This is a genomic window from Gammaproteobacteria bacterium, from assembly GCA_009838035.1.
GTDB lineage: Bacteria > Pseudomonadota > Gammaproteobacteria > Steroidobacterales > Foliamicaceae > Foliamicus.
Window position 1 is genome coordinate 1 of the sequence record VXSK01000028.1, and the last position, 230686, is coordinate 230686.

Below are 230686 nucleotides of genomic sequence, written 5' to 3' on the forward strand. Positions count from 1 at the left end.
TGAACGGCTCGCGGTCGATGATGGGCACGAAGTCGTAATGCCTGGATTGAGTCAGATTCGACATGGAGGTCTCCTTTTGTGGATTGTGGTCCGGAGCGTTTGCCTGAGCTATAGACTCTGGAGGTATTCGAGGGCTTCCGCCTTGGACACCACGTCGCCGTACTTGGCGTGGATGTCGAACAGATTGGCTTCGTGCGGCCCGTCGTGCCGGTCGCCAACGCATTCGCGGACCACGATTGGCCGGTAGCCGTGCTGTACGGCGTCAACCGCGGAGGCGCGGATGCAGCCCGAGGTGGTGCAGCCCAGAATGATGAGCGTGTCCGCGCCCCTGGCGGCCAGGATCGATGAAAGGCTGGTGCCGAAGAAACAGCTTGCGTAGTTTTTGGTCAGGACCGTTTCTCCCTCGGGCGGGGCGACCTCGTCGCAGAACTCGGCATACAGATTGCCGGGCACCAGGTCCTTGAGCACCGGCGCCTTGAGCGTCCAGACGCCTCCGTCCTCGTAATTGGTCGGGTTGTAGAGCACCCGGGTATGGATCACCGGCACGCCCCCGGCGCGGGCCGCCTTGATGACGTCCGGCACCTCCTTCAGGCAAGCCACGACGCCCGGCGCATAGAGCGGCGAACCTTCGGTCGTATATCCCTTGAGCAGGTCGATAACGATAACGACCGGTTTCTTGCCGAAGCCGAGACGATTGTCCCAGACGCCGGCGTAGTTTTTATCGGCAGCTTGCGCCATGATGCTCTCCCCTTCGTTTGGCAGTTTGCAAGTCGTTTCCCGGTTGCCGTGGCGCCGGACACCCTGCGGTTGCATGGAACCAGGTTGCCGCGGCAAGGCCGAATAGTATCACCCGTATTGCGCGCGCGGCGTGGCGGGTGGCGGGTTTCCGGACTATCCGGCCCCCATCACAGTACTTCCTCCAGCAGGCCCGTCCTGACGTTGTAGACAAAGCCGCGAACCTTGTCCCTTACGGGGATGAACGGGCATGCCTGGATGCGGCGAATCGACCGGCGCACGTTTTCCTCGAGGTGCGTAAACGACTCCAGCGCGAACGAGGGCCGTAGACCGGTGTCCGCTTCGATCTCGTCCTTCAGTTCATCATCGCGGAAAGTAAGCATTCCGCACTCGGTGTGCTGGACGACAACGATCTCCTCGGTGCCCAGCAGGCGCTGCGAAATCAACAGCGAGCGGAGCACGTCATCGGTCACGACGCCTCCGGCGTTGCGGATCACGTGCGCGTCGCCCTCGGAAAGGCCGAGCAGCCTGCCGGTCTCGATGCGGGCGTCCATGCAGGCCACGACCGCGGCCTTGCGCCGCGGGGAAGCCGGCGCGTCGGCCTTGTCAAAGTTCTCGGCATAGCGCCTGTTGTTTTCGACGCAGAAGTCGGCAAATGTCTTGGCGCCCATGCTGTTTCATGCTCAATGGGGTTGCATATAGTCGGGGGCGGCAGTTTACTCCATCCGAGAGCCGTCGCTCCTCGTGTTTCCATCGCCCTTCGTTCGTCTCCCTCCTCGTTGGAGACGCCATCCTGGCTCGATTCTCGCTGTTTGTGCTTCCTCGCCCTTCGTTCGTCCCCCTCCTCGCTGGAGACGCCATCCATGGCTCGATTCTCGCTGTCCCTGCTCCAACGCTCCCACGAGGATGGGGACGAACGAAGGGCTAGAGTTGGCGCTACAAGAGCTGGCGGCGTACAGCTCAATTGCGACGGCGTTTTCCTGTATAATTTTCTCCCTCGCGGTTGCGGGGTGGAGCAGTCAGGCAGCTCGTCGGGCTCATAACCCGAAGGTCACAGGTTCAAATCCTGTCCCCGCTACCAATATTGGTTTTGCGATGGCCCCGCGAGGGGCTTTTTTGTGCATGGTGAATTTGATTCTGGACAGGCTGAACGGACTGCTGGAGCCCTGCGTCGAAGCGATGGGGTACGAACTGGCGGACCTGGAACTGAAACGCGAGCGGCGCGGCCAGGTGCTGCGCCTGTTCATCGACCAGGATTCGGGCATCGGTCTTGAAGACTGCGAGCGGGTGAGCGGCCAGGTCAGCGCACTGCTCGACGTGGAGGACCCGATTCCGGGGCATTACAACCTGGAGGTGTCATCGCCCGGTCTCGACCGAAAGCTGGCGAAACCCGAGCATTTTGACCGCTTTGCGGGGCGCCGGGTGCAGGTGAGAATGCGCGGCCCGCATCTCGGCCGCAGGAACTTCGGCGGCACGCTCCTGGCGCGCGAAGGCGATGTCATCGTGCTGGACGTTCACGACGGAACCGGGCGGGTCGAACTGGACTTGGGGGACGTCATGGTGGCGAGACTGGCTCCGGAAATTCGCTTCGAGGACTGACGGATGTTTGGCAGCAAGGAAATACTGGAAGCCGTGGAGCTTCTGTCCAACGAGAAAGCCATCGGCAAGGACGTGGTCTTTTCCGCCGTGGAGGCGGGCCTCGCGGCTGCGCGGCGCCGGCTGCTCGCCGAGGACGTCGAGATCCGGGTGGCCATCGACCGGCATACCGGCGAGCAGGAATACTTCCGGCAATGGGAGGTCATGGAAGACGAGTCCGAGGAAATCGAAGCGCCCACACGCCAGTTGCGCCTTGCCGAGGCCCGCCAGATCGATCCCGAGGCGGAACCCGGCGGTGTCGTGGAGAAGCCCATGGACGGTATGGACCTGGGCCATATCGGCGCCTACACGGCCAAGCACGTCATCAACCAGAAAGTACGCGAAGCCGAACGCGCGCTGATCCGGGAACGCTACCAGGGCCGGATCGGCGAATTGCTGAGCGGCGTGGTCAAGCGTGTGGACCGGAACGGCGTTTACGTGGACCTGGGCGGCGGCGTCGAGGGCTTTGTGCCGCGCGAGCACATGATTCCGAGAGAGCCGATTCGCCCGCAGGACCGCGTCAAGGGCCTGCTCTACGAGGTGGCGACCGAAACCCGCGGACCGCAGTTGAAGCTGACCCGGACCAGCCCGGAATTCCTGATGGCCCTTTTCAGGGTGGAGGTTCCCGAAGTCGGGCAGGACCTGATCGAAATCCTGGGCGCGGCCCGCGATCCGGGTGCGCGGGCCAAGATCGCCGTGCGTTCCAGGGAGCCCAGGATCGACCCGGTGGGCGCCTGCGTGGGCATGCGCGGATCGCGTGTGCAGGCCGTCACCAACGAGATTGCGGGCGAGCGGGTGGATATCATCCTCTGGGACGAGAACCCGGCGCAGTTCGTCGTCAACGCGATGTCGCCGGCCGATGTCGTGCAGATCATGGTGGATGAGGACCACCGCCGCATGGACATCGCCGTTTCCGAATCCATGGTGTCCCAGGCGATCGGCCGCGGCGGGCAGAACATACGCCTGGCCAGCCGCCTGACCGGCTGGGAACTGAACGCCATGACGCCCACCGAGATCGAGTCGAAGATCGAGGGGGAGAATCGGCAACTCATCGAAATGTTCCGCGAGCAGCTGTCGGTGGGCGAAGACGTCGCCCAGGTGCTGGTGGACGAGGGAATCACCGATCTCGAGGGCATCGCCTACTCCCCGGTCGCCGAGCTTTACGCGATCGAGGAATTTGACGAACCGCTGGTGGACCAGTTGCGCGGACGCGCGCGCGACGTGCTGCTGATGGACGCCCTGAGCCGCGAAGAGGAAATGGAGCAGGCCGCCCCGGCCGACGACCTGTTCGAAGTGGAGGGCATGACCCGAGCGCTGGCTTACTCGCTGGCCGGCCAGGGCGTATCCACCCGGGAGGACCTGGCCTGGGAGGAAGCCGACTACCTGGCCGAGCATATCGAAGACCTGACGGAAGAGTTTGCCGGCCAACTGATCATGGCGGCGCGGGCGCCGTGGTTTGCCGAGGAGGAGCAGGAGGAGGCGCAGGCGGAAAATGACTGACCTGACTGTCGCCAAACTTGCCGAGAATCTCAAGGTGCCGGTGGAGCACCTGATGGACCAGCTTGAGCGCGCCGGGCACAGCTTCGAGGACGCCAGCCAGACCGTGCCGGACGTGGCCCGCGAAGAGTTGCTGGCCTTTCTGCGCAGCCGTCACGGGCACGGTGAGTCCGTGTCCAGGGACTCCGCGATGCCGCGGGAAATCAGCATTACCCGCCGTGAATCGGTGGAGGTAGTGCAGGTTGACCAGGGGCGCCGCCGGGCCGTCCAGGTCGATTTTCGGCGCAAGAGGAAATTCGTAAACCGGGCGGCGCTGGAGCGCGAAGCCCTTGCGCGGCGCCAGGAAGAGGAAGCGCGCAGGCTGGAGCAGGAAAGCCAGGCCGCGAAGGAAGCTGAAGAGAAGGAGAAGCAGCTCGCCGAGGAAGAGGCGCGCAAGGAGAAGGAGGAGGCCGAACGCGAGGAGGCGCTCAAGGCGCAGGCCAAGGAAGACGCCGAAAAGCAGGCGCAGGAGGAGGCCGATCTCGAGAAGGCTCAGGAACAGGCTCGCCTGGAGCGGGAGCAGGCGGAGCGACAGGCGGAGGAGAAGCGCAGGGCGGAGGCGGCCCAGGCGGCCCGGGTCCGCGAAGATGCCGCGCGCAAGCCGGCGAGGGCCCCCAAGGCTGCACGATCGAGGAAGGCTCCGCCGAGGGAAGAGCTGCACGTGGCCGCCCATGTGCGCCCGCGCCGCACCCGACGCCGCAAGGCGCGCCGGCACGCGACGGCCAAGGTGGAGAACGTCAACGCCTTTGTGCGGCCCGCCGCGCCGATCGTGCATACGGTGGAAGTTCCCGAGTCCATTACCGTGTCGGAACTGGCGCGCCAGATGGCGGTCGGCGCGGAGAAGGTGATCGCCAAACTCATGCAGGAAGGCGTGTTGGCGGGCATCAACGATACCCTCGACCAGACGACCGCGATGATCATCGTCGAGTCCATGGGCCACGAGGTCGTCGCCCAGGCTGAAGCCAACGAAGAGGCGGTACTGCTCGAGCGGGCCGTTACGGTTTCCGGGGAAGAGGAGCCGCGCGACCCGGTCGTGACCATCATGGGCCATGTCGATCACGGCAAGACTTCGCTGCTGGATTACATGCGCAGCAGCAGCATCGCCGCTTCGGAAGCGGGCGGCATCACCCAGCACATCGGTGCTTACCGGGTGCGGACGGGCGACGGCGCGATCACCTTCCTGGACACGCCCGGCCATGCGGCCTTCACCGCCATGCGGGCCCGGGGCGCCAGCCTGACCGACATCGTTATCCTGGTCATCGCCGCCGACGACGGCGTGAAGCCGCAGACCGAGGAGGCGATCAAGCACGCGCAGGCCGCCGAGGTGCCCATCGTGGTTGCGATCAACAAGATCGACCTGGAGGACGCCGATCCCACTCAGGTGCGCAACCAGCTCAACGTGCTGGGCCTGGCGCCGGAGGAATACGGCGGCGATACGCAGGTCGCCGAGATTTCGGCCCTTACCGGCGAAGGCATCGACGATCTGCTTGAGAAAGTACAGCTGCAGGCGGATTTGCTGGAGCTCATGGCGAAGCGCAAGGGCGGCGCCCGCGGCGTCGTGATCGAATCGACCATCGAGACCGGCCGCGGGCCGGTAACTACGCTCCTGGTGACGGAGGGCCGCCTGCGCAAGGGCAACATTCTGCTGGCCGGCGCGGAGTTCGGGCGGGTCCAGTCCCTGCGCAACGAAAGCGGCAAGCAGATCGACCATGCCACGCCTTCCACGCCGGTTGTGGTGCAGGGTCTTTCCGGCGCCCCGGAAGCGGGCCAGGACGCGGTCGTGTTTCCGGCGGAACGCTATGCAAGGGAACTGGCCGAATGGCGCGCGCGCGCGGCCCGCGAGCGGCAGCTTGCGCAGCGCAAGGGTCAGCCGGCTTTCTCCGGCGCATTCCCCGGCGAAGACGAGACCCAGACCGTACGGCTGCTGGTGAAAGCCGACGTGCGCGGCAGCGTCGAGGCGCTGTGCGACGCGCTGGCGCGCCTGAGCCGCGACGAAGTGGAGGTGGATCTCGTATCATCCGGGGTCGGCGGCATCACCGAGTCCGACATCAACCTGGCGGCCACGTCGGAGGCTTCCGTGATCGGCTTCAACGTGCGGCTGGATCCGGGCGGACAGCAGGCGCGCAAGGCCACCGGCGTGGAGGTGCGATACTACAGCGTGATCTACGAAGTCCTCGATGACGTGCAGGAGGTCATCAAGGGCCGCCTGGCGCCGGTGCTGCGCGAATCCATCGTGGGCAACGCCGAAGTCCGGGAAGTGTTCCACTCACCGAAATTCGGGGACATTGCGGGCTGTCTGGTTACCGACGGCCTGGTCAAGCGCAACAATCCCATACGAGTCCTGCGGGATGCCGTGGTGATATACGAAGGCGAACTGGAATCCCTGCGGCGGTTCAAGGACGATGTCGAACAGGTGCGGGCGGGAACCGAGTGCGGTATCGGCGTGCGCAACTACAAGGACGTGCGCGAAGGCGACATCATCGAGTGTTTCGAAAGCGTGGAGGAGGCCAGGACCTGACGGGCCTCCGTGCCGGAGCACCCGGGCGCAGCAGCCGCTGACGGACGTGCCCCGCGAATTTACACGCGCGCAAAGGCTGTCCGCGCGGGCATTGCGCGTTTTCGCCACCATGACCTATTCGGAACTTCGCGACCCGCGGCTGAGCGGCGTCCAGTTCACGCATGTGGCGTTTTCGCCGGACTTGAGCGTCTGCCGCGTCTGGTACCTGCCCGGATCCGCCGACGGGGAATCGACCGCGGCTTCCCTGAAGGCTGCGAGCGGCTACATGCGCAAGCGCCTCGGGGAGTCCTTTCGCCTTCGCCGGCAGCCGGAACTGCGGTTCGTGCTCGACGAAAGCGTCGCCCGGGGCGAGGCGCTGGAAGGACTGATCGAGGACGCCGTGCGCAGAGACCGGGCGGCCCGAAAGTGACGGGCCCCGATCGCAGAAAGCGTGACGTAAGCGGGCTGCTGTTGCTCGACAAACCGCCCGGAATGACGTCCAACGCGGCCTTGCAGCGGGTCAAGCGCCTGTTCGCCGCCCGCAAGGCGGGGCACACGGGCAGCCTGGACCCGATCGCCACCGGAATGTTGCCGCTGTGCCTCGGCGAGGCCACGAAGTTGTCCGCATTCCTGCTCAAGGCGGAAAAGACCTACCGCGTGACCGCCCGGTTCGGGACCAGGACGGACACTGGAGATGCGGCCGGAAAGCCCGTTGCCGAAACCGTGCAACGGCCGCGGGAACGATCGCAACTCGAAGCCGTCCTGAGCCGGTTTACCGGGGAAACCGAACAGGTTCCGCCCATGTATTCGGCGCTCAAGCACAAGGGCAGACGGCTTTACGAACTGGCGCGCGCAGGACAGACCGTGGAGCGCGCGCCCCGGCGTATCCGCATTCGCCTGTTCGAACTGGAGGAGTATTCGCCGGCGGAGGCCGTGTTCCTGGTGGCCTGCGGTGGAGGGGTGTATGTCCGCACCCTGATTGAAGATGTCGCCGAATCAATCGGCACGCTTGCCCACGTGAGCGCGCTGAGGAGGCTGGGCGTGGCGCCGTTTGAAGAATCGGGCATGGTGACCATGGACCGGATCGAGGCCGTTGCGGCCGGGCGACGTTCCGGGCTGGATGCGCTTCTCCTGCCCGCCGATGCCGCCGTTCCGGCTTTACCTGCCGTAAGGCTGTCTGCGAGCGAGAGTTTCTATCTGCAGCGGGGGAACCCCGTTGCCGCGGCCTGTGGGACGCGGCCGGGTCCGGTCCGTCTGTACGCGGCTGCCGAAGGCTTCATCGGCATAGGGGAAGCCACAATCGATGGCCAGGTGGCTCCGCGCCGCCTTCTGAAGCCCCAGGGGGAACATCTCCGCGGGGGCGAATAGGGCGTTCTACGCTTGCGAACCGGAGTACAATACGCCGCTTGAACAAGGGCTGAAGAAAACAGGCATGCCACTTACGACAAGTGATATCAGCGCGACCGTGCAGGAATATCAGCGCGGTTCGGCGGACACAGGGTCCCCCGAAGTGCAGGTTGCGCTGCTGTCGGCGCGCATCAATGCGTTGTCCGGCCATTTCCGGGCGCACAAGCAGGATCATCATTCGCGCAGCGGCCTGCTGCGCATGGTCAATCGCCGCCGCCGGCTACTCAAGTATCTGCGGAACAAGGATCAGGAACGCTATGCCAAGCTGATTTCCCGCCTCGGCCTGCGACGCTGAGCGACCGGGGAATGTTTGCCCGAACCACTCCGCCCATGGAGTAAGGATGGCGTGCGCACAAGGGGCGCGTCGAAACCATTGCAAGAGAGGAAGCAGTGTCTATCGTAACGAAAGAATTCCAGTACGGCAGCCATACGGTAACGCTGGAAACAGGAAAAATCGCGCGCCAGGCCGATGGCGCCGTCGTGGTGAGCATGTCGGAAACCGTCGTGCTCGTAACCGTTGTAGGCGCCAGGGAGGCCGATCCCAGCCGGGATTTCCTGCCTCTGACGGTGAACTACCAGGAAAAGACCTATTCCGCGGGCCGGATTCCCGGCAGCTTTTTCCGCCGCGAAGGACGGCCGACGGAAAAGGAAACCCTGACCTGCCGGCTCATTGACCGGCCCCTGAGACCGATGTTCCCCAAGGGCTTTCACCACGACGTCCAGGTAATCGCCACGGTGCTGTCCACCAACCAGGAAGTCGATCCGGACATACCCTCCATGCTGGGTGCGTTCGCGGCCATGGCGCTGTCGGGACTGCCCTGCGCCGGGCCGATCGGAGCGGCCAGGGTGGGATGGGTGGACGAAGAGTTCGTCATCAACCCCACCGCCACGGAACTGGAGTCGTCGAGGCTCAACCTCGTGGTGGCCGGCACCGAGAACGCCGTGCTGATGGTGGAATCGGAAGCGGACCTGCTGCCGGAGGAAATCATGCTGAATGCCGTACTGTTCGGGCATGAGCAGATGCAGGCGGCGATCCAGGCGATCGGAGAGTTCGCCGCCGAGGCCGGCAAGCCTGCCTGGGACTGGCAGCCGAAGGCGGAGAACGAGGAACTCGCCGCGGAGGTGACCCGCGTCGCCGGGAAGGATGTTTCCGCGGCCTACACGGTCACGGAGAAGACCGAGCGCAATGAGAGCCTTCGCGAAGTCCGTGCGCGGGTAATCGGGGAGTTGGCTGCCGAGGACGCAGCGTCTTCGGAGTTGCGGGAACTAACGTCCGCGCTCAAGAGCCTCGAGAAAGACATCGTGCGCAAGCGGGTGCTGTCGGGCGAGCCGCGTATCGACGGCCGCGACAATTTCACGGTTCGCGGTCTGGACATCGAGGTGGGCGTGCTGCCCCGCACCCACGGTTCGGCATTGTTCACTCGCGGCGAAACGCAGGCCCTGGTCACCGCAACACTGGGCACCGACCGCGACGCGCAGATCGTCGAGGGCCTGGAAGGCACCGGCCGCGACCGGTTCATGCTGCACTACAACTTCCCGCCGTATTCGGTGGGGGAAACGGGCTTCATGACCGGACCCAAGCGGCGCGAAATCGGCCACGGGCGGCTGGCCCGGCGCGGCATAGCGGCGGTGCTGCCCAACATGGAGGAGTTTCCGTACGTGCTCCGCGTGGTCTCGGAGATCACCGAGTCGAACGGCTCCAGTTCCATGGCCAGCGTCTGCGGTTCCAGCCTCGCGCTGATGGACGCCGGCGTGAAACTGAAGGCCCCGGTGGCGGGCATTGCGATGGGCCTGGTGAAGGATGGCGACGATTACGCGGTCCTGACGGACATTCTGGGCGATGAGGACCACCTGGGCGACATGGACTTCAAGGTGGCCGGCGCCGAAGAGGGCATCAGCGCCTTGCAGATGGACATCAAGATCGACGGAATAACCAGGGACATCATGGCCGAAGCCCTGGAACAGGCACGCACGGCGCGCCTGCACATACTGTCCGAGATGAACAAGGTGATAGCGACGTCCAGGGAGGAGATCTCCGACTGGGCGCCGTCCATCTTCACGATGCAGATCGACAGGGAGAAGATCGGCGACGTGATCGGCAAGGGTGGTGCCGTTATCCGCTCGATTACCGAGGAAACCGGGGCGGAAATCAATATCGAGGACGACGGCACGGTGAAGATCGCCTCGGTCGATGGCGAGTCCGGCAGAGAGGCGCGCCGGCGGGTCGAAATGATCGTTTCCGACGTCGAAGTCGGCCAGATCTATGACGGCAAGGTGGCGCGGCTGATGGACTTCGGCGCATTCGTCACGATCGTTCCGGGCAAGGACGGCCTGGTGCACATTTCGCAGATTTCGGACGAACGCGTGGACCGTGTCAGCGACCGTCTTTCCGAGGGCGACGCGGTGCGGGTCAAGGTGCTGGAAGTGGACCGCCAGGGCCGGATACGCCTGAGCATGCGCAACCTGGACGGAGAATCGGAGGACACTGGCTCGTCGCCCCCTCCGCGCAGCCGGGTTCAGGAGATCGAAGTCGGCAAGGTCTACGAGGGCACCGTGTCCAGCGTGATGGATTACGGCGCCTTCGTTACGGTGCTGCCGGGCACCGACGGTCTGGTACACATATCCCAGATGTCCGACCGGCGCATCGAGCGCACCAGCGACGTGGTGAAAGTGGGCGACAGCGTCAGCGTGCGGGTCATGGAAGTGGACGGGCGCGGGCGCATCCGCCTGACCATGCGCGGCCTTCAGGACGGAGGCGCCGCCGCCGGCGATGGCGCCGGCCGCCGCCGCCCACGCCGCCGCCGCCGCGCCTGAGCCTGGGAGCGAGGGCATGTCCCTCGCGGCGTCCCGCGGGTAGCCCTTTCCGTTTATGGGAAAATCGCTCCGCGTGCCGCCCACGCGGAGCCAGGCCGCCTGAGGAGCGAATGATGCCGCGCATAGCCAATAGATTCTTGCCCTGTTTGATTGCGACCGTGGCGATTGCCGCCCCCTCGATTCTCGCTGCACCTGCCGACGAACCAGACGTCGCTCCGGATACTGAAATCACACCGGCTCCGACAGGGGAGGAGCAAAGTGACGATCAGGCGCCTATCGAAGAGGAGCTAAGTGACGATCAGGAGCCTATCGAAGAAATCGTGGTAGAGGGCGAGCGCCCCAGGCCCCGCCGGCCAAGAGTGTCGCCCAATAGACCGTTCGTGGGATACGTGGAGAACCGCCCGGGCAGAAGGGTGATTGTCGGCGTCGCTTTGCCCAGGACCATGGAATCGCTTACTTCCCGTATAGAAGATTCGGCGTACAACGAATCTCCTCCTCTCGACATTGCGAATGAATTGCGCGAGGCATGTGCTTCGACAGGTTTTTCGGGAGAATCGGGCTTCCGGCCGCGCTATCGACAAAACAGCTTGCTGTCGTGGGCAATGAGGGAACGGGTTCCTTGGCGTTACCGCGAAGAGGGTTCCCTGCATGCCTATGAGTGCCTTGGCGAGAGACGTGAGGCTGTTGCGGTAGAAATCGACGAGATGTGGGTGCAAAGTGTCGTCGATCGCTGGGAATTGAACGCTGACGAAGCCGACCGCTTACGTGCTCTTGAGCATGAGGATATCGTCCTGATCCAGCAATTCTCGCAAATCGTCGAGCCGACGGACGGCACTCCCGGTGAGTGGGTAAGAACGCCTTTGCCCGATTTGCAAAACAAATCGTTGCTCGATGCGCTGCTCCATGAGGACGGGGACGAGCCTGCGACGAAGCAGGCGTTTGAGCTGGTTCGCGAAGTTGTGACCTTCGTCAAGGAACAGTCATGATCTGTTTCAGAACCGCGATGCGTTGATCCAGGTGTCGGAGCGGGCCCAGGCCCGCTCGAAATCCCGCTGAACGGCAGGGTCCGGTTTGCCCTGCGCGGCGAGCGCTTCGCGCAGGCCGAACAGTGACCAGCCGTTGCGGGGATGCTCGGCGAGATCGTCGCGGTACACGCGTTCCGCTTCGGCATGACGGCCTGCCTCGAGCAGCGCCGCGCCCAGCCAGTGACGCGCTGCGAACGGCAACGGTTCCGGCTCGTTGAAGTCGAGCTTGCCTTCGTGTTCGGCGGCGCGCTCGAATGCGTCGATGGCGGCGTCCAGATTGCCGTCTTTGCGACTGACCTCGCCGGCCAGGATTTCCGCCAGCACGCCAAGCAGCAACGAAGCGGGCTCGAAGTGGGCCCTGGCGTCGGTTGTTTCGGCAAGCTCCCTGAGCCGCGCGAGGTGCGCCCGCCCGGTATCCGGCTCGCCGAGCCTGACGCTGGCGTAGCCCTGCGCGAAGTCCCACACCCCGGCGGCATAGTCGCGCCGTGGACGGTCGCCCGCTTCGGCGATCTCATCGAAACGGCCGAACCGCACGAGCGTCAGGAGTTGCAGGGACTTGCGGCGGGTCAGCTTTGCGTAGTCCTTTGCGGCGCGCAGCGCGACTGCGCCCTGACCGTCGTAAGAGGCCGCGAATGACAGCATTTGCAGATTGTGCGTGGGGTAGGTCGAAACTCCCAGGGAAGCCTTCGCCTTGAGGTCCGTGTGCCAGGCCTGGATGCTGGCGCGAACGCTGTCTCCCCAGCGCCCCACTTCGTTGAAGGTGTGCGATGGCATGTGGTTGATGTGGCTCGCTCCGGGAATGGCGTTGCCGATGTGCTCGGCGCAGGGTTCCGCAACTTCCGGACGGGCCGTCGATTCGGTGGCGTGTATGTAGAGATGGCAGGCGCCCGGATGGCGGATGTCGCGCGCCAGCACGCCTTCGAGCACGGCGTGAATCCGCTTCACGTCCGGATCTTCGAGGTCGCGGTAGCCGCGCCTGGGCTCGAGCAGAAAAAGCGCCTCGGCGTACAGCGTCGCCGCGTCGGGATCGTCCGGATACTGCTCGGCCAGCAGCTGCGCCGCATCGGCGTAGGCCCGATCCTGGACACGGCGGTCCTCGTAATCGTAATCGGCCACATAGCGGACCGAAAGCGCATCGATATAGGCCTGCTCGCGCGGGCTGGCCTTGCCGCGCAGGTCGCGAGCCCTGCCGATTGCCGCATACGCATACGGCGCCTCGCGCTCCCGCATGTGAACATTCAGATACGAACCCCAGGCCCATGCTTCGCCCCAATAGCAGATGGCGCACTCGGGGTCGGCTTTCTGCGCTTCGCGAAACGAGCGCACGGCTTCGTACTTGGCGAATGCGTATCTGAACTGAAGGCCCTGGTCAAAGAAGGCCTGGGCTTGCGGATTGTCCGACGATATCTTGTGCGAAAAGGGGCCGAGCGCCTCGGGCATGTGCGGGAACGGCTCCGCAAGCATGGCGTCCAGTCCGCCGGCCGAACGCTGTTGCGCCGATGCCGCCAGGGACACGAGCAGCAACAGCGCGGCCGCCGCCGCGGCCCGGCTTCGCCAATTCGCCAATTTCCTGATTGAATCCCCCCTGGAGTGCGTTGCGCGGCGCTAATGCCTGATTCGCGGGATCACCGGGTAGTGCGGTCGCGGTACTGCCGCTCGGCCATTTCGCGGTGCTGCTGGGCCTCCACCGACAGCGTTGCCACCGGGCGGGCTTGCAGCCGCTCCAGGCCGATCTCCTCGCCGGTTTCCTCGCAATAGCCGTAGCTGCCGTCATTGATCCGCTCCAGCGCGGCATTGATTTTCTTGAGCAGCTTGCGCTCCCGGTCGCGGGTCCTCAGCTCCAGGCCGAATTCCGATTCCTGGGTCGCACGGTCGCTGGGGTCGGGAAAATTGCTGGCATCGTCGCGCATGTGATGCACCGTGCGCTCCACTTCGCCCATCAATTCCGCCTTCCAGGAGAGCAGTATCTTGCGGAAATGCTCCAACTGGGCGTCATTCATGTACTTCTCACCCTTCTTCGGGCGATAGGGAGCAATGCCGTGTATGAGTTGGTCTTTCATGGTGTTGCAAGCGCGCGGCATTATAGCGTTATGCGGTCTCTTCGGCGCGGCTTTCATCCACCGGCGAATCGGGGTCCCATCCCGGCGAACGGTGCTCCGCCGTGACCGTGGTGTAGAGACCGCCCCGGACATTGAAGCGGGCGCTGATTCGCATATGGCGCGGCCGGGTCAGCGACACCAGTTCATCGAGGATCTCGTTTGTGACCGCCTCGTGAAACGCGCCGCGGTCGCGGAACGAGTTCAGATACAGTTTCAGCGACTTGAGTTCCACGCAATGGGCGTCCGGCACGTAGTCGATCACAAGCTCCGCGAAGTCCGGCTGTCCGGTCTTGGGGCACAGGCAGGTGAACTCGGGCGCGCGCACCCTGATGGTATAATTGCGGCCCGTGCGCGGGTTCGGGAAAGTCTCCAGGATGGGGTTCATGGCAGGGCAATTTACACCACCAGCCCCGCCCTTGAGAACCGCAGTCAATGCGCCTTAAGAGGATCCGCCTGGCCGGGTTCAAGTCCTTTCCGGACCCGGTCAACATCGAGGTTCCCACGAAATCCCTCGCCGTAGTCGGCCCCAACGGCTGCGGAAAATCGAACATCATCGACGCGGTACGCTGGGTGCTGGGCGAAATCTCCGCCCGCCAGCTTCGCAGCGGGGCGATGGCCGAAGTCATCTTCAACGGTTCGGCACGGCGAACGGCGCTCGGGGCGGCTACCGTGGAGCTGTTGTTCGACAATACCGAGCCCGTTCCGAACTCGAGGTTCGCCGACTACGGTGAAATCACCGTGCGGCGCACGGTGGGGCGCGACGGCATTTCCGAGTACTTTCTGAACAATTCCCGCTGCCGGCGCAAGGACATCACCCAGATGTTCGCCGGTACCGGCCTCGGCATAGGCGGTTACGCCATCATCGAGCAGAGCATGATCAACCTTCTGGTGGAGGGGCGTCCGGATGAATTGCGCGCCTATCTCGAGGAGGCGGCGGGTGTGTCGGGCTACCGGCAGAGGCGGCGCGAGACCACCCTGCGCATTGCGCGTACCCGCGAGAACCTGGAGCGGCTGGCGGAGCGGCGAGCGGAGCTGGCCAGCAGTTTGCGCCGGCTCAAGCGCCAGGCCTCGGCGGCCGGGCGCTACCGCAAGAACCTGGGCGAGAAGAGGCAGGTGCAGGCGCAACGCCTGTCGCTGGACATTCGCGAACTGGACCGGCTGCTCGAGCGGACGAAGGTCGATGCCCGTACCCGGGAAACGCAGCTTGCCCGGGTCGAGGCGGAGCACCGGGGTCTGGAGGCGCGCATGCTCTCCGCGCGCGAGCAGCAGACGGAGGCGCAGGCGGCTTTTGACGAGGCCAACCGCGCCTACTACGAACTGCAGGCGGAAATCGCGGGCCTCGAGGATACCGTAGGCACGCAGCAGGCGCTGGGCCGGGAGCGTGAGGCCGAACTGACGCAACTGGCTGAAAGGCTTGAGGAATTGCGCACCGAACTCAAGGAGGAAGCGGGCGCTCGCGAGCGGCGCAAGGCCATGCTTGCCGAGCTGGAGCCGGAACTCGCGGCGGCGCGCGAAGAAGAGGCCAAGCTGCGCGCTCGATCCGAACAGGCCGTGGACCGCCAGTCGCGTTGGGAAGCGGACCGGCACGCGGCGGAAATGCGCCTTCAGTCGCTGCGCCAGGAGCGCGAGATGCTGCTGCGTGAGCGGCTGGCCGGCCTCGTGTCGTTGCAGAAAGCCGCACGCCGGCGCAGTGGCGAAAAGGCCGTCGAATGGCTGAACAGGAGCGGTCTGGCCGAACGCCCCCGCCTGTCCCAGAAACTCAAGGTATCGCGCCGCTGGCGCGGCGCCGTGGAATTGGTGCTTGGGGACTTTGTCGAGGCCACCCGCGTTGACGGACTTGCCTCCCTGGCGCGGGTCGATGAACTGGCGCCGGGCCTCATGCTGGTGGAAGGCGGAGAGACTTCCGCGGAGGATGGAACGCTTTTGGGCGAAGTGCGGGGAGCGGGCGCAGCAGCCGGATGGCTCGCCACGGTTCGGACCGCGCCGGATGTGTCCACTGCGCTTTCGATGATTGCGGACCTGGGCAAGGGTGAGTCCGTGATCACTCCGCAGGGCGTGTGGCTTGGCCGGGGATGGTTGCGGGTTGCCGGCCGCAAGGGCGAGGGCGCGCTGGAACGCGAGGAGGAGATCGCCGCGTTGAGAAAGGTCCTGGAGGATACGGACGACTATGCGGCGCCGGTCCTGGATATTCCCCCCGGAGAATCCGCCCGGGCCGAATTGCAGGCCCGCCTGGAGCAACTCAACGAGGATCTGAAGACCGCCAATGCCGAACAGGAGTCGGTTGCCGGCCGCAAGCCCGATGCGGCCCAGGACATACAGGCGATGCGGGAGCGGACCGCCGCGGCTCGCGAGCGCAGCCGCGACCTGGAACGCCGCGAGGCGGAACTCCGGTCGCAGCGCCAGGCGGCGCTTCGGTCCTGTGAACGCATCGCGGCGGACATCGACGATATCGAAGGACGGATCGGTCGGCTGAGGAGCCTGCGCGAGCAGTCGATCGAGGCGCTGGACAGGGCCCGGAAAAACCTGAAGTCCTCGCTCAGACGCAAACCCCGCATCGACCAAAGACTGAACGAGGCCCGGAAGTCGCGCGAACAAGCCGACGGCACGCTGGCCGCGGCGGAATCGGGACGCGCGGCAATCCAGCGGCGGCTGGCCGAGAAGCGGGAACAACTCGGCGAGGCGCGCGTGGAGCAAAGGGAAATCGAGGTTAGGCGCGATGGCCTCGCGGATCAGATGGCCGCGACCGGCCATGAGCTTGAGCAGATCCTCGAGGAACTGCCGGCGGACCTGAGCGTCGAAGAGCTGGACGTGCAACTGGGGAAGATCGAACGGCGAATCGAACGGATCGGTCCGGTCAACATGGCGGCCGAGCAGGAACTGGGCGAACTGAAGGAGCGCAAGGAATACCTCGATTCGCAGCACGATGACCTGACCGGCGCCCTGGAAACGCTGGAAAACACCATGCGCCGGATCGACCGCGAGACCCGTACGCGGCTCAAGGAGACGGGCGAGGCCGTGAGCAAGGGCTTCGACGTCAACTTCGCACGGCTGTTCGGCGGCGGACGGGCCGGCCTGGTTTTCGAAGGCGACGATATCCTGACCGCGGACATCCGGTTCATGGTGCATCCTCCGGGCAAGCGCAACGTGCGCGTCAGCCAGCTTTCCGGCGGCGAGAAATCGCTGGCGGCCATCGCCTTCCTGGTTGCCGTGATTCAGTTGAACCCGGCGCCTTTCTGCATGCTCGACGAGGTGGACGCGGCGCTGGACGACGTCAACGTCGTGAAGTTCTGCGACTTGATCGGCGAGATGTCGCAGGCAGTACAGTGCCTCGTGGTAACGCACAACAAGAGCACGATGCAGGCCGTCGACTACCTGCTGGGCGTGACCATGCAGGAGCCCGGCATATCGCGAATCGTCACCGTCGACCTTGAAGAGGCCGTGCGTCTTGCCGCCGCCTGACCGGCCCGCAGGACCGTCTCCCGAAAGCAAGGAAGAAAGGGCAGAGTGGCTGCGGGCGGAAATCCACCGCCACAACCGTCTGTACCATGAACAGGACGATCCCGAAATTCCCGATTCCGAGTACGACTCGCTCTATCGGGAACTGCGCGAACTTGAGGAGGTGCACCCGGATCTCGTAACCCCCGATTCGCCCACCCAATCCGTGGGTTCGCGCCCCAGCGAGGCCTTCGCACCGGTCGAGCATGGCGCGCGCATGCTGTCGCTCGAGAACGTCTTCGATGCCGAAGAGCTGGAGGAGTTCGATCGCCGTCTGGCCGGCCTTCTGGACGAGGAGACCGAACGGCAGTACTCCGCAGAACCCAAGCTGGACGGCGTTGCCTTGAGCCTCCTGTACGAGCGCGGCCGTCTGGTGCGGGCGGCCACGCGCGGCGACGGACGCGTTGGAGAAAACGTCACACATACGGCCCGCACCATAGCGTCGGTCCCCGATCGGCTGACGGGCGGCGATGTTCCCGAGCGTATCGAAGTGCGCGGCGAGGTTTTCATGCCGCTCAGCGGTTTTGAGGCGTACAACAGGCAAGCGGAGCAGGAGGGAGAGAAGGCCCTCGTCAATCCCCGCAACGCCGCCGCGGGCGCGCTTCGCCAGAAGGACCCGAAAGAGGCCGCCCGGAAAAGCCTCGATTTCTTTGCCCACGGCGTGGGCCGCGCGGTCGATGTGCCCGCCGTGGCGGGGCAGTCGGAGTTGCTTGAAGCCATGGCGTCGTGGGGCCTCAGGGTGTGTCCGGAAACCGAGAGCGTGGCCGGCGCGTCGGGATGCCTCGCCTACTATGAGCGGATCGCCGCCCTTCGCGAGAGCTTCGATTACGCTCTGGACGGCGTGGTGTACAAGCTGGAGCGCTTCGATCTGCGCGATCAGGCCGGGGCCTCTTCGCACGCCCCGCGCTGGGCCGTGGCGCAAAAGTTCCCCGCGGAGGAAAAGCTCACGACCGTGCGCGCCATCGAGTACCAGGTGGGCCGCACCGGTGCGCTGACCCCCGTGGCCCGGCTTGAACCGGTATTCGTGGGTGGCGCAACGGTCAGCAACGCGACCTTGCACAACTACGGAGAACTGCTGCGCAAGGACGTGCGCGCGGGTGACACGGTGGTGGTACGGCGCGCCGGCGACGTAATCCCCGAGGTCGTGCGCTCGCTGCCCGACCGCAGGCAGGGCGATCCGCCCGTGCCGCCGCTTCCCGACCACTGCCCGGAGTGCGCGTCGGAAGTCGTGCGGCCCGAGGACGAGGCCGTGGCCCGCTGCACGGGCGGTCTGATCTGCCCCGCGCAACGCCGCCAGGCCCTGATGCACTTCGCGTCCCGCGGCGCGATGGATATCGAGGGCCTGGGCGAGGTGCTGGTGGGGCAACTGGTCGATCGGGGCCTGGCGAAGAATCCGGCGAACCTGTACGCCCTTTCCAGGGAACAGCTCAACGAGCTGGAACGCATGGCGGACAAGTCATCGGAGAACCTGCTGGGCGCAATCGAAGGCAGCAAATCGACGACGCTGGCCCGTTTCCTGTTCTCGCTGGGAATCCGGGACGTCGGCCGGGTCACGGCCGCTTCGCTGGCGCGGCACTTCGGCAGCCTTGAGGCCTTGCGCAACGCGGACGAGGAAGCGCTGCAGGAAGTGCCGGACGTGGGTGAAATCGTGGCCCGACGGGTGAGCGAGTTTTTTCGGCAAGGCGACAACCTGCGAGTGATTGCCGAGCTGCAGCGCCACGGCGTGGAATGGCCGGACGCGGACGCAGCTCCCGCGGCATCCACCGGCCCCTTGCGCGGCAAGACCCTGGTCCTGACCGGCACACTTGAGGGAATGACCCGAGACGAAGCCCGGGAACGAATCGTCATGGCCGGAGGCCGGGTCTCGTCCGGCGTCTCAAAGAAGACCGACTACCTGGTGGCGGGCGCTAATGCTGGCAGCAAGCGTGCGAAGGCCGAAAAACTCGGCGTAGAAATCATAGGTCAGGCGAAACTGCTCGACCTGCTGAGCTGACGGCGCGTTGCGGTCCGGCAGGCAAGCTGTCACACTTGCGGCAGGAAACCAGAGAACCCCACAGGGGCGTTTGAGGTGACGATTCTTCTTGGAGTGAATGTCGATCACGTGGCTACCTTGCGCCAGGCGCGGGGAACCGCGTACCCCGATCCGGTGGAGGCCGCGCGGCAGGCGCTGTATTCCGGCGCCGACTACATTACCGTGCATTTGCGCGAGGATCGGCGCCACATCCAGGACCGCGATGTTGCGCGCCTGATCGGGATGCCGGACGTGCGCGTGAACCTGGAGATGGCCGCCACGGAGGAAATGCTGGCGCTCGCCGAGCAATGGCGTCCCGAGGATTGCTGCCTGGTGCCCGAGCGGCGCCAGGAACTCACGACCGAGGGCGGGCTGGACGTTCGCGCGCAGGCCGAAACGCTTGGCGGCGCCTGCGCACGCCTGGCGGACGCCGGGGTGCGGGTATCGCTGTTCGTCGATCCGGACGAGGCGCAGTTGCGTGCAGCGGCCGAAGCCGGAGCGCCGGTGGTCGAGTTGCACACGGGCGTTTATGCGGACGCCGCCAACGCGTCGGCCCGGGCGGAGGAACTGGCGCGTGTCAGCCGCGCCGCAACGGTCGCGGCGGGGCTGGGACTGGTGGTTAACGCCGGGCACGGCCTGCATTACGAAAATACGGCCGCGGTGGCGGCGATTGGGGAGATTGCCGAACTCAATATCGGTCATGCTATCGTTGCCCAGGCGATATTTGATGGTTTCCCCGGGGCCGTAAGGCGAATGAAGGACCTTATGGAAGCGGCCCGCGGGCAGGAGCAGGCAAGGGGGCGGCGACGATGATTTACGGAATCGGAACGGACCTGCTGCGGATCGATCGCGTCGAGCGCGTATACAGGCGGTTCGGCGACCGGTTCGTCCGCCGCGTATTGATGGATTCCGAACAGCGAGAATTCGCCGCCGCAAAGAGACCTGCGCGTTTTCTGGCCATGCGGTTCGCCGCCAAGGAAGCGATCGTAAAGGCGCTGGGCACGGGGTTTCGCCACGGAATGTGGGTCCGCGATTCCGGAGTGCGGCATGACCGCAGGGGCCGCCCGGAGATCATCTTTTCACCTCGCGGCAAGGCTGCGTGCGCCGCCGCCGGAGTCAGCGGCGGTTACCTGAGTTTGACTGACGAAGCCGGCCTGGTTGTGGCGACGGCGATACTGGTATCGGGGGACAGCGGATGAGTGCGAAACTGGTTCTTGACATTGAAACGGTCCCGGATGCCGAAATGGGGCGGGGGCTGTACGGACTGGACGACCTGGACGAGGGTGAGGTGATGCGCGCCATGCTGCATCACTATCAGCAGCGCACAGGCCTGGAGTTCCTTCCTCCGATTCAGCACAAGGTGGTGGCGATCGGTGTCGTGCTTCGCAACGACGAAGGGGTGCGGCCGCTGGTGCTCGGTGAGGAGGATGCCAAGGAATCCGAACTGATCATGCGTTTTTTCCGCGGGCTCGGGCACTACGTTCCCGACCTGGTTACCTGGAACGGGGCCGCTTTCGACCTGCCGGTGCTGAACTTCCGCGCGCTGCGCCACGAGATCCAGGCCAAGAACTACTGGGAAACCGGAGTGAACGACCGGGCCTTCCGCTTCAACAACTACCTGTCGCGTTTCCACTGGCGGCATACCGACCTTATGGATGCGTTGTCCGGCTTTCAGGGTCGCGGGCGGCCAAGCCTGCGAGAAGCCTGCGCGCTGCTCGGCCTGCCCGGCAAAAACCTGATGGAAGGATCAAGCGTCATGGACGCCTACCTCGAAGGGAGGATCGGCGACATCCGACGCTATTGCCTTGAGGACGCGCTGAACACCTACCTCGTGTCCATCCACTTTGACTACCTTCGGGGAAACCTGACGCAGGACAGCCTGGATGACGAGTACGGACTGCTGATCGATGTGCTCAAGTCAAGCGGCGAGCAGCACCTGACGGAGTTTGCCCGCAAGCTGGAGGCCGAACCCGAGGATCGGAAGGAGGCCGCCGACGCGGAATCTGCCGGCGATGCGGGTTCGGATGACGATCAGCCCGCTGCGGACCCGCAGCCGGGAGAAGCCGCCAGGGAAGAATCGGCGACCGTTCACTAGTTCCCACGAACGATGGCGGCTGAAGTCCTCATCGGCATATCGCGGCAAACCCTGCAGCTCCTCGAGGGCGGCAAGGTTGTCGGTCGATGGCCCGTATCCACGTCCCGTTACGGTCCCGGAGAACTGACCGACAGCATGGGAACGCCCCGCGGCCGGCATCGCATCCGGGCCTGCATCGGGGACGGGCAGCCGTCGGGCGCGGTGTTCGTGGGACGTCGCGCAACCGGCGAAATCTACTCCGAGGAACTGGCCAGGCAGCACCCCGGGAGGGACTGGGTGCTCAGCCGAATCCTGTGGCTGTGCGGCGAACAGCCCGGGTATAACCGGCACGGCCGCGTGGACAGCATGCGCCGCTACATCTACATTCACGGCACGCCCGATTCGGAACCGATGGGCGTGCCGCGCTCGCACGGCTGCGTGAGGATGCGCAATGCCGACGTAATCGCGCTGTTCGATCGTGTCGGCCCCGGCTGCCGCGTCGACATCCAGCCGTAGGGGGGCGGGAGTTGGGCCCGCTGATGATCGATCTCGAGGGCCTGGCCCTGCAGTCGGCGGAGGCGGACCTGTTGCGCCACGAAGCAGTCGGCGGCGTCATCCTGTTCAGCCGCAATTACCGGCTTCCGGGCCAGGTGCGCAGCCTGGTTGCCTCCATTCGATCCGCCGCCGAACGTCCCGTGTTGGTCGCCATCGACCAGGAGGGCGGCCGGGTCCAGCGCATGCGCTCGGGTTTCTCCGTCCTGCCGCCGGCCCGCGTTCTCGGCGAGGTCCACGATTCCGATCCCGGCCGGGCCATGGAGCTGGCCCGCGCACGCGGCCGCCTGCTGGCGCTGGAACTGGATGCGGTCGGTATCGACTTCAGCTTTGCGCCGGTTGTGGACGTGGACCACGGCAGGAGCGGCGTGATCGGCGACCGCGCCCTGCACGGCGATCCCGAAGTCGTGTCGATTCTCGGCACGGCCTTCGTTCAGGGCGCCGCTTCCGGCGGCATGGCCTGCGTGGCCAAGCACTTTCCGGGTCATGGCTGGGTAGCGGCCGATTCCCACGTCGAGCTGCCGGTGGACGAGCGGGACTACCCCGCATTGCTTGCCGATCTTGTGCCCTTCGAGCGGCTTTTCGCGGCCGGCGCGGGGGCGGTCATGACCGCGCATGTGCAGTATCCCGCGGTGGACGATCCCACGCCCTGCTATTCGCAACGGTGGTTGGGCGAAGAGCTGCGCCGGCGCTTGGGTTTTTCCGGCGCGATCTTTGCCGACGATCTTTCCATGCACGGGGCGGGTCAGGCCGGCGATCTCGGACAGCGCGTGGAGGCCGCCCTGGAGGCCGGGTGCGACATGCTGCCGATCTGCAACGACCCCGAGGGTGTGCGCGAACTCCTGAGGGACTGGCGCTTCGACATCAGCCCAGGTTCCGCCACGCGTCTGAATCGCCTGCGCCGCGCCGCTTGATGGCGATTGACGGGCTGGCGGTGATTTCGGGTGCTCCGGCGGAGCGGCTGGGCATGGGGCCGCCGGAGAGTCCGGCGCCGACAGAGGATCAGCCCTATGGCCCGCCTTCGGCGCCCGTGGAGATACGGCGGCTCAATCGGGTTCCGGTTCTCTACCTGAACAGGCACGGCGCGGACTACGCGATCGCGCCTCATCGGATCAACTATCGCGCCAACCTAAAGGCCCTGGCCGAGGCCGGCGCCAGGCGCATTCTGGGCGTTCATTCGGTGGGCGGCATCGCCGCGGAGGCCGTCCCCGGCGCCATCGTCATACCGCATGACCTGATCGACTACACCCACTCGCGCGAGACCAGCTTCGCTCAGGACGGTGCGGGCAAGAGCGCGTTCGTCGAGTTCGCGAACCCTTTCGACGCGAACATGCGTAGGGGCCTGGTCGCGGCCGCTGAAGGCACGGACTGCATTGTGCGGGGCGTCTACGGCGCGATGCAGGGTCCGCGGCTGGAAACCGCCGCGGAAATCGACCGGCTGGAACAGGACGGATGCACGCTGGTGGGCATGACCCTGATGCCGGAGGCGGTGCTGGCCCGCGAACTGGGCATTCCCTATGTCTCCCTGTCACTGGTGACCAACCATGCCGCCGGCCGGAACAGGCAAGGCGAAATGGCCGGCATCATCGAACAGCACGCCGTCTGGCTGGACACGGGCCTCAAGCGCGCCCGGGAGTTGCTGCTCCGCTGGCTCACCGAACCGCGCGCGCACCCACGGTAGCGCCTTTGTGTGCCTCGTTCTCGCGGGAACGTTGGAGCAGGACAGCGAGAATCGAGCCAGGATGGCGCTTCCAGCGAGAAGGAGGCACACAAAGGCGCGAAATCGAAGCGCCCAAAGAAGCGGTCAGCCCTCAGTCACCCGCTTCCGGACGCGGACGATAGCGGAACAGGCGCGCGATGGCCCCGAACCGGGGATGGTCGAAGTAGTGGACTTCCCCCAGCAGGAGTCGGCGCCGTTCCCGGATTCGATACTCGCCAACGTCCTCTTCAACCGCGGGCATGCGCAGGTCGAGTGCGAGATGCACGAACCGTTCCTCTTCCAGTGACGCCAGCCCGCTGAAGGGCAGCGGCCCGGCAGCAAGCGTGGACAGCCGCAACGGTATCGGTTCGCCGCTCCACTGCGCCGGCATGGCCCAGGCGAAGTGCGCCAGTGGCCGGTAGCCGGCACTGCGGCGCATCGATAACCAGATGCCGTCCAGGGCGAATTGCGCGCGGGTCAGCGCCAGAAGGCCAGCCGGTGGGCCGGGCGTCGCGGAATCCGAGTCCGGCAGCTCCAATGGCGCGGGCCAGATCTCGGGAGGCGGCAGATCCGGGGACGCATGCATGAGGTCCTCGGTGCTTTCCTCCGGCGCCAGTTGCAGAAAAACGATCATTTCCAGGGCCACCCGGAACTCGCCATCCTGCGCCTGCACGGGCCCGGCAAGCAGGAGGCACGCCGCGACCTGAATCAGGGCGACGATCGGCAGGCCAGGGGATCTATGCGGCAGGGGACGAGGCACGACACTAGTGTACGGTTTCGGATCCGCGGGCCTCTTCAAGCGATTCAAGCAGGCGTTCTATGTAACCAAAGCGCCGCTCGGGCCGGGACAGATCGGCCCGAAACCTGAGCGCGCCATGGGGCCGCAAGGAATATTCTTCCGGCTGCCGCCGGGCCAGTGCGGCGAGATGCAGGGGGTCCACAGGCGTGTGGTTGTAGAACTCCGCCTCGCCGCCGCGGTCCGCGGCCTGCAGCACCCGTATGCCCAACTCCCGCATGCGCTGCTGGATTCGCGCCTGCCGGAAGAGATTCATCGCCTGATCGGGCGCCGGGCCGAAGCGGTCCACGAGTTCGACCATGAGCGCGTTCAGGCTTGATGCGTCCGCGGCGGTAGACACGCGCTTGTACCAGCTCAGGCGCTGGTTGACGTCGGGCATGTAGTCCTCGGGCAGCAGCGCGCCCAGGTTCAGCTCGACGTCCGCGCGCGGCTGCGCCGCGACACCCGGGCGCTCGGCGGGACTGTCCCGCAACTCCTGCACGGCCCGGCTCAGCATGTCGTTGTAGAGGCTGAAGCCGATCTGCTGTATTTGCCCCGACTGCTCCTCGCCCAGCAGTTCTCCCGCGCCCCGGATCTCCAGGTCGTGGGTAGCGAGCAGGAACCCGGCGCCGAGTTCGCCGGCGGCCTGTATCGCTTCCAGGCGCTTGTGCGCGTCGGCGGTCATCTCCTTTTCGTGCGGGCGGATCAGGTAGGCGTAGGCCTGGTGATGGGAGCGTCCGACCCGGCCCCGCAACTGGTGCAACTGGGCGAGCCCCAGCCGGTCCGCGCGGTTGATCAGCATGGTGTTGGCGTGGGGAATGTCCAGTCCGCTTTCGATGATGGTCGTGCACACCAGCACGTCGAAGCGGCGGTGATAGAAGTCGGTCATCACGCGCTGGAGTTCCGCGTCAGGCAGTTGGCCGTGGGCCACTTCCAGCCGCGCGTCGCCGAGCAGCGCCTGCACTTCGCGCGCGATTCGGTCGATGTCCCTGACCCGGTTGTGGACGAAGAACACGGCGCCCCCGCGGCGCAGTTCCCGCCCGCAGGCCTCGCGGATCAGGCTGTTGCGCCACGGCGTGACGAAGGTCCTGACCGCCATGCGCGCCGGTGGCGGCGTGGTGATCAATGACAGATCGCGCAGGCCGCCCAGGGACATGTTAAGCGTCCGTGGAATAGGCGTGGCCGTGAGCGTCAGGACGTGCAGGTCGGCCCGCAGGCTCTTGATGCGTTCCTTCTGGCGCACGCCGAAGCGGTGTTCCTCGTCGACGACCAGCAACCCCGGACGCTTGAAGCGCACCCGGGCGTTCAAAAGGCCGTGGGAGCCGACAACAATGTCCGCGCGCCCGTCGGCAAGCCGCTCCCGCACCTCCTCGTTCCTGCGGCCGGCGCCGAAGCGGGTCAGCATTTCGACCCGGACGGGCCAATCGGCAAAACGGTCGCGGAACACGCGGTAATGCTGCTCGACCAGCAGCGTGGTCGGCGCCAGGACCGCCACCTGGTGGCCCTGGAATACGGCTGCGAAGGCTGCGCGCAGCGCCACCTCGGTCTTGCCGAAACCCACGTCTCCGCAGATCAGCCGATCCATCGGCCGGCCGGCCGCGAGATCGTCCAGCACCTGCTCCACCGCGCGTTCCTGGTCGTGCGTAAGCCGGTAGGGGAAGCGGGCCGTGAATGCGCTCATCTCCGCGGGCGGGGCCTCGATGGCCGGCATGGTCCGCGCGGCGCGCCGGGCCTGCAGTTGCAGCAGTTCGGCGGCGACGTCCCGCAACTGGCGTTCCGCGCGCCGCTTGATCCGATCCCAGGCGTCCGAGCCCAGCCGGTGCAGAGGAGCGTGCTCGGGGCTTCCGCCGGTATAGCGGGTAATGAGCTGCATGTCGGACACGGGCACGTAAAGGCGGTCGCCGCCCGCGTACTGCACGCGCATGAACTCGGCCGGCGCGCCTCCCGCGTCCATGTGCTGCAATCCCTCGTAACGGCCGATGCCGTGGTCCTCATGCACCACGGGCGCTCCCGGCACAAGGTCGGCCAGGCTTTGCAGTATGGCTTCGGGCGGCGGCTGCCCGCGCCGCCGGCGCCGGGTAAGCGGTCGCTGCCGGCCGAACAGCTCGCGTTCGGTGAGCACGGTCAGCTCGTCGTGGAGCACGATTCCGTGATCCAGCGGGCTCTCGGCCAGGCACAACGGCGCATTGGAGGCCAGGAAATCGCTCCAGGACGCGACGTCCTGCGCCTTGAGTTGCCTGCCGCGCAGCAACTCGCGAACCAGTTCGCGCTGACCGGCAGTTTCCGCGGCCAGCAGAATGCGCCGGCCGGGCGCTTGCGCGTAGGCTTCCAGTGAAGTGTGCTCGTCGCTGCGGGTCAACGGCACCATCGGCGCCGGCCGCGCACTGACGTCCTGCGCCCCGGCCCGAACGGCAATGTCCGCCAGTGACTCGGGCCGACAGTGGACGCTGCGCAGGCCCGCCACGGCGGTCTTGTGCAGGTCCGGAGGCGCGAAGAGTTCTTCCGGCGGCAGGCAGGGTTGTTCCAGGTCGCCGTCCCGCTGCCGGTACCGGTCCATTATGGCTTCCCACTCCGATTCAAGAGCGGTTTCGACGCCCGGGAGAAGGACGACCGCGCTGTCGGACGGAAGGTAGTCCCAGAGGGTTTCGGTTCGTTCGAAGAACAGCGGCAGGTAATTCTCCGCCCCCTGCGGCGCCACGCCCTCGCCCAGTTTCCGGAAAACCTCCGCCCGCGCCGGATTTTCCGGGAACCGCCGCCGGAATCGTTCCCGGAAGCCGTCGATGCTGTCCGAGTCCAGCGGAAGTTCGCGTGCTGGCAGGAGGCTGAACGAATCCAGTTTTCCGGTGCTGCGTTGCGAGGCCGGGTTGAACCGACGGATGGATTCGACCTCCCGGTCAAAGAACTCGATCCGCACCGGCGCCGGGGAGCCGCTGGGAAAAATGTCCAGCAGCGCGCCGCGCACGGCATATTCTCCGGGCTCATTGACCAGCGGCACCCGAAGATAGGCCGCTTCGTCGAGTCTTCTCCGAAGGTCTTCGGGATCCAGTTCCTGCCCGGTACGGCAACTGACCCCCAGCCACTGGCGAAGCTGCGCGCGCGGCGGCAGGCGGTCCAGCAGCGTGGGTGCGGCGACAAACAGCGTCCGCGCCGTTTGAGGAGCCTCGTGAACCAGCAGGCCGGACAGCGTTTCCAGGCGCCGCGACGTGATTTCGGGATGCGGGCTGAACAGGTCGTAGGCGAGCGTTTCCCGGTCGGGCAGGAATGCCACGCCCTCGTCGCGCCCCCGCAACCACGCCACCTGCTGCATGAATTGCTCCACGCGTCCCGGCTCGGGCGTCACGACCAGTACGCATGGCGAAACGCCGGCGTCAATCAGGCCGGCGCAGACCAGCGGCGCCGCGCCCGCGCTGACCCCATGCAGTTGGAGCACCACATCGCGCCCATCCGGCCAGACAATCGGCCGTATTGCCGACAAAGCCGCAGCGGGGGCCCGTTCGTCTTTCATACGGCGCGCATTATGAAGGCGAACATCGCGGGGAAGCACAAGCGGTTCGTGGGACAATGTCGCGATGATCCGGCCCCTAGCGCTTGCCATCGCCTGGCGATACCTGCGTGCGCCCACGCGCAACCGCTTCGTTTCCTTCATCGGCCTGGCTTCCGTAATCGGTCTGGCCTTGGGAGTAGCCTCGTTGATCGTCGTGATTGCGGTAATGGACGGCTTCGCCGCCGAATTGCGCGAACGGCTGCTCAGGTTTGACGCCCAGGTGAGCGTGCTCGCCGAAGACGGGCTGGGCGAATGGCGCGAAACCGCGGAAGAACTGGCGGCATTGCCAGGTGTCCGGCGGGTCGGTCCGGTGGTGGAACTGGAAGCGCTGCTCGTCTCCAGGCGGCGCTATGCCGGCGTGCAGTTGCTGGGAATAGCCGCCGATCCAGCCATGCAGGCAGCGCCGTACGGCCAGTCCGTCATCGCGGGATCCTTCGCCGATCTGCACGCCAATGCCGGTGGGCTGGCGCTCGGACGCTACCTTGCGGACACGCTGGGCGTGCGCGTGGGCGACACCGTCCGGGTGCTGATCCCCCGGCCCAACGGCGCCGCGCCGAGCCTGCGGGACCTTCCGGTCAGCGCGGTATTCGTTGCGGGCAACGCCGGGCCGGACAGCAGCCTGGCGCTGGCGGGTCTGCCGATCGTTTCGGAACTCGCCGGCCTTGAAGGCCGGGTCAGCGCGCTGCAGGTGAGCGGCAGCGATCCGTATGAAACGCCGGCCGTGGTGGAAGCCTGGGCGGCAGGCTCCGAACGGGTCGGCGCCGAAAGCCTGACGACGCGCTCCTGGATGCAGCAGCATGAGGCGTTGTTCCGAACCGTGGAACTGGAACGCCTGGCCATGGGTGCGCTGCTGTTCACGATCATCGCGGTGGCCGCGTTCAACATCGTTGCTACGCTGGTCATGTCGGTCAACGAGCGCCGCAGCGAGATTGCCATTCTGGCTACCCTCGGAGCCCGAACGCCCACCATCATGGCGGTTTTTTCGCTGCAGGGCCTGTTGGCGGGAATCATCGGGGTGGGCCTGGGAGGCGCGCTGGGCGTCTGGCTGACGCTGAACGTGGACGCTGCGATGCAGTTCCTTGAAAACCTCTTCGGGTTCGACTTCCTGCCGGCGGAGTCCTTCTATCTCACCGGAGTGCCTTACGAATTGACCGCGACGCTCGTCATTACGGTGACCGGGCTGGCGCTGCTGCTGTCGACGCTGGCGTCCTGGTACCCCTCGCGGCATGCGGCGCGGGTGGACCCGGCCGGCATCCTTCGCTACGAGTAGGCCCATGCGAGCGTTCGAACTCTGGATGGCGTCGGCGCAGCTCAGGGCGAACCGCCGCGGGGGGTTCGTTTCGCTGGTATCGATGCTATCGATGCTGGGAGTCGCGACCGCGGTGGCCCTGCTGGTGGTCGTGCTGTCGGTCATGAACGGTTTCGACCAGGTCGTGCGCGAGCGAATACTCAGCGTGCTGGCCCACGGCAGCTTTCACGGCCCCGCCGGTGAACTGGGCGAATGGCGTGAACTGCGCGACGCCGCCCTGATGCACCCGGAGGTCGAATCGGCGGCGCCGTATATCGATGGACAGGGCGTGCTGAGCGCGCCGGATGCCGTTGCGGGCGTTCAACTGCTGGGCTTTGCACCTGATGAGGCGGCTTTCCGGGCTCTGGGCGGTCTCACCAGGGACATGGCGCTGGAGACGCTTGCGGCCGGTTCGTGGCGGATCGTGCTGGGCAGCGAACTGGCGAGGCGCCTGGACGTGGGGGAGGGCGACGATGTCCTGCTGCAGGTACCGCAGGGCTGGAGCACGCCGGCGGGAATCGCGCCGCGCATGCGCCGCCTTGAAGTTGCGGGCGTCTTTCACGCCGGAATGAACGACTTCGACCGCTCGCTCGCCTGGATGCACTACGAGGATGCGCGCCGGCTATTCGGTCTGGGCGAGGCCGCCGGCGGGCTGCGGGTGATGCTCAGGGACCCCTGGCGGGTGGAAGCGGTGATGCCGGAAATCGCGGGCGAAAGGGCCGGGAATCTGTTTGTTCGCTACTGGACCTGGGAACACGCCAGCTTTTTCTATTCCATCGCGATGACCAAACGCATAACCATTATCATTCTGACGCTTCTTGCGGCGATCGCCGCTTTCAACATTGTCTCCAGCCTGGTCATGATCGTGCGCGAGAAAACCCCGGACATTGGCATCCTCAGGACGCTCGGATCCACGCCCCGTTCGGTCATGGCGATTTTCGCCGGGCACGGGGGTTTCGCGGGCCTGCTTGGCATCGGGCTCGGGCTCGCCGTGGGGATTCCGCTGGCCGTGTGGGCCGGGCCGCTCACTTCGGCCGTCGAACGGTTTTTGGAAACCAGCATCGTCAGCCCGGGCTACAGCCTGGATGAAATGCCCAGCCGCATCCTGGTTCCCGAAGTCGTCGCGGTATGCGCGCTGGCGCTGCTGTTGTCCCTGGTCGCAACCGTCTATCCGGCGCTGCGCGCGGCCCGCACCGACCCGGCCAGGGCCACCCGCCTGGACTCCTGACATGAATGAAGCGAAGTCCGCGGCCCACGCACCGCCCTTGTCCTGCCACGGGTTGGTCAGGCATTTCCGCGAGCAGGGCCGGGTTCTTGAGGTGCTGCGCGGCGTGGATCTCGAGATTGCCGCCGGCGAGCGCCTGGCGGTCGTGGGCGCCTCGGGTTCCGGGAAGACGACGCTGCTTCAGTTGCTCGGCGGCCTGGACACGCCCACGCGCGGCTGGGTCGAGCTGAACGGCAGGAATTTCAGCGCGATGCGGCCTGCGGAACGCGGAAGCAGGCGCAACCGCCACGTCGGTTTCGTTTACCAGTTTCATCACCTGCTGCCCGAGTTCAGCGCCGTGGAAAACGTCGCGATGCCGCTGCTGATCCGTCGATCCGGCACATCCGAAGCGTTGGCGAACGCGCGCGAGCTGCTCGAGCAGGTGGGGCTGGGCGAGCGGCTCATGCATCGTCCGGCAAAACTCTCGGGGGGCGAACGTCAGCGCGTGGCCGTGGCGCGCGCGCTGATCACCCGACCGTCAGTCGTGCTTGCCGATGAACCTACCGGCAACCTGGACCCCGAATCCGGCGAACAGGTGTTCGAGCTCCTGCTGAAGCTGAATCGGGACACCGGGACTGCGCTGGTCGTGGTGACCCATGACTTGAAGCGCGCCCGGCGCATGGACAGGGTCCTCGCCCTGCGCGACGGCCGGCTGGCCGAAGCGGGCAACTGAACGCCGTCCCCCGCTGCTGATGCTGCGGCTGGGCATGGCATGGCTGGCCGGCGTCTGCCTGGCATTCCTGGTCCTTCCGCCGCCTCCCGATCCGTATCTTTTCGCCGTCATTCTGGCCATCGCGGCGCTGACCGCATGGGTCATGCGCGGTACGCTCATCGGCGTTGCGCTGCTGGGCGCTGCCGTCGCCCTTTGTCTGGGCGCGATACGGCTGGAGCAGCGCATGCCGGACTCCGCCGGCCGCGTGGACCGGATCGTGACCGGGGTGATCGACGACTTTCCGAGCGTCGCCGCCGGGACCTGCCGCTTTCGGCTCCGGGTCGGCGAGATCGCGGACCCGGGGCCGCGTCTCGAGCGCATCCAGGTGACCTGGTACGAATGTCGCGAGCCGCCGCGGGCAGGGGAAACCTGGCTCTTCAAGCTGCGCGTGCGCGCTCCCAGGGGCCTGTTCAACCCGGGCGGATTCGATTTCGAGCAGTGGGCGTTTCGCGAGAACCTGAGCGCAACGGGCTATGTGCGCGATGAACTCGCGCCGCAACGCCTGGCCGGCTGCGAAGCGGGCCCGCGGCTGCTGTGCGCCCGGGCCGTACTCGTGGAACGAGTGCGGACCTGGCTTAAAGGCAATCCCGGAGTGCCGTACGTCATCGCGCTGACCACCGGAGCGCGGCATTTGCTGACCGATGGAGACTGGGAGGCCCTGCGACGGACCGGGACCGCGCACCTGTTTGCGATATCGGGCCTGCACGTGGGTGTCGTGGCCTGGTTCGCCTGGCTGGTGGGTTCCGCCCTGGGCCGCATTGCCCAGAGCTTGCCCGGCGGGATTCGGGCGCGCCATGCGGCCGCCGGCATGTCGTTCCTGGCAGCCCTTGGCTACGCGGCGCTGGCCGGCTTTGCGGTCTCCACGCTGCGCAGCCTGGCAATGATTACGGCCGTTCTCGTGTTCGCCCGGATGCGCCGCTACGGTGGACTCGGGGCAGCCCTCGGCGCCGCCCTGCTGGTGGTTCTCGTGCCCGATCCGTTTGCGGTGCTTTCGCCCGGGTTCTGGTTGAGTTTCGGCGCAGTGGCGCTTCTGGCGCTCAGCGTGCTCGGCCTGCGCGAACCGGTCGCCGGTTCCGGCGGGCAGGGTGCTTCAATCGCGTCCTCCCGGGTACGCCGGCTGGCCGTGGCCCAGTGGCGCATTTCCCTGGGACTGGCGCCGCTGGTTCTGGTTTTTTTCGGCGAGGTTTCGTTGATCGGGGCGGCCGTCAACCTCATCGCGATTCCGCTCTTTTCCCTGCTGATCGTGCCGGGCCTGCTGGCGGCCCTGCTGTTGACCGTCGTCTGGCCTGCCGGCGGCGTATTCCTGCTCGACAACGGCGCCGGCCTTCTCGCGGCCGTGATGTCGATGCTGTCACAGCTTTCCGTTCTGGAAATGGCCGCGTGGTCGCCGCCGGATTTCGGATTGCTGCCCGCCATCCTGGCCGTTGCCGGGGTCGCCTGGCTGCTGGCTCCCAGGCCGGTCCCGGCACGCTGGGCTGCCCCGCTGCTGCTTGTTCCGGCGGTGCTGGGCCTGGACCGGAATCCCGACCGGACCGAACTGGCGGTCACCGTGCTGGATGTGGGCCAGGGCCTGTCGGTACTGGTGCAGGCGCCCGAATACAACCTGCTGTACGACGCCGGCCCCCGGTATTCCTCCAGTGACGCGGGCGACAGCGTGGTCCTGCCCGCCATGGACTCGCTGGGCGTGCAGCGCCTGGATGCGCTGGTGGTCTCGCACGGCGACAGCGATCATGCGGGCGGAGCGGCGAGCGTTCTGCGCGCGCATCCCGAAGCGGAGCTGATTGCTCCCGCCCTGTACGGACTGGAACCGGAGCGATACCGGCGCTGCGTTGCCGGAGTGCAGTGGGCCGCCGGTGCGGCGCGGTTTCGTGCGTTGAACCCGGACCCGGGCGCGGGATCGCGCGGCAACGACGACTCCTGCGTCCTGGTCGTCGAGGCCCCGGGCGTGCGGGTGCTGCTGCCGGGCGACCTGGAATCCCCCGGCGAGTCCCGACTGGTCGACAGGGCCCTTGACGGGCCGTTCGACCTGGTCCTTTCACCGCATCACGGCAGTTCAAGTTCCTCTTCGCGCGAGTTCGTGCAGGCCGTGCGCCCCCGCCTGGTGGTGCATTCCACCGGATTCTTCAACCGCTGGGGGTTCCCCAGGGAAACGGTCGTCGCACGCTGGGCCGAGGCAGGGGCCCGGCAGTGGGACACGGGCGCGAGCGGCGCGCTGCGATTCGAAACACGCGGCGGTAGTCCGCTGGAGCTGGCGACGGAGTGGCGCCGCGACAGGGCGCGGCTCTGGACCTATCCCGCGCCGGCCGAACGTGATTCGGAATTTCCGGGCGCCGGGTAAACTCGGAACATGCAGCCCAAAACTCCGATGAGGCGCCTTGCGGCGCTGGCCGTCCCGTACTGGCGCAGCTTTCTGCTCGCGGTCCTGGCCATGGCCGTATTCGCATTGACTGAATTCGGGTTCGCGTTTGCCGTCAAACAGCTGACGGGACTGCTGGTCAATGAAGGGGGGCCCTGGGCGAGATGGTTGCCGGCCGGCGTGCTGGCCCTGTTTCTCATACGCGGCGTTTCCGGCTTCGTTTCGGCCCATCAACTGGGAAGAATCGGCCGCTCGGTGGTCGGGCAGCTCAGGTCGATGCTGTTCGAGCGGTTCCTGCACATGCCCGTGCGCGCGGTCGAAAATCAGCCGCGCGCGCAATTGCTCTCGCGCATGCTGTACGACGCCGAGCAGGTAGCGGATGCGGGGTCGACGGTCATCACGACCATCGTTCGCGACAGCCTCACAGTGCTCGTGCTGGTCGCCTACATGGTCTACCTCAGTGCCGGACTGTCCGCGGTGGTGCTCGTCGTCGCGCCGCTGATCGCATTGACCGCGCGGGTGCTGTCGCGGCACTTCCGCCGCTACAGCAGCCGGATACAGGAAAACATGGGCGAGGTCTCGCGGCTCACCGATGAGGCCTTGCGCGGGCTCCGCATCATCAAGGTTTTCGGGGGCGCACATCGGGAGAGCGAACGCTTCGCCCGCGCCAACGAAAGCAACAAGAGGCTGCATCTCAAGCTGATCATGGCGAGGGCCGGCGGCGACGGCGTCACGATGCTGCTGGCTGCCGTGGGCGTTGCCCTGGTAGCCTGGTTCGTCGCCCGGTATTCCGTCACCGAGGGGCTCGCGGTCGACGACTTTACCGGCTTTATTGCGGCCATGCTGCTGCTGATGACGCCGCTGAAGCATCTCACCAACGTCAATGCCTCCCTGCAGCGGGGACTGGCGGCCGCGGAATCGGTATTCGGCCTGCTGGACAGCGCGGTGGAGTCCGATGCCGCCGCGACGCCGGCCCTGCCGAGCGGAAAGCGCGCCGGGGGCGAGCTGGAATTCGTCAACGTTTCGTTTTCCTATGACCGCGAGGGCGCGGCGGCACTACGCGACGTAACGCTCGCAATCGAGCCCGGCGAGAGGGTGGCGATCGTGGGGCGATCGGGCAGCGGCAAATCCACCCTCGTGAGCCTGATACCGCGCTTCTTCGAACCGGACGCCGGAGAACTGCGGCTGGACGGGCGCCCGCTGAACGATTGGCGACTGGCGGACCTGCGTGCGCAGATCGCTCTGGTGACGCAGGACGTCATGCTTTTCAATGACACGCTGGCGAACAACATCGCCTACGGCTCGCTGTCCGGCACCGGTGCGGGCGCGGTGGAGGCAGCGGCCCGGGCCGCCCACGTCATGGAGTTCGTGGAATCCAGACGCGACGGCCTGGACGCGCTGGTGGGCGAAGGGGGCCTGAGCCTGTCCGGCGGGGAGAGGCAGCGGGTGGCTATCGCACGGGCCCTGCTGAAGGACTCGCCGGTCCTGATTCTCGACGAGGCCACCTCGGCACTGGACAGCCGCTCGGAGCGCCACGTGCAGGAAGCCCTGGACCGGCTGATGCGCGGCCGAACCACGCTGGTCATCGCCCATCGGCTCAGCACAGTGGAACATGCGGACCGCATCGTGGTCCTGGAACGCGGCCGAATCGTTGAAGTGGGGCCGCACGCCGAACTGCTTGCCAGGGGCGGCCACTACGCCAGCCTGCACAGGCTGCAATTCCGAAATAGCAGGAATGCCGGCTGACGCGCCAGTGCCGTGGGGGCGGCGCGGCTGGCTCAGCGCCTTGCTCTGGCCGGCGGCGGGCCTGTTCGCCACCGCCGCCACCATGAGACGGACAGCCTACCGCAAGGGCTGGGTGCGTTCGTTTTCGGTGGACGCCCCGGTGGTGATCGTGGGCAATATCAGCGTGGGCGGAACCGGCAAGACGCCGATTACCGGCTGGCTGGCACAGTCGCTGGCAAACGCAGGCCGCAGGCCGGCCATCGTCAGCCGCGGCTACGGAGGACGCCGGCAGAGCCTGCCGATGCGCGTCACGCCACACTCCGATCCGGGCGAAGTCGGCGACGAGCCGGTGATGCTGGCGAAGCAGGCCGAATGCCCGGTGTGGGTCTGCATAGACAGGGCCGGCGCCGCCCGCCGGGCGGTAGCGGAAGGCGCGGAAATCGTGCTGTCGGACGACGGACTGCAGCACTACCGCATGGCGCGGGATTTCGAGATTTGCGTCGTTGACGGTGACCGTGGCCTGGGAAACGGTCGTCTGCTTCCGGCCGGTCCGCTGCGCGAGTCTTCCCGGCGTCTCAGGGAAGTGGATGAAGTTCTGGTCCAGGGCATGGAAAGCGAGTTCCCCGGGCTGAAATTCGAATTGCGGATCGACCGGGCGGTGCGGCTGGACGGGGCTGGGGAGCGGCCGTTGGCGGAATTCGCCGGCCGGCGGGTCCTGGCGCTGGCGGGGGTCGGCTTCCCGCAGCGCTTTCATGCGGCGCTTGGGGCTTATGGTCTTGAAGTGGAGCCGGTCCGCGCGCCGGACCACGGCCGGGTTTCCCTGGAATCGTTGCTGAAACGTGGTTTGCCGGTGATCATGACGGCCAAGGACGCCGTAAAGTACCCGGACCCCGGTGGAGGGGATCTGTGGTGGACTCCCGCAATGGTTTACATGCCCGAAAGTTCCCGCGAGCGAATCCTCCACAGGGTTCTCGCTTTGCTCGACAAGAACTAGTGCGAACAGGCCCGGATGACAGCCATCTTTCATATCGTCATTCCCGCGCGTTACGCGTCCAGGCGCTTGCCCGGCAAGCCCCTGACACCGCTGGCGGGGCGGCCGCTGGTGGAGCATGTCTGGCGCCGGGCCGGCGAGGGCGGGGCGAAAACCGTCGTGGTGGCCACCGACGACGAGCGCGTGGCCTCTTGCGTGGAGAACTTCGGCGGCCGGGCCTGTCTGACCCGTGCGGATCACGCCTCGGGATCGGACCGGGTAGCGGAGGTGGCCGGGCAGCTCGGGTTCGGACCGGACGAGGTGGTCGTCAACCTCCAGGGCGATGCGCCGCTGGTCGATCCCGCGCATATTCGCGCCGTAGCCGGCAGGGCGCTTCGCGACGATCTGGCCACGCTGGCTTCGCCGCTGCCCGACCCGGCCGGGGCCGCCGACCCCAATGTGGTCAAGGTGGTGCTGGATGCGGCCGGAAGGGCCCTGTATTTCAGCCGCGCGCCCATTCCCGCCAGCCACCCGGCCAGGGCCAGCCGCCCCCGCTTTCTGCGCCATACCGGCCTGTATGCCTACCGCGTTCGGGTTCTGAAGAGGCTGACGGCCGAGCCGCCCTGCGAGCCGGAAAGGTGCGAGGGGCTGGAGCAGCTCAGGGCCCTGTGGCTGGGCATGAGCATCGGCGTGGAAGTCGTGGACCCGCCACCGGGGCCGGAAGTGGACACGCCCGAAGATGTGCGCCGGGTGGAGTCGATGCTGCGCTCCGTATAATATTTTCCCCCTGCCACCAGCCATCCAGCGAGGGATTTCATGAGCGTTCAAGCTTTGCGCAAAGAAACCGACACCAGGCCGGGCGCCCGGCCTTCAGCCGCCGGCGGGCCTCCGCCCGGAGTAATGGGCGGTCCTCCGCCGAACGCCTGGACCGGCGTCGACACCGGCGTCGAAGGCCGTGAGGAGGAATTCGGCAAGTCGGTGGCGGTGGTGCTCAAGACCCTCAAGAACACGAAGCCCTATGCGCACGAGATCAACGACGCCCTGATCAAGGCGCGGCTTCAGGCCATGCAGTTCGCCAAGGACCAGGGATTGATGGAGGAATACGTGGCCCACGACATCAAGACCATGAAGCCGCTGACCAATATCATGAAGGGACTGGTCGAGAAGACCGGGCAACCCGAGATTGCCCTTATCGGCATCTTTGACCGCACGGCCTGCCACTACCAGTTGTGCCTGGAAACGGAGTCCGGTCCCGGAATGCGCCGCTGGCGTTCACCGTTCGCCCGCGTGCTTGCGGCCACTCACAGGATCGGACAGTTCGATCTGACCGAGGAGTGGATTCACGAGAACTGGACCCGGCCGCGGCTGCTCGGATACGCCGAAGCCATAGGCGTGGAGATGCGCGTTTCGCACTGGCAGCCCGACGGCTGGCTGACCGCCGAAGTCGATTGAGGGTCTGATCTAGGAGGGCGGTGGGGCGTCCGCCGCCGGCCTTCTGCGTCGCCTGCGTCTTCTGCGGCGCGGAGCCTGGCCGCCGGGCCCTTCGCCATCCTTCTTTGCCGCAGCCGGTGAAGGCTGGGCTTTTGCCCTGCCGTCTCCCTTTTTCTGCTTCTGCTGACCCTTGGGCCGGGAATCCGCTTTTGGCCTCTGCCCGCCTTTTGCCCTGGGGGCGCCTTTTTTCCTTCCCCTGCCACCGCTTTTCCCCTTCGGCGGATGCCTGGAACGCGTCCGTTTGGGCGGGTGGGCCTTCTGCTTCTTCTTACCGGCGTCCGCCTTTTTCTTCTTCCTGTCCAGCCCGAAGAGCCGGGCGAAGAATCCCGCCTTCGGCTTCTTCCTGCGGCTTTGCTTCTTCGCGGCCCTGGGCTTGCGCTCGGGTGGCGCGGTATCCGGCAGCGTTCGTTCCACAGCAGGCTTCTCGGGCGGTTTGGGACTGCTGGGCGTCAGCAGCGAAGGCGGCGGCGCCGTCACCGTCGCCATCTCGTAACTCGGCGTGTCCTCGTCGTCGTCCTTGCCCCGAACACGGCGCAACGCGTATTCCGGCGTCTCCATGGCGGAGTTGGCCACCAGCACGACGCTGACCTTGAACACGTCCTCGATCTGCGAGAGCACGGCCCGCTTTTCGTTGAGCAGGAAATTCGCGACAACCAGGGGCAACTCGGCAACCACCTTGGAAGTGCCTTCCTTGCCCGCTTCCTCGCTGATCATCCGCAGCACGTGCAGCCCAAGCGATTCCACGCCCCGGATTCGCCCGGTGCCGCCGCACCTCGGGCAGGTCTCATGGGTCGCGTCGACAAGCGAGGTCCGCAGGCGCTGACGCGACATTTCGAGGATGCCGAAGCGCGAAATCTGCCCGATCTGGATTCTCGCCGGTTCGTTGCGCGTAGCCTGGCGCAGCCGTTCCTCGACCTGCCGGTTGGCGCCGGAGGAACGCATGTCGATGAAGTCGATCATGATCAGCCCCGACAGGTCGCGAATGCGGCACTGACGGGCGATCTGGTCCGCGGCTTCCAGGTTCGTCTGCAGCGCGGTCTGTTCGATGTCGTCGGCGGACGTGGCGCGCGCGGAATTGACGTCGATGCAGATGCCCGCCTCCGGCTGGTCGATGATGATCTGGCCGCCGGAAGGCAGGTTCACCCGGCGCCGGTACGCCGAGTCGATCTGGCTCTCGATCTGGTAGCGGTTATACAGGGGGCCGTCGCCTTCATGGCGCCGCAGCCGGTTCAGGAAGTGCGGCATCGTGTGCTTCATGAAGCTGCGAATGCTCTCGTACGCCTCGTCGTCGTCCACCACGACCTCGCCGATGGAGTCGGACAGGTAGTCGCGCACCGCCCGCAGGATCACGCTGGATTCCTGCACCACCAGGAACGGTCCGTCGCGATCCAGCACGGCAAGTTTGATGGCTTCCCAGATCCGCAACTGGTTGTCGAGGTCCCACTGCAGTTCCTCGGTGCTCCTGTCGTGCCCCTGGGTGCGGATGATTACGCTCATTCCCTTGGGAATATTGAGCTTGCCGAGCCTCTGCTGCACGGCCTGACGATCCTCGCCGCGCACCTGGCGGGACACGCCGCCGCCGCGCGGATTATTGGCGTTCAGCACCAGGTAGCGGCCGGCCAGCGAAACGTGGGTGCTGAGGGCCGCGCCCTTGTTGTCGCGCTCGTCCTTCTCCACCTGCACCACCAGCTGCTGGCCTTCTTCCACCAGCTCGGCGATGTTCAGCGGCTTGCCGGACTCCGGAGTCTTCAGGAAGTACTCGCGGGATATGTCTTCCAGAGGGAGAAAACCATGGCGCTCCGCGCCGAAATCCACAAAGGCAGCCTCCAGGCTGGGTTCTACGCGCGCGATGCGGCCCTTGTAGATATTGCCCCTCTTTTCTTCCTTTTCCCTGTGTTCAATGGCAAGGTCAAAGAGTTCTTGCCCATCGACCAGGGCAACGCGCACCTCTTCGTGCTGGGTGGCGTTTACAAGCATTCTTTTCATTGTGAATCTCGTCCGTGTTCGGGCGGAGCCACGCCGCAGCCGCGCGCGGCGCCCACCCATGGGGGCGCCGGCAGCAGAGCATGAAGAGGTAATTCATCAGGAAAACGTCAGGTGCACGTTCGGGTCCTTGAAATTCATCCGGAAAGACCGGCGTTCCTCCGCCGCAATTGGAAACAGTTCCGGCAGGTCACTCCTGCCGATTGCGCAAACGGTTGCGCGGGCGCGTGTCAGCAGCGCCGACGCATAATATAGCACGCGCTGCCAGCCTGGGCCTTATGCACTGCGGTGGGGCGCCCGCCGCGTGGGCGGCGCGCGCTATAGCACGGCACACGACCAGGCCGTGCATGGCCGAATACCCTGGGGGCATCGCTATTTGCCGATGAAAGACAATGTTCTGATCGTTTCCGGAGACGATGCCGGACGGCGCCTGGACAACTATCTGGCGGGCCGTCTCAAGCGCATGCGGCTGGCGCGGGTGCATCGCATGATCCGGCGGGGCGAGGTGCGGGTGAACCGGGGCCGGAAATCCTCGGGGCATCGCCTGCGGGCTGGCGACGAGGTTCGATTGCCGCCGTTTCTTCGACGGCGGCCCCCGCCGCCGGTGGCGTCCAGAGCGCGCTGGATAGAGCAGCACGTGCTGTACGAGGACGAGGGTCTGCTGGTTCTCGACAAACCGGCCGGGCTGGCCGTGCACGCGGGCGGTTCCGTCAGCCTGGGGGCGGTGGAGTTGCTACGCGCCGCCCGCCCCCGCGAGGGTTTTCTGCAATTGGCGCATCGGCTGGACCGGGGCACCAGCGGCTGCCTGCTGCTGGCCAGGAAACCCCGCGTCCTGAACGCCCTGCACAAGGCCTTTCGCGAGAGTGAGGTCCGGAAGACCTATATCGCCCTGCTGGCCGGGCGCCTGAAGGGCGGCGAGCGCCGGGTTGACCTGCCCCTGGACCGATCGCGCAGCACGGGTTCCGAGCGCAGGGTCCGGGCGGGTTCGGGCCAGCCGGCGCAGACCCGTTTCATGCCCCGCCAGGGGTGGGGGGAGACCACGTTGGTCCGCGCCGTGCCGCTTACCGGCCGCACCCACCAGATCCGAGTTCATGCCGCCGCGATCGGCCACCCGGTGCTCGGCGATGACCGCTACGGCCAGACCCGGAGCGGGCCCGATCGGTCACTCGGCCTGAAGCGGCTGTTTTTACATGCCTCGGGGCTGGAGTTGCGTCATCCGCTGACCTCGCGGACATTGCGCCTGCATGCAACCCTGCCGGACGAGCTGCGCGCCGTTCTGGCGCGCCTCGGTCCCCCCGAGTTTGGCGCATCGGCCCGAAAAACATAAAATGCCGCGCTTTTGGGATCTGCGTTGGAAATAAAGCAATTTCTCTGCCTGGCGCGCTACGAAGCCGCAGGTGGTTTCCGGGTAGCCGCGATGCATTTCGACGGCGAGATACTGGGCCCGTGGGCGCGCCTTCAAGGCGCGGGAAAGGGGGGAGCGTTGTCTCTCAACGCCGTGCGTTACCGCAACAAGTCCCCGGCCCGCCCACTGGATGTTTTTGTCGCGCCTGTCGAAGCCGCCACGCCCAAGCCTCCGCAGAACGAGAATCTTCTTGTCGCCGAGCGCCCCCGCTGGCGCAAGGTCGGAACCTATCCCCGGGAGCTCCTGGGCGATCTGTGCTCATCTCCGCTGGAGCTGTGGTCGGACCAGACCTCGACCAAGGCCGGTTCCTATGACCGTGTGCTGGCGCCGGAGGCCATGGAACTGGATTCGTCGCTGGTGCTGATCGAACTCGACCGCTACATTGTGGACGTGACGCGGCGCCCGGTGTCCGACCAACACGTTGTGCGGGTGCGCTTCAGCCACCTGGAACGCGAGTACCGCTTGCTGCTGAGCGAAGACGTGATGCGGCGCCGGTACGCGCGCTATTCGGTCGGCGAGTATGAAATCAAGCGCCCCACGGCGGCGTGCATCACGCTCGGGCCTCCGGGCAAGCAGGGACGCATAAAGCGGATCGCCGCGCTGATACCCTTGGAAGACTAGCAGTCACGGGCTGCTAGAAGAAGAAAAAGCGCCGCCGCCGCTGCTCCTCATCGACCTGCTCGCCCGGAAAGTTCGTGGCGAGCATCTGCTCGGCGTCCGTCGCCAGTTCATCCAGCCCTATCCTCCGGTACGCCTTTACCAGGATCTTGAGCGAACCGGCGATCTCGGGCGAGCCATGGTAGTTGTCGATCGCGAACCGCGCCCGGTTCGCGGCCGCGATCCAGGCGCCCCGGCGGAGGTAATAGTCGGCGACATGGTTCTCGTAGCGGGCCATGCGGTTGCGCAGGTACACCATGCGGCGCCGGGCGTCCGCGGCATATTCGCTCTCGGGATATCGCGTCGTCAGTTGCATGAAGGCGTCGAACGATTCGCCGGCGGTCAGGACGGGACGCCGGGAGTAGTCGATCCGGAACAGGCGCCCGAAGCGTCCGGGCTGGCGCGCAAACAGGGCCAGACCGCGCATGTAGATGGCGTAATCGACGTTCGGATGGCGGGGGTTCTCGCGCTCGAACTCGCGCGCCGCCTCCACCGCGCTGTCCTGGTCGTTCAGCCGATAGTGGCAATAGATGATTTCCAGTTGAGCCTGGCGGGTTTGCGGATTGAACGGAAAGCGCGCCTTGAGCGTGCCGAGGAAACGCAAGGCCTTGCGGAAGTCGCCGCCTTGAAGCGCGGCATGCCCTTGTTCGTAGAGCACGTTGGCGGCCGACAGCTCGTCGCGCTCGTCGCCGCGGCCGCAACCGGCCAGAGCGGCACAGGCTGCCGCTACCAGCAGTATGCCGGCGAGGTTACGAGTTGAGATCATTTCGGTGCGCAAGAACTATCGCGGCAAGAACAAGAGTGCAGTATAACGAGCGCCCCCGCAGCATGTCAGCCCCGCCCTTTTTCTGCGAAGATGCGGGGCATGCGGAGTGTGGTTCGATGAAGCGCCTGGTGGAGGAACGGGTCGTGATCCCCGGGGATCTCGGTGGGCGCCGGCTGGATGCGGCGCTGGCGAAGCTGTTGCCGGACTATTCGCGCAGCCTGATCAAGGTCTGGATAGAGCGCGGGCAGGTCTCCGAGGAGAGCGGCAGTCTATTGAGGCCCCGCTCGTTAGTGCAAGCGGGACAGGAATACGAGATTCGCGGGGAATTGGCGGCTGCGGGAGCGGTGGAGCCGGAGCCCGTGGAATTCGACGTGGCGCATGCCGACCCGGACCTGATCGTCGTGAACAAGCCAGCCGGGCTGGTCGTGCATCCGGGCGCCGGGAATCCCGGCGGCACGCTGCAGAACGGGCTGCTGCATCGTTTCCCGGAACTCGAGGCCGTGCCGCGCTTCGGGCTGGTGCACCGGCTGGATGCGGGCACAACGGGGCTGCTGCTCGTGGCCCGCACGGCCGCCGCCCACCAGCGGCTTACCCGGGACCTGCAGGCCAGGCGGATTCGCCGCGAGTACCGGGCGGTGACGCGGGGTTGTCCGGTGGCCGGCGGGACCATGGAACAGCCCCTGGGGCGCCATCCCCGCGACCGGCTGCGTATGGCGGTTCGTCCGGGCGGGCGCAGCGCCGTTACCCACTATCGCGTCCTTGAACGTTTTCCCGTGAATGCGCTTGTCGCGGTCCGACTGGAGACGGGGCGCACGCACCAGATACGCGTGCACCTGGCGCACGCCGGGTATCCGCTGGTCGGGGACTCGCTGTATTCCCGCAGCAGGGACGGCTTCGGCCGTCCGGCGCTGCATGCCGGCCGGATCGGGACAAGGCATCCCGCGACGGATCGGGACTGCAATTTTGAGGCTCCATTGCCGGACGACATGCGCGGTCTGCTGACGCGCCTCGCCGGGGAGGAGCGCGGCTGGGACGATTTCTCATGGAGCGGCTGATTCGCCCCGATTGGCCGGCGCCCCGGCCGGTTCGCGCCGCCAGCACGCTGCGCGGCGTCGAACCCGGCGAGGCATGGCGCCTGCTGGAGATCCCCGGCGAACCGCGCTGGCTCTCGCAGATGCACGGCAGGGACGTTGTATGCGCCGACGGTGACTGGACCGAAGTCGAGGCCGATGGCTGCGTGTCGTTCAGCGCGGGGCGCGCGTGCATGCTGCGCACCGCCGACTGCCTGCCGGTCCTGTTTTGCGATGCTGCCGGAAGTCGCGTCGGAGCGGCTCACGCCGGCTGGCGCGGCCTGGCTTCGGGCGTGATCGAGGCGACCGTGGCCGCATTGTGTGAAGGCGGTCCCGGGGCGATCGACCCGCCGGACCTGATGGCGTGGATCGGTCCCGGCATCGGCGGCCCGGCGTACGAGGTCGGCGCCGACGTTTTCTGGGCCATTTCCACCAGTACGCCCGATTCGGCGCAGTTCTTTGCCAGACGGGACAGCACGCACTGGCTTCTCGACCTGGCCGGCCTTGCGCGGCATCAGCTACTCAGGCTCGGAATCAAGGACGTCTACGGCGCCCGCTGGTGCACGTTCTCGGATCCCGTCCGTTTTCATTCCTATCGCAGGGACGGAGGCACAGAGCGTCATTCCTCCTTTGTCTGGCTGGACCCGCTCGGTTGAATTCGCGCCGCCGGACGCTATATCCGAGTAATGGACCAATTCACCAACCGCGTGCGGGAAGCGCTGTCCGAGGCGCGGGCGGCCGCCGTGGATGCCGACCACCAGTTTCTCGAGCCGCTGCACGTCCTTCGGGCGCTGCTGGAGCAGGATAGGGGCGCCGTGCTGCCGCTCCTGCGCCGCGGTGGCGCCGACACCGGAAAACTCCAGACCGATCTTGCCGAAGCGCTGGAGCGCATGCCGAGCGTCCAGGGACAGGAGGGCGATCTGCACGCTTCGGCGGCGCTTGCGCGGGTGCTCAACCTGGCCGGCAAGCTGGCGCGCAAGCGCGGCGATACGCTGGTCAGCAGCGAGATCCTGCTGCTTGCCGCCGTGAGCGACAAAGGCGAGCATGCGCGACTGATGAACGACGCCGGCGTGGATCCTGCGCGACTGGAGGCGGCGATCGACCAGGTTCGCGGCGGGGAAACCGTCGACGAACCGGGCGCCGAGGAACTGCGGGGCGCGCTGGAGAAATACGCGATCGACCTGACCCGCAGCGCCGAGGAAGGCAAGCTCGATCCCATCATCGGCCGCGACGAGGAGATCCGCCGCACGATGCACATCCTGCAGCGGCGGACCAAGAACAACCCGGTGCTGATCGGCGAGCCGGGCGTCGGCAAGACCGCGGTGGTGGAAGGGCTGGCGCAGCGCATCGCCAACAGGGAAGTGCCCGAGGGGCTCAGGAACAAGCGCCTGCTGGCCCTGGATCTCGGCGCGATGATCGCGGGCGCCAAGTACCGCGGCGAGTTCGAGGAGCGTCTGAAGGCGGTTCTGAAGGAACTGGCGAAACGGGAAGGCCGGATCATCCTGTTTATCGACGAGCTGCATACGCTCGTTGGCGCCGGCAAGGCCGAGGGCGCCATGGACGCCGGCAACATGCTCAAACCCGCCCTGGCGCGCGGCGAATTGCATTGCGTGGGCGCAACGACCCTGGACGAGTATCGCAAGAACCTGGAGAAGGACGGCGCGCTCGAGCGGCGCTTTCAGAAGGTGCTGATCGACGAACCCAGCGTCGAGGACACGATCGCCATCCTGCGCGGCCTGAAGGAACGCTACGAAGTGCATCATGGCGTCACGATTTCGGACGCCGCCATAGTCGCCGCGTCCACCCTGTCTCAGCGCTACGTCACCGACCGCAAGTTGCCGGACAAGGCCATCGACCTGATCGACGAGGCCGCCGCGCGCATTCGGCTGCAGATGGACTCCAAGCCGGAAGCCATCGACCGGCTGGAGCGGCGGCTCATCCAGTTGAAGATCGAACGCGAGGCCCTGAGCAAGGACGAGGACGAGGGAGCGCGGCAGCGGCTGGCGGACCTCGATGCCGAGATTGCCGAGCGCGAAGGACAACACGCCGAACTGTCGGAGACGTGGAAGACGGAAAAGGCCCGCACCCAGGAAACCGCCGGACTCAAGGAGCAACTGGAACAGGCTCGACTGGCGCTGGAGAAGGCCGGCCGCGGGCAGGACCTGCAGCGCATGTCCGAGCTTCAGTACGGCGTAATCCCGGAGCTGGAACGGAAACTTGAGGAGTCTCAGAATAACGAGCCGGAACACGCCGCCGGCGCCATGCTCTCCAGCCGGGTCGGGGAAGCCGACATCGCCGCCGTCGTGGCCCGCGCCACGGGCATTCCGGTTGCCCGCATGCTGACCGGCGAGCGCGAGCGGCTCAACCGCATGGAGGACGAGCTGCATCGCCGCCTGATCGGCCAGGACGAGGCGGTACGTGCGGTGTCGCGGGCGATCCGCCGCTCGCGCGCCGGTCTCGCCGACCCGGACCGGCCTGCCGGCTCGTTCCTGTTCCTGGGTCCCACGGGCGTGGGCAAGACCGAGCTGTGCAAGGCGCTGGCGGAGTTCCTTTTCGACAGCGAGGCCGCGATGGTGCGGGTCGACATGTCGGAGTACATGGAAAAGCACGCCGTTTCACGGCTGGTCGGCGCGCCGCCCGGCTACATCGGCTACGAAGAGGGCGGGCAACTCACGGAGGCCGTGCGCCGCAAGCCGTATTCCGTCCTTTTGCTGGACGAACTGGAGAAAGCGCATCCGGACGCGCTCAATATTCTGCTGCAATTGCTCGACGAAGGGCGCCTGACCGACGGCCAGGGCCGAACGGTGGATTTCCGCAATACGGTCGTGATCATGACCTCCAACCTGGCATCGGACCGGATCCGTTCACTGGCCGGATCCGAACACGAGGAGATCAGGAAGGCCGTGATGGACTCCCTGCGTTCGCACTTTCGCCCGGAGTTCCTCAACCGCATCGACGACATCGTTGTGTTCAGGCCGCTGACGCGCGACGAGATTCGCGCGATCGTGGACCTGCAGCTCGATCGGCTTGCGCTCAGGCTCGCGGACCAGGACCTGGGGCTCGAAGTTAAGGATGAAGTAAGGTTGCGGCTGTCTAATCTCGGCTACGACCCGGCATACGGCGCCCGGCCGCTGAAACGGGTGATTCGCGACTATGTGGAGAACCCTCTGGCGGAATGGCTGCTGTCGGCGGACGCCAGGCCGGGCGAGACGCTGGAAGTGGCCGACAAGGACGGAGAATCCGTGATTTCGGTTCGCGACCGTCCCGAAGCAGCGTAAGATGGCAGCCCCGTGGGAAGCACGGGTGCTTTTGATGCAACGGTGACGACAGCGGCTGCATCAGAATTAAGTTGGGTGATGATTTTCAGAAGGAGATTGCGATGAGGTATCTGAGACAGAAATTGATGGTCATGCTGCTGGTGCTGCCGGCGGCCGCCGCGGCGGAAGATCCGCTGGGCATTTCCGCCGGAGAGGGCGGGTTCGAATACGTAACGAGCGTAGAAGGCATACACGAGTACTCGCTGCCCAACGGCCTGCAGGTACTGCTGTTTCCCGACAGTGCTCAGAAGCGAGTGACCGTGAACGTCACCTATCACGTCGGCTCCATGCACGAGAACTACGGCGAAACGGGAATGGCGCATCTGCTGGAGCACCTGCTGTTCAAGGGAACGCCGGACCATCCCGACATCCCGGGGGATTTTTCCGAGCGGGGAATGCAATTCAATGGCACGACCTGGCTCGATCGAACCAACTACTTCGAGAGCTTCGAGCCCACCGATGACAACCTGGAATATGCGCTGCGCATGGAGGCCGACCGCATGGTCAACTCGCACATCGCCTACGAGGACCTGCAATCGGAATTTTCCGTGGTCCGCAATGAAATGGAGCGCGGCGAAAACAACCCGGGAAGGATGTTGTCTCAGCGCATCCGGGCGGCGGCCTTCGAGTGGCACAACTATGGCAACTCGACGATCGGCGCGCGCTCCGACGTCGAGGGCGTGGATATCGGCCGCCTGCAGGCCTTCTACCGCATGTACTACCAGCCGGACACCGCAACGCTGATCGTGGCCGGCGATTTCGACCCCGGGGAGGTCGCCGCGATCATCGCCGATTCGTTCGGCGCCATCCCGGCACCGGAGCGCGAACTGCCGAGCATCTACACCGTCGAACCGGTGCAGGACGGCGAGCGCCTCGTGACCCTGCGAAGGGTGGGTGAACAAAGCCTGGTCGCGGCCGCCTATCACATTCCGGCCGGGGCGACCGCCGAAAATACGGCTCTCGGCGTGGTGGGGCGGATCCTGTCGGATTCCAGCCGCGGACGCTTGTACCGCAAGATGGTCGAGCCTGGCATTGCCGCCGGCGCGGGCGCCGGCGCCGATTCCTTTGCCTACCCGGGCCTTTTCCAGCTCAGCGCCACGGTGCCGGTGGACGGCGATACGCAACTGGTGCTGGACACGTTGTTGGAAGTCGCGGAAGGCATTGTCGAGGAACCGATTACGGAAGAGGAACTCGAATGGGCGAAGCTTGCCCTGGTGTCGGGCTACGACAACGCCATCAAGAGCGTGGGCTTTCTTGCCAACCGACTCTCCGAGAGCATCGCTTCGGGCGACTGGCGGTACCTGTTCCTTTACAAGGACCAGCTCGATGCCGTCACCGTGGACGATCTGAACGAGGCCGCGGCCAGGCACTTCAAGCGGAGCAACCGCACCGCGGGCATGTTCATACCGACCGAGAGCCCGGATCGCTCCACGGTCGAGTCCCGGGGCGATCAAAGCACGCAACTGGCGGCCCTGGCGGGCCGTCAATCGGTGAGCGCCGGTGAAGAATTTGTCCCGACGCCGGAGAACATCGCTTCCCGCACCGTAACGCAGGAACTCGCCAACGGCGGCTCGCTGTGGGCGATCGAGAAGAAGTCGCGCGGCGACCAGATCATCGTTTCGCTGAACCTGTTCTACGGCAGCGAAGAGAGCCTGGCCGGCAAACACGGGGTCCCCGGTTACGCGACGGGTCAACTGCAACGCGGCACGTCACGATACACGCGCGACGAATTGGCGACGGAATGGAACCGCCTGAAGAGCAGCCTTGGCGTGGGCGGCGGTGGGCAGAGCATCAGCGCCTCGCTCACGACCGACGAGGAGAATTTTGACGAGGCGCTGTCGCTCATGGCGCATGTGCTGCGCGAACCGGTCTTCGACGCCGACCAGCTCGAAGAGGTCAAGCGTTCCGCGCTGGCAAGCATTGCTGGTGCGCGGGGACAACCCCAGACCGAAGTCCAGGTCGCGCTGTCCAAGACGCTGAGCCCGTATGGACCGGACCATTTCCGCTACGCGATGGACCTGGACGAGCAGGAAGAGATGATCCGCAACATGAATCGGGACGCGTTGGCCGAATTCTGGAATTCGCACGTCGGCTTCAAGGGCGCCATTGCGACCGCCGTGGGCAACGTAGATTCCGCTGCGCTGGCTGCGCGCCTGAACGAGTTGTTCGGCGATTGGGAAGCGCCGGTGGCGTATGTGCCCGCGCCGAGCGGCTATCACGCCGTGGAGTCCCGGCAGGAATGGCTGGATACGCCCGACAAGGCCAACGGGGTCATGGTCGCGGCGCTTCCGATTCCACTGAACGTGCGCGACGAGGACTACGCCGCGCTGGCCATCGCGACCCGCATTTTCGGCGGCGGCGGGATGAGCAATCGTCTGATCGACCGCCTGCGCCAGAAAGAAGGCTGGTCGTACGGAGCGGGCGGCGGCATGAACGCGTCCAACCGCGAGGGCGACGATAGCGGCGCCCTCTTCATCCAGGCCATCGCGGCGCCGGAAAACCTGTCCAAGGTCAGGGCCGGCGCACTGGAGGAACTGCATCGGGCCCTGGACGACGGGTTTACGGCGGAGGAACTCATGGACGCGGTGGACGGTACGATCTCCGGGAACCTGAGCTCCTGGTCAAGCGACGGCTCGCTGGCGAACATTCTCAGGGGCGGCGCGGAACACGGACTCGATGCAGAGTGGTACGGCGCCATGCACGAGCGTTACAGGGCGCTTACGCTTGAGGAAGTCAACGACACCTTCCGCAAGTACTACAAGGCCGATGATTTCGTGATCCTGATCGGTGGCGACAAGGCCAAGGCCGAAGCCGGAGGCGCCGCAGCGGCCGCCGGCTAGAGTTGCCCGATGCCGTGCCCGGTGCGGGTGCGGCGCGTGCGCCGGGTTTCCTGGCGGATCGCGAGATTGGCTGCGCGCACCTGCGGATCGACGTAGCCGCGCGGGTGGTCCAGGTGCAGGCAGGTGACCCGGTGGCGAATGCGCTTGCCGCGGATTCCGGCGTTCTCCAGGCGCTCGCCCAGTTCCCGGTCTTCTCCGCCGTAGCCCATCCGCTCGTCGAAACCGTTTGCCGCGAGGATGTCGGCTTTCCAGCCTGAAGCGTTGTGACCGTTCCAGCCGGCGGTGGCCGGGGACAGGCGGTCCAGCACCGCCCCGAAGCCCGCGCCGGCGGTGAGCTTGAGAAGCTTGTAGGTCGGCGGCATGCCGCGGCTGCGCAGCCTTGAGGCGGAGAAGCAGCGACTCGCCGCGATGTCGTCCGGCCCGATGTTGTGGGACAGTCCCAGCGGCAACCTGAGCAGGCCGCCCGAGAGGAAACGCCGCGGTTCGGCGAGGTCGAGATGCAGCGACACGAATTCCGGCTGAGGGATGCAGTCCCTGTCGGTAAAAATCAGGTATTCGCCCCGCGCCCTGGCGATGGCCTTGTTCAGGATCCGGCACTTGCGAAAGCCGCGGTCCTCCTGCCGGACGTGCTCGATCTCAAGCCCGGCGCCGGCGCGGGCATTGCGGATGACTTCGGCCGTGTCTTCGCCGGAGCCGTCGTCGGCCACGACCACTTCGAAGTCCCGGTGGGTCTGGTGGGCGAAGCCGCATAGCGTCTTTTCCAGCCATTCGGGCTGCCGGTAGGTGCTGAAAATGACCGTTACGTCAAACGGCCGTTTGCTCATGCTTCTCTCGCCCCGGCGTCGGGATCGACGCGGGGAAGATTGTGCGGGTCCGGAACCACGACGCCCACGGATACGACGAGCTTGATCGCATCCTCCACGCTCATGTTCAGTTCGATCAGATCCTTCTCCGGCGCCACGACCAGGAACCCGGAGGTCGGGTTCGGCGTGGTGGGTACGAACACGCAAACCGAATCCGGCGTGTGCTCGGCCAGCTGGCCTACCGTGCTGGAGGTCTGAAACGCGATGCAGTAGATACCCTTGCGCGGGTATTCGATCAGCAGCACCCGGCTGAAGGAGCCGCTCTGGCCGCTCAGGACCATTTCCAGGAAACCCTTTGCGGCCGTGTAAATGGTCTTCACGACCGGAATGCGGCGCAGCAACGCTTCCCAGAACCCGATAAAGCGTTTGCCGACCACATTGGCGGCCACCAGCCCGGTTAGGAACAGGAGCACCAGGCTGAGGACTACGCCCAGCCCCGGAATCGGACGTCCGAGCAGCGCTTCGGGTTGAAAAGGTTCCGGAATCAACTCGAGCGTCTGGTCCGCCAGGCCGATCAGGAACCGCAGCAGGATCACCGTGATTCCCAACGGGACCCAAACCAGCACTCCGGCCACCAGCACGCGCCTCAGGCGCGGCCACCAGTTCCTAAACATTGCTGATACGGCTGTCAGCCATTGCTCATGCGGCGGCTGCGTCGGATGCCGGCTTCGCGCCCGATTCCTTGCCCGGGGAAGAGCCCGCCTTGTCCTTGCCGCCGTCCGTCTCCTTACCGGACGCCGCTTTGCTTGCGCCATTCCCTGCGTCCTTACCCGCGTCATCCTGCCTGTCGCGCCCGCTGTTCTTGAAATCGGTCTCGTACCAGCCGCTTCCCTTCAGCCGGAAGTGCGGCGCCGAAACCAGCTTCTTGAGGCCCGGCCGCTCGCATTCGGGACAATCGCTGAGGAGCGGATCGCTCATCTTCTGCAGCGCGTCCAGCCGGTACCCGCACTCGCGGCATTCGTATTCGTAAATGGGCATGGGAGCAGCAAATGAGCCTTCGGGCCGCGAGTAGTTTATAACGGCCGCAAGCCGAGTTCCCGCAGTTGCTTCGCTTCGACGGCGGCGGGCGCATCGGTAAGGGGACAGGCGCCGGATTGCGTCTTGGGGAAGGCGATCACTTCGCGTATCGATTCGGCCCCGGCCATGAGCATGACCCAGCGGTCCAGCCCGAAGGCGATGCCGCCGTGCGGCGGGACGCCGTAGTCCAGCGCCTTCAGGAAAAACCCGAACTGCCGGTCCGCTTCCTCCGCCGAAAGCCCCAGCAGTTCGAACACGGCCGCCTGCATGTCGCGCTGGTGAATGCGGACCGAGCCGCCGCCGATCTCGTGGCCGTTCAGGACCAGGTCGTAGGCGCGCGACGAGGCCTGCGCGGGCCGTTCCAGCAACTCGCCGGACGCGGTCACGCCGGGCGCGGTAAAGGGATGATGAAGCGCCTTCCAGCGTTTTTCGTCTTCGTCGAACTCGAACCCCGGGAATTCCGTGATCCACACCGGCGCCCAGCCGCCGCCGATCAGGCCCCGTTCCCGGCCCAGCCGGTCGCGCAGTGCCGACAGCGTGCGGTTCACGATCGCGGCCGCTCCCGCCCCGAACAGCAGCAGGTCGCCCGCGGCCGGCCCGGTCTTTTCGAGCAGCGCCGCGATCTCTTCGTCGGCCAGGAACTTCAGCACCGGCGACTGCATGCCCTCCCGGCCGACTGCCGGATCGGCCACCTTGATCCAGGCCATTCCCCTGGCGCCCATGGCCTGCACGAATCCGGTCAGTTCGTCGAGTTCGCGGCGCGTCATTCCGGCGCCGCCGGGAATCTTCAGCGCCGCCACGCGGCAGCCGGGGTCCCGGGCCGGCGCCGAGAACACCTTGAATTCCGAATCCGCGAATATGCCGCTCAGCTCGACGAGTTCCAGCGGGTTGCGCAAGTCCGGCGCGTCGCTGGCGAACCGCTGCATCGCCTCGGCGTAGGTCATGCGCGGAAACGGATCCGCGAGTTCCACGTCCAGCACGCCGGAGAACACCTCGCGCACCAGGGCCTCCATCAATCCCATCACGTCCTCTTCGTCCACGAACGACATTTCCACGTCGAGCTGGGTGAATTCCGGCTGCCGGTCGGCGCGCAGGTCCTCGTCGCGGAAGCAGCGCACGATCTGGTAGTAGCGGTCCAGTCCCGACATCATCAGCAGTTGCTTGAACAGCTGCGGGGACTGCGGCAGGGCGTAGAAGCGCCCCGGCCGGTTGCGGGCCGGAGAGAGAAAATCGCGCGCGCCTTCCGGTGTGGCGCGGGTAAGCATGGGCGTTTCCACGTCCACGAAGCCGCGCCGGTCCAGGAACGCGCGTATCGCGGCGAAAACCCTGTGGCGCAGGCGCAGCCGGTCCAGCATTTCCGGCCGCCTGAGGTCAAGGTACCGGTACTTCAGCCGCAACTCTTCGCCGGCGCCCTCGCCGTGGTGAAAGGGCAGGTCCCGCGCGGCGGAGAGGATTTCCAGCGACTCGGCCACCAGTTCGACTTCTCCCGTCTTCAGATCGGGATTGGCCGTGCCCTCGGGGCGGATGCGCAGCGCGCCGGTGGCCCGCAATATGCATTCGGCGCGGGCCTTTTCGGCAACGGCAAACACGGCAGGCTGGTCCGGGTTGCAGACGACCTGCATGATTCCCTCGCGGTCGCGCAGGTCGATGAAGATCACGCCTCCGTGGTCGCGCAGGCCGTTGACCCAGCCGCACACCTCGACCCGTTGTCCATCGGCATCGGCGCGGAGTTCACCGCAGTAGTGAGATCGCATGTTCATTGAATACGCAAACGCCTAATGGGCGGCCGCAACGCAGCGCCCGGGGTCAAATCAAGCCTGGTGAACTAGCTTGCGCCGAGTTCCAGTTGCATCGCTTCCATGCGCTCGCGTTCCTTCTTGCCCGCCGGCATGATCAGGCATAACGCCACGACCAGAACCGAGGCGACAGCCACCGCGATAACCTGCCAGCCGTACTGCTCCAGATTGACGAAGAAATCGTCGACCCATCCCCATCGTCCGACGAATTCGTACGCGTTCCAACTGATGATCGCGGTTGCGACGGAGTAGCGCAACGCCGTGGCGACTCGCTTGAAGCGCAGCAGGCGCCGCAGCAGGTAGATCGCCCATACCGCGTTCAGCGCGGCGATCCCGTACGTGACCGGATGCTGGTCGCCCAGCACGTTCTCGTCGTAAATGATGAGCAGGAAAAGATAGAAGAACCAGATGAGGTAAATGGTCTCCAGTGCGGTTATCGCCGCGAAGTTGCGCTTGTGCCCCTCGGTGGGCTTGCCGGTCCCCATGCCGAGCCAGCGATGGCACCAGCGGAAGAAATTGCATCGCGTCTCGCGATTGAACAGGAAATAGACCAGGGTGGCGAGCATCACCCCCAAAGAAGACATCATCACCAGGTATTCCGCGTTGGTGGCCACTTCGCCGCTCGCGTCCATAAGGTCCGGGACGCCCAGCCAGATCGCGTAATAGACGAACGAGAATTCCACCCAGCCGGTCCACAGCAGCCAGGCGGCGAAATAGCCGAGCCAGGTACCGCTCACCTCGCTGTCCTGGCGCATGCCGAGCCAGAGCAGGAATGCACCGATCAGGCCCATGGCGCCGGCCGCGTAATACATCCCCGGCGCACCGATCGCATGCTCAATCTGGATCATTACCGAGTGCCCCAGGCCCTGGGACACGAAGAACACCGCGAAAGGGAATAATCCGATAAACGGAGGACGGGCAAACACCCGGGCCAGCGCGTTCATGGAGCGACCTCCGGAAAGCCGAAATAAACTTCTATACTATACCGCTTCGACGGTTTCGACAGGCGTTGATCCGGGGCAGCGAGGCACGCGGGATGAAGATCAAAAACCTTAAGGAATGGGAGGGCCGCGAGCTCACTCCGTCGGACTGGCTTGACGTGGATCAGGCACGGATCAACGCCTTTGCGGACTGCACCCTGGATCATCAGTTCATCCACGTGAATCCCGAACGCGTGGCCCGCGAAACGCCGTTCGGGTCCACCATCGCGCACGGCTTTTTGACGCTGTCGCTTTCGGTTCACCTCGAGTCGCCCGAGATGTCGGAAATCGAGGGAGTCGGCTTCGTCATCAATTATGGACTGGACAAGCTGCGCTTCATCAACCCGGTCCCGGCGGGTTCGCGCGTTCGGGTTCACTCCAGGTGCACCGAGGTCCGGGAACGAGGACCGGGCCGGGTGGTCATCCGGCTGGAGAAATCCATGGAAATCGAAGGCCAGGAAAGACCCGCCTGGGTGGCGCAACAGCTCTTCATGCTGATAGCGCAGGATTCCTGATTTCGGCGCAACAGCACACTAGCGGCGTGGACGAACTGTTCAACCTGGAGGGCCGCACGGCGCTGATTACCGGCTCCACGCGGGGCATAGGGAAGGCCATCGCCACGCGGATGGCGGAGCACGGCGCACGGGTAACCGCATCCAGCCGCAAGGCGGAGGCATGCGAGCAGACCGCCGAGGAACTGAACCTGCGCTTCGGCAAGGGAACCGCCATTTCCGCGCCCTGCAACGTCTATCACAAGGACCAGGTGGAGGACCTCGTGGCGCGCACCCGCGCGGCATTCGGCGCCATCGACATCCTGGTTTCCAACGTGGGCGTTAATCCGCATTTCGGCCCCCTGCTCGAAACGTCCGACAGCGCCCTGGAGAGAATCTGGCGCTGCAACGTCACGGCCAACCTGTGGCTCAGCCGGCTGGTCGTTCCGGACATGCGCAGCCGGGGACACGGCCGGATCGTGCTGATTTCCTCGTACGTGGGCCAGACGGCGCACGACAGGATCGGCGCCTACGGCATGTCCAAGGCCGCGGAGATCCAGATGGCGCGGAACCTGGCGCTGGAATACGGCCGCGACGGCATCACCGCCAACGCGGTCTGCCCGGGACTGATCAAGACCGACTTCTCCCGGGCGCTCTGGAGCGACGCCGGGGCCCGCGAGAGCTTTCTTGACACGACGGCGCTGGGACGCATGGGCGCTCCGGACGAAGTGGCCGGGCTGGTCGTGTTCCTCGCGTCGCCCGCCGGTTCCTACGTGACCGGTCAGGCGCTGCTGGTGGACGGCGGCATCCACGTCTGAGCGCATCATGACGGTGAACGTGAGCGATCGCGGCCCTGTCCGGCTGATCGAAATGAATTCCCCGCCCGTGAACGCCCTCGGGGCAGGGCTGAGGACGCCGCTCATGGACGCGATCCGGGACGCGTCTCACGATGATTCAGTTGGCGTCTTGCTGCTGTCAAGCGGATTGAAGACCTGGTGCGCCGGCGCCGACATCAAGGAGTTCGGCCTGTCCGAACTGCCTGCCCCCGAGGCTTCGCTCAACGCCATATGCGATGCGCTGGACGCGTGTTCCAGGCCGGTCATCGCGGTGGTGGACGGTGTCGCGTACGGCGGCGGACTGGAACTTGCGCTGGCCTGCGATTACCGGGCCGTTTCCGGACGCGCCCGCTTTGCCTTTCCGGAGGTGAATATCGGGCTGCTTCCGGGGGCCGGCGGGACCCAGCGGACGCCACGGCTGGTGGGCGTGGAACAGGCCTTGCGGATGTGCCTGGACGGCAAGCCGGTAAACGCCCGCGGGGCGCTCGAAATGGGCCTGGCCGACCGCCTGCTTGAAGGCGATCCGACCGAAGCAGCCTGCGCTTATGCGGAGGAATTGCTGGCGGCAGGCGCGGCAGTGCGAAAGATCTCCTCCGGGCCCGGCAAGCTCCCCTGGCCGGGAGTGGCGGCCGAGGCCTTCGCGGCGGCGCGCCAGTTGATTGCCCGAAGGATGCGGGGACGCGACTCGCCCGAGCTGATCGTGCAGTGCATCGAGCAGGCCGTCGCCTGCCGGGACGATTTTCACGCCGGCCTGGCCGAGGAGCGGCGCCGGTTCGTCAGTTGCCTGAAGAACCCGCAGAGCAAGGCGCTCTCGCACGTGTTCTTCTCCGAACGCGCCGCGGCCAGGGGCGCCGGCGGGGCCCCCGCGCGCGCCGTCGAGCGCGCCGCGGTGATCGGCTGCGGCACCATGGGCGGCGGCATCACCATGAATTTCGCGATCGCGGGAATTCCGGTGACCGTGCTGGAGACGGGAGAGGAGGCGCTGGAGCGGGGTGTGGGCGTGATGCGCAGTAACTTCCAGCGCTCGGAGAAGAGCGGTCGGATTCCACCGGGCGGCGCCGAGCGCTGCATGGGGCTGATTACCCCCACAACGGACTACGGCGCGCTGGATGGGGCCGACTTCGCGGTGGAAGCCGTCTACGAGAACCTGGACCTCAAGAAGCAGATTTTCACTCGCCTTGACCGGACCCTGGGCAGCGATGCGATCATCGCCAGCAACACCTCGTATCTCGACATCGACCGGATGGCCGAGGCAACCGGCCGGCCAGGGCAGGTGCTGGGCATGCATTTCTTCAGCCCCGCCAACATCATGCGCCTCGTGGAGGTCATCGAAGGCCGGCACAGTTCGCCGGAGACTGTCGCGACCGCGTTTTCGCTTGCATCGCGCATGAAGAAGATCCCCGTGTGGTCGGCCAACAGCCACGGTTTCATCGGCAACCGCATGTTGTCGGGGTACATGTTCGAGGCCTTTGAATTGCTGTTCGAGGGCACGCCGCCCGAGTCGGTCGATGCGGCGCTGCGGGATTTCGGGCTGCCCATGGGGCCTTTCCAGATGGCCGACCTGGTGGGCCTGGACCTGGGTTGGCGGGCCCGGGAGCTGGCCGGCAAGCCGCTTGACGAGCGAAAGCCGGGCGAACGCCTGGGCGACGCCCTTTGCGAGCGGGACCGTTTCGGGCAGAAGAACGGTCGCGGCATCTACAACTACAGTCCCGGCAATCGGGTTCCCGAACCCGATCCCGGGGTCGCCGGCCTGATCGAGGAACTGGCGGCAGAACTGGGCTACGAGCGCGGACCGTCCGCGGGGGCCGAGGAGATCGTCAAGCGATGCATGTACCCGCTCGTGAACGTCGGCTCGGCGCTGCTGGAGGAAGGCGTCGCCCGGGCGGCGTCGGATATCGATATCGTCTATGTCTACGGTTACGGCTTCCCGGCCTGGCGCGGCGGCCCCATGCACTACGCCGAGCAACAGGGCCTGAACGCGGTGCTCAAGGACATCCGCGGATTTCACGACCGGTTCGGCGCCCGCTGGACGCCGGCGCAAAGGCTGGTCGAAGCAGCCGCGGCGGGGCGGGGATTCGGCTAGTTTTGTGAGACACAACCCTAGCGCATGACAGCCGGCGCGCGACCGCTGGCGGGGCATACGCCGATGATGCAGCAGTACCTGCGCATCAAGGCAAAGCACCCCGATGCCCTGCTGTTCTATCGCATGGGCGATTTCTACGAGATGTTTTACGGCGACGCCGAGCGCGCGGCCGTGCTCCTGGACATTGTTCTGACCACTCGCGGACAGTCGAACGGCGAAGCGATTCCGATGGCCGGCGTGCCCGCGCATTCGGCCGATTCGTACATCGCCCGGCTGGCGCAAATGGGCGAATCGATAGCCATTTGCGAGCAAATCGGTCGCCCCACGCCCTCCGGCGGACCGGTAAAGCGCGAGGTCGTGCGGCTGGTGACTCCCGGCACGCTGACCGAGGAAGCCCTGCTCGACAGCAGTGCCGAAAACCTGGTAGCGGCCCTGTACGGTAAGGACGGCGGTTACGGGCTGGCCTGGATGGAGTTGAGTTCCGGCCGTTTTTCGATCACGGAATGCCGCGGACTGGAAGAGCTTGAGGGCGAGCTGCAACGATTGCGGCCCGCCGAATTGCTGGTCGGCGAGGGAACGCGGCTGCCGGAGGCGCTGCCCGGCCGGCCCGCGGTTCATGAACGGAGGACCTGGCAATTCAGCGCCGCTTCCGCGCGGCGTTCGCTTCAGGACCAGTTCCGCGTGCATAACCTCGACGGTTTCGGCGTGGAGGACATGGACCGGGCGATCGCCGCCGCCGGATGCCTGCTGGACTACGTCAGGGACACGCAGCGTGGCGCCCTGCCTCACGTGCGCGCGCTCAACGTGGAGCGGCCCGGCGATGCGCTGCTGATGGATGCCGCCACGCGGCGCAACCTTGAACTGGACCGTTCGCTTTCAGGGCGGGACGAATACACGCTGGCCGGCGTCGTCGATCGTTGCGCCACTCCGATGGGCAGCCGGCTCATTCGGCGCTGGATCCATCGCCCGCTGCGTTCCCACGAGGTCCTGCGGCTCCGGTATCAGGCCCTGGAGGAATTGTGCGGCGATCAGGAGGGGTGGCGGGAGTCGATCCGCGAAGTCGGCGATCTCGAGCGCGTACTGGCGCGACTGGCCATCCGCACGGCCCGTCCGCGCGACCTGGAGCAGCTGCGGTCCGCCCTGAAGTCCGCGCCGGCGATGCGCGAGCGGCTCACGGCGCTGGACGCGCCGCTCGTGCAAACCCTGGCGGAGCGCATGGAAACGCCGCCGGACGGACTGCGCCTGCTGGAGGAAGCGCTGGTCGAGCATCCCGCCCCCAGAATTCGCGACGGCGAGGTGATCGCCGCCGGATACAGCGGGGAGCTGGACGAGTTGCGCGAAGTCAGCAGCAACGCCGACGCCGCTCTGCAGGACCTGGAGAAGGAGGAACGCGAGAGCAGCGGCATCGCCAACCTGAAGCTGGGCTATAACCGGGTACACGGTTACTACATCGAGCTTCGCCGCAGCCAGGCGGAGGAAGCGCCGGAGCACTACATCCGCCGCCAGACACTGAAGCACTCCGAGCGCTACATCACGCCGGAACTCAAGCGCTTCGAACACCGGGTCCTGGGCGCGCGCGAACGCGCCCAGGAACTGGAGGTGAGACTGTACGAGGAATTGCTGGAGAAACTGTCCGGGTGGCTCGCGGTCTGGCAGGACCTGGCGGCCGCCGTGGCCGAGACGGACGTGCTGGTCAACCTGGCCGCCCGCTCGCTGGAGCTGGGCTACGCGAGGCCTGAACTTACCGACCGGCCGGGGATTCGGCTGAAGGCCAGCCGCCACCCGGTAGTCGAGCGCGCGCTGGATTCCGAGTTCATCGCCAACGACCTGGCGCTGGACGACGATACCCGCATGCTGATCGTGACCGGCCCCAACATGGGCGGCAAGTCCACCTACATGCGCCAGGTCGCGCTGATCGTGATACTGGCGCACATCGGCAGCTTCGTTCCCGCGGCCGAGGCCGAGATCGGGCCGCTGGACCGCATATTCACGCGCATCGGCGCCGGCGACGACCTGGCCGGCGGACGCTCCACCTTCATGGTGGAAATGACCGAAACAGCGAGCATCCTGCACAACGCCACCGGACAGAGCCTGGTCCTGATGGACGAGGTGGGTCGCGGCACCAGCACCTACGACGGCCTTTCTCTGGCCTGGGCGGCGGCCGGTTATATCGCCGAGCGCCTGCGCAGCTTCACCCTGTTTGCGACCCACTACTTCGAATTGACCGCGCTGGCCGAAACCGCGACGGCCTGCGCAAACGTCCACCTGGACGCCGTCGAGCACGCCGGAACGCTGGTGTTCCTGTATTCCGTGCGCGACGGTCCGGCGGACCGCAGTTACGGGCTACAGGTGGCGGCATTGGCCGGTGTTCCCAGGCAGGTCATAGCGTCGGCGAAGGGGATGCTGGAGGAACTCGAGCAGCGCTCCGGCCGGCTGATCGAGCGCGGGCAGGCGCAATTGCCGCTCACGCTCGATCCCGGGACAAAGGGCGCCGGCCCCGTGCGGGAGGGCGTCCCGCCCTCCGCGAAGACCGGACGCCTTCGTCCCAAGGCGAATCGTTCAAGGGCGGAGCAATTGCTGGCCGAGGTGGATCCCGAACAGCTCAGCCCGCGCGAGGCGCTGGACCTTCTGTTCGAACTGAAAGGAGTAAGCGGGGGAGAAGATGACCGAACAAGAGATTAGCCGTCTTGTACGTGAACTGGGCGCCCTGTTGCTGGACCGGGGCGAGACGCTGGCGCTGGCCGAGTCCTGCACGGGCGGCTGGGTGGGGCAGGCGATCACCGGACTTCCGGGAAGTTCGGGCTGGTTTGACGCCGGGTTCGTGACGTATTCCAACGACGCCAAGAAGCGCCTGCTGGGAGTCAGTTCGCAAACACTGGACGAGTTCGGCGCCGTCAGCGCCGAAACGGCGGTGGAAATGGCCGCCGGCGCGCTTGAGCGCGGACGGACGGACTGGAGCCTGGCGGTGACCGGCATCGCCGGTCCCACCGGCGGCACGGCGGCGCGGCCGGTGGGCACGGTGCTTTTTGCCTGGGCCGGCCGCAACGGGCTTCGGGAGGCGGAAGCCATGCGCTTTGACGGCGACCGCCACGCCGTGCGGATACAATCGGTGGCGCATGCTCTGGAAGGGCTGCTGAAACGCGTCGACGGGACGGCCGGAGGCTGATGCGAAAGGCCTTTTTTCGACGGTTTCTGGTGCGTCTGCCAAAAACCTGCTCAACCCGGAGAATTGCCGCCGTGCAATTCGCCGAGGCTATGGAATAATCTCGGTACCAGGACCTGAGCGGGAGCACTTGAGCACCATGAATGACAATCGCAAGCGGGCGCTGGAAGCGGCGCTGTCGCAGATCGAAAAACAGTATGGCAAGGGCTCCGTCATGCGCCTGGGCGGCGCGGGCGCCGTGCACGATGTGGAATCCGTTTCCACCGGCAGCCTGGCGCTGGACCTGGCCCTGGGGATCGGTGGGCTGCCGCGCGGCCGGGTGGTGGAGATCTTCGGTCCCGAGGCTTCCGGTAAAACGACGCTTACGCTCAGCGTGGTCGCGCAGTGCCAGAAAGCGGGCGGCACCGCCGCGTTCGTGGACGCCGAACATGCGCTGGATCCGATATACGCCGGGCGCCTGGGCATCAATGTGGACGATCTGCTGGTTTCGCAGCCCGACACGGGTGAGCAGGCCCTGGAGATTACCGACATGCTGGTGCGCTCCGGCGCGGTGGACGTGGTGGTGGTCGATTCCGTCGCCGCGCTTACACCCAAGGCCGAGATCGAGGGCGAAATGGGCGACACCCACGTGGGGCTGCAGGCCCGGCTGATGTCGCAGGCTCTGCGCAAGCTGACCGGCAACATCAAGCGCTCCAACACCATCGTGATCTTCATCAACCAGTTGCGGATGAAGATCGGCGTGATGTTCGGCAACCCGGAAACCACCACCGGCGGCAACGCGCTCAAGTTCTACTCCTCGGTGCGACTGGACATCCGCCGAATCGGCGCGATCAAGCAGGGCGACGAGGTGATCGGCAACCGCACCCGGGTGAAGGTCGTGAAGAACAAGCTGGCGCCGCCGTTCAAGATGGCGGAATTCGACATTCTGTTCACCGGCGACCAATACGGCGTCTCGAAAGCCGGCGAGCTCATCGACCTGGGGCTGTCGAAGAACCTGATCGTGAAATCGGGCGCCTGGTACAGCTACAAGGACGGGCATATCGGCCAGGGCAAGGAAAAGGCGCGCAGCTACCTGCACGAAAATCCGGACGTTGCCGAGGAACTGGAAGCGCAGATCCGGGGCGCCGAAAAAACAGCGGAGGAACCGGTAGAGGCTGCGAGTGCCTGAACGTACGGCCGGCTCCGACGGCCTGCTGGATACCGCGCTTCGCCTGCTGGCCAGGCGCGAGCATTCAATGCGGGAATTGCGTGCCAAATTGAGATTAAGGGGCCACGAGGCCTCGGCGATCGAGGCCGTACTGGAGGAACTGGCGGGGCGCAATCTGGTCAGCGACGAACGTTTCGCCGAGGCTTTTCTGCGCTCCCGGCTGGAGCGCGGGCAGGGCCCCCTCAAGATTCGCGCGCAACTGAAGGAGCGGGGCGTGGATGCGCCATTGGTCGACGCGGTCCTGAAAGAAGCGGAAGTCGATTGGGACCTGCGCGCCGCGGCCGCGCGCAGCCGCCGCTTTGGTGAACCGCCACCCGGGAATCGGGAGGACATGGCGCGCCAGGCGAGATTCCTGCGGGGGCGCGGGTTTTCCGAGGGGCAGGTGGCGCGCGCCGTACTGAACGAAACCGTGCGATGAAGACTGCCGAGATACGCACTTCCTTCGTGGAGTTCTTTACCGGGCGCGACCACCGGCATCTGCCCGGTTCGCCGCTGGTGCCGCACAATGATCCCACGCTGCTGTTCACCAATGCCGGGATGGTGCAATTCAAGGACATCTTCCTCGGCCGCGAGCAGCCGCCGCACCCGAGGGCCGTGACCGTGCAGCGCTGCCTGAGGGCCGGGGGCAAGCACAACGACCTGGAAAATGTCGGTTACACCTCTCGCCACCACACTTTTTTCGAGATGCTGGGCAATTTCAGCTTCGGCGACTACTTCAAGCGGGAGGCCGTCCGCCTGGCCTGGGAATTCGTCACCGGGGACCTGGGCCTGCCGCCCGAGAAGCTTCTCGTTACCGTCTACGAGGACGATGACGAGGCGGCGCATTGCTGGCGCGAGGAGGCCGGGATCGATGATTCGCGGATCATTCGGCTGGGCGGTTCCGGCAATTTCTGGTCGATGGGCGATACCGGTCCCTGCGGCCCCTGCTCGGAGATCTTCTACGACCACGGACCGGACGTGGCCGGCGGCCCGCCGGGCAGCGCCGAGGAGGAAGGCGACCGCTTCGTGGAAATCTGGAACCTCGTGTTCATGCAGTCCGACCGCGACGCCGAAGGTCATCTCACCGACCTGCCGAAGCCGTCGGTGGATACCGGCATGGGGCTGGAGCGCACGGCCGCCGTGTTGCAGGGCGTCGGCAGCAACTACGAAATCGACCTGTTCCGCGACCTGATCGCCGCCGCCGCCGAAATCACGGGCACGGATGATCATGGATCCAACGCGCTGAAAGTCATTGCCGATCATGCCCGCGCCGCGGCCTTTCTCGTGGGCGACGGCGTTTTTCCGTCCAATGAGGGCCGCGGTTACGTACTGCGCCGCATCATTCGGCGCGCGCTGCGCCACGGTCACGATCTGGGCGTCAGCGATGCCTTCCTTTACCGGATGCTGGGACCCATCGAAGAGGCGATGGGCGCGGCCTTTCCGGAACTGGCGGAATCGCGCGAGCTGGCCGAGCGGGTGCTGCGTTCCGAGGAAGAGCGGTTCGCGGCGACCCTGGAGCAGGGAATGCGCTACCTGAACCGGACTCTGGAGGACGTGCGCGACGGGGTGATTCCGGGCGAAAAGGCCTTCGTCCTGTACGACACCTATGGTTTCCCCGTGGACCTCACCGCCGATATCGCGCGCGGGCGCGGCCTTGCCGTGGACATGCCCGGTTACGATGCCGCGATGGCCCGGCAACGCGAGCGATCCCGCAGCTCTTCCGGCATGAGCGCGCAGCAAAACGATCCGTCCGGGGGCGAGGGCGTCTCGCCCTCAATTTTCCCCGAGAGCGAGTTTACGGGGTACGAGCGCCTGGAGAATTCCGCCCGCGTGATCGGGATCCGTATTGACGGGAAGGAAGCGGAGCAGGTGGGCGGGGGCGCGAATGCGGCGATCGTGCTGGACCGCACGCCGTTCTATGCCGAAAGCGGCGGGCAGGTAGGCGACACGGGAGTACTGGCCGGACCGGGACTGCGCTTTGAGGTCCAGGACACGCAGCAGACATCGGCAGGACGCGCGCACATCGGCGTGATTGCCGAGGGGACGCTGAGCGTGGGCGACGAGGTGACCGCCACGGTGGACTCCGGGCGCCGCCGGGACATCGTTCTGAACCATTCGGCCACGCACCTGATGAACGCGGCGCTGCGCAATGTGCTGGGGAAGCACGTGGCGCAGAAGGGCTCCCTGGTGGCGCCGGGCCGCCTGCGTTTCGATTTCTCGCATTTCGAAGCGGTGTCGCCGGAAGACCTGGAGCGCATCGAGGACGAAGTCAACGAGCAGATTCGCGCCAACGAGCCGGCCGTGACCACCGAGATGCCGATGGATGAGGCGATCGAGGCCGGCGCCTTGTCGATGGCCGGCGAAGACTATGCCGAAAAGGTCCGGGTGCTGAAGCTGGGCGATTACTCCATGGAACTGTGCGGCGGTACGCATGTGGGCCGTACCGGCGACATCGGACTGTTCGCCATCGTGTCGGAATCCTCCGTCGCCGCGGGCGTGCGCCGCATCGAGGCGCTCACGGGTGCGGGGGCCTTCGAGTGGGTGCGCAACCTGCGTCACCGGATGGGCCGTTTGGCGGGACTGCTCAAGGGCGGCGCCGACGATTCGGAAGAAAAACTGAGGGCGCTGATGAAGCGCGCCCGGGAACTCGAAAAGAACCTCGCGCAGGCGCGGGCGCGCCTGGCCGAGGGCGGTGGCGCGGCGTCCGTGCCGGTCAGGAAAATTTCCGGCATTAGTCTCGTGGCCATGCAACTCGATGGCGACGCCGACATGGAAACGATGCGCAACGCGGTGGACCGCTACCGGGATCGATACGAGCCGGCAGTGGTGGTTCTCGGCACTCGCGATGGCGGCAAGGCGCGGATCGTCGCCGGTGTGAGCAAGGGCGTCCAGGATAGCGTGCCGGCGCGCGATCTGGCTCGGGCCGTCGCGGAACGATTGGGCGGCAAGGGAGGCGGACGGGCCGACTTTGCGCAAGGCGGCGGGCCAGACGGCGAGGAACTCGAGCGGGCGCTCGAAGGCGTGCCGGAATGGCTGGAGGAACGCCTCGGCGAAACCGCCGGCTAGCGCCCGCGGGCTTTCCGCGCAATACAATGGGGTCGTTTCGGCCCGGATCGAATGATATGAGCCTGTTGCGGGATCAGCCCAGCTTCACGCTGGGCGTCGAGGAGGAATACCTCCTGGTGGACGCGGAAACACTCGAGTTGGCGGTGGACCCGCCGGCCGGATTCATGCCGGCCTGCCAGGAACAGGTCACGGGGCAGGTCGTCAACGAACTCATGCGGGCCCAGGTGGAGACCGCCACCAAGGTATGCGCGGACGTGGCGGAAGTGCGCCGGGAACTGACCCGGCAGCGGCGGGAAATCAATGCGGTGGCCGAGCAGTTCGGGATGCGGATCATCGCCGCTTCCACGCATCCCTCGGCGCTGTGGCGCGACCAGAAGCAGACCCCGTCGCAGCGCTATGTGGCGCTGCAGAAGGAGATGCAGGCCACCGCCAGGCGCATGCTGATTTGCGGGATGCACGTGCACGTGGGCATCGAGGACAAGGACCTGCGCGTGGACCTGATGAACCAGTTCCGCTATTTCCTGCCGCATCTGCTCGCACTCAGCAGCTCCTCGCCGTTCTGGGAGGGTGACGACACCGGCCTGAGCAGCTTTCGGCTGACCATTTTCTCCGGCTTGCCGCGCACCGGCCTGCCGGAAGAGTTCAACGGCTGGAGCGATTACGAGCGCCACATCGAGACCCTGGTGCAGGCCAATGTCATCGAGGATTCCTCGATGATCTGGTGGGACGTACGGCCCAGCGCGCGCTTTCCGACGCTGGAGACGCGCATTTTCGACCTCTGCACTTTCGTGGAGGACACGGTATGCATGACGGCCTTTACCGTCTGCCTGATCCGCATGCTGTGGCGCCTGCGGGTAAGCAACAGCCGCTGGCGCAGCTACAACCTGTTGCTGCTGGAGGAAAACCGCTGGCGGGCGATGCGTTACGGGCCGACCGACAGCCTGCTGGACTTCGGCAGGGGCGAGATGGTGCCGTTTTCCGACTTGCTGGACGAGCTGATCACGATGGTTCGCCAGGACGCGGAGTTCTTTGATTGCAAGCAGGAAATCGAACACGCGCGCACGATTCTCGAGCGCGGCACCAGCGCCAGCCTGCAACTGGCCGCCTATCGCCGGGCCCTGGATGAAGGCGCCAGCGAACAGGAAGCGCTGCGCGAGGTCGTGCGCTTCCTGGTCGAGGCCACGATGGATGGCTGCTGATACGTCGTCGTTTCCCGCCGCCTGCCGGGTTTCGGTGGCGCCCATGATGCAGCGCACCGACCGGCACTGCCGCTATTTCCACCGGCTGCTCGCGCCGGGGGCTGGCCTGTACACGGAGATGGTGCATGCGCAGGCCGTCATCCATTCCACCGACGGTCGCTTCCTGAGCCATCATCCCGCCGAGCGGCCCCTTGCTCTGCAACTCGGAGGCAGCGAACCCGAAACGCTGGCGGAAGCGACGGCGCTTGCCACGCAGGCGGACTTTGACGAGATCAATCTGAACGTGGGCTGTCCCAGTTCCCGCGTCAAAGCCGGCCGTTTCGGCGCCTGCCTGATGCATGAACCGGAACGCGTGGCGGATTGCGTGCGCGCGATGCGCGGGCGGGCCGGGGGCCGGCCCGTCACGGTCAAGACTCGCATCGGCACCAATCACCGGCAGGAGTTTTCGCATCTTCTGGCGTTCGCGCGGGCGATGCAGGAAGCGGGAGTCGCTGCCCTGATCGTGCACGCCCGCATCGCCGTGCTTGAGGGCCTGTCACCCAAAGAGAATCGCAACGTGCCGCCCTTGCGCTACGAGTTTGTTTACCGGCTGAAGCAGGCCATGCCGGACCTGCCCATCGTCATCAATGGCGGTGTGTGCGCCAGCAGCGAGATTGCGTCGCACCTGCAATGCGTCGACGGCGTGATGCTTGGCCGCGCCGCCTACTCCAATCCCTGGCTCCTCACCGCGCTGCCCGGCGCGCCGCGGCAGCGGAGGACCCGGGTTCAGGTCGTTACGGCCATGGTGGAATACGCCCGGCGCGAGGAGCAGACCGGAGTGAGGCTCGGTGCCATCACGCGTCACATGGCCGGCCTTTATTCGGGCAAACCCGGCGCCGGCGACTGGCGGCGTACCCTGGCGCGGCATGCGTCGGCGCCCGCGGGCGAGGCACGCGTACTGCTTGACTGCGTTCCCGATCGCTTGCGCTACGCCGCCTGAGGCGGCCGGGAAAGTGGGACGCTGGCCTAGCCCAGGGCGGCGGCTACGCGGGCGCGTTCGGCGGAGAGTTCGGCGGGTACGCGGTCGCCGTATTGGGCGAGGTACTCGGCGATTTTCCTCATTTCCTCGCGCCAGCCTGCCGTGTCCACGTCGAGCAGATCGTCCATGGCCTCGGGAGCGATATCGAGCCCCTGAAGGTTGAGGTCCTCGCGCCGCGGCAGATTGCCCACCGGCGTTGCGCGCGCATCGGCCCGTCCCTTGCGCCGCTCAAGAATCCACTGGAGCACACGCAGGTTCTCGCCGAATCCGGGCCAGAGGTACTCGCCCGCCTCGTTCTGCCGGAACCAGTTGACGTGATATATCCCGGGTAGCCTGTCGCTGCGGCCGCTGAAACTCAGCCAGTGCTTCCAGTAGTCGGCGAAGTTGTAGCCGCAAAACGGCTTCATGGCCATCGGGTCGCGCCGCAGTCCGTTGTCGGAGTCGCTGGATGCGGCCGTGGATTCCGAAGCCATGGCGGCGCCCATCAGCACGCCGTGGCGCCAGTCGCGCGCCTCCATGACCAGCGGCGCCAGCCTCGCCCGGCGCCCGCCGAAGATCAACGCGGATAGGGGCACGCCCGCCGCGTGTTCGGCCATGGGCGAATAGCTGGGATTGCATTGCGCCGAGACGGTGAAGCGGGAGTTGGGGTGCGCGGCCTTTTCACCGCTCTTGATCGGTTCTCCCTTCCAGTTCAGCACCGGGACGCCGAACTTGCGGCCTTCCCACCACGGCTCCTTTTCGCTGCTCAGCCCCACATTGGTGAAGATCGCGTCCCGCTGGAGCATCTCGAAGGCGTTGTTGTTGGTGTCGCGGTTGGTGCCGGGTACCACGCCGAAATAGCCGGCTTCCGGGTTGATGGCGCGCATCACGCCGTCGTCGTCGAGATGCAGCCAGGCGATGTCGTCGCCGACGGTCCGGACCTGCCATCCGGGAAATTGCTTCGGCGGAATCAGCATCGCCAGGTTGGTCTTGCCGCAGGCCGAGGGAAAGGCAGCCGCGACATAGTGCTTCTCGCCCGCCGGATTCTCGATCTCCACGATGAGCATGTGCTCCGCCAGCCAGCCTTCCTGGCGCGCCTGCCAGCTTGCGATGCGCAGGGCGTGACATTTCTTGCCCAGCAGCGCATTGCCGCCATAGCCGGAACCGTAGCTTCGGATGCTCAGTTCCTCCGGGAAATGCATGATGTAGCGCCGCTCGGGATCGAGTTCGCCGATCGAGTGCATCCCCTTCACGAATTTGCCCTCGCGTTCGATTCGATCAAGCGCCTGTGCGCCCATGCGTGTCATCAGGTACATGTTCACCGCGACGTAGGCGCTGTCGGTGACCTCGATCCCGCAACGCGCATACGGCGAGTTGATCGGTCCCATACAGTAGGGAATCACGTACATCGTGCGCCCCTGCATGCAGTCCTCGAACAGCCCGTCCAGCATCCGGTGCGCCTCGTTCGGGGCCATCCATTTGTTGTTGGGGCCTGCGTCCTCGCGATCCGCAGTGCAGATAAAGGTGAGGTTCTCTACCCGGGCCACGTCGGAAGGATCGGAGCGATGCAGATAGCAATCCTCGAACTGCCCGTCGTTTATGGGGATCAGCCCGCCATCGCGCACCAACTGCGCTACGAGCGCATCGTATTCTTCCCGGGAGCCGTCGCACCAGTGAACGCGGTCGGGCCGCGTAAGGCGAGCAACCTCCTCCACCCACTGACGGGCGCTGGAAGCAGTATTGGGAATCACTCCGGTTATGTAACCGTTCGGCGCGTGAAGAGCGCAAGAATATACGATTTACGCCTCCGGGTGGGCGCCTATGGCGATAATGGCAGTTTCCCCAAAGAGTGTCCGCCCCCACCGGGACAGTGTCAAACCAGTGAAGAACGCCTTGTACTTTTGCTCCGAATGCGGGGCGGAGAGCCTCAAGTGGCAGGGGCAATGCGGGGCCTGCGGCGCGTGGAACACGCTGCGCGAGGCGCCCGCCGCACCCGCACGCTCGGGAGGGAAATCCCGCAAACCCGCCGCTGCCGAGGTGGTGCGACTGAACGAAGTGGCCGCGCAGCCGGGCCAGCGCATGCCCACGGGACTGGCCGAGTTCGACCGGGTCCTGGGCGGCGGCCTGGTGAAGGGTTCGGTCGTGCTGCTCGGTGGCGATCCCGGGATCGGCAAGTCCACCATTCTTCTGCAGGTGGCGGGCGGCAATCCGGCGAGCGCGCAAACGCTCTACGTAAGCGGCGAGGAGTCACTGGAGCAGCTTTCCCTGCGTTCGCGGCGGCTCGGACTTGCCGACGCCGGCGTGCGCGCCATCGCCGAGACATCGCTGGATGCCGTGCTTGCGGCGGTCGAGGCGGAACGGCCTGCATGGCTGATCATCGATTCCGTGCAGACCCTGAGCCTGAACGACGTCAATTCCACGCCCGGCTCGCCGGTGCAACTGCGCGAATGCACGGCCGCGCTGGTGCGGCTGGCCAAGACCCGCGGAATCGCCGTTACCCTGGTGGGGCATGTGACCAAGGAGGGCCAGATCGCCGGACCCCGCATGCTGGAGCACATGGTGGACGTGGTGCTGTATTTCGAAAGCGAGTCCGGGAGCCGGTTCCGCGTGCTGCGGTCGGTCAAGAACCGCTTCGGCGCGGTCAACGAACTGGGCGTGTTCGTCATGGACTCCGCGGGGCTGAAGCAGGTGCGCAATCCCTCGGCGATCTTCCTGACCGGCCGGCAGCAAGGTGCGCCTGGAAGCGCAGTTACGGCAAGTCACGAAGGCACCCGGCCGATGCTGCTGGAAGTCCAGGCGCTGGTATCGGACGCCGGCGCCGGCATGGCCCGCCGCGTCAGCCCCGGCATGGATCACAATCGCCTGGCCATGCTGATGGCCGTGCTGGCGCGGCATTCCGGCGTGGCGGCCTACGAGCGCGACGTATTCGTGAACTATGTCGGCGGCCTGCGTATCGGCGAAACGGCCGCGGACCTGGCGGTTGCCGCGGCAATATGGTCCAGCGTTCGCGACCAGCCCCTGCCCGACGGTTTGGTGCTGTTCGGCGAACTGGGGCTGTCGGGCGAAGTCCGGCCTGCGCCGTACGGGGAAGAACGACTGCGTGAAGCCGCCAAGCTGGGTTTCAAGCGGGCCCTGATTCCTTCGGCCAATCGGCCGCGCGAGCCGATACAAGGCATGAAAGTTACAGGCGTCAATCGTCTCGGCGAGGCGCTGGACGTCCTCGGACGCACCTCGTGACCGGTTTCGACGCGGTCGCGGGCCGGTGATGGACTGGCTCGAGGACTTCATTGCAAGGCACAGGCTGCCGTCGGACTATGCCGAGGCCGTCGGCATGGTCGTTGTTCCGCTTGCCAAGCGCCTCTGCGACTCTCATCGGCTCAACGGGCAACCGCTGATTGTCGGCATCAGCGGGGCGCAGGGTTCGGGCAAGACTACGCTGGCGTTGGTTCTGAGTGACTGGCTGGAGCGAGAGTTGGGTCTGGCAACGGCGTGCCTGTCGCTTGATGGTTTGTACCTGCGCAAGGCCGAGCGACGGGAATTGTCCCGAAACGTGCACTCGCTGCTCGAAACGCGCGGTGTTCCGGGCACCCACGACGTTGCGCGGGCGGAGGATCTGCTCGATTCGCTTATCGACACGGATCATGAACGGACCGTTGCCTTGCCGGTGTTCGACAAGGCGCTCGATGATCGTGCGCCAGCCAGCCAATGGCCGGTAGTCAACGCACCGGTCGATGTCGTCCTGTTCGAGGGCTGGTGTGTGGGAGTGCGGCCACAACCGCCGGGGGCACTCGACGAACCCGTGAACGCGCTGGAAGCCGAAAGGGACCGCTCGGGACGATGGCGCCTTTACGTCAACGAACGCCTGCGGACCGATTACGCCAGCCTGTACGGGAGGCTCGACTTGCTGGTCATGCTGCGCGTCCCGAACTTCGAAAAAGTCCTCGAATGGCGCCGGCTGCAGGAAAAGAAGCTCCGTCACCGCCTTCGCGGCGAGTCCCGCATACGGGCAAAGCCGCCGGGGATGTCAGACGGGGAGATTGCGCATTTCGTCCAGCATTACGAGCGGCTGACGCGCCATATGCTGAAAACGATGCCGGATTACGCGGACGCGGTGATCGACGTCGACGAGAGCCACCGCATGACCGGGATCAGCTGGCGGGAACGGTCACCCCGGCGGGACTAGATAGGGTCGCGAATGAAAGTAGGTTGGTCGCGGGTGGAGCGCTCGGGATCGTAGCGGTAGCCGGCCTCGGAGAATTCCAGCAGGCCCTTGGCGAAGCGCATGCGCCGCTCGATGATGAAGCGCGCCATCATGCCGCGCGCCCGCTTGCCGAGGAAACTCACGAAACGGTACTTGCCGCTGCGGAAGTCGAGGAAACGCGGGGAGATGACCCGACCGCCCACGTTCGAAAGATCCACCGCGCTGAAGTACTCCTTGGACGCCAGGTTGACCAGCACCGGCGTGCCGCTGGCTTCCACCGCTTCCCGGACGGAATCCGTCAGGCGGTCGCCCCAGAAGTCGTAGAGGTTGGAACCGGCAGCCGTGCTCAAAGGCGTGGACATCTCCAGGCGGTACGGCTGGATCAGGTCCAGCGGGCGCAGCACACCGTGCAGACCGGAAAGAATGCGCAGGTGGCGCTGCGCCCAGCCAAGATCGCGTCCCGAAAACTCCCAGGCGCGCAGGCCCTGGTAGGCGTCGCCGTTGAAAGCCAGGACCGCCGGGCGGGCGTTCCTTCGGCTGAACGGCTGCTTCCAGGCCGAGTAGCGATCGACGTTCAGTTCCGCCAGCTTGTCGCTGATGCCCATCATGTGCGAGAGCCCTGGGGCCTTGAACTCGCGCAAGCGCTCCACCAGGCTGGCGGAATCTTCAAGGAAATCCGGGATGGTGTGTCGGCCGCGCGGCAGGCGCGACTCAAAATCGAGTGACTTGGCGGGGGACAGGATGGCGAGCATTTCTAGATTCCGGTTTGTGTGGCGGATGTCGGGGGATCGGCCGGCACCGTGGCCTGCATGACGCGCACGCGATCAACGGCGTTTTCGGACGTTTCCAGCACTTCCATCGGAAAACCGCCCAGTTCCAGACATTGTCCCTGTTGCGGAATATTACCCAATTTGTCCAGGATCAGGCCGTTGAGCGTCTTGGGGCCATAGGTCGGCAGGCGCCAGCTCATGCGGCGGTTCAGCAGCCGTATGTTGGCGCCGGCGTCCACCAGCCAGCCGCCGTTGCCGTCCGGCTGAACCTCGTTCTCATCCGCTTCCTGCGAACTGTCGCCGATAAGGCCGCCGGAAATTTCGTGCAGCAGGTCCTGCACGCTCACAAGGCCCTGGATGTCGCCGTACTCGTCCACGACCAGGGAGCTTGCGCCGCCGCCGCGGCGAAAGTCGGAGAACATTCGGGTAAGCGAGGTGTGCTCGAACACGTAGTGCGGCGTTTCGAGGAAATTCTCGAGACGGCGGCGATTCAGGCCGTTGGAGCCGTTGGCCTGAAACAGCTTGCGCACGTGCAGCATGCCCGCCACGTTGTCCAGTTGCCCGCGGTAGCACGGGAGTACGGAGTGGCTGCTGGCCCGAAGCTGTCGCACGACCTCCGGCCATTCCTCTTTCAGGTCAATGCCCTCGATCTCGCCGCGCGGCGTCATGATGTCCTCGATGGTCAGCGCTTCAAGTTCCAGCACGGCCAGCAGCATCTGCCGGCGGCGGTTGGGAATGCGGCCGCCGGACTCGGTAACCAGCGTGCGGAGTTCCGCCACGGTGAGTTCCTGCCCCTCGTCCCTGTCCGGGCGCGTTCCGGTCAGGCGCACCAGGAACCCGGCTATCAGGTTGACGGACCAGACGATCGGCCCCAGCAGCTTCTGCAGCGGGTGGTAGATGCGGCTGGCCACGAGCGCCAGTCTTTCCGGCCGCGCCGCCGCCCATGTTTTCGGCGTGATCTCGGCGAAGACCAGCACGATCAGCGTCAGCAGTATCGTTCCGGCCAACGCACCCATCATGCCGAAGACACGCAGGAAAAGCAGCGTCCAGATGAACGCGGCGAAGAAGTTCACCAGGTTGTTGCCGAACAGGATCAGCCCGAGCAGCCGGTCGGGCCGGGTCAACAGCCGTTCCGCAAGCTGCGCGCCGCGATGCCCTTCGCGGGCGCGATGCCTGAGCTTGTACCGATTGACCCGCATAAGCGCGGTCTCGGTGCCGGAGAAAAAGGCCGACAGGGCCAGCAACAGAAAGAAGATGCCCAGCAGGGCAGGTAGTGGGATGTCGTCGCTACTCAAAACGAGTTACGAGGTAGCCAAACACGCCGGCTAGGAGAACATGAGCGGGCGGCCGATGTCAAGTATTCATGCCGGGAGAGCGGGCGTCCCGCCCTCGTCGCAAGTGCGTCGGGGGCTGTGATATGTTCGGCAAGGATTTGACGCTCCGATGTCTGTCAACAGGGGGCGATTGGGGGAGACTATGATTACGCGGCGCAATGTGCTGAAGACCGGGATCGGCGCGGCGGGAGCTGCCGGCGCTGCTGCGGCGCTCGCGGCCCCGGCGCCCGCAGCGGCGGCGGAACTCAGGCCCAACAATCTTGCCGAGCGCGTCAAGCGTGTGCGCGCGGGGCCGCTGATGAACCTGGAGCAGGCCTACCGGGTGATGGAAGAGGAACAACTCGACGGCCTGGTGCTGGCCGAGCCGATCAATGTCTTCCATCTCACCGGCCACTGGGGGTCGCTGGCGAAGATGGGCTACCCGGCGCCAGCATATGCGCTGCTTTCGAAGGACCAGCGTCAGGCGCCCGGCCTGGTGATGGCTCAGTTCATCTACTACTACACGTACGCCGACGGCTATTTCGACTTTCCGCTGCAGACATGGCTGTTTTCCGGGTGGGACCGGCGCCTGCAGAACGACGACAGTAGCGGACAGCCGGGTGGGGAGCCTCCGGCGAACCCGGCCTATATCTTCGAGGACAAGGGCGAGGTCGATCTGCGCGAGATTGAAGTGCGCCGGCGCAGCACGCTGCACGCTGCCCTGTCGGAACACAAGCTCAGCGCGGATGCGCGATGGGCGCTGGTCAATGCTGTCAAGGGCATGGGTCTGGACCGCGGCCGGATCGGCGTGGATCACGTGGTCGTAAACGCGATATTCGAGACCGCGGGACTGGATGCCGTTCCGGTTTACGCGGACCGGTCCCTGAGGCGCATCCGGGCGATCAAGTCGCCGCGCGAAATTGAATTGATGACCTTCTCGGCACAGGCCAATGCCGAGGCCGCTCTTGTGGCGGCCCGGGCGGCCCGCGCCGGTGCCACCTACCAGGAACTACGGGCCGCGTTCTTTTCCGAGGCCGCAAAGCGCGGCAACCTGGGCGTGTTCATGCAGGTGGATACGATCGGCGCGGAAACCGGCGACGGCGAGTTTCACGAAGGACAGGCGTTTCAGATCGATTGCGTCAGCCACGGTTTTCACTACCACGGCGATTACGGTCGCACCGTCTTCCTGGGCGAACCCTCACGTTCCATGAAGCAAGCCACGGACGCGATCGCGCTGGGTTGGGACGCGATCATGGAAGCGCTGCGTCCCGGATTGCGCTATTCCGAGATCCGCCCCATCGGAATGGAAGCGATCAGGAAGGCCGGCCACGACCTGGATGTGGCGTTCACGCCGCACAGCGTGGGCCTGATGCACACCGACGATCCCGGGCGGGCCGACAGCCCGTTCTACGTCAAGGAAGACGTGGTGCTGGCGGAAAACATGATCATCAGCATTGACTGCCCGGTGCGCAACGTGGGCCTGGGCGGTTCCGCCCACCTGGAAGACCTGACGCTGATCACCGCCGATGGCGGCGTTCAGATCAACGACATCGGCGACCGCGTGATCGTCGTTTGAGCACTGCCTGGCGATTGCCGTCGTGCTTTGCTGGCCGCCATCCGTCTCAGGGATGATCTCCGTAGTGGAAGCGGAGCCGCCAGGATGTCAGGGAACCGGTATCGTCGGGCGCCAGATCCACGACGTTGATTTTCCATTCTCCGTTCGGGTTCTCTCCGTAGAACGCGTTGCTCAGCAATCGCCACTCGAATAGCCCCGGAAACTGGTTCAGCAGAACATTGAAGGGTGGATTCACGATACTCTCGGTGCCGCCCGGTGAAGTGATCGTTACGCCCAGATCGGCGCTGTAGCTGTGGTCCACGCTGATTTCGAGAGTGACGGCCTCGATGTTCGCCCAATCGGGTAGTTCGCTCACGGTGAGCGTGTCCGTAACGCCGCCGCCCGCTTCATCCGGAATGGGCAGCGGCTGGTCGCCGCTGTCCGGCGGGAACCAGCGGGTTTCCTCGAACGTCCCCAGACCGTCGGGCGTGTAGTCGGCCGCCAGGGCCACGGCGTCATCAAGCGCGATCGCTCCGAACCCGTACCAGTTGTGGTAGTGATAGCCGGCGGCATTCTCCTGCCAGGCATGCTGGGCGACGTACGGCTGGCCCTTGAAGGCGGCCCGGACTTCCGCCCGGCCCGGATCGATTCTTCGGGCCGTGGTTGCGAGAATGTGCTTGACGTCCCGCCAGGTCAAACCCGGATTCACTCCCAGCATCGCCGCGATCGCGCCGGCCGCGGAGGGCGCAGCGGATGACGTGCCGCCGAAATTAGCCATGTAGTCACCGTTCGGATTAAGCGTCCGGTTGTCGCCCAAAGGATCCTCGGAGGAGTTGAATCCCGCCTCGCTGCCCTGCTGATCGGCCGTGATCATGGCGGGGTGCTCGGCGCCGTCCTCGCCGCCGGGCGCAACGACCCACAGATTGGCGCCCGCGTTCGAATAAGACGACTTCCTGTCCGCGGCGTTGAAGGCGCCGACATTGATCAGGTAAGGAAGATTTTGATCGGGATCGGCGTTGCTGGCAAAACATCCGATTTCCGCATTGAGCGGATGCGGCGCGCCGCAAAAGCTGAACTCGTTGCCCGCCGCCTTGACATAAAGCGCCCCCCGGCCGGACCGAAGCTCGCTTGTTCCCATTTTCACGAGCCGCTCAAAATCCTCGTCGGAATTCGAAGGCGAATCCGATCCGAAGCTCATGTTGAAGATGTCCGCGCCGGCCGAATCGGGTTGGTTGTCGCTCGCCCCGAGGCTTCGCAGCAAGGCCGGTCCCAAATCCAGCACATTGGCCGTTGCGGGATTGAACCCCCGGATGCTTATCTCCGGCGCCACCCCGCGGCCGCCCAGGCCGTTATTGGCCACGGCTGCCGCAACGCCCGCGACGCCCGTTCCATGATCGCCGTGTATGTTCACGTTGAACGGATCGGTGGGCGACGCGCCTGAGCTCTGTTCCCATCCGAAGTGATACGACTTGCCTGCCTCGACGTTGGCCATCAGGTCGGGATGGCAGATTTCCAGTCCGGAGTCCACCACGGCCAGCTTGACCCCGGCGCCATTCCAACCGTTCGCAATCGCTTCGGTCATTCCCAGATCGGCGCCGGGGACGCCCGGATTTCGCGAGAATGCTCTCTGTCCGGTGTTTTGCAAGTGCCATTGTTCCGCGAACAATGGATCCGGCCCCACCCCGTCAACGGTTTGCGCGTCGCCCCCGCACCGCGTCACAACCTTGCCTTGCGCATCCGTCGCAAACGAGAAAAATCCCGCTTCGCCGCCTTCCGGCACGACCGCGTCCGGGTACACCCGGATGTAGTAGTGTCCGTTCGGCGCCAGGCGGTCCAGCGGCAATCGAAACTCGTAGGGTTGAAGAAAAACCGGAATTTCCGGATCGAACGGCGGAATATCCAGGGCGCCGACAGGGTTGCCGCCGCCGGCAAAGTTCCTGTCGCTTGACCACTCCGCGATCAGGCGGGAAGACGACTCGCCCGCGTCCAGGAGCAGTACCACGAAATCAAACGACGTCTCCGTGACGGCGAAACTGAAGGGGAGGATGCCCGGCTCGAAGCTTGACTCGTCAGGAGTCTTGTCGATTTGCGCCGCCTCTCCGTCGACGACCGTAATCGTGATACTGGACGCCGATCCGGGTTGGGCGGTTCCCCTGATGGTCCCGAGGCTGATCGTGATAGTTTCGTCTCCTTCCGATTCAAAGTCCCGAAAAACATCCACAGTCATACTGCCGCCAGCAGCCGCTGGGGGCACGACGATGGAGTCGGAACTGGCCACGTAATCGTAGTCCCGGGTGGCCGTGCCCGAGAGGAGGAGCGGTACGACCAGACCGCGGTGCTCCCTGGAATTCACTCCAACGGTAACCGTAACCTTCCGGTTGTCGGCTTCGGGGATTTCGGCCGGCGACGGCGCCACCAGCGATACGACTACCTGCGGATCGGATCCGCCGCCCCCGCACGCGCCGAGAAGGAGGCAGGCGGCAAGCGCACCGATCCGGAATGCCGATCCAGCCGGGTCAGGTACTCCAGCAGGAACAGCCGGCCGCGCTATCGCCACTTGATTCTCGGCCCGGAGAGCCGGATGGTCGCCTTGTGCCGGCCGGGACCTCCCGCCAGTTTGGCTATGGCGTCGAGAGGATGGACGGCTTCCGGCAGGTAGATGATCGCAAAGCCGAGTTTCCCGAAGAAATCGGCTTCTTCGGCGCCGAGGACAGTCTTGGCGGACTCCAGTTGACGCTCGCTTGAGAGCTCGACGCGAATGCTGGGAAGCAAGCGCGCAAAGGATCGACGCGAGGGATCGAATGCGATCCGGGAGAATGGGCCCTGCAATGCAGTAGCTGCCCGGTAGGTCTCGCCTGCGCAATGCACCACATGCACCCTGAGGGAACGCGTCTCGTACGAGGATCCGGTGACCATGCACGCTTGCGACTGCACATACCCGGATGCCGTGGAAGACGGCAGCAAGACAACTTCCCGGTTTTGCGCAATAACAGCCTGAAAACCAGGGGGTACGTCCGCTTGCGCTTCCGAGGGAATGCCTGCGGCGACCGCGAGCAGGCACCAGGACAGGAGAAGTGGCGCCGACAGTCGTGATCGGGCGGTCATTTTTCCCCTGAGTCTGCGAGGGGGGCATCCTGCCCCCCTGTCAAGGAGTCTTTTCCGCTGGGGACTAGAAGTCCCAGACGGCTCTCAGGTAGTAGTAACCGCCGTTGTACCCAAAGGGCGAGGTGTCCGGCCAGATGAGCCCGGAAGTATTGGACCGCTCCTCGGGATACTCGTCGAGAATGTTCTCCGCGCCCACGATCAAACGCACGGCGTCATTGAACTGGTAGCCGACCTCGACGTCCACGACGGTGCTCGCGTCCACGTCGAAGTAATTGCTGCCGTCATCGAGCGTGAACTCTTCGTAGCCGCCGTAGTAGCGCACGCGGGCCAGCAGGTCCCAGCGGTCCTGCGAGTGACTGAAGGAAAGCGTAAAGCGGTTGGAGGGCGTATTCCCCTCCAGTTGGGTGACCCGCTTGTCGTTGATCACGTCCGGGTCGCGCTCGTCCACCGTGGTATCGGTCCAGTTGGCCGCCAGGCTCAGATTCGTCTCGCCCATGCCGAAGTCCAGGGGATAGGTGGCGACCAGGTCGATGCCCTGGGTGGTAGTGGTGAAGTTGTTGGTGTAGAACCGCACTGCGGTAAAGGCCTGGGCATCGGCCACTCCCGCGGCCAGCAGCTGTTGAATATTGGCTGCTGAAAGGATTTTCTCCGAGCTTCTTGCGATCCTGTCCTCGACCTCGATGTTGAAATAGTCCACCGTGATGTCGAGCGCGTCCAGCTGGATGACCGCGCCCACGGTGAGGTTCACGGCTTCTTCCGGCGTGAGCGGCTGAGCGCCCACGATGGCGGCCGCCGGGTGGGTGGGCGGCAAGGTGGCCTCATCGGCGAGCATGCCGCCGGTAAATGCCGTGGTCACGTTCAGGATGTTCGCCTGGCCCACCGTCGGCGCGCGGAACCCGGTGCTGGCCGCCGCGCGCAGGGAGACCGTTTCGCTTACGTCAAGACGCCCCGCCACCTTGCCGTCGAAGGTGTTGCCGATATCGGCATGGTCCTCGTAGCGGCCGGCCACCTGGAACGTGAACGTGTCGGTAACTTCGACTTCCACGTCCCCATAGGCGGCGTAGCTGTTGCGGCCGAACTCGCCGGCCAGCCGCGGCCCGAAACCGGTGAACCCGTTGGACCCGATTCCGAAGCCCTGCTGGGCCAGCCCTCCGGGGCTGTCGTCGAGGAACCAGGAGTTCTCGTCGCCGCTTTCCACCTTGAATTTCTCCCGGCGGTGCTCTACGCCCATCGCGATATGCGCGGGCAGATCGCCGATCGTCATGTCCCTGGTGACGTCGAAGTTAACCGTGTAGTCGGTTTGCGTGTACGAGCCCGGGAAGTAATTGATCGGGATTTCCGTCCGCTGGCCGTGCGGCAGCTTGGCCAGCAGTTGCGGGTTGATGGTGTGGCGCATCGTGAAGTCGACATCGTTCACGCCGAACACGGCGCTGGCGTCGAACGACCAGTCGCCGATCAAGTCGCCTCGAACCCCGAATGCCGCGGAGTAGTCGGTCAGAATGCCGCCGAACCTTGGAACGAAGCCGCCGGGAAACGCCGAAATGAAGGAGAAGCAATCGGGGTCGGCCTCAACCGCGGCAATGTCGCCGGGATTGGCCACATTGTTCATGATGCGAATGGGCGGGCATGCGTGGTCGTCCAGAATCCCTCCGGGGGACAGGTCGGCGACCTTCACGGTGTCGTACGTTACGCCGTCAATCGTGACTTCGGGACCGGCGAAGACGCCGCTGCGGGTGTGCGGATTACGGAAGTAGAACCCGCCTTCCATCTTGCGCTTGGCGAAGTTTCCGAACGCGTAGGCCTCGCGCCCGCCACCGAGATCGAGCCCGAGATTGGCGAACATCTTGTAGTCGTACTCGAATTCCGGCGCGCCCCACACCATGACGTTGGGATGGAACACATGCGGATAGTTCGGATCCGGGATGTACGGGTTGCCTGCGTCCACCAGGCCCTGGGCGTCGGTGCGCTGCACCGAGCGGTCGGTGGGGTCGGACTGCTTGTACTCGAAGCTGAAATTCGCGAATCCGTTGGAGGTGAGCGGAAGCCCGAAGTTGGCCGCGACGTTTACGGCGTCGCCATCGCCTTCGAAGTAGGTTCCGTATTTCGCGGTGATCGTGCTCCCTTCGGCGTCGTCCCTGAGCGTGAAGTTGATCACGCCCGCGATGGCGTCCGAACCGTATTGCGACGCCGCTCCGTCGCGCAGGACTTCGACGCTCTTGATCGCAATGGCCGGGATCGCGGAGAGATCGGGACCCTGCGAGCCGTCGGCCACGCCGTTGCCGAGAAAGGTGATGACCGCGGCGCGATGGCGGCGCTTGCGATTGACCAGCGCGAGGGTCGAATCGGGAGGCAGGCCGCGTAGCCGCGCCGGCCGGATCAGCGTGGCCGCGTCGTTGATGGCCTGCTGATCCACGTTGTAGGAAGGCACCAGGGCCGAAAGCAGGGCGTCCATGTCGGTCGGTCCCTGACTGCCGAGATCGTCGCCGCCGATGTAATCGACCGGCACCAGCGAATCCGTCGCCGACCGTCCTTCGCGGCGGCGCGTTCCCAGCACCACGATTTCGTCAATCGCGCCGGAGGCAGCCTCTGCTGCCTCCTCCTGGGCCGTGGCCGGAGCCGTTGCAAGGACGCCGACGAGCGGCAGGGAAAGGGCGAAGGAAAGTACTGAAAGACGTTTCATTAGTTTGTACCCCCGGTAAGAAACAATGTATCAGAACAACGCGTAATGGTACACCATGGCTTTGCGCCGTGATTGCTGTATTCTTTTGGCCGTTTCCGGCGCGGGACAGGGGCGCAGGCCATGAAGCAAAGGGGCGGTTGGACCGTAGCGATATTGATGGCGGGATTATTTGCAGGCGCCGCCGGCGCTGATACCGAAGAGGACCTGCGGGTACTTGCACGGACCATCCACGAGCGGGTGATCGCCATCGATACCCACGTGGACATCCCGCCGGATTTCGGCACGGAGGCTTACGATCCGGCGCGGGCCAAGCCGCCCGGCCAGCAGGTGGACCTGCCGGGCATGGAGCAGGGCGGGCTGGATGCGGCGTTCTTCATCGTTTTCGTGATGCAGCGCGAGCGCAGCGAGGCCGGCTACGCCCGCGCGATCGCCGACGCCTTCGTCAAGTACGCGGCCATCCGCAGGATGACCGACGTCGACCACTCCGAACGCATCGGGCTGGCGCTTACCGCCGCGGACGTCCGCCGCATACACGCCGAAGGCCGCCGCGTGGCGCTGATCGGCATCGAGAATGGCTTTTCAATAGGCCGCCACGTGAACCTGCTCGATGTCCACTACGCGTCCGGGGCGCGTTACCTGGGCCTGGTGCACAACGGCCACAACGACATCGGCGATTCCGCCGTCCCCAACCTGGCGCTGGGCGAGCCCAGGTCGGAACATGGCGGACTGAGCGAGTTCGGCCGCGCGGTGATCCGGCGCGCCAACGAACTGGGGATCATGGTGGACATATCCCATGCCTCGGAGGCCACGGCGATGGATGCGATCGAAGCGTCCGAGGCGCCGGTGATCGCCTCGCACTCGGCCGCCAAGGGCGCCTTCGCGCATGCGCGCAACCTGAGCGACGAAGCGCTGCTGGCGATGCGGGACAACGGCGGCGTGGTGCAGATCGTGGCCTTCGATTCCTACCTGCGCGAGACTCCGCCGGAAAAGATCGAGGCCATGGGCGCGCTGTACCGGGACATGAGTCTAAGGAATGCCGGCGATTTCGCCCGCATGTCCACCGAACAGCGTGAAAACTACTACTCGCGCCTGAGTGAAATTACCCGCATGCCGCCCCGCGCGTCGGTGAAGCACCTCGCCGATCACATCGACTACGCGGTCGGGCTGATCGGGATCGACCATGTGGGGATTTCGTCCGATTTCAACGGCGGAGGGGGCATCGAGGGTTGGGACAACGCCGGCGAAACCCTCAACGTTACGGTGGAACTGGTGCGGCGCGGTTACTCCGAGGAGCAGATCGCCAGACTCTGGGGTGGCAACCTGCTCAGGGTGATGGAAGCGGTCGAGTCGGTCGCGGCGGGATTACAGGGGGAGTGATCCGCCTCCGCCGTTTTCGCCGTCCGGTTTCCTGAGCGTCTTGGGGTCGACGTCCTCCAGCATTCCATCGCTCAGGACCTGAACCTTCTGCTCGGCTTCCTTGAGCACCTGCTGGCAACGGCGCGTCAGCTCCACCCCTCGTTCGAACTGCCTGATCGCCTCGGCCAGGGGCAGGTCGCCCTTTTCCAGGTTGATGACGATCTGCTCCAGGTCCTTGAGCGCCTGCTCCAGGCCCTGGACGCCTTCGGTCGCTTTCTCGTCACTCATTCCGGCAAGCTCTCCATGGCCGCATTGTAGCCTCGCGGGGGGATTGCACTTCGATCCCGCCCCTTTGTGTGCCTTCCTCTCGTGGGAGGCGGCATCCCGGGGGCTCTAGCGCATGTTTTCCTCGGCTCGCTTCGCCAGCTCTTCCGGCGAAAGGGTTTCCTGGTGCGTCGCGATGCACCAGGTGTTGCCGGTCGGGTCCGTTACGACGGCGTTGCGGTCGCCGTAGAACATGTCCTGCGGCTCCTGAAAGGACTGTGCCCCCGCCTTGAGCGCCTGCGCGTAGCTGGCGTCGGTGTCCGGCACATAAATGTAGAGCATGCAGGGCAGCGCCGGGAAATCCTCCTGCGCCCTGCCCATCATTACGTACGAGTCGCCGATCAGGACCTCCGCGTGCCCCGTCTTGCCGTCCTGGTTGGGGACCCGCTCCTTTTCCTCGGCGCCGAATGCCGCCGTGAGGAAGTCCACGAGTTGGTCCACGTCTTCAACGACCATGTACGGCGTTACCGAACCGTAACCCTCCGGAATGTAATGCACAGCCATTAAGCCCTTCTCCTTTTCACATTTGCGCTTGTACGTTTGCCCGGTCAACGAGGGTACCGATTCCCACGAATTTCGACAACTCCCCAAGCCTCCGAGGCACGGGGGCCGGCAGTCCCGGAGCCCTGTTCTCCGCCCCTTCCCCCGCGGGGGCGTCGGGGGCAGGAAGCCCCCGCCGAGCGTCAGGACGACTTTATGCGTCCCCCGCGGGGGAAGGGGCGGAGAACAGGGCGCACCCGAAGAAAAAGGAGCGCAGAACCAGGCTCACCCGAAGAAAAAGGCGAACGATTGAGGCTAGAATATCGAGAGCGCGTGACGGTTTCGGAAGGGCGCGCGAACCTCGAAAAATTGCTATAGGAAAGATCAGATGACAACGAACCAGGACTGGTGGCCGAATCAGCTAAACCTGAAGGTACTTCGAGAAAATTCTCCCGCGTCCGATCCGATGGACGCGGGCTTCAGCTACGCCGAGGCGGTCAAGACCCTTGACGTGGATGCGCTGAAACAGGACATCGAAGAAGTGATGACCACCTCGCAGGACTGGTGGCCCGCCGACTACGGCCACTATGGACCCCTCTTCATCCGGATGACCTGGCATGCCGCAGGCACCTACCGCATCAGCGATGGTCGCGGCGGCGGCGGTTCGGGCCACCAACGCTTCGCGCCTCTGGGCAGCTGGCCCGACAACGCGAACCTGGACAAGGCCCGCCGCCTGCTGTGGCCGATCAAGCAGAAGTACGGCAACAAAATCTCGTGGGCCGACCTGCTGCTGTTCGCCGGCAACTGCGCCCTGGAGTCGATGGGCTTCAAGACCTTCGGTTTCGCCTTCGGGCGCCCGGACGTCTGGGAGGCCGACGAGACCGACTGGGGGGCCGAGAACGAGTGGCTTGCCGACGAGCGCCACAGCGAAGACGGAGAACTCGAGGAACGCCTGGGCGCCGACCACATGGGTCTGATCTACGTGAACCCGGAGGGGCCCGGCGGCAATCCGGATCCGCGCGCAGCCGCCCGGTACATTCGCACCACGTTCAAGCGCATGGCGATGAACGACGAGGAGACGATTGCACTTATTGCGGGCGGGCACACCTTCGGAAAAGCGCATGGCGCGGCCCCGGACAGCCACGTCGGCGCCGAACCGGAGGGCGCCGATATCGACGAGCAGGGCCTCGGTTGGACGAGCAGCTTCGGCAGCGGGAAAGGCGGCGATACGATCACCAGCGGCCTGGAAGGCGCGTGGACCGAAAACCCCGTGAAGTGGGACAACAACTTCATGGAGAACCTGCACCAGTACGAGTGGCAGTTGACGAAGAGCCCGGCCGGCGCATCGCAATACGAGCCCGAGAACGCTTCCGACGTGGCCACGGTGCCGGATGCGCACGATCCCTCGAAGAAGCACGCCCCCATGATGCTCACGACGGATCTCTCGTTGAGGATGGATCCGGACTACGCGCCGATTTCAAAGCGCTTCCTCGAGAACCCGGACGATCTCGCGGACGCCTTCGCCAAGGCCTGGTTCAAGCTGCTGCACCGTGACATGGGGCCCACCAGCCGGTATCTCGGACCGCTGGTTCCTACCGAGCCGCAGCTGTGGCAGGACCCGGTCCCCGACGTCGATCATGAGTTGATCGGGGAGCAGGATATCGCGGACCTGAAAGCCAGGGTTCTGGCCACGGGTTTGTCGGTTTCCCAGCTGGTCTCGACGGCCTGGGCCTCGGCGGCAACGTTCCGCGGCACCGACAAGCGCGGAGGGGCTAACGGAGCGCGCGTCCGCCTCGCGCCACAGAGGGACTGGGAAGTAAACGACCCGGCCGCGCTGGCGAGTGTGCTGCAGATCCTGGAACAGGTCCAGGCGGAGTTCAACGACTCGCAATCCGGCGGCAAGCGCGTCTCGATTGCCGACCTGATCGTGCTGGCCGGGTGTGCCGGCGTTGAACAGGCGGCAAGTAGCGCCGGACACGACGTCGAGGTCCCGTTCTCGCCCGGGCGCACCGACGCGTCCGAGGAGTGGACCGACGAGGAGTCGTTCGCCGTGCTCGAGCTCACCGCGGACGGGTTCCGCAACTATCTCCAGGGTGAGCACCAGGCGTCGGCCGAAGAGCTGCTGGTTGAACGGGCCTGCATGCTGACGCTGACCGCACCCGAAATGACGGCGCTCGTCGGCGGCATGCGTGTACTGAATGCGAATGCCGGGCAGTCGGAGCATGGCGTACTCACGGATCGCCCCGGTAGCCTGACCAATGACTACTTTGTGAATCTGCTCGACATGAACACCGAGTGGCAGGCGTCCTCCGCATCGGAAGACGTATTCGAGGGCCGCGACCGCACGACCGGAGATGCCAGGTGGACCGGCACCCGCGTGGACCTGGTCTTCGGTTCGAACTCGGAGCTCCGGGCCATCGCGGAAGTCTATGGCTTCGATGACGCAGAGGAGAAGTTCGTAAGCGACTTCGTGGCTGCCTGGACCAAGGTGATGAATCTCGATCGCTACGATCTTGCATGATCCGGGCGGCGTTGGGACAGCACACCAGAGACGATAGGGCCTGAATTAGCGGATAGTTCCCGGGATACGGCACTGACATGAAGGCCGCCTATCGCGCTGACGACATTGAAGTCCTCAGCGGCCTTGACCCTGTCCGACGCCGGCCGGGGATGTTCACCGATACGGCGCGTCCCAACTACCTCGCCCACGAGGTGATCGACAACAGCGTCGACGAGGCACTGGCCGACCGCAAAAAGTGCGATCGCATCGACGTGACGCTGCACGGGGACGGTTCGCTGGCCGTGGAGGACAACGGCCGCGGAATGCCGGTGGACGTCCACGAGGAAACCGGACTGACGGGCGTGGAGCTGATCCTGACTCGCCTGCACGCCGGGGCCAAGTTCTCGCGCCGTCAGTACCGTTATTCCGGCGGCCTGCACGGCGTGGGCGTGTCGGTGGTCAACGCCCTCTCGACCCGCCTCAAGGTGCGGGTGCGCCGCGACGGGAGCGAGTGGCACATGGAATTCGCCGGCGGCGAGCCCCAGCGGGCGCTGGAGGCTGTGGGAACCGTCGCGAAAGCCAATACCGGCACCTGGATCCGGTTCTGGCCGGATCCCCAGTACTTTTCAAAAGCCAGTTTTCACCTGCCGTCGCTCAAACGGGTATTGCGCGCCAAGGCGCTGCTCTGTCCGGGGCTGACCGTATCGCTGACCACGGAGTCCGATGGCGCGCAGGTGAAGTGGCGCTACGAGGACGGTCTGGCCCAGTATCTGCAGGAAGAACACGGCGAAGGCGAACGGCTGCCTGACGAGCCGCTGCGGTTTTCCCAGCTCGATGACGAGGAGCGTACGCTCGATTGCGTCGTGCAATGGGCCGAAGACGGCGCCAAGCGGGTCGAGGAAAGCTACGTCAACCTGGTGCCCACGCCGCGCCACGGCACGCATGTCAACGGTCTCCGCACCGGACTGACCGAGGGTTTGCGGGAATTCTGCGAATTTCACAAGCTGCTGCCGCGCGATGTGAAGATTTCGCCTCCGGACGTGTGGGACGGGGTGAACTTCGTGCTCTCGGTGAAGCTCGCGGAGCCGCAGTTCTCCGGGCAGATGAAGGAGTCGCTGGCGTCGCGGGACTGCGCCGGTTTCGTGGCCGAGGCCGTGCGCGGCGGCATGGCGCTTTGGCTCAACCAGCACTCGGAGCTGGGCGAACGGATCGCGAGGCAGGCGATCGCGGCGGCCCAGCGCCGGCTCAAGGCCGCCCGCAAGACGCCGCGGCGCACGCCGGTGTCGGGACCGGCTCTGCCCGGCAAGCTGGCCGACTGCGCCAGCACGGCGCCGGACGAGTGCGAGATTTTTCTGGTCGAGGGCGATTCCGCCGGGGGCTCCGCCCGCCAGGCGCGGCGCCGCGAATACCAGGCCATTCTGCCTCTGCGCGGCAAGATCCTGAACACCTGGGAAGTGGATTCGGCGGATCTCGACTCGTCTCAGGAGGTGCATGACATCGCGCTGGCGCTGGGCATCCAGGCGGGCGATCCGGACCTGGGTAATCTGCGTTACCACCGCGTATGCATACTGGCGGACGCCGATTCGGACGGGCGGCACATCGCCACGCTGATCTGCGCCTTGTTCGCCCGGCATTTTCCTGCGCTGGTGCGCGGAGGTCACGTGCACGTGGTCATGCCGCCGCTTTACCGGCTCGATGTAGGCAAGGAAACGCACTATGCGCTCACCGAGGAGGAGCGTGAATCGCTGATGCGCCGCTTTGCCAAACGCAAGGTTGCCGTGACCCGCTTCAAGGGCCTTGGCGAGATGAGCGCGAAGCAATTGCGCGAGACCGCCATGGAGCCGGACACCCGCCGGCTGATCCGGCTTCAAATGGATGAAGCGGAAGATGCGTACAGGGTGCTCGACATGCTGCTGGCGAAAAAGCGCGCCGCGGACCGCCGGGCCTGGCTGGAAGACAAGGGCGACCTCGCCGCGAGCTGATGACCGGACCGCAACTGACGCTGGTGCCGCGCGAGAACGCCGAAACGCGGCCGCTGGCCGAGTACGCGGAGCAGGCGTACCTGGACTACTCCATGTACGTCATCCTGGACCGCGCGCTGCCCCATCTGGCCGACGGTCTCAAGCCGGTGCAGCGCCGCATCGTCTATGCAATGAGCGAACTGGGCCTTGCAGCCACCGCCAAGCCGCGCAAGAGCGCCCGCACGATCGGCGACGTGATCGGCAAGTTCCATCCGCATGGCGATTCGGCCTGCTACGAGGCGATGGTGCACCTGGCGCAGCCTTTCGCCTATCGCCACCCGCTGGTGGACGGTCACGGCAACTTCGGCGCAATCGACGATCCCAAGTCCTTCGCCGCCATGCGCTACACCGAGGCGCGCCTTACCGCGTACGCGCAAACGCTGCTGGCGGAACTGGGCCAGGGCACGGTCGACTGGACCGACAACTTCGACGGCACGCTCAAGGAGCCCGAACTCCTACCTGCGCAGCTGCCCAATGTGCTGATCAACGGGTCCACCGGAATTGCGGTCGGCATGTCAACGGATATACCTCCGCATAACCTTCGAGAGTTGGCCGTCGCGCTGGAGAGGATCGCCGCGCGGCCGAAATTGCATTACGACACGCTCGCCGGCCTGATCCCGGGGCCCGATTTCCCGACGGGCGGTGAACTGATCACGCCGGCGGCGGAAATCCAGGAGATCTACAGGAAGGGGCAGGGCGTGTTCAGGGTTCGCGCATCGTGGAAGCGCGAGCAGGACGTTGTGGTGATCCACGAATTACCGTGGCAGGTATCCGGGAGCCGCGTGCTCGAACAGATTGCCAGGCAGATGCAGGCCAAGCGCCTGCCGATGCTGGAGAACCTGCGCGACGAGAGCGATCACGAGAACCCGGTGCGCCTGGTGCTGGTGCCCCGTTCCGCGCGCGTGGACGTCGATGCGCTGATGGCCCACCTGTTCGCCACCACCGACCTGGAGCGGTCCCTGCGGGTGAACCTGAACGTCATCGGCGAGGACGGCCGACCGCGGGTCCGCGACCTGCGCGGCATGCTGGTGGAATGGCTGAAGTTCCGGCGCGCCACGCTTCGCCGCCGCCTGAAGCATCGCGAAGACCAGGTGTCGACTCGCCTGCACGTCCTGGAGGGCCTGATGATCGCCTATCTCAACCTGGACGAGGTCATCGCCATCGTGCGTTACGAGGACAATCCCGGGACGCGCCTGATGGAGCGATTCAGGCTGAGCCGCGAGCAGGCCGAGGGCATTCTGAACATCCGGCTGCGCAACCTGGCCCGCATCGAGGAAGAGAAGCTGCTGGCGGAGCAGGAAGAACTCGAGGTCGAACGCGAGGTGCTGCGCGCGACGCTGGCGGACAAGGCAAAGTTCGACAAGCTCATGATCGCGGAATTACGCAAGCTGGCCGAGGAGCATGGCGACGAACGCCGGACGCGGATCGTGGACGATGCCGCGCCGGCGGCGGCATACCAGGAGGAGGACGTGACTCCGGCCGAGCCGCTGACCGTCGTGCTGTCGCGCCACGGCTTCGCCCGCGCCGGCAAGGGCCATGAACTGGACAGCGCGGCCCTGAGTTTCCGTCCCGGAGACGAACTGCTCTGCGATCTGCAGTGCAAGTCGAATCAGCAGGTCGTGTTCCTGAGCAGCGAAGGGCGCGTCTATACGCTCCCGGCGCACAGCCTGCCCTCGGCGCGCACGCACGGCGAACCGCTGTCCAGCCGATTCAACGTGGCGGACGGAGAGCGCTGGAGCGGCGTGATGGGGGGCGATCCGGGGTCGCGATGGCTGGTATGCGGAACCCGCGGGCACGGGTTCGTCGCATCGACCGCAAAGCTGTTTTCGCGTTCGCGCGCCGGCAAGGCGTTTCTGAACCTGGCCGAAGACTCCGAGCCGCTGCTGCCGGTCTCCGTGCTCGATTCACCGTGCCGCGTTGCCGTGGTGTCAGGCGACGGGCGCCTGCTGCTGTTCGGCGTCGACGAACTGCCGGAGTCGGCCGCCGGCCGCGGAGTGCTGCTGATCGGGCTGAAGAACGGTGAACGGCTGGCCGCGGCGACGATCGTCGGGCCGCGCGACCGGCTGATCGTGCATTGCGGGGAACGCAAGATGACGCTGCGCGGCAAGACGCTGGAGAGCTACCTGGGCAAGCGCGCGCTGAGGGGCCGCATGCTGCCGCGCGGCTGGCAGAAAAATGTGACCATGCTGGCGCGCGATCCGTTCCGGGGCGGATAATATCCGGCCCAGCACACTGATCAGGGAAAGTGGCAAGTGCCCCCGACACTGGAAGAAAACCTGAAACGCGCCCGCCCGTACATGGAGCGTTTCGCCGCCGACGTACAGGGCCATTTCATCGGCGGCAGGGTTTGCGCGGGTGAATCCGGTAAGACTTTTTCCAATCATTGCCCCGCCGACGGAGCGCTGATCAATCGCGTCGCCGCCGGCAGCGCGGCGGACGTCGACGCTGCCTGCGCCGCCGCCCGCGACGCCTTTCCCGGCTGGGCCGCCGTGTCCGGCGAACGCCGCGCGGAATTGCTGCACGGAATTGCCGATGCGATCGAAGCGCGCGCGGACGAGATCGCCCTGGTCGAGTCCATGGACACCGGCCAGGCGCTGCGCTTCACCGCCAAGGCCGCGGCGCGCGCGGCCGTCAATTTCCGGTTTTTCGCCGAACGGGCCCCGGATGCTCGCCGCGGCGTGTCGCTGCCTGCCTCCGAACACGACAACTACACGATGCGCCAGCCGATCGGTCCGGTGGGCGTGATCACGCCGTGGAACACGCCCTTCATGCTGTCCACCTGGAAGATCGCGCCGGCCCTGGCGGCCGGCTGCACGGTCGTGCACAAGCCGGCCGAATGGAGCCCGCTCACCGCGCAACTGCTCGCGGAAATATGCGACCAGGCGGGGTTGCCGCCCGGCGTCCTGAATACGGTGCAGGGCATCGGAGAGGAAGCGGGCAGGGCGCTGACCGAGCACGATGCCATCAGGGCCATCGCCTTTGTCGGCGAGTCGGCCACCGGCGCGCGCATCATGGCCCAGGGCGCGCCGACCCTCAAGCGGGTGCATTTCGAGCTGGGCGGCAAGAACCCGGTCATCGTGTTCGACGACGCCAACCTCGAACGGGCGCTGGATGCCGTGGTGTTCATGATCTACAGCCTGAACGGCGAGCGCTGCACGTCCTCCAGCCGCCTCCTGGTGCAGCAGTCGATTCACGACGAGTTCGTCGAAAGAGTCGCCGGGCGTACGCGGGCCATCCGGGTCGGCCACCCGCTGGACCCGGACACCGAGGTCGGCCCCCTGATTCACCCGGACCACATGGAGAAGGTCAGCTCGTACTTCGATATCGCCAGGGACGAGGGCGCGACCATTTCCGCCGGAGGCGCCCATGCCGATTTGCCCTGGCCGGGTCACTACGTCCAGCCCACGCTGTTCAGCGGCGCGCGCAATGACATGCGGATCGCCCAGGAAGAAATATTCGGCCCGGTACTGACCGCCATCCCCTTTACCGACGAAGCGGACGCACTGTCGCAGGCCAACGATACGCGCTACGGGTTGGCCGCCTACCTCTGGACCGCCGATCCGGAGCGCGCGCGGCGACTGTCCGAAGCGCTGGAAGTCGGTATGATCTGGGTAAATTCCCAGAACGTGCGCCATCTGCCGGCGCCGTTCGGCGGCATGAAGGCCAGCGGGATCGGCCGCGACGGCGGCGACTACAGCTTCGATTTCTACATGGAAACCAAGAACGTCAGCACGGCTCTCGGCGAACACCGGATTCCCGGATTGGGGACCGGCTGACGCGGCGACATTCGGGGGGCATTGCAAATGTTGATCATTACCCAGGAATCTTGGCATGCGGATGCCACCGGCGCACGGCTGCTCAGCCTGGCCGAGGCTGCCTCCCTGCAATTCGGCGACATCGGCGGCTCCTTGTTGCTGTTGCCGCTGGGGGAGGCCGACTGGGAGCAGCCGCGCCCCGAACGGGAGTTGCTCGCCGAGGCAGGCGCGGCGTCGAACTTTCATGGAATCTACATCGCCGGCGCCGTGCCGGTGCTGGCGGCCCATTCGGACGAGCCGCAAACGGTGGGTTTCGTCGTGGGCCCCGACGGCAACACGGCCCTGCGCGTTCCGAAGATCACACCCGACTTCATCGAAGGATTCACCGACAGCGCCTGCGAACTGGGCAGGCCCGCCGATCTGCCGGTGCTGGACACGCCGCTGGGCCGGCTGGGCATTCTCACCGGCGAGGACATCCTGTATTCGCACTACGCCCGGGTGCTGACCTACAACGGCGCCGAAGTGATCCTGAACCCCTGCCGAGAGCGTCGCGACGCCGGCTTCGAAAGCCGCCTGCGCGCGCGCCGCACCCGCGCCTACGAGAGTTCCGCTTACGTGGCGGTCGCCACCCCCCACGCGCAGCTGTCCGGCGACGTGAACGTGCGCCTGCCCTGCGCCTCCGCTCTCTACCTTCACGACCAGCAGACGGTAGAGGAGGCCGGCCAGGGCGAGAGTTTTCTCAAGCCCGACTTCAGCATCGAGTTTCTGCGCCGCAAGCGCTCAACGCTGTTCATGAACCAGCCCGTGTACATGCGCAGCATGCTCTACGCGCCCGGCTACCTGCAGGCGGCCGCTGCCGACCAGGCCGCCGCGCGGGAAATGCCGCAGACCCGCGACGGATGGAGCGAAGAAGCCGGCCGGCGGATCGCGGCGCAGGCGCAAGCCAACCGCATCGACGGGCCCACCGAGGACCAGTACTCGGCGCTGCTGGTCCAGAACGAGTTCCGCGTGATTCACATGGACACGCCAAACCCCGAAGAAATCCTCAGGCAGAACCTCGACGAAGCCATCGGCCTGGCCGCACGCAGCGCCTTTATCCCCAATGTCCGGCTGGTGTGCTTTCCCGAATTCTTCATGACCGGCTCCGGCGGCTTCGGCAAGCGCACGCCCAAGACCCTGGAGCGCATCGCGATCACCTATCCGGGGCCGGAGACGGACGTGTTGAGCGAATTCGCGCAGAAGAACCACGTGTACGTGGCCGGCTCGACGTTCGAGAAGGACCCGCGCTTTCCCGAGCGGGTGTTCAACTCCGCTTTCATCCTCAACGATTCCGGCGACCTGATCCTGCATTACCGCAAGCTGCATTGCGCCGACATCTGGGGGCAGTTGCCCGACACGACACCCGGCAGCATCTACTCGCGGCTGGTCGAGGAGCTCGGCTACGACGCGCTGTTCCCGGTGGTGGACACCCCGCTGGGCAAGCTCGCCGCCATGGTGTGTTTCGACCACACCGTGCCGGAGACGGCGCACATGCTGGCGAAACGCGGCGCGGAAGTGATCATTCACTGCACCTCCGATCCGCACGGCGCCGGCCGCCGGCCGTGGGAGGAGTGCCGCATGACCCGGGCCCACGACAACGGCGCCTATATCCTGGCGCCGCGCCCGGGCGGCGAGTACTTCGACCCGCATGCCGTGCATCCGGGCACGTTCCTGCGCGGTTATACGCGCATCATCGGCTACGACGGCCGCCTGCTCGGCGAGGCCGACACCTCGGGCAAGGTGAGCTTCCAGGCCAACCTGGACCTGGCCGAGCTGCGCCGCTATCGCGCCAAGGCGTCCGCCAACATGCTGATCTGGGACGAGCCGCGCAGCTACGTGGACTGGTACGAACAGGGCCACGGCCTGCCGGGCGACTTGTGGGCCGGCGACCCGCAGGACAACCCGTACGCGAATTTCGCGGCGATGAAGGACTCGCTCGAACGCTTCTACAAGGAAGGAATCTACCTGCGCCCCGGGTCAACGCGAACCGGCGCCGAAACCGACGCCCGCAGCCTAATATAATCCGCGGCTGCGCGCCCGTAGCTTAGCCTGGATAGAGCATCTGGCTACGAACCAGAAGGTCGGGAGTTCGAATCTCTCCGGGCGCGCCATATTCCCAGAGTCAACTCCGGCACGCAGCTTGCGACATCAGTCCACTTAGGAGGAAAGTCTTGACCATCGCAGGAAGAATCAGGCACCTGACGCGGATCGGCCTTTCGCACATGAATGAAGCGATCCTGGACGTGTTGTTTCATGCCCACGGAAAACCGGCCGGGCTTACGGCTGCGCAAATTCACGAACGGATGGGACTGGGCGAGGACTTTGGAAACCCGCCCCACGGCGTCGTAGAGGGCTTGCTTTCCCACCTGGAGGGCGCGGGCAGCGTCATATCCGATTCAACCCGTGCCCCGGATGGTGAAGTCACCTGGCGGCTGAAGGAACAGGAATACGCTCAGCGTTGCGACTAGTTCCAACAGGCCCCGGGGCCGCTGTGCGGCATGGGCGGCCGCGTGTATACTCGAATCGCGGAGTGGGAGGGGTTTATATGACCGACAATCCCGGCTACACGGCCGATTTCATCAAGTCCGACACGGACCAGGCCACGTTCATGAAGGATCCGGCGATGGATCATCTGATGACGGCGCTGGTGTCGGTGAGCACCGAGATCTGGGCGCAGGCCCGGCGCATGAAGATCATGGAGCGATTGCTGGAGGACCATGGGAAGGTGACGCGCGAGATGATCGAGGGTTACATGCCGAGCGCGGAGGAGGAGGCGTCCTGGCGTGCCGAGCGCGACAGTTTCATCGAGCGGACGTTCGGTTCGATCACGGTGGGGCATTCGGGCGAGGGCCAGCCGATGATGGAGTTCCGCAACCGGTCGGCCCCGGAGGGTCCGACGAATCGCGCCGGCATGGGAGGTGACCAGTCATGATGAACCGACGCACGATATTGGGGTCCCTGGCCGCGGCCTTTTCGGCCACGGCGGCTACGCGCAAGGCAAGCGCGTCCACGGCCGCACCGTCTTCCTTGCCGCTCGACATCGAGCCGCGCGGCACCGTGGGCATACAGGAGCGCATGCCCAGCCTGGACCTGGAGAGCCGGCACGAGTTCCTGACCGGTTTCAGGGCCTGGACGCAGGGACCGCTGGGCAGGGCCGCCGAGGAACGGGCCAATGCCATTTTCAAGGCGAAGGGCATTGATCCCGAGGGCGACGTTCCGCTGGAGCAGGTCCAGGCGGCCCTTGAGGGCGACCCGATCGTGGGCGCCAGCGTTCGCTACTGGATCACCGGTCAGCAGCATTGCTGGAAGCTGGTTGCCGACGAATTCCACGCCAACGCCGACGCCTACATGGCCGAGCTGGACGCCGCCGAAAAGGCAGGTCCGGGCTCGGTGACGCTGGATCCCGATTTCAAGGTTCCGGAATACGCTTCCCACGAAATTCACATCCAGCCGGGCGGATATGTGGGTGATCCCTTCGCCGGCTACATTTATCACTACGGCACCAATCACTTCCGTATGGGCAACGAACAGGACCAGCGGCAGAAGCTGGTCGCCTCCACGGCGGAGCCACCGGAAGATGGCCGCTTCAAGCGCATTCTCGACCTGGGCTGCGGTCCGGGCCGGCTGACCGTTGCGCTCAAGGACCGGTTCCCGGACGCGGAAGTCTGGGGCATTGACGTTTCCGGACCGATGGTCCGCTACGCGCACATGCGCGCGGCCGACCTCGGCAAGGAAGTGCACTTCGTTCAGGGCCTGGCCGAAGACACCGGTTTTCCGGACGGCCATTTCGACCTGGTGTATTCCTACATCCTGTTTCACGAAGTGCCTGCTTCCGTCACACGGGCGATCGTGAAAGAGGTGCACCGGATTACCCGCCCGGGCGGTGTGTTTCAGTCCGGCGATTTTCGGGCCGATCAGCGTCCGCCCACCCCCTATCGCAGTTTCCGCCGCTGGTGGGACTACCGCTGGAACAACGAGGTCTGGCGCAACGAATTCCAGGACATGCATTTCGGCAAAGAAATCGCCAGGGCCGGATTTACCGTGCGCAATTCCAAAAAAGGCCTTGGATTTCTCGGGTCCCTGCGCGCAACGCGCAACGCCTGAACACCTGATCATCCGCCATTTTTTCGATCCCATGAGACCGGGAGGTCTTCTCATGAAAAACCGCTGTAAAGCAATTCCCATTTGCCTGGCCGTAGCCGCGGCAATCCTGTTCGGACCTGCACAGGTCAATATCGCCGTCGGCCAGGAGGCCCAGCTGGAGGAGATCGTGGTCACCGCGCGCAAGCGCGAAGAGGCGATCCAGGACATCCCGCTGTCCATCACCGCGTTCACCGCGGAGGAGTTGCAGAAGCGCAGCATCCAGGACATGCGCGACGTCGCGTTGTTCACCCCCGGATTCAATTTCGAGGACTTCGGCGGCTCCGGCGGGACCACGCCGGTCGTACGCGGCACCACCCAGGTGTCGATATTGCAGTCCGGCGAGCAGAACGTGTCGGTTTTCTTCGACGGCGTATATCTGCCGCGCAGCTATGTGACCGACCTCGGCTTCGCCAACATGGAGCGAGTCGAAGTGGTCAAGGGCCCGCAAAGCGCCCGCTACGGTCGCAACGCCTTCATGGGCGCGATCAACTACATTCCCAGAAGGCCCGGCGATGAGTGGGACCTGCAGGGGCAGGTCGTCGCTGGCAATCATTCGCGTTATGACTACGCCGGCACGGTGTCCGGCCCGATTGTGCCCGGCCTGATTTCGGTACTTGCCGGATACGACTACTCGGAGTTCGACGGCACCTGGAAGAATACGCACCCCTACGCCGATATTGATTTCAAGCAAGGCAGCAACGACCGGCTGGGCGGGCACGAGCGCGCGGTGGCCAGCCTGGCCCTGCGCATTACACCCGGTGATGCACTGACCATCGACCTTGCCTATTACGACTACGATTTCGACAGGGAACACCGGGCCCAGAACTTCTTCGCCGAGCTGGGTGCGGACAGCCACTTCCTGAACTGCGGCCAGTGGAATCCGGATGTTCGCCCGGCGGGGCGGCCCGGATTCGGCTATGGCGGCCGCTGGTGGCGGCTCTACTGCGGCGAGCTCTGGGTGGACGTCATCCCCAGCGACCCGAGAGGATACGCGCGGCAGTTGAACGCGCAGTTCACGCGGGGTTCGGTCAACTGGGCCATCAATGATTCGATCGCCGTGGAATACATATACGGCCGACTGGAGGCGGATTCAAAGACCCTCGGTTACAAGGACCTCCTGCCGGGTTGCCCGTTCGCCACCCCGCCGTTGCCTGGCTGCGTTTTTGAAAGCGGCCCCATAGGCGACTTCGAAGTGGATTCCCACGAGATCAGGGTGTCCTGGGACACCGGCGGACCGTTGCGGGCCGCCGCCGGATACTTCTACACAAAGAGCCGGGATGCCTATATCGCCAACTTCAGCACCATGTGGCCCTTGAATGCGGCGCCCACGGAGCCGATTGACATTCTGGACCGGTCGGCATTCGTCGTCTACGTGCCCCTGAGGGATCTTCTGAACAGGAACAAGACAACCTCGCCGTTTGCCGAGATCAGCTACGCGTTCATGGACGGGCGCGCGCGCATCGGCGCGGAGGTGCGCTACTCGAGTACCGACAAGTTTGAGGGCAATCGGCCATCCGAGGGGCTGGACGGAAATCTGGTATTCGCGGGCGTGGTGCTGGAGGACGAGTTCTCCTCGTTCACGCCGCGGGTCACGCTGGAGTACGATCTCAGCGACGACCGGCTGCTGTTCGTTTCGCTCGCCAAGGGAGTCAAGCTGGGCGGTTTCAATGCCTCATCCGTTCGGGAGGAGGACCGCACCTTCGACGAGGACCAGAACTGGACCTACGAAATCGGCTCCAAGAACATCCTTCTGGACGGGCGGCTGCGCCTGAACGGATCGCTGTTCTGGATCGATTGGTCGGACGTGCAGATCAGGGCGCAGGACCCGGGCAACCCCGCCGACCTGTCGCTTTCGCTTACCGCCAATCTTGGGGACGTGAGCTCCAAGGGTTTCGAATTGGAGGCCGCCTATGCGATTTCCGAGAATCTGACCGTCAGCGGGTCCGCCTACTACGGCGACGCCAAGTACGAGGAAGGCACTTTCGACAAGCGTTGGGGCGGGCTGCCCTCGGTTTGCGACGATATCGTGTGCCCGATCGACGGCCACGTGGGCGGCAATCAGATGCAGCGCCAGTCGAAGTGGCAGGCGACATACGGGGCCGAATGGCGTGACCAGCTGGCTTTGGGCTTTGCCGAGGAGTACTACATCCGCATCGATGTCGCATACCAGTCGAAGCAGTACGCCGACGCGATGAACCTGGCCTGGGTGCCCGAGCGCAACATCGCGAACGCCAGCATCGGCGTTATCGGGCGCTGGTACGAGGCGCGGCTCTGGGCCCGCAACCTGTTCGATGAACTGTACGTGTCCGGCGCCACAGTGGGCGTCCCCAACAGGCAATACAACGCATACCTGGGCGAGCGCCGCACCTTCGGCCTGACGTTCGTCGCGAACTTCGACACCTTCACGGACTGACCGGAGCGCGTCTTTTATCCGTCGGCCCGCCGTTCCCCGCGAGCTCGGGTGCGGCGAGCTGAATGGGAACTGCAACCGGCATACATCTGGTCCTGTTCGATATTGACGGGACGCTGGTCGACTCGGACGAGTTCGACTCGGAGCTGTACGTGCAGGCCGTCCGGGAAGTTCTGGGGATAGAGATCGGCGACGACTGGTCCGCGTACCGCAACGTGACCGACGGCGGGATCCTGGATGAAATCATCGACAACGCGGGGCTGACGGACGGTCGGCGTCGCATACACGCGGAGGTCAAGGCCGTCTTTGCCGGCCTGGTCTCGGATTACCTCGACGAAAGGGAAGGCCAATTGCCCGAAATCGAAGGCGCCGGAGCCTTTATGACCGCACTCGAGTCACATCCGGAAGTCTCGATGGCGCTGGCCACGGGAGGCTGGGAGGAGACGGCGCGGATGAAGCTTCGCGCCGCCGGACTGGATCGCTACTGCCTCCCCCTCGCCTCGGGTTCGGACGCCCTCACCCGCACTGAAATCATGCAAATCGCCGAGAAACGCGCGCTTGACGGCCGAAAGGCGAGCCGGCGGACGTACTTCGGCGACGGCATCTGGGACAAACGGGCCAGCGAGGAACTGGGCTACGACTTCATCGCCATAGGCGACAAGGTGCAGCACAAAGCCCAGTACCCCGATTTCCGTGCCAAGGCGGCCATACTCAAGGCATTGAGATTGCGCACACCCGCCGGAACCTGAGTGCAGTTCTCTAGCTCGACCTGCCCTGGACGGGAGGCCGCCGGCCGATTACGTTTCCCTCAAGGTCGAACAGAAGCAAGTCGATGGCCGCTTCACTCGGGAGATAAAGGACAACCGAGTCGGTCCTGACTGCCTCCATTCGATCGTAGGCGATTTCGTCCGCCCGTTCCGCGTTTCTGGCCTCGATAATGCAGGCCGTTTTGCGGCACTCGGGGACGGCCACAGTCACAGCGCGCCGGCGGCCCGACATATTCATCCAGCCCGGGCGGCCATTGACGAATCGGGTGCGGGGGGAAAGCACGCGCAGGTCGATGCCCGCGCCGATCTGCATTGGTACTCCACCTCTGGACAACAGAACGACCGGGTTGGCGCCTGCCAGACCCTGCCGTTCGGCCTCGACTCGCAAGACGTGCTCAAAGTCAGGCTCCGAGCGTTCGCCAAGCAGCGTCTGGTCGACAGTCAGCGGATCGATGCCCGCCATTTCGCGCACGAAGTGCGCCATGGGCTCCCACGAGGATGTGGGCTGCTCCTGCAGATGGGCCCAACCGCAATGAACCAGCACTTTCGCATCGGGGTCCTTTGAAAGGGTCCCGTCCAAGAGATTGCGTGCCTGCCAATAGTCGCGGCGGGCCTGTGCGCTGCGGGAATCGGCCGTGTTCTTCTGACTGCCCCGGATCTCATAGCCCACGATCTCGTACCCGAGGGCAAGCGCATGCCGCAACATTTCCGCGAACACCACGTCGCGCACGTAATAGCCCGAGTTCTTGGTGGGATAGCCGCGCGCGTTGATGTCGTCCCCCGGCCACACCGCTTCGACGGCAAGGTAGCGAAAGCCTTGCCGGTACAGGGGACGCAGCAGTGACAGCGTGAGCAGCCTGTCGCGTGAAACGTGATGGCGTTCATTGACCATGATCATCTGGTGGTCCGACGAACGCTCAAGGATATGGGCGATCGCGTTTGCGGCCTTGATTTCAGGTGCTACGCCCCGCGCGGGACCGGTCTCCACTGCGTCATCGCTGGGCCTGCGGTAGTTGCTGTCCCAATAGTCAAGCGCTTGCGCGTGGTTCCCTGCAAAGGACTCGAGTTGCGCACGCATCTGCCTGTAACTGGCGAAGCTCCCGCAGACGCGCTCAAGACTTCTGAACTGCTTGAGCGGAGCCCACACGTGCTCTTCGATCCCGGTCAGCGCGCGGCGAGTCAGGTCATCACAAGCGGCTGCCGGGCCGGAGCCCGGGAGTGGTTCATCACCCAGCGCGCTATTGCATGAAATCGACAGCGCTAAGGCTGCACAGGTGCATATTCGCAATAACTCGGGCAAACTCGTGCAGTTCTCCATATGAGAGACAGATACCTTATCGCAGGACGACGCATGGAACGGGACAGGGGCATTGAACCTGTAGGAGGAGGGCTGCGAGCTCTTGTCCTGCTGTTCTGCGCGGTTGCGGTCACCGCGCAGGCGCAGACGCCTGAGGAGTTCTTTCCCGGACGGCTGATGTTCTCGCCGGAAGAGGAGGCGCTGTACATGCAGCGCTACGAGAAGGCGCAGGTTCGCAGGACCGCGGACGAAATTTACGTTGATCGGGAAACGATGGCCGGCGCCGATGACTGGGCGCCGCTGCCGGCTGCCGCTGATGCGGAGCGAACGATTTCGGTGCAGGCCCTGGACGGTGCGGAACGCTATGCGGAGATCAACAACTCCAACGCGTTCATCGTCTGGCGCAACGGGAAGATCGAGCGGGAAACCTATTTCGGCGGTCACACGCGCACCTCGCCGATCAACTCCTTCTCCCTGGCCAAGCAGGTCACGGCGTTCGCCATCGGCCGGGCGCTCATGCTCAACAACATTGCGTCGCTCGATCAGCCGGTGGCCGATTTCGTGACCGAATGGCAGGGCGATCCCTGGCGGGAGAAGATCCTGGTCCGGCATTTGCTGGACATGCGCGCGGGCTTTTATCCGCAGGTTCCGCCGCAGGGCCCGACCGACCTGATCTCACGCACCTTCCTGCATCCGCGCCACGACGAGATCATCGTGGCGGAATACCCGGTCATCGACGAACCCGGCACGCGATACGAGTACAACAACGCCGCCGGCGACATGGTCGCGGTGCTGATCGAGCGCGCCACCTCACGCCGGTACGCGGAGTTCGTGAGCACGGAAATCTGGCAGAAGATCGGCGCCATGGGCGGTGCGGTCTGGGTGAACCGGCCCGGCGGTACGGCGCACTCCGGCTGCTGCATGCTGGCGCCCGCCGAAAACTTCCTGAGGCTGGCGATCGCGATGCTCCGGGACGGCGATTGGGAGGGCGAGCGGCTGTTGCCGGAGGGTTACGTCGAGGAAATGATCACGCCCACCCGCGAGAACCCGTACTTCGGCCTGAGCATCTGGGTGGCCGGGCGATATACCGGGCGCCGCGGTTTCGCCAACCCGGACCGCGGCATGCCGGAGATCCTGCACGGCGAACCTTATCTCGCGGCCGACCTCTACCTGTTCGACGGCAACGCCAACCAGGTTGTTTACGTCGTTCCCTCCCAGGACCTGGTCATCCTGCGCACCGGCCTGGCGCCGCCGCGCGACGAGACCACCGAGTGGGACAACAGCGTTCTGCCCAACCTCATCATGCGCGGCATCGTCAGGGATCAGCGGCCGTCCGCGCCGCAGCGCTAGTCAGCCGACTTTTTCGCCTGCGCCACCACAAGAGAAACCCGGTCGCGAACAGCGCCGGGAAGAACACGCCCGCAATAAACATGACCCAACGGCCGGGCAAACCGGCTATGGCGCCGCTGTGCAGGCTTGCGGCAAAGTCGGCGGAAAGCAATGACGCCCATGTCGGTGCGGCAGGGGCGGACAGACGGATGATTTCACCCGTGTACCGATTGACGAAAACCGTCGTTTGCTTCGAGACCGCGTTTTCTCCCGGAGGGAAGACCCGTATCAGGAAGAAAGGCTGAGGCCCCAGGGGGCGAAGAATGAAACCCAGCCAGGAACCAGGCACGGCCTCCAGTGCGGCATCGGCAGCGTCCTGCCAGGGGATGGTCGGTGGCGGACCGCCCGCTGGCGCCCGCATCGGCGGGCCGGCATTCTCCGGCGCGGACTGCGGCGCCGAGGGTGGCGCGGCTGCAGGCGCCGGAGGACCGATCTGCGGCGCGGTCAGCTTCCAGACAATGGGCGGAACCGTCACCGCGGAGAGAAACAGGAAGGCGAACATGTAGACCCCGCCGAGGTTGTGCAGGTCGCGAATGACGCGACGCGAACCGCCATCCCACTTCACCGAAAGAGCTCCCGGCAGACGCTTCTTTCCGGGCCACCACAATGCCAGTCCCACGATGAACATGGCCATCAACAGGAGCGACAACAGGCCGAGTGCGTTCTCGCCGACGCCGCCAAGCGTCAAATCGCCGTGCAACCTTCGGATGAGCGCCAGGGACGACAGGCTGGAGCGTTCCCCAACGATTTCGGCGGTGAACGGATCGACAAACACTTGTCGTTCGTTGCCGCCGGCATTCCGAAGCGTAACCGTGAGCGTTCTGCCCGGAGCATCGTCCAGGCGCGTGACATGGGCAGGCTGCCAATCCGGATAAGTCCGGGCGGTTCGGGAGGTGATCTGATCGAGCGGTAGTCGAAGTCCCTGTATCTCGGCGCTGTAGAGATCCGGATTCAGTGCGACATCAAGTTCATCCTCAAAAACGAGCAGGGAACCGGTAACGCCGACCAGAACAATGACGAGCCCGGCCGCAATCCCCGACCATCGGTGGAACGCGAGAAGGGCTTTCTTCGTACGCGCCTTCATGCGCCGCAATATCCGCGCTAGTCTCCGCCCGGCGGCAGGTACCAGATGGGCGAGGTCCAGGCCATTTCCTGGATGGTCTTGGGCGCATCGTTATCGCAGGCGTCCGGACGTTCATCCGCCGGCAGGGCGACGCATTGCGCCCAGCTCCAGCGCAGGGTGGGCACTTCGACCGCGCGCAGGTAGTAGTACGAAGCCTCGGTGGGGTCGAACTCCGGGTCCTCGAACACCGCGCACAAGTCCACCGATCCCGTGCCGCTCCACACCCCCGTTTGCAGGTCCACCTCGCCTTGCTGGTTCTCCCGGCCAGCCACGTCGAACACCTTGTAGTGGGCCTGGCCGCCGTCGTCGATCCACCCCTTGATCACCTGGAGCTTCTGCAGTTGCGCAGCGTGCTTATCCTGCAGCGCGCTCACGAAGAGTTGCGGCGCGGCTCCGGCAGGCCCGCCGCTCAGGTCGCCGCCCATCGGGATGCCACGGGCATAGCCGTGCGCCGCCCTGTCGTCCAGTTCGCAGGCGCTCTCCTCGAAGTCCCAACCCGCGAACAGCCGGGGTTCGATACGCGTTCCGGTGGTGCCGAACACCTCCTTGCGACGCAAGGACTCGAAGATGGCGTCGCGTGAATTCTCCACAGCCCATACGCCGGCCAGACCGCCCGGATTGGAAATCAGCCCGAAAGGCGAGCTTCCGCGGTCGGACAGCCGGGTCTCGAAGTCGGTCTCCGGCGCCAGGTGCCCCGGCCAGCTGTGCTCATGCGTGTCGCCGGCCGTGGAAATGTGCCCGTCCGTGGAGGCGATCACGCCCATCTTGTAGGAATTGACGCCGATCACGGCCTGGTCCTGCAAGCCGGTCAGGAGAACGCTGCGGAAGAAGTCGTTCTTCGAAATGCAGCCGAAGCGCACAAAGCCGCGGATGCCGATTTCCCCTTCTTCGCAAAACCGCACATCGGTCGGCTCGCCGAAGAACGACACCGCTTCCCGCCCGACGCTGCGCACCTGCTCCTGCTCGCACAGTTCGTCCTCGGCGCCGAGAATGTTCGGCAGCCCGTTGAAGCACTCGGAATTGCCCTTGTGCTGGAACACCTCCATGACCGGTTCCATGGCGTTGCGCAGTTCCGCGATTTCGCGCGCCGTGTCGCTCGACTCGAACCGGGAAATATAGGACGGAAACATGGCGCCCGAGCTCAGGTTGGAGTTGTGCGGGATCGCCAGCACGTCGCATCCTTCGACGCCTTCCAGGCACTGCTCGGTCAACTGCTCCCACAATTCGATGTCGGTGGGCGATTCGATGTAGGAAATCGCGTATTCCGGCACCCGGTCATTGCGGAAGATGACATTGCGGTGATAGTTGTTGCTCCTGGGTGTGCCCGTGTGTTCGTAACCCACGAAAGTTGTGAAGCGGCAGGCCGAGGTACGGTCGTAGGCCGCTTCGGCCATGTCCCGGGTGCTCTGCCACAGGGAAAGAGAGGCCTCGAGGCACTCGGAGCCGTCTTCGCCGCAAATGTCCGTCACGCGCTCGGGGTCTTCGCTGATGACAATGCGAATGAAGGGCGACAGCCCCTCTCCGCTTTCGCCGCGCAGGAACCGGCAGGAGTTGGCGTTGTAGGCCTCGCTCTCTTCATCGAAACAGAGCTTCATTTCGCCGAAAAACTCGGAGTGGTCGGTGACCGCCGCAAAGTCCAGCGGACGCTCGAGTTTCTGGGTCATCACCACGCTGCCGTCCTCGGCGTAGGGCGGGATCGGAATGGCTTCGCCTTTGGCGAATCGGTACGCGTCGGCCGGAGTGGTTCTCGTGCCCAGCGGGCGGGCGTCGTAGGAGTAGGCGGTGTGGATGTGCAGGTCGCCGAAGTACGCATTGCGATTGGCGTTTCGGTCGATGCAGACTTCCCTGTCCTCGGTGTACGTCACGAGGCTTGCACCCGGTGACCCCTGTCCGGCTTGCTGGGCGCAACCGGAAACAAGGAATACGGCCATCAGCAAGGCAGTATGAGCCTGGCACGGCACTGGTTCACGACGCAAGCGCTTTTCTCCCGGGACCCCGGTCGGGAAGGGGTTTCAATATAGTTTCGCACAGTCGCGGCCACTCGGCGGCGCGACGATTGGTCTATCCTGCGCATCAATGAGGACGGGAGGATTCGTTTTGTGACTTCATTCCTTGAGCGCATCGGGACCGGAAAGTATCGCGCCAATCCACGGTTCCGGTCCGGATTCCCGGTGATCCTGGCGCTCTTCGTTGCCGCGTGTTCTCAGGAACTGCCGTCACGGCCGGCGGAATCGATCGACCTTCAACAGTACGTTGAACCCGGGTGGTTTCTCCGCCCGCCCGGGGTCGAAAGTGAAGTGTCCTGCGACGGAGCGCTGCAGGTGGCCAAATGCTGGCTGACATTGGATAACAGGCAAGGATGCACGGTCTGGCAGGAGGAACCCCTCGCCGGCGGCGCAACAGTCAGCTGGTCCGGGAAATGTGAGGACGGACGGGCCAACGGTGAAGGCATACTCACCATCGCATGGCCCAACCTCTGGCATCGCGGATCCGATAGCGTCCATGAGGGTGAGATAAAAAACGGCAAAAGGACCGGCCACTGGGTCTTGCGCCACTCTTTCCTTACGGAGCAGGGCGAGTACCGGCAGGGCCAAAGAATCGGACCCTGGGAAATCAGCAGTCCGAGCGGCTGGAGCATTACGGAGCGCTACATGATTCGGGGGCCCATTTCCGAATAGTGCTGAGCAAGTGTTCCGGTCGCTCGCGTAGACTTGCCGCGTTATGAAATTTCACTCCCAAGACTACTTTGTCGGCGAGCAGGCCGATCAGACTCCGGTCCCCGACCAGTTCGAGGCCGGTCCTTTCAGAAAATCCCGGCCTCCGGAACCGCTGCGGTTCGAGGTCAACATGGTGGCCGAGGCGCACGGCAAGCAGCAGAAGACGGGCACCGTGCAGGTCAATATTCCCGGCTTCAGCCCGGTCACGCTGTACTGCGACGAGCAGCCGCCCGTGGGCGACGACCAGGCCCCGCCGCCGCTGGCGTTCTTCACCGCCGGCATCGGGTTCTGCCTGATGACGCACATGACCGACATCCTCAACACCCGCAAGATCGAGGTGACCTCAATGCGCCTGGAGCAGCGGGTCCGGTTCATGACCACGCTCGGGACCATGCGCGAACTCGGCCATCGCACGACCGGCGAGACCGAAAAGGTGGAGACGCACGTCATCATCGACAGCCCCGAACCGCCGGAAAGGATTCAGGCCCTGCTGGAGGAAGCCGAAAGTTCCTGCATGGCCCACCATGCGCTGCGCAATCCCATCCCCTGGTCGACGCGACTCGTGTATAACGGCGTTGAAATCGATGCCCGGGACAGCGCCGAGTAGATATGCATGGCTTTGCAGGAATTTCCAACGAACTGACGATTCACTATGTGTCCCTGGGGCAGGGCCGGCCCCTGGTGTTCATTTCGGGCTGGACCATGGACACGGGGGCTTTCCGCGAGAACCTGGGACCGTTGTCGGCGGACTTCCGGGCGATTGCTTACGATCCGCGCAGTCACGGAAAGTCATCCCGGACCGAATCCGGACACGATTACAGGCAACACGGGGCGGACCTGGCGGCCTTTCTGGACGAGCTGGAACTCAAGGATGTCGTGCTGCTCGGCTGGTCGGCCGGCGTCTGTGCCGCCTACTCCTATTTCGAGCAGTTCGGATACGGAAACGTTCGGGCGTTCGTCAATATCGACCAGCCACCCAAGGCGGCCCGGGAAACGCCCGCCGACTGGGGCATCAACTCGCGGGAACAACTGGCGCAATTCGAGCAGTTCATGGCCTCGCCGCAAAGGGAGGAGTTCGCAAGAATGGCCGCCCCGACCATGTTTCTCAACCAGCCTGTCGAAGCGGCGTTTGTCGAGGAATTCGTTGCCAGCTCGATCAGCACGCCGCAACCCGCCGCTTCGCTGTTGCTGCGGGAAGTGAACCTCAGCGACTACACGGAGACCGCCAGGGAAGTGGCCACGCGCCTGCCGGTGCTGCACGTCGTCAAGGAAGAGCATGGCCAGGCCGCCCGGCGCTGGATCGACGCCAACGCGCCGCAGATTGAACTGTACGTGCTGGGCGCGCACATGATGTTCCTGGAGTTCCCGGCGCAGTTCAACGCCGCCGTCACCCGCTTCCTCAAAGCGCATCTGCCACCGGCGTAGCTGCTTATCGAAAAATTGGGCGGAAACATCGTGTTTTCGGCTTGCAATGCGGAGGTCAACTTCGCATAATCTGGTCATTCTGGTCAGATTTATCCGGGAAATGACAAAGAACTGGCAGGTTCAGGAAGCGAAGGCGCGATTCAGCGAACTGGTGCGCAGCGCCGATTCCAGTCCGCAGACGATTACGGTGCATGGCCGCCGGGCTGCCGTGGTGCTATCGGCCGACGACTATGACCGGCTGAGGGACAAGCGCGGCAAGCCCGCCCTGACCGAGTTTCTGCGCGATTCTCCGCTTGCCGGCGTGAAGCTGGACCTGGAGCGCGACCGCTCCCTGCCGCGCAAAAGTCGGCTGTGAGTTTTCTGATCGATACCTGTGCGCTGTCGGAGCTGACCAGGAAAGATCCTGCGCCGCTCGTGACCGAGTGGTTTGACGGCACGCCGGCGGAATCACTCCACGTGAGTGTTCTTTCCTTCGGTGAAATCCGACGTGGGGTGGAGCGTCTGCCGGACAGTCGCCGGCGGTCACGCATTTCGGCCTGGCTGGAGAACGAGTTGCCGGCGTGGTTCGAAAACCGCGTTCTGCCCATCGACGGCAGCATCGCAGACGAATGGGGCAGGCTGACGGCGCGTTTGAAAAATCCGCTTCCCGCAATCGATGGGCTGATTGCCGCGACTGCCCTGTGCCGGCGGTTAACCGTCGTGACCCGCAATGAGTCTGATTTCGCGCCCGCGGGTGTTGCAATCCTTAACCCCTGGCGCCAACGCTGAACAGCCGGAACGATATACTTTGTGGGCGGGGCGCGTTTGAGAATTCGGACGTCGGAATCCTTCAGCCGGAACCCAGTGAACCATGGCCAAAGTCTATGTAATTGGCACCTTTGACACCAAGGAAGCGGAACTTACGTACGCGGGCGAATGCCTGCAGTCAGCCGGAGCAGCCGTACTTCTGGTGGACGTTTCGACAGGGTCCCCATCGGATGCCGCGGACGTTCCCGCCGGGGACGTCGCCCGATGTCACCCGGGCGGCGAATCCGCGGTGCTGGGCCAGTCAGATCGGGGCACAGCCGTCGCGGCGATGGGCGAGGCATTGTCCAACTACCTGATATCCCGCGACGACATCGGCGCCGTGCTTGGGCTCGGCGGGTCGGGCAACACCGCCATCGTTACTGCGGCCATGCGGACGCTACCCGTAGGGGTGCCGAAGATCATGGTCTCGACCATGGCTTCCGGCGATGTTTCCGCTTATGTGGGCCCTAACGATATCGCGATGATGTACTCGGTGGTGGATATCGCAGGCCTGAACGCCATATCCCGGCAGGTCATCGCCAACGCGGCGTACGCAGCGGCCGGGATGGCGCTCAACAGGGCGGAATCTGGCGAATCCGCGCGACCCGCACTCGGTTTTACGATGTTCGGGGTGACGACGCCGTGCATCACGGCCATACGCTCGGCGCTGGAGGCGGATTTCGAGTGCTTCGTCTTCCATGCTACGGGGACCGGCGGCCAGTCGATGGAAAAACTCGTCGATTCGGGCTTGCTGGGGGGCGTCTTCGACATCACAACGACCGAGGTGTGCGATTACCTGGTGGGCGGCGTTCTTCCCTGCACGCCGGACCGCTTCGGCGCGGTGATCCGCACCGGGGTCCCGTACGTGGGGTCGGTGGGCGCTGTCGATATGGTCAATTTCGGCGCCCGCGAGACGGTACCGGAGAAATTTCAATCGAGGCGGCTTCATGTTCACAACCCGCAGATCACCCTGATGCGCACGACCGCCGGGGAGAACGAGGCCATCGGCGCATGGATCGTGGAGAGGCTCAATCGAATGACAGGGCCCGTGCGTTTTCTGCTACCGCTCAGGGGAGTGTCCGCAATCGACAAGGAGGACCAGCCGTTCCATGACCCGGATGCCGACGAGGCCCTGTTCAACGCGATACGCAATGGCTGGACAAACGCGCCGAACCGGCAGCTGGTCGAGGTGGACGCACACATCAACGACGACGTGTTTACCCGGGAGGCGCTGCGCCAATTTCGGTCCCTGGGATAAGAACCCTCGCCCGCGCCTGCGCCTGCCTGCTGGCCCTGCTGTTGACGGCCTGCACCGTTACGGGCGGCCAGGAGCCGTCGCTGCGGGCAGCCGGTAACGGCGCCATCCCGGCAGCGGGACTGCTGGTGGACCTGGACGCGGACCGGGACGTGACGCTGGAAACCCGCCCCGACCTGGCCGGCGAGGGCCACAGGATGGGCGAAGTGTCCGCATGGGGCAACCAGGTGAAGGGCGGGAAGATCATTTATTTTCGCAACTTCCGTCCCGGCGGCAGGCCCGCTCTTCGCGGGCCCGTGGCGGAACTCAACGGGCATCACGCCATCGTCTTCGACGAGGACGAACTGGTCAACAGCGCCGAGGATGCGCTGGATCATCTGACCACGGGCAGCGGGTTTACCTGGGCGGCGGTGATCGCCGGCCACCGGCAGGTTCCCACGCGCGCCCCCTACAAGGACGTCAACGCTTTCTTCGGAAATCTCAAGAACGGCCCCGAGTTCGAGGGCGTATGGGCGGGATTCGACGACGACAACGCGGTGAGCATGAACCCCCGCAATTCCAGGTCGTTCGGAACGTGGAACCGGGACAACCCCAAGCTCACGGGGCCGAGGCTCGAGGAAGGCCGTTTCCACGTCGTGGCGGGCCGCCTGGGGGCGGGCAGGGGCGCCGTGATGGCGGAACTGTTCGTCGATCAGCCCACGGCGGTGGACAGGGCGCCGTTTGAGGTCGTCCCGGAAGCGGACCCGTCAAAACTGGCGATCGGACAGGAACGCGAAGCCCTGGATCATCCCGGCAAGGAAGCGTTCAACGGCGAGATCGCGCGCATGCTGATCTGGGAAAGGCCCTTGTCCGATCCGGAGCTGGCATCCGTTATTCGCCATCTCAAGTCCAGGTATGGCGTTGGCGACTGACTGAATCCTCCCGACTGCTCGGGGGCAGGATGCCCACACGTTCAGGGTAATGCGCCGGATGAGTCCGCGTGCCGTGGGGTGTGCCGGCGGATGAACCGCCCGCCAATGTCCGGCTCCGTCTTGAGTTCCCGGACCGTGATGTCCTTGAATTGCACGGCCATTGCCATGTCCCGGTGTATCTGCAACGAAAAAGCGCCCTTCAGCGAGCGGCTGGCCTCGTCGTTGTCGATTGCCTCCAGCGTCACCATTCCATTGAGCGCGTGGATGAGGCGGTTGCCGTAGGCGATCACGATTTGTTCGTTCCATTCGGGATGGTGTCTTGCCTGGGCCATGATTTCGGTCTTTGAGTTCACTGTGCCGGTAACCCGTCGCTCGAAGGTTTCCGCTGACGGGTCCGCGGCGGCGAAGATCTCGACCGTTTCACCGTACAGCGCCAGCAGTTCACGCGCCTCGTCCTCCCACAGCATGGCAAAGGTCCGGTCCGCGTGCGTGGTCACGATGTTCGCCTGGTAGCCGCGAACGACAAACGGTTCCCCTTCTATCCTGCGGCCCCGGTATTGCAGGCCGGAATTGCCGATTTCGGTAAGAAAGCGGTACTTGAGCCGGGCTTCGAAATTGGCAAACGTCCCTTCCCGAATGAGGTAGGTGTTTTCCTCGAGCGGGATGTCCGTGCGGCCCGTGATCGCGCCGTCGATCACGGACCAGTACCGGCTGTCGCCCGACCAGCCATCGAGGGACTTGCCGTCGAACAGAGAGATTTCTCCCGGGGCTGCAGGTTCCTTCCGCGCCGATTCCGACTGGCCCGCCGCCGGCCAGGCCACGAGGATTGCCGCTAATAGCGCGCCTGGATAAATCGCGATGGCGGCCAGCCCCAGCAGGTCGACGGGGCGGGCACGCCGGCGGTCATCGTCCACGGCTATTCGCCGATGACTTCCCGCCACGCCGAGTCGAAGCTGATTGCGAGCACCGCCTTGGTGTCGCCGATGTTCGTTGCGTTGTGATAGACGCCCTTGGGAATGCTGACCGTGTCCCCGGCCTTCATCTCCACCGTGACGTCGTCCATCGTGTGCAGGATATGGCCCTCGACCACATGCAGCACTTCATCGCAATTGGGATGGTAGTGCCTGGGGTTGGATTTGCCGACGTCGACGATCGCGATTCCGGTAGTAAGAACATCCGTATTGCCCATGGGCCCCGTGACGTGCCAGTCGATTCGCCCCCAATCGAGTTGCATCACGGAGTATTCCTCGGCCGTCATCACTGCGGACACCGTGAACGGGTCTTTTCCATGCCGTGGATTGAGCAATTTCGCCGCGAGCGCCGGGTCGGCGCGCGTTGCTACGCCTGTTTCCGGAATCTCGACGCGGCTTGCCCAGGCGATTCCATTCAGCAGCAGCGTCCGTACCCCCGGCACGTCGAAAGCGGACAGTTCGTTGCCGCCCGTAAAGGCAAACGAGCGTCCGCCATCGGCCCGTTCGTAGGTCCAGGCAGCCACTCCCTGCCGCGGCTCCGGAGCTTCGGCATTCGCCGCGCCTGAAAGGGGCACGATCTTTCCGGTTACAACTGGCCGTACCCGCTCGGATTCATTGTCGAAGTCCAGCGGCGGATAGGCCTCGTCAACGTAAGCGATTTTCCCGACGCCCCGGCTTGCGGGATGATCGTTTTCCGTGGCGCTTACCGAGAAAAACGCATGCGCCAGCCCGCCGTCGGCGGGGAGGGTGCCGCCGAACCAGCTCCTGAGCGAGGGGCGCAGCGCCTCGTCATTGGTGAAGGCCGCATGATGGACCGACACCAACGACCCCCCATCGGACACAAAGCGGCTGACCGCGGAGCGTACGGCAGCGTCCTGAAGAGGGTTTTCCCGCCGGCCGTCGAAGTACATCACCAGCGTTGTCGCCGCATCGAGGGAAGTTTCTTCGGTCCATCCGAACGGAAAGGCCTCGACGTGGAGTTCCGTTCCTTTTTCAAACGCGCCGGATTCCGTGATCATGGTTTCCAGCGCGCGTACGCCCGAGAAGAACTCATGTACGCCGTGCCCCTGACTGGTTCTTGCGCCAAGGATTACGATCCTGGTTTGATCGTCTTCGGCAAACCCGGGCGCGAACGGGACCAGCAACACGAGGGATAGCGCGATCCTGAAGTGCTTGATAAATGACATAGTCGTTTCCTTTGTTTTGTAGGGTTGGGGGGTCAATCGGCCAGAGGGAGATTTTTGAAGGCCTCGACCTGGCCGGATATGGCCCGCTCGGTAGGCAGCCTTTCGATGCTGGAAGCGCCGAAAAATCCATTGATTCCGGGAAGCATGCGCAGAGCGGCGCCGACGGCGTCAGGCTCGTCCAGCGGCCCTCCGTGCGCGATCACAATGACGTCTTCCCGCACGCTCCGGCCGGCTTCCGCGATTTCCATGACTTTGCGTACGGAATCTTCCAGCGTGCTCGCCACCGTGGCGCCGATGCTTCCCGCCGTGGTGAGGCCGAGATGCGCCACCAATTGGTCGGCGCCCGCTTCGGTCATCGCCCGGGCTTCATCGGCATTAAAAACGTACGGCGAAGTGAACAGGTCCAGGTCATGGGCCTGCGAGATCATTTCCACTTCCTTGTCATACCCCATTCCGGTGCCTTCCAGGTTGGCCCGGAAGTTGCCGTCTATCAGCCCCACCGTGGGGAAGTTCTGAACGCCGGCAAACCCCATGTCCTTGAGCTGGCGCAGGAACAGCGGCATGTTCCTGAACGGGTCCGTGCCGCAGACGCCGGCCAGCACGGGCGTGTCCCGCACCACGGTAAGCACTTCGGCCGCCATTTCGACCACGATCGCGTTGGCGTCCCCATACGGCATCAGGCCCGCCAGCGAACCCCGGCCGGCCATGCGGTAGCGCCCGGAGTTGTAGATGATGATCAGATCGGCGCCGCCGGCCTCCGCAAACTTTGCCGAGATCCCCGTTCCGGCGCCGCAGCCGACAATCGGCCTGCCGGCGCTGATCTGCCCTTGCAGCCTTGCGACAATTTCTTTTCGCGCAATCGACATATGCAATCCTCCTTCGCTGCCGCCTACAGAAACAGGTCGACGATTTCCGCATCCGGATTGTTACGGACCCCGCTGACATCGTCGAAAATCATGGTGGGTCTGGTAGCGGCGCCGTACTGTGGCCAATCCGGCAATCCCGGAGCATTCGGGTCGCCCCCCGCAGCGAACTGCGACCAGTAACGGGTCATCAACTCGGACAGTGCGCGTGGCCGCTCCCCGCCGCCGGTCTGTTCGGCAACTCTCTCCGTGTTGGCGAACACGAAGGCGATATCGCTGGTGTGGTAGGCGCGCGGGCGCCCGTCGAACAGGTCGGTGCGCCAGTCGAACAGGTAGTTGAATACCCTGCGGTCCTGTACGGCGCTGGCGCGGTTGCAATACTCGACGGCGGACAGCCGGAACCTGCGGGTCAAAAGCACCGACAGCACATCGACCGGCCGCCATTCGGCATCGGTCTTTCGCGCCGCCTCGATGGCGGCATCCGTCCGGCCGTGCAGTTCCGGTTCCAGCTCTTCCTTCAGTCCCGACCAGGACAATCCCTCAAGATGCGGATTGTTTCCGCTGGGCGAGATTTCGTTGCGCGTGCTGCCGCAGATGAGCGGAATGTTCGCGGCTTCGGACATGGCCGCGGTCGAGCCGGGCTGGTGAGGAAGAGACGGCGTCCCCGCGGTGGGCTGGTAGCGCCAGGAGCGCCCCGCCCAGCGGGACGTCTCGATCCCTTGCACCCGGACCGCGTCGCTTGCCGCCTTCGCGGCCCGCAGGAACTCTCCGACCGACAGTTCCCTGAGTCTGCGCACCGATCCTGCGCCGGGCGGCAGATCGAGGACGCGCAGGATTTCCCGGGTGAGCCTGGATGCGGTTTCCTGGTCGTGCACCTCAAGACGTGCACCGCTTTGAATGACCGCCCGGTGAAACAATCCGGACGCCTCGGGCATGGCCAGCAGGACGCTGATCTTGTAACCGCCTCCGGACTGGCCGAAGAGGGTGATGTTGTCGGCGTCACCGCCAAATCTCTCGATGTTGGCGCGCAGCCATTTCAGCGCGTCGACCAGGTCCAGGATTCCGGCGGCCGGCGACTCGGAGAACGATTCACCCATATCGGTATAGAAATCCGTGTATCCCAGCGCGTCGATGCGGTGATTGAGGCTCACCACCACCACGTTCCGGCGCCGGGCGAGATTTTCCCCGTCGCAACTCAGGAATTCCTGGCTGCTGCCCCTGCGAAAGCCCCCGGGGTGCAGCCACACCATCACGGGCCTCCTGGTTTCGCGGGCGACCGGGGTCCAGATGTTCAGGCGCAAACAGTCTTCCATCGCATCGCTGGGCTGTCCGTTCGGTGCGAGAAACCGGAACACGTCGTGGGCGCGGTCGCGGCTGTCCTCCGGGATCACGGGGCAAATCGGGCCGTAGTTCAATGCCCGGCGGATCCCGGTCCAGGGTGTCAGGGCCGGGGCCCGGGCAAAGCGGAAATTGCCCACCGGCGGGTCCGCGTAGGGCACGCCCTTGTAGATGGCCACGCCGCCGCTCTCGTATCCCCGGAGCTTTCCGGCGGTCGTCTCGACCGCGGCGGGATTGGTGCGGAGCTGCCCGGCGGCGCGATTCGGTGGATCGAAGGCGGCATCGGCGCCACCTGGTGCGGCCGTCGCGACCAGCGGCGCCGCGACGGCGGCCGCAACGACTTCCCGGCGGCTGAAACCTGCGCCTTTGCTTTGCTGATGAGCCTGCCTGGGGGGCATCGCAATGGGGGATCAGTAGGGAACGCGCATCGGTGCGTCCGGGCGCTTGTCGAGAGGATCGAAGAGGCGGACATTGCGTCCCAGGCGATCGTAATCGCCCATGTCCGCGCGAACGGACTCGGCGAAACCGAGCAGATTGGCCACGATGTCCGGATGCTCCCGGGACAGGTCGTAGCGTTCGCCGAAGTCGCTCATGAGATCAAAAAGCATGGGACTTTCGATCGCCGCCGCGTCTTCGGGGTCTACATGATCCGACGGCGTCAGCGGCGCCACCCAATCGGGGTCCCGGGGGCGCGGAAGATGGAGCTTCCACCTGCCCTGCCGCACGGCCTGGAGATGGGTCCACAGGAAGTAGGCAAAGTCATTGCGCGGGCTGCGCTCGGAATCGCCGTTGATGAAACCGCTGCTGTCCAGCCCGTCAATGACCCGGTCCGAGGGAATCGCCGCGTTCGCCAAGGCGGCGAAAGTGGGGAAGAAATCCTGCAACCCCATGATCTCGGAACTGGTTCGACCGGGTGCGATCCTGCCGGGGGCCCAGATTACGCAGGGTACGCGGAACCCTCCTTCCCAGGCGGACGCCTTGCCGCTGCGGAATGGGCCCGCCGAACCGCCGTCTTCGCGCTTGACGATCCAGGGGCCATTGTCGCTGGTAAACACGACGTAGGTGTTGTCCGCCAGGCCCAGCCGCGCGACCTCGTCGACGATCCGGCCGACATGGAAATCCAGTTCCTCGATGGTGTCGCCGTAGAGTCCGCGGGGCGATCCTCCGCGGAATTCTGCGGATGCATCCAGCGCGACATGGGGCATGTTCGGGCAGAAGTACACGAAGAACGGCTTGTCCGCGCTGCTCCTGATGAATTCGATGGTTTCGTCGGCATAACGCTTCGGCAGCGCCGCCTGATCGGGCGCCTTTTCGATCATCCGTCCGTCGCGCAGCAGGACGATATCCTCGGGCCAGTCGTTGCTCGCGGGCGTGCCGAAGTGAACGTCGAATCCCTGCGACGGCGGCAGAAGTTCGGTTTTCCAGCGGTTGTTCGAGTGGCCGCCCAGCCCCCATTTGCCGATCATTGCGCTGGTATACCCGGCCGGCCGCAGGACCTCGGCAAGCGTGATCTCACGGTCGTGAAGCACCGTGTGGCGGCTCTTCGTATTGCCGGGTTCGGCCACGCGTATCGGGTAGCAGCCGGTCATCATCGCCGCGCGCGCGGGGCCGCAGAACGGCTCCGCATACATGCAGGTCAGCTTCAGCCCCTCGGCGGCGAGTGCGTCTATGCGGGGCGTTCGGATGTTCGGCGAGCCGAACGTGCCGACATCGCCGTAACCCAGGTCGTCGGCGAGTATCAGAACGATGTTCGGCGGCGGTCCGGACCACGCGCGAGGCGCCGCCAGGGCCGGCAGCGCAGCGCCGATTCCTGCTTTCAGCATTGTGCGCCGGGTAATCATGGGCAACCGCGGGTCCTCGAACCGATCAGCACAATTGCGCTAAACCTGCACTACTCTAATAAGTTTGGGAGGCGCCGACAAGCGCGGACGACTGGATGCGCAATTCCAGGGCATCGCCGGCCGACAATCGAATGGGCATGTCGAAGCGCACCAGGCAATCCTGGCCATTGCTGCTTACCATTGCATGGCCCATTGATGTGACTACGCTAGCGGCAGTCTCATTGGAACGTGTGCGCAGCGCCATGGTTCGCAGCTTGAGCGTGCCGTGGTTGACAGTCAGCTGCACGGCCAGCGCGGCTCCGGCGCGCCGTTGTTCGAAGCTGCCCCAACCCTCGGGCGCCGTGAAAGCCGCCTTGAAATTGCCGTCCTGCGCAAGGCGGGGCTTGAAGCCGATATGCTGCCGGGGGCCGTCAATCTCGTATCCGCACAAGGCCAGGAATATCCCGTACGCCGACATGGCGCGGGAGTAGTGGTCCGAGCACTCGATCTCGTTGTAGGGGTTTCTTGCCTTTGGCCGATAGCGATCGTGCACGGCCCGCGTTATCGCCAGGCCCTTCTCCAGCAGGTCCGGCTGCGCGTCGCTCTCCCAGATCATGTGCCCGGCGAGCTGGTATTCGAGGCCCTGAAAGCAGGTATTGAAATACGCGAACTGCCAGTTGTCCTTCCACGTCTCGGGCGGGCCGCCATTGGGCCAGGTGCATGTGAGCACGCCCGCATCGCCCACCAGTGCATAGGGGTTGCCGCGGTGACGCGGGTCTTTGATCGAGGCTTGGTAGCGGCCCACGTCCGGGCAGAAGTTATGGTCCCAGATGCGGGCCAGGGCCCGGCGAATCATGCCGCCGTCGAAAAGGCGGCCCAGTCGCAACTGAAACGCCCACCACTGGCCGATCACCTGGTCGATATGGCAGCCATCGCCGAGCCCGATCTCGCCGGGTAGTGAAGGATCTTCCTCCTGGACGAAATAGCCGAATTCGGTGCGAAAAAGAGCGGCGATGCCTCTGCGTCCCTGATCGGCGATGGCACGGCACCTGCGGGCGAAATCATCGTCGCCCACGGTTTCGGCCATGCGCTCGCCGGCCGCCAGCGCCGCAACGTACAGCGACGCGAAGGCCGGCACCTTTCCGTACCAGCTCGCATCCAACGTGTTGGACTGTTGGCCGCCCGGGATTCCGTCCACACGTCCGTCGCGGGCGTCCGTAGCGATCAGGAATTCGATCGCTTTTCGCGTCTTCGGCCAAACGCGGTTCAGGAAGCCGTCGTCCGAGCTCATCTGGTGCTCGCGCAAGGTTCGCAGGACCACTCCGGCTTGTCCGTCAATGGCGACCGAATCTTCGAACTCGGCGCGCGAACGGACCCCGCCGTCGGTGCGGAAAGCGATGCCGTAATCGGTGCGTTCCCTCAAATCACGCTCTAGCGACGGGAACAGCCGGGCGACCGCCTGCGCATAGTGCCAGACATGCGTGCAGGTGCCGGGACAGCAGCCCACGCCCTCCCAGCCCCAGAACCGTCCGTTCTCGAATCGGATCGAGGTGTTGGTCTGCAGTGCGTTGACCGAATTGAAGCAACGTTCCAGAAGCCAATGGGGCAGGGTGCTGTCGTACCAGGTATCCCGCCAGCGCACGGTAGCCTGGCGGAGTTGGAGTTTGTCCTCGGCCAGGCTCCGGGCGGCGTCCGCCGCATTGCCGAAACGGTTCACATACCAGCGCCTGGCCCTGGCCTGCGGGAAGGCGCGTTGATTGCTGTCCCAGGTCCTGGCCTGAAGACGGAGGTTGGGGAAATGCCAGGCGACGACGAAATCGCAGTCGTGAGAATCTCCCACGGTCAGGTTGAACCGGCTGGACAGGCCCGCTATCGCCGGGGACCAGGGGTGCGACTGATAGGGCTCGGCTTTGGATCCTTCGCCGCCGTCGCGTTGCAGGAACGCATACGTGGCGGCGCGGGCCTGAGGATCGCTGCAGGCAAGCGCAAAGGACCCGAAGTCCGGGAGGTCCTCGATCGGGGGCTGATCTCGCTCCGTTAGCTGGCTTCCGGTGAGAACGCGGCCCAGCACGCCGATACCGTTTTCCAGGCGGAAGACACGGTTTTCCAGCGGAGCGTCATTTCGATGGGCGTTGTAACGGAGCGCCGGGTTCTCGAACCATCCTTCGATCCCGCCCTCGAGATTTTCGGAGCCGGTATTGCGGATGCGATAGCGAAGCAGGACCGCCGGCCGCGAGGAGTGATTGGCCTCCAGCGGAACAAAGGGCGTCATGGCCTTGAGATCGACCTGGATGCCGGCCGGGCCGGATCGGTAGCGGACATGCGCCATCGGGGCGGTTCCGGTGAAGGCGATATCGCTGAAACCGGTATGGTCCAGCGGAAATCTTGCCTCCGAGCCGTTCCGGCGGATAACCAGCGCGAATCCCTGTTCAAATCGCCAGGGGCTGTCTGCCTGTGTCGGAGGTTCGAGGAAATTGGCCCCGTCTCTCTCCCTTAGCCGGCCGCCGCGCAGATTCGTATGCTTGCCCGGCTTCAGGGTGGAGGGCACCACGCCTTCATGGGCCTGATTGAAAATATCCCAGCACCATAGCTTCCCGTCGCCTCCCAGGTACACCGTGCCGGCGCCGATTCCGCCGATCGGCATGCCGACGTATCGCTGTTCGTCCCAGGTCCGATAGACTCGCGCCGTTCCCCGTTCGGAAAGGCGGTCAAGCCATTCCCGGCTGAGTTTCTTGTCCAGCGGCACACTTCGCAGCTCCGCGGGGAAGGGACCTGCGAGTACCGCGGCGGGCCGCGTCAGTGAAAGGGCCGGCAGCGCAGCGCCGATTCCTGCCTTCAGCATGGTGCGCCGGGTAATCATGGGCAACCGCGGGTCCTCGAACCAATCAGCAAAATTGCGCTAAACTTACTTTACTCTAATAAGTTTGGAAGGCGCGGGCAAGCGCGACCGTCCGGACGCGTAATGCCAGCGCGTCTCCGGTCGAAAAATGGAAGGCGGCGGCTCTTCACGGGCATTTCTATAGAATGGCCCGCACCGGCATCGACCGGGGAACCGGGCCTGCTGTTTCTTTGCCGAGCGCCCGACGGCACCATCGCTACGCAGGATATTCCGGAGATCACTCATGTCCGCCACAAATCTTTCCTTACCGAATCCGGATTCCGAGAGGAAGAACTGGTTCATTCATGACCGTTTCGGAATGATCATTCATTTCGGTCTCTACTCGCTCCACACGCAAGGCGCCTGGTACCGGAGCCGGCAGGAATTGCCCCACGAGCACATTCTGAAGTACTTCAATCAGTTCAACCCCGACCTCTATGACCCTGGGGACTGGGCCCGGCGAGCCCGGCGCGCCGGCATGACCCACATGACACTGACCTCCAAGCACCACGACGGCTTTTGCCTCTGGCCGACCAAAGAAACCGATTTCAACGTAAGCAACACACCCTACGGCAGGGACCTCATCGGTCCATTTGTCGAAGCCTGCCGCGCAGAGGGCCTGAAGGTGGGCCTCTACTACTCCCTGATCGACTGGAGCCACAGGGATTTCGCGATCGACCCCTTTCATCCCCTGCGCAACATCGAAGACCTTGAAAGCTACAACGCGAAGTGCGACGTTGCGCGCTACCAGGCGTTCATGAAGGCCCAGGTCACGGAACTGTTGACTCAATACGGAGAAATCAGCCATTTCTTCCCGGATTTCAGCTATCCGCGGGCGACGCATCGGGGCGTGTCCGGCAAGGGGCGCGATTACTGGGACAGCGAAGGGCTGCTCGCACTCGTGCGGGAGCTGCAGCCGAACGCAATTGTGAACAACCGGCTGGATCTGCTGGATCTTGAAGCCGACTTCTACACGCCCGAGTGTTTCGTGCCTCATGAAGCGCCACTGCGAAAGGGCCGGCCGGTCGATTTCGAGTCGGCTTTCACCATGTCCGAGCGGTGGAGCTACAACCGCGACGAGGAAAGTTGGAAAAGCCCGCATCAACTGATTCGGGTTCTGGTCGACATGGTCTCCATGGGCGGCAATCTGATGATGAACGTCGGCCCGACGGGACGGGGCATCCTGGACAAACGGACCATGGCGGCGCTTGACGTTTATGCGGACTGGATGGAACTGCACGCGCGTTCCATATACGGATGCGGGCGGTCCCCGTTCCAGGCGCCAAAGGACTGCCGGCTGACGCAGAACGGCAATCGGGTGTATGTGCATCTGTTCAGTTGGCCCTACAAGCACCTTTACCTGGAGGGTCTGGGGGGCAAGGTCGCCTATGCGCAACTGCTGAACGATGCCAGCGAAATCACCTGGCTGCCGCCCGGCAGGCGCGTGCTCGGAGAAGGCGAGGGGCTGCAGGGACTGGATCAGGACGACTTGCCCCACGACATTCTTGTCCTGCAGCTTCCACCCGTGAAACCGCCGGTTGAAGTGCCGGTCATCGAACTCGTTCTGAAGTAGGCGACCGAAATAAAGGACGGCCTCGCGTAGCTGCGAGGCCGTCAGCCCAAGGGGACGGGTTATGGGCTAGAAGGTCGTGCGGACACCGAAGAAGTAGCGGCGTCCGAAGTTGAAATAGTCGCGGATTCTTTCCGGTATTCCAAGGTAGCTCTGCACATCCTCCCCGGTGATGTTCTTCGCCTCGAAGGACACCTGCCAGTTTTCGAAGAGGTCGTAGGCGATACGTCCGTCCAGTTGTCCGTAGCCTTCGACATACCGCGGCAGCCCTCCGTTCCCGTTGGTGCGCTGCAGGAAGTCGTCGCGGTAGTTGTAGGCGAGCCGGGCGCTGATGCGATTGGCTTCGTAGAACCCGATCAGGTTGTAGGAACTCTCGGAAATACGCTCCAGACCGACGCGATCCCCCGTGAACGAGTTGGTATTTTCCGTGTCGTCATCGATCAGGGTAAGGTTGGCGACAACGCCGAATCCATTGTCCCAGGCCTGCTGGAAGCCCAGTTCAAGCCCCCGGAGCTTTCCGCCCGAACCGTTTATCGGCCCCACGATATCGAATTCCTCGGGAAATCCCGGCACCATGGCTTTTTCACCTGTCAGGCCGGAACTGAAGAACGATTCGATGTCCATATGGAACACCGTGGCGGAGACCCCGCTGTTGTCGCCGAAGTAGTATTCCAGAGCCAGGTTGATATTGGTGGAGCGGAATGGATCAAGGAATGCGTTGCCTCCCCTGACCGTAAGCTGGCTTGGATTGACGGTTCCGCGAGGCGCAAGTTCATCCGCCTCGGCGCGGAACAGGGTCTTCGACGCGGCGAACCGGACGATCAGGTCGTCCCGGACCTCCCAGCGGACGTTCAGGCTGGGCAGGACGTCGCTATAGGAGTTCTCCAGGTGGATCTGGGGAAGCAGATAGCCCTGCCCGGTAAAGGCATCGCGCACCGTCGCCGCGGGATCAGGCGTCACGCCTTCCGCGTCGGCGGTAATTTCGGTCTCCACCCAGCGAACACCGACGTTGCCGGACAAGGGTCCGTTGGAGAAATTCATCTGCACATACAACGCCGTCGTCGATTCTCCGATCAGCGCGGTGTCCGGCGCGTTGGGCAGGAAATCGTGCTGGGGCGGCAGGAACTCGCGATTGAGAACGTCCTTGTTCGGGAAAATGAGGTTTCCGACCTGCTGTCCCGGCATCTGGTCACCGTAGTCGCTGACGCCGAGGTGGGCGGCGGTTGTGTGAACCGCGCTGTTCGGATCGGTGAAATGCTGGTCCAGCGGGGTGAGCGAGAAATTGATGAAATTGCTGCGCGCCCTGGCGCCGAAGACTCCGGCAAAGTACTCGGCGTCCGCGTAACGAATGCCCGCTTCCACGTCATCGATAAAGTCGTTGTCGTCGAATTCGAAGGAGGCGCTGAACCGGTATTGCGTGTCGTCCTGCTCGTTGGAGGTCTTCGATCGGCGCACGCGCCACGCTTGCCAGCCGTCGGTTGAAGTGGGATTGGCAACGAAATCGCCCAGCGGCATGGAAGACGGCACCCCGGACGCAAGGTCGGTGCCGATCACCAGACCGCGGTGGCGGATTCCGGTATGGTCGAAATCTCCGCCCGATTCGGATTCGGAATACCCCAGGTCGCCTTCGAAAGTCCAGGGACCCGAGGTCCATGTGCCGTTCAGGCCGCCCATCATCACATGCGCGTCGGTGGAGAGGAAGAGGTTGAATATGTTCATGAAGCTGGTGCCCGGAACAATACTCGCCCCGATAATGGTTCCGCTGGAGGTGGTCTGGACCGTCGAGGCGTCCAGTGTCCGGCCACCGCCGAGACGGGTCAGTCCGACCATGGACACCTGCGTTGAAACTTCCTTGCGACTGTTGTAGAGCAGGTCGCCCTTCAATTCAAAGTTGTCGTTAGGCCGCCACTGAACTGCTGCGGTGGCGCCCGTCCTTTCCGACGGCACCACCCAGAGTTCATATCGGGATGCCCGCGGGCGCCAGAATTGCTGGCCTCCGGAACAGCGTGCGTTGTAGGTGGCGTCCACGCAGTCGAACCCGTCCGTGGTGAAGCCGTCCTGCCGGTTGTCGCGTTCCTCGTAGTGTGCGGTCAGCATGATGCCCATGGTTCCGTCCGCTGAGGTATTGCTGATCGATCCCGTAATCCTGGGCAGGTTCTCGTCAAGCAGGTCGGCATAGACCAGTTGAGCGCTCGCCGCGGCGCGAAATCCACCGCCGTTGTCGAAGGGCATGGCGGTTGTCACGTCGACATGACCGCTCAGCGAGCCGTCGATATCGCTGGCGGCCGAAGACTTGACGACACTCAGGGAGGAGACGAATTCGGAGGGCAGATTGCGAAAGTCCACGCCGCGCTCGCCGAAGCCGGTAGCAAGGACTGCCCGACCGTTGACAAACGTCCGGCTGGTGTCCGGTCCCAGACCGCGGATACTGATGAAACTGCCTTCACCGAAAGCGCGGCCGCTTCGATCGATCTGCACGCCGGTCACCCGCTGCAGTGATTCGGCCACGTTTTCGTCCGGGAACTTGCCGATGTCTTCCGCGGAAATGCTGTCGATGACCTGGTCTGCGTTTCGTTTTGCCTCGAGCGACCGCTGCAGTGATCCGCGGATGCCGGTCACCACGATCTCTTCGATGGCCTCGTCGTCGGAATCGGACTGGGCCGCTACGGTTCCCGCGCCGAATGCAAGTCCCGCTGCAATGGCAATCATCCAAACAGATTGCAATTTGTTCGCTACATATGGTGTGCTCATGGTTGTCTGAACTCCCTGAAAATCGCCTCGCCGGCTCGCTGTCAACCGGCCCCGAGCGGAGTCCGCGGCAGATTCATCCTGATCGTCCCCGTATCCGCGATACCCTCTTATATCAGGAATGCAAACTTTTTGCAATAGTATCGATTTACTAGAATTATCACGGTCCGCGACGAGCCGCTCTGTTCCAAGAAAGATGTTCGATTGCAGTAGTATTCAAACACGGGCGGGATTTTCCCTTTCCCGGCGCGAAAGCGGTTCTGAAGTCTGGGAATCTTGTCTTCAAGCGCAGGAGACACTACCGTCTTGATGCAATTCAAATGAAAACAGCAGTTACAGGCCCGTTCGCGCCGGGGATTCCGCAGCGGTCGACCGCCGCGCTGGTCACGCTGTTTCTTTGCCCCGGCCTGCTCATCTACACCGTTTTCATGGTCTGGCCCGTGGCGCAGGCCGCGATGTTCAGTTTCTTTGACTGGAACGGATTCGGCTGGCCCACCGATTTCACCGGATTTCGCAATTTCGTCAGCGTTCTGAACGATCCCCTGTTCTGGAAGGCCTTCGGCAACAATCTCTACCTGATTGTCTTCATGATGGCCACGGTGGTGCCCGTCGCGCTGGGGCTGTCGGTGGTGATCGCCCGCAGGATCCCGTTCGCGATCACGTTCCGGCTGATTTTCTTCCTGCCGTACGTGCTCGCCGACCTGACCGCCGGTCTGATCTGGCGCTACCTGCTCGACGGAGACTACGGAGTGCTTTCGGAAATCAGCCTGTTCGGACTGGACGAAGCCTATGTGCTGGCCAATCCGCAACTGGCGCTTACGGCAGTGGCGGTGGTGATGGTGTGGAAGAGTTTCGGCTTCCACCTCATCCTGTTCGTGGCCGGACTGCAGCAGATCGACCATTCGCTCTATGAGGCCGCCGAGATCGACGGCGCGGGCCCGTTCCAGAAGCTGACGAGAATCACCATCCCGTTGCTGGCCCCCACCATCGCGCTTTCCGGGTTCTTCGTGGTGATCAGTTCCATCCAGGCCTTCGACATGATCATGGCCATGACCACAGGCGGGCCCTCCCGGTCCACCTCAACCATGGTGCACTACCTGTACGCCGACGGCATCGCGAGCATGCGGATCGGATTCGGCTCCGCCATCGGCGTGGTCATCTTCTTCATCACCCTGGCGTTCTCTGCGACCTACCGGAAGTTGAGCGGCCGATATGCCTGAAGGGAATCCGATTACCGTCCGGGATTCCGCAGCGGCAGGGCGCGCACCGGGCCGGCGCGTCGATGTGGGCCGCGTGCTGGTCTATGCGGTGCTCTCCGTGTTCGCGCTGGTCGTGCTGGTGCCGCTGGTGGCGACCGTGCTCGGAGGCTTCAAGACGCTGGGGGACTTAAGGGTCAATCCGCTGGGCCTGCCCAGCGCCTGGGTCTGGAGCAATTACGGCGACATCCTGCTGAGCGCGGATTACTGGGTCATGCTCAGGAATTCGCTGGTAGTGGCCTTCCTTGCGGTCGTGTTCACGATCCTGGTCGCGTCCATGGCCGCGTTCGCGTTTTCGCAACTGCGCTTCTTCGGCTCGAAGTTCCTGCTCGGGTACGTGGTCATGGGCCTGATGTTTCCCACCGCAACGGCCATTCTTCCGCTCTTCATCCTCATTCGCGACCTGGGGCTCATGGACAGCCATATCGGTCTGGTGCTGCCCAAGGTTGCCGGCGGCATTTCGGTGGCCGTGGTCCTGTTCGCCAATTACTTCAGGAACCTGCCCGGGGAGCTGTTCGACGCGGCCTTCGTGGACGGTTGCGGCTACTTCCGGTTCTACTGGGAGATCGTATTGCCGCTGTCGGGGCCGATCATCGCAACCGTTGCGATCATAAACTTCGTGGCAAGCTGGAACACCTACTTTTTGCCGATGGTCCTTCTGAGCACTCCCGAACTCTTTACATGGCCGCTGGGCCTGATGGACTATACCGATGAGCGGGGATCGGACTGGCAGATGATCTGCGCCTTCGTGACGCTCACCATGCTGCCGATGATCGTTGTGTTCCTGGCCGCGCAGCGGCACGTCATCTCGGGCCTCACCTCAGGCGCCGTGAAATCGTGAGGCGTTCGGTGCAACTGATCGTCTCAACCGTGGGCGGCCGTCCTGCTTGACAGGAGTCGGCCATACTCTTAAGTTGCTGCAAGTGAACAGATATACTGTAAAAGTCGGCGCTGTAAGGAGCAGTTTCTGACGCATGGCGGGCCAATACTCCACGGATCTATTCAGGCTCGATAACCGGGTGGCGCTGGTGACCGGCGCAGCCAGCGGCATGGGCCTGCGCGCCGCCTACGGGCTTGCCGACGCCGGCGCCCACGTCGTGGCCGCGGACGTGAATTCCGGCGGCCTGGACGAGGCCGTGGCCGCAATGCGGGCCGAGGGTTACCGCGTGACCGGCGCAGTGGCCGACATTTCGGACCAGGAGCAGGTTGCTCAGATGGCGGAAACAGCCGAAAGCGTGTCCGGCCACGTGGATGTGCTCGTCAATTGCGCCGGTATAGGCGCACGCGGCGTGGCCAGGGACTATCCGCTGGAACTGTGGCGGAAGGTCATACACATCAATACGCGCGGCAGCTTTCTGTGCGCCAGGGCGGTGGCGCCCGGGATGATTGCGCGGAGAAAGGGTTCGATCATCAATATCGCTTCCTGCGCCGCTGCCGTCGGATGGCCGGGCAGCGTGGGTTACCAGGTCAGCAAGGCGGGACTGGGTCAGATGTCCCGCAGCCTGGGAGTCGAGTGGGCGCCGTACAACGTGCGGGTCAATTCGATTGCACCCGGATCCGTGGATACGCCGCAAAACCAGCAGGAAGAAGCGCGGGAGCCGGAGTATTTCGCGGAACGCCTGCGGCGAGTGCCGATGGGCCGCAGGGCGCAGCCGGAGGAGGTCGTGGGCGCGATACTCTTTCTTGCCTCGGACGCCAGCAGCATGGTGACCGGCAACCTGATAGCAACGGATGGCGGCTACATCGCCAGTTGAGGGAGTCGTGGCGAAGGTGCATGGGAAAGGGACATGAACGGCAGGTACAGGGCGCTTTTCGACTTTGGCGGCAAGACGGTCATCGTGACCGGCGCCGCGAGCGGACTGGGCAGGGAAATTTCCCTGGCCCTGGCGGACTTCGGCGCCGATCTGGTCATAGCGGACAGGAACGCCCCCGGCCTGCGCAAGGTTGCGGCGAAACTCGAGCCCGCGGCCGCCAGCGTTCTGCCCTGTCCCACGGACGTGTCCGTTCCCGAGCAGGTGGATGCCCTGGTGAGCGCCGCGCTGGGCGTGTCGGGGCGCATCGACGCGCTGATTCACTGCGCGGGTATAGGCGGACGGTCGCCCGCCGTGAGCTATCCGATGGAGCTTTGGGACGAGGTGATCAGCGTGAACGCCGGCGGAACCTTTCTCTGCACCCAGGCGGTTGGACGGGTGATGCTGGAGCAGGAAAACGGCGGCGCCATCGTCAATCTTTCATCGATCGGGGGTATGGTGGGCAAGCCGGGTAGCGTCGGCTACCAGGTGAGCAAGGCCATGGAAATTCAGATCGCCAAGAGCCTGGGCGTGGAGTGGGGGCCGCACGGCGTGCGGGTCAATTCCATCGCGCCCGGGCTGTTCATGACGGAGACCATTCGGGCCGAGACCGAGAAGGAGCCGGATGTCAACGCGGACTTCATGAAGATGCTGCCCCGGGGACGCGCGGGCGAATTGCACGAGATCGTGGGCGCGGCGCTGTTTCTCGCTTCGGATGCGGGAAGCTACGTGACTGGAGCGGTGATTCCAGTGGACGGCGGAGCGCTTGCGTGGTAGGAACAGGATGACAGCGATCCTGCTGGGTTGGCAGAAGGCTGCGGAGCAGCTGGAGTGGATCCGCACGCTGGCTCCGTCCGGCTGCGAATTCCTGGTGCCCGAACATTCACCGGACCAGGGCGACTATGACGCGGACCCGGCGGAACTGGTCCGCCTGGGCCGCGAGGCTGAAATCATCGTCGGCTGGAACTTTCCCCGCCAGGTCTTCGTTGAAGCCCGCAAGCTGAAGCTGGTTTCGTCCGCCCATACCGGTTACGACCGCTACGATCTGGCGCTGTTTCTCAAACGCGGAGTGACGCTCGCCAACGCCGGCGGCGTCAATTCCGTGGCGGTGGCCGAGCACGCCATGGCGCTGCTGCTGGCGCTCGCCAAACGAATCGCGGAGCACGACCGGTCGGTGCGGCGCGTCGACTGGGTCGATCTGACGCCGGAAACGGCCAGCGTCCAGCTTGCCGGGAAGGTCGCCGCGATCGTCGGTTTGGGGCGTATCGGGACACTTATTGCCGCAAGGTGCCGCGCCTTCGGGATGAAGACCGTCGGCGTCAGGCGCGATGTTTCCCGGCAGGTGGACGCCGTGGACGAACTCGTGGGCGCCGACAGGCTCAATTCCGTACTGGAAGCGGCCGATGCCGTAATCCTGGCTCTGCCCCTCACTCCCCGGACCCGCGGGTTGATGGGGCATGAGCAGTTTGCGGTCCTGAAGCCCGGCGCCCTGCTGGTGAACGTGGGCCGCGGCATGGTGGTCAACGAGTCGGCGGTCCACCAGGCCCTGACCCGGGGCGACCTGGGCGGTTTTGCCGCCGACGTGTGGTGGGACTATGCCGACGCATCTCCCGCGGGCTATCACTACAACGTTCCTTCGCGGCTGGCGGTGCACCGGCTGCCGCGCGTGGTGGGCACCCCCGACATGGCCTCGAACGTGCTGGGAATGCGTGAGCGCATGATTGAATTCGCCATGGAAAACGTGCGCGAATTTCTTGCCGGAAAGACGCCCGCGCGCACGGTGGACCTGCGGAATGCCATCGGGCCGGGCGCCTGAAATATGGGGGACCGGGCGTTGACGGGGGCCACCGGTCACGCATCGGTCGATCCCGCGTTCTTCCGCAGAGTCGTCGGCAGTTTCGCCACGGGCGTCACGATTGTCACGACCCTGGATTCGCAAGGGTGTCTGCACGGCCTGACGGCCAACAGCTTCACCTCGGTATCGCTGGCGCCGCCGCTGGTGCTGGTTTGTGTTGAGCGCCGGTCGAGAAGCCTGGCCGCGCTCAGGCAAAGCGAGGTGTTTGCCGTGAATATCGCCAGCGAAGCGCAAAGGGAGCTGTCGATACGCTTCGCAACCAACGCCGCGGACAAGTTCGATAGCGTTCAGACCCAACGCGCGGCCACGGGCGCGCCCATCTTCGCCGATTCGGTCGCGTGGCTGGATTGCAGGCTCAGCGACATCGTGGCCGCCGGTGATCATGACGTGGTGATCGGCAAGGTGGTGGATATGGCCGAGGGCTCCGCGTTGCCGCTGGGCTATTTCCGCGGCGGTTTCTTCAATGTTTCGGACGAGCAGAGCGCGTCCCAGACGCGCGGGCAGACCGTATTCAGCGTGATCGTGGACCACGGCGGCCGCGTTCTGCTGTGCCGTGCCGGGGAGGGCGGCAAGTGGTCGTTTCCCGAGGCGCCGGGCGATGCGGGCGGGCTGCCCCTCGGGGGTCTGCGCGAACGGCTGGCCGAAGCAGGCGCCCCCACGACCATCAGTTTCCTGTATTCCGTTGACGAAATACGGCACCGGGAATGCACGCTGCTGTTGTACCGCGGCGAGCTGTCGGCAAAGCCGGACCTGGCGGACCGGGAAAACTGGAGGTTTTTCGACGCTGGCGCGACGCCGTGGGAGGACCTGCTGGACTACCAGACCCGGATGACGCTGAAACGATATTTCCAGGAGCGCTCGCAGGGCCGGTTCGGCCTTTTCGCCGAGACCGGAGAAGGAGGCCATATCGCGCCCATCGTCGACAACCTGCGTTCGTACTCGAAGGAGGACGCGGAACGTCAGTTGGGCTGACGGAGGAACCCCACGGCGATGTATACGGACGTGATAACGCCGAACACGGGCGTTCCGATGGCGGAGCGGCCGCGACTGGGTTTCCTGTATCCACGCGGCGGAAGCGCCTTCGAGTACTACCACTTCGCGGAATATTTCAACCACAACCTGTTGTGCTACCTGATCGGCGGCATGCATGCCTACGGAGGCGACAAGACCCACTATCCCGATCCCCTCTACGCGATCGGATCGATCGAGAACCTGAGTTACCCGACGCGTTCGATGAAGCCCCTGCGCGTTCATGCAGCGGTCTGGGCCACAACCAGCGCCAGCTTTATCGGCGGGATGCAGTGGTCGAAAGACCAGGCTGCCGGGCTTGCCGAGATCCTGGGCGCTCCGGTCAGCAGTACCGCGCTGGCCTATGCCGCGGCCATCCGGGCCCTGGGCATACGCCGTGTGGCGGTTCTCGCCAGCTATCCGGCGGAAGTCACCGAAGCCTTTCGTGGTTTTCTGGGCGAAGCCGGGATCGCGGTGGGCGACGCCATTCACCTGAACACGGAAAGAGGGGAGGACGCTTTCGACCTTGGGCCGGACCTGCTGATTGAAAAGGCGCTGTCGATGGACTGCTCCGGCGCCGAGGCCCTGCTGATACCGGATACGGCCATGGCGGCCTTCGAGGTCATGCGCCGGCTGGAGGCCGAACTCGATCTGCCCGTACTCACGGCCAATCAGGTCACAATATGGGAAGCGATCAGGCTGGCCGGGGCCCGCGTGCGGACCGCCGACTACGGTCGGCTGTTCGCGCTGACCTGAGTGCTTTCAAGACACATGAAAGAGGGACCCGATTGGCCAGTCTGACGCTGAAGAACGTCTGCAAGTCCTATGATGATGTTGAAGTCATCCGGGACGTTACCGTGTCGGTGCCCAGGGGCACGTTTCTGGTGCTTGTGGGACCATCCGGTTGCGGCAAGTCCACACTGCTGCGGATGATTGCCGGGCTGGAACCGGTAACCGGCGGCGAAATCAGCATCAATGACCGGGTCGTCAACGATGTTCCGCCCAAGGAGCGGGACGTCGCGATGGTATTCCAGTCGTACGCGCTGTACCCGCACCTCAGCGTGGCGGAAAACATGGCCTTTTCGCTCAGGATGCGGCGCGCCGGGCGGCAGGAGATTGACGAGAAAGTGGGGCGGGCCGCCGAACTGCTCGGCCTTTCCGATTACCTCGACCGGTTGCCGCGGCAATTGTCCGGAGGGCAGTGCCAACGGGTGGCCATGGGCCGGGCGATCGTGCGTAATCCGGCGATTTTCCTGTTCGACGAGCCGCTTTCCAATCTGGACGCCAAGTTGCGCGGTCAGATGAGGACGGAATTGCGCGAGCTGCACCGCGAGATCGGCAACACGACGGTTTATGTAACGCATGATCAACTGGAAGCCATGACCATGGCCGACCGGATCCTGGTGCTCAACGAAGGCCGCACGGAGCAGATCGGGGAGCCGATGGAACTCTATGACCGGCCCGCCAACCTGTTCGTCGCCCAATTCATCGGCACGCAGGGAATGAATATATTCGAAGGCCGAATCGACGGTAACTGCTTCGTGTCCGGCGCCAACGGCAGGATCCCGCTTCCGGCCTGGGCCGATCGGCACAGCGGCCGGGAGGTCATGCTGGGTATCCGGCCGAAGCATTTCGAGTTCGTCGACGATGGCGGCGAAGGGATCGGCGCCACGGTGGCGGGCGCCGAAATCACCGGGGCCGAGGTCTTCCTGGATCTGCGGTTCGGCGGACAAACGTTCAACGCGAGCTATCGGGACCCGCTGCCCGGGACTGTCGGATCGTCAATGTCGCGAAGCTCCGCAAGGTTCAGGCGCGGCGATCGGATCCATGTGGCGCCCCGGCGGATCCACCTGTTCGACGCCGCCACCGGCAACAGGATCTAGCCACGAGACTGGTGTTTGGAGGAAGCGCAACATGCAGCGAATGGGATGGATCATCCGCATACGGCCGGAGAAAATCGCCGAGTACAAGGCGCTTCACGCCAACGCCTGGCCCGGGGTGCTGGAGAAGATCCGGCAATGCAACATTCGCAACTACAGCATCTTCCTGCGCGAACCGGAAAACCTGCTGTTCGGGTACTTCGAGTATCACGGGAACGATTTCGAGGCGGACATGGCCAGAATGGACCGCGACGAGGAAACCCGGCGCTGGTGGAAACTCACCGATCCCTGCCAGGAAGGGCTGGAAACCCGCGCGGAAGGCGAGTGGTGGGCGGCCATGGAGGAGGTATTCCACTGTGATTGAGGCCGCATCCCCGGCGCCGGCAGACCGACGCAACAGAGCGGCGGCGCATCGTGCTGACAGGCCCTGACGTGCTCGCGGACTTGCTCAAGCAGGACGTCGCCTCCGCTTCGGAGGGGTTCGATTTCTATTCCGACAATGCTGCCGGCGTCCACCCGCGGATCCTGGAGGCCCTGGTCGCCTGCAACCGGGGCTTCGTGCCGCCGTACGGAATGGAACGGTTTACGCGGCGCATCGATTCCGCGTTTTCAGAAGTATTCGAACGCGAGTGTTTCGTGTTCCCGGTACCGACCGGTACCGCGGCGAACGGCCTCGCCCTGGGCGCGTTGGCGCCGCCGCACGGATTGATCTTCGCGCACCGCAATGCGCATATCGTCACCACGGAATGCGGCGCCCCGGAGTTTTTCACACTGGGGGCCCGGCTGGCGTTGCTTGAGGGCCCGCACAACAAGCTGGCGGCATCCACGTTCGAGTCCGCGCTGCATGGCCACGCCCGGCGCACCGTGCATCAGCTCCTGCCGGCGGCGGTCAGCCTTACGCAGGCCACGGAACGCGGCACCGTATATGCGCTTGAGGAAATCGCGGCGATCAGCGGCCTGGCGCATGCGGCCGGATTGAAGGTCCACATGGATGGCGCGCGGTTCGCCAACGCCATGGTGAGCCTGGATGCCACGCCGGCGGAAATGTCCTGGAAGGCGGGTGTGGATGCGGTGTCGTTCGGGGCGACCAAGAACGGCACGATGAATGCGGACGCGGTCGTGCTGTTCGACGCGGAACTGGCGGAAAAGGCGCGGTTCATACACAAGCGCGCCGGCTTCCTGCACTCGAAGATGCGCTTCATGTCGGCACAGTTGCTGGCCTACCTGGAAGACGGCTTGTGGGTCGCCAATGCGCGGGCCGCGAACGCCAACGCGGAGCGGCTGGCGGCGGCCCTGGCATCGGTAAAGGGCGTCGAACTGAACGATCCGGTACAGGCGAACGAGCTTTTTCCTCGCCTGCCTGCAGATTTCCAGCGCCGATTGAAGTCCGAGGGCATTCACTTGCGCGATTGGCCCGACGCCAAGGGCGATCTGTTCCGCATCGTGACGTCCTATTGCGACGGAGAAGCCCGAATCGGCGCGTTCGAGAAGGTTTGCCGGGAATTCGGCGGTGGCGAAGCGAACGCAACCCGTAGCGGCGGATGATGGCGCGCGCGGCTTCGGCAACGTTTCGACGCTCGGCGAGGGCAGGCTCGCTTGAGCTTTCGGAAATCGTGCGCATTTCCGAGAAGGCCAGGGCCATGAGGGCCGCGGGCGAGGACGTGCTCAGTTTCGGCACCGGAGAGCCCGATTTTTCGACGCCGCCGCATGTAATCGAGCAGACTTGCGCCGCCATGAGGCAGGGCGCGATCCGCTATCCGCCCACGCAGGGGCTGCCTGAACTGCGCCAGGCCATCTGCGACGATGCCGGGGCGCAAACCGGATTCTCGGCGAACCCGGCGGAAGTGATCGTCTCCACCGGCGCAAAACAGGTCCTGTTCAATGCGTTTCTGGCAACGCTGGATCCGGGCGACGAGGTCATCCTGCCGGCTCCGTACTGGACAAACTACGCGGACATTGTCGGGCTGGTGGGCGGGAAAGCTGTGCGGGTGGATTGCGGCGCGGAACTGACGCTCACGCCGGGACGCCTGCGCAGCGCCATTACGCCGAAGACGAGGTGGCTGGTGCTGAACTCGCCGGGCAATCCGTCGGGAAAGGTGTACTCGCGCGCCGAACTCGAAGCCCTCGCGGAAGTCCTGCGGGAATTTGCGCAGGTTTGGGTGATGGCCGACGAGATTTACCAGCATATTTCCTACGAGCCTTTCTGCTCGTTCCGCGTGGCGGCGCCCGACCTTTCGGACCGCACGCTGATCGTCAACGGCGTATCGAAATCGTACGCCATGATCGGGTGGCGCATCGGATGGGGAATCGGGCCTGTGGAGCTGATCCGCGCGATGGTGGCAGTGCAGGGCCAGTCGACTTCTCCCGCATCCGTCGTGTCCCAGATCGCGGCCCGCGCGGCGCTCTCCGGCCCGCAGGAGCTGCTCGGGGAGCGTTGTGAATCCTTTCGCCGCCGCCGGGACCTGGTGGTGAGCGCGATCAACGCCATTGAAGCGGTGTCATGCCGCGTGCCGGGCGGCGCCTTTTACATATTTCCGGATTGCCGGGCGACCTACGGGCTGAGCGCGCCGGACGGGACGACCATTGCCGACGATTCGGACTACTGCGGTTACATACTCGATTCCGCCAGGGTAGCCATCGTCCCCGGCCGCACCTTCGGGTTGGGAGGTCACTTCCGCCTGTCCTACGCCTACGCGGAGGACGACCTCGTGGAAGGCTGCCGCCGTATCGAGGCGGCGACGGCCGCGCTTGCGCCGTGTTAACAGGCCCCGGGCTACCCCAGCTCCGCCACCGCCTGCAGTTTTCTCATCGCCTCTTCGGGTTCAATGCGGCTGTTGAGCAGGTCAACCGTTACATCGTGCATTGTCTGACCGACCGCCGCCGGCATGGCGTTTTCGATAAACGTCTGAAACCATCCCGATTGGCTGACTTCGTTTGCGGCGGCGCGCAACATCGGATCGGTGACACTGCTTCCCGCGGCCACGTGCACCGGAATGTTCAGTCCGAGTTCGGCAAGCCTCCGCTGGTTGGACCGGTTCGTGAGAAACCTCAGGAATTCCAGGGCTGCATCGGACGACCCCGTGGTGAGCGCCCAGCCGCCTACCGCACCGTAGATGTCCGTTCTGCTGCCTGGCCTGCCGGGCACTACAGGCATGGAAAAGAAACCGATCGTCCCGGTTGCAAGACCAATGCCGTCGGAGGCGTTCTTTTTCTGTTCGCTCGGCGTGGTGGCGCTGTAGGCCATAACCATTGCGGCCTTGCCGTCCCCGAACAGGCCGGTCGCCTTGGGATACTTGGAGGCCGCGAATCCCTGCTGAAAGGAATCCGCCTCCGCCAGCTGCCTGACCATTCCCGCGGCCTCGATCATGCAGGGCATCAGAAAACCCTGGCCCCGGCCCTGCATTGCGTGCCGAAACGCCTCTTTCCCGCATACGCGCGTGGCGGCCATTCCGAAATAGGACCCCACGGTCCAGGGGTCCGCCGGACCCGCCGCGATCGGTGTCACGCCGAACGCCCGCAGCGCGGCAACCGCCTGGAGAAAATCGTCCCAGGTTTCCACCGAACCGGCGTCGATTCCGGCTTGCCGGAACAGGTCCTTGTTGTAATAGAAGTCCACCTTGGTGATGTGGTGCGGCACGCCGATGATGGCGCCGTCGTAGGTGAAGTTGTCCAGCGCGGCGGGCACGAAGCTGTCGGACCAACCGTCGCGCAGCATCTCGGCGCTCAAGTCGCGCACCGCCCCGATATCGTAGAGCTGCTGCAACAGGCCTGCGCCCTGAGTGAACAGGATGTCCGGCTTGGTGGGCGATGCGATCAGGGTCGGCAGCCGCTGGCTCATCCGGGCGAGATACCGGTATTTGACCTCCACGCCCGGATTGCGCGCCTCGAAATCAGCGATGACCTCATCGTAGAAAGCGATGATCCTGGGGTTTCGCTCGGCGAACACCCAGTGGACCGTGGTGGCGCCATCCGCATTCGGCGAGCGCTTGTCGAGGTTGAGGCTCGACCATCCCGCAACCGCGACCAGGGCGCAGAAAACGATGGCGAACCAGGGTTTGCGGATCAAGCCGGCAGTCCTGCGGCCTGTGCCGCGTTATCGCCGCGGAAGTTTCCGGACTTCATATCCGTCATGGTAGCAGTGTCCAGTAGAGTAGCTCGCTCATGACAAGACGAGCGCACGATGGCGGGGTGGCGCTGTTCGAAATTGGAGACCGACACGGAATTCGGGCCGCGATCACCAACTTCGGGGGCCGGGTCGTGGCGTTGATGGCGCCTGATCGGCATGGCGCCATGGCGGACGTTGTCCTTGGTTATGCAAATCTGGAGGGGTACCTGTCCAATCCGGAGCACTACCTGGGCGCCCTGATCGGACGATACGCAAACCGCATAGAAAATTCGCGGTTCGAACTCAGAGGCGTCAGCTACGAGCTGGATCCGAACGAAGGCTGCCATTGCCTGCATGGAGGCAGCCCGGGCTTTCATGGCCGGGTCTGGAATATTGTGGATCACGGCAAACACAGTCTTATTCTGTCCCGCGTTTCGGCAAACGGGGAGGGCGGTTTCCCGGGGACCCTGGAGGTTCAGGCAAAGTATGCGATCGAAGAAGAGACCGTGCTGGTGATCGAACTGACCGCGGTCTCGGACAAGACCACCGTCGTGAACCTGAGCAGCCATATGTACTTCAATCTGGCCGGCGCGCACGCAGGACCGATCACCGATCATCGACTTCAATTGCGCGCCAGCCGTTTCACCCCGGTTGACGAGCAACTGATTCCTACCGGCGAACTCCGCAGCGTGCGGGGCACGCCCATGGACTTTCGCAGTGCGCGGCGTATCGGAGAGGCCATGTTGCAGGACGACGAGCAACTGAGGTTCGGATCGGGCTTCGACCACAATTTCGCCGTGGATTCGCATGATGCAGGCATGCTCAATGCGGTGGCGATGGTTACCGAACCCAAGACGGGCAGGACAATGCAACTGTTTTCGAACCAGCCGGGGGTGCACTTCTACACCGGCAATCACCTGGATGACGCGGGAACAGGCAAGCAGGGCATTGCAATGGAACGGCACCACGGTTTCTGCCTGGAAGCGCAGAACTTTCCCGCGGCGCCGAACCGCGCGGGCTTTCCGAACTGTGTCCTGGAACCCGGCGAGCCCTATCGTTCGGAAATCGTCTACCGGTTCGGCGTTGCCGGCGGGCGCCGGCCATGAGCGGCCGGGACCGAACACCACCGTCGACAGCCGAATCGGCTCGGTGTGCCGAATTGCTGGCACGCATGACCCTTGCGGAGAAGATCGCCCAGTTGTGCGCGATTTGGGTAACGGACCTTCTTGAGGACGGTAGGTTTTCGGAAGAAAAAGCCGGCCAGCACCTTGCCGAAGGCATCGGACAGGTTTCGCGCGTGGCCGGAGTCGGCGGACTGCCGGTTCGCGAGGCGGCCGCCGTCGCCGATGCGATACAGGACTATCTCCGGCACAACACGCGGCTGGGCGTGCCGGCGATTCTTCACGAAGAGTGCCTGTGCGGCTTTCAGGCGCGGGGAACCACGTCCTTCCCCCAGGCCATAGGCCTGGCAAGCGCCTGGAATCCGGACCTGGTGGAGCGGATCGGCGCGGCCATCCGCAAGGAAATGCGGGCCGTGGGAACGCACCAGGCCCTCGGACCGGTGCTCGACCTGGTACGCGACCCGCGATGGGGCCGCTGCGAAGAGACTTTCGGCGAGGACCCGTATCTGGCCGCTTGCATGGGACTGGCTGTCGTTCGCGGCTTGCAGGGCGACGACCTGCGCACCGGCATCGGCGCCACGCTGAAGCATTTCGTGGCCCACGGCTCGTCGGAGGGCGGCCGCAACGAGGCGCCCGTGTCCGCCGGGCCCCGCGAGCTGCGGGACTGTTTCATGGTTCCCTTCGAAAGGGTCGTGAAGGAAACGGAAGTGCTTTCGGTGATGAACGCCTACCACGACATCGACGGCATACCCTGCGCGGGTTCCGCCGAGCTTCTGACGTCGATACTGCGTGAGGAGTGGGGATTCGGCGGAATCGTCGTTTCGGACTACGAGGCCGTGGACCAGCTGCGGCGCATGCATTTCACGGCCGTGGACAAGGCCGAGGCGGCGCGCCAGGCGCTGGAGGCCGGAATCGATGTGGAGCTGCCTGCGGCCGACTGTTTCGGGGAACCGCTTGCGTCCGCGGTGAAGTCGGGCCGGGTAAGCGTGGAATTGATCGATCGCGCCGCAATGCGCGTGCTTGCCGCGAAGGAACGGCTGGGCTTGCTGGATGCTGCCCCCTCCCGGCAACCGTCAGTGGACCTGTCGGTCATCGACAGCGCAAGCCATCGCTCGCTGTCCGCGCGGGCAGCCGGCGAATCCCTGGTATTGCTGAAGAACGATGGGGTGCTGCCATTGGGCGGGAAGCTGGCCTCGCTGGCCGTTATCGGACCGAATGCCCACAGCGTGCGCAATCTGCTGGGCGACTACGCCTTCGAAGCGGCCTATGGCGTTCCGGTGGGGCTGTCCGAAGGGACCAGCATTCTCAAGGGTCTCGAGGACGTTGCCGGACCTGGCATAAGGCTGAATTTCTCCCCGGGCTGCGACATCGGGGGCGAGGACTCAAGCGGGATAGAGCCGGCCGTTCGTGTCGCAGAGCGCTCCGATGCCGTTGTTCTGGCCGTGGGCGGGCGTTCGGGAAGCGAACCCGTATTGCGCGGTTATTCGGAGCATGGCGATACCTCCGGGGAAGGGCGGGACCGCGCGGAGCTGGGCCTTCCCGGCGTGCAGGAGCAACTCGTCCGTGAACTTGCCGCTACCGGTAAACCCATGGTGCTGGTGGTTGTGGACGGCCGTCCGCTGGCGCTGGGAAATGTCGAAAGGCACGCGTCGGCCATACTCTGGTGCTGGCTGCCCGGGAAGCAGGGGGGAGGGCCGATTGCCCGGGCGCTGTTCGGCGCGCTCAATCCCGCGGGCCGACTGCCGGTCACCCTGCCTCGCGAAACGGGCCAGGTCCCGGTGCACTACAACCGCCACTCCGCTTCTTCCAAATGGGACTACATCTTCGGTTCCAACCGCCCGCTTTATCCCTTCGGGCATGGCCTGAGTTACACGCAGTTCGTTTACGGCGGACTGCGGCTGAGCGCGGAGCGGATCGGCCGCGACGAAACTCTCGGCATAGCCTTCGAGGTGCGCAACGCAGGAAGGCGCGATGGCGATGAAGTGGCGCAGCTATACGTGCGTGATGAAATCGCCAGCGTCGTACGGCCGGTTAAGGAACTGAAGCGATTTGCCCGCTTGCACCTGAAGGCCGGCGAGGAAACTACGGTCAAGTTCCGGTTGCCAATCCGGGAGCTGGCCTTTCACGACCGCTCGCTTAACCGGGTGGTCGAGGCCGGTGCGTACGAGATTCAGGTCGGCGCGTCGAGCGAAGACATTTGCCTCAAGGAAAAGTTCAGCGTCGTCTGAAAGGGTATCGGCGTGGGCTACCTGCGCCGCATAGCGTTAACACGCCCTGGTCTTAGTTGGATTTGTTAACTTGCGTTTTGAGATACAGGCGGCGGCATTTCGCCGCGAGCAATCAGGAGACCCTCAACTCTCGCTAAACGGGTCTCAACAGATACCAGTCTTTGGTTGGTATCTGCCCAAGTCATCCAGATTGCGATAAGAAGTGTCACAGTTACCCCGAGCCCGGTGCTGACAATTGTGATCATTTCTTTGTTCATATTGGAAATATACTACAAGGAGACATTAAGGTATTCGTTCGGAATTGGCGAGTTTTTTGGAATTTAGAGAATTCTTCGCGAAGCGAGTTCGTTACTAAGGTAAATGAGCCCGAAAATCAGCGATTGGCCAGCGTCCATGCGGCCGCTGCCAGCACGCGGGTACCCAGGGCAAGGTCGAACGGCTTTGCGTTTTCGGCCTCGTGATGGCTTATTCCGCCCTCGCAGGCGACGAATACCATTCCGGTGGGGCAGATCCTGCCGAGGTGCAGCGAGTCGTGGCCGGCGCCGGACAGCATCAGCGGGCCGGAAGCGTTCATCATGTTTGCGCAGTTTTCCAGCAGGCCGATGATTGAAGGATCGAAGGCTATCGGATCCACTGTCGAGAGCACCCTTACCTCGGTACGGCAAGGGTGCGCCTGAGCCGGGGCCACTTCCCGGATCAGTCCCTCCACCTTGTCCATTACCGCCTTGTCGGGGTGCCGCAGGTCGATGGTCAGGCGCACCTTGTCGGTTACGGTGCCCGGCGAGTTCGGAAAGCTGTCGATCCTGCCGAAGGTCAGTCGCAGGATGTCATCGTCGTCTTTCGTCAAAGACCGCAAGCTCACCATGATCCGGGCGGCGCCATCCAGGGCGTCCTTGCGCAGCGCCTGCGGAGTCGTGCCGGCATGCGCCGTTTCCCCAAGGATCTCGACCTGGATCCTTCTTACGCCCTGGATGCCTTTCACGATGCCGACGGGCAGGCCCGCCTGCTCGAGGATGGGGCCCTGCTCGATATGGATCTCAAGCGACGCGCACGGGCGCACCGAGTGAATCGGACGCAGCTCCGCGCGGGTCGCAGCGATGGAAGCGGCCAGCTCATCGCCCACCCGGGCGCCGTCGACAGTCCGGTTGTCAAGCACCGCGCTCAGTTCGCGGGTGCCGGCAAAGGCGCTGGAGCCGGTGGCTCCGGGTAGGAAGCGGCTGGCCTCTTCGTTGGTCCAGGCGGCGACCTCGATCGGTCTTTCCGGCGTCAGACCCTGTTGACGGATCGATTCCAGCACCTCGAGGCCCGCCAGCACTCCGAACGCCCCGTCGAACTTGCCGCCGGTGGGCTGGCTGTCCAGGTGAGAGCCGACGATAAGGGGGTCCTGCGACGCGGCGGCGCCCGGCATGCGAACGAACAGGTTGGCTGCATCGTCCTGAAAGGCGGAAAAGCCGCGAGCCCGGGCCCATTCAATGACGAAATTCTTCGCTTCGGTATCGAGTTCCGTCAGGGCCTGCCGATTGACGCCGCCGTTCTCGAGGGCCCCGATCTCGGCCAGGCGCATCAGCAGGTCCCAGAGGCGGTCCTGGTCCACGGCGTTGCCTACGGCGGCGGCTTTAGCGTCGGGCCGCAACATCGTCAGACTTCGATCAGGCCGCGCGCGAATTGAGTCAACTGCCCGCACCCCGACTCCGTTACGAAAACCGTTTCGCTGCTCGCCACCAGCGGTTCGCCGGCACGGCGCACGGCCTGCGGCAAGTGAAACACCATTCCCGGCTCCAGGACAGTCTGATCGCCGTCCTGAAGCGTGAGGAAACTGCCCTCGCCCCAGTCCGGCGCAAAATTGATGCCCATCGAATACCCGGCGCGTTTGCGCAGCATGATCCCGTTCCTGTCGGCAATGCGTTTTACCGCCTGGTTGACGCAGTTGGACGTGGTTCCGGGGCGGATCGCCGCCATCGCCGCTTCGAGCATCGCTTCGGCAATCGCCATGTTCTCGATATTACGCTGCGTTGGAGGGCCTACCACCAGGGTCCGGAACAACGCGCCCGCGTACCGGTTCACCGAGCCGGCCACCTCCAGAAAGATATTTTCGCCCGGCACGATCCTCTTCTCGCTGGACCAGACCGAATGCGGCGCGAGCTGCCGGTGTCCGGACATGACGAATATCGGCAATCCCACGTATTCGCATCCGGACGACACCATCGCGTGGTGAATGTGGCCGGCCAGCTCAGCTTCCGTCATGCCGGCCCGGAAATTGTCGATTCCCGCCCGGATACCGATCTCCGCAATTCGGCAGGCCCTGCGTATCTGCTCGATCTCGGCGGGGGACTTCTTCCGCCTCAGCGACTCCACAAGCCAGCCGCTGGGCTCCAACTTCATGTCCGGCAGCCTGTCCGCAAGCTCCCGATTCATGTCGACGGTGAAGAACCAGCCGTGTGTTTCCAGCCCGACCCTGGAACGGGTGAGCTCAAGCCGCTTCAGCGCTTCGACGAGTTCGCCGACAGGCGACTCGTTGTCCTGATAGGCCATCAACTGGTCTTGCCGGAACCAGGATCGTACCGGCAATCCCAGGGCCTCGAGCGCGCGCAGGATGATGACGGGCCTGGATCCCGGCTTTACGATCAGCATTTGCGGGTAGTAATAGCCTGGAGTGTGCCATCCGGAAATGTAATTGATGTTTTCCGGAATATGGATCACCATCGCGTCCAGGCCGCCGGAGAGGATCTTTTCGTTTAGAGCGTCCAGCCTGCCTTCGAATTCCGCCACCGGAAACGCGGGTTCGGGCAGAAATTCCATTGTCGGCTCGTGGTTCATGTTGACGGCCCCGGCGGGCATCGCAGGATATCTACTATCGTACAGTAGATTTACTGGAAATCAAAAATGCCGTTCCGAGCAGTCCGGCGCTCGGCGGACAGGGTTTAGTCCTCGTCTTGGGGCGCGGAAATCCGGCCGGTTTCCTCCGATTCCGAGCGCACCTGCGCATACTCGGGAAGGAAGGCGTTGACCCAAAGGACAACCGTCGTTTCGTCGGAGTTGTTCTTCCACCGATGCATGAGGTGGCTGTGGAAATAGAGCGTGTCCCCGGTCTTCAGCTCGTATTCCTCGTCCGGTTCCAGCCATAGCGAAAGGTGGCCGGACAGCACATAGACGAATTCCTGGCCCTTGTGCGACCAGATGCCGTTGCTGTGCCCGCCGGGGGCGATGTGCGAAATCTCCGCCTCCATGCCGGCCGGCTTCGAGATGATGTCTTCGATGATGATGGACTTGTCCTGGGTGACGAACCTCGGACGTTGGTCCGCAGGTACAAAGCGGCGCTTGGCGGGTGGGAGTTCCTCTCCCTTGAGCGTCGGCAGCGTGGTCCGAAGCGCTTCGCCCAGGCGGAACAGGGCCTCCATGGACACCCCGGTATTGCCGCGTTCCAGGGCGCTGATGAACGAGGGCGACAGGCCGGAGGATTCGGCGGTCTGGACCAGCGTCATCTTGCGCTGCTTGCGCAGCATCCTGAGCTTTTCTCCCAGCTTTTCGTCCACGTAGCTGTCTTCGGCCGAAGGCTCGGGAGATCTGCCGAGCTCGCGGCGGATCGCGGCGGGATTGAGGCGCTCGTTGTAATAGAGCCGGATGACCTTGCGGAGGCGTCGAACGTGCTGTTGGCGGTATACGCGGTGCCGGCCCTTCGTTCTCTCGGGTGTGATCAGGCCTTCCCGTTCCCAGATTCTCAGTATGCCCGGCGAGACGTGGAGCAGTCTTGAAACTTCGCCGATCGAAAGCGCGTATTCCGATTTTGCTACCTTCATGCAGACAGTTCTCGTCTTTGGCGAATGTACCTACCCGAATGCATGACGCGTGCCGGAGCCTTCCCCTAAGCGGCGTGTTCTTCCCGCGCCAATTGTACCGCGAGGTCCATGGTTGCCGCGTTGGCGGCGATGACCGGCAGCCGCAATTCCCGGGACAGCTCCGCCGACATCCGACGATCGCGAACCGCCGTGCAGGGAATGACGATCGCATCGCGGGGAGATGTTCCGGCCGATTGCGCCAGGGCCAGAAAATCTCTCAGACGCAAGGCCCCCACCTCACCGTCGCTGCCCTTGCCGGCATGAGCCTGGCCCACCGCGTCGAAACCGTTTTTCTCCAGGAAGTTGACGAATTCGATCCCGATCTCCGCGTGATACGGAGTCAGAACAAGTAACTTGCGGGCCCTGACCCGCTTCAATGCCGCCACCAGCGCAAGTGACGTAGTGGTTGCGGGAACGTTTCCGGCGGATTTGGAGAGCGCCCTGGCTTGCCGTTCCCCGTAGTTGCCGTCACCCAGGAACGAACCGGATGTGCAAGCCCAAACGATGGCGTGCGGCGCAACATCGGCAGTCTGCGCCGCCGCCTTCGACAGCGATTCGACCGACCCCATGTCCTCGACCATCCGCGCCACCGCGTCCGAATCGCGCGGATCCGCGACGGACTCCGGGTGGACCCGGAACAAATGCGCCTCCGCGCCCCGCCGGGCAGCCATTTCGCATATTTCCCCATCCAGGAGAAAGGTTGAGGGCACCAGCACCGCAATTCGCGCGGCGCCTTCCGAATGGATTGCGGAACCATGTGCAGTGTTCACGACGCTCAAGCGGCTTGCGAATCCGCCTGTATCGCATCGATGACCCGCGCCAGGCCGGTCTCGAGTCGATCCCGGGCGGTTGCGAGAGACAGCCGCACCAGGCCGCGACCGCCCGGGCCGAAAGTCTCTCCGGGCGCCACCGAGACTTGCCGTGATCGCACAAGGCGCTTGGCGAAATCGTAGGTATCCGTGCTGGCGGACGAAATATCCACCATCATGTAAAAGGCGCCGCCCGGCGACCAGGTCCTGATGCCGGTATCCGCGAACATGTCCACGGCGAGGTCCCGGTTGCCGCGGTAGTAGTCGCGCATTACCGCTATGCTGTCCTGGGGGCCCCGAAATGCGGCCTCGGCGGCTTTTTGGGCCACGGAGCAGATCGAGCCGATTACGGGCTGCTGGAGCTTCGCCATGACTTCGATCAGGTCTTGCGGACAGGCCACGTACCCGACGCGCCAGCCGGTCATCGCGTAGGTCTTCGAGCAACTGAAAAGACTGATCACACGCCCATCGCCGTCGAACCGGGCCGCACATGCATGTTCCTCATCGAAAACGAACTCGTCGTAGCACTCGTCGGCAATGACCCAGAGGTCATGGCGCCGGGCGAAATCCACCATTTCGCGAACCAGGCCGGGGCTCATGATCGCGCCCGTCGGGTTCGATGGAGAATTCAGGATGATGCCCCTGGTCCGGTCTCCCACGTACTCGTCGAGTTCGCCGGGGTCCGGCAGAAAGTTCCTCGATGAATCAGCGGGGTAATAACGGATCTTCCCGCCGGCCGACAGGACCATCATTTCCCAGTTGGGCCAGGCGGGATCCGGCAGAAGAATCTCGTCGCCGTGCTCCAGAATCGACAGGCAGGCCGTAAAAAGCCCCGAGGTGGCGCCGCTCACGGCCACGATCCGGTCCGCAGGAACATCCAGGCCATTGACCCGCTGGAGTTTTTCGGAGATTGCCTGGCGCAGGGAAAGCAGACCGACCGGCGGCGTGTACTTTGTAAATCCGTCCCGTGCCGCCTGGCAGGCCGCCTCGACAATATGCGGTGGCGTTGGGAAGTGCGGTTCGCCGAGATCGAGACGCACGCAGTCGGGCGTTCGGGCGGCGAGATTGGCAATTTCCCGAATGCCGCTTTGGGGCATTTCGGCGACGGTCCGGGCAAGCGGTTTCATCGGGGCTTCTTGCAAAATTACTAGTTTACAGTAAGAATTCGAGACAGAACGAAACTTGGGAGAAGGAAGTATGGATCTCGGAATTGCAGCCAAGGTGGCCGTTGTCACGGGTGGCAGCCAGGGGATAGGACGGGCCATTGCCGAGTCGCTGGCCCGCGAAGGCGCACGGGTGGCGGTGGTGGCGCGCACCCGGAGCACACTGGAAAAGGCGGCTGAGGAGATAAGGGCAGCGACCGGGTCGGAGGTGATCGCCTCGCCGGCGGATACCGGGGACGAAGGTTCGGTGCTTGCAATGGCCGAAGATGTCAATGACAGGCTGGGGCCCGCCGAAATACTCGTCAATTGCGCGGCCGCGCCGGCCGGACAGGGCCGCACTCCGCTGGCCTGGGAAGTCACCAGGGATCAGCTGATGGAGCAGATGAACGTCAAGGTCATGGGATACCTGCGATGCGCGCAGGCCCTGCTGCCCCAGATGCGCAGCAAGGGTTGGGGACGGATCATATCGATCAGCGGAATGGGGGCCAGAAAGTCGGGCGACACGGTGGGCAGCATCCGCAACGTGGCCGTCGTTGCAATGACCAAGAACCTGGCCGAGGAGCTTGGGGGCAGCGGAATCACCGCAACGGTGGTGCATCCCGGTTACACCAAAACCGACAAGGTGGCGGCAATGATTGCGCGGCGCGCCGCGGAAGAGGGGAGTTCCGAACAGGAAATCGAGGCAGGACTCGCCTCGGGCAATCTCAACGGCTATCTTCCCACGCCCGAGGATATCGGCGGCGTGGTCGCCTTTCTCGCGTCGCCGCTGTCTCGATGCATCAACGGCGACGTCATCGCCGCGGCGGGCGGCGCCAAGACCGCGATCCATTACTGACTGCGCCGCCATGGGCGCAAGCGGGAGCGCGGTCCGGGTGGGCGCCGACAGTCTGTGCCAATTCGTCTCCGACCTGTTCGTGCACATGGGCTGGAAGCGTAGCGAGGGCGATACCGTCGCCGACCACCTGGTTGTGGCGGATCAGTCCGGGCACCCCTCGCACGGGACCGGCATGCTGGGCACCTACGTGGATTCGTTCCGGGCCGGAGCGATCCGGCCCGGCGCCGAGCCGGCCGACAGGCCCGCCGCTCCCCCGTTTGCCGTGATCGACGCCAATTTCGCGCTTGGACACATTGTTGCGCTCGAGGCCGTCGATCGCGCTGTGGGCATGGTCGGGCAATACGGGGTGGGCATCGTCAACGTTATCCGCGCCCACCACATGGGCCGTATCGGACACTACGCGGAGCGCGCCGCGGACGCCGGAATGATCAGCATGTTCTGGGCCAATGTTTACGGGCGCGCCCCGCTGGTCGCTCCCTTTGGCGGCACGCAGGCGAGGATGGGCACCAATCCCCATTGCATCGGCATACCGCGGGTCGGCCAACCGCCGATACTGCTGGATTTCGCGACCAGCCGCATTCCCCTGGGCAAGGCGCGCGTGGCCCATACCCGCGGCGTCCCGGCGCCCGAAGGATCCCTTCTCGACCACCTCGGCAAAGAAACCCGGAACCCCGCGGTGATGTTCGAAGAGCCCGCCGGGGCGCTGCTGCCCTTTGGCGATCACAAGGGTTACGGGCTAGCCCTGGTGGCCGAATTGCTGTCTTCCGCGCTGGCCGGTGGCGAGACGATCGCGGAACTCGACGACGCGGGCCTGATCGCGAACAATCTCCTGGCGATCGTTCTCGACCCCACGCGCCTGGGACAGGATCCGGAATCGGTCTCGGAGCGTATCGAACGTTATCTTCGCTGGGTCACCGATGTTCCGCTTGCCGAAGGCGTGGACGCAGTTCTTGCTCCCGGAGATCCCGAATTCGACAGCCGCCGGGCGCATGCCGGCAGCGTGGAACTGAGCGCCGGGGGCCTGGCCCGACTCAACGCGGCCGCCGCGGCCGCGGGATTCAGGCCGTTTACTGCATAGGGCCTGCTGAGCAGTCCTGATCGGGCATGGCGCGTTGCAGGCGCGGCATGACGTCATTGATCATGAGATCCAGATTGTGAATCCAGGCGTCGTACTGTTCGATGAAGTCGAAACACATGCCGATCAACGTTCCGAATCCGCCCGTTTCGCGAATCAGTTTCTCGGTCTTCACAGCCACCGTTTGCGGCGATCCGACCAGCCAGATGTGCCGGGCGAGATATTCCGGCGTGATCATGTCGTCCGTATGGCTCGGGTCCGCCTTCGAATACCTGGCCAGGCCGCGCCGAACAATGCCGGGGATCATGTACTCCTCCCAGAAACGCGCCACCTCTCCCGTGGAGGCCAGTTCCACCGCTTCCTCGTCAGTGTCCGCGACGAAAAAAGGAGGCGATACGGCCCAGTCGTCGCGCGAAACGCTGTGGCCGGCTTTCGTAGCCTCGGCTTCATAGGCGTTCCAGTGGCCCGCGAGATAGCCCGCGCCGATGTAGAAGCTCATCGGCCGGAAGCCCAGTCTGCCGGCCAGCGCCAGGGTTCGTGAACTGTCCGATATGCCCGCCATGCCCAGCGGGGGGTGGGGTTTCTGAAACGGCTTGAGGAACGGCCCTTTCTCGAAATCGTCGTAGTCGCGGCGCTTGAATTGCCAGAATTTGCCGTTGTAATCGAAGGCCTTGTCCTCGGTCCAAAGCCGGATCATGATGTCCAACGCCTCCTGCGTCATTTGCGCATTCAGCATGGTGGGCGTGCCGTCTTCGTCGTAACGGATCGAGCCGAGGAGGTCCGCGTCCATGGGGACGGAACCGGCGCCGATGCCGACCATGTACCTTCCCTGCGCGAGGTGGTCCAGGTAGGCAATACGGTGCGCGAGCTCGACCGGATGGTGGTAGGGCAGTACGTGTGCCCCTGGGGCCAGCTTGATCTGTTTCGTCTGCACCAGGGCCTGCGCGATCAGCAGATCCGGCGCGGGCACGGGCTCCCATCCGCAGGCAAAGTGCTCTCCGATCCAGGCCTCGGAGTAGCCGAGCTCGTCGGCGCGGACGATGGTGCTGAGGATGAACTCCTGACCCTGCTTCGGGGTGCGTTCCGGCGCCAGGTGGGGCATGAAGAACAGCCCAAGATTCATGGGACCTTACCCGTGGTAGACAAAATGTCCGGGGGAGAGTATAAAACTTGCTGTATTCTGTCAAGTTTGTTGGAATTTACACGCGCGCCGGACGCGCTGCGCGTTACCTGCCGGGGTAACATTGTTTTTCTTCGGGAAGGCGAACGATGAGGGGAACAACACAACTGCGATGAAGCTCTTGAGATTTGGAGAGTCCGGCGCGGAGCGGCCGGGCCTGTTGGATGAGACCGGTCTAATTCGGGACCTGTCGGCCGTGATTGCCGACCTGGACGGCCCCAACCTGAAACCCGAATCGTTGTCGAAGATCGCGGGCAGCGACGTGAGCGGGCTTCCCGCCGTATCCGGCGACGTGCGCATCGGGCCCAGTGTCGGCAACGTGGGAAAAATCGTCTGCGTCGGGCGGAACTACGTTGAGCACGCCGAGGAGAGCGGCAGCGCCGTGGCCGACGAGCCGGTGATTTTCTTCAAGGCCACCAGCGCGATCAGCGGGCCGTACGACCCGGTCGTCATTCCGCGCGATTCCGCGAAGACCGACTGGGAAGTGGAACTCGGCGTAGTGATCGGCACAAGGGCGTCGTATATTGCCGAAGCCGAAGCCCTGGATCACGTTGCCGGCTACTGCGTCGTCAACGACGTATCCGAGCGGGAATTCCAGCTGGAGCGGCACGGGCAGTGGGTCAAGGGCAAGAGCTGCGACACCTTCGCTCCGATCGGGCCGTGGCTGGTGACGGCGGATGAAGTGCCGGACCCGCAGCGCCTCGACCTGTGGCTGGACGTCAACGGCAGGCGCTGTCAGGACAGCAACACTTCGAAGATGGTGTTCGGAGTGCGCTACCTGGTCAGCTACATCAGCCGCTTCATGACGCTGAACCCGGGCGACGTCATTTCCACGGGCACGCCCTCCGGCGTCGGGCTCGGCCACGATCCGCCCGTCTATCTCAAACCGGGCGACGTTATGGAACTGGGCGTCGAAGACCTGGGGCGACAGCGCCAGGAGCTCGTGTCCCATGCTGGATTAGTCGACCACTGATCGACTTCGGGAGCGGTGAAAACGCCAGGTTCGCGCACAGGGAGGTCTGACTGATGGCCGTTGCGGTTGGGATTGATCTCGGCACCCAGAGCGTCAAGGTTGTCTGCTACGACTTCGTGAATCGGCGCGTGGCCGGCAGCGCCAGCGCGTTCCTCGATCTTCGCCAGGACGGTGAAGGTGTGGCCGAACAGCAAGCGGAGTGGTGGCTGGACGCGCTGCGCGTGGCGTCCCTGCGAGTCGATCCCGCCGTTCGTGGGACGGCGATGGCCGTCGCGGTTTCGGGCCAGCAGCACGGCTTTGTGGCGCTGGACGCAACAGACGCAGTGCTGGCTCCCGTGAAACTGTGGTGCGACACGTCCACGGCGGTGGAATGCGAGGAGATCATGCTTGCTTTCGGCGGCCGCGAAGCCTGCATCGAGCGGGCCGGCAATCCGATTGCGCCGGGCTATACGGCATCCAAACTGCGTTGGCTGAAGAAGGCCAGCCCGGACCTGTATGACCGACTCGACTGCATTCTGTTGCCCCACGACTACCTGAACCTGCATTTGACCGGCGAACGCTGCATGGAAATGGGCGACGCTTCGGGGACCGGCTTTCTCGATGTCCGCCGCAGAGATTGGTCCCGAGACATGCTGCGCGCCATCGATGCGGACCGGGACTTGAGCGACTGCCTTCCGCCCCTGCGCATCGGCAACGAAGCCATCGGCACGCTCCGGACGGAGATTGCCGAAGAGCTGGGCCTGCCCGCCGGAATTCCGGTGGCGATCGGCGGCGGCGACAACATGATGGGAGCGATCGGCACCGGCAACGTGCGCCCGGGCAGTCTGACGATGAGCCTTGGCACCTCGGGCACCGTGTATGCCTATGCCGACCGGCCCGTTGTCGATCCCGAAGGCAATATCGCCGCTTTCTGTTCTTCAACCGGGGGCTGGCTGCCGCTGTTATGCACCATGAACTGCACGGTCAGCACCGAGCTGATGCGCTCGCTGCTCAATGCCGATATTTCGGCTTTTGAGGAACAGGTGGCTGCTGCCGAGCCGGGCGCCGGCGGCGTCATTACGCTGCCCTTCTTCAACGGCGAGCGAACGCCCAACTTGCCGGATGCCAAGGGCTGCATCGTGGGAATCGACAGCCGTAACGCCCGGCCCGAGAACCTGCTGCGGTCCTCCGTCGAAGGTGCGACCTTTGCGCTGAAATTCGGTATCGACGAACTGGCGGGCCTGGGCGTCGATATCGGAGAGATCGTGCTGACCGGCGGCGGGGCAAGAAGCGCCGAGTGGCGGCAGATTGTTGCCGATGTCTGCGAAGCGCCGGTCGTGGTGCTCAGGCAGGATGAAGGCGCGGCCTTCGGGGCGGCGCTTCAGGCGGTGCAGCTCATCGAGACGGGCGCATCGATCGAGGAACTCGTAGATGCCCACCTGGAAATGGACGACGGCCGCAGTTGCGAACCGCGCAACGCGGCCATAAATATTTACAGGGAGTGCTACCGCGAATACAGGCGCGCGGTTGCGGCCTTGACCGCGATCTACGCCTAGGAGACCAGGCAAAGGGGCAAGAACATGAACCGCAGCGTCTTTATCGGCGATCGGGAATATTTCCCGGGTATCGCCAGGATCCAATACGAAGGCCCTGAAACGGACAACCCGCTGGCGTTCAAGACCTACGATCCATCCCGGTTAGTGGGCGGCAAGACCATGGAAGAGCACCTGCGCTTCGCGGTCTGCTATTGGCATACCTTCTGCGCCACCGGGGGAGACCCGTTCGGACCGGGTACCCGCATCCATCCCTGGGCTGAAAAGGGCGATCCGATGGATCGTTCGCGCGAAAGGGTGGACGCGGCGTTCGAGTTCTTTACCAAGCTCAACGTGCCGTTCTGGTGTTTTCACGACTTCGACCTGGCTTTCGAAGGCGCCGGCGTCGCCGACTCCGAGAAAAACCTCGAGCAGATGGTGGGTCTGGCCAGGGAGCGGCAGGACGCGACCGGCATGAAGCTGCTATGGGGCACGGCGAACGTGTTTTCGCATCCGCGCTATATGAACGGCGCATCCACAAATCCGGACTTCGCCGTCGTCGCCTATGCCGCCTCGCAGGTAAAGGCCGCGATCGACGCCACCGTGGAACTCGGAGGAGAGAATTACGTGTTCTGGGGCGGGCGCGAAGGCTATGCGTGCCTGCAGAACACCGACACCAGGCGGGAACTCGAACACATGGCGATGTTCTTGTCCAAGGCGCGCGATTACGGCCGGTCGGTGGGGTTCAGGGGCACGTTCCTGGTCGAACCCAAGCCCATGGAACCGATGAAACACCAGTACGACTTCGATGCCCTCACGGTGATCGGCTTCTTGCGCCAGCACGGACTCGCCGGCGACTTCAAGCTCAATGTCGAGGCCAACCATGCGACGCTGGCGGGGCACGCGTTCGCGCACGACCTGCGTATGGCCGCCGATGCGGGCCTGCTGGGCTCGATAGACGCGAACCGGGGCGATCCGCAAAACGGATGGGACACGGACCAGTTCGCCATGGACCTGTACGACTGCGTGCACGCCATGATGGTGGTGCTCGAATACGGAGGGCTCGGCAACGGTGGCCTCAATTTCGACGCCAGGGTCCGTCGCGAATCCACCGACCTCGAAGACTTGTTCATCGGGCATATCGGCGCCATGGATGCGTTCGCCCGGGGACTGCTGGTTGCCGACAGGGTCCTGGCGGACCCACGGATGTCGGAGCTTCGCTACGGCCGCTACCGGAGTTTCGACTCGGGCGACGGCAAGCGCTTCGAGGACGGCGAGTTGTCGCTGGGCGATCTGCGCGATATCGCCGCAGCGAACGGAGAGCCCCGTCGGCGCAGCGGCAAGCAGGAACTTGTCGAGAACCTGATCAACGACTGCATCGTGACCGCCTGCTGACCGACGTCGCGCAGCGTTAACAAGCTCTAGTTGTTGAGCGTGATGAAGCCGCCGTCGATGGGGATGTTGGCGCCGGTGATGAAGGAGGCGTCGTCGGAACAGAGATAGGCGATCAGCACGGCGATTTCCTCCGGCGTGCCCATGCGCCCGATCGGCTGGCTCTTTTCCAGTTGCGCGAAGATCTCGTCGCGGTTGTCCGGATAGTTTTCGTCCAGGAAATTGTCCACGAACGGCGTGTGGACCCGCGCGGGGGCGACGCAGTTGCAGCGGATACCGTGGTCGATGTAATCCCTGGCTACGGAGTAGGTCATGGTCAGCACAGCTCCCTTGGTCATGGAGTAGGCGAAACGGTCGGCGATGCCCACGCAGGAGGCGATCGAAGCCAGGTTCACGATGACGCCGCTGCGGCGCGCCTTCATCGCGGGAACAATCGCGGCCAGACAGTTGTAGATTCCTTTCACGTTGATGCTGTAGAGCCGGTCGAGGTCCGCCTCGCTGGTGTTTTCCAGGTTCCCGACGTGCGCGATCCCTGCGTTGTTGATCAGGATATCGATCTGTGAATCGTCGAGAATGGCCGCCAACACCTCCGCCACCTCGTTGTGGTCCGCAACATCGCACTTGTGAGCAGCGGCACTGCCGCCGGCCCGGGCGATTTCATCCACTGTCTGCCTGGCGGCGTCAAGGTCAATATCCAGCACCACTACGTGGGCGCCGTCAGCGGCGAGCCGGGCCGAGACGCACCTGCCGATTCCGCTGCCGCCGCCGGTCACGACCGCAGTCCGGTTTTCCAGTTTCCTCGTCATATCAGCGATCCTTCATGCCGTGTCATGGTTCCTGTCCGTCCGTATGCGCTCCGGAAACGGGCGCGTCCGCGCGTAGCAATTCCCGTTCGACCAGTGCCGACCAGAAATTGTCGGGAATCCTCGTGTTGAACAGCGCCAGCGTCTGTTCGATTCGTTCCGGTTTGCCGATGCCGGGAATCACCGAGGCCACCGCAGGATGGGCCAGCGGGAACTGCAGCGCGGCCGCGGCCATCGGGATCCCGAACTCCTCACAGGTGTCCTCGATCTTCGCGACTTTCTCCACCACCCAGCTTGGGGCCGCTTCGTAGTTGTAGTACAGGCGACCCTTGCCGCGAACGCCGGTTGCCAGGATGCCCGAGTTATACGCGCCGCCGATGATGATCGAGCAATTGCGCTGCAGGCACTTGGGCAGAAACGTGTTCAGCGCCTCCTGCTCAAGCAGCGTGTAGCGGCCGGCCAGCAGAAAACAGTCCCAGTCGCCGTGGTCCAGTGCGGCTTCGCAAACCTCGTACTCGTTCACGCCCAGGCCGATTGCCGAAACGGCGCCGCCACTGCGCAACTCGTCCATTGCGCGGTACCCGCCGTCCATCGCGATCGGAAACAGCTCGTCGTTTCTCGCGCCGTGGGTCACTGCGCCAATGTCGTGCATGTAGAGAATGTCGATGCGGTCCAGCCCCAGACGCTGCACGCTGTCCTCGTATGACCGCATGATCCCGTCGTAGCTGTAGTCGTAGAAGATGTCGAACGGCATGGGCGACATGAAGGCATGGCGTTCCTCGGCGTAACCCGACGGTTTCAGCAGCCGCCCCACCTTGGTGGAAAGCACATACTCCCGGCCCCGGAACCTGCGCAGGGCGTCACCCACCCTGCGCTCGCTCAGCCCCTGCCCGTAGTGCGGGGCCGTGTCGTAGTAGCGAAATCCACGCGACCAGGCGGAGTCGAGAATCTGCGTGGCGTGAGCATCCGAAACCGTGTGATAGAGATTGCCGAGCGAGGCACAGCCGAAGCCCAGCGTATCAACGGCAAGGCTCGAGCCGCCCACGCGCCGCTTCTCGAATGCAGCCATCATCCACCTGTGCGCCCAACGCGTGCACGCCACTGGGAGCCGCCGGGATACTCGTAGTCCGCGACGGATTGCTCGCGCATTCTTACGCTGAAGCCGGGCGCGGTGGGCGCCAGATAAGCGCCCTTTCGGACCACGCAGGGGTCCTCGAAGTGCTCGTGGAGATGATCTGCAAACTCGATGACCCGTTCGCCGATTTCTCCCGAAATCATGACGTAGTCGATCATCGATAGATGCTGTACATACTCGCACAGGCCAACACCGCCCGCGTGAGGGCACACGGGCTTGCCGAACTTTGCGGCGAGCAGAAATACGGTAAGTATTTCATTGAGCCCGGCCAGGCGGCATGCGTCGATCTGGACCACGTCGATTGCGTCGCTGGCGATGAACTGTTTGAAGAGGATGCGGTTGGCGCAATGCTCGCCCGTGGCTACCCTGATTTCTCCGATGCCCTCCTTGATCTTCCTGTGGCCCATGATGTCATCGGGACTGGTCGGTTCCTCGATGAACCATGGCTTGTAGGGAGCCAGACGCCGCATCCACTCAATCGCTTCATTCACTTCCCAGGCCTGGTTGGCGTCCACCATGAGGATGACGTCGTTACCAACGGTTTCCCGGATGTTCCTCAAGCGGCGAATATCGTCGTCAACATTCGCTCCGACTTTCAGCTTGATATGGCTGAAACCCTGCTGTACGGCTTCCCGGCATAACCTCCGGATTTTCTCGTCGTCGTAGCCCAGCCAGCCGGCCGAAATCGTGTAGGCGGGGTAGCCGTGGTCCTCGAGGTAGCGAATTCGCCGGTCTCGCGTTGCAATGTTTCTTTCGACGATCGCAAGGGCCTCGTCGCGGGTCAGCACGTCCTCGACGTAGCGCAGGTCCGCGCAGTTCACGAACTCCTCCGGGTCCATTTTCGACAGCAGGCGCCACACCGGCTTGCCCTCGGCGCGGCCCCACATGTCCCACACGGCGTTCACGATTGCGCCGGCGGCCATGTGAACAATGCCTTTCTCCGGTCCGAGCCAGCGGATCTGGCTGTCGGAACGAAGTTCGTTGTAGTATCCGCCGATATCGGTCCGGATATCGTCGAAGTCCTTTCCGATGACCAGGTGGCTCATCGCCTCGACGGTCTTGCAGCAAATATCGTTGCCTCGGCCGATGGTGAAGATCAGGCCGTAGCCCCGATCGCCCTTTTCTGTCTCCAGCGTGATGTACGCAGCGGAGTAGTCCGGATCCTTGTTTGTTGCGTCCGATCCGTCCAGGTGATCGGACGTGGGGAAACGCACGTCGCGAGTCGTCAAACGGACGATCTTATTTGGCATGCTCACTGTTCCTTGCAGTATCCGGCTCACAAAGCTAGTCCAGAATTGACAGCGAATCAATGATCGGATGCGGATCGGATGCGGATTGCCCTGCAATCGCTCGCGGGCGATACTGGACGTGTGGAAAGGAATGCATGCATGTCTATGCGTCGGGCGCATGTCGTAAGGACCGGCGTTCTCATGCTGCTTCTGCTGTGCCCAGCGGCTGCTGTCTACGGTTCAACGGATCTGGAGACGAGGAACACGGTTTCTTTAACCATTGTCCCTGACTTGCCGCGCAAGAGAGTGGCACTGACTTACCGGTTCGAGCATCCCTTGCGGGAAGTGCGTTTCGATTACCCGGCGCAGATGATTCGCGAGGACAGCTGGCTTGTGCGGGATCCTGACCTTCGGCTGGAAGACGATTCGATACGTCACGCCGACGGCGGCTCGATCGAAAAGCTCACCATCGATGTCGGCCTGGATTCCAGTTCCTTTGATCGCGTCTATCCATCTCTACGCGCGATAGGTGAATCGGGACTGGTCTTCTTCACCTACTACGCAATGCTTGAGGACATCCCCTTTCATGAAATTCACATCGGCGTGGCTCCCGGCTCGGTGGTTGCTTATTCCCGTTCCGTATACGCGGGGAGCGATGAAAGCGTAGTTCTGCCTGACGCTTCTGGCCACAGGGGCCGCTACCTGTATCTGGGCGACGCGGAGCTTATGGGGGAAATAGAAGGGGGGCTCCTGGTGGCGGATGAACGGCTGCCGGACTGGATGGCGGCGCAACTGCGGGACACCATCGCGTCTGCCGCGGTATGGCTGGACAGTTATTTTGACGCGCAAAACCGCGAACGGCTATTCGTGATAGCGACGCTGGATGGCGAGGCGGAAAACACCCGATGGCGTGGTGATGTGGCTCCGAATGGGGAAATTTTCCTCCGGTTCCAGGGCAGGGGATGGCTTGAGGAAAGTGCCGAGTTGGGCCGCATAGCGGAACGTTTCCTCGCCCACGAACTGGTGCATCTGGAGAACGGGTCCCGGTTTAAGGCCAGGGAGGGTGAGCCCGCGTGGTTGTCGGAAGGTCTTGCCGAGTATCTGGAGCTCCTCTACATCGCTTCCAATACGCCTGATGGGGGAGGGAATTTCCTTGCCGATGAGATTGCAAGCAAGGCTGGCAGGTGCCTGTTCGTTCTCCAGAGCGATCGGATCGGGATATCGGATCCTGCCATCCAGCGGGGAGACGCTCCATACAGTTGTGGATTACTGGCCTTCTGGATCGTGGATGGCGCCAGTGCGCCTCGTTGGGCCGGCGCTCGGCTCCGCCGGGTCTGGTCTTCGCTTGTTGCAGAGATTGATGGAGCGGGCAGGGTATATGGTGTGGACGAGCTGCTTCTGGCGCTCGAAGCAAACGGCAGATGGGACGAGAGGGACCTGCTGTTGACGCTGATCGCGGGTCCGGCCGACGCTCGTTGGCAAGATCGCGATTCGATGTTCCGCAGGCTTGCGGTCAGTGTCACCTACGAATACAACGAAGCCTGGACCGGCCTGGCCAGAACGGCCGTGATCCAGCATGTCCTGGACTTGCATTGCGAACGCGGCCGGCGAGGGTTCTGGACCTGGCGCGATCATGTTCAACTGGACACCGGGGATCGATGCGGGCCTCTTTCCGGCGATCCCAGGATCGAACGCGTGCAGGGCTTCAGCGTTCTCCACGAAGTTCGGGACGTTCTCGCAAGCGTCCGGGATGCCTGCGGTAATGGCGGCGAAATAGAGTTCGCAGTGTATGAGTCGTCCGAAAGGGTGAAGGTGAATTGTCGGCGTGCGATGCCGGCCGTTCCGCCCTTGGCAGTGCTGCGGGGCGATCCAACGCTGATCCCGACCGGGAGCCACTAGCGGCCGCGCTGGTGCGCTCTACAGAGGCATTCAAGCGAACTACCGGGGCTATACTGAGGGGCGTGAACGAGTTGAAACGACACACGGTCTGTGTGCTTGCTGCATTCGTGTTGGTCGCTGCGGGGTGCGGCGGTGCAAACGATGCCGAAAAGGCCGAAGCTCGCGCCGCTGCTGACGATCGGCGAGCGGCGGTGGTTTCCGAATTCGAACGCGCCCTTGACGAGGCCCGTTATCTCCGTGACGATATCGCCGCCTTGCGCGAGGACATGCGGGCCGTGCGCGACACCGCGAACGAGGAAGTCAGACGTGCTTCCCGAGACGCTTCCGTTCTGCGCGACGAAATCGCCGCCATACGGCTTGAGATGCAGCAGTTGAGCGACGCTGCCGCTTCCGAGGCGGAACGCAGCGCCGAGGAAGCCAGGACGCTGCGCGACGAGATAGCCGCGCTTCGTGACGAACTGATTTCGGCGCGCGAGGCCGCCGAAAGGGCCGAGAGCCTATCGGGTAACGCCTCCGTTGCGCTGAGCGAAGTGGATGAATTCCCCGCCCCGGTCGTGTACGACGACGAAATAGGGAGCAGCACTTATTCGCCACAAAGACGGCCTGCGCGCCCGGTCACGGTGGTCTATCCGCCGACCTACCGCCAGCGGCCTTTCGCGGCTGCGCCTCGCGGCGCCGCTCGGGATGCGCGGCGCAAGAATCGTTCGCGCGATGCGCGGCGGCAGGCTTCCGCCGTCACGGGCACCAAGCCGGTTGCACGACCGACCAGGCCGACTTCACGGCCGTCTGCGCCAGCTTTGCGGCCATCTGCGCCGGCTGCACGGCCGACTACGCCGGCTGCACGGCCGACTACGCCGACTTCGCGGCCGACTGCGCCGGCTGCACGGCCGACTACGCCAACTTCGCGGCCTGCCGCCCCTGCACCACGACCTGCCGCGCCCGCCCCGCGGCCGGCGCCGCGGCCCGCGCCGGTTCCGCAGAAGACGGTCCACGTCCCGAAACCGGAAAGATAAGGCGGCACCTTCGCCTGTTCGACATCCCGCGCGGTCGCGGGCCGAAGTGTTAGAGTACGCGCGTTCGAATTTTTGCCCGGAAACCGGGGGTTGTTTCCTATCCATCGCAAGAAATTCGCGGTTCTTCCATGAATCCCGTATTCGTAACCGGCGCGGCCGGACATGTGGGCGCCAATCTTGTGCGCCGCTTGCTCGACGACGGCGTTCGCATCCGGGTGCTGCTGAGGAACGAGGACAACAACGAGGGCCTGGAAGGCCTTGATGTTGAACGCGCTTACGGCGATATCCGGGACCTGAACGACACCCGGCGCGCGATCGAGGGTTGCGAGGGCGTCTATCACGTCGCCGCGAAGGTATCCACCATTGACGGCACTCGCGCGCATCGCCGCGAGATTTACGAGTGCAACGTGGTGGGCACGCGCAACGTGCTGCAGGCGGCGCGGGAGACGGAAGCCGGACGGGTCGTGGTCACCGGCTCGTTCAGCGCCGTTGGCTACGATCTGGACGATCCGTCGGCGCCGAGCGACGAGACCATGCAGTTCTACCCCATGGAACGCACGATGCCCTATGAGCGCAGCAAGATGCTCGTCGAGCACGAGTGCTGGCGCGCGGTGGCGGCAGGGCAGGACGTCATTGTCGCAACCTGCTGCGCGGTCGTGGGCGGCGCGGACTTTTTCCCGTCGCGCCTGGGCCGGACCCTGTGCGACTTCACCGACGGCAAGCTCCATGCCTACGTGGACGGCGGGTTTGAGTTCGTGGCGGCGCGCGACATCGTCGAAGGACACCTGCTTTGCATGCGTAACGGACGCCCGGGCGAGAAGTACATCTTCAGCAGCGAATACAAGACCATCTCCGATATGCTCGATCTCTACGAGGAGGTTTCGGGTATCCCGCGTCCGCGCCGGCGGATTCCGGCCAACCTGATGTATGTTTTCTCGGAGGCGGCGAGCTTCTACCTGAGCCGCGTGCACCCCGACTTTCCCCAGCGTTTCACGCCCGGCGCCATCCGCCTGCTGAAAAAGCGCCGTCACGCCAATCTCGACAAGGCGAAAAGCGAGCTCGGCTACCGGCCGACCAGCATCCGCGACGCCGTGCATGAGGCGTACGCGTTTCACTATCACGAGCGCAAGGCGATCACCAATCCGCAGGCGAAACGCCCGCTCGCGAACGGCGCGGCCCACGAGGAAAGCGCCGTGCCAAACCAGGCCACGCAGGTAACCGCCGATGGGGGCGCGTCATGAACACGGCGACGGCTGGACCGCCGGGCTTCGAGGAGGCCGTCAACCTGCGCCAGAAGGTGCGCGCCGCGGGCATGGACCCGGACTACTGGTACGCGGTCGAGGAGGTGCGCAATATCAAGCCGGGAACCGTTGTCGAGGTGGTTTTCTGGAAGCGTTCGATCGCGCTGTTCCGGGCCGGGGACGGTTCGTTCCACGCCATGGACAACCGCTGCGCGCACCGCCAGCTCAAGCTGTCGCTCGGCCAGGTGGAAGGTTGCCGGCTCGTGTGCGCCTACCACGGCTGGAAATACGACCCGGACGGACAGCTAGCCGAGACCGCGCACGAGATGCTTGGGGGAAGCATGCCGAGTGTCGCGCTCAGGACCTATCCGGTGAAGGTCCGCTACGGCCTGGTCTGGCTGTTCCCCGGGAACCCGGAACTCGCCCAGACCCGCGGGATTCCCGACATTCCCGAGCTGGAAGGCAAGGGCCGCTGGGCCTGCGTGCCGCTGAGTTTCACCTGGTCGGCGCACCACTCGATGGTGATCGACAACGTCAGCGATTTCACCCACGCCTGGCTGCACCGCCGCTACCGTCCGTTCGACGGCGCCGTGCTCACGCGCTGCGAGACGGTCGGCGACGACGTGCACGTGGCCTACGACACGAGCGTCGGCCGCGGGCGAATTTTCGGAATGTTCGTCGATCGCGAGCGGATCGACACCAATTCCATGAAGCTCTGCTATCAGTATCCCTACCAGTGGTCGAACACCGACGACGCGATCAAGCACTGGTGTTTCGTGCTGCCCGTCGACGAGCGCACCAGCCGGGCCTTCTTCCTGTTCTACTTCAAGTCCCTGAAGGTTCCGATGCTGCCGATACGCTTTCCCCGGCTGGCAATGACCACGGTACTGAAGATATCGAACCGCGTGCTCATCGGTCCGCTGCTCTCCCAGGACGGCTTTGCGCTCGAAGCCGAACAGGAGGGTTACGAGCGGCACTGGGACGCCCGTCCGCTCGAATTCAACCCCGCTGTTCGGGCTTTTCAGAACGTGACGGTGCGCAAGTGGCAGGAGTACCTGGCCAGGGAGAACGGGGCGGAGACGCCCGCACCCGGCCTGACGACAGCGAACGGCGGCGCCGATGCCTGAGTTGCCGCTGCCGGTATTCACGCTTTCGGGCGCCCGGCTGCTCCAGGCGGCAGTAATGATCGCCGTCTTTATCGGCGCATTGTTTCTGGGATCGATACTCGTGCCGGGTCGCCGGATCAGGGGGCCGGATCTCGGCGGCAAGTCGATCACCTACAAGATCAACGGGCTGGCGCTTTTGCTGCTCACCGTGCTTGCGGCAGGCATCGCCCAGGTTTCCGGCGCGTTCTCACTGTCGATGCTTTATACGCACTTTTTCGCGCTCTTCGTGGCGGCGAACGTGTTCGCATTCGCGTTTTCCGGCTGGCTTTACTGGCGAAGCGCGCGGAAGCCTGCGGAATCGCCGGGGTTCTGGCGGGCCTACTTCTTCGGTGCGGAACTCAATCCCGCCCTGCTCGGAGTGGACCTCAAGATGTTCAGCTACCGCCCGTCGCTCATCGGGCTGGCGCTGTTCAACACCTCGTTCGCCGTCGTTCAATACGAAACCTACGGCCACCTGACCCTGGCTATGGCCCTCTACCAGGTCCTGACATGGGTCTATGTGCTCAATTACTTCCAGTTCGAAAGGGGCATGGTCCACACCTGGGACATCATCAGCGAGCGCTTCGGATGGATGCTGGTGTGGGGCGACTACGTGTTTGTGCCCTTCTTCTACTGCATTGTCGGCTGGTGGCTGGTCGATGCGACCGGCCCGCCGCTGAACCCTTTGGCCGTCGCCGGCATCGTGCTGCTGTACGCCTTCGGCTTCTGGATATTCCGGGGCGCCAACGCGCAGAAGCACCGTTTCAAGCGCGACCCGTCCACGACGATCTGGGGCCGGCCCGCCGAGTCCCTTGACGGGCGTCTGCTCGTGTCCGGGTTCTGGGGCATCGGGCGGCACCTCAACTACAGCGGCGAGATCTGCATCTACCTCGCGTTTGCGCTCACCATCGGTTTTGCATCCTGGGCGCCGTTCCTGTTGCCGGCCTGGCTTGCTGGGCTGCTGTGGCATCGCTCTCGCCGCGACGAGCGGCGCTGCCGCGCCAAGTACGGCGAACTGTGGGGGCGCTACCGGGAGCGGGTGCCGTATTCGATGGTCCCGTTCGTGTATTGAGGGAATAAGGGTGGCGAACCATACCGACAGTGCAGCCACCCTGCGTTCGGCGCGGCCCGCGGCGCCGCCGGGCAAGCCGATTCCCGAACTCTCCGGCGGTTGGCCGCTGCTGGGGCATCTGCCGGAGTTCCAGAGGGACCCGGTGGCGATGCTAGGCCGCTGCTGGCGCGAGCATGGCGAACTGGTCCGTTTCCGGCTGGGGACGCGCGAATTCGTGCTGTTTACCGGGCCGGAAGCCCACGACTGTTACTTCCGGGCGCCCGAGGACCAGCTTGACGCTCGTGCCGTGTACCAGTTCACGGTGCCCATCTTCGGGCGCGGCGTGGCCTACGACGTGGCTCCGGAAATCATGGCGGAGCAGTTGGGGTTCCTGTATCCGGCGCTGCGCGACGCTCCGATGCGCAGGTACGCCGAAATCATGTACGACGAAGCCGCCCGGTTTGCCGACGCGCTCGGAGAGGAAGGGACCATCGACCTGCCTGCCGCGATGAACGAACTCACCGTCAACATCGCCAGCCGCTGCCTGCTGGGCGAGGAGATCCGCGGGCAGGTGGATTCGGGTTTTGCCGAGGCGTATCACGACCTGCAGGAAGGGATCAACCTCCTCGGGTTCTTTCTTCCCAGGCTGCCGATCCCGGCGCATCGAAGGCGCGACCGGGCGCGCCGCAGGATAGCGCAGCTCCTTGCCCGGGTCATGAAGGACCGCCGAAGTTCGGGCGCCGCGCCCCGGGACTTCATGCAGGCGCTGATGCAGGCCCGCTACAGGGACGGCCGGACCCTGAGCGACGACGAGGTGACCGGGATACTGCTGACGGTACTGTTCGCCGGCCAGCACACCAGCGCGGTGCTCGCAAGCTGGATGGGCCTTGAGATGTTCCGCGATCCCGCCTGCGTGGCGCGGATTCGCGCCGAGATGCGCGAGATTTACGGTGAGACGGGGGCCATGAGCCTCGCCGGCCTCAAGCGCCAGACGGCGCTGGAATGGACGGTGCGCGAGTGTGAGCGGCTGCATCCGCCGCTGATACTGCTCATTCGCAAGGTGCTGAAACCGCTTCAATATGCGGGGTACACCGTGCCTGCCGGGGCCCTGGCCGTCGTCTCTCCGGCGGTTTCCCACCGTTTGCCGGGCCTGTTCGCCGATCCTCAGCGGTTCGATCCCGAACGGTTCGCTCCGCCGCGCAGCGAGAACAAGCAGCACCTCTATACGCTGATCGGTTTCGGCGGAGGCAAGCACCGGTGCATGGGGGAAAAATTCGCCATGCTGCAACTGAAGGCGATCTGGACGGTGCTGCTGGACCGCTTCGATTTTGATCCCGTTGCGGATTTTCCCGCGCCGAATTACGGCAGCTGGGTGACGGGCCCCACGGTGCCGTGCCGGGTCCGCTACCGCCGCCGCTCGCAAGCGAGCGTATTCCGTTGAGCGCCGCCACTCCGCGTTACGACGTAATCATCGTTGGTGCGGGGCCTGTAGGCAGCTATTGCGCCCTGGCCCACGCGCGCAGGGGCGCGCGCGTGGCCTTGCTCGAGGCGAACCCCAGGGCGGCCACGCGGCTGGCCGGCGAGTGGCTGCACCCGCTGGCCGTGCGCATGTTGCGCGATGCCGGCATCCGCCTCGATCCGCCGCTGCGCAGCACCGAGGGTCAGGGCTTCGTCGTATTTCCCGAGGACGGCTCGGAACCGATCGTGCTCCCGTACCCCGGCGGGGCGCTGGGGATAGCCTGCGACCATGAGATTCTCGTGGCGCGTCTTCATGAAGCCGTCCGCAAGGAGCCGGGCATCGACTTTCTTGTCAATGCGCGGGTGCGGCAGGTCGAAGACGACGGCGTGGTCTTCACCCGCGGCGGCTCCACCGAATGCCTCGCCGCCGACAGGATTGTCGGCGCCGACGGCCGGTCATCCGCCGTGCGGCGGTCCCTGGGGCTGCCGATGCGCCGCAAGGCCTGCTCGCGGATGGTGGGCGTGACCCTTGAAGGCGTGAGTCTGGAGCCGGCCGGCTACGGCAACGTGATACTCGGCGGCCCGGGTCCGATTCTCGGATATCCGCTGGGCGAGCATTGCGCCAGGATCGTCGTCGACGTGCCGCTTGAGCAGTGGACCTCGCGCGACAGGACCGGCCTGCTGGCCGAGTCCTACGCCAGTGTCCTGCCGGAAGCGTTGAGGCCCGCGTTTCTCTCGGCGCTGAGGTCGGGAAAATTCCACGCGGCGGCCAATGAACTCAGGCCGCGCATCTCCTACGGCACGTCGAGGCGGGTGCTGATCGGCGATGCGGCGGGTCATTACCATCCGATGACGGCGGTGGGCATGACGCTCGGTTTCGGCGATGCGGCCGCGCTGGCGGAAGGCGGGAGCTTCAGGAGTTTCGCCACCGGGCGATTCAGGGCGACCCGCGCCCCGGAACTGCTCGCCATGGGGCTGTACGAGGTCTTTGCCGATCATCGACTCGAAGCGGCGGCGCTCCGGCGCGCGATCTACCGCAACTGGCGGGCGCATGGCGTTGTTCGCGACCGGACCATGCGGCTGCTCGCCTGTGAAGAAACCTCGATGACCCACCTTGTGCTGGCAACGCTCGCCACGGTGATCCGGGCGATTGCCGGAGTGGTTCGTTCGTCGTTCAGACAGCTGGCCTGGCGGCGGGCCAGCTACATCGTTGTACCGATCGTTACCCGCGCGCGCTGGTTCATGCGTGGCATTCGCAAGCTGAAGGAGGCCAGGAACGGAGGCGGCGGTCAGGACCGGCAGGCCCGCAGGGCGTTGTCGCGCGCGCTTCTCGCTTCCATGTCCCCGGACGATGGCGGAGCCGGCGCCGCGCGGACGGGCGAATCCGCGTCGCCCGACGCGGAGCCCGCATTGCGCCGGGCCGCGGGGCGCCTGCTGGACCTTCAGGGCGAGGACGGCGCCTGGGAAGGCGAGATGGTCTGGTGCCCCATGCTCACGGCGCAATACGTGCTGCTGCAACACGTTCTCGGTGAGCGGATCGACTCAGGCCGGCGGCGGCGCATCCTGCGCTCGTTCGAACGCACCCGCCTGGCGGACGGCGCGTGGGGATTGCACGAGCACTCGCCGCCCCACCTGTTCGTGACCGTTCTGGTTTATGTCGCGTCGCGACTGCTCGGCGTGGAGCAGGACGACCCGCTTGTCACGCCGGCCCGCCGTTTCCTCGCCGAAGAGGACGTGCTCGCGGTCCCGAGCTGGGGGAAATTCTGGCTGGCGCTGCTCAATCTGTACGACTGGCGCGGGGTGAATGCCGTTCTCCCGGAATTGTGGACGCTGCCGCGCGGGTTGCCGTTGCATCCCTCGAACTGGTACTGCCACACGCGGCTCATCTACATGGCGATGGCGTCCATCTACGCGCGACGGTTCCAGGCGCCGGTCACGCCCGTGATCGAATCCCTGCGGGAGGAACTGTTCGGAAACGGGTTTGCCCGCCTCGATTTTTCTTCCGCCCGCAACCGCCTGCGCGATGCCGACCTGTTTGCCCGCCCGAGCGTGTGGCTGCGTGTCGGATACGCGCTGGCGCGCCTGTATGACCGCTTCCACAGCAAGCGCCTGCGCCGCCGCTGCCTTGAGAAGCTGGTCCGCCAGATCCAATGGGAGTTGCGGACCACGAGTCACAGCAGCATCTCGCCGGTCAGCGGTTATCTGAACATTCTGGCTTTGTGGCTGCACGATCGGGACGACGCCGACTGCCGTGCCGCGCTCGACCAGCTCGACGGCTGGTTCTGGGAGGACGAGGAGCGTGGCGCGCGGGTCACCGGAGCGAGAAGCAGCACCTGGGACACGGCCTTTTCCGTGCAGGCGCTGGCGGCCGCGCCCGGGTCCGGGGAAATTTCGGACGCCGTCCGCAAGGGCGCCGGCTTCCTGCGCGCACAACAGATCCGCACCAGCTTCGACGGGTATCGCGAGGCCTTTCGCGCCGACCCGAAGGGAGGCTGGTGTTTTCCCGGCGGCTGGCATGGCTGGCCGGTCAGCGACTGCACAGCCGAAGCCGTGCTCGGGATTCTCGCCGCGGGAGGTGAAGACGGGGACGAGGCGGCACTGGGCGAGGCGGTCCGGTTCATGTTGCGGAGCCAGAACCGCGACGGCGGCTTCGGCAGCTATGAGGCGCGGCGCTCGCGGATCGGTCTCGAGTGGCTGAACCCCGCCGAGATGTTCGGCGAATCGATGACCGAGAATTCCTATGTCGAGTGCACGGCGTCCTGTCTCGAGGCGCTGGCCGCCTGCGGGCGCCGGTTCCCGCAATTCCCGGATCCGCGGGCGGCCCGGGCCATTTCCAGGGGCGCCGCCTGGCTGCGCAAGACCCAGGAACGCGATGGCTCCTGGCGCGGCGTGTGGGGCGTTCAGTTCATCTACGGTACCTTCTTCGGCATCAGAGGACTGGTGGCCGCCGGGGCAGGACCCGGCGATCCGGCGCTGCGCCTGGCCTGCCGCTGGCTGCTCGACCGGCAGCGCGATGACGGCGGATGGGGCGAACACCACAGCGGCTGCCTGACGGGCCGCTACGTCCCGCATGAGGAAAGCCAGGTCATCCAGACCGCCTGGGCCCTGCTCGCGCTGCTGGAGGCGGAGGATTCCAACTGGACCGCCATTGCGCGCGGCGCGCGGTTCCTGCTCGACGCCCAGGAAGCGGACGGCGGCTGGCCGAAACAGGACATGGCCGGCGTCTTCTTCCGCACTGCGCTGCTGGACTACGTCCTGTACCGGCAGTATTTCCCGCTGCGCGCGCTCGGCCTCTACGAGCAACGCCGCCGGAAGCGGCTCGAACTGACTGCCGCTTCGAAGGAGAAGGAGCCGGACGCGGTCCGGATCAGGCCGCGAGCCGCTTGACGTCAGTTTCCCCGGGGTAGGGGTTTGCGGGCCAGGAAGTAGAACATCGGCGTAAAGATCCCGGTCCGGCCGCCTTCTACGAGCGTATCCGCCCCCCAGTTCAGGAACGTGCTGACCTCCCGCGCGCCTTGCGGAGCGAGCCGCAACGGCTCCGCAACCCGCAGGATCAGATTGGTCAGGACGCGCCCCAACGGCGTGCGCGGGATGCTCGCAAGGCTGAAGTCCCGGCCCTGAAGGGCCCGGTACCAAGGCGTTTCCGGATCCGATTCGCCGGCGAGGTCGAGGGATTCGATCAGCTCGAATCCGGCCGCGCGCACGGCTTCGCAAACTTCTGTCGTGCCGGCGATATCCGGTAGCGCCGATCCGGTCATGATTCCTTCCTTGATTTGCCGGTGTTCCGCGTTCGAAGGATCGAATGCGTCGGTGAGACACCATTCGTAGCACGCGAAACCGGCCCCGGGACGTAAAACACGGAAGATCTCGGCGTACGCGGCGGTCTTGTCCGGCGCGTGGGGCATCGCTTCGATGCTGATGGCGCCATCGTAGTGGTCGTCGCTCCGGGGAATCTGCATGTAGTCGCTTTTTATGAAACGGCACAGCGCCTCGACGTCACGTGTGTGCACTTTCGCGCGCTCGATCTGGTAGGCGTTGTTGTTGATGCCGACAAAGCTTGCGCCGCAATGGCGGGCCAGGTTGCCCATGGGGCCGCCCACGCCGCATCCCACGTCGAGAACCTGCATTCCCGGCTTCAGGGAGAGCTTGTCGGCCAGGAAATGCTGGTGCCGGATCTGCGACGCCTTGAAACTCTCGCTCCGCCGGCGGGGGGCGAAGTGGAAGCTCTTGCCCCAACCCCACTCGTAGAAATCGGTCACGAGGTCGTAGTACTGGTTGACGAGCTGCCGGTAGCGCTCCTTCTTGCGCTCGACGCCGGCATCGTGAAGCCCGACGTAGTCATCGACCACCGACTTCACTTCCTCCTGGGTCAGATTCCCAAGAGAACGTTTGGTCACTTTCGCATCCACCCCCGCGCCTCCGGATATGCCGGCAGGAATCCGGCCGGATTGTAGCCCGTCTGCCCTCGATCCATCGAATCGCGGCGCGATAGAATGCGCCCGCCGCCACAGTGGATAGTGTGAGGGGGGCACATGTCCGAAAGCCGCGCCAGCCTGCCGCCATCCGAACAGGGCCAGGACAGCAAGGGCCTGACGGCGCCCGTGGCCTTGCTCGTGGCGCTGAAAATCGCGTGCGGCACGCTTCTCGGCATCCTGGTGCGCCTGCGCACCCACGGGGAGCTGAATTTCCTTCATTCCCTGTTCTGCCTGTTCTTTTCGGTCAATCTCCTGATCTGCTACTGGGAAATCTGCCTGTTCTTCCTTCGTGACAGGATCGGGGCGCGCGCCGGGTACTGGCGCGAAATGCAGCGCAGGACGGGACGCCCGCCCGCGCACGGTTTCTTCGCCACGAGGATCAGGCTTACACAGGTCCTGTCGCCGGCGGTCTGGGCCGACGCCTGGGCGGCCTACTGCTATTACGACGACTCGTATGCCGACCGCCGCACCTTCGGCTTCAACGTGGACATCGCCAACGGTTTCGTGACGCCCGTTCCGACACTGGTCCTCTATGCCGCATACACGCTCGGCTACCCGTCCGCCCTGGTGGCCGGGGTCATCGGGCTGGCGCTTTCCTGGCAATGGGTTTACATGACCTCGACTTACCTGGTCAGCTTTTTCGTGGCGAGACGGCACACCCTGGTGAGCCGGCGCGACATGTATATCTACATCGTGGCGATCAATTCCTTCTGGATCCTGTGCGCGCTGCTGGGCGTATATGTTTCCATTGCCCTCATCGCCAACGGCGACTACCGCGTGCTGGGTTTGTAAGCGGGCTCATACATTGCAGCGTATATTTCATCTTGAGCAAGGGCAAAATACGCGCCAGCAGGATGAAGTGGACCTACGGTTATGTTTTTCTGGCCTTGTCGTGGTCGATGAACGGCTCCGCCGCGACCGGTACCTGCGATTCGCAGGACGAATACATCCTTCTTCTCCACGGCGGTTTCGCTTCCGCGCCGGAAAGGGTTGAACGGCAGCACCTCGATGTATTGAAGCGGGCCGTAACCGTGGGCCTGAAGGCTTTGGCCAACGGCGCAACGGCGCTGGACGTGGTCGAGGACTCGATCGTCCTGCTGGAGGACGCGGGAATCTACGACGCCGGCAAGGGTTCCTACTTCAATTCCGAGGGCTTTGTCGAGAACGACGCTTCCCTGATGGAAGGACACACCGGCCGGGCCGGCGCCGTGGCGGCCGCGCAGTCGCTCAGGAACCCGATTCGCGCCGCACGCATTGCGATGGACAGGACGCCCCACGTGTTGTTCGTGGGCGCCACCGGCGAAGCGACCCTGATCGAGTTGGGCGCGGAGGCGGTGGAGGACCCGAAGAGCTATTTCAAGGAATACCGGCCACCCCCGCCGCAAGAGCCCGCGGAGGAACACGGCACCGTGGGTGCGGTGGCGCTCGACCGCTGCGGCAACCTGGCGGCCGGCACCTCCACCGGCGGTACCCCGGGCAAGATGCCGGGGCGGGTCGGTGACAGTCCCATGATCGGCGCCAGCAGCTTCGCCAACGCGAAGTACGCGCTGTCGGCAACCGGAAAGGGCGAGCACTTCATCCGGCGGGCGGCGACCCACGACATCGCCGCGCGCGCGGAATACCTCGGCGTGCCGCTCCAGGACGCTGCCGATTATGTCGTCAGGGAGCTGATCGGCGACATGGACCAGGCGCAGGGCGCGGTAATCGCCATCAGCGCCGCGGGCGACATCGTGCTTTCGTCGAACGGTTACGGAGTCATGTATGGCGTCGGCAGCAATATTCTGGCCGCAACCGTCGGGGCGGAAGTGAAATACCAATGACGCGCCACCAGCAGATGTTGAAGGAACCCATATGACCGAACAGCGAATCGCCCAAATCCAGCAGCAGATATTCGAGTTGACCGGAGAACTGGGGACGCTCCTGAAGCAGAGCCGCGGCACGGAGGTCCCCGACTACCGCTTTGCGAGCGGGTCGGGCGAAGTGAGCCTGCTGGAACTGTTCGCCGGCAGGGACACCCTGCTCGCGATCCACAACATGGGCCAGGGATGTCGCTACTGCACCGTCTGGGCCGACGGCTTCAACGGCTTTCTCCCGCACCTGGAAAACGCCATGTCGGTCGTGCTGCTGTCCAAGGACCCGCCGGAACTGCAGCGGCGGTTCGCCAACGAGCGCGGCTGGCGCTTCCGGCTCGCTTCGCACGGCGGCGGCGCCTATATTCGCGAGCAGACGGTCGTGGGCGGCCAGGACAACTACCCGGGCGCGGTCGTCTACAAGCGCGAAGGGGACCGGGTCCTCCGCTTCAACGCCTGCGTCTTCGGTCCCGGCGACCTCTACTGCTCGCTATGGAGCCTCCTCGCGCTGGCCGGCATGGGCGCGCAGGACTGGACCCCGCAGTATTCCTACTGGCGCCGCCCGGAAGTCCTCGACGACGGCGGAGAAAACGTTTACTAAACGGGCGCGTTCGTCACATTGGCGCTCGCTTGTGCAAATGTTAGCGGATTGCTAGCATATTGCTGGCATTTCGGAGTTCTGCAATGGGCACACTAACGATTCGCAACCTGGACGATGGAGTGATTGAGAAGTTGAAGGCGCAGGCAAAGGCCAATCACCGCTCCCTCGAAGGGGAAATCCGCCATACGTTGACGCAACGCGCGGATCCGCTCGGACGCATTGCGGAATTCCGTGACCGTACGCGTCATCTCCAGTCACTGACCGCCGACCGTAAACAGACGGACAGTGTCAAACTGCTTCGTGAGGATCGTAAGCGTTGAGAATCACCGTCGATGCAAGCATCGTCATCAAGTGGTTTGTTGCGGAGCCTTTATCTCTGGAATCACGGCTCCTGCTGGCTCGACATATGGAATTTCAGGCCCCGGATCTATTGGTACCAGAATTCGCCAACACGATCTGGAAGAAAGTAAATCGCGGCGAAATTGTCGATCCGCAGCCTTTCCTCAATGAATTGCGCAACCTGTTCGAGCTGATTGCGCTCTATCCTGCCGAGGTGCTCATTGAACGGGCATCGCACCTGGCCTTTGAAATGGACCATCCCGTTTACGATTGCCTCTACCTGGCGTGCGCCGAAATCTCTGGCACAGCTTTGGTAACGGCTGACAAACGGTTGGCGGCCAGAGCAGATGAGAGTCTATCAGGCCTTGAGGTTCGCCACATCGGCACGCCCGAGACGGTGCGCTGGATCAAAGACGCGACAGCTGCATCCGGCTAGCCGGGCGGGAACCGGCTCTACGGGTTCAACTGCTTTCCGGTCGTGTAACCGCCATCCACGTATATGTCCTGACCGGTGATGTAACTCGCCGCGTCCGAACACAGGAAGGCGACCGTGTCGGCAATTTCATTCGGGGTCCCGGCGCGCTTCATGGGATGCGCCTTCAGCGACGCATCCAGTTGCTTTTCCTTGCCTGGCGCGTTCAGATGCGAGGACATCGGGGTGGTCACCAGCCCCGGGCAGACGCAATTCGCCCGAATGTTGTCGATTGCGTAATCGATGGCGATGCACCGGGTCAATTGCGCCACTCCCGCCTTGCTCGCCGCATAGGCGCTCATTCTTTCCGGCGCCAGGCGTCCATACACGCTGCCGATAGTGACTATGGACCCGCCCCCGTGTTTCTGCATGTGAGGAATGACGGCGCGAGCCACAAGGAAGGCCGACGTCAGGTTGACCTGCAGGACGTTGGACCAGCTCTGCGAATCCAGTTCCGTCACGGTGCCGTATTGACCGATGCCGGCGCAGTGAACGAGCGCATCCAGCCCTCCTGAGGGGATGCCAAAGCCCTGCACAGCCTTTTGTGTCACTTCCTCGTTGCCTGCGTCCGCCTGCTCGAAGCAGTCGAAGATCGATGGATCGGGACTTGCATTGAGGTCCATGCCCAGCACAGCGTATCCGTCCCGATGAAATCTCCGCGCGCAGGCAAGGCCTATTCCTGACGCAGCTCCGGTAATCAGTACGCGCTTTCGCTTACTCATGAGCTGCGCAGGTAAGGCCGCTTCAGATGCCGTAGAAGCGGGTGGCGGTGGCGCCCAGGACCTGGGCCCGGTCCGCTTCGTCTAGACTGCTCAGGAAGCGGTCGGCGATCGCGTGCCAGCCGGGGTAGGTGCCGGCAAGCAGGAGTACCGGCCAGTCGCTGCCCCACATGAGGCGCTCCGGCCCGAATGTGGCGAGCAGGTGCTCCATGTAGGGGAGCAGGTCGTCGTAGCCCTGGTCCGGGCTCGCTTCGGTCAATAGACCGGACAGCTTGCAGTACGCGCCGGTGCGTTCGGCCAGCTCGGACATCCGGTCCGCCCAAGGCTGCCACAGGCCCTCGGTAATGACCGGCTTCGCGCCGTGGTCGATCACGGTCTTGAGATTCGGATGGCGCTCAAGGAATTTGAGCAGGTAGGGCAGGTGCTGGGGGCGGACCAGCGCGTCGAAGCACAGGCCGGCCTCGATCACGGCTTCGGTCGCCGCGGCGAGGTCCGGGCGCGTGATCCATGCTTCGTCCTCGATGTTGTGGATCATCGGCCGGATGCCGACCAGCTTCGGGTGCTGCGCGAGACCGGCCAGCACAGCCCCCGCGTCAGCACTTTCCATGTCGATCCAGCCGACCACGCCGGCTACCAGGTCGGTCCGCCCGGCCAGTTTGAGCAGGAAGCGCGTTTCCGCGACGGTCGGCGCAGCCTGGACCAGGATGGTCCTGTCGACGCCCGCTTCCAACAATAGCGGGGCGAGGTCGTCGGGACCGAAGTCACGGTACAGCGGCTTGAGCGCCGGCGTCAGCCAACCGTAGTCGTTTCGCTCGACCTTCCAGAAGTGCTGGTGGGCGTCGATTCGAGGCGGCACTAGCGTGGAAACGTCGTTGGCACCACCGGGTGGACCCAGTTCTTCGGGTCTTTTCGGCGGGCGGGCGAGGGGATGGAGTAGTGCCGGAAGCGCCCTTCGTCCTGCAACCTGTCGAAATCGATTTCCCAGCCCTGCTTCACTTTCTCGATCAGCACCTTGCGGAAAGCCGTCTCCATCTGGTCGGCCTCCACCAGGAGCTGGTGCGCCATGGAGCGCGGCACGAACTTCGGCTCGACCGTGGCCACCACGTCAAGATCTTCCTTGTAAGCCCGCCGTATGCCCTCGCGACGCGCCTCGTCGTGTTCTTCCTCCAACAGGTAATTGCGCGCCTGGTGCGCGAAAACCCGCGTGTTGTAAGGATCGACGGGCGTTCGGGCGGAAATCGTCACCTGCCGGATATTGCCTTCCCTCGTGATGTCGATCCGGTGGGAAATGCCCGCCAGGTAGGAATCGGTCGAGGCCGTGGTCTTGCCCCTTTTTTCGGACACGAGTTTGGCGATGTCGGCGCTGATCTGGCTGCGCTTGGGCGGCACGCGCTGGCGGGTGGCGTTGTGTCCCATGAACGCGTTGGGGACCAGCGGAACGATCTGCACTTCCGGCGCGCTGCGGCGGCCGAAGCTGGCATGCACGAACGCGGGATGAGCGCTGTCCAGCGAGTTCTCGTGGCCGCGGGCCCAGTTCACATCCGCGTCAAATTCCATCGACACGACGCGCCAGTTTTCCTTGTCGTGGTATTCGGGGAACTCGGTGGCCGGAATCCGGGGACGGTCGTTCTCCTCCAGGTCGCCCAGGAACACCCATACCCAGTCAAAGTGCTCTTCGACGGGATACGAGTCCACCCGCGCGCGCCTGGGAATCTTCGCGTCCTTTCCCAGCGACGGGATCTCCACGCACCGGCCCTGCGGATTGAACTTCCAGCCGTGGTAACCGCAACCGATGCAGCCGGCGCCGTCCAGCTCGCCCCGGCCGATCGAACCGCCGCGATGGCAGCAGGTGTTTGCCAGGCAAACCGCCTCGCCTTCGGGCGTGCGGTACAGGACGAAGTTCTGGCCTAACATACGCACGATCAGGGGCTTTTCCCGGTTCACCTGTTGACTCTTGGCAGCCACATACCAGTTGTTTATCAACATGCTCGTTTCCCAGTCTGACGGCCGCGGGCGTGCGCGCGCCTCATTGTACTTTCGCCCCTGAACGGGAAATATGCTGCGCACCGGCAGGGAGTTTCTGGCAGGCCTGAGTGACGGCCGGAGGGTGTATATCGGGGGCGAGAGGGTCAAGGACGTCACCGTGCACCCGGCGTTCGGGGGCGCGGCCCGCACGATGGCCGGACTGTTCGATTACAAGGCGGACCCCGCCAACGCCGGCGTGATGTCGTTCGAAGAGAACGGCGAACGTTTCGCCAGCTACTACCTGAAGCCACGGACCCGCGACGACCTCGAAAAGCGGTCCCGGGCCCACTACGCGATCGCGGACAAGACATACGGGCTGCTGGGCCGGAGCCCCGACCACGTGTCCAGTTTCGTGACCGGCCTGGCTATGAACCCGGAAATACTGGACCGGGACGGCGACGCCTTTGCCGGCAACATATCCGCCTATTACGACCACCTGCGCAAGGGCGACCTGTACGCCACCTATGCGGTGCACCCGGCTCCCCAATCCAAGAACGAAGCGTTGTTCGGCGACACCGGGGGCCACCAGGCCGTCCTCCAGGTCGTCGATGAAGATCGCCGGGGAGTCACGCTGAACGGAATGAAGATGCTTGCGACGGCGGGAATCTTCTGCGACGAAGTGTGGATAGGGAACCTCACGCCCATCTCGGACGACCGCGGCAAGGAGGCGATTACCTGCGCCGTTCCGATGAACGCCTCGGGGCTCACGCTGTGGGCCCGCAAGCCCATGGAGCCGTATGCCGTCAGCGAGATCGACAATCCGCTTGCATCGCGCTTCGACGAGAGCGATGTAATGCTGATCTTCGATAACGTGCAAGTGCCGTGGGAAAGGGTCTTCGTCCATGACCGCGCGGCGCTGTCCCGCGAAATCTATATCGAAACCGCCTCGCACACGCTGGGCAATCACCAGTCCAATGTGCGCTTTCACGCCAAACTGCGGTTTATCGCGGGCATCATCCACAAGATCGCCCGATCCGCGGGCGTGGACGGGATCCCCGTGGTGGCCGAGAAACTGGGGCGGCTGGCGTCCTGGGAGGCCGCTCTGGGCGGGATGATTCAGGGCCAGATACAGGACTGCGAGGATCTCGGCAACGGCTACCTGAACTTCAACCGGCGCTACATGTACGCCGCCCTGAACTGGTGCCAGGAGCATTATCCCGAGATCGTTGCCATGATGAGAGAACTTTCGGGCGGGGGCGTTTTCCAGATGCCCGCGGATTTTTCCGTTCTCGACAACCCGGAAACCCGTGACATTTTCAACGACTACTGGACTACCCCGTCGGAATCGGCGGTTGATCGCGTGAAGCTCTACCGGCTCGCCTGGGACATGTACGGCAGCGAATTCGGCGCCCGGCAGCAGCAGTATGAAAATTTCTTCGCCGGCCCGTCGTTCATCGTCCGCAATCACAGCTTCCGGGAAGCGCCCTGGAGTTCCTTCGACGGGATGGTGGAGCGATTGCTGGACGCCGGTTCCGCGCCGGACCGATCACGGGAGGACTGAGGCTGCCGTGATTCCCGATCCCATTACGACGCACCAGGTGGGCGTGATCGTCCCTCCGGGCAACCCGACCGTCGAGCCGGAAATGGCGCGCCTGCTGCCCGAAGGAATCACGATGTACACGGCCCGGCTGCCCGTCCTGCACGGCATACCGCTGAACGAGCGCAGCAAGCTGTACGTGTCGCACTATCGCGAAACCATGGGCGCCTTCGACAATCTCAGGCTCGACTCCATGCTGATCGGCATCACCGGCCCTTCCTATCGGCTGTTGCCGGATGGCGATCGGCAACTGTGCGCGGATTTGACCGGGGAAAGCGGCATTCCGACGATGACCTCCAGCCGCGCCATCCACCAGGCCTTGCAGGCGATTGGCTGCGAGGAAGTCTGCCTGGTTTCTCCGTACTCGGACTGGCTGACGGAGAAGGCCGCGGCCTACTGGAAGGCGGCCGGTTATCGCCTCGCGACAGTGGCCCGGGTGTTCGGCCCGGAGGAAAACCTCCATGCCTACGACACCCGGACCCCGCGGGTTATCGAGACGCTGCGATCGCTTGCTCCGCCGAAAGGCGCGGCCATCGTCATGACCGGTACCGGAATGGTCACTCTCGAGGCGGCAAGGATCATGGCGGATGAGCTGGCCAATCCGGTCCTGTCATCGAATCTCTGCGGGGCGCGCTGGCTGTTGCGCGAAGCGGGGCTGAAGTCCGGGTCGGCGCTCTTCGATACGGTCGCAAAAGTGCTGCTGCCCACCCTCTGACGCGCGCGGCGCGGTGGTGGTCCCCGGTATCAGGCGTGGTGGCAGGCCACCCTGGCGCCGTTGTCCAGCGTCCTGAATTCCGGCTCCTGCTCGCTACAGAGGTCGGTCGCGATGGGGCAACGGGTCCGGAACACGCAGCCGGAGGGCGGAGCGGTGGGAGAGGGCAGTTCGCCGCTGAGGATGATTCGCTCCGCTTGCCGCTGCGCCGCGAGGTCCGGCACCGGAATTGCGCTGATCAGGGCCTGCGTATAGGGGTGCGATGGGGACTCGAACAGGGCGTTTCGGTCGGCGATTTCCACGAAATGGCCCAGGTACATCACCAGGACCCGGTCGCACACGATCCGCACCACCGACAGGTCGTGACTGATGAAGATGATCGAGACCCCATGCTTCTCCTGAAGGTCCTTGAGCAGTTCGATGATCTGCCTGCGGGTGGACACGTCGAGCGAACTGACCGGTTCGTCGCAGACAAGCAGCCTGGGCTTGAGGATCATCGCCCTGGCGATGCTCACCCTCTGGCACTGGCCGCCACTGAACTCATGGGGGTAGCGATTACGGTGTTTCCGGTCCAGACCCACGTCCCGCAAAGCATTCAGCACCGCGGCATCGCGGTCCTCGCGGCTCATGTCCGGGTGAAAGCGCCGCAATGGCTCGGCGATGATGTTGCCTATCGTCATTCGGGGGTTGAGGCTGGACAGCGGGTCCTGGAACACCACGCTCAGGTCCCTGCGCCGCTCGTTCATCGCCTTGCGGCTCAAGCCGGACAAGTCTTCTGCCTGCCAGGCGATGCGCCCGCCGGTGGAACCGATGAGTTGCAGGACGGCGCGCGACAGCGTCGATTTGCCGCAGCCCGACTCGCCGACTATGCCGACGGTTTCGCCCTCGGCGACCCTGAACGAAACGCCGTCAACGGCCTTCAGCGGCACGGTTCGGGAGCGAAGCCCGTCCTGCACGCGGGTGGGGAAGTGCACCTTGAGGTCGTCAACGCGCAGCAGTGCGTCGCTCCTGGCGCCGGCTTCGGATGACAGCCCCTGAGGCCCCGCTTGCGAGCGCTTGTCCGGGCGGGGCAGGTCGGCGAGCAGCGTCCGCGTGTACGGGTGTTCCGATGCGTTGAATATCGCTTCGATCGTTCCCCTCTCCACGATGCGACCGGCCTGCATCACCAGAACCCTGTCGCACAGTCCGGCCACCACGCCCAGATCGTGCGTGATGATCACGATGGTCGTTCGCTTTTTCAGCGACCTCAGGAAATCCAGGATCTGCGCCTGAATGGTGAGGTCCAGCGCCGTGGTCGGCTCGTCGGCAATCAGCAGGTCCGGCTCGCACAGCAACGCCTGGGCGATCATGACCCGTTGCCGCTGCCCGCCGGACAATTGGTGCGGATACATGCCGAACCGGCGGCGGGGCTCGGGAATCTGGACGATGTCGAGGACCTCGAGCGCCCGCGCCTTCGCTTCCTTCCTGGTCATTCCGGAGTGCTGGCGCAGCACTTCGCACAGTTGCGCGCCGATGCGCATGAACGGGGTCAGCGAGGCCATCGGGTCCTGGAAGACCATGGAAACCCTGCGGCCCCGGATCCGGTTGAGCCGCTCGGCGGGTGCGTTGAGGATCTCCTCCTGCCGGAACCTGACGCTGCCGCTTGCGACGGCGTTGTCGGCCAGCAGGCCCATGAGGGCCATGGCGGTCTGCGTTTTTCCGGAGCCGGACTCGCCCACGATGCCGATGCAGTCTCCGGCGTGAACCTCGAAGCCCACGCCGTTCACCGCATCGACCTCGCCGGCGTGCGTCTGAAAGCGCACGTGCAGGTCCTCGCAGGCCAGAAGCGGCGCGCTCATCGTGTCCGGTCTTTCGGGTCCAGCGCGTCGCGCAGGCCGTCGCCGATGAAATTGAAGCAGAACAGCGTCATGACGAGAAACGACGCGGGAATGATCAAGAGCCAGGGCGCCGTGCCGATCTCATCGGCACCCTGCGAGATCAGCCGTCCCCAACTGGTGTAAGGCTCCTGCACGCCCAGCCCCAGGAAACTCAGGTAGCTTTCCACGATGATGTTGATGGGGATCAGCAGCGTGACGTACACGATGACCGGCCCGATCACGTTGGGGATGATGTATTTCAGCAATATTACGGGCATCGAAAGGCCCGCCGCCCTGGCCGATTCCACGTACTCCTTTTCCTTGATGGAAAGCGTCTGCCCACGCACGATGCGCGCCAGCGTAAGCCACTCCACGGCCCCGATGCACAGAAAGATCAGCAGGAAACTGTTGCCGAAGACGGTCACCAGGATGATCACGAAAAAAAGCGCGGGCAGGGAATACAGCACGTCAACGACGCGCATCATGAGCTCGCCCGGCGTACCGCCCCGGTAGCCCGCAATGGCGCCGTAGGCCACGCCAATGACCAGCGCGACGAGGGTCGTCAGCACTCCGATGGCCAGGGAAATCCTGGCGCCGTAGAAGGTCCGGGAAAACATGTCGCGCCCGTTCACGTCGGTGCCGAACCACAGGTGGTTGTCGGTGGTCGGCGGGGACTCCAGGTAGTCCCAGTTCACGTCATCCAGGCTGTTCGGCCAGAACTCGGGGACCAGGACCGCCAGGACCGTGATCGCGCCCACGATCCACACGCTCGCCATCGCCGCGCGGTGGCGGCGGAACCGGGCCATTGCGTCCTGCCACAGGGAGCGGCCGGGCGCGAGTTGTGCACCGCCGCGGGCCGCGGTTTCGCCGCTCGTGGTGGCCGGCCGAGTCATCCGGGACGCACCCTGGGGTCCAGGTAGCCGTAGATGATGTCCGCCAGCAGATTGAGCAAAATGATCAGCGTGGCGTACACGATGACGATCCCCAGAATCAGCGAATAGTCGCGGTTCAAGGCGCCCTCGACAAAGGCGCGTCCTATCCCGGGCAGGCCGAATATCGTTTCGATCACCACCGAGCCGGTCATGGCTCCGGCAATGGCCGGCCCCAGGTAGCTGACCACCGGCATGCAGGCGGGCCGCAAGACGTGCCGGGCGATCACTTTCCATTCCGGCAGGCCCTTGGCGCGCGCGGTGCGGACGTAGTCGGCGTTGAGCGACTCCAGCATCGAGCCGCGCGTGATTCGCGCGATACCCGCCACGGTGGGCAGCGCCAGGGCCGTGACCGGCAGGATGATGTGCGCGAACTGGCCGTTGTTCCAGCCGGACAGCGGCAGCCAGCCCAGGTAGAGTCCGAAGAACAGGGTGAGCAGCGGCGCCGTGACGAAGGTCGGGATGGCCACGCCGGTCATGGCGATCGCCATTACGGTGAAGTCCACCGCCGAGTTCTTGCGCAGGGCGGCCACAATGCCGCAGAGCATTCCGGCAAACAGTCCTGCGAATATGGCCGTGAGCCCCAGTTGCGCGCTCACCGGCAGGCCTTCGGCGATCAGTTCCGCAACGGTCCGGTCACGGTAGGCCAGCGATGGCCCCAGGTCGCCGTTGGCCAGCCGCCACAGGTAGTTGCCGTACTGCTCCAGCAGCGGCTTGTCGAGATCGTAGGCCTTGCGCAGGTTTTCCGCGGCCGCGGGGTCCAGGTCCGGGATCAGGTCGAACGGGCCGCCGGGCGCGATGCGAATCAGGAAGAAGGCTAGCGTAATGATGACGAGTAGCGTGGGTACGGCTACCAGAAGCCTTCTCAGCGCGTAGTTCAGCATGCGGCGGCCCGCGAGGTATCCCGATACTCGGAAAGGCTCAGCAGCGAGCACTTCAGCCCGGTATTCAGCTCGCTCACCACCTCTCCGGTGGCGATGTCCCTGCGTTGCAGCAGTCCGTGCAGGAAGTTGCTCAGGTAGAAGTGCTTGCCGTCAAGGGCCGGTTTGGCGCGCGTCCAGCCATTCTCCAAACGTACTTCGTAGTTCCGGAGTATTTCTCCGCGGGCACTGAAGAGAACAGCCCCCGAACCGCACGCCATCAGCACTTCTCCGCCGGGTAGCAGGCCCATGCCATAGGTCCGCATGGCGTCGTCTTCCCCGAACGTGATGAAATCGGAAAGCTGCCGTCGTGATTCGGTGTCGTATCGGCAAAGTCGCCGGCCGGCTTCCGAGACGTAGTAAACGGTCCTGTCGTCGGAGTCCAGGGCCAGGTTGCTGATGCAGTGCCGGCCGCCGCGGCCTCCGTCGATTTCGACCTCGTGGAAGCTGACCGCCCTGGTTTGCGGATTGAACCGGATCAGCTTTCCGTCGCCGTGCTCGTCCTGGACCGGCGCTCCATAGAAGGAGTGAACGCCGGTCAGGATGTCGCCGTTGCCCGCCAGCGCCATGTTTCCGTAACGGCGCTCGGGCAGGTAGCCGCCCAGGCGGTGCTGCGCGCCGGAGGCGTCGTAGGCGAGGATGCTGTTGCGTTGCGGGTTGGTGGCGTACAGGCGCCGGTCGCTGGGGTTGTAGAGAAGGCCCACGAGCATTCCCTCCTCGCCGGTCCACAACTCGCCCCTGGCGTTGAAGTCCCGGTCGTAGTGGACAATCCGGCACTCTCCGGAAATGCCTTTCCTGTAATCGATATGACTCTGGTCGATCTCGTTCAGCACCAGGAAGAGATCGCCCGGCTGCAGGTCATTCAGGTTGGCGGTGTCGCGGCGTCCCGTCAGGTCAGGGGCCTCCGTTCAGCCTGAGGTCCTTGGCCATCTTCGGCGCCGTGGAATTCGTCCAGCCCTCCACGCGTTGGTTCACCAGGAAGGCCCGCGACTGGAAATGCGACGGGATGACGGGAAAATCCTGCATCACCCGCTGCTCGATCTCCCGCAGGTAGGCGGTCCGCTCCTCGTCCGAGCGGATGGTGTCGGCATGGGCCAGACGCCGGTCGATGTCCGCATTGGAGTAACCGGAATAGTTTCTGAAGCTGTCGCCCCGGATGAGTGCGAAGAACGACACCGGATCGTTGAAGATCGCATAGTAGGTCAGCCGCATCACCTGGTATTCCCGGTCCGCCGCCTTCTTCATCAGCGCCCGCATGCCAAGGGTTTCCAGTTCGGCCTCCACTCCGGCCTGTTTCCACATCGAGCGATAGGCCACCGCGAGGCGGCGGTCCCGCTCCACCGGGGAGAACACGAAAGTGAATCTGAGCGGATTGCTCCTGTTGAAGCCGGCCTCGTTCAGCAACCGCCGGGCTTCGGCCAGCCGATCGTCCGGGGACATCCGGTTGAATGCCGGAGGTTCGGAGGGGTCTTTCCAGATTGCCGTGGGGACGACCGACCAGGCCGGCTCGTCACCGGTCCTGAGCAGTTTCTCCACGATGACGTCCCGGTCGATGGCCAGGGAAAGCGCCTTGCGCACCCTGACGTCATCAAAAGGCGGAAGGGTATTGTTGATCGACAGGTAGCCCAGGCCGATGCCGCGCGCAATTTGGAATTCCCCGGGTCGGGTCTCCTTGAGGTTTTCGTATTGATTGAACGGGATGTTGAGAATCACGTCCAGTTCGCCGGCGAGGTACCGTTTCAGCGAGGTGGTGGGCGAGGGAACCGGGTAGTAGAAGACCTCTTCGATGGACACCGTGTCCGCGGAGTGGTAGTGAGGATTTTTCACCAGTTGGTAGTAGGTATTGGTGACCACCTTGCTGAGCATGTAGGCGCCGTTGGTGACCATGGTTCCGGGCTGTGTCCATTTCCTGCCGTGAGCCTCGATAACGTGCGCGGGAACGGGAGCATTGCTGTAGGAAGCCAGCAGGCTGATGAAGTACGGCGCAGGACCCTCAAGGGTGATTTCCAGCGTGGTCGGATCGACCGCCTTTACGCCCAGGGAATCTACCGGTTTTTCGCCCACCGAGATGGCCGTTGCGTTGAGAACCGGGAACAGCGCGCTGGCGCCGCGGGTGCCGGATTGGGGATCGAGCATGCGCCTGAAGGAATAAACGAAGTCCCCGGCAGTAATCGCCTTTCCGTCCGACCACTTCGCGTTGCTCTTCAGGCGAAAGGTGTAGACCCTCCCGTCCTCCGATATGCTCCAGCTTGCGGCGATGGCAGGCGCCAACGCTCCATCCGGCGCCCGCGTCACCAGGCCCTCGAACAGGTCATACATGATCGCCCCGGCCGAGTTGCCGACCACGTACTGCGGGTCGAATGTGGGCAACTCGTCGTTGGTCCCTCGCCGCAGCACGCTTGCCTCAAGCTCCGGCGCCTGCAGCGGAGCGAGCAGCGGCAAGGCTGCGAGCATGCTTAGCGCCATGCGCCTCATGCCCGACACTTTACCCTCCGTGGCCGCTTGTGTCTTGCGGCCGGCGCCGGCCGCGGTCGCTAGCGCGCCATCAGCACCACGATCCGGCCCGGCCCGTCGGCGGATGGATGCTGGATATAGACGTCCTCCTTGCCGTCACCGTCCAGGTCGGCGATCCTTGCATTGCGTTCGTCGCCGGGCAGCGGCGCCGCTACGGTGATCGGGCGCGCCGCGACCGGCTGCTTTCCCGGCACGCCGAGAAACACGTTCAATTCGTCCCAGCGTTCGCCGATCAACAGGTCGGAACGGCCGTCGCCGTCCACATCGCCTGCGAGGATGGTCGGAAACAGGGGCCCGCGCTTGTCAAGCGGCTTGAACGGGCTGCGTACCCGGCGCGTCCAGTCCGGCTTCCCGGTGTGTTCACCGTCCCGGATCCGATAGAACGCAAGATCGATTGAAACGGAATTTCCGACCATGGCGCCGACCATGTTGCCGAGACCGATGTCCACCGCGCCAATGGCGGCGTCGTTCACGCCGTCGCCATCGAAGTCGAAGAAACGCTGCGACGCGTAGCCCCAGGGCTGCAGACCGCCCGCCTTTCCGGGCGATTTGAAGGAGGCGTCGGCGGTGGCCGGGAAACTCACACCGTCAGGCGCCGGACGGCCGAAGTGCACGTTGTAGCGGCCGCGCAGCCGAAACGGGCTGCGCCCCTCCAGCGTCAGTGTGACCAGATCGGCCACCTCGTCGCCGTTGAGATCATGGAATCCCTGCAGGATCGTGTGTTCCGTCCGGGGTCCGAACCCAAGCAGCATCGACGGCACGCTCGCGTCTCCGAACTGGAAGGCGAGTCCGTAGGAACCGTCGAAGTCGAACTCCACCTCGGTGGTGAAGGCTCCCGGCGGACCGTCGTACCCACCGGACTCGTCCTGCCGGTAGGCCAGGAATCGGTCCCCGTCCCAGAATACGAGGTCCTGGCGCCCGTCAAGGTCGAAATCGAAGTGGTGGACGCGGCTTAAGTACCAGGACAGGTTTTCGGAGGTGATGCCGGCATGCGCGTAGGTGCGCTTGTCCCCATAGGCCTTCGCATTCGCAAAGGGATCGCCGGGTCCCAGTTTTTGCACCGGGCCGAAGGAACCGTCCTGCGACTGCAGAGCGAGCCAGAATCCGTCGGTGTCCGGCAGCAGCAGGTCGTCCAGCCCATCGCCGTTCAGGTCGCGCGCGATATCCAGATGCGGTATGCCATCCTCGTGCGAGGCACGATAGGGGATTCTCAGGTCAATGAGGGGGCGCAGCTCGCCCGATTCCGGATCCAGCCACTCGACGCTCCCTCGCCGATAGGTGATGAGGCGGTCGTACCCCGCAATCCGGGCTATGTCCACGAAAAGGACTGCACGATCAAGCGGGCCGTCAAGGGCCGTTGACCATTCCCCGCCGGCCCGTGCGATCAGCCGTAACCGGAGTGACCGGGACGGGTCCACCATGACCGCGGCAAGCTGGGCGCGCCCCGAGCCGTCGAAGTTTCCCGCCAGGACGGTCTGGTGCATCGCCTCCGGCGTTTCGATCTCATGCATCTCGAAGAGCGCGTTGTCCCCTTGCTTGGTCTGGGTGGAAGTGCACCCGGTGAGGGCCGTGGCTAGCGCCGCTACGGCAACAATCCAGTACGGAATCATGGGTGGCCTCCCTCTATGGATCTTGCGCCGCAAACTAACGGTAGAGTCCACAATATGCAACCGAAATCGTAAATGTGTCATACTCTTGACCCGAAAGGTTCCAAATGGTGATACCTCATGGTTCAATCAAAGCGACTCGTGAATGCACTGAAGGAGACCCTGAAGGCTCGTGACATCACGTACGCCGAGGTCGCCGGGCACCTCGGCCTGTCCCTGAGCAGTGTCAAGAGGCAGTTCTCCACCAAACGGTTCTCGCTGCACCGGCTCGAGCAGGTGTGCGACCTGGCGGGCATCGATCTCCTGGAACTGGCCCGCCTTGCGGAAGAAAGGCGTCTGCGCGTCGCTTCGTTGACAGAGGACCAGGAGCGCCAGCTCGTAAGCGACCCCGCGCTGCTGCTCACGACCGTCTGCGTGCTCAACCGCTGGACGTTCGACAGGATTGTCGAGCGTTACGGGTTTTCGACGGTTCAGCTGACCAATCTGCTGGTGCGGCTTGATCGTATCGGCCTGATTGAACTGTTGCCCGCGAAACGCATCCGGCTGCGCGTCGCGCGCAACTTTGCCTGGCTGCCCGGCGGGCCGATACACCGTTATTTCGTGGACAGTGTGCAGGGCGAATTCCTCTCCGGCGAGTTCGATCCCGACCGCGACCTGCACCGCTTTTCCTGGGGCATGCTGGCGGACCCGTCGGCCGCGCAGTTGCGCGCGAAGATCGCCGAAGTGATGGACGCGTTCGACGATCTGACCCGCCGCGACGAGGTGCGGGCGGACGCCGCTGCTGCGGGGACCTGCTTTCTCGTCGCGCTGCGGCGTTGGGAACCGACCGCGTTTCAGTCGTTTCGGCCCTCGAACCTCGCCGATGCCGGATAATGCGCCGGTCGTTACTTCACGAGGGGACGCCGTGTCGAGAACCACGCTGAGTCGAACTGCCCTTGCCGCGCTGGCGTGCAGCGCATTGCTGATGGGCTGCGGGCAGCAGCCGGAATCCGGGCACAGCGAGCAGGAGCCCCGGTCTTTTGCGCAGGTTGCGACCGTCCAGGGCGAAGTACAGGGAACCGCCGACGATGGGCTGGTGGAATACAAGGGCATTCCTTACGCCGCGCCGCCCACCGGCGATCTGCGCTGGCGCGCGCCCCAGCCGCCGCTTGCGCGTGACACGGTCCTCGTCGCCGACGATTACGGCAACCGGTGCATACAGCGGCCGGCGACCGAAGGCTTTGCGATGAACGACGCGTTTACCCAGCCGCAGAGCGAGGACTGCCTGAATCTGAACATCTACCGCCCGGACAACGGCGATGCACGACTGCCGGTGATGGTCTGGATTCCGGGCGGCGGGCTGGTGGCCGGTTCCGGTTCGCGGCCGGTCAACCATGGGGGAAACCTGGCCAGGCTCGGCGTGGTGGTCGTGGCGATCAACTATCGCCTCGGCAGTTTCGGCTTCTTTGCGCATCCGGAGCTGTCGGCGCAGGACCCCGACGGCGGACGCCTGTTCAACTACGGGCTCATGGACCAGATCGCCGCGCTGGAATGGGTGCGGGACAACATCGGGGCGTTCGGGGGCGATCCGGAGAACGTAACGATCTTCGGCGAATCGGCCGGCGGCTATTCGGTCTTTGCCCTGGTCGCGTCGCCGGCGGCGCGGGGTTTGTTTGCGAAAGGCATTTCACAATCCGGTTACGGCCGCAGGGGGCAGCCGCGGGTCGCTTCCCTGACAGGCGAGGGCGAGGCGTCCATCGAAGAGATGGGCGTGGAACTGGCGGAGCGGCTGGGAACGCCCGAGGCCGGCCTCGACGAACTCAGGTCACAGCCCGCGGAGAAGATCGTCGATGCGACCGACTTCAGCAACTTCATCGCCCTGGCCACCGATGGCGTGGTTCTTGTCGATGACCTCTGGCCCGTCTACGACCGGGGTGATGCGGCGACGGTGCCGCTGATGATCGGCGCCACCGACTCCGAGTTCACGATGGGCCCTCCGGAGGCGCAGCGTGCGCAGCTGCTCCGCTTCATGAGCGAGAACGTGCTTGATGAAATGACGCCTTTCTACGGCAACGAAACGCAGCGCAACACCTACATGTACAGCGAATACGTGTTTCATGCGCAAAATCGCGGCGTTGCCGTGGCGCACGAGAAAGCCGGCAATGCCGTCTACGCCTACCGGTTCGCGATGCCGGGTGTGGACGTGGAGCAACGCGAACTGAACGGCGAGACGATCTACGGCGCCTATCACGCCGGCGACCTGCCGTACATGTTCGGCAATTTCACCGGCGATCACTACGATCCGACCGAGCCGGACGAAACGCAGCGCGCCGTTTCGCAACAGATGATGCGCTACTGGACCAATTTCGCCCGCACCGGCAACCCCAACGGCGAGGGCCTGCCGGAATGGCCGGCGTACCAGAACCAGAACACACTCTATTTCACGCCCGCCGGCGTTGAGTCGCGCAATGACTCCTGGACCGAGCGCCTCGACGCATTGAACGAAATCGCGGGCATGTAACCCGCTGGAAGTGGGTCGTGGTTTCGCAACCTTACGGCAGGACAGACGGAATGTCCGTTTGGGCGAAATCGCCACCCTTGAAGAGTAGAGGCTCCCCCGTTACGGACGCCAGGGCGTAAGCGAAGCAATCACCGAAGTTCAAGCCGGCCGGATGATTTCCCCTTCCGAACAGGCGCCACGCCTGGCGCGCCGCCTGGGCCTGTTCCGTGGTTACGGGCGTCAACTCGATTCCGGCAGCCTCAACAAACGAATCCAGCTCCCTGGCCGCCGCGTGACCGCCACGTGTCTCCAGGACAATGGATGCCTCGAGCAGGCTCGCCACCGAAATGCGGCAAGCCGAGGATGCGGCTATGGCGGTCGCATAGGCGTCCGAGTCTTCCTCGCCGAAAAGGATCGCCAGCACTGCAGAGGTATCCGCGATCACTTCGGCAGGCCGCTGTCGTTATACAGCAAATCACCGTGTTCAACGGCGGATACTCCAGGCTCCAGCAATGCAGCGCAACGCCGAGACACGGCCCTGATATCGCTAAGACGCTGCTCCTGGCCGCGCTCGCGCCTTTCCCGTTTCAGGCGTTCCCGCAACGCGACGGTTATTGCCCCCGTCTTGGTTTCACCCGTAAGCTCGGCAAGTTCCGCCGCAAGCCGGCAGGTTTCGGCATTCTTGATGTTGAGACCCACAGATGCGCATAAGGTAGATTGACTGATAATCATTCTACCTTTCCAATGGCCGCGGAATCTCAAGCTCCTTCTTTTCGAGGCTCACTTTGCTCATTTCCGACGTCCTGCAATCCAATTTGTAGAGCATATCTGCGCCATCTGAGAAAGCAGGTTGAAAAGTATGCGCGTTTCAATAGTTTTGCGTAGCTGAAACCTGGCTGTCGCGGGTGTGCCCACGGACGCAAAACAGCTCTGCCAAAAGGGCGGCTACTGCAGCGGGGCGGTTGTGCCGGGCAGGCGAGCATCGGGCTCCTCGACGCGTTGAACGAGCTCGTGGGCTTGTGACGGGCGCTCTATAGATCGGCGCCTGCCTTGATAGGCGCCCGCCTCCGGCGCGGCATCCAGCCTCCGTCGGCCCATTTCATGGCGGCGAGAGCTCCCACGCCGAACACCACGTAGGCCGCGATCAGCGCGTAGAGCGTGCCATCGAAGATGTAGGCCACGAACGCTCCCAGCGGAACCGAAACCAGCGTGGAGAGCGAGGCGATCACCGCCGCGCCCACGCCGGCGATGTGCCCGAGGGGCTGCATGGCCAGCGCCCCCAGATTGCCGAACAGCAGCCCGATGCACACGAATACGAACAGCAAATAGGCCATGAAAAGCCAGAACGGAAGCACTCCGTCGAAGACGAACGCCAGCCCCAGGCCCACGACCGAGGCGATCGTGGCCAGGGACATGGCCCCCCGCGACAGCTTGCGCATCCCGTACTGCATCACCAGGCGGCCGTTGACGAACGTCGCGACCCCCACCGCCAGCGCCAGCACCCCGAAATAGAAGGGAAACAGCGCGCCGGTGCCGTAAACGTCCTGGAAGATCTGCTGCGATGTGCTCAGGTAGGCCAGAAACGGCGCGAACACGCAGCCGCTGGCCAGCGTGTATCCCAGCGCGATCCGGATCTTGACGACTTCCACCGCCGTCCTGCCGATCGCGCGCGGGGAGAGCGGCCGCCGGCGCTCCGAGGGCAGCGTTTCGGGCTGGCGAATCGCGAACCAGAGAAAGCCGACCGCGGCGACGGCAAAGAACACGGCGAATATCGCGCGCCAGCCGCTGAGATACTGGATCCACTGGCCCAGCGCCGGGGCGATTGTGGGAACGATGATGAATACGCCCATCGTGAACGACATCAGGCGCGCCATCTGACGGCCCGCGTACTGGTCGCGCACCAGCGCCATGACCACCACCCGCGGCGCCGAAACGCCAATGCCCTGCAGCACGCGCCCCGCGATCATCATTTCGAAGCTGCGCGCGAAAATGCTCATCAGGCACCCGGCCATGAACAGCACGAGTCCGGCATGGATGGCCGGCTTGCGCCCGATGCGGTCGGAAAGCGGGCCGAAAACGATCTGGCCCATGCTCATCCCCAGAAACACCGCCGTAATGACGAACTGCACGTCGTTGCGCTGCGCCACCCCGAGGTCCTCGCCGATCGCCGGCAGCGCCGGCAGCATCGCGTCGATCGCCAGCGCCACCAGCGAAATCAGCAACGCGATCAGCGGCACGAATTCGCCCGTACGCAGGGCAGGGGTGGCGGCAGGCTGGCTCATTCTTCCTCTTGGGGTTTCGGCGCCGTGCGCGTCAAGAGGACGCCGGCGCAGATCGGACGGAAAAGACCCGTCAAATTGTACGCTCCCCCGGAAAGAGGGCGTCCCGCCCTCAAGAAAGGGCAGAATGCCGGCTCATGAACGAGCCCGGCGATCAGATCGTCCCGCACTGGAACGAGGCGCGTACCGCGTTGCTTCGCGCCGACCCGGTGCTTGCAAGGCTGATCCGCGCCGCCGGCGCGTCGATCCTGCAGCCGCGCAACGACGCGTTCTATTCGCTGTCGCGCTCCATCGTCGCGCAGCAGATTTCCGTTCATGCCGCCGAAGCCGTCTGGCAGCGACTGCTCGGAGCAATTGGCGATTTGACGCCTGGCGCGGTTTGCAATCAAACGGAAGATGCAATGCGCGCGTGCGGCCTGTCGCGGCGCAAGGCGTCCTATCTCGTGAACCTGGCGGAGCATTTCAGGGATCGCGCACTGGGCGGTAATCCATGGCATCGCATGGACGACGAGCAGGTCATCGAAACGCTGGTCGAGATCAAGGGCATCGGCCGCTGGACCGCGGAAATGTTCCTGATCTTTCACCTGCTGAGGCCGGACGTGCTGCCCGTCACCGACATCGGCATCCAGAAGGCGGTCGCGCGCCACTACAACGGCGGGGAGCGTCTGGCGCCCGAGGAACTGATCGCCATCGCGGAGCCCTGGCGCCCCTGGCGGTCCGTGGCCTCCTGGTACCTGTGGCGCAGCCTCGACGCGATCCCCGTCGAATACTAACGAAGTTATAATGATCATTATATAGAAGGAGGAAAATATGCCTGCTTTCAAGATCACAACCGTTGGTGCGTCGTCCGGCATAATTCTCACGAAGGAAGCCATGGCGCGCTTGCGCGTAAAGAAAGGCGACCGGCTGTATCTGACGGAAGCCCCGGGCGATGCGTTTCGCCTGACTCCCTACGACCCCGAGTTTGCGCGCCAGATGGAATTGGTCGAGCAGATCATGCATGAAGACCGCGAGGTGCTGCGGGCGCTGGCAAAGTGAGCGGCGCCGACTCCGCGTCGTGGCGCTGGGTAGAGGCCGGCGTTGTGCATGCCATACACGACCGTCAGCTCGCCGAGCACGGGGGAAAGGACGGCGTTCGGGATGCCGGTGCAATCGAATCGGCGCTGGCGCGGCCGATCAACAAGGCGGCATACCAGGATGTCGACGCCGCGGGGTTGGCGGCGGCTTATGCGTACGGCCTGTCAAGGAACCACGGTTTCTCCGACGGCAACAAGCGCACGGCATGGGTCACGGCGCGCGTCTTCCTGGCCGATAACGGCGCAAAAATTTCCTTCGACCGCCTTGATGCGATACAAACCATGGAGGGCGTTGCGGCAGGCGAAATCAGCGAAAAAGAACTTGCCGAATGGTTCCGCTCGCGGCTTGTGTCGTGATTTCCCCAACTAAGAGCAGGGCGTATCATCCAAGCAAGACCCACTCCATGGGAGGGACCATGAAGGTAAACCGACGCGCGGCGCTGGGCGGACTCGCCGCCTCGGCGCTGGCCGCGCCCGCCCTTGCAAGGGCGGCGGACAGGCCGAAGCGCCACATCCCGCCGAAGCCGGAGATCGAGGGCGGGGCGCTCATCAACAAGGACCGCGCCTATGCGGTGATGGAGGAATACGGGCTTGCCGGGCTTATCGCGCTGGACCCGATCAACGTTTATTACATGACCAACGTCAGGACCATCGGCGTGCGCTTCATCACCGAGTATCCCGGCTTCGCGACGATGTCGCCGGACCCGGACATGCCGATCTACCTGGTCTCCGGGTCGTCCGCCGCCTGGGACATCGCCAATCGGGACCGCGAGACCGCCGAGCTCATGCCCTACGGGTACGGCGGATGGAACGCGGCGGCATTCAACACCGATGGAATGCCTGAAGAACCCACGGGCGGGGTGACCCGTCACTATCACTTTCGCGACGACGTCGAGCTCACGCCTCGCGAGCAGCGCTGGAAGGCGGCCTCGGACAGCTTCCGCGACGACATCGCCGCCAGCGCCGCCTGGGGCCTGGCCCGCGCGCTGAAGGCACAGGGCATCACCAAAGGCCGCGTGGCCGTGGACGACATGCGTATCGCCCGGTTCCTGGCGCAGACGGACCTGCCGGACGTGGAATGCGTCGATGGCTACGGCGTGATCCAGCTGATCCGCATGGTCAAGACGCCGCAGGAACTGGCCTATCAGAAGCTCGGAAGCTGGAACAACGGCGAGGCCTGCATGGCCACGATCAATGCGCTGGAACCCGGCATGCGCCATTCCGACGTCGAGCAGATCTTTCTTGCGGAGTGCGCGATCCGGGGCAACCGCGTCAACAACGTCATCGCCGGCATGCCCGGCGGCAACTTCCCCGACGACGGCGTGCTGGTGGCCGGCAAGCCGTACCTGATCGACTGCGTGAGCAACTACAAGGGTTACATGGGCGACATCGCGCGCACCTTCTTCTTCGGAGATCCGCCGAAGGAAGTGGAGATGCGCCGCCGCGCCAACCAGCTCGCCCGCGAAGCGGTGTTCGACGCGATCAGGCCGGGCGTCAAGTATTCCACCTTGCGTCAAATCGGCCTCGACACGATGATCAAGGCCGGCATGCCGGCGCACGCCGTGTTCGTCACGCCGCACTCCGTAGGCCTGCAGCATGACGACAATCCCATGCGCATGCCCAACTTCGGCGTTGACGCCTTCGATCACATGCTGGAAGAAAACATGACGCTCACCGTGGACCTGCCGTACCTCGAAGTCGGCTGGGGCTCAGGCCACAACGAGGACCTCTTCCGGGTAACGAAGAGCGGTTACGAGCCGTACAACACCGAACGGGACCCGTTTCTGGTTCTGTAACCGGTTGGCCGGCCGTTGGCCGGCGCACCGCGCAGCGCTCTACAGCAGGTCCCAGACCTCGAAGGCGACCCGTTCGCCGGACTCCATCGCGCCCTCCATGCCGCGATTGGCGGTGGCGGTGTGTTCGCCGCAGAAATGTATGCGCCCGGCCGGCTCGATCAGAGCGGGCAGGCACTCGATCACCTGCCCGGGCGCCCAGATGGCCCAGTCGCCGCCCGCGAACGGGTCGGTCTGCCAGGACTTGGCGCCCGCCAGTTCGAGCTTGCCCTTTGCTGCAGGCCGCAACTGTTCGTAGGCCGACAGCACCTGGGCCATCCCGCCCTCGTGCCCCAGCGTGTCCAGGCGGTCCGCCAGGTGCCCGCGCGCCCAGGCCATCAGGCAGGTCACGGAATTCGAGTCCTCGCCTTCCCGCAGCGCGCGGATTTCGCCTGCGTCCGTGTCGGTCCACATCGCGGGATTGAGTCCGTCCTCCTCCCAGAACGGGCTCGTCGGCACCATGATGACCTTGGTGATCTTCTGCACCTGCACGGTCTGAATCGCCTTGACCTTGGCCGGCGGCAGCAGCGGGTCGAACTTCACCCAGCGCATTGTGGGAATGGGCAGCGAGCAGATAACGCGGGCCGCCCGGTAGACGCTACCGTCGTGGCAATGCACTTCCACGTCCGACTCGTTGTTGCGAATGCCGATGACCCGCTTGCCGTAGTGCACCTCGCCGTTGAGCGCATTCGCCATCGCGTCGGTGAAGCGCTGGTTGCCGCCGTGGACCTTGTAGGCGACGCGCGCCACGTCGCTTTGCAGCTTGAACCAGGCCTGGACGAAGTACCACATGAGCATGGATACGTCGTGGGCCGATGTTCCGTATTGCACGTTGGTGTTGTAGTTCAGCTCGATGGCCGCGTCGCTCCAGCCAAGCTCCTTGAAGAACTCGTAGGCCGAGCCGTCGTATTGCGCGCTTTCCGGCTCCATCCAGTCGGCGAACGACGCCAGCGGATTGTGTTGGGCGATCACGCTCTGGAAATAACCGCGCCCGGGAAAGCGGTCGCGGGCCCCGGCGGGCATGTCGTTGAGCGGATGCGTCGGCCATTCGTCGCGGGGAATGACCTGCCCGCCGAGCGCCAGTTCCACCCGGGCCGGGTCGCGATGGGCTTCCGGCGACATGTCCCTGCGCGCGTGATGGTCGATCAGCGGAATGTCGAGGCGATTGGCGGTGTCCTGCATCCGGGCATAGGCCCCGAGAATGGAATCGCCGCCCCATTCCGGGTTGCCGGCCACGTTGGGCTCGCTGAGCAAGCGCCCGCCGGGACGCTCGCGCCCTTCCAGGCAGATCGCCCGAACGCCCAGTTCTTCGAGCAGCAGCATGGCGTTGAGCCCGGAAAGGCCCGCGCCGATGACGATCACGTCCGGATGCGACGCGGCGCCGGCGGTGCGGACGACGCCCGCGCTAAGGCTGGCCGCCACGCCCGCCTTCACGAAATCCCGCCGGTTGATTGCTGTGACCATTGCGCCTCCGCCTCCTGACGTCCGGGTCATGTTATATCCGCGAGCACCGCGGTCAGCAGGGCGTTGAAGGTCTCCGGGTCCTCCATCATGAGGAAGTGCCCGACGTCCGACATTTCGAGAAACAGGAATTGTTCCGCATTCGCTTCAAGATGCGCGATATCGGTCGGCAGGAAGTCCGAGTTGATCAGCACAAACGGCACGTCAAGCGACGCGACCGCCGGCGTGGCGTCGTAGTTGCCGCTGGCCTGCCGTGCGCCGACCGCCGCCGCGACGGGCGCCGCCGCCATGTCCGCTTTCACCCATTCCTTGATGGCCGGGTCGCTCTGCTCGACGAAAGTGCGATCCACGAAAGTCGAGATGAAGCCCGCCTGGTCTTGGGCGAGCTGTTCGAACACTTCTTCCTGCCGTTCCCGGGGCGTTTCGCGGCCGCCGCCGTGAAAGGTGTCCACGCCCACGACGCCGATCACGCGGTCGCCGAGCTGCCCGGCGGCTTCCACGATGACCTTGCCGCCCATGGAGTGGCCGACCAGCACGATATTGTTGAGGTCGAGCGCCGTCACGACTGCGGAAACGTCCTCGCCGAAGGCCTGCATGGTCCATTCAGCGCGGTCCAGACCCGAGTCGCCGTGACCGGCCAGGTCGATGTTCACGACGCGATGCGATTGGGCGAAGTGCTCGATCTGCCCGGACCAGTAGCTGCGGTCGCAGCTCCAGCCGTGCACGAACACCAGCACGGGATCGCCTGCACCCAGGTCGTCGTAATGGATGCGCACGCCATCCGACGAGAGCACGGTTTGCGCGCTTGTGTCGCCGTTCGCTTCGACCGCCGGCGCCTGCGTCTCGACGGGCGCGCCGCCCGGCGCGCAAGCCGCGAGCAGCCAGACGGCAAGCAGCAGTACGGCGCGCTGGTTCATGACCACCATGCCATGCGGAATCCGGAGGCGGTGCTGCGGACCCTGCCCGCCGTGGGCGTCGGGAAATGCGCCGGCAGCAGCCAGGCGCCGTCTTCGGCCACGGTGGCCAGCGTCTTCACACGGGTTTCCGCGGACATTGCCGGGTCCCAGCAGAAGCAGCTCGACCACTCCGGCCGCTCGACCTGGACCGGATGATGGATCACGTCGCCCGTCAGGTAGGCGCGCTCGCCGCGGTCTTCGAGCCGGACGATCACGTTGCCCGGCGTATGGCCCGGCGCCCCGATCAGGTCGATCCCGTCGGCGACTTCGTGGTCCGTCCCCACGACCACCGCCTGCCCGGCATCGAAGACCGGCGCGACGCTGTCGGCCCACGATCCGTGGTTGACTTCGTCGGCGGGGCTGTTCCTGAGGACCTCCTGCCAATGCTCCACTTCCGTTTTCGCGAACAGGTAGCGCGCATTGGGAAAAGTGGGCACCCATTGGCCGTTCTCGAGCCGCGTGTTCCAGCCGACATGATCGACGTGCAGGTGCGTGCACATCACGACATCGATGTCTTCCGGCGCTACGTCCGCGGCGGCCAGGTCCTGCAGAAAGGGGCCGCGGCGCTGGTGAAAGTTGGCGTGGCGCGGCCGCGGCTTGTCGTTTCCGATGCAACAGTCAATCAGGATCGTCAGGCCCGGCGTGCGCAGCACGATGCTGTGATAGGAAAGGATGAGGAAATCGCGGCCCCGGTCGTAGAGGCGCGGGTCGTTCGCCGCGTCAGTGGCCCGCAACTCCTTGCGGGTTGCGCTCGGGAAAAGTGCTTGCGCCCCGTGCAGCGCTCCCTGCATCTCGACGATGCGCTGCGCCCGGAACGGGCCGGGAAGCGGGAATACGTTTTCCGACAAGCGGCGCTCAGCCCAGGCGATACGGAATCTGCTGAGGCCCGTAGTACTGCTCCACCGAGCCATCCTTCTGGTAGAAGATGTTCTGCACGAAGGTGCCGCTCTTCTGGCTGCGCACGATCACGGCGGTCGTCCGCGCCTGGTCGTCGTTGTATTCCGCGTGAATCTCCCAGGGGCCGATGCAGTCCACATGGCCCTTGCCCACCCGGACGGTCTCGGTGGCTTCGACCTCGGCGCGGCTGGGCAGATCGCCCGGCTTGCCGCCGTCGGTCCGGCGGAAACGCAGCACCGACTCGGCGCCGTCGAGCACGCCGTACAGCGTCCAGGAAAGACCGTGATCGTGCACCGTGGTCTTCGCCGCGGGTTTCTTGATCAGCCCGTTGATAACGAAACCGTAGTCCGGGTCCTCATAGAACAGCAGATTGGCGTGCTTGCCCTCCAGCCCCAGCTTCGCCGGACTCGTCGGCCAGCCCTCGGCGTGAGCCTTCAGCTCGGGGTCCGCCAGCAATTCCTTCAGCAGGTCGGCGGCCTTGCTCCAGCGCACCGCCTCGTCCGGCTCGTTCTCGTGCAGGTCCCGTAGCCCCGCGATAAAACCCGCCACGGAGGGCAATAGATGTCGTTGTTCGGGGATGGGCATAGCGGCGGATCAATCTACCACAAGGGTCTAACATTAGCGCGCTGTGACTGACTCGGCCCGGACGCCCGGCATGCTGTCGCCCCTGAGCAATCCGGGGTTCTCGATGCTCTGGGGGGCGAACACACTGTCGCTGACGGCATTCTGGATGACGGAGGTGGCCTGCGCCTGGCAGATGCGCGTGATGACCGACGCCGACCCCTTGCTGGTCGCGTCCGTCTATACCGTCCTTCAGCTTCCGATCATGTTCCTGGTCATTCCCGCCGGGGTGATCGCCGACCTCTCGGACCGCCGCCGCGGGATGATGTGGACCCATGCCTGGCTTGCCTTAAGTCTGGGCGTCCTGTTCTGGCTGACCTGGACCGGCCGGATTACGCCGTTGTCCCTGCTGGTCTGTCTGCCGCTGATTTCCGTAGGGCTGTCGATGCGCATGCCCGCGATCGCCGCGCTGATACCCGACATGGTGCAAACGGAACAGATTCCGGCGGCCGTGAGTCTCAACAACGTGGCCCAGAACGGATCCCGCCTGGTGGGCCCGGCGCTCGCGGGAGCGATCATTGCCGGTCTGGGCGTGGCCGCTGTCCTGGCGCTGAACACGGCCATCATGGCCCTGATCGTTCTGCTGTTCCTGTTCATGCGCTATAGCCCGGAGCAGGGCGATAGCGCGGCGAAACCGCAGGGATTCCTTGCCGCGATCAAGGAGGGCGTGCTGTTTGCCGCGCTGACGCCCTGGAAGCGCAACGTGCTCATCCGGCTGTCCACCTTCTTCGCCTGCGCGGCGGCCATTCCCGCCCTGATGGCCGTGCGCTTCGACAACAGCGAGACCTACGGGATCATGTACGGCTGCTTCGGCGCGGGCTCGCTGCTGGGCGTGCTGGTTATCGCCAGGCTGGGCTACCGGCGGCTCAACAACAGGCTCAATGGCGCCCTCCTGGTGAGCGCGGCCTGCATCATGCTGTACGGCCTGGTTGACCGGCCGCTGCTGGCCGGGCCGCTTCTGGCCTGCATAGGGGCTGGCTGGCTGTTCTGCCTGAACAGCATCATGGTCGCCGCCCAGATGCAGCTCGAGCCGGCCATTCGCGGGCGCGGCCTGTCGTTCATCTACACGCTGGGAACCGCCAGCCTGGCCGGCGGGGGGCTGATCTGGGGCGCCGTGGCCCGCGGCACCAGTCCCGCCGTCGCGCTGCTGGCAGCCGGGGCCAGCCTGCTGCTGGCGCTCGCCGCCACCTACCGGCTGAACATCGCCGCTCCGGAAGGCGTGCCGGCTGCTACGTCAGGCTAGAGCGTTTTCAGGTAGGCGATGATCGCGTCGCGGTTTTGTTTTTGCGGGAGGCCCACGAAGCCCATGGAGGTGCCTGGGACCAGGTCGGCGGGACGCAGCAGCCAGATGTCCATTTTTTCTTCGTCCCAGACAAAATCCTGCTGCTTCAGTGCGTCGGAATACAGCGTATCCTCGAGGATGGCCACCTGCCGATCCATGATGCCGGCCAGGTTCGGCCCGATCTTGCTGCCCTGGACCTCCTCGGTCGCGTGGCAGGCCTGGCAGAACACATAGAGCCGCTTGCCGCGCGCGACCAGCCGGGGGTCCGGAGGTTCGGCCGTCGTGGCTGCACTCGCGGGCTGGGCTTCATCGCCGGCCAGGGCCACCGGCAGGGCTGCCAACCCGCAGAGCATGGCCGCGCACAGGAGGCCTGCGCCGAGAGCAACGGTGTGATTTCTTGTTTTCATGCGCGCTGCAGGATTTCAACCGCGGCCCGCTCGCCGCTCTCCAGCGCCGATTCCATCCCGAATTCCATCCGCCTCGTGTGTTCGCCGGCGAAGTGCAGCCTTTGGTGCGGCACGATCATTTCCCGGGCGAAGCGGGCGATCTGGCCTGGCGCGAACATGTGTCGGCAGCCCTGGATCAGGGGGTGCTTGCGCCAGCCGTAAAGCGCCATGAAGCGGAACTTTCCCGCGGCGGCCGGCCGGACGCGGGCGATTTCGGATTCGATCAGGGCCAGGGCCTGGTCGTCGGGCAACTGGTCGATCCGCGCCGAGGTCATTCCGGTGAAGGTCAGGATGAACCGGTGCCGGTCCTCTCCGGGCCGTTTCTCCATGACCCACATTGTTTGCACGGTGCCGTCGGTCCAGAACGAAGGCTCCAGGCCGTCCTCTTCCCAGTAGGGCTCCTCGACGAGGCCGTACGCGCGGGTCGTGCCGCGGTAGCCCAGCGTGAGGACCGCTTCGGCCTGGCGTCCGGAGAACCCCGGCGACACCGAAATATTGCGCAGCGTCGAGAATGGCACCGCGGAGACCACGTAATCGGCCCGGTAGCGGCTCCCGTCCAGGCAGCGGACCTCGGCGCCCGATCCGGACATGTCGATGGCTGCGGCGATCTTGCCCAGCCGGACCCGGTCGCCGAGCGTTGCGGCCATGGCTTCGGGCAGCCTTGAAGTGCCTCCGGCGATGTTGCGGATGGCCGGAATCTCCTCGTCCTCCTCGTTGGTCCCCCCGAGGCCGAACGCGGTTTCCGTGTTCTCCGACTGCGACCGGCCGAAGTTCGCGTCGAACACGGTACGGGTGCGCTCCTGCATGATGGCGAGACTGGAAGTCGTGCGCAGGTCCAGGTAATAGCCGGCGAGCCGCAGGGCCTCAGGCGAGGCGCCGCTTTTTTGAAGCAGTTCGAGCATCGAGACGTCGTAGGAGAAGAACTCGGGCGAAAGCCAGTCGTCCAGTTCCTTCAATGGGTTCAGCCGGCCGAGCAGCGTCATGCCCACCAGCGACGGCGGTATCTCGCGCTCGCCGTCCGCCAGCCTGTTGGCCGGCGAGTCGGCCCAGTCTTCGGACCGCACCCAGGTCCCGTCCACGCAGTTGGACATCGGCATGATGAAACGGTGCTGGGGAATGAGTTCCAGGTTCAGGCGCGAGCAAAGGTCGAGCGCACGGGCATACGAACGGCCGATCTGGCTGGCGCCGTATTCGGGGCGCGTTTCCACGCCGTCGGCGGTGTAGGCCCGCCCGCCGACGCGCTGCGAGCCTTCGAGCACGATCACGTCGAGGCCGAATTCGGACAGCAGCAGCGCGCAATTCAGACCGCTCAGCCCGCCGCCGATCACGACCACCGAGGTCTTTTCCGCCGCAAGCCCCTTTACCGGCCGCAGCAGCGGGTAGGAGAGCGACAGCGCCGAAAGTGAGAGCGCTCCCTTGAGGACCTGCCTGCGCTTCACGACTCGGCTCCTGTGGCGGTCAGACCTGGATCGATTCGCCTTCCAGCCGCTCCTGGTCCGCCAGCCGCCTGGCTGCCTTCGGCTTGAGGGCCGGCCCGTAGACGCGGCTCGACGTGACCGGCGCGTCCGGATCCACGCCGCTGGGCCTCACGAACACGCCCCGCGCGTAGAAGCTCTCGAGGCGCTCCTTCAGCGGACCGAAACCGACATAGGGGTTCTCCAGCGGATCGGGTCCCCAAAGGTTGTTCGGCAGTCCGACTTCGCCGGCGTAGATGTGGGCATAGACCTCGGGGTCGTCCCAAAGCGGCAGGTTCGTCAGGGCGTTGGCGCGGGCCCTTTGCAGGGCCTTCAGGTCCACGGTCGCGGTGAGGATGCAGCCTCCCGGCCCGTCGGCCACGCCCTGGATCGTGCCGTCGAAGTTGACGGCCTTCGTGTGCCCGCGCATCTGGCTGGTCGGGAACTCGCCGTTGCCGTGATGGAAAAACTCCGAACCGGGCATGGGAGAGAGCACGTAGGCGGTGTTCTCGAACGCGCGCGTCATTCGCGCGGCGTCCCAGCCGGACCGCTGGCTGCCGTGCCCCTCGGAAGTGGGATGAAGGATCACTTCGGCCCCGTACTTCGTGAGCATGCGCGCAATTTCCGGATGGGCCTGGTCAAAGCACACCATGGTCGCCAGCCTCCCGATGGGCGTGTCGGCCACCGGGAACAGGAAGTCGTAACCGAAGATGTCCAGGTAGCGGTCGTAGACGCTGCTCGGCGTGGTGTCCGGCAGCGAGCCCCAGACGTCGGCGCACTGGATCTTGCGGTAGCGATGAATCAGATTGCCGGTGTCGTCGATGATGAAGGCGGAATTGAAAACGTGCCCGGGCAGCCTGTCGTCGATCTCGAACGTGGACCCGGCCATGTAGATCTTGTGCTTGAGCGCGAAATCCTGCAGCAGCTCCATTTCCGGGCCCGGATAGCGGATGGCCAGGCGCTGCAGCGTGATCGGCGAGCGGTAGCCATGCCCGCCCTGGCCGTGCATGAAGAACTCGGGAAACACGGCCAGCTTGATGCTGGGATTCGACGCCAGCCGCTCGGCCAGCCGCAGCGCCCGCTGCGTGTTGTCGCGGCGCAGATCGTCCGCGTCGTGTTCCCGCTTGATGATCTTGCCGACGGTCTGCGTGAGGATCACGTCGTATTGCTCGATACGGTCGGCCCGCGAGGGGGCGGGGTTCTGCGACTGCCGGCGCTCGCACTCGGCGATCCAGGCGTCGCGGCCGCGCGGCGGGCTCGGCAGCGCTTCGGGGCGCCGCTCGATCAGCCGCCCGTAGCCGTCGGCGTAGAGGTTGGCCCTTAAATGCAGCGGCTGCACGGCGAAGATGTCGTTGCGCCGGCGCCTCAGCCGCTCGATATCGAGGTCCGGCAGCAGCAGGTCCGCCTCGCCGGCGGCGTGCGTCGTCGCGCCGGCGAAATCGATCAGGCTGGAGCAGGCGGGCCCGTTCGGCGTCCCGCCCACGGCCCCGGCCACGGCCACGTACGAGGTGTTTTCCCAGGCGCGGGCCCGGCGGGCGTTGCGGCGCGATTCGAACAGGTGATCGCCCACTTCGGCCACGGGGTTGAGGATGACCTCGGCGCCGGCCCAGGTGAGCGCACGCGCATAGTGCGCGAACAGCACGTCTTCGCCCGGCAGTATCCCCACCTGGCCGATGCTGGTGCTGGCGCACTTGAACTTGGCGGGCTGCCCCGTCGCGGCGGTCGCATCCTCGCCGAACCCGGTCACGAGGTCCGGAGAAATCTTGGGCGCCGTGAGCAGCGGCTCGCCCTCGGCCGAGAGCAGGAAGCCGACGGTCGCGACGCCGTCCTCGCCCGCCACGCCGGCGGCGCCGGCCAGCATCACTTTCTCGGAGGCGGCGATGTCGCCCAACGCGGCCAGCAGCGTGGCCTGTTCGGGCGCATCGTCCGCCGGAACGGCCTGCGGCAGCAGCAGCAAGGGCTCGGCCTTCGGGTCGAGCTGGCGTCGGCGCACCAGTTTCATCGCACTTTCCACGTATGCGGCGAGCGCCTCCGTGTCCGTAGCGTTCCAGGCCCTTTGAGAAATGATCAGCATGTTTGCACTCCCGATTGATTCATGCCGGCTTGCCGGTTCATGCCGGACTTGTGCCTTCGGCTTTCAGCATAGCCTGCAGCCGCCGGTTGATTTCCCGCTGCTTTTCCAGCGATACGTCGAACTTCGATGCTACCCACAGCACCAGGAAGCACCCCAGAACGCAGAATCCGGCGGAGAAAAACGCCAGCGATTCCACTTTTTCCCAGGGGACCGAGCCCACCGGCGCGCCCGCCGGAAAGTTGATGATATCGATGTAGATACCGGTCAACAGCACCATGAACGCGCCGGCGGTCTTGATGGCGAAACTCCCGAACCCGCTGATCAGCGCCTGCTGGCGCTTGCCGGTGTTGACTTCGTGCTCATCGGCCACATCGGAGGCCAGCGATGCGATGGCCACCAGGTATATGCCCAGCAAAAAGCCCGCCGCCATGAACATGCCGATCAGCGCAAAGGCCAGTTCCCGGGACGCCGGCGGCGGCAGCAGTCCGAATACCGGCAACAGCACCGCCAGCGCCGTCAGGCCGGTATATCCGCACATGCCCACCGCAATGCAACGCTTGCGGTCCAGCGCCTTGACCGTGAACGGCAGGACGATCGCCCCGATTACGGCTCCGATGGCCTGGGCCGAGGCCAGCCACCCGGTCAGATCGGGCGGCGTTTGCCACAGATACGTGATCAGGTGCACCCGCAGCACCGAGATGGAACTGATGGCGAAGAACACCACGATGGCCAGCAATAGCGAACGGCGGACGTTCGGCGTCACGGTCATGGCCGAGATGACGGCCTTGAGGGCCTCGACCGGCCCGATGCGCGGCTTCGGCCTCGGCGGCTCCAGCCGTTCGATCCCGACGACGGGTTTGAGCGTTCCGGCGATGTTGATCAGCATGGCAAGGACCGCGACCGTGGCGAAGGCGGCGGCAAAAGGCGGGTAGTTGGCCGGGTCCAGTTGTCCCCGCGAATAAGAAGCGCTTTCAAAAAAGAAGTAGTTGAAGGCCACCAGCGGCAGGACGATGCGTGCGCCCTGCATCCCGACGGTGCCGAAAGCCTTGATTTTCGGGCGCACGCCTACATCGCGGCTGAGCTCGGCGCCGACGGCCTTGTAGGGCACGTGGAACAAGGTAATGAAGAGCCGGTTGAGCACGGCGAAGAGCAACAGCCAGGCAAACAGGCCGAACTGACCGAGCCCGTCCGGCGGCACGAACAGGGCATAGAAGCAAAACCCGAAAGGCACGACGGCAAACATCATCAGGGTGTGCCGGCGCCCGTACTTCCAGCCCTGGGCGCGGTCGGACAGAAAGCCCACGTAAGGATCGGATACGGCATCGATGATGAGCGCAATCAGAATTGCGATGCCCGTCAGGGAGCCCGACAGGCCATGCACCTGGGCATAGAGAAACAGGACGAAGGCGTTCCAGGACCAGTTCTTGATGCTGTCGGGAATGTTGCCGATCCCGAAGGCCGCCATCGTGTGCAGCGGCGTCTTCAGCTCGAGCTGGTTGGCTCCGGAAGGGCCGGGATGGCCGGGCGTGCTCACGCCTTGCCGTCCTCGCCGATCCACTCCTTCATTTCAGGACGGTAGTGATGCAATTGCTCCAGGTATTCCGGCGGCAGGCTCTCGACGTCGCGCGCCTTGTGTCCGGACGCGTGCCAGACGGCAATGCCCGCATCCGCCGGCATTTGCATCCAGCTTTGAAACGGCGCGACGAAGGTGGAATTGAACCGGGTCTCCAGGCGCGGGGCGGCGAAATCGGCCGCCGCCGCCCGGCTCAGAAAGCCCGTCGCAAACTCCTTCATCGGGATCGGCCGTCCCTCGGGACGGTCCTTGTAGCCGTTGTGCATCGCGTAGTCGCCCTGGGCGGTCCAGAGCAGGTGAATGACGGCCTCGAACCCCGAGTTCTCGTCTCTTTCGACGACGCCGCGCTCGTCGTGAAAGACAACCCGCTGGGCGCCGGAGATATTGGGCTGGATGGTGAGTTCCTCGCCGGTAATCGGATTGCGCCAGAGTTTGCCGCTCAGGACTTCGTTGGTGATCGGGTCCTTGAACAGCGTGAAGATCCGGTACTGGAACTGGTATTCGCCGCCGCCGAGATCGACGATGCGCTTCATCTCGCAGCCTTCCAGGCGGAACAACAGCTCGGGATGGCGGTCTTCGTAGATTGCCAGGTAGGCGCCCCGCCACCACTGCGGCGAGATCCGGCCCGACAGGTCACCCATGGAGCGCAGGAAATTATGGAAGGTCTTCTGCGGATCCAGCATCCACGGGTCCTTCAGGTCCGGCGAATCCTCGAGTTCCGCCCCAAAACCCGTCTCCGGCAGGAACCCCGCGATTCCGGGCAGCAGTCCCAGCCCGGCCGCGCCCAGCAGACCGCGCCTATTCATCGAAGTAGTGTCAAATTCAGTCATACATCCCCTCTAATCCGGCAGGCGCCCCATCGCCTTGAGCCGGCGCGCGAACCGCGAAGGTTCGCTGTCGAATTCGGGCGACTGTTCGAATCGGTCGCCCAGGTCGGCGTGCGCGGCTGCAAGGTAGTCCCCGTCCAGATCCTCAAGGGACGTGATCTTATAGCCTTGCACGTGCCACAGCAGGTGACCGGGACGGTCCGCCATCTCCATCCACGGGAAAAACGGCATCAGGACGTGGCCGGCGAAGTTGGCCGGTGCGCTGCTTCGGTCCGGGTCGGCGAGGTCGGCGCCGCGGGCGAACATGCTGAGCTTCGATCCGGCCGGCGGGCGAATGAACTCATCCGGCCACCGGTTCTCGCCCTGGAAAGAAACGGTGTCGCCGACCTGCCGAATCACGACATCGAAATCCGAGTCTGCGTAGAAATCCGGGTAGGCCCTGCGCATGACGCGATAGACCACGCCGCGCGGAGAAATCTCCCGTCCCTCGGTCATGCGGCTGATGTTGGGCCTGACCGCATTGCGCGCGCCCGTGAACGGGTTGTCGAACTCGCGCATCACCTTGTCGCTTTCGAAATCGCAGTAGTAGCTGACCAGGCTGTCGAAGCTCAGGAATTCGGTGTCCGAAAGCGGCCGGATCCACTGCTGCTCGCAGCCTTTCACCCGCACCGCCGGCACAAGCTGATCGGGCGGCAGGAAGGCATAGACCTCGGCGCGCGTGGCCCAGATGACCCGCCCGGCGTCCAGCCGCGCGCTCGCCTTGACGAAGTTGCGCACACGCGATCCCGGGTCGTCGAGATCAAGCGCGGCCTGCGCGCTGAGTGACGTGGCGTCCGCTGCCGGGCTTGCGGCGCCCCAGCCGGCGGCGAGCACGGCGCTGCCGCCCAGCATGCCAAGCAGCTGCCTTCGGTGCATCGACCAATCCGCGTTCATAGGGCGCTCAAGTTTACGGGACACCTCTCGGCGCCGGGCGTACACTCTGACTTCATGACGCGACGCATCAGCCGGCGGCAAGCGCTCAAGGGCCTGGGCGTGGCCGCGGTCGCGCCCGCGATCGGCTGGCCCAACGCCGTGCGAGCCACGACGCGGTCGGACGTTGTCGTGATCGGGGCAGGGCTCTCGGGCCTCTACGCCGCCTCGCTGCTGGCCGAAGAGGGCGCCACCGTCACGGTGCTCGAGGCGCAGGATCGACTGGGCGGGCGCCTGGAGAGCTTCTACGACTTGCCGGGAGCGCCCGAGGCGGGCGGCGACAGCATTCTGGGCGGGTATGCGCGCGTGCAGTCCGTCGCGCAGCGGCTGGGCCTTCGCCTGATCGACCATTCGTCGAAAAGCGGCCTGTCGAAACCGGAAATCGCGCTGAACGGCGAGATCATTCCGCGTGCGTCTTGGCCGGAGCACCCGCTGAACCACCTGCCCGCCGGTTCGAAGAGCGAGTTTCCCGGCCGGCGATTCTTCGAGAAGGTCGTCACGGCCAAAAATCCCCTCACCGGCCACGACGAGTGGCTGCTGCCGGAGAGCGCCGCGCTGGACGATTCGGTCTACGAATTCCTGAAATCCGTGGGCTGGAGCGACGCCACGATCGCGCAGAACTACGAGACCAACATCGGCCGCGGCACCTCCGCCCACGACTGCTCGATACTGACCTGGTACTTCCGCGTGGCCTGGAACGAAGTGCAGCGGCAGCTGGGTTCGCTGTTCGCAAAGGTCGAAGGCGGCAACCAGCGGCTTCCCGAGGCCATGGCGGCCGCGTTGCCGGGCGACGTGCTGCTGGAACGGCGCGTCGCCGGGATTGCGCAGGACCGCGCCGGCGTCGAAGTTCTCACCGACGACGGTGGGCGGCACCTGGCGCGGCAGGCGATCTGCACGCTGCCGGTCGCGCCGCTTCGCTGGGTGGGTTTCGACCCGGTCCTTCCGCCGGTGCTCTCCCGCGCTATGAAAACGCTGCCCTCGATGATGATCACCAAGACCATCCTGCACGCCGAGCAGCCCTTCTGGGAAGACGACGGCCTGGATCCCGCCATGTGGACCGACACGCCGCTGGGCGAGGTGCGCGCGCTGCGCCAGTCGGCCGACAGTCCCGAGATCACCGGGCTGATCGCCCGGGCGCGTGGGTTCATCGCCCAACGGCTGGACCGGCTCGGCGAATCCGCCGCGCGCGCCCTCGTGGTGAGCGAATACGAGCGCCTCCGGCCCGCGGCGCGGGGCAAGCTCAAGGCGGTGGGCTACAAGAGCTGGACCATGGACCCGTACGCCGGGGGCGCCTGGACCGAATGGCGACCCGGCCAGCTCCACGCCTACCTGCCGGCCTTCTCCGAGGCGCACGGCCGCATTCATTTCTGCGGCGAACACACCGCCATGTCCAACCGCGGCATGGAAGCCGCCATGGAATCCGCCGAACGCGCCGCGATCGGCGCACTGCTGGAACTATAGAACCCGGTCCGGTTGCGGGCTGCGGCCGCTCTCGGCCCAAAGCATCGTCGCGAATGCCGCCGCTCCGCACACCGCGTACGCCGCCGTCAGCGAATTGAGCGTCCCGTCGAAGCTGTAGCCCACCAAGGCGCCGAACGGCATCGATACCAGCGTGGGCAACGAGGTGACGACGGTGGCTCCAATGCCCGCGATGTGGCCCAGCGGCCTCATCGCGAGCGCGCTGAGATTGCCGAACAGCAGACCCGCCCAGACGAAAATGCACAACTGGTAGGTCATGAACAGCCAGAACGGTGGCACGCCGTCCAGCGCGACGGTGAGCGCCCACGCCGCCGCGGCTGCAATCGTGAAGGCGATGATGGCCGTCCTGGACAGTCGGCGCATCCCGTACTTCAGCACCAGGCGCCCGTTCACGAACGACATGCAGGCGATGACGAGCGCCAGCGAGCCGAAGTAGAAGGGAAACAGCGCGCCGGTGTCATAGACGTCCTGGTAGATCTGCTGAGCGGCGCTGATATAGGCGAGAAACGGCGTGAACAGGAGGCCGGTGGCCAGGGTGTAGCCCAGCGCGGACCGGATCTTCAAGACCTCCACTGCGCCACTGCCGACGGCGGTCAGAGACATCGGCCGCCGGCGCGCTGCGGGCAGGGTTTCCGGCTGCCGGATTGCGAACCACACGAAGGCAACCACGGCAATGCCGAAGAACGACGCAAATATGGCTCGCCAGCCCGCCAGCCACTGGATCCCCTGTCCCAGCGCCGGGGCAATCGTGGGCACGAGGATGAACAGCGACGTGGCAAAAGACATCAGCCGGGCCATCTGCCGGCCTTCGTACTGGTCGCGCACCAGCGCCATGGTCACGACCCGCGGCCCCGCCACCCCGATGCCCTGCAGGACCCGACCCACCATCATCACCTCGAAGGTGCGCGCGAAAACGCTCATCAGGGATCCGGCCATGAACAGGATCAGGCCGACATGTATGGCCGGCTTGCGCCCGGCGCGGTCCGACAGCGGTCCGAAGAAGAACTGACCGACGGCGAGGCCCAGGAAAACCGCCGCGATGACGAACTGCACGTCATTGCGGTTCACTACCCCGAGGTCCTCGCCGATGGCCGGCAGCGCCGGCAACATCCCGTCGATCGCCAGCGCCCCGAGCGAAATCAACAGCGCGATAAGCGGAACGAATTCGCCCGTGCGAAGGGCCGGCGTGTCGGAGGCGGGCGAACCCATGAGAAACTTGCACCTTTGCAACGCAAAGTCCGGCACCATAGCATTTTCCGCTGGATGAAGGACCGACGCAGCAAGAGGAGAACGCCATGCCCGATGAGTCCACGTTGAACCGCCGCCACGTTCTGGGAGGGCTGGCCGCCACCGGCGCGGCAGGCTTCGTTTCCTCCGCGAGCACTGCCGCCGAGCCGGCGCGCTTGCGCATGGGCGTGTCCGTGCCGCCACCGATCCTGGGGCCGCGCATGAACTTCGAGCAGGCCGACAAGGTCATGGCCGAACTGGAACTGGATGCCATCGTCCTGGGGGGCGCCAAGAACCTTTATCACGCCACGGGGCTCGACCTGACCTCGCCCAAAATGGGCCATACGCCCGCGGTCTACGCGCTCATTACCCGCAACCGGGACCAGCGCCTTTCGCTTATCGCGCCAACCTTTCTCTACTACTACACGATCGCGATGGACCACCGGCACTCGGATTTCCCGGCTTACCTCTACGCGGGGCCCGGCGCCGAAGAAGCGGAGGACGCGGAACTGGGCCTGGAGGATCTACCGCTTTATCCCGATCTTGAGCACGAGCCACTCGATTTCATCGAGAACACGCGCCTGAGCATCGTCGAGCGCGCCGTGCGTTCCGAAGCCGCTCGGCCCAATCTCAAGTTTGCGCTGGCCAATGCCTTGAAAGACACCGGCGTGGCCGGCGGGCGCATTGCCGCCGACGTGCAGCCCGTTATCCGCAACGTCACGGAAGCTGCAGAAAAAGCCACCGTCGTGAGCGCCGACGACGCGCTCAGGCGCATCCGGCCGGTCAAGTCCGACATCGAAATCCAGCTTATGCGCTACGCTGCCCAGGCCAACGCGGAAGCCGCATTGCAGGCGGCCTCCACCGTGCGCGCCGGCGCCGACGTGCGCGAACTGCGCGCCACGTTCTTCGCGGCCGCCGCGGCGCGTGGCATGCGCGGGGTGTTCATGGTCATCGACCGGATCAGTTCGCCCACCTACTCGGCCACGCTGCGCGACGGCCAGTGCTTCTCCATCGACTGCGTGAGCGAATACATGGGCTACCACGGCGACTTCGCCCGCGCCATCTACATCGGCGAGCCGTTGAAGCGCATGCGGAAGGTCTCCGAACTCACCGCCAGGTCCTGGGACCACGTGCGCGAGAACCTCAAGCCCGGCGTGAAGTTCTCGGAAGTGCGGAGCATGGGCCAGGAGGCGCTGCGCAAGATGGGCGCTGACTTCTCCATATCCTTCAGCCCGCACTCCGTGGGCCTCTACCACACCGACCACGCAGGCACCATGGGCTCGCCGCCGCGAGAGGATATCGTGCTCGAACCGCGCATGGTCCTGAGCGTGGACTGCCCGATGGGCGCCACCGGCATGGGCGGCTCGTCGCACCTCGAGGACCTGATGCTGATCACCGAAGACGGCGCCGAACCCATCAACACCATCGGCACGAACGTAGTGCAGGTCTAGCTTATGAACAAACTGATCCGATATGGCGCCATTGCAATCGGCGCCGCGATGATGTCCTCGTGCGGCACCCCACCCGAGGAGTCCGGTGAGGTTGTCGACGACACCGGCGCGTCCGGTGTGCCGGAAGCGGTTGCCGTCTATACGCCGGTTCCTTCAGAACGCTCCCTGGTCGAGTCCCTGGTCGCCGGCGAGGCTGCGCTTGGAGCGGCGGCGCCCGACGAAACGCTCGCCGTTGCCGCCGCCGCCGCAATCCAGGCTACGGCTCCGGACGGGAGTGACGGCGCGGAAGGCGCCGGTGACATGGAAGCCGCGATGGCGGCGCTATCCGAAGCGGCGCCGGAAGAATTGGCAGCTCTCCTTTCGATAGCCGAGAGCCTGCGGGCCATTGCTCCGAGCGAAATCGAGGCGACCGCGGCGGCCGAACGGAGTCTCGCCACCCGGGCGCCGGACGAATTCATCGCCTACACGCGTGACCATATCGCGCTTTCCGCCGCAGCGCCTGAGGAGGCCGCGGAAGCCAATATGGCCGAAGTGGCGCTCGCCGCGGCAGCGCCGGAAGCATACTCGGCTTACACCGCTGCCTACGCGGCCGCGGCGGCCTCGGACGACGAGACGCTGGCAGCCGCACTCGAAATCGCAACACTTGAATTGGCAATTGCCGCCCCGCTCATGCTCGCCGCCCAGTCCGATGCAAATGCAAGCCTCTCAAGCGCAGCGCCGGAACAGTACGCCGCCCGCGACGCCGCAGAAATCGCAATGGCAGCCTCCGCCCCGGAAGAATACGCCGCCCTCCACGCCGCCCTGGCCCGACTCGCCGCCGCCTCCTCGCAAGCGCCAACAGACTGACTTAACTATCGCGCCAGACAGGCGGGCAACCGGATCGGTGCGGGTCTAGTCAGCCTCGGCGGAGGGCTTGGCAGGCAAGAGAAGGCGATCAAACTCGTCGCCCTGGGGTATCGCCAACAGAAGTTCGGCAAAGCTGGGCGCCGCTGTCGTCTCAAGGAGTTTCAACGCCGCTGTAATCGAGTTTCTTGTGGCCTCTGACATGTTTATGTCCTCGAATGGAACCCGAGATATGTCCAGCCACTGGTAATCCGCGTGCTCCTTGTGATTCAGGCAAACGTCATCGCTTGCCGATTCCACCAGGAAATTGAATTGCCGCGCCCGCTTTCCCGACGCTGAAACGTAGTCGAAATGATCTACATATCCTTTAACCACAACGCCGTCAGACAGCGCCGTTTCCTCTTCCAATTCACGCAGCAACGCTTGTTCAAGGCTCTCACCCGCCTCCACGCCTCCGCTGGGCAATTCGACCAATCCACCCATGAATTCTCCCTCTGCTCGCGTTAAGAGCAGAACTCTTTTCGAGCAAACCACGATGGCCCCGACCACCAGCTTCTCAATGTCGTCCATGTGACCTCAGCATCAAAATTTCGGGAATTACGAACACTTTATGACAATGGTTCGGGTTTAGCATGACGTTAATAGCGCCATAGGAGGATCGGGATGGGTTATATCGATGGGTTCGTGATGGCGGTTCCGACCGCCAACAGGCAGGAGTTCCTCGATCACGCGCGCGGCATCGACGGCCTCTTTCTCGAGCTCGGCGCCACCCGCGTGGTCGAATGCTGGGGCGACGACGTGCCCGACGGCAAGCACACCGACTTCCGCAAGGCGGTCCAGGCGAAGGACGACGAAACGGTTGCCTTTTCCTGGGTCGAGTGGCCCGACAAGGCGACGCGCGACAAGGCGATGGAGCGGATGGAAGAGCTTGCGAAAACCGACCCCCGGTTCGACATGGAGAAGAACCCCGTCCCGTTCGACGGCAAGCGCATGATCTTCGGCGGATTCGAGTCGATCTACGAGATATGACCATTTGCGGGTGGTTTTGGACTTGCGTTCGCCGCCGCCTGGTGATATATACCACTGATATATATCACTGGCTGAAGGAACTTCCCGATGTCCGACACCGCCAAAATTTTCTGGTCCGGGCGCTCGCAGGCCGTGCGGCTGCCCAAGGAATTTCGCATGAACGGCGATGCAGTGCGGATCCGCAGGCAGGGCTCCGCGGTAATACTCGAGCCCCTGGTGTCCGATTGGGAGTGGCTGAATGAAATCGCCGGCAAGTTCTCAAGCGACTTCTTCGCTGCGGGACGCGATCAACCCGAACTTCCCGAGCAGCCGGAACTCGAGGATGCTTTCGAGTGATGCGCTATCTGCTTGACACCAACGCCTGCATCGCACTCCTCAACAACTCTTCACCACCGCTTCTCGCAAGGCTGCGCAGCCATAAGCCGGAGGAAGTCGGTCTGCCGGCGCCGGTCGCGTACGAGCTCTTCTACGGCGCCTGGAAGAGCAGGCATGCGAATCGAAACCTGGAGTTGTTGGATCGAATCGGTTTCGAAATTGTTTCCTTTGACGCATCCGACGCCCGGATGGCCGGCGCCGTCCGAAGTGAACTTGAAGCGGTGGGGCGCCCGATCGGCCCGTATGACCTGCTGATTGCCGGACAGGCCCGCGCCCGCAACTTGGTCCTGGTAACGGCCAACAGCCGGGAATTCCAGCGCGTGAAGGGACTCGAATGCGAAGACTGGTCCATTGCGCCCCAGCGTATGGCCTGAAGGCTACGCGCAACTGATTCACTCCACGTCCCTGGCGACGCGCAGCCCGACGACCATCTCCGGGCAGTCATTGCAATCCCTGAATGTGAAACCCGGTTCCGTAAGGCCCGTCTGCCCGGCACCGGATTCCGGCGTGATTGCAATAGCGATCAAATCATACACTTGGCGCTGCCTTTTGGGTGGCTCTGAATGACCCCTTAGAGTCCCATAAAGGCTTGATTCCGTTCGTTATTCATGCTATAGTTCAGGCTCATCAACGGACTGACACGGAGCCTCGAAATGGACCTTCAACACACTCCCTCCCACGCCCCTGTTCGCGATGCCGAGCCTCTTCCGGCAGACGCTGTTTACCCTTCTCCGAACGCCGATGTGCGGAGGGCCGAGTGGCAGCGCAAGGAAAAGGCGCTTGGCGCACTGGAGACGCAGATCATGGAGCTGTGGGGAAACATCAACGCGGCCACGGCGCACTTTCTGACCCTCGTTGCGGAGTTCGACCGCAGGGAGGGCTGGGCTCCGCACGGCATGGCGAGTTGCGCCCAGTGGTTGAGCTGGCAATGCGGCATCGGCCGGGTGGCGGCTACAGAAAAGGTGCGCACGGCAAGGGCCCTGGAGTCGCTGCCGAAGATCTCGGCCGCCTTTGGCGAGGGCCGCCTTTCGTATTCGAAAGTGCGCGCGCTCACGCGGGTGGCGACGGCGGAGACGGAAGACACCTTGCTGCACATTGCCCTGAACGGCACGGCGGCGCATGTGGAACGCACGGTGCGCGGTTTTCGGCGGGTCAAGCGTGATCTCGAGCGCGACGAGGCCGAAGCCCTTCACGATCAGCGCCACCTGTTGTGCTGGCGCGAGGCCGACGGCAGCGTGACGCTGCAGGCCCGCCTGACGCCGGAGGTGGGCGAGTTGCTGTTCAAGGCGCTGGACGCGGCACAGGCGCAACTGGAAGAGCGGAGTGAGGAGGCGGTGAAAACCGAGCCTCCGATTGCGGTCGATGGAGATGTTTCCGCGGAAACACCCTCTGCAAGTGTCGGTCAGCGGCGTGCGGATGCCTTCGAACACATGGTCCAGGGGTTTCTGGCCGGGGGCGGTTCACGTTCCACCGCCGGCGCCCATGAAGTTGTAGTGCATATCGCGCACGACGCCTTGTGTGATGTGCCCGAGAGCGGTGGTGCGGAATTTGACAACGGTCGTCCCGTGGCGGTAGAGACGGCAAGGCGGCTGGGCTGCGACGGCGCCCTGGTGGGCGTGGTGGAGGGTGCCAAGGGCGAGCCGCTGGCGGTCGGGCGCAGGACACGGGCGGTGCCGCCGGCGATCCGGCGCGCATTGCGCGTTCGCGACGGCGGCTGCCGCTTTCCGGGCTGCGACCGTTCCCGTTATGTACACGCCCATCACATCAAGCATTGGGCCGATGGCGGTGAGACCTCCCTGGACAATCTCGTGACCTTGTGTTCTTTCCATCACCGGCAGGTGCACGAGGGGGGTTATGGCGTTCATGTGGACGAGGGCGAGATCCGGTTCACGCGCCCGGATGGTGGGGTGATCCCGCCGGCGGGGAAGGCGCATGGGGGGTGTTTCCGCGGAAACACCTGCGCGGAGTCCGAAAACTCCTGCACAGGGTCCGGAAACACTTGTGGGAAGCCCGGAAACGTCTGCGCAGCTGGCGGCGCGGAGCAGCTGGAGGCTTTCAATCGAGCCCGCGGACATACCATCGACGCCCGAACCGCTCGTTGCCGATGGCGGGGCGAGCGCATGGATTACGACATCGCGATCGACGGGCTGTGCCGGGAGGCGGGCCATACCTGACGGGCACGGTCCCGGGTGGAGTAGACCCATTTCTTTGAACTGAGTCGCCGTTTAGTCGCTGTTTCTAGTATTCTTGACAGCCATGAAGAAGTATCTGCCCGTGTTCGCTGCCCTGGTACTGGCCGGTTGCGCGTACTCGGAATACCGGACCTCGTATCTTGAGGAATATGCCGGGTATGACTGTAACGAGTTGCGAACGGAGCGTCTGGCTGTTGAGGCCGAGCTCGGTCCAAAGTGGGTGAAAGGGCTTGCGGCCGGGAATACACCGAGTACGGCGCTGTTTTTCTCCAGTGCGGGTTCGGGTCCTGGGTTTGGAATGGAAGTGCTCAAGACGCGCCAGCCTAAAGACGACTACGATCCCACCCGGCCGGAGCCTCACAAGGAGCGATTGCAGAACCACGCCAAGTGGCAGGCACTTGCGCAATTGGAACAGATCAAGGGCTGCCGCCGTGAAGTGAGCGGTCCGCCGGCGCTCCATGAATGATTCGTCCGCCCGGGCGGGGCAGGAACTCTCGCATTTGGCCGGCAGGCTGTCCAAGTATTGCCGCGCAAAACTGGGCCGCGCTCTATGGGAGCTCTCCGTGTCCGGATTCCTGTTCCTGAGCTGCTGGCTGGGGGCGCTGGTCGGCGTCGCTTACCTGCACTGGCTGTTTGCGCTTCTCTCCATACCTTCGGGCGTTTTCCTGGTGCGCCTGTTCATGATCCAGCACGATTGCGGCCATGGCTCCTTCTTCCGAAAACGCAAGTGGAACAACCGGGTAGGGCGCGTCATCGGGGTACTCTGCTGGACGCCGTATGCGTACTGGCGCCGGCTGCACGACGGCCATCACGCCACGTCGGGGAACCTGGACATGCGCGGCACGGGCGATATCGCCACGCTCACGGTCGCCGAATACCGGAGCCTGACCCCGTGGCGGCAGTTTCTGTATCGCGTCTACCGGCACCCGGCCGTGCTGTTCGGGCTTGGACCCACCTATGTGTTCGTCCTCAAACACCGCATGCCGCTTGAGCTGATCCGCGACCTCAAGGACGGCTGGATCAGCGTAATGAGCACCAATGCCGCCATTGCCGGCATCGCCGTCGCGGGATCGCTGATCGTGGGCCCGCTCACCTTTGTCGTCGTCCACATCGCGACGGTGTTGTTCGCCGGCACGATCGGAGTGTGGCTGTTCTACGTGCAACACCAGTTCCAGGAAACGGAATGGGACGGCCAGGAAGAGTGGGATTTCCGCCGGCAGGCCCTGGAGGGCAGTTCGTTCTACGACCTGCCGGCCCCCCTGCGCTGGCTCACCGCCAATATCGGCATCCACCACGTTCATCATCTGAGAAGCCGCATCCCGAGCTATCGTCTCTACGAGTGCCTCAAGGACATCCCGGAACTGCGCAAGGTCAACCGCCTGACGATGTGGGAGAGCTTCAAATGCGTGCCGCTGGCGCTATGGGACGACCGGCAGAGAAAGCTGGTCTCGTTCCGCAGCCTGCGGGCGATGGCGGCGACGCAGTAGCAGAAAGAAGCCCGGGCGGCGCCGCCGATCATGCGAAGCGCAGTTTTCGGCATATTGGTTTTGTTGGTGGCGGCGTGCTCGCCCGGCGCCGGGGAAAATCAGGAAGCCGACGGCGCGGCCACTGCCGATGGCGACGGGCCCGCCGGCGAGGCCCTGTATGACGGCGTTCTTTTCAGGCGCGGCAACATCGTGGTTTCGGACCTGGACAGGGCGTACACGATCTGGATCGATCTGTTCGGGATGGAGATCGATACCGAAAACGTCCCCGACTCCGATTCATTGTCGTACGACCTGTTCAATGTCCCCAACACGGCGCCCACGCGTTTCGCGACGCTGAACGCCGGGCTCGGGCAGTCGCGCACGCTGGGGATCTATGAAGTGCCCGGCCTGTTGCCGGACGAACAGGATCGCATCCGCCGGGGCGCCGTGGTGATCAACGCCAATGGCCGGCTGGACGCGATCCGGGACGCCTTGCCCGGCCTGGGCCTGAGCATGCTGCGCGAAAAGAGGCTCGTGACCGTCGATCAGCAGGTTGGAATCGAGACCGGGTTCCATGACTGGGACGGCAATCTCATCGTCCTGTACGAGCTGGAGGGCGCGCAGAGCCCCTGAACGCTGATCCGCACCAGCGCCCGGTGCAAACGGAGTTCTCCCGCTAGGGAACCGACGCCAGAAAGCGATCGATGGCGGCAAGCGCGTCCGGCTCGTTGAGCCAGGGCGCATGCCCTCGGTTGGCGACGGTGCAGGTGACCAGGGACGGGACCCGCTTGGCCATTTCGACGAGCGTCTCGGGAGCCAGCAGGTCCGACGTCTCACCGCGCAGGGCGAGCAGGGGGAACCGGCCGAGTTTCTCGAACAGGCCCCAGGGGTCCGGGGGTGAACCGCCGAGTTCCTGAAACGCCTTGCCGATATTGGGATCGGATTTCAGGACCGGCTTGCCGTCGGCGTCGATGCGGTAGGTGCGCCTTGCAATCAGGTCCCAGGTGGCGGCATCGGCATCGGGAAAGGCGACTTCGAACATGATCTTCGTGTTGGCGATCGCGTCGTCCCAGTTCTCGGCCGGCTTCAGCTTGCCGACGTACTGAGCGATTCTCAGGATGCCGACCATCGAGACTTCCGGACCGATGTCGTTGATGATGGCGCCCGCGAACAGCTCCGGCACCTGTTCGGCCAGGACCATCGTCACGATGCCGCCCAGCGAGGTACCGCAAAAAACCGCCGACCCGATTCCCAGGTGGTCCAACCACTCGACGACATCGTCCGCATACGTCGTCGGAAAGTAGTTGCGGTAGTTCGGGTCGAAATCCGAACGGCCGCGGCCCCTGAAGTCGAGGGCCAGGACGCGTCGCGAAGGCCTGAGGTGCCCGGCGAGTTCCACGAAGTCCTCGCTGTTGCGGGTGAGACCGTGCAGGCACACCACCGGTGCCAGGCCGAAGTTCGATGAGGCGGGCGAGTCGCGAAAGAAGAACTTCAGACCGCAGCGGCTCTTGTAGAAATGCCCGGTCATGACGCCGGCAACCTCATGATCCCGTGCGGAACTTCGAAGGCGAGACCCGGTTCCAGCGGATGAACGCGCGCCGGAAGCTCCGCTCGTCGGAATAGTCGAGTTCTTCGGCGACTTCGCCCGCGAGGAGGTCCTGGGACAACAGGCGCTTGGCGCGCGCATTCAGGGCCTTCCGCCGGACTTCCTGAAACGACGTGTTCGACTCCGCCAGACGGCGCCGCAGGGTCCTGGCGCTGAGGTTGAGCTGCATTGCCAGCTCATTGGCCGACACGGTCTGCGTCAATATCAGGTCGACGACCCGGTCCACGATCGGCACGTTCGCCGGCGAAACCCTGAGATTGCTCTCGATCAGCCGGGCCACTTCGCCGAAGATCGCGTTCGGCCGGGGCAGGTCGGCAGGCTGCAGTTTTACCGGCAAGGCGGCCACGGAGTAGTCGTAGATCAGCGCGTAGTTCCTGCTGCCGTAGGCGGTGGGAACGCCCCAGTACGCGAGCTGGTTGAGCCGGTTGCCCGCGTTTTTGCGTGAATCGCGCAGGCGGCGCTTGGTCGTGACCTTCAACAGGAATGAATCGATTTCGGCGCCCGCACAAATTCCGAACAGCGTGTGCATGAGGATCACGATGCACTCGAGAAAACTGTGGAACTGACGGTCGGTCAGCTCGAACGGGGTGGGAAAGTCCGTGTTGTCGATGGCGTAGATCAGCTTGTCGCCCTGCGTCATGACGTGGTTGTAGACGCGGCCGTGCAACAGGTTGAACCCGTTCGCAAACTTGCGCAGCATGCCGTCGAAGCGTTTCGAGCCTGCCGCCTGCGACATCACGAAGTGGAACGCGCCCGGCAACAGCGGCCGCCTGGACATGCGCACCGTCTCCTCGCTGGTCAGGTCGGCCAGTTTCCCGAGAAGCCTGAAGTAGTCGGAGACCAGCACGGGCGCCGGTTCGTCATCGTTACCGGTTCGGCGGCGCTGTACCTCGCGCAGCACGGCGGCCAGGTCGATGCCGCTGGTCGAGGCCGCTCTCGACAGCGGTTCGAACAGGGAATCGTCCACGCACGGGATGCCCGGACCATTCGCCGAACGCAAGGGAGGGCTGTTATTCGGCATGTCCATACAGTACCATGCCATTGGCCACAATTGTCCCTCTGAGATGACCTGTTTTGTCATTGCGGACCGCCCCGGGCAGTCGTCAAATACGGATTGGGGAATATTCGATTCGCTGTATATACAGCTACAAATGGAGTAACCGCACCATGTGGCCCAATAAGACAGTTCGCCGAATTCGGTCCGTCGCCCTCGCAAGCGTTGTCGCAGTCCTGGCTTTTTTCGACTTCAGCAGTACCGGTGTCGCCCAGGAGGCGGCCAGCGACAGGCAGGCAAACGTAATCGACGAGATCATCGTCACGGCACGGCGCAGAGAGGAGTCGCTGTGGAGCGTGCCCGGTTCGGTTTCGGCCTTCAGCGAGCGCCAGCTGCGCGACCTGCAGGCGACCGACATGCGCCAGGTGCAGTACGCGGTCCCGAATTTTCACTTTCAGAGAAGCGATTCCTCGAATGCCGCCGTCTATTTGCGCGGCATCGGCCAGAACGACTCCTTGCCCTTCGTCGAGCCGGGCGTCGGCGTCTATATCGACGACGTCTATGTCGCCCGCACCCAGGCCGCCTTCGTGGAATTGTTCGACATCGAGCGCGTGGAGGTCCTGCGCGGGCCGCAGGGAACCCTCTACGGCCGAAACTCCCCCGGAGGCGCCGTCAAGCTGATCACCCGGGCGCCGTCCGACGAATTTGAAGCGTTCGCGGAGGTCGGCGCCGGCAATCTCGCCACGAGGATCTACAACGGCCGCATGAGCGGGCCGTTGAGCGGCGACGGCCGCTGGAAAGGCAAGTTCGCGGTTTCCGGCATCCAGCGCGACGGGCATTCCGAGAACGCGGTGCTCGGCGGAACCGACGGCGACACCGACACGCTGTCGTTCCGGTCCGGCGTGGACTTCGAGGCGAGCGACAGCCTGAGTTTCTCACTCCGCGTCGAAGGAAAATTCGAGCGTCCGGACCGCTCGCTCACACCGATCCGGAAAACCCCGCTCACGCTGTTCGAAGATCCGGTAGGCGCACCGTTCAGCCCGAGGACCTACCTGCCGACGGAGGAAGCGTTCGGTTCGCCCTATGTCGTGGAAGGCACGGCGAACACCTTTGCCGACCTGACGACGCACGGCGCCTCGTTCAAGATCAAGTGGCAGTTCAGCGACGACTGGTACCTGGAGAGCATCACCGCCTACCGCAAGCTCTCCTGGGATTTCATCCTGGATGCCGACAGCACGCCTTTTCCGGTGCTCGACATTCCGGTCTACGAAGACGACGACCAGTTTTCCACTGAGCTGCGGTTCGCGCTGGAACGCGACAGCGGCCTGTCGTTCACGGGCGGCGTTTACCTGTTCAACGACGACGACGTGGTGCTGGCGGGATTCGACGATGCGTCGGCATCGTTCCAGTTCCTCGGGCTCTTCTTCCCGATCATCAGTGTCGGCGTTCCATCGGGCGGATACGGTGAGAGCGACCAGCGCACGCGCTCAATGGCCGTGTTTGCCGACATCACTTTTCCTATTACGGATACCACCAGCTTCGAGATCGGCGCCCGCTACACCAACGACGAGAAGGAGGTCACACGGCGCGGCGAGTTCTTCTTTGACCCGACGCTGTCCCTGAGCCTGGATCGGCCGCCGTTTCTGTCCGGCGTCGGGTTTCCCGGCGAGAACCTGCAGGACGAGCAGGACTGGAGCGCGGTCACGCCGCGCGCCGTGCTTTCTTACCAGCCGAACGACGGGCTCACGGTGTACGGGTCCGTTTCGCGCGGCTTCAAGAGCGGCGGTTTCCCCGGGCGGGCGTTTGCCAGCAGCGAGTTCAAGCCGTTCGATCCGGAAACCGTCTGGACCTACGAGGCGGGCATCAAGGGCAGGGGCGCGGACAACCGTTTAACCTGGTCGGCCGCGTATTTCTACAACGACTACAAGGATCTGCAGCTGAACGGCTTCGGCCAGGACCCCGTAACCGGGCAGTTCGTCAGCCTGTTCACCAACGCGGCGTCGGCGGAGATTCACGGCGTGGAGGGCGTGGTGTCCTACCGGCCCAACGACCGTCTTTCGATCGACGCCTCCGTCGGCTACCTGAACGCGGAATACGAGGAATTCGAGATACTTGTTCTCGGCATGCTCACCGACGTCAGCGACCGGCGTCTGCCGAATGCGCCCGAGTGGACCGGCTTCCTGGGCATGACCTGGTCCGACCAGCTCACCCCGAACGTCGCGGCGACGGCGCACGTCGATATCGCCTACAAGGGCGGCCACGCCAACGAATCGACGGACTCCCCCAACCTCGCCGTCGCCGCGGCAACCTACATCAACGCTTTCGTGTCGATTTCCGGCGACGACGAGCGTTGGGAAGTGCGTTTGGGCGGCACCAACCTGACCGACAAGGCGCGAGCCGCGCAGAGCTTCAATACCGCTGAGTTCTCCGGCGTGGAAACCGCCTTCATGGGGATGCCCCGCCTGTACGATATACGGCTTTTATGGCGCTTTGACTGAAGCGCCGCAAGGCCGCAAAGGGCGAAAGCGATGATTGACCGGCAGTGCGCCAAGCTGCTCGAGAATGCCCAGGGCATCCTGATGGAAATCCTGGCCTCGGAAAGCGACCCGGTCGCCATCGGCCGCAAGTACACGGCCGCGCTGATGGACACCTTCCTGGGAGAAAGGGCCAACGGCGTGGAAACGCGGGATTGTCGGATCCGGACCGATTCCACCGAAATCCCGGTCCGCTTCTACCGGCGGAATCACGCCGCGGCCGATTCAATAGGGAAGCTGGTGCTGTTTTTTCACGGCGGCGGCTGGAGTGTGGGCGACATCGACAGCTACGATGGATTCGTGCGGCGCTTGTGCGCGGAGACCGGAGCAGACTATCTTTCGGTCGATTTTCGCCGCGCCCCGGAGAACAAGTTTCCCACCGCCCACGAGGACTGCTACCAGGCCGCGCTGTGGGCCTTCGAGAACAGCGAAGCGCTGGGAATCGACCCCTCCCGGATCGGCGCGATGGGCGACAGCGCCGGCGCCGCCCTGGCGACGGCCGTTTCCTGGCAGATTGCGCGGCAAACGGACTACCGCGTGAACGCGCTCTATCTCCTGTACCCGTTCCTCGACCTGCGCGACGATCACGAAGCCTACGCATCGAGGATCACGTTCGGCGACGGGAACTACCTGGTGGGGCGCGCGGGCCTGACGGCCGCGAAGCAGTGGTACCTGGATGACGACACCCCCACCGAGGATCCGCTGGTCTCGCCGATGTTCATCCCCGACCTTGAATCGCTGCCGCCGACGACAATCATCACGAGCGGACACGACCCGAACCTGGACGAGGGCAAACTGTTTGCCGAGAAGCTCGAGCAAAGCGGCGTTCGGGTCAGCGCGACGCACTTTGCGTCCGCATTCCACGGCTTCATGCCCTTCGGCGTGCTCGACGTCGCCGGCGACAGTATCCGGGCCCTCGCAAAGGCGATTGCAGAACAATGAATTCAGAAGACGTCAGACCGCTCAATTTCAGCACGACACGCTCGCTGGTCTGTGAGCTGGGCGCAATCGGCCAGCTCGGCGAAATTTGCGCCTCCTTGTCCCCCGGCAAGGTGTTCCTGGTGACCGACCCCGGGATCATTGCGGCGGGACTGCACGAGGCGGCGTTGGACAGCCTGACCGGCGCGGGCCTGGCGTGTTCGGTATTTCAGGACGTTCAGGCCGACCCGCCGGAAGAAATCGTGCTGAACGCGCTGGACCTGGCGCGCAACGAGAAGATAGGCACGGTAGTCGGGCTGGGCGGGGGAAGCTCGATGGACGTGGCCAAGCTGATCGCCGCGTTGTGCTATTCGTCGCAGGCGCTTGCCGACGCGTACGGAATCGGCAACCTCACGGGCGAGAGGCTGCCGCTGGTGCAGATCCCCACTACCGCCGGAACCGGGTCCGAGGTCACGCCCATATCCATCATCACGACCGGGGCCACGACCAAGGCCGCGGTCATTGCGCCGCAACTGCTGCCCGACGTCGCATTGCTGGATCCCGAGCTCACCGTCGGCCTGCCGCCGCACGTGACCGCCGCGACCGGCATCGACGCGATGGTTCATGCGACCGAGTCCTTCACCAGCGCGATTCACAAGAACCCCTACTCGGACATGCTGGCGACGCAGGCACTGACTCTGATGTCGGCCAATATCGAAACAGCCGTGCACGATGGCGGCGACTTGGCGGCGCGCACGGCCATGCTGTTCGGCTCCCTCCTGGCCGGACAGGCGTTCGCCAACTCCCCGGTCGCCGCCGTCCATGCGCTCGCCTATCCGCTGGGCGGCCACTTCCACATCCCACACGGCCTCAGCAACTCGCTGGTGCTGCCGCACGTATTGCGGTTCAACTACGAAACGGCGGCGGATCAGTATGCGACGCTTGCCGAGATCGTCATGCCAGGGGTAGGCGAGGGCAGAGCTTCCGAGTCCTTGCCCGACTACTTCGAAGCGCTTGTGGACCGCCTGAAGATGCCGTCGAAGCTCCGCGAACTGAACGTGCCCGAAGACAGCCTGCCGATGCTCGCGAGCGACGCCATGCTGCAGCAACGCCTGCTGGTCAACAATCCGCGAAAAGTGAGCGAGCAGGACGCGTTGCGGATCTACGAGGCGGCCTACTGAGCGCCGCCGCCGGCGCGGCTTGCGTCAGTGCAGGCTCAGCAGTTTTCTTTGAACGACGATGTCACAGGCCGTGTCTCCGCACTGCAGCCCGCCATTGTCATTGCGGTAGCCTGAGCCGACGGTGCGGAATTTCTGATCCAGCACCACCGTCCTGAGGTTATGGCCCTGGTTGATCTCTCCGAGATTGACGACGGTCACCGGTCCCAGGTCCCGGTCGTCGACCAGCAGCCGGCCGACGATGGAGTGGGTCCAGTAACGGTAGGCCCCACGATAGAACGCCCCGCTTCGGAGGTCGTCGTTGTCCTCGCTGAAATCGCGCGTGAACCGGATCGTCACCGTCCCGAATCGCGAGTCCGTCGAGAAGTCGCCGCGATGGTCCCTGGGCATCGATGCGATCTTGACGAGCACCGCGGGATCGACCCGCTCGAAAGCCGCCGCCCACTCGTCGGAAGAGGCCGGCTCAAGCCCGTTCACGATCCTGGCCGCATGTATCCGGTCGGCCCGCACGGCGAGCTCGTCGTGCACCGCGGGGAGCAGTGCGGCCGAGTTGGTCACGACCAGCGGGTAATACGGCAATCGGCAGATCTTGTCCCTTCGGTGCGTACTGCCGCCCACGGTGACGGTGTTTTCGACCATGAACACGGTTCGCAGGTACTTGCCGTCGTATTCGCCTTCGCACCAAACGTCGCACTGGCTGAAGCGCGAGCTGTAAAGCCGTAGCGCGGCGTTCTCGCCGAGGCGCCAGTCCCCGGACTTCCGCGTACCGATGAATTCGGCGCCGTTGTCCGTCGTCGCCAGTACGCTGAAGCTACCGCCGCTGGCGGCCTGCGCCAGGTAGGTCGTTTCATCGGTGGCCGCTCTCGGATAAAGAAAGAAAGCGAAGTCGCCGCCGACATCGATCTCCACCGGGACGCCACTTACATCGGCCACGCCCCGAATATCGTGAAACAGGGAGAAGTTGTCCTCGGCGCCGACGCCCTCGCGACCCTGAACGAAGCTCCAGTAATTGCGGTTCGGAACCATGGCGCCGGGCCCGGTCCCCGACGTCTTGATGCCGATGAAGACGCTCTCCACGACCCTGTAATACGGATATTCGTCAGTGTGCTGGAAGATGTAGCGAAACCGGTTGTTCTCCAGCCCCTCACTCGAATGCCCGTAGTCGATCGAAGCCAGCTCCCGAAAGCAATCCCCGTCGCCCAACTCCAACGAATCGGCCTGCAAAGCCCCGCCGAAAAAAGCCGCGACAAACACCACCGCCCAGAGCAACCGCGAACCCATACCCAACAACCCCGATTCCTTCCTCAACCGCACACATTCGCCCGAAGTATAAGCCCGCAGATTCCGTGGAAAAGTTCGCAACTGCATAGACATTCTTGCCGTAATAGCGTTTGTTGCGAACGACGCAGTGTTTTAACATAGGTGCCATTCGCCCCTAGGCAGTACGCTTTGCTCCCGGTCTTTACCAAGACCGGTGATCTTGAGCAAAGCCGATCCCTCGGGGCTTTTTATTGGGCACGCTGGAGACATAAGGACATGACCAAAGTGATTGACAGCCGTTGTCATATCTGACAACATCGCACCGTGACGGAAAACACGCGACCTATCGGATGGGTCAGGGCGGCAAGGAAAGCACTCGCAGCATTTCCACCGGTCGTGCAGGATCGAATTAATTCAGCCCTGACAATTGCAGCAGAAGGTAGTAAGGCGGATATCGCCAAGCCGCTCACGGGTCTTGGACCGAGAGTAATGCAGGTTGCCGTTCGCTATCGAACCGATACATATCGCGCGGTTTACACCACGGAATTCAAGGAGGAACTTTGGGTGCTACATGCTTTCAAGAAGAAATCCAAGAAAGGCGTTAGGACACCAAGGTTGGAGGTCGAACTTCTTCGGGCTCGGCTGGGCCACTTGAGATTGGAGTTACGAAAATGAGTGAAAGAGATATTGAACTGGTGCGAGGAAGCGGGAATATCTTTCGCGATTTCGGAGATCCCCATGCGGATCTGAAGCAGGCCAAGGCGGTTATTGCCGCTCGGGTAATTGCGGTCCTGGACGAGCGTGAATTGACTGTGCGAGGCGCTGCCAGCCTTACTGGATTCGCTGCAGCGGATTTCTCTCGCTTGCGCAATGCCGATCTTAGCCGCTTCACACTCGACCGGCTGATGCGCATGCTTGGCGCGCTGGATAAACGCACCAGGACCACGATTCGAATTGAGCCCGTTCCTGTGAACTAAATCTATGTGAAGAAGTACCTGCCTGCGCTAATGGAGTGAAATTACGAAAATAACAAGCTGGCGATAAGTTTTGTACTTCCGTATGCTTGCGCGCTGTTTTGGGATGAAGCAGAGGGGTGGGGCAAGTGGAAAGAGGCGGAAAGCGGCTGGTGATCTGCTGCGATGGGACCTGGAACGAGCCGGACCAGGAAGTTCATGACAATCCGGCTGACGAGACCGAGCCGACCAACGTTCTGAAGATCGTGCGGGGTCTGGCGCCTGTTGACCGAGAGCAGGTCCCGCAGGTGGTCTATTACGACACCGGCGTAGGCACGCAGGGCCCGCTCGACAAGTACGTCGGCGGCGGGTTGGGCGGCGGGCTGTCGGATAACATCCAGCAGGCTTATCGCTTCATTGCGAACAACTGGCGCGAAGGCGACGAGCTGTTCCTGTTCGGGTTCAGCCGGGGCGCCTATACCGTGCGTTCCCTGGCGGGATTTATCGGCGTGGCGGGGCTGCTGAGTAAGGAGAACCTGAGGCTGTTGCCGGAAGCGTATGCGCTCTACCGCCTGCAACCGGGCAAACGCGACGGCGCAATGGTCCAAGAACGGCTGGCAAAAGCGGGCGAGCCTTCCCGGCGCCCGGTTCCGATCAAGTTCATCGGCGTGTGGGACACGGTCGGCGCGCTGGGCGCCCCAACGCCGATTCTCGGGCGACTGACGCGCAAGAAGGTGTCCTTTCACAACACGCAGCTGGGCGAAAACGTGGAGCACGCGTACCACGCGCTGGCGGTCGACGAGCGCCGCAGGCCGTTCCAGCCGGACTTGTGGACCGGCGCTCCCGCCGAGGGTCAGACCATCGAGCAGGTCTGGTTCGCCGGCGTGCATTCCAATATCGGCGGCGGTTACCGCGATTGCGGACTGGCGAATATCGCCCTGGACTGGCTGGCCGGCCGCTCCGCGCGCCACGGTCTGCAATTCACCGACTCGATCGCCGGAATGCAGTGCGAAGCAGCGGACCGCTGCAGGCTGGAAGACTCGTTCTCGTGGAGCTATCAGGCGTTGCGCGCGCTTCGCGTGCGTCCTTACCAGCGCGAAATAGGCCCGAAGCAAGGCGGCGACATTCGCCCCGCCGGCACCATCGTGCCCGGCGAAAGCGCCCACCCGAGCGCGGTCGAAGCCATCGGAAAACACTTCGCCCGCAATCCCGGCAATGCGCACTACGAACCAAAAAACCTAATCAGCGCCCTCGACGACGGCCTGCCGGTCTGGCAGGAGACTTAACTGTCACGATTTGACGGACGCGCGGGAGAGATTGCAAGCTTTGCGGCGAGTGGAATTCAAGACCCGGTGCGTGCGCTCAGTCGACGTCGCGGGCCACTCGAAAGCAGCGCCGCAACAGTGCGTGCAAATTTACCTAAGTCTCCCAGGTCAATTCGAGGAACAACACCCGGCCGCGCGCGTCCCACCGGGTGGGATCATAGGGCAGTGTCCGCCAGATCGTGGGCATTTCCGCCTTGAGCACGTTGCGTCCTCCAACGCGCAATCGCAGACCGTTATCGAATTCATAGGTAACCGAAAGATCAACCGTGGTGAGGGACCTGACGGTCAGCGGGGGCAAACTGCCGTAAGGACGTGTGCAGCGCCCGATCACTTCCTTGCAACTTCCCCCGGTATTGTGGTTTTCGTAGCCGGGCAGGTAGTGCATGTAGGTATGCAAGGCGAACCTCCCGACCTCCCAGCCCAGCGACGCCGTAACCCTGTATTCGCTGCTGCCGGACCCGGTACCTTTTCGGACTATGCGCGGCGACCCGGCGCTGATCTGGTAGGACTCGTCGAGCACGCGCATGTATTGCAGGCTGGGCGTGAAGCGGCCCACACGCGTGTCGAAATCAAGGTGGAGTTCGGTATCTACGGTCTCGCTTACCTTGTTGGCGATATTGATGAGGTGCCAATTGACTGCCGTCAGGTAACCTTCCGCGTCTCGCCGGACTACGTCCGGATGCTGCAGCGCCAGTTCCCGCTCCTCCGGCTCACCGAACAGCAGCCCGAGCGTGCCTTCGATCCGGTTGGCGAAATCGACGCGGGACCAGTCCGCCGTCCAGCGAAACCCCAGCCGGTTCGGCGGCGACCAGGCAAAGCCCACCGAGTAATTATCGGAGGTCTCGGAGTCGAGACGCGGACTGAACTGAGAACTGTTCACCTGCACGTATTGCCAGGTTGGCTCGCCCGACGGATGATGAAGATCGACGACGAAGGTGCCGAATTCCTGGGGAGCAGAAGTCCCGAACAGCTCCCGCAGCAGGGGCGGGCGAAATGAGCTGGACCAGGAGGCGCGAAAAACGAGGTTTTCCGTCGGTTGAAACCGAAGGCCCACGCGCGGACTGGTGGAGCCTCGTCTGGATTCCCCCAGGTTGTACGAACCGACAAACTCTCTTGTGCGACCGTGATAGTCCTGCCATCCCTCACCCGGAACATATATCCGGCCCTGGCTGGGCACGATTGCAGTGTCGCGACCCAGCGAGCCCACGAATTCATAGGTGTCCTTGCGCGCCTGAAGGCTCAACAGCAGCGAGCGGAGTCCCGGACGCGCATTGTCCTCGCCCACCAGCGGAACGGAAAGCTCGGCAAAGTATGCGCGGTAGTCCTTTGCAGGGCGCTCCACGCCGTGAGTCTGTTCGGCGGATTCCCGGATCTCCGGACCTTCCGGCCCGGAGAATTGCCAATGCGAATAAACCACGTTCTTTCGAAGCTCGCCTCCCAGGGCGTATTCCACGTTTCCGCCCCGGATTCGAACCAGGTCCCCCCGTAACACGGCCTGATAGCTCGTGGTAATGGTCGTGCCGTGCACCTCCCGCTCGCGAGCGAACAAGTCGGCAAAGACATCGCCCTGGGCGGTACCATTGCCGAATACGTTGATCGCTGTGTCCGGCTCGGAGCTCTCCAGGGCTGCATAGAACGCCGCATGGCCGGGATCGCTCTCCCAGCGCGCGAGATTCGATGCGTTATTCAACAGGATTCTCCGCGCCTTCGATCGCGTGACGCTCAGGTCCAGCTTCTGGCCCCGAACGGCCCACAGCAAGCCGACGGTGTAGTTGCGCTGCCGGCTCTCTGCGTCCAAAAGGGCTCGCGGCATCAAGCCGGCCTCGATTTCGGCAGCCGGCCAATAGGACACGATCATCGGTGTGTCGAACGGATTGTAGGCGTTGCCGGTCGGTACCAGGTACTGCAATACCGTTCTTCGTTCCTGCATTGACTCGTGATCGGAGTGCAGGATGTCCGCATACGCATCAAGACTGTCGGTTACGTGTTGCCGAACGCGCAGACTGAACGAGGTGTTGGCGGCATCCTCGCCGTTGGAAGGAAGGACAGCGTCAGCGGGCGCTATCTCGGTCATGAAGTCGTCCACGGTGGCGCCGAGACCACTGTGGCCGGCGGGGAGCTGGTAGCGGACACGACTAGTGCATCGGGGCGAAAGGTACTGAAACCGGAATCGCGGGATGAATTCGCATGCCACGCCCGGCTGGCCGAATGAGGTAGTGCGCAAGTCGTACTCCGGTCCGAACCGGTCGCGGTAGTCCAGCGTATCCCACCCCGTCTTCCTGTTGTCTATCGGTTGGGAGGAACGGCGGGAGGCGGTAACTGTCAGGTTGCCGGTCCCCCAGGCATAGTTGCCGTTCAGGCTGATCCTGCGCAGATCCGAGCCGGAGGAACTGAACTCGTGCCGGGCAGTGGCGGCGGCCGAGGCGCCCTCGTAGTCATTCCTGAGAACGATGTTCACCACGCCGCCGATAGCGTCCGAGCCGTACACGGCCGAGGCTCCGTCCAGCTGAACGTCCACTCGCTCGATGGCCGCCAGAGGTATGGTCAGCGTGTTGACGAAATCCTCCTGGTAGCCCGCCGCTCCGGCGACACGGCGGCCATTGACAAGAACCAGCGTATTGTCCGAACCCATGGCGCGCAGATTGATGGTCGAGATGCCCAGTCCGAACTGACCCAGGGCCACGTCCGTGTCTTGCGCAAGGAGGCCCCGGCTCGTATTCGTTTGCGTACTGATGGAAGGGAACGACCAGGGCAGCGTGCGGAAGAACTCCTCCAGGGTGGACGCGCCTCGCCGGGCGAGTTCTTCCGCGGAATAGCTATAGACTCTGGCGCTGGGGTCGCCCCGCGCCAGCCGCGAACCGGTAACCCTCTGCACGGGAAGTTCGATCGGCGCCTCCTCATCCTCGGCAGGGGCTTCGTCCGCCGGCTCCGGTTCTTCTGCCGGCTCCACCGCCTGAACGACCACCAGTTCTTCCGCAGCGTATGTATATTCCAGGCCCGTGTCGTTCAACAGGGCCGCCAGGGCTTCCTCGAGGCGGTATTCGCCCTTGAGGCCGTCCACGTCGACCTGGGCGCCGACGCCTTCGGCGAACATGATCTGAACGCCCGATTTCCTGGCGAGTTGGAGCAGGGCGCTGCCGGCCTTTTGCGGCTTGATGTCGAGCGTCAGCGCCGTGTCGGCCTGCGCCCGGGCAGCGGCCGCCATGAACGCGAGCACCGCCAGGATCAGCACCGCCAGGATCGGCCTCTGCTTCATGGCCTGTCCATCACGGGCTGCGCGCCTCGTCCGAGTCCACCCGGGAAGCCGTAAGCACGATCCGGTCGTAGTGCTGTGTAACCTTGATCGGCAGTATGAGTTCCAGGCTTTGGAGCGCGGCATCGCTCGCGGGGATGCGAACGACCGTGTACACCTGCAAATTCATGATCGAGGCGTCTTCGATCAGGATCTTCTTGCGCGAATAGCGGTTGAGTTCCTGGACCACCTGAAACAGCGGTTCGCTGGTGAAACTGAGCACACCGTCGCGCCAGGCGCCGAAGCGGTCCAGGGACTCGGGCCGAAAGGCCGTCAGCCGATCGCGCTCGATATCGAACTCGGCGACCCAGCCGGCCTCCACGCGGCGCGGGCCCAGCCCGCGGACCGAGACGGGCGGCGGCGATTCGGTGCCGTCTTCGGTCGCCTTGTGGATCGTCACCGCGCCCTCGATCACCGCCAATTGATAGCGTTCCGGGTCCTTGCGGATGTTGAACGCCGTCCCGATGGCCGTGACGGAACGCAGGCCCAGGTCCACGGTGAAGGGGCGCCTGGCATCTTCCGCGACCTCGAAATAGGCCTCGCCACGCTCCAGAAGGATCCGGCGCGCCTGTTCGTTGTAGTCCACGACCATTTGACCGGCGGTATTGAGCGTGACGACGCTGCCGTCGCCCAACTCGACGGTGCGCTGCTCGCCGATCCGTGTGGAGTACTTCCGAAGGTGGCTGTTGTCTCCGCCGCGCCACGGCGAGAACCAGGTTAAAGCGGCGCCGATCGTGACGAGGACCGCCGCCGCAATGCCGAACAGGATCTTCCTTTTCTCACTGCGTCCCTGGATCAGGCGCCGGTATTGCGGGACGATTTCCCGAATCTCGCTGTCGGCCGTCAGTCCCTCCATCGTCCCGAGAATCTCGAGCAAACCGAAGAACTCTTCCCTGTATTTCGGATCGTTCCGAACGCGGCTTTGGATCGTCATCGCCTCCGCGTTCGACAACTCATCGGACCACAGGTGCAGCAGTGCATGCTCGGTGCCGCCGCGCATGATCTCGTGAAGTTTCATCAGCACCAGTGCTCTCCCGAGTTCTGAATCGTCCGTCGCGCTTGCCGGAGCTTTCGAAGCGCCCGCAGGATGTAGTGCTCGACCTGCTTCTTCGTCAGTCCCATGTACACGGCGATTTCCCCGTAGTTCAGGTTGTGAAAGCGGTGCAGAACGAATGCCGCTCTCCAATGCGGGCGCATACCCAGAATGACGGCCTTGATGGCTTCAAGCTCCAGTTGCGCCTCGACGATCCTCTCCGGCGAGTGCTCGTCCCTTCGTTCGCGCTCGACCGCGAGCTGGGCGGCCGAATACGCCCTGCGCACCCGCGACTTGCGGTGCCTGTTCGCGAGCATGTTGTTGGCCATGGTCAGGAGATAGGAACGATTGCTTCCCAGCGAATCGGACATCTTCTCTTCCAGCCCGTTCACGATCATCAGGTGGGCGAAAACCTCCTGTGTTATGTCGTTGATCTGCTCCTCCGGGACCGACCGGCCGCGCAGGAATACATACAAGGCCCGGGCATGCCGCCCAAACAATTTCTCGACCAACTGCCTTCGCCGCAGCTTCTTCCGCGAAGGCAAGCTGACGACTTTTTCTTCCTGACAAAGACTCACTGTGCTTGTGCGATACCTATCTACTCAATAAACACCCAAGACTCTCCTTTACCCCTGTTTTGATTTATCCAAAGCTTACGATACCCAAAAAACACGATCCACGGAGTACGAGACTACCTGAACCTGCCCGGCGAACCCGTGGGTCCGACCCCACGCTGCAATGTCCCGCCCGGGCTGCCGGTGCGCGCCCTCAGTCGACGTTGCGCGCTACGCGGAAGCCGAAGCCCGAGCCGGCCGTTGTTGCGAATATGGGCAGGCGTGTCGCCACCCTCAACAAGCCGGGAAAGCCGGCCCAGGAGCCGCCCTTGATCACCCACGTCCGGCAGGAGGGCTCGATGTAGGGAGTTCCATCCCGGGGCGCGTCCGCGTGACCCAGCGCATAGCAATCGGCCGTCAGTTCCGAAACGTTGCCTCCAGGTAGGCCAGTATCTCGGCGCGCCGCAGGCACGGCGCCGGATGGTCGTCGGAATCGCCGATGCTGTTATCGCGCCAGGTGAACTCCGGCTGCATCTGCCAGCTGACTGGCGGGCCCATATCTGATACGGCTCGGATTACGGGGGAACGGTCACAGGGACAGATAGTGAACCTTGCTCCAGAATCACCTGTGTGATATCGGCCATTTCTACTGTCCCTGTTCCAGTTGTGTCTTACCGAAGAACGCTTCGCGAGTCTCATCGGACGGGTCGCCGATCACTTCATGTTCATTTAGCAGGGCACATCCGCGTTGAACTGCCGGTCGATCAGACAAGGTGTTGTACCAGCGCTCTACATTCGGAAACTGAGTGATGTCAATTTCGTGCAGCCAGCGTACGTGGACCCACGGATAGATCGCGACATCGGCGATAGAGTAGTCGCCGGCAACATATGGCACATCCGCAAGCCGTTTATCCATGACTTTGTACAATCGAAGTGTTTCGTTTTGATAGCGTTCTATCGCATAGGGAATCTTCTCAGGCGCATAGCCAAGAAAGTGCCCGCACTGACCAAACATGGGCCCAACGCTCGCCATCTGAAACATTAACCACTGCAGGACTTCGATGCGCAATCGAGGGGATGACGGCAAGAGCTGCCCAGTCTTGTCGGCAAGGTAGATCAGTATCGCCCCGGATTCGAAAAGCGAGAAATGGGGGCCACCGGTTCCGTCGGCGTGGTCGACGATCGCTGGAATCTTGTTGTTGGGGCTAATCGTCAGAAAATCCTTTGCGAACTGCTCACCCTTAAGGATATTGACAGGGATTGTGGTGTACTCGAGTCCAACTTCCTCAAGCATGATCGCCACCTTTTGCCCATTTGGTGTTGGCCAGAAATAGAAGTCAATCATCTACCGGTTTTTCTTATGTCGATTACGGCCTGGACATGGCGTTGGTGGTTCTCCGGTGACATATCGCCATCATAATCGACATTCAAGTGTGCTTTCACCGATGGGCGTTGGATGACCACGTCGTACCAATCGCTCAGCGCAGGTCGTCCGTCGCGCCACCGGTACCTCGGGTGCAAGAGGTCTTCGGTGCTTCCTTCTTCGCCAAGGTAACTGACACCTTGCAGCAAGCCAGCCGAACCGATATCGAAGTCCGGGTTTGTTGCCGCCCAACGTTCGGCTTCGTCCAATGTCGCTACGATCTTGGGCCACACCCATTCGTACAGTGTTCGGCGACGTGCTTCTTCCGGTAACCACGCTTCCATGCTCAGTTGCACAGCGCATTCGAACAGCGTGTCGCCGAGCGCAAGGCGACGCAACGCATCCCAACGCTTCGCTCCGTCCGGGGGAAAAAGCCTGTTCGTGACGCGTTGCGCGTCGAGAAATTCGACAATGGTTTGACTACCGTACAGGACGGTACCGTCCTCCAGTGCCAAACAAGGCACCTTCCCCAGCGGAGCGAGTTCGCTCATGTCGTACTGACCGGTGACGAATCGTCCATTGAGGTCGCGGAATGGAAAAGTGGGCACTCGGGTGAGTGTCTCCCAAAGTCCCGCCTCGTGCGCAACGACTAAAGTCTTGTGCACGAAACTGTGGAACGGCGAGTAGAAAAGTCTCATGAAACGAGGATCGGCGATGGCATCAAG

The 230686-nt window shown here is 64.5% G+C and carries 191 protein-coding genes, 2 tRNA genes and 1 pseudogene (1 of these 194 cut by a window edge); 119 read left to right on the top strand and 75 right to left on the bottom strand.

Annotated elements, in window-relative coordinates; genetic code table 11:
- Positions 1-108: 108 nt before the first annotated feature.
- Complete coding sequence (locus F4Y72_11065; protein ID MXZ28825.1) at positions 109-738, bottom strand: isochorismatase family protein; 630 nt, start codon at positions 736-738, stop codon at positions 109-111.
- 167 nt (positions 739-905) lie between these two features.
- Positions 906-1406, bottom strand: coding sequence for a carbonic anhydrase (locus F4Y72_11070; GenBank protein MXZ28826.1), 501 nt, complete (start codon positions 1404-1406; stop codon positions 906-908).
- Positions 1407-1739: 333 nt separating this feature from the next.
- On the opposite strand from F4Y72_11070, the gene F4Y72_11075 reads away from it, so the two are divergent.
- From F4Y72_11075 to F4Y72_11115, 9 genes and pseudogenes are all read left to right on the top strand, one after another.
- Positions 1740-1816, top strand: a tRNA-Met gene (locus tag F4Y72_11075).
- 14 nt (positions 1817-1830) lie between these two features.
- On the top strand, positions 1831-2334 hold the full coding sequence (locus F4Y72_11080; protein ID MXZ28827.1) for a ribosome maturation factor RimP: 504 nt from the start codon (positions 1831-1833) through the stop codon (positions 2332-2334).
- Between the two features lie 3 nt (positions 2335-2337).
- Positions 2338-3870 carry a transcription termination/antitermination protein NusA gene (gene nusA, locus F4Y72_11085; protein ID MXZ28828.1) on the top strand — a complete coding sequence of 511 codons (1533 nt, stop codon included), beginning with the start codon at positions 2338-2340 and terminating at the stop codon, positions 3868-3870.
- Positions 3863-6424, top strand: coding sequence for a translation initiation factor IF-2 (infB, locus tag F4Y72_11090; GenBank protein ID MXZ28829.1), 2562 nt, complete (start codon positions 3863-3865; stop codon positions 6422-6424). Before nusA ends, infB begins: the two co-directional genes overlap by 8 nt.
- Positions 6309-6833 (top strand): 30S ribosome-binding factor RbfA, encoded by a 525-nt coding sequence (rbfA, locus tag F4Y72_11095; GenBank protein MXZ28830.1) that lies wholly within the window; start codon positions 6309-6311, stop codon positions 6831-6833. Before infB ends, rbfA begins: the two co-directional genes overlap by 116 nt.
- Complete coding sequence (gene truB / locus F4Y72_11100; GenBank protein MXZ28831.1) at positions 6830-7771, top strand: tRNA pseudouridine(55) synthase TruB; 942 nt, start codon at positions 6830-6832, stop codon at positions 7769-7771. The genes rbfA and truB overlap by 4 nt, the downstream gene beginning before the upstream one ends.
- 64 nt (positions 7772-7835) lie before the next feature.
- The gene (gene rpsO / locus F4Y72_11105) at positions 7836-8105 is read left to right on the top strand and encodes a 30S ribosomal protein S15 (GenBank protein MXZ28832.1); all 270 of its coding nucleotides are present in this window, start codon (positions 7836-7838) and stop codon (positions 8103-8105) included.
- A 95-nt stretch (positions 8106-8200) separates the two neighbouring features.
- Positions 8201-10288, top strand: a pseudogene (pnp, locus tag F4Y72_11110) (polyribonucleotide nucleotidyltransferase).
- Between the two features lie 482 nt (positions 10289-10770).
- The gene (locus F4Y72_11115) at positions 10771-11610 is read left to right on the top strand and encodes a hypothetical protein (GenBank protein MXZ28833.1); all 840 of its coding nucleotides are present in this window, start codon (positions 10771-10773) and stop codon (positions 11608-11610) included.
- 6 nt (positions 11611-11616) lie between these two features.
- Here F4Y72_11115 and F4Y72_11120 read toward each other — a convergent pair whose 3' ends face one another.
- From F4Y72_11120 to queF, 3 genes are read right to left on the bottom strand one after another with little or no spacing between them, the layout of a single operon-like run.
- Positions 11617-13215, bottom strand: a complete 1599-nt coding sequence (locus F4Y72_11120; protein ID MXZ28834.1) for a hypothetical protein — start codon at positions 13213-13215, stop codon at positions 11617-11619.
- Between the two features lie 59 nt (positions 13216-13274).
- Entirely contained in the window at positions 13275-13730 is a 456-nt protein-coding gene (gene dksA / locus F4Y72_11125; GenBank protein MXZ28835.1) for an RNA polymerase-binding protein DksA, read from the bottom strand.
- A gap of 7 nt (positions 13731-13737) precedes the next feature.
- Positions 13738-14133, bottom strand: coding sequence for an NADPH-dependent 7-cyano-7-deazaguanine reductase QueF (gene queF, locus F4Y72_11130; protein ID MXZ28836.1), 396 nt, complete (start codon positions 14131-14133; stop codon positions 13738-13740).
- A gap of 47 nt (positions 14134-14180) precedes the next feature.
- On the opposite strand from queF, the gene F4Y72_11135 reads away from it, so the two are divergent.
- The 8 genes from F4Y72_11135 (at position 14181) to F4Y72_11170 (ending at position 23561) form a co-directional block, all read left to right on the top strand.
- Positions 14181-17207, top strand: coding sequence for an AAA family ATPase (locus F4Y72_11135; protein ID MXZ28837.1), 3027 nt, complete (start codon positions 14181-14183; stop codon positions 17205-17207).
- On the top strand, positions 17194-19236 hold the full coding sequence (gene ligA, locus F4Y72_11140; protein MXZ28838.1) for an NAD-dependent DNA ligase LigA: 2043 nt from the start codon (positions 17194-17196) through the stop codon (positions 19234-19236). Before F4Y72_11135 ends, ligA begins: the two co-directional genes overlap by 14 nt.
- A gap of 75 nt (positions 19237-19311) precedes the next feature.
- Complete coding sequence (gene pdxJ, locus F4Y72_11145; GenBank protein ID MXZ28839.1) at positions 19312-20067, top strand: pyridoxine 5'-phosphate synthase; 756 nt, start codon at positions 19312-19314, stop codon at positions 20065-20067.
- A complete protein-coding gene (locus F4Y72_11150; GenBank protein MXZ28840.1) occupies positions 20064-20453 on the top strand; it encodes a holo-ACP synthase in 390 nt (129 codons plus the stop codon). Before pdxJ ends, F4Y72_11150 begins: the two co-directional genes overlap by 4 nt.
- On the top strand, positions 20450-21349 hold the full coding sequence (locus F4Y72_11155) for a 3'-5' exonuclease (GenBank protein MXZ28841.1): 900 nt from the start codon (positions 20450-20452) through the stop codon (positions 21347-21349). Before F4Y72_11150 ends, F4Y72_11155 begins: the two co-directional genes overlap by 4 nt.
- Positions 21350-21361: 12 nt before the next feature.
- Positions 21362-21844 (top strand): L,D-transpeptidase, encoded by a 483-nt coding sequence (locus F4Y72_11160; protein MXZ28842.1) that lies wholly within the window; start codon positions 21362-21364, stop codon positions 21842-21844.
- A gap of 23 nt (positions 21845-21867) precedes the next feature.
- A complete protein-coding gene (nagZ, locus tag F4Y72_11165) occupies positions 21868-22794 on the top strand; it encodes a beta-N-acetylhexosaminidase (GenBank protein MXZ28843.1) in 927 nt (308 codons plus the stop codon).
- Positions 22794-23561, top strand: coding sequence for an S-methyl-5'-thioinosine phosphorylase (locus F4Y72_11170; GenBank protein ID MXZ28844.1), 768 nt, complete (start codon positions 22794-22796; stop codon positions 23559-23561). The genes nagZ and F4Y72_11170 overlap by 1 nt, the downstream gene beginning before the upstream one ends.
- Before the next feature lie 130 nt (positions 23562-23691).
- Here the strand turns inward: F4Y72_11170 and F4Y72_11175 are convergent, their stop codons facing one another.
- Both F4Y72_11175 and mfd read right to left on the bottom strand, forming a co-directional pair.
- Positions 23692-24387 (bottom strand): hypothetical protein, encoded by a 696-nt coding sequence (locus F4Y72_11175; GenBank protein ID MXZ28845.1) that lies wholly within the window; start codon positions 24385-24387, stop codon positions 23692-23694.
- The gene (mfd, locus tag F4Y72_11180; GenBank protein ID MXZ28846.1) at positions 24344-28000 is read right to left on the bottom strand and encodes a transcription-repair coupling factor; all 3657 of its coding nucleotides are present in this window, start codon (positions 27998-28000) and stop codon (positions 24344-24346) included. Before mfd ends, F4Y72_11175 begins: the two co-directional genes overlap by 44 nt.
- Between mfd and F4Y72_11185 the strand changes: the two genes are divergently transcribed.
- From F4Y72_11185 to F4Y72_11220, 8 genes are read left to right on the top strand one after another with little or no spacing between them, the layout of a single operon-like run.
- Positions 27924-29168, top strand: a complete 1245-nt coding sequence (locus tag F4Y72_11185; GenBank protein ID MXZ28847.1) for an FtsX-like permease family protein — start codon at positions 27924-27926, stop codon at positions 29166-29168. The genes mfd and F4Y72_11185 overlap by 77 nt on opposite strands.
- Complete coding sequence (locus F4Y72_11190; protein MXZ28848.1) at positions 29125-30414, top strand: FtsX-like permease family protein; 1290 nt, start codon at positions 29125-29127, stop codon at positions 30412-30414. Before F4Y72_11185 ends, F4Y72_11190 begins: the two co-directional genes overlap by 44 nt.
- Position 30415: 1 nt before the next feature.
- Positions 30416-31123, top strand: a complete 708-nt coding sequence (locus tag F4Y72_11195) for an ATP-binding cassette domain-containing protein (GenBank protein ID MXZ28849.1) — start codon at positions 30416-30418, stop codon at positions 31121-31123.
- 19 nt (positions 31124-31142) lie between these two features.
- Entirely contained in the window at positions 31143-33500 is a 2358-nt protein-coding gene (locus F4Y72_11200) for a DNA internalization-related competence protein ComEC/Rec2 (protein MXZ28850.1), read from the top strand.
- Between the two features lie 9 nt (positions 33501-33509).
- Positions 33510-35264, top strand: a complete 1755-nt coding sequence (gene msbA, locus F4Y72_11205) for a lipid A export permease/ATP-binding protein MsbA (GenBank protein ID MXZ28851.1) — start codon at positions 33510-33512, stop codon at positions 35262-35264.
- Positions 35131-36237: a tetraacyldisaccharide 4'-kinase gene (locus F4Y72_11210; GenBank protein MXZ28852.1), complete on the top strand. Its 1107-nt coding sequence runs from the start codon at positions 35131-35133 to the stop codon at positions 36235-36237. Before msbA ends, F4Y72_11210 begins: the two co-directional genes overlap by 134 nt.
- A 15-nt stretch (positions 36238-36252) precedes the next feature.
- Positions 36253-36990: a 3-deoxy-manno-octulosonate cytidylyltransferase gene (kdsB, locus tag F4Y72_11215; protein ID MXZ28853.1), complete on the top strand. Its 738-nt coding sequence runs from the start codon at positions 36253-36255 to the stop codon at positions 36988-36990.
- Between the two features lie 39 nt (positions 36991-37029).
- On the top strand, positions 37030-37665 hold the full coding sequence (locus F4Y72_11220) for a hypothetical protein (protein ID MXZ28854.1): 636 nt from the start codon (positions 37030-37032) through the stop codon (positions 37663-37665).
- Positions 37666-37674: 9 nt separating this feature from the next.
- Here the strand turns inward: F4Y72_11220 and F4Y72_11225 are convergent, their stop codons facing one another.
- On the bottom strand, positions 37675-39750 hold the full coding sequence (locus F4Y72_11225) for an Rne/Rng family ribonuclease (protein ID MXZ28855.1): 2076 nt from the start codon (positions 39748-39750) through the stop codon (positions 37675-37677).
- A gap of 319 nt (positions 39751-40069) precedes the next feature.
- Here F4Y72_11225 and F4Y72_11230 point away from each other — a divergent pair, with 319 nt between their 5' ends.
- Positions 40070-41014 (top strand): RluA family pseudouridine synthase, encoded by a 945-nt coding sequence (locus F4Y72_11230; GenBank protein MXZ28856.1) that lies wholly within the window; start codon positions 40070-40072, stop codon positions 41012-41014.
- A gap of 24 nt (positions 41015-41038) precedes the next feature.
- The gene (locus F4Y72_11235; protein ID MXZ28857.1) at positions 41039-41713 is read left to right on the top strand and encodes a hypothetical protein; all 675 of its coding nucleotides are present in this window, start codon (positions 41039-41041) and stop codon (positions 41711-41713) included.
- A 13-nt stretch (positions 41714-41726) separates the two neighbouring features.
- Here F4Y72_11235 and F4Y72_11240 read toward each other — a convergent pair whose 3' ends face one another.
- Positions 41727-42515: an outer membrane protein assembly factor BamD gene (locus tag F4Y72_11240; GenBank protein ID MXZ28858.1), complete on the bottom strand. Its 789-nt coding sequence runs from the start codon at positions 42513-42515 to the stop codon at positions 41727-41729.
- Positions 42516-42631: 116 nt separating this feature from the next.
- Between F4Y72_11240 and F4Y72_11245 the strand changes: the two genes are divergently transcribed.
- The 4 genes from F4Y72_11245 (at position 42632) to F4Y72_11260 (ending at position 49742) form a co-directional block, all read left to right on the top strand.
- Positions 42632-43570, top strand: coding sequence for an RluA family pseudouridine synthase (locus tag F4Y72_11245; GenBank protein MXZ28859.1), 939 nt, complete (start codon positions 42632-42634; stop codon positions 43568-43570).
- Complete coding sequence (pgeF, locus tag F4Y72_11250) at positions 43558-44241, top strand: peptidoglycan editing factor PgeF (protein ID MXZ28860.1); 684 nt, start codon at positions 43558-43560, stop codon at positions 44239-44241. The genes F4Y72_11245 and pgeF overlap by 13 nt, the downstream gene beginning before the upstream one ends.
- Before the next feature lie 30 nt (positions 44242-44271).
- Positions 44272-46863: an ATP-dependent chaperone ClpB gene (gene clpB, locus F4Y72_11255; protein MXZ28861.1), complete on the top strand. Its 2592-nt coding sequence runs from the start codon at positions 44272-44274 to the stop codon at positions 46861-46863.
- A gap of 101 nt (positions 46864-46964) precedes the next feature.
- Complete coding sequence (locus tag F4Y72_11260) at positions 46965-49742, top strand: insulinase family protein (protein MXZ28862.1); 2778 nt, start codon at positions 46965-46967, stop codon at positions 49740-49742.
- Here the strand turns inward: F4Y72_11260 and F4Y72_11265 are convergent.
- The 5 genes from F4Y72_11265 to F4Y72_11285 all read right to left on the bottom strand — a co-directional run bounded on the left by F4Y72_11265 (position 49739) and on the right by F4Y72_11285 (position 54362).
- Positions 49739-50566 (bottom strand): glycosyltransferase, encoded by an 828-nt coding sequence (locus tag F4Y72_11265; protein ID MXZ28863.1) that lies wholly within the window; start codon positions 50564-50566, stop codon positions 49739-49741. The genes F4Y72_11260 and F4Y72_11265 overlap by 4 nt on opposite strands.
- Positions 50563-51219: a DUF502 domain-containing protein gene (locus F4Y72_11270; GenBank protein MXZ28864.1), complete on the bottom strand. Its 657-nt coding sequence runs from the start codon at positions 51217-51219 to the stop codon at positions 50563-50565. The genes F4Y72_11265 and F4Y72_11270 overlap by 4 nt, the downstream gene beginning before the upstream one ends.
- A gap of 25 nt (positions 51220-51244) precedes the next feature.
- On the bottom strand, positions 51245-51583 hold the full coding sequence (locus F4Y72_11275; GenBank protein ID MXZ28865.1) for a zinc ribbon domain-containing protein: 339 nt from the start codon (positions 51581-51583) through the stop codon (positions 51245-51247).
- 35 nt (positions 51584-51618) lie between these two features.
- On the bottom strand, positions 51619-53376 hold the full coding sequence (gene aspS / locus F4Y72_11280) for an aspartate--tRNA ligase (protein ID MXZ28866.1): 1758 nt from the start codon (positions 53374-53376) through the stop codon (positions 51619-51621).
- A gap of 71 nt (positions 53377-53447) precedes the next feature.
- Positions 53448-54362: a hypothetical protein gene (locus tag F4Y72_11285; GenBank protein MXZ28867.1), complete on the bottom strand. Its 915-nt coding sequence runs from the start codon at positions 54360-54362 to the stop codon at positions 53448-53450.
- Between the two features lie 92 nt (positions 54363-54454).
- Here F4Y72_11285 and F4Y72_11290 point away from each other — a divergent pair, with 92 nt between their 5' ends.
- The 10 genes from F4Y72_11290 (at position 54455) to dusA (ending at position 67401) form a co-directional block, all read left to right on the top strand.
- Positions 54455-54913, top strand: a complete 459-nt coding sequence (locus tag F4Y72_11290) for a MaoC family dehydratase (protein MXZ28868.1) — start codon at positions 54455-54457, stop codon at positions 54911-54913.
- Positions 54914-54939: 26 nt separating this feature from the next.
- Positions 54940-55707 carry an SDR family oxidoreductase gene (locus tag F4Y72_11295; GenBank protein MXZ28869.1) on the top strand — a complete coding sequence of 256 codons (768 nt, stop codon included), beginning with the start codon at positions 54940-54942 and terminating at the stop codon, positions 55705-55707.
- 7 nt (positions 55708-55714) lie between these two features.
- A complete protein-coding gene (locus F4Y72_11300) occupies positions 55715-57808 on the top strand; it encodes a 3-hydroxyacyl-CoA dehydrogenase (GenBank protein ID MXZ28870.1) in 2094 nt (697 codons plus the stop codon).
- Positions 57809-57832: 24 nt separating this feature from the next.
- Positions 57833-60490 carry a DNA mismatch repair protein MutS gene (gene mutS / locus F4Y72_11305; GenBank protein MXZ28871.1) on the top strand — a complete coding sequence of 886 codons (2658 nt, stop codon included), beginning with the start codon at positions 57833-57835 and terminating at the stop codon, positions 60488-60490.
- On the top strand, positions 60471-60974 hold the full coding sequence (locus F4Y72_11310) for a nicotinamide-nucleotide amidohydrolase family protein (GenBank protein ID MXZ28872.1): 504 nt from the start codon (positions 60471-60473) through the stop codon (positions 60972-60974). Before mutS ends, F4Y72_11310 begins: the two co-directional genes overlap by 20 nt.
- Positions 60975-61110: 136 nt before the next feature.
- Positions 61111-62139, top strand: coding sequence for a recombinase RecA (gene recA, locus F4Y72_11315; protein MXZ28873.1), 1029 nt, complete (start codon positions 61111-61113; stop codon positions 62137-62139).
- A gap of 67 nt (positions 62140-62206) precedes the next feature.
- Complete coding sequence (locus F4Y72_11320; GenBank protein ID MXZ28874.1) at positions 62207-62596, top strand: regulatory protein RecX; 390 nt, start codon at positions 62207-62209, stop codon at positions 62594-62596.
- Positions 62593-65223, top strand: a complete 2631-nt coding sequence (alaS, locus tag F4Y72_11325) for an alanine--tRNA ligase (GenBank protein MXZ28875.1) — start codon at positions 62593-62595, stop codon at positions 65221-65223. Before F4Y72_11320 ends, alaS begins: the two co-directional genes overlap by 4 nt.
- Positions 65224-65279: 56 nt before the next feature.
- Positions 65280-66422 (top strand): carboxylate-amine ligase, encoded by a 1143-nt coding sequence (locus tag F4Y72_11330; GenBank protein MXZ28876.1) that lies wholly within the window; start codon positions 65280-65282, stop codon positions 66420-66422.
- Positions 66412-67401 (top strand): tRNA dihydrouridine(20/20a) synthase DusA, encoded by a 990-nt coding sequence (gene dusA, locus F4Y72_11335; protein ID MXZ28877.1) that lies wholly within the window; start codon positions 66412-66414, stop codon positions 67399-67401. The genes F4Y72_11330 and dusA overlap by 11 nt, the downstream gene beginning before the upstream one ends.
- A gap of 26 nt (positions 67402-67427) precedes the next feature.
- Here the strand turns inward: dusA and F4Y72_11340 are convergent, their stop codons facing one another.
- Entirely contained in the window at positions 67428-69167 is a 1740-nt protein-coding gene (locus tag F4Y72_11340) for a phosphoenolpyruvate carboxykinase (GTP) (GenBank protein ID MXZ28878.1), read from the bottom strand.
- 82 nt (positions 69168-69249) lie between these two features.
- Here F4Y72_11340 and radA point away from each other — a divergent pair, with 82 nt between their 5' ends.
- A complete protein-coding gene (gene radA / locus F4Y72_11345) occupies positions 69250-70656 on the top strand; it encodes a DNA repair protein RadA (protein ID MXZ28879.1) in 1407 nt (468 codons plus the stop codon).
- A 28-nt stretch (positions 70657-70684) separates the two neighbouring features.
- Positions 70685-71602 (top strand): kinase, encoded by a 918-nt coding sequence (locus F4Y72_11350; GenBank protein MXZ28880.1) that lies wholly within the window; start codon positions 70685-70687, stop codon positions 71600-71602.
- On the opposite strand, the gene yaaA is transcribed toward F4Y72_11350, so the two are convergent.
- Both yaaA and F4Y72_11360 read right to left on the bottom strand, forming a co-directional pair.
- On the bottom strand, positions 71599-72372 hold the full coding sequence (gene yaaA, locus F4Y72_11355) for a peroxide stress protein YaaA (GenBank protein MXZ28881.1): 774 nt from the start codon (positions 72370-72372) through the stop codon (positions 71599-71601). The two genes, F4Y72_11350 and yaaA, sit on opposite strands and share 4 nt — an antisense overlap.
- A 2-nt stretch (positions 72373-72374) precedes the next feature.
- Positions 72375-73685 carry a DUF21 domain-containing protein gene (locus F4Y72_11360; GenBank protein MXZ28882.1) on the bottom strand — a complete coding sequence of 437 codons (1311 nt, stop codon included), beginning with the start codon at positions 73683-73685 and terminating at the stop codon, positions 72375-72377.
- Positions 73686-73866: 181 nt separating this feature from the next.
- On the opposite strand from F4Y72_11360, the gene F4Y72_11365 reads away from it, so the two are divergent.
- Positions 73867-75279 carry a M24 family metallopeptidase gene (locus F4Y72_11365; protein MXZ28883.1) on the top strand — a complete coding sequence of 471 codons (1413 nt, stop codon included), beginning with the start codon at positions 73867-73869 and terminating at the stop codon, positions 75277-75279.
- A 46-nt stretch (positions 75280-75325) separates the two neighbouring features.
- On the opposite strand, the gene F4Y72_11370 is transcribed toward F4Y72_11365, so the two are convergent.
- Together F4Y72_11370 and F4Y72_11375 are read right to left on the bottom strand one after the other, a co-directional pair.
- A complete protein-coding gene (locus F4Y72_11370; GenBank protein ID MXZ28884.1) occupies positions 75326-78391 on the bottom strand; it encodes a S8 family serine peptidase in 3066 nt (1021 codons plus the stop codon).
- A 36-nt stretch (positions 78392-78427) separates the two neighbouring features.
- Complete coding sequence (locus F4Y72_11375) at positions 78428-81043, bottom strand: TonB-dependent receptor (GenBank protein ID MXZ28885.1); 2616 nt, start codon at positions 81041-81043, stop codon at positions 78428-78430.
- A 120-nt stretch (positions 81044-81163) separates the two neighbouring features.
- Here F4Y72_11375 and F4Y72_11380 point away from each other — a divergent pair, with 120 nt between their 5' ends.
- Positions 81164-82420 carry a membrane dipeptidase gene (locus F4Y72_11380; GenBank protein ID MXZ28886.1) on the top strand — a complete coding sequence of 419 codons (1257 nt, stop codon included), beginning with the start codon at positions 81164-81166 and terminating at the stop codon, positions 82418-82420.
- On the opposite strand, the gene F4Y72_11385 is transcribed toward F4Y72_11380, so the two are convergent.
- Positions 82406-82687: an exodeoxyribonuclease VII small subunit gene (locus F4Y72_11385; protein ID MXZ28887.1), complete on the bottom strand. Its 282-nt coding sequence runs from the start codon at positions 82685-82687 to the stop codon at positions 82406-82408. The two genes, F4Y72_11380 and F4Y72_11385, sit on opposite strands and share 15 nt — an antisense overlap.
- A 105-nt stretch (positions 82688-82792) precedes the next feature.
- The gene (locus F4Y72_11390; protein MXZ28888.1) at positions 82793-83227 is read right to left on the bottom strand and encodes a VOC family protein; all 435 of its coding nucleotides are present in this window, start codon (positions 83225-83227) and stop codon (positions 82793-82795) included.
- A gap of 364 nt (positions 83228-83591) precedes the next feature.
- On the opposite strand from F4Y72_11390, the gene katG reads away from it, so the two are divergent.
- The 11 genes from katG to F4Y72_11445 all read left to right on the top strand — a co-directional run bounded on the left by katG (position 83592) and on the right by F4Y72_11445 (position 98820).
- Positions 83592-85724, top strand: a complete 2133-nt coding sequence (gene katG / locus F4Y72_11395) for a catalase/peroxidase HPI (GenBank protein MXZ28889.1) — start codon at positions 83592-83594, stop codon at positions 85722-85724.
- 77 nt (positions 85725-85801) lie between these two features.
- Positions 85802-87685 (top strand): DNA topoisomerase IV subunit B, encoded by a 1884-nt coding sequence (gene parE / locus F4Y72_11400; GenBank protein MXZ28890.1) that lies wholly within the window; start codon positions 85802-85804, stop codon positions 87683-87685.
- Positions 87685-89940 (top strand): DNA topoisomerase IV subunit A, encoded by a 2256-nt coding sequence (gene parC, locus F4Y72_11405; GenBank protein MXZ28891.1) that lies wholly within the window; start codon positions 87685-87687, stop codon positions 89938-89940. Before parE ends, parC begins: the two co-directional genes overlap by 1 nt.
- A gap of 81 nt (positions 89941-90021) precedes the next feature.
- On the top strand, positions 90022-91500 hold the full coding sequence (hpaE, locus tag F4Y72_11410; GenBank protein MXZ28892.1) for a 5-carboxymethyl-2-hydroxymuconate semialdehyde dehydrogenase: 1479 nt from the start codon (positions 90022-90024) through the stop codon (positions 91498-91500).
- 27 nt (positions 91501-91527) lie between these two features.
- Positions 91528-93540 carry a hypothetical protein gene (locus F4Y72_11415; protein ID MXZ28893.1) on the top strand — a complete coding sequence of 671 codons (2013 nt, stop codon included), beginning with the start codon at positions 91528-91530 and terminating at the stop codon, positions 93538-93540.
- An 11-nt stretch (positions 93541-93551) separates the two neighbouring features.
- Positions 93552-93629, top strand: a tRNA-Arg gene (locus F4Y72_11420).
- 60 nt (positions 93630-93689) lie between these two features.
- A complete protein-coding gene (locus tag F4Y72_11425) occupies positions 93690-93986 on the top strand; it encodes a hypothetical protein (GenBank protein ID MXZ28894.1) in 297 nt (98 codons plus the stop codon).
- Positions 93987-94063: 77 nt separating this feature from the next.
- Complete coding sequence (locus tag F4Y72_11430) at positions 94064-94450, top strand: hypothetical protein (protein MXZ28895.1); 387 nt, start codon at positions 94064-94066, stop codon at positions 94448-94450.
- Positions 94447-95622 carry a class I SAM-dependent methyltransferase gene (locus F4Y72_11435; protein MXZ28896.1) on the top strand — a complete coding sequence of 392 codons (1176 nt, stop codon included), beginning with the start codon at positions 94447-94449 and terminating at the stop codon, positions 95620-95622. Before F4Y72_11430 ends, F4Y72_11435 begins: the two co-directional genes overlap by 4 nt.
- Positions 95623-95653: 31 nt before the next feature.
- Positions 95654-98074 carry a TonB-dependent receptor gene (locus F4Y72_11440; GenBank protein MXZ28897.1) on the top strand — a complete coding sequence of 807 codons (2421 nt, stop codon included), beginning with the start codon at positions 95654-95656 and terminating at the stop codon, positions 98072-98074.
- Positions 98075-98136: 62 nt separating this feature from the next.
- Positions 98137-98820: an HAD hydrolase-like protein gene (locus F4Y72_11445; GenBank protein ID MXZ28898.1), complete on the top strand. Its 684-nt coding sequence runs from the start codon at positions 98137-98139 to the stop codon at positions 98818-98820.
- Between the two features lie 10 nt (positions 98821-98830).
- On the opposite strand, the gene F4Y72_11450 is transcribed toward F4Y72_11445, so the two are convergent.
- Positions 98831-99916 carry a hypothetical protein gene (locus F4Y72_11450; GenBank protein MXZ28899.1) on the bottom strand — a complete coding sequence of 362 codons (1086 nt, stop codon included), beginning with the start codon at positions 99914-99916 and terminating at the stop codon, positions 98831-98833.
- 240 nt (positions 99917-100156) lie between these two features.
- Here F4Y72_11450 and F4Y72_11455 point away from each other — a divergent pair, with 240 nt between their 5' ends.
- A complete protein-coding gene (locus F4Y72_11455) occupies positions 100157-101485 on the top strand; it encodes a serine hydrolase (GenBank protein ID MXZ28900.1) in 1329 nt (442 codons plus the stop codon).
- Here F4Y72_11455 and F4Y72_11460 read toward each other — a convergent pair.
- Complete coding sequence (locus F4Y72_11460; GenBank protein ID MXZ28901.1) at positions 101451-102608, bottom strand: PepSY domain-containing protein; 1158 nt, start codon at positions 102606-102608, stop codon at positions 101451-101453. The two genes, F4Y72_11455 and F4Y72_11460, sit on opposite strands and share 35 nt — an antisense overlap.
- Positions 102609-102625: 17 nt before the next feature.
- On the bottom strand, positions 102626-104578 hold the full coding sequence (locus F4Y72_11465) for a DUF3604 domain-containing protein (GenBank protein ID MXZ28902.1): 1953 nt from the start codon (positions 104576-104578) through the stop codon (positions 102626-102628).
- Between the two features lie 168 nt (positions 104579-104746).
- Here F4Y72_11465 and F4Y72_11470 point away from each other — a divergent pair, with 168 nt between their 5' ends.
- The 7 genes from F4Y72_11470 to F4Y72_11500 all read left to right on the top strand — a co-directional run bounded on the left by F4Y72_11470 (position 104747) and on the right by F4Y72_11500 (position 109741).
- The gene (locus tag F4Y72_11470; protein ID MXZ28903.1) at positions 104747-105325 is read left to right on the top strand and encodes a hypothetical protein; all 579 of its coding nucleotides are present in this window, start codon (positions 104747-104749) and stop codon (positions 105323-105325) included.
- Positions 105326-105368: 43 nt separating this feature from the next.
- Positions 105369-105971, top strand: a complete 603-nt coding sequence (locus F4Y72_11475; protein MXZ28904.1) for an OsmC family protein — start codon at positions 105369-105371, stop codon at positions 105969-105971.
- A gap of 2 nt (positions 105972-105973) precedes the next feature.
- A complete protein-coding gene (locus F4Y72_11480; GenBank protein MXZ28905.1) occupies positions 105974-106789 on the top strand; it encodes an alpha/beta hydrolase in 816 nt (271 codons plus the stop codon).
- 100 nt (positions 106790-106889) lie between these two features.
- Positions 106890-107144 (top strand): type II toxin-antitoxin system Phd/YefM family antitoxin, encoded by a 255-nt coding sequence (locus F4Y72_11485; GenBank protein MXZ28906.1) that lies wholly within the window; start codon positions 106890-106892, stop codon positions 107142-107144.
- Entirely contained in the window at positions 107141-107557 is a 417-nt protein-coding gene (locus F4Y72_11490; protein ID MXZ28907.1) for a type II toxin-antitoxin system VapC family toxin, read from the top strand. The genes F4Y72_11485 and F4Y72_11490 overlap by 4 nt, the downstream gene beginning before the upstream one ends.
- 82 nt (positions 107558-107639) lie before the next feature.
- Complete coding sequence (locus F4Y72_11495; protein ID MXZ28908.1) at positions 107640-108833, top strand: UPF0261 family protein; 1194 nt, start codon at positions 107640-107642, stop codon at positions 108831-108833.
- A gap of 41 nt (positions 108834-108874) precedes the next feature.
- Positions 108875-109741 carry a hypothetical protein gene (locus F4Y72_11500; GenBank protein MXZ28909.1) on the top strand — a complete coding sequence of 289 codons (867 nt, stop codon included), beginning with the start codon at positions 108875-108877 and terminating at the stop codon, positions 109739-109741.
- A gap of 41 nt (positions 109742-109782) precedes the next feature.
- On the opposite strand, the gene F4Y72_11505 is transcribed toward F4Y72_11500, so the two are convergent.
- Genes F4Y72_11505 through F4Y72_11530 form a run of 6 tightly spaced genes read right to left on the bottom strand, consistent with a single transcriptional unit; the run spans position 109783 to position 118780 of the window.
- Positions 109783-110682, bottom strand: coding sequence for a DUF1080 domain-containing protein (locus F4Y72_11505; GenBank protein MXZ28910.1), 900 nt, complete (start codon positions 110680-110682; stop codon positions 109783-109785).
- Positions 110658-111899 (bottom strand): cupin domain-containing protein, encoded by a 1242-nt coding sequence (locus tag F4Y72_11510; protein ID MXZ28911.1) that lies wholly within the window; start codon positions 111897-111899, stop codon positions 110658-110660. Before F4Y72_11510 ends, F4Y72_11505 begins: the two co-directional genes overlap by 25 nt.
- A 32-nt stretch (positions 111900-111931) precedes the next feature.
- Positions 111932-112765, bottom strand: coding sequence for a phosphoenolpyruvate hydrolase family protein (locus F4Y72_11515; protein MXZ28912.1), 834 nt, complete (start codon positions 112763-112765; stop codon positions 111932-111934).
- Between the two features lie 23 nt (positions 112766-112788).
- On the bottom strand, positions 112789-114498 hold the full coding sequence (locus tag F4Y72_11520) for a carboxylesterase/lipase family protein (GenBank protein MXZ28913.1): 1710 nt from the start codon (positions 114496-114498) through the stop codon (positions 112789-112791).
- A gap of 12 nt (positions 114499-114510) precedes the next feature.
- Positions 114511-115941, bottom strand: coding sequence for a sulfatase (locus F4Y72_11525; GenBank protein ID MXZ28914.1), 1431 nt, complete (start codon positions 115939-115941; stop codon positions 114511-114513).
- Positions 115942-115996: 55 nt separating this feature from the next.
- Positions 115997-118780 (bottom strand): hypothetical protein, encoded by a 2784-nt coding sequence (locus tag F4Y72_11530; GenBank protein MXZ28915.1) that lies wholly within the window; start codon positions 118778-118780, stop codon positions 115997-115999.
- Positions 118781-119042: 262 nt separating this feature from the next.
- On the opposite strand from F4Y72_11530, the gene F4Y72_11535 reads away from it, so the two are divergent.
- On the top strand, positions 119043-120371 hold the full coding sequence (locus F4Y72_11535; protein MXZ28916.1) for an alpha-L-fucosidase: 1329 nt from the start codon (positions 119043-119045) through the stop codon (positions 120369-120371).
- Between the two features lie 66 nt (positions 120372-120437).
- Here the strand turns inward: F4Y72_11535 and F4Y72_11540 are convergent, their stop codons facing one another.
- The gene (locus F4Y72_11540) at positions 120438-123119 is read right to left on the bottom strand and encodes a TonB-dependent receptor (protein ID MXZ28917.1); all 2682 of its coding nucleotides are present in this window, start codon (positions 123117-123119) and stop codon (positions 120438-120440) included.
- A 317-nt stretch (positions 123120-123436) separates the two neighbouring features.
- Here F4Y72_11540 and F4Y72_11545 point away from each other — a divergent pair, with 317 nt between their 5' ends.
- The 11 genes from F4Y72_11545 to F4Y72_11595 all read left to right on the top strand — a co-directional run bounded on the left by F4Y72_11545 (position 123437) and on the right by F4Y72_11595 (position 133667).
- Positions 123437-124336 carry a sugar ABC transporter permease gene (locus F4Y72_11545; GenBank protein ID MXZ28918.1) on the top strand — a complete coding sequence of 300 codons (900 nt, stop codon included), beginning with the start codon at positions 123437-123439 and terminating at the stop codon, positions 124334-124336.
- Positions 124329-125213, top strand: a complete 885-nt coding sequence (locus tag F4Y72_11550) for a carbohydrate ABC transporter permease (protein ID MXZ28919.1) — start codon at positions 124329-124331, stop codon at positions 125211-125213. The genes F4Y72_11545 and F4Y72_11550 overlap by 8 nt, the downstream gene beginning before the upstream one ends.
- A gap of 133 nt (positions 125214-125346) precedes the next feature.
- Positions 125347-126126 (top strand): SDR family oxidoreductase, encoded by a 780-nt coding sequence (locus F4Y72_11555; GenBank protein MXZ28920.1) that lies wholly within the window; start codon positions 125347-125349, stop codon positions 126124-126126.
- A gap of 33 nt (positions 126127-126159) precedes the next feature.
- Complete coding sequence (locus tag F4Y72_11560; GenBank protein ID MXZ28921.1) at positions 126160-126939, top strand: SDR family oxidoreductase; 780 nt, start codon at positions 126160-126162, stop codon at positions 126937-126939.
- Between the two features lie 7 nt (positions 126940-126946).
- Complete coding sequence (locus tag F4Y72_11565; GenBank protein ID MXZ28922.1) at positions 126947-127978, top strand: hypothetical protein; 1032 nt, start codon at positions 126947-126949, stop codon at positions 127976-127978.
- A gap of 3 nt (positions 127979-127981) precedes the next feature.
- Positions 127982-128989 (top strand): flavin reductase, encoded by a 1008-nt coding sequence (locus tag F4Y72_11570; protein MXZ28923.1) that lies wholly within the window; start codon positions 127982-127984, stop codon positions 128987-128989.
- A gap of 18 nt (positions 128990-129007) precedes the next feature.
- Positions 129008-129781 carry a maleate cis-trans isomerase gene (locus F4Y72_11575; GenBank protein MXZ28924.1) on the top strand — a complete coding sequence of 258 codons (774 nt, stop codon included), beginning with the start codon at positions 129008-129010 and terminating at the stop codon, positions 129779-129781.
- A gap of 32 nt (positions 129782-129813) precedes the next feature.
- The gene (ugpC, locus tag F4Y72_11580; GenBank protein MXZ28925.1) at positions 129814-130908 is read left to right on the top strand and encodes a sn-glycerol-3-phosphate ABC transporter ATP-binding protein UgpC; all 1095 of its coding nucleotides are present in this window, start codon (positions 129814-129816) and stop codon (positions 130906-130908) included.
- Between the two features lie 31 nt (positions 130909-130939).
- Entirely contained in the window at positions 130940-131269 is a 330-nt protein-coding gene (locus tag F4Y72_11585; protein MXZ28926.1) for an L-rhamnose mutarotase, read from the top strand.
- Positions 131270-131349: 80 nt separating this feature from the next.
- Positions 131350-132450 carry a low specificity L-threonine aldolase gene (locus F4Y72_11590; GenBank protein ID MXZ28927.1) on the top strand — a complete coding sequence of 367 codons (1101 nt, stop codon included), beginning with the start codon at positions 131350-131352 and terminating at the stop codon, positions 132448-132450.
- Positions 132450-133667, top strand: coding sequence for a pyridoxal phosphate-dependent aminotransferase (locus F4Y72_11595; protein ID MXZ28928.1), 1218 nt, complete (start codon positions 132450-132452; stop codon positions 133665-133667). The genes F4Y72_11590 and F4Y72_11595 overlap by 1 nt, the downstream gene beginning before the upstream one ends.
- A gap of 11 nt (positions 133668-133678) precedes the next feature.
- On the opposite strand, the gene F4Y72_11600 is transcribed toward F4Y72_11595, so the two are convergent.
- Positions 133679-134971 (bottom strand): extracellular solute-binding protein, encoded by a 1293-nt coding sequence (locus F4Y72_11600; protein ID MXZ28929.1) that lies wholly within the window; start codon positions 134969-134971, stop codon positions 133679-133681.
- A 95-nt stretch (positions 134972-135066) separates the two neighbouring features.
- Here F4Y72_11600 and F4Y72_11605 point away from each other — a divergent pair, with 95 nt between their 5' ends.
- Both F4Y72_11605 and F4Y72_11610 read left to right on the top strand, forming a co-directional pair.
- Entirely contained in the window at positions 135067-136116 is a 1050-nt protein-coding gene (locus tag F4Y72_11605; GenBank protein MXZ28930.1) for a galactose mutarotase, read from the top strand.
- Positions 136113-138359, top strand: a complete 2247-nt coding sequence (locus F4Y72_11610) for a beta-glucosidase (GenBank protein MXZ28931.1) — start codon at positions 136113-136115, stop codon at positions 138357-138359. Before F4Y72_11605 ends, F4Y72_11610 begins: the two co-directional genes overlap by 4 nt.
- A 373-nt stretch (positions 138360-138732) precedes the next feature.
- On the opposite strand, the gene F4Y72_11615 is transcribed toward F4Y72_11610, so the two are convergent.
- The 5 genes from F4Y72_11615 to F4Y72_11635 all read right to left on the bottom strand — a co-directional run bounded on the left by F4Y72_11615 (position 138733) and on the right by F4Y72_11635 (position 144269).
- Positions 138733-139995: a M20 family metallo-hydrolase gene (locus F4Y72_11615; protein MXZ28932.1), complete on the bottom strand. Its 1263-nt coding sequence runs from the start codon at positions 139993-139995 to the stop codon at positions 138733-138735.
- 2 nt (positions 139996-139997) lie between these two features.
- Positions 139998-141197: an aminopeptidase P family protein gene (locus tag F4Y72_11620; protein ID MXZ28933.1), complete on the bottom strand. Its 1200-nt coding sequence runs from the start codon at positions 141195-141197 to the stop codon at positions 139998-140000.
- 83 nt (positions 141198-141280) lie between these two features.
- Positions 141281-142156, bottom strand: coding sequence for a MerR family transcriptional regulator (locus F4Y72_11625; protein ID MXZ28934.1), 876 nt, complete (start codon positions 142154-142156; stop codon positions 141281-141283).
- Between the two features lie 65 nt (positions 142157-142221).
- Complete coding sequence (locus tag F4Y72_11630; protein ID MXZ28935.1) at positions 142222-142965, bottom strand: hypothetical protein; 744 nt, start codon at positions 142963-142965, stop codon at positions 142222-142224.
- 5 nt (positions 142966-142970) lie between these two features.
- Positions 142971-144269, bottom strand: coding sequence for an aminotransferase class I/II-fold pyridoxal phosphate-dependent enzyme (locus F4Y72_11635; protein MXZ28936.1), 1299 nt, complete (start codon positions 144267-144269; stop codon positions 142971-142973).
- Here F4Y72_11635 and F4Y72_11640 point away from each other — a divergent pair.
- Positions 144202-145002, top strand: a complete 801-nt coding sequence (locus F4Y72_11640) for an SDR family oxidoreductase (protein MXZ28937.1) — start codon at positions 144202-144204, stop codon at positions 145000-145002. The genes F4Y72_11635 and F4Y72_11640 overlap by 68 nt on opposite strands.
- Positions 145003-145012: 10 nt before the next feature.
- Positions 145013-146080, top strand: a complete 1068-nt coding sequence (locus tag F4Y72_11645) for an Ldh family oxidoreductase (protein ID MXZ28938.1) — start codon at positions 145013-145015, stop codon at positions 146078-146080.
- On the opposite strand, the gene F4Y72_11650 is transcribed toward F4Y72_11645, so the two are convergent.
- Positions 146070-147200: an LLM class flavin-dependent oxidoreductase gene (locus F4Y72_11650; protein MXZ28939.1), complete on the bottom strand. Its 1131-nt coding sequence runs from the start codon at positions 147198-147200 to the stop codon at positions 146070-146072. The two genes, F4Y72_11645 and F4Y72_11650, sit on opposite strands and share 11 nt — an antisense overlap.
- Positions 147201-147369: 169 nt before the next feature.
- Here F4Y72_11650 and F4Y72_11655 point away from each other — a divergent pair, with 169 nt between their 5' ends.
- The 3 genes from F4Y72_11655 to xylA are packed head-to-tail and all read left to right on the top strand — an operon-like array spanning position 147370 to position 151136.
- Positions 147370-148230: a fumarylacetoacetate hydrolase family protein gene (locus tag F4Y72_11655; protein ID MXZ28940.1), complete on the top strand. Its 861-nt coding sequence runs from the start codon at positions 147370-147372 to the stop codon at positions 148228-148230.
- A 53-nt stretch (positions 148231-148283) separates the two neighbouring features.
- Complete coding sequence (xylB, locus tag F4Y72_11660; protein ID MXZ28941.1) at positions 148284-149765, top strand: xylulokinase; 1482 nt, start codon at positions 148284-148286, stop codon at positions 149763-149765.
- A 24-nt stretch (positions 149766-149789) separates the two neighbouring features.
- Positions 149790-151136 carry a xylose isomerase gene (gene xylA / locus F4Y72_11665; GenBank protein ID MXZ28942.1) on the top strand — a complete coding sequence of 449 codons (1347 nt, stop codon included), beginning with the start codon at positions 149790-149792 and terminating at the stop codon, positions 151134-151136.
- A 26-nt stretch (positions 151137-151162) separates the two neighbouring features.
- On the opposite strand, the gene F4Y72_11670 is transcribed toward xylA, so the two are convergent.
- The 3 genes from F4Y72_11670 to F4Y72_11680 are packed head-to-tail and all read right to left on the bottom strand — an operon-like array spanning position 151163 to position 154321.
- Positions 151163-151939 carry an SDR family oxidoreductase gene (locus F4Y72_11670; GenBank protein MXZ28943.1) on the bottom strand — a complete coding sequence of 259 codons (777 nt, stop codon included), beginning with the start codon at positions 151937-151939 and terminating at the stop codon, positions 151163-151165.
- A 22-nt stretch (positions 151940-151961) separates the two neighbouring features.
- Positions 151962-153005 (bottom strand): aldo/keto reductase, encoded by a 1044-nt coding sequence (locus F4Y72_11675; GenBank protein ID MXZ28944.1) that lies wholly within the window; start codon positions 153003-153005, stop codon positions 151962-151964.
- Positions 153005-154321 (bottom strand): fuconate dehydratase, encoded by a 1317-nt coding sequence (locus F4Y72_11680; GenBank protein ID MXZ28945.1) that lies wholly within the window; start codon positions 154319-154321, stop codon positions 153005-153007. Before F4Y72_11680 ends, F4Y72_11675 begins: the two co-directional genes overlap by 1 nt.
- A 78-nt stretch (positions 154322-154399) precedes the next feature.
- Here F4Y72_11680 and F4Y72_11685 point away from each other — a divergent pair, with 78 nt between their 5' ends.
- The 7 genes from F4Y72_11685 (at position 154400) to F4Y72_11715 (ending at position 165494) form a co-directional block, all read left to right on the top strand.
- Positions 154400-156199, top strand: a complete 1800-nt coding sequence (locus F4Y72_11685) for a hypothetical protein (GenBank protein MXZ28946.1) — start codon at positions 154400-154402, stop codon at positions 156197-156199.
- Between the two features lie 62 nt (positions 156200-156261).
- Positions 156262-157212 (top strand): hypothetical protein, encoded by a 951-nt coding sequence (locus F4Y72_11690; protein MXZ28947.1) that lies wholly within the window; start codon positions 156262-156264, stop codon positions 157210-157212.
- A gap of 128 nt (positions 157213-157340) precedes the next feature.
- Positions 157341-158453, top strand: coding sequence for an NAD-dependent epimerase/dehydratase family protein (locus F4Y72_11695; protein ID MXZ28948.1), 1113 nt, complete (start codon positions 157341-157343; stop codon positions 158451-158453).
- Positions 158450-159580 (top strand): Rieske 2Fe-2S domain-containing protein, encoded by a 1131-nt coding sequence (locus F4Y72_11700; protein MXZ28949.1) that lies wholly within the window; start codon positions 158450-158452, stop codon positions 159578-159580. The genes F4Y72_11695 and F4Y72_11700 overlap by 4 nt, the downstream gene beginning before the upstream one ends.
- Complete coding sequence (locus F4Y72_11705; protein MXZ28950.1) at positions 159573-160670, top strand: DUF1295 domain-containing protein; 1098 nt, start codon at positions 159573-159575, stop codon at positions 160668-160670. The genes F4Y72_11700 and F4Y72_11705 overlap by 8 nt, the downstream gene beginning before the upstream one ends.
- Entirely contained in the window at positions 160549-162090 is a 1542-nt protein-coding gene (locus F4Y72_11710) for a cytochrome P450 (protein ID MXZ28951.1), read from the top strand. Before F4Y72_11705 ends, F4Y72_11710 begins: the two co-directional genes overlap by 122 nt.
- The gene (locus F4Y72_11715) at positions 162087-165494 is read left to right on the top strand and encodes an FAD-dependent oxidoreductase (GenBank protein ID MXZ28952.1); all 3408 of its coding nucleotides are present in this window, start codon (positions 162087-162089) and stop codon (positions 165492-165494) included. The genes F4Y72_11710 and F4Y72_11715 overlap by 4 nt, the downstream gene beginning before the upstream one ends.
- A 2-nt stretch (positions 165495-165496) precedes the next feature.
- Here F4Y72_11715 and F4Y72_11720 read toward each other — a convergent pair whose 3' ends face one another.
- The gene (locus F4Y72_11720) at positions 165497-166801 is read right to left on the bottom strand and encodes a methyltransferase domain-containing protein (protein MXZ28953.1); all 1305 of its coding nucleotides are present in this window, start codon (positions 166799-166801) and stop codon (positions 165497-165499) included.
- A 383-nt stretch (positions 166802-167184) separates the two neighbouring features.
- Here F4Y72_11720 and F4Y72_11725 point away from each other — a divergent pair, with 383 nt between their 5' ends.
- The 4 genes from F4Y72_11725 to F4Y72_11740 all read left to right on the top strand — a co-directional run bounded on the left by F4Y72_11725 (position 167185) and on the right by F4Y72_11740 (position 169808).
- The gene (locus F4Y72_11725) at positions 167185-168402 is read left to right on the top strand and encodes a beta-aspartyl-peptidase (protein ID MXZ28954.1); all 1218 of its coding nucleotides are present in this window, start codon (positions 167185-167187) and stop codon (positions 168400-168402) included.
- Positions 168403-168433: 31 nt separating this feature from the next.
- Positions 168434-169033: a DUF899 domain-containing protein gene (locus F4Y72_11730; protein ID MXZ28955.1), complete on the top strand. Its 600-nt coding sequence runs from the start codon at positions 168434-168436 to the stop codon at positions 169031-169033.
- A gap of 83 nt (positions 169034-169116) precedes the next feature.
- Positions 169117-169353 carry a hypothetical protein gene (locus F4Y72_11735; protein ID MXZ28956.1) on the top strand — a complete coding sequence of 79 codons (237 nt, stop codon included), beginning with the start codon at positions 169117-169119 and terminating at the stop codon, positions 169351-169353.
- A 2-nt stretch (positions 169354-169355) separates the two neighbouring features.
- Complete coding sequence (locus F4Y72_11740) at positions 169356-169808, top strand: type II toxin-antitoxin system VapC family toxin (protein MXZ28957.1); 453 nt, start codon at positions 169356-169358, stop codon at positions 169806-169808.
- Between the two features lie 17 nt (positions 169809-169825).
- Here F4Y72_11740 and F4Y72_11745 read toward each other — a convergent pair whose 3' ends face one another.
- The 3 genes from F4Y72_11745 to F4Y72_11755 are packed head-to-tail and all read right to left on the bottom strand — an operon-like array spanning position 169826 to position 172549.
- Positions 169826-170566 (bottom strand): SDR family oxidoreductase, encoded by a 741-nt coding sequence (locus tag F4Y72_11745; GenBank protein MXZ28958.1) that lies wholly within the window; start codon positions 170564-170566, stop codon positions 169826-169828.
- Between the two features lie 22 nt (positions 170567-170588).
- On the bottom strand, positions 170589-171419 hold the full coding sequence (locus F4Y72_11750; GenBank protein MXZ28959.1) for an amidohydrolase family protein: 831 nt from the start codon (positions 171417-171419) through the stop codon (positions 170589-170591).
- Positions 171419-172549: a Rieske 2Fe-2S domain-containing protein gene (locus F4Y72_11755; GenBank protein ID MXZ28960.1), complete on the bottom strand. Its 1131-nt coding sequence runs from the start codon at positions 172547-172549 to the stop codon at positions 171419-171421. Before F4Y72_11755 ends, F4Y72_11750 begins: the two co-directional genes overlap by 1 nt.
- 70 nt (positions 172550-172619) lie before the next feature.
- Here F4Y72_11755 and F4Y72_11760 point away from each other — a divergent pair, with 70 nt between their 5' ends.
- The gene (locus F4Y72_11760; GenBank protein MXZ28961.1) at positions 172620-174089 is read left to right on the top strand and encodes a hypothetical protein; all 1470 of its coding nucleotides are present in this window, start codon (positions 172620-172622) and stop codon (positions 174087-174089) included.
- Positions 174090-174096: 7 nt separating this feature from the next.
- Positions 174097-174840, top strand: coding sequence for a hypothetical protein (locus F4Y72_11765; GenBank protein ID MXZ28962.1), 744 nt, complete (start codon positions 174097-174099; stop codon positions 174838-174840).
- Between the two features lie 29 nt (positions 174841-174869).
- Here the strand turns inward: F4Y72_11765 and F4Y72_11770 are convergent, their stop codons facing one another.
- The 6 genes from F4Y72_11770 to F4Y72_11795 form a co-directional block, all read right to left on the bottom strand.
- On the bottom strand, positions 174870-176000 hold the full coding sequence (locus F4Y72_11770) for an ATP-binding cassette domain-containing protein (protein MXZ28963.1): 1131 nt from the start codon (positions 175998-176000) through the stop codon (positions 174870-174872).
- 671 nt (positions 176001-176671) lie between these two features.
- Entirely contained in the window at positions 176672-177586 is a 915-nt protein-coding gene (locus F4Y72_11775; protein ID MXZ28964.1) for an ABC transporter permease subunit, read from the bottom strand.
- The gene (locus F4Y72_11780; protein ID MXZ28965.1) at positions 177583-178506 is read right to left on the bottom strand and encodes an ABC transporter permease subunit; all 924 of its coding nucleotides are present in this window, start codon (positions 178504-178506) and stop codon (positions 177583-177585) included. Before F4Y72_11780 ends, F4Y72_11775 begins: the two co-directional genes overlap by 4 nt.
- Positions 178500-179375, bottom strand: a complete 876-nt coding sequence (locus F4Y72_11785) for an SMP-30/gluconolactonase/LRE family protein (protein ID MXZ28966.1) — start codon at positions 179373-179375, stop codon at positions 178500-178502. The genes F4Y72_11780 and F4Y72_11785 overlap by 7 nt, the downstream gene beginning before the upstream one ends.
- Positions 179376-179436: 61 nt before the next feature.
- Positions 179437-181026 (bottom strand): peptide ABC transporter substrate-binding protein, encoded by a 1590-nt coding sequence (locus F4Y72_11790; protein MXZ28967.1) that lies wholly within the window; start codon positions 181024-181026, stop codon positions 179437-179439.
- A gap of 50 nt (positions 181027-181076) precedes the next feature.
- Positions 181077-182747 (bottom strand): VCBS repeat-containing protein, encoded by a 1671-nt coding sequence (locus F4Y72_11795; GenBank protein ID MXZ28968.1) that lies wholly within the window; start codon positions 182745-182747, stop codon positions 181077-181079.
- 36 nt (positions 182748-182783) lie between these two features.
- On the opposite strand from F4Y72_11795, the gene F4Y72_11800 reads away from it, so the two are divergent.
- Together F4Y72_11800 and F4Y72_11805 are read left to right on the top strand one after the other, a co-directional pair.
- On the top strand, positions 182784-183536 hold the full coding sequence (locus tag F4Y72_11800) for a helix-turn-helix transcriptional regulator (protein MXZ28969.1): 753 nt from the start codon (positions 182784-182786) through the stop codon (positions 183534-183536).
- Positions 183526-185163 (top strand): carboxylesterase family protein, encoded by a 1638-nt coding sequence (locus F4Y72_11805; GenBank protein MXZ28970.1) that lies wholly within the window; start codon positions 183526-183528, stop codon positions 185161-185163. The genes F4Y72_11800 and F4Y72_11805 overlap by 11 nt, the downstream gene beginning before the upstream one ends.
- Positions 185164-185194: 31 nt before the next feature.
- Here F4Y72_11805 and F4Y72_11810 read toward each other — a convergent pair whose 3' ends face one another.
- From F4Y72_11810 to F4Y72_11820, 3 genes are all read right to left on the bottom strand, one after another.
- Positions 185195-185587, bottom strand: a complete 393-nt coding sequence (locus tag F4Y72_11810) for a type II toxin-antitoxin system VapC family toxin (GenBank protein ID MXZ28971.1) — start codon at positions 185585-185587, stop codon at positions 185195-185197.
- Positions 185584-185841, bottom strand: a complete 258-nt coding sequence (locus F4Y72_11815) for a PSK operon transcription factor (GenBank protein MXZ28972.1) — start codon at positions 185839-185841, stop codon at positions 185584-185586. Before F4Y72_11815 ends, F4Y72_11810 begins: the two co-directional genes overlap by 4 nt.
- Before the next feature lie 332 nt (positions 185842-186173).
- A complete protein-coding gene (locus F4Y72_11820; protein MXZ28973.1) occupies positions 186174-187475 on the bottom strand; it encodes a multidrug effflux MFS transporter in 1302 nt (433 codons plus the stop codon).
- 83 nt (positions 187476-187558) lie between these two features.
- On the opposite strand from F4Y72_11820, the gene F4Y72_11825 reads away from it, so the two are divergent.
- The 4 genes from F4Y72_11825 to F4Y72_11840 are packed head-to-tail and all read left to right on the top strand — an operon-like array spanning position 187559 to position 190293.
- A complete protein-coding gene (locus F4Y72_11825; GenBank protein MXZ28974.1) occupies positions 187559-188194 on the top strand; it encodes a DNA-3-methyladenine glycosylase 2 family protein in 636 nt (211 codons plus the stop codon).
- Between the two features lie 37 nt (positions 188195-188231).
- Positions 188232-188459, top strand: a complete 228-nt coding sequence (locus F4Y72_11830) for a transcriptional regulator (GenBank protein MXZ28975.1) — start codon at positions 188232-188234, stop codon at positions 188457-188459.
- The gene (locus tag F4Y72_11835) at positions 188456-188854 is read left to right on the top strand and encodes a type II toxin-antitoxin system death-on-curing family toxin (GenBank protein ID MXZ28976.1); all 399 of its coding nucleotides are present in this window, start codon (positions 188456-188458) and stop codon (positions 188852-188854) included. Before F4Y72_11830 ends, F4Y72_11835 begins: the two co-directional genes overlap by 4 nt.
- On the top strand, positions 188827-190293 hold the full coding sequence (locus F4Y72_11840; protein MXZ28977.1) for an aminopeptidase P family protein: 1467 nt from the start codon (positions 188827-188829) through the stop codon (positions 190291-190293). The genes F4Y72_11835 and F4Y72_11840 overlap by 28 nt, the downstream gene beginning before the upstream one ends.
- Positions 190294-190332: 39 nt before the next feature.
- Here the strand turns inward: F4Y72_11840 and F4Y72_11845 are convergent, their stop codons facing one another.
- Genes F4Y72_11845 through F4Y72_11860 form a run of 4 tightly spaced genes read right to left on the bottom strand, consistent with a single transcriptional unit; the run spans position 190333 to position 194192 of the window.
- The gene (locus F4Y72_11845) at positions 190333-191823 is read right to left on the bottom strand and encodes an NAD(P)-binding protein (protein MXZ28978.1); all 1491 of its coding nucleotides are present in this window, start codon (positions 191821-191823) and stop codon (positions 190333-190335) included.
- Complete coding sequence (locus F4Y72_11850; protein MXZ28979.1) at positions 191820-192716, bottom strand: alpha/beta hydrolase; 897 nt, start codon at positions 192714-192716, stop codon at positions 191820-191822. Before F4Y72_11850 ends, F4Y72_11845 begins: the two co-directional genes overlap by 4 nt.
- Complete coding sequence (locus tag F4Y72_11855; GenBank protein ID MXZ28980.1) at positions 192704-193657, bottom strand: MBL fold metallo-hydrolase; 954 nt, start codon at positions 193655-193657, stop codon at positions 192704-192706. Before F4Y72_11855 ends, F4Y72_11850 begins: the two co-directional genes overlap by 13 nt.
- Positions 193602-194192 carry a hypothetical protein gene (locus F4Y72_11860; protein ID MXZ28981.1) on the bottom strand — a complete coding sequence of 197 codons (591 nt, stop codon included), beginning with the start codon at positions 194190-194192 and terminating at the stop codon, positions 193602-193604. Before F4Y72_11860 ends, F4Y72_11855 begins: the two co-directional genes overlap by 56 nt.
- 79 nt (positions 194193-194271) lie before the next feature.
- Between F4Y72_11860 and F4Y72_11865 the strand changes: the two genes are divergently transcribed.
- Positions 194272-195507, top strand: coding sequence for an MFS transporter (locus tag F4Y72_11865; GenBank protein ID MXZ28982.1), 1236 nt, complete (start codon positions 194272-194274; stop codon positions 195505-195507).
- Here F4Y72_11865 and F4Y72_11870 read toward each other — a convergent pair.
- From F4Y72_11870 to F4Y72_11895, 6 genes are read right to left on the bottom strand one after another with little or no spacing between them, the layout of a single operon-like run.
- Positions 195504-195953 carry a c-type cytochrome gene (locus F4Y72_11870; GenBank protein MXZ28983.1) on the bottom strand — a complete coding sequence of 150 codons (450 nt, stop codon included), beginning with the start codon at positions 195951-195953 and terminating at the stop codon, positions 195504-195506. The two genes, F4Y72_11865 and F4Y72_11870, sit on opposite strands and share 4 nt — an antisense overlap.
- Positions 195950-197563 (bottom strand): FAD-dependent oxidoreductase, encoded by a 1614-nt coding sequence (locus F4Y72_11875; protein MXZ28984.1) that lies wholly within the window; start codon positions 197561-197563, stop codon positions 195950-195952. Before F4Y72_11875 ends, F4Y72_11870 begins: the two co-directional genes overlap by 4 nt.
- Positions 197451-199520 carry a hypothetical protein gene (locus F4Y72_11880; protein ID MXZ28985.1) on the bottom strand — a complete coding sequence of 690 codons (2070 nt, stop codon included), beginning with the start codon at positions 199518-199520 and terminating at the stop codon, positions 197451-197453. Before F4Y72_11880 ends, F4Y72_11875 begins: the two co-directional genes overlap by 113 nt.
- Positions 199521-199557: 37 nt before the next feature.
- The gene (locus F4Y72_11885) at positions 199558-201054 is read right to left on the bottom strand and encodes an MFS transporter (protein ID MXZ28986.1); all 1497 of its coding nucleotides are present in this window, start codon (positions 201052-201054) and stop codon (positions 199558-199560) included.
- Positions 201051-201923 carry a DUF1838 domain-containing protein gene (locus F4Y72_11890; protein ID MXZ28987.1) on the bottom strand — a complete coding sequence of 291 codons (873 nt, stop codon included), beginning with the start codon at positions 201921-201923 and terminating at the stop codon, positions 201051-201053. The genes F4Y72_11885 and F4Y72_11890 overlap by 4 nt, the downstream gene beginning before the upstream one ends.
- Positions 201924-201932: 9 nt before the next feature.
- On the bottom strand, positions 201933-202853 hold the full coding sequence (locus F4Y72_11895) for a DUF1838 domain-containing protein (protein MXZ28988.1): 921 nt from the start codon (positions 202851-202853) through the stop codon (positions 201933-201935).
- Positions 202854-202907: 54 nt separating this feature from the next.
- On the opposite strand from F4Y72_11895, the gene F4Y72_11900 reads away from it, so the two are divergent.
- Positions 202908-204350, top strand: a complete 1443-nt coding sequence (locus tag F4Y72_11900; protein MXZ28989.1) for an NAD(P)-binding protein — start codon at positions 202908-202910, stop codon at positions 204348-204350.
- On the opposite strand, the gene F4Y72_11905 is transcribed toward F4Y72_11900, so the two are convergent.
- Positions 204345-205577 carry a multidrug effflux MFS transporter gene (locus F4Y72_11905; GenBank protein ID MXZ28990.1) on the bottom strand — a complete coding sequence of 411 codons (1233 nt, stop codon included), beginning with the start codon at positions 205575-205577 and terminating at the stop codon, positions 204345-204347. The two genes, F4Y72_11900 and F4Y72_11905, sit on opposite strands and share 6 nt — an antisense overlap.
- 86 nt (positions 205578-205663) lie before the next feature.
- Here F4Y72_11905 and F4Y72_11910 point away from each other — a divergent pair, with 86 nt between their 5' ends.
- Both F4Y72_11910 and F4Y72_11915 read left to right on the top strand, forming a co-directional pair.
- Positions 205664-207046, top strand: a complete 1383-nt coding sequence (locus F4Y72_11910) for an aminopeptidase P family protein (GenBank protein ID MXZ28991.1) — start codon at positions 205664-205666, stop codon at positions 207044-207046.
- Positions 207047-207049: 3 nt separating this feature from the next.
- Positions 207050-207892, top strand: a complete 843-nt coding sequence (locus F4Y72_11915; protein ID MXZ28992.1) for a hypothetical protein — start codon at positions 207050-207052, stop codon at positions 207890-207892.
- Positions 207893-207937: 45 nt separating this feature from the next.
- Here F4Y72_11915 and F4Y72_11920 read toward each other — a convergent pair whose 3' ends face one another.
- Positions 207938-208459 (bottom strand): NUDIX hydrolase, encoded by a 522-nt coding sequence (locus F4Y72_11920; GenBank protein MXZ28993.1) that lies wholly within the window; start codon positions 208457-208459, stop codon positions 207938-207940.
- Positions 208460-208552: 93 nt separating this feature from the next.
- On the opposite strand from F4Y72_11920, the gene F4Y72_11925 reads away from it, so the two are divergent.
- The 7 genes from F4Y72_11925 (at position 208553) to F4Y72_11955 (ending at position 213584) form a co-directional block, all read left to right on the top strand.
- Positions 208553-208918 carry a DUF1428 domain-containing protein gene (locus F4Y72_11925; protein MXZ28994.1) on the top strand — a complete coding sequence of 122 codons (366 nt, stop codon included), beginning with the start codon at positions 208553-208555 and terminating at the stop codon, positions 208916-208918.
- A gap of 87 nt (positions 208919-209005) precedes the next feature.
- A complete protein-coding gene (locus F4Y72_11930) occupies positions 209006-209254 on the top strand; it encodes an AbrB/MazE/SpoVT family DNA-binding domain-containing protein (GenBank protein MXZ28995.1) in 249 nt (82 codons plus the stop codon).
- Positions 209254-209667 carry a type II toxin-antitoxin system VapC family toxin gene (locus F4Y72_11935; protein ID MXZ28996.1) on the top strand — a complete coding sequence of 138 codons (414 nt, stop codon included), beginning with the start codon at positions 209254-209256 and terminating at the stop codon, positions 209665-209667. Before F4Y72_11930 ends, F4Y72_11935 begins: the two co-directional genes overlap by 1 nt.
- A gap of 279 nt (positions 209668-209946) precedes the next feature.
- Positions 209947-211467, top strand: a complete 1521-nt coding sequence (locus tag F4Y72_11940; GenBank protein ID MXZ28997.1) for a DUF222 domain-containing protein — start codon at positions 209947-209949, stop codon at positions 211465-211467.
- Between the two features lie 82 nt (positions 211468-211549).
- The gene (locus F4Y72_11945) at positions 211550-211951 is read left to right on the top strand and encodes a hypothetical protein (GenBank protein MXZ28998.1); all 402 of its coding nucleotides are present in this window, start codon (positions 211550-211552) and stop codon (positions 211949-211951) included.
- Positions 211944-212972: a fatty acid desaturase gene (locus F4Y72_11950; protein ID MXZ28999.1), complete on the top strand. Its 1029-nt coding sequence runs from the start codon at positions 211944-211946 to the stop codon at positions 212970-212972. Before F4Y72_11945 ends, F4Y72_11950 begins: the two co-directional genes overlap by 8 nt.
- Positions 212973-213002: 30 nt before the next feature.
- Positions 213003-213584, top strand: coding sequence for a VOC family protein (locus F4Y72_11955; GenBank protein MXZ29000.1), 582 nt, complete (start codon positions 213003-213005; stop codon positions 213582-213584).
- 43 nt (positions 213585-213627) lie between these two features.
- Here F4Y72_11955 and F4Y72_11960 read toward each other — a convergent pair whose 3' ends face one another.
- A complete protein-coding gene (locus F4Y72_11960; GenBank protein ID MXZ29001.1) occupies positions 213628-214479 on the bottom strand; it encodes an alpha/beta hydrolase in 852 nt (283 codons plus the stop codon).
- A 13-nt stretch (positions 214480-214492) separates the two neighbouring features.
- Positions 214493-215638: a helix-turn-helix transcriptional regulator gene (locus tag F4Y72_11965; GenBank protein MXZ29002.1), complete on the bottom strand. Its 1146-nt coding sequence runs from the start codon at positions 215636-215638 to the stop codon at positions 214493-214495.
- Between the two features lie 86 nt (positions 215639-215724).
- Here F4Y72_11965 and F4Y72_11970 point away from each other — a divergent pair, with 86 nt between their 5' ends.
- From F4Y72_11970 to F4Y72_11980, 3 genes are read left to right on the top strand one after another with little or no spacing between them, the layout of a single operon-like run.
- Positions 215725-218049 carry a TonB-dependent receptor gene (locus tag F4Y72_11970; GenBank protein ID MXZ29003.1) on the top strand — a complete coding sequence of 775 codons (2325 nt, stop codon included), beginning with the start codon at positions 215725-215727 and terminating at the stop codon, positions 218047-218049.
- Between the two features lie 30 nt (positions 218050-218079).
- Positions 218080-219027, top strand: a complete 948-nt coding sequence (locus tag F4Y72_11975; GenBank protein ID MXZ29004.1) for an alpha/beta hydrolase — start codon at positions 218080-218082, stop codon at positions 219025-219027.
- Positions 219024-220184 (top strand): iron-containing alcohol dehydrogenase, encoded by a 1161-nt coding sequence (locus F4Y72_11980; GenBank protein ID MXZ29005.1) that lies wholly within the window; start codon positions 219024-219026, stop codon positions 220182-220184. Before F4Y72_11975 ends, F4Y72_11980 begins: the two co-directional genes overlap by 4 nt.
- Positions 220185-220208: 24 nt before the next feature.
- On the opposite strand, the gene F4Y72_11985 is transcribed toward F4Y72_11980, so the two are convergent.
- Positions 220209-221462, bottom strand: coding sequence for a hypothetical protein (locus F4Y72_11985; GenBank protein ID MXZ29006.1), 1254 nt, complete (start codon positions 221460-221462; stop codon positions 220209-220211).
- A gap of 303 nt (positions 221463-221765) precedes the next feature.
- Between F4Y72_11985 and F4Y72_11990 the strand changes: the two genes are divergently transcribed.
- The 3 genes from F4Y72_11990 to F4Y72_12000 all read left to right on the top strand — a co-directional run bounded on the left by F4Y72_11990 (position 221766) and on the right by F4Y72_12000 (position 223680).
- Positions 221766-222116 (top strand): type II toxin-antitoxin system RelE/ParE family toxin, encoded by a 351-nt coding sequence (locus tag F4Y72_11990; protein ID MXZ29007.1) that lies wholly within the window; start codon positions 221766-221768, stop codon positions 222114-222116.
- Positions 222113-222418, top strand: a complete 306-nt coding sequence (locus tag F4Y72_11995; GenBank protein MXZ29008.1) for an XRE family transcriptional regulator — start codon at positions 222113-222115, stop codon at positions 222416-222418. The genes F4Y72_11990 and F4Y72_11995 overlap by 4 nt, the downstream gene beginning before the upstream one ends.
- A 116-nt stretch (positions 222419-222534) precedes the next feature.
- Positions 222535-223680: a DUF2235 domain-containing protein gene (locus F4Y72_12000; GenBank protein ID MXZ29009.1), complete on the top strand. Its 1146-nt coding sequence runs from the start codon at positions 222535-222537 to the stop codon at positions 223678-223680.
- Between the two features lie 133 nt (positions 223681-223813).
- Here the strand turns inward: F4Y72_12000 and F4Y72_12005 are convergent, their stop codons facing one another.
- From F4Y72_12005 to F4Y72_12030, 6 genes are all read right to left on the bottom strand, one after another.
- Positions 223814-226975, bottom strand: coding sequence for a TonB-dependent receptor (locus F4Y72_12005; protein MXZ29010.1), 3162 nt, complete (start codon positions 226973-226975; stop codon positions 223814-223816).
- A gap of 10 nt (positions 226976-226985) precedes the next feature.
- Positions 226986-228035, bottom strand: a complete 1050-nt coding sequence (locus tag F4Y72_12010; protein ID MXZ29011.1) for a hypothetical protein — start codon at positions 228033-228035, stop codon at positions 226986-226988.
- The gene (locus F4Y72_12015) at positions 228029-228622 is read right to left on the bottom strand and encodes a sigma-70 family RNA polymerase sigma factor (GenBank protein MXZ29012.1); all 594 of its coding nucleotides are present in this window, start codon (positions 228620-228622) and stop codon (positions 228029-228031) included. Before F4Y72_12015 ends, F4Y72_12010 begins: the two co-directional genes overlap by 7 nt.
- 190 nt (positions 228623-228812) lie before the next feature.
- The gene (locus F4Y72_12020; GenBank protein ID MXZ29013.1) at positions 228813-229070 is read right to left on the bottom strand and encodes an SUMF1/EgtB/PvdO family nonheme iron enzyme; all 258 of its coding nucleotides are present in this window, start codon (positions 229068-229070) and stop codon (positions 228813-228815) included.
- Positions 229071-229244: 174 nt separating this feature from the next.
- On the bottom strand, positions 229245-229943 hold the full coding sequence (locus F4Y72_12025) for a hypothetical protein (protein ID MXZ29014.1): 699 nt from the start codon (positions 229941-229943) through the stop codon (positions 229245-229247).
- Positions 229940-230686: the 3' portion of a glutathione S-transferase family protein gene (locus F4Y72_12030; protein MXZ29015.1), read on the bottom strand. Its footprint extends 6 nt past the window's final position; 747 of the gene's 753 nt are visible here — the last part of the coding sequence; the start codon falls outside the window, past its right edge; it ends in the stop codon at positions 229940-229942. The genes F4Y72_12025 and F4Y72_12030 overlap by 4 nt, the downstream gene beginning before the upstream one ends.

What these genes read in the sequence shown, in the direction of transcription:
- F4Y72_11635 (MXZ28936.1), bottom strand. Translation starts at nt 144,269, where the DNA reads ATGGCCCGTCCTATCCCCTGGCTGCCACCCGTGACAACGGCCACCTTG.
- F4Y72_11625 (MXZ28934.1), bottom strand. Translation starts at nt 142,156, where the DNA reads ATGAAGGTAGCAAAATCGGAATACGCGCTTTCGATCGGCGAAGTTTCA.
- F4Y72_11725 (MXZ28954.1), top strand. Translation starts at nt 167,185, where the DNA reads ATGGGTTTACATGACCTCGACTTACCTGGTCAGCTTTTTCGTGGCGAG.
- F4Y72_11460 (MXZ28901.1), bottom strand. Translation starts at nt 102,608, where the DNA reads ATGAAGGCGCGTACGAAGAAAGCCCTTCTCGCGTTCCACCGATGGTCG.
- F4Y72_11480 (MXZ28905.1), top strand. Translation starts at nt 105,974, where the DNA reads ATGCATGGCTTTGCAGGAATTTCCAACGAACTGACGATTCACTATGTG.
- F4Y72_11945 (MXZ28998.1), top strand. Translation starts at nt 211,550, where the DNA reads ATGAAGAAGTATCTGCCCGTGTTCGCTGCCCTGGTACTGGCCGGTTGC.
- F4Y72_11190 (MXZ28848.1), top strand. Translation starts at nt 29,125, where the DNA reads ATGCGGCGCGGGTGGACCCGGCCGGCATCCTTCGCTACGAGTAGGCCC.
- F4Y72_11495 (MXZ28908.1), top strand. Translation starts at nt 107,640, where the DNA reads ATGGCCAAAGTCTATGTAATTGGCACCTTTGACACCAAGGAAGCGGAA.
- F4Y72_11605 (MXZ28930.1), top strand. Translation starts at nt 135,067, where the DNA reads ATGACAAGACGAGCGCACGATGGCGGGGTGGCGCTGTTCGAAATTGGA.
- F4Y72_11230 (MXZ28856.1), top strand. Translation starts at nt 40,070, where the DNA reads ATGAAAGACAATGTTCTGATCGTTTCCGGAGACGATGCCGGACGGCGC.
- F4Y72_11390 (MXZ28888.1), bottom strand. Translation starts at nt 83,227, where the DNA reads ATGGCTGTGCATTACATTCCGGAGGGTTACGGTTCGGTAACGCCGTAC.
- F4Y72_11805 (MXZ28970.1), top strand. Translation starts at nt 183,526, where the DNA reads ATGCCGGATAATGCGCCGGTCGTTACTTCACGAGGGGACGCCGTGTCG.
- mutS (MXZ28871.1), top strand. Translation starts at nt 57,833, where the DNA reads ATGACAGCCGGCGCGCGACCGCTGGCGGGGCATACGCCGATGATGCAG.
- F4Y72_11485 (MXZ28906.1), top strand. Translation starts at nt 106,890, where the DNA reads ATGACAAAGAACTGGCAGGTTCAGGAAGCGAAGGCGCGATTCAGCGAA.
- F4Y72_11685 (MXZ28946.1), top strand. Translation starts at nt 154,400, where the DNA reads ATGCGGATTGCCCTGCAATCGCTCGCGGGCGATACTGGACGTGTGGAA.
- F4Y72_11800 (MXZ28969.1), top strand. Translation starts at nt 182,784, where the DNA reads ATGGTTCAATCAAAGCGACTCGTGAATGCACTGAAGGAGACCCTGAAG.
- F4Y72_11300 (MXZ28870.1), top strand. Translation starts at nt 55,715, where the DNA reads ATGACGGTGAACGTGAGCGATCGCGGCCCTGTCCGGCTGATCGAAATG.
- F4Y72_11910 (MXZ28991.1), top strand. Translation starts at nt 205,664, where the DNA reads ATGCCCGATGAGTCCACGTTGAACCGCCGCCACGTTCTGGGAGGGCTG.
- F4Y72_11845 (MXZ28978.1), bottom strand. Translation starts at nt 191,823, where the DNA reads ATGACCCGGACGTCAGGAGGCGGAGGCGCAATGGTCACAGCAATCAAC.
- F4Y72_11560 (MXZ28921.1), top strand. Translation starts at nt 126,160, where the DNA reads ATGAACGGCAGGTACAGGGCGCTTTTCGACTTTGGCGGCAAGACGGTC.
- F4Y72_11950 (MXZ28999.1), top strand. Translation starts at nt 211,944, where the DNA reads ATGAATGATTCGTCCGCCCGGGCGGGGCAGGAACTCTCGCATTTGGCC.
- F4Y72_11585 (MXZ28926.1), top strand. Translation starts at nt 130,940, where the DNA reads ATGCAGCGAATGGGATGGATCATCCGCATACGGCCGGAGAAAATCGCC.
- rpsO (MXZ28832.1), top strand. Translation starts at nt 7,836, where the DNA reads ATGCCACTTACGACAAGTGATATCAGCGCGACCGTGCAGGAATATCAG.
- F4Y72_11640 (MXZ28937.1), top strand. Translation starts at nt 144,202, where the DNA reads ATGGATCTCGGAATTGCAGCCAAGGTGGCCGTTGTCACGGGTGGCAGC.
- katG (MXZ28889.1), top strand. Translation starts at nt 83,592, where the DNA reads ATGACAACGAACCAGGACTGGTGGCCGAATCAGCTAAACCTGAAGGTA.
- F4Y72_11905 (MXZ28990.1), bottom strand. Translation starts at nt 205,577, where the DNA reads ATGGGTTCGCCCGCCTCCGACACGCCGGCCCTTCGCACGGGCGAATTC.
- dusA (MXZ28877.1), top strand. Translation starts at nt 66,412, where the DNA reads ATGGCTGCTGATACGTCGTCGTTTCCCGCCGCCTGCCGGGTTTCGGTG.
- F4Y72_11730 (MXZ28955.1), top strand. Translation starts at nt 168,434, where the DNA reads ATGACCGAACAGCGAATCGCCCAAATCCAGCAGCAGATATTCGAGTTG.
- F4Y72_11695 (MXZ28948.1), top strand. Translation starts at nt 157,341, where the DNA reads ATGAATCCCGTATTCGTAACCGGCGCGGCCGGACATGTGGGCGCCAAT.
- F4Y72_11775 (MXZ28964.1), bottom strand. Translation starts at nt 177,586, where the DNA reads ATGACTCGGCCGGCCACCACGAGCGGCGAAACCGCGGCCCGCGGCGGT.
- F4Y72_11430 (MXZ28895.1), top strand. Translation starts at nt 94,064, where the DNA reads ATGACCGACAATCCCGGCTACACGGCCGATTTCATCAAGTCCGACACG.
- F4Y72_11285 (MXZ28867.1), bottom strand. Translation starts at nt 54,362, where the DNA reads ATGAACGCGCTGGCCCGGGTGTTTGCCCGTCCTCCGTTTATCGGATTA.
- F4Y72_11570 (MXZ28923.1), top strand. Translation starts at nt 127,982, where the DNA reads ATGGGGGACCGGGCGTTGACGGGGGCCACCGGTCACGCATCGGTCGAT.
- F4Y72_11975 (MXZ29004.1), top strand. Translation starts at nt 218,080, where the DNA reads ATGATTGACCGGCAGTGCGCCAAGCTGCTCGAGAATGCCCAGGGCATC.
- queF (MXZ28836.1), bottom strand. Translation starts at nt 14,133, where the DNA reads ATGAACCCCATCCTGGAGACTTTCCCGAACCCGCGCACGGGCCGCAAT.
- F4Y72_11065 (MXZ28825.1), bottom strand. Translation starts at nt 738, where the DNA reads ATGGCGCAAGCTGCCGATAAAAACTACGCCGGCGTCTGGGACAATCGT.
- F4Y72_11985 (MXZ29006.1), bottom strand. Translation starts at nt 221,462, where the DNA reads ATGGGTTCGCGGTTGCTCTGGGCGGTGGTGTTTGTCGCGGCTTTTTTC.
- dksA (MXZ28835.1), bottom strand. Translation starts at nt 13,730, where the DNA reads ATGCCGCGCGCTTGCAACACCATGAAAGACCAACTCATACACGGCATT.
- F4Y72_11350 (MXZ28880.1), top strand. Translation starts at nt 70,685, where the DNA reads ATGGACTGGCTCGAGGACTTCATTGCAAGGCACAGGCTGCCGTCGGAC.
- F4Y72_11320 (MXZ28874.1), top strand. Translation starts at nt 62,207, where the DNA reads ATGCGGGAATTGCGTGCCAAATTGAGATTAAGGGGCCACGAGGCCTCG.
- F4Y72_11610 (MXZ28931.1), top strand. Translation starts at nt 136,113, where the DNA reads ATGAGCGGCCGGGACCGAACACCACCGTCGACAGCCGAATCGGCTCGG.
- F4Y72_11705 (MXZ28950.1), top strand. Translation starts at nt 159,573, where the DNA reads ATGCCTGAGTTGCCGCTGCCGGTATTCACGCTTTCGGGCGCCCGGCTG.
- aspS (MXZ28866.1), bottom strand. Translation starts at nt 53,376, where the DNA reads ATGCGATCTCACTACTGCGGTGAACTCCGCGCCGATGCCGATGGACAA.
- F4Y72_11935 (MXZ28996.1), top strand. Translation starts at nt 209,254, where the DNA reads ATGCGCTATCTGCTTGACACCAACGCCTGCATCGCACTCCTCAACAAC.
- F4Y72_11565 (MXZ28922.1), top strand. Translation starts at nt 126,947, where the DNA reads ATGACAGCGATCCTGCTGGGTTGGCAGAAGGCTGCGGAGCAGCTGGAG.
- F4Y72_11440 (MXZ28897.1), top strand. Translation starts at nt 95,654, where the DNA reads ATGAGACCGGGAGGTCTTCTCATGAAAAACCGCTGTAAAGCAATTCCC.
- F4Y72_11620 (MXZ28933.1), bottom strand. Translation starts at nt 141,197, where the DNA reads ATGCCCGCCGGGGCCGTCAACATGAACCACGAGCCGACAATGGAATTT.
- F4Y72_11655 (MXZ28940.1), top strand. Translation starts at nt 147,370, where the DNA reads ATGAAGCTCTTGAGATTTGGAGAGTCCGGCGCGGAGCGGCCGGGCCTG.
- F4Y72_11925 (MXZ28994.1), top strand. Translation starts at nt 208,553, where the DNA reads ATGGGTTATATCGATGGGTTCGTGATGGCGGTTCCGACCGCCAACAGG.
- pgeF (MXZ28860.1), top strand. Translation starts at nt 43,558, where the DNA reads ATGGAGCGGCTGATTCGCCCCGATTGGCCGGCGCCCCGGCCGGTTCGC.
- F4Y72_11385 (MXZ28887.1), bottom strand. Translation starts at nt 82,687, where the DNA reads ATGAGTGACGAGAAAGCGACCGAAGGCGTCCAGGGCCTGGAGCAGGCG.
- F4Y72_11960 (MXZ29001.1), bottom strand. Translation starts at nt 214,479, where the DNA reads ATGACCGGGCATTTCTACAAGAGCCGCTGCGGTCTGAAGTTCTTCTTT.
- F4Y72_11445 (MXZ28898.1), top strand. Translation starts at nt 98,137, where the DNA reads ATGGGAACTGCAACCGGCATACATCTGGTCCTGTTCGATATTGACGGG.
- recA (MXZ28873.1), top strand. Translation starts at nt 61,111, where the DNA reads ATGAATGACAATCGCAAGCGGGCGCTGGAAGCGGCGCTGTCGCAGATC.
- F4Y72_11210 (MXZ28852.1), top strand. Translation starts at nt 35,131, where the DNA reads ATGCGGACCGCATCGTGGTCCTGGAACGCGGCCGAATCGTTGAAGTGG.
- F4Y72_11920 (MXZ28993.1), bottom strand. Translation starts at nt 208,459, where the DNA reads ATGGACGACATTGAGAAGCTGGTGGTCGGGGCCATCGTGGTTTGCTCG.
- F4Y72_11265 (MXZ28863.1), bottom strand. Translation starts at nt 50,566, where the DNA reads ATGAGCAAACGGCCGTTTGACGTAACGGTCATTTTCAGCACCTACCGG.
- F4Y72_11080 (MXZ28827.1), top strand. Translation starts at nt 1,831, where the DNA reads ATGGCCCCGCGAGGGGCTTTTTTGTGCATGGTGAATTTGATTCTGGAC.
- F4Y72_11160 (MXZ28842.1), top strand. Translation starts at nt 21,362, where the DNA reads ATGGCGGCTGAAGTCCTCATCGGCATATCGCGGCAAACCCTGCAGCTC.
- F4Y72_11890 (MXZ28987.1), bottom strand. Translation starts at nt 201,923, where the DNA reads ATGACTGAATTTGACACTACTTCGATGAATAGGCGCGGTCTGCTGGGC.
- F4Y72_11365 (MXZ28883.1), top strand. Translation starts at nt 73,867, where the DNA reads ATGATTACGCGGCGCAATGTGCTGAAGACCGGGATCGGCGCGGCGGGA.
- F4Y72_11150 (MXZ28840.1), top strand. Translation starts at nt 20,064, where the DNA reads ATGATTTACGGAATCGGAACGGACCTGCTGCGGATCGATCGCGTCGAG.
- F4Y72_11435 (MXZ28896.1), top strand. Translation starts at nt 94,447, where the DNA reads ATGATGAACCGACGCACGATATTGGGGTCCCTGGCCGCGGCCTTTTCG.
- F4Y72_11870 (MXZ28983.1), bottom strand. Translation starts at nt 195,953, where the DNA reads ATGAAAACAAGAAATCACACCGTTGCTCTCGGCGCAGGCCTCCTGTGC.
- F4Y72_11455 (MXZ28900.1), top strand. Translation starts at nt 100,157, where the DNA reads ATGAGAGACAGATACCTTATCGCAGGACGACGCATGGAACGGGACAGG.
- F4Y72_11275 (MXZ28865.1), bottom strand. Translation starts at nt 51,583, where the DNA reads ATGCCCATTTACGAATACGAATGCCGCGAGTGCGGGTACCGGCTGGAC.
- parE (MXZ28890.1), top strand. Translation starts at nt 85,802, where the DNA reads ATGAAGGCCGCCTATCGCGCTGACGACATTGAAGTCCTCAGCGGCCTT.
- F4Y72_11940 (MXZ28997.1), top strand. Translation starts at nt 209,947, where the DNA reads ATGGACCTTCAACACACTCCCTCCCACGCCCCTGTTCGCGATGCCGAG.
- F4Y72_11070 (MXZ28826.1), bottom strand. Translation starts at nt 1,406, where the DNA reads ATGGGCGCCAAGACATTTGCCGACTTCTGCGTCGAAAACAACAGGCGC.
- F4Y72_11155 (MXZ28841.1), top strand. Translation starts at nt 20,450, where the DNA reads ATGAGTGCGAAACTGGTTCTTGACATTGAAACGGTCCCGGATGCCGAA.
- F4Y72_11995 (MXZ29008.1), top strand. Translation starts at nt 222,113, where the DNA reads ATGAGTGAAAGAGATATTGAACTGGTGCGAGGAAGCGGGAATATCTTT.
- rbfA (MXZ28830.1), top strand. Translation starts at nt 6,309, where the DNA reads ATGTCGAACAGGTGCGGGCGGGAACCGAGTGCGGTATCGGCGTGCGCA.
- F4Y72_11980 (MXZ29005.1), top strand. Translation starts at nt 219,024, where the DNA reads ATGAATTCAGAAGACGTCAGACCGCTCAATTTCAGCACGACACGCTCG.
- F4Y72_11550 (MXZ28919.1), top strand. Translation starts at nt 124,329, where the DNA reads ATGCCTGAAGGGAATCCGATTACCGTCCGGGATTCCGCAGCGGCAGGG.
- F4Y72_11260 (MXZ28862.1), top strand. Translation starts at nt 46,965, where the DNA reads ATGAGGTATCTGAGACAGAAATTGATGGTCATGCTGCTGGTGCTGCCG.
- yaaA (MXZ28881.1), bottom strand. Translation starts at nt 72,372, where the DNA reads ATGCTCGCCATCCTGTCCCCCGCCAAGTCACTCGATTTTGAGTCGCGC.
- mfd (MXZ28846.1), bottom strand. Translation starts at nt 28,000, where the DNA reads ATGAAGGAAACGAAGCGGTTGCGCGTGGGCGCACGCAGGTATCGCCAG.
- clpB (MXZ28861.1), top strand. Translation starts at nt 44,272, where the DNA reads ATGGACCAATTCACCAACCGCGTGCGGGAAGCGCTGTCCGAGGCGCGG.
- F4Y72_11755 (MXZ28960.1), bottom strand. Translation starts at nt 172,549, where the DNA reads ATGTTGATAAACAACTGGTATGTGGCTGCCAAGAGTCAACAGGTGAAC.
- F4Y72_11240 (MXZ28858.1), bottom strand. Translation starts at nt 42,515, where the DNA reads ATGATCTCAACTCGTAACCTCGCCGGCATACTGCTGGTAGCGGCAGCC.
- F4Y72_11290 (MXZ28868.1), top strand. Translation starts at nt 54,455, where the DNA reads ATGAAGATCAAAAACCTTAAGGAATGGGAGGGCCGCGAGCTCACTCCG.
- hpaE (MXZ28892.1), top strand. Translation starts at nt 90,022, where the DNA reads ATGGAGCGTTTCGCCGCCGACGTACAGGGCCATTTCATCGGCGGCAGG.
- infB (MXZ28829.1), top strand. Translation starts at nt 3,863, where the DNA reads ATGACTGACCTGACTGTCGCCAAACTTGCCGAGAATCTCAAGGTGCCG.
- xylA (MXZ28942.1), top strand. Translation starts at nt 149,790, where the DNA reads ATGAACCGCAGCGTCTTTATCGGCGATCGGGAATATTTCCCGGGTATC.
- F4Y72_11380 (MXZ28886.1), top strand. Translation starts at nt 81,164, where the DNA reads ATGAAGCAAAGGGGCGGTTGGACCGTAGCGATATTGATGGCGGGATTA.
- F4Y72_11760 (MXZ28961.1), top strand. Translation starts at nt 172,620, where the DNA reads ATGCTGCGCACCGGCAGGGAGTTTCTGGCAGGCCTGAGTGACGGCCGG.
- F4Y72_11465 (MXZ28902.1), bottom strand. Translation starts at nt 104,578, where the DNA reads ATGGCCGTATTCCTTGTTTCCGGTTGCGCCCAGCAAGCCGGACAGGGG.
- F4Y72_12005 (MXZ29010.1), bottom strand. Translation starts at nt 226,975, where the DNA reads ATGAAGCAGAGGCCGATCCTGGCGGTGCTGATCCTGGCGGTGCTCGCG.
- F4Y72_11955 (MXZ29000.1), top strand. Translation starts at nt 213,003, where the DNA reads ATGCGAAGCGCAGTTTTCGGCATATTGGTTTTGTTGGTGGCGGCGTGC.
- F4Y72_11825 (MXZ28974.1), top strand. Translation starts at nt 187,559, where the DNA reads ATGAACGAGCCCGGCGATCAGATCGTCCCGCACTGGAACGAGGCGCGT.
- nusA (MXZ28828.1), top strand. Translation starts at nt 2,338, where the DNA reads ATGTTTGGCAGCAAGGAAATACTGGAAGCCGTGGAGCTTCTGTCCAAC.
- F4Y72_11270 (MXZ28864.1), bottom strand. Translation starts at nt 51,219, where the DNA reads ATGTTTAGGAACTGGTGGCCGCGCCTGAGGCGCGTGCTGGTGGCCGGA.
- F4Y72_11450 (MXZ28899.1), bottom strand. Translation starts at nt 99,916, where the DNA reads ATGCGTGCGCAACTCGAGTCCTTTGCAGGGAACCACGCGCAAGCGCTT.
- F4Y72_11370 (MXZ28884.1), bottom strand. Translation starts at nt 78,391, where the DNA reads ATGCCCCCCTCGCAGACTCAGGGGAAAAATGACCGCCCGATCACGACT.
- F4Y72_11880 (MXZ28985.1), bottom strand. Translation starts at nt 199,520, where the DNA reads ATGCTGATCATTTCTCAAAGGGCCTGGAACGCTACGGACACGGAGGCG.
- F4Y72_11650 (MXZ28939.1), bottom strand. Translation starts at nt 147,200, where the DNA reads ATGAATCTTGGGCTGTTCTTCATGCCCCACCTGGCGCCGGAACGCACC.
- F4Y72_11970 (MXZ29003.1), top strand. Translation starts at nt 215,725, where the DNA reads ATGTGGCCCAATAAGACAGTTCGCCGAATTCGGTCCGTCGCCCTCGCA.
- xylB (MXZ28941.1), top strand. Translation starts at nt 148,284, where the DNA reads ATGGCCGTTGCGGTTGGGATTGATCTCGGCACCCAGAGCGTCAAGGTT.
- F4Y72_11555 (MXZ28920.1), top strand. Translation starts at nt 125,347, where the DNA reads ATGGCGGGCCAATACTCCACGGATCTATTCAGGCTCGATAACCGGGTG.
- F4Y72_11720 (MXZ28953.1), bottom strand. Translation starts at nt 166,801, where the DNA reads ATGAAGGAAATTCAGCTCCCCGTGGGTGCGCAGGCGCACCAGGATGCC.
- parC (MXZ28891.1), top strand. Translation starts at nt 87,685, where the DNA reads ATGACCGGACCGCAACTGACGCTGGTGCCGCGCGAGAACGCCGAAACG.
- F4Y72_11220 (MXZ28854.1), top strand. Translation starts at nt 37,030, where the DNA reads ATGAGCGTTCAAGCTTTGCGCAAAGAAACCGACACCAGGCCGGGCGCC.
- F4Y72_11965 (MXZ29002.1), bottom strand. Translation starts at nt 215,638, where the DNA reads ATGACAAAACAGGTCATCTCAGAGGGACAATTGTGGCCAATGGCATGG.
- F4Y72_11780 (MXZ28965.1), bottom strand. Translation starts at nt 178,506, where the DNA reads ATGCTGAACTACGCGCTGAGAAGGCTTCTGGTAGCCGTACCCACGCTA.
- F4Y72_11915 (MXZ28992.1), top strand. Translation starts at nt 207,050, where the DNA reads ATGAACAAACTGATCCGATATGGCGCCATTGCAATCGGCGCCGCGATG.
- F4Y72_11195 (MXZ28849.1), top strand. Translation starts at nt 30,416, where the DNA reads ATGAATGAAGCGAAGTCCGCGGCCCACGCACCGCCCTTGTCCTGCCAC.
- F4Y72_11475 (MXZ28904.1), top strand. Translation starts at nt 105,369, where the DNA reads ATGAAATTTCACTCCCAAGACTACTTTGTCGGCGAGCAGGCCGATCAG.
- F4Y72_11735 (MXZ28956.1), top strand. Translation starts at nt 169,117, where the DNA reads ATGGGCACACTAACGATTCGCAACCTGGACGATGGAGTGATTGAGAAG.
- kdsB (MXZ28853.1), top strand. Translation starts at nt 36,253, where the DNA reads ATGACAGCCATCTTTCATATCGTCATTCCCGCGCGTTACGCGTCCAGG.
- F4Y72_11545 (MXZ28918.1), top strand. Translation starts at nt 123,437, where the DNA reads ATGAAAACAGCAGTTACAGGCCCGTTCGCGCCGGGGATTCCGCAGCGG.
- msbA (MXZ28851.1), top strand. Translation starts at nt 33,510, where the DNA reads ATGCAGCCCAAAACTCCGATGAGGCGCCTTGCGGCGCTGGCCGTCCCG.
- F4Y72_11540 (MXZ28917.1), bottom strand. Translation starts at nt 123,119, where the DNA reads ATGAGCACACCATATGTAGCGAACAAATTGCAATCTGTTTGGATGATT.
- F4Y72_11575 (MXZ28924.1), top strand. Translation starts at nt 129,008, where the DNA reads ATGTATACGGACGTGATAACGCCGAACACGGGCGTTCCGATGGCGGAG.
- F4Y72_11515 (MXZ28912.1), bottom strand. Translation starts at nt 112,765, where the DNA reads ATGTCGATTGCGCGAAAAGAAATTGTCGCAAGGCTGCAAGGGCAGATC.
- F4Y72_11200 (MXZ28850.1), top strand. Translation starts at nt 31,143, where the DNA reads ATGCTGCGGCTGGGCATGGCATGGCTGGCCGGCGTCTGCCTGGCATTC.
- F4Y72_11375 (MXZ28885.1), bottom strand. Translation starts at nt 81,043, where the DNA reads ATGAAACGTCTTTCAGTACTTTCCTTCGCCCTTTCCCTGCCGCTCGTC.
- F4Y72_11675 (MXZ28944.1), bottom strand. Translation starts at nt 153,005, where the DNA reads ATGGCTGCATTCGAGAAGCGGCGCGTGGGCGGCTCGAGCCTTGCCGTT.
- F4Y72_11900 (MXZ28989.1), top strand. Translation starts at nt 202,908, where the DNA reads ATGACGCGACGCATCAGCCGGCGGCAAGCGCTCAAGGGCCTGGGCGTG.
- F4Y72_11680 (MXZ28945.1), bottom strand. Translation starts at nt 154,321, where the DNA reads ATGCCAAATAAGATCGTCCGTTTGACGACTCGCGACGTGCGTTTCCCC.
- F4Y72_11525 (MXZ28914.1), bottom strand. Translation starts at nt 115,941, where the DNA reads ATGATTACCCGGCGCACAATGCTGAAAGCAGGAATCGGCGCTGCGCTG.
- F4Y72_11245 (MXZ28859.1), top strand. Translation starts at nt 42,632, where the DNA reads ATGAAGCGCCTGGTGGAGGAACGGGTCGTGATCCCCGGGGATCTCGGT.
- F4Y72_11770 (MXZ28963.1), bottom strand. Translation starts at nt 176,000, where the DNA reads ATGCAGGCCGGTCGCATCGTGGAGAGGGGAACGATCGAAGCGATATTC.
- F4Y72_11895 (MXZ28988.1), bottom strand. Translation starts at nt 202,853, where the DNA reads ATGAACGCGGATTGGTCGATGCACCGAAGGCAGCTGCTTGGCATGCTG.
- F4Y72_11700 (MXZ28949.1), top strand. Translation starts at nt 158,450, where the DNA reads ATGAACACGGCGACGGCTGGACCGCCGGGCTTCGAGGAGGCCGTCAAC.
- F4Y72_11645 (MXZ28938.1), top strand. Translation starts at nt 145,013, where the DNA reads ATGGGCGCAAGCGGGAGCGCGGTCCGGGTGGGCGCCGACAGTCTGTGC.
- F4Y72_11225 (MXZ28855.1), bottom strand. Translation starts at nt 39,750, where the DNA reads ATGGGTGGGCGCCGCGCGCGGCTGCGGCGTGGCTCCGCCCGAACACGG.
- F4Y72_11615 (MXZ28932.1), bottom strand. Translation starts at nt 139,995, where the DNA reads ATGTTGCGGCCCGACGCTAAAGCCGCCGCCGTAGGCAACGCCGTGGAC.
- F4Y72_11850 (MXZ28979.1), bottom strand. Translation starts at nt 192,716, where the DNA reads ATGGTGGTCATGAACCAGCGCGCCGTACTGCTGCTTGCCGTCTGGCTG.
- F4Y72_11310 (MXZ28872.1), top strand. Translation starts at nt 60,471, where the DNA reads ATGACCGAACAAGAGATTAGCCGTCTTGTACGTGAACTGGGCGCCCTG.
- F4Y72_11830 (MXZ28975.1), top strand. Translation starts at nt 188,232, where the DNA reads ATGCCTGCTTTCAAGATCACAACCGTTGGTGCGTCGTCCGGCATAATT.
- F4Y72_11330 (MXZ28876.1), top strand. Translation starts at nt 65,280, where the DNA reads ATGAGCCTGTTGCGGGATCAGCCCAGCTTCACGCTGGGCGTCGAGGAG.
- F4Y72_11535 (MXZ28916.1), top strand. Translation starts at nt 119,043, where the DNA reads ATGTCCGCCACAAATCTTTCCTTACCGAATCCGGATTCCGAGAGGAAG.
- F4Y72_11745 (MXZ28958.1), bottom strand. Translation starts at nt 170,566, where the DNA reads ATGAGTAAGCGAAAGCGCGTACTGATTACCGGAGCTGCGTCAGGAATA.
- F4Y72_12025 (MXZ29014.1), bottom strand. Translation starts at nt 229,943, where the DNA reads ATGATTGACTTCTATTTCTGGCCAACACCAAATGGGCAAAAGGTGGCG.
- F4Y72_11840 (MXZ28977.1), top strand. Translation starts at nt 188,827, where the DNA reads ATGGTTCCGCTCGCGGCTTGTGTCGTGATTTCCCCAACTAAGAGCAGG.
- F4Y72_11510 (MXZ28911.1), bottom strand. Translation starts at nt 111,899, where the DNA reads ATGTCATTTATCAAGCACTTCAGGATCGCGCTATCCCTCGTGTTGCTG.
- F4Y72_11185 (MXZ28847.1), top strand. Translation starts at nt 27,924, where the DNA reads ATGATCCGGCCCCTAGCGCTTGCCATCGCCTGGCGATACCTGCGTGCG.
- F4Y72_11170 (MXZ28844.1), top strand. Translation starts at nt 22,794, where the DNA reads ATGGCGATTGACGGGCTGGCGGTGATTTCGGGTGCTCCGGCGGAGCGG.
- F4Y72_11595 (MXZ28928.1), top strand. Translation starts at nt 132,450, where the DNA reads ATGGCGCGCGCGGCTTCGGCAACGTTTCGACGCTCGGCGAGGGCAGGC.
- F4Y72_11415 (MXZ28893.1), top strand. Translation starts at nt 91,528, where the DNA reads ATGTTGATCATTACCCAGGAATCTTGGCATGCGGATGCCACCGGCGCA.
- nagZ (MXZ28843.1), top strand. Translation starts at nt 21,868, where the DNA reads ATGATCGATCTCGAGGGCCTGGCCCTGCAGTCGGCGGAGGCGGACCTG.
- F4Y72_11530 (MXZ28915.1), bottom strand. Translation starts at nt 118,780, where the DNA reads ATGATTACCCGGCGCACCATGCTGAAGGCAGGAATCGGCGCTGCGCTG.
- alaS (MXZ28875.1), top strand. Translation starts at nt 62,593, where the DNA reads ATGAAGACTGCCGAGATACGCACTTCCTTCGTGGAGTTCTTTACCGGG.
- F4Y72_11670 (MXZ28943.1), bottom strand. Translation starts at nt 151,939, where the DNA reads ATGACGAGGAAACTGGAAAACCGGACTGCGGTCGTGACCGGCGGCGGC.
- F4Y72_11855 (MXZ28980.1), bottom strand. Translation starts at nt 193,657, where the DNA reads ATGGCTCGGTGGAGCAGTACTACGGGCCTCAGCAGATTCCGTATCGCC.
- F4Y72_11930 (MXZ28995.1), top strand. Translation starts at nt 209,006, where the DNA reads ATGTCCGACACCGCCAAAATTTTCTGGTCCGGGCGCTCGCAGGCCGTG.
- F4Y72_11520 (MXZ28913.1), bottom strand. Translation starts at nt 114,498, where the DNA reads ATGCCCCCCAGGCAGGCTCATCAGCAAAGCAAAGGCGCAGGTTTCAGC.
- F4Y72_11795 (MXZ28968.1), bottom strand. Translation starts at nt 182,747, where the DNA reads ATGACACATTTACGATTTCGGTTGCATATTGTGGACTCTACCGTTAGT.
- F4Y72_11135 (MXZ28837.1), top strand. Translation starts at nt 14,181, where the DNA reads ATGCGCCTTAAGAGGATCCGCCTGGCCGGGTTCAAGTCCTTTCCGGAC.
- radA (MXZ28879.1), top strand. Translation starts at nt 69,250, where the DNA reads ATGGCAGTTTCCCCAAAGAGTGTCCGCCCCCACCGGGACAGTGTCAAA.